Here is a 230,686-nt window from a genome sequence, read left to right as displayed (position 1 = left end):
ATTGGATAAAAGGAAGACTGATTTTAATGGAAAAATGAGTTGGAAACAAGGCTTTAACAGTGGTATTGTCATCAGTATAATTGTAGCAGTATTTAGCCCCCTTACCCAATATATCACCAGCACTATTATTACACCGGAGTATTTTAATAATGTAATTGCCTATGTCGTAGAAACGGGAAAAATGAGCCAAGAAGCCGCAGAGGGCTACTTTAGCTTAGGCAGTTATATTATACAAGGGTTTTTCGGAGCCTTGACCATGGGAATAGTTACCTCCGCCATTGTTGCATTCTTTGTGAAAAAACAATAAGGAACACTTTTATGCGTTTTACTTTTCAAAAATTATAATATGGATATTTTATCATTCCTAAATGGAAACTTTGTTTTTCCAGTCCTAGCCCTTGTTTTGGTTGGCGTTTATTTTATAAACAAGGTCAACAACAAACGTAAATATAAGAGATAGCCTTATGAAAGGAGGTTATTCGGCAAACTCAACTTATTAGGATTGGCACGCAATCTCCCTATTATTTTCTATTTACTCCACCCTCTAAGAAATGAAGTCTTCTTTTCCTAGATTTCTGTCAAACCTATTATTGCGACTCTGCCTTAAAGCTTTTTGCACGTCACAATGAAGTTTTTAGAATCTTATAATTCACCCCGCATTAAAATTAGATGCTGTTGAATAAGTTAGCAGCTCATGACCCTTCTGCTTTTTAACAGTTGTCCGTGCTATACTAGGAAAATTAACACTAAAAGTTGCGAAAAAAACAGGAAATAATACGGGTGACAATTTTAATAATGTAGTTTTGTATCGCTTCAAAAAAAAAAGATTACAAAATATGGTAGGAGAAAAGAGGTATCCAATTGACAAAGTAACCAATCCCATTCAAAAATTCATGCAACAACAAAAATCAGGAGGAATCGTACTGATTATCAGTGTGGTTATTGCTTTGATTTTAGCAAATTCATCTTGGTCTGAGTTTTATTTTAGTTTTTTTGAACAAAAGTTAGGATTTCAATTCGAGGGTGAACCTTTTCTCAATTATAGTCTTCTTCATTGGATAAACGATGGATTAATGGCGGTTTTCTTTTTTGTACTCGGTCTTGAACTAAAAAGAGAGATTGTTGGAGGAGAGCTCTCCAATCCTAGAAAAGCATTATTGCCTATTGGAGCCGCTATTGGCGGAGTAATCGTTCCTGCAGTTATTTATATACTTTTAAACTCCACCGGTGAAGCAAGTAACGGCTGGGGAATTCCAATGGCTACGGATATTGCTTTTGCCCTAGGCATATTATATCTTCTTGGCGATAAAATCCCGTTATCGTTAAAAGTCTTTTTAACCGCTTTAGCTATTATAGACGATCTAATAGCAGTTATGGTTATCGCATTTTTCTACACTTCAGACATATCAATGATAAGTCTTTCCATCGGTCTAGGTTTTGTCCTGATTATGTTTATTGGAAATAAAATGGGAATACGAAATATATTATTTTATGCTATTTTAGGTATTGCGGGGGTTTGGACAGCCTTTCTGCTCTCTGGGGTGCACGCAACTATTGCCTCTGTTCTTGCCGCATTCACCATTCCTGCGGATATGAGAATAAAGGAAAGCACTTATGTGAAAAAGATGCAAACCTATTTAGAAAAATTTAAATCAGCCGACCCTAACCATAATATTCCAACCTTAACACATGAGCAAATACATATCTTGGACGGAATAAAGGAAGATACCAAAAAGATAATTCCACCCTTACAACGCTTGGAACACGGAATGCATCCTTTTGTTACTTTTTTTATCATCCCTGTTTTCGCATTAGCTAATGCAGGAGTTTCCATAGCTATTGACATTGAGCAATTATTTAGTACAAATGTAGCTATAGGGGTAGCACTTGGACTTATAATAGGGAAGATTGTAGGAGTAGTAGGATTCACCTTGTTGATGGTAAAACTTAAAGTAGCACCTCTTCCGCACGGAATGAGTGTTAGAAATTTATTTGGAATTGGTTTCTTAGCTTCTATCGGATTTACCATGTCTTTATTCATCACTTCCTTAGCTTTTACCAGCGAAGTATACATGGTCCAAGCCAAAATAGGAATATTTGTGGCCTCCATAATTGGCGCTGTAATTGGATATATGATTTTAAAAAAACAGCCAGCACAATAATACGAGCACCCCAATAACTTTATGTTTTGTGGGTAATACCTACCAGGAATAAAGCGGTCACTGATGATAGCTCAACTGGGAGATTAAGGTATAGAAATTTTATTACTAGACCCAATAGACAACTCCTCACCACGGGCTTAAGCCCGTGGTTTTACAGCTGTCTACCCCATCTAACCCTGGGACCGAAATACCTAGTTTAAACCATTCTTATGACTAATTAAATTTAATCCATTTACGGTGCTAATATTTATTATTTACCCTCCATAATATTACTCCTAGACCTTCAAAGTTTAAGGAATTACCTCTTCCCCCAACGTTGGCACTGCAGTCACAAAACAATCATTTTCAACGGTTCTATAAAAATAGATGCATTTTCAGTACCTTTTAGTTTCTAAAATAACTACCAATGAAAAACATCTTATCATCTTTAATAATAGCCATGCTGCTTTTTTCGATGGGCTGTAAAGAAACAAAGACAGAAAAAATTAAGGAGAAAGAATGGTATAAAGGAAATCTCCATACCCATTCCTTTTGGAGCGATGGGGACGAGTTTCCAGAAATCATCCTGGATTGGTACAAATCCAACAATTATCACTTTATAGCCTTATCGGATCACAATACCATTTCCATGGAGGAAAAATGGATCCAAGTCCGCAGCGACACCCTTTATCAAAATAGTTTTAAAAACTACTTGGACACCTATGGAGAGGAATGGGTAGAACACAAACAGGATTCAAAGAAAATCATGGTTAAACTAAAAACCTATACGGAATATAGCAACCATTTTGAGAAAGCGGGTGAATTTCTGGTAATCCATTCCGAAGAAATCACCGATCGTTATGAGGATAAGCACATTCATATGAACGCCACCAACATCCAAGAACAAATTGAACCTCAAGGTGGTAATAGCGTTGCTGAAACCATGCAGAACAATCTAGATCAAGTTTTAAAACAGCGGAAGGAAACGGGAATCCCCATCATGCCACATATAAATCACCCGAACTTTTTTTACAGCATTACTCTGGAAGACATGATATCCTTAAAAGGAGAACAGTTCTTTGAAGTCTATAACGGACACCCCATGGTACATAATATGGGCGACTCTACCCATATCTCCATGGAAAAAATGTGGGATCTTATCAATATCGCATATATAAAAAGTGGAAAACCCTTGATGTACGGATTGGCCACGGACGATTCTCACAACTACCATAAAATGGGGCACAAATGGAGCAATGCTGGACGGGGTTGGGTCATGGTCCAGGCTGATACCTTGTCTGCCCCCTCCTTAATTCGGGCTATGGAAAAAGGTGATTTTTATGCCACTACCGGGGTTACCCTAGCTACTCTGGATTATCAGCCAGAGCACATTTCGATAGCGGTAGACACGGAGGTCGGGGTAAGCTATACCATTTCCTTTATAGGCTGTTTTAAGGGAGAAACAGAAACAAGAGAACTCATGTCTGTTAGCGCCTCCGAGGCGCGCTATGACCTCTCCAAAGATCTTCTTTTTGTACGCGCTAAAATTACATCAGACAAACCACAGAAAAATCCAATAGAAAATATGAAATTCCAAGTTGCTTGGACACAGCCCTTGCTTATGGGCCATTAATTTGTGGGAATGGTTTACCTTTACAGCGCAAACAATAGTTATGAGCAAAATACGTATTACCAAACAGTTTAATTTTGAAACGGGACACGCCTTGTTCGGATATGATGGCAAATGTAGAAACGTACACGGACATAGCTATAAACTTTCCGTAACGGTTATTGGCAGTCCTATTACGGATACCGAGCATGTAAAGTTGGGTATGGTCATCGACTTTGGAGATCTGAAAAAAATAGTGAAGGAAGAAATAGTGGACAAATTTGACCACGCTACTGTCTTCAACAAAAATACACCACATGTAGAATTAGCCAAGGAACTGACCGATAGGGGACACAATGTTATTTTAGCCGATTACCAGCCTACTAGTGAGAATATGGTTATTGATTTTGCCGATAAGATAAAAACAAGATTGCCAAAAAATATCGGTCTGTATTCCCTTAAGCTTCAAGAGACCGATTCTTCCTTTGCGGAATGGTACGCTGCCGACAATTAAAGATACCCAGATGAAGTCGTTTAAAGTCCCCCAGGGTAAAAAAATATATTTTTCCAGTGATCATCACTTGGGAGCCCCTACTCCAGAGTTAAGTTTTCCTAGGGAAAAGAAATTCGTAGCCTGGCTAGATGAGGTTAAGGGAGATGCTGCAGCTATTTTTCTCTTGGGCGATCTGTTCGATTTTTGGTTCGAATATAAAACCGTAGTCCCCAAAGGCTTTACCCGCACCTTGGGCAAGCTAGCAGAAATTACCGATTCCGGAATCCCCATTTATTATTTCGTAGGAAACCACGATCTTTGGATGAACGGTTATTTTGAGGAAGAGCTTAACATTCCGGTATACCACCAACCGCAAGTCTTTACCATAAACGACAAAGTTTGCCTAATTGGGCACGGAGACGGATTAGGACCAGGGGACCTAGGTTATAAACGCATGAAAAAAGTGTTTACCAATCCGGTTTCAAAATGGTTGTACAATTGGCTACATCCCGATTTCGGCGTAAAATTGGCACAATATCTTTCTGTAAAGAACAAGATGATTTCCGGGGATGAGGATGTGAAATTTTTAGGTGAGGAAAATGAATGGCTGGTACAGTATTGCCGACGTAAATTAGAACAGCAACATTACGATTATTTTATATTTGGACACCGTCACCTCCCACTGGAAATTTCGCTAAATGAAAACTCTACTTACGTAAACTTAGGGGATTGGATCACCTATTTTACCTATGGAGTATTTCAAGACCATAAACTCTCCTTGGAAAAATATGACGCCCAATCTACAAAACCCTAGACTCCCTTTATAAAATCACTCCAATCCATTTAAGGGGGCATCCAGTTGCTCTGATTATCCTTTTTAAACTACTCCATTCCCCTTGCTTATTGACGTTTGGAGAAGACACTTAATCCCTAACCAAATACGGGTTATTTAATATCCTTTAATTTCAATTGAAGGGTAATATTTCCTTGCCATTCATTTTCGTCCAAAGAGAAGACAGCACTAAAGCCCTTTTGAACTACATTAGGCAATTTATCTCCCAAATTAAAGCCGATTGCCTCCAAACTAAAACCATTTCTACCTCTAGCTGCATCTGATAATCGGCATTTTAAATGTTTGCCATCTTGTCCTACTACCTTTGCATAACCAGCATCATTTAGATTATCGGCCATAAATACCGGAGCAAAGTTTCCGGGGCCAAAAGGGGCAAATTGCTTTATAATACGCATCAACTTAGGGTTTATATCGTCTAGGGCTATTACGGTATCAACCATGATTTCTGGAGACAACAGCTTTCTATCGATATTTTTTGAAACTACTTCTTCAAACTTGGCTTTAAAGGCCTCATAATTCTCTTCTAACAAGGTGAGTCCCGCTGCATACTTATGCCCCCCAAATTGTTCAATAGTATCTGCACACCCCTCTAAAGCTTCATACACATCAAAACCTTTGATAGAACGAGCCGAAGCAGCCAATTTATCTCCACTTTTAGTAAAGACTAGGGTAGGTCTATAATAGGTCTCTATAAGCCTGGAGGCAACTATCCCAATGACACCCTTATGCCAAGTTTCTTTATAAACAACAGAGGTAAAACCCTCCTCTTCCTTGTTTTCAAGTATCTGCAGCAATGCCTCCTTGGCAATTTCCTGATCCAGATTTCTTCTATCTGTATTGTATACCTCAATTTCTTTGGCAAAAACCTGTGCCTTCTCCAAATTCTCTTCCCGCAATAAGTTTACAGCATGTTGACCATGTTCCATACGTCCTGCGGCATTGATACGTGGTGCAATTACAAATACCACATCGGTAATAGTAAGTTCACTTTTATTTATCTGATCGATGATCGCTTTAAATCCGGTTCTGGGGTTTGTATTTATTACCCGTAGCCCCCAATAGGCAAGTATCCGATTTTCTCCAGTAATAGGGACAATGTCTGCCCCAATGGCAGTAGCTACAAGATCTAGATAGGGTACAAGATCTTCTATGGTTTGCCCTCTCTTAGACCCTAGGGCCTGAATGAGCTTAAAGCCCACCCCACAACCACAAAGTTCATCGTATGGATAAGAGCAATCATCCCTTTTAGGATCTAGGACTGCTATGGCATCAGGGAGCTCCTTTCCCGGGCGGTGGTGGTCACAAATAATAAAATCGATGCCTTTTTGCTTGGCATATGCAACCTTATCTATAGCTTTTACCCCACAATCCAAGGCTATAATTAAGGTGAAACCATTGTCTTCCGCAAAATCCACCCCTTGAAAAGAAACTCCATATCCTTCGGTATAACGATCAGGGATATAGGTAGCCACGTTAGGGTAATACGTTTCCAAATAGGAAGATACCAAGGCTACGGATGTGGTACCGTCCACATCGTAATCCCCATAGACCAAAATATTCTCCCCCTTAGCAACAGCCACTTCAATACGCGCCACGGCCACTTCCATATCCTTCATTAGAAAAGGATCATGCAAGTGTGAGAGTTGTGGTCTAAAGAAATCTTTGGCTTCCTCAAAAGTAGTGATACCCCGTTGCAATAACAGTTGTGCCACCAGACCATCAACCCCTAACTGCGTAGCCAATGCCTTAATTTTCTCCTCTTCGGGTTTTGGTTTAATCGTCCAGCGCATACCCTCTACTCTTTTAGCCTAATCCTATTTTTAAATATTTCCTTGCCGTCTACCATCACTTTTAGGTAGTACCTCATTTTTGGTAGGTAAGAAAGGTCATAGGTAAAAGTACCTCTGTCCAAATTACTGTAAGTATGTGTTTCCAAAATCTTGGATTCATCCTCTTGCTGGGTAATGATCACTTCTACCTGTTTTGGTTCGTTCGAAAAATAATCCAAAGTAACAGGCCCATCTGTTCTGGCGGGGAACATAGTTACTGATGGTGAATTGTCCAAATGGTAAGGGGCGCTAGGTATTACCCTAAAGTTATAAATAATATGGCTTCCAAAATCAGAGTTAAAGTGCTTAATAGCTTGCCCAATGCTGTCTAACAACCTAACATCTCCACGACCAGCTTTAGCCTTGTACCAAAATTCCAGTCCATCTCCGCCGGTATCTTCCACACTAAAAGTGTAGTTCCCCTTTGGCAACTCTAAGGTATCCCTATATATAGTATTGGGCTGAAGATCTAGGCTATCCCTTTTAAACATAATTTTTCCAAAACTATCCGTTACCTGGTATTGATTCTGCCCAGGTTTATTGTTGGTCTTAAAGTAGATAACGCTAGTTTGGGGCAAAACATGTGGTCTAGTGTAGACAGATTGTTTTGCATTGTCCTCGTTAAAACCATCTCTTTTACCATTGGGCCTTTTTAATTCCACATAAAATATAGCAGACTTCTTCTCGGTATAGATTTCTTCGGGCAGGGTTAATAAAGCCGTTTCTCCAAAGGGAAGGTCGCCCTCCCACTTAAACTTTTTGGTTTTATTCCCTTCAAGATTATAATCTATCATCACGGATTTTAAGTTGTCGCGTCCGTTATTTTTTATTCTAATAACGGCTAGGGCTCCACTCTGATTTTTGCGACTGTAAATTTCTTCATTGGAAGGTGTAATTATGTCTTCCAAGGTTACGTCGTTGGCGGAGTTTATTATTCCATATTCCAACACATAGGCTACCAAAAGCTCTTTGGCGCTTGGTTTTTCCGTTTCATAGGGTTCCATATTCAGGTCTATGGTATAGGCTTGATTGGAATTAAGTTTAAAGGTCACCTCATCGGGCTGTAGCAAGTATCCCGGACACCAATTTGCCCGATCAAAGATCCAGGTACCCGCTTGGGGATATAAGGGATTATCCCCACATTTCATCCATAATTGCTGGGAATGGATTAGCTGTCCGTTAAGTAGAATCTCTCGGTACTTATCACAAAATTCACCACAACCATTGGCATCCATGCCATGGCCGGTCTGCAAAACCTTCACCTTTCCAAATTTGGATTGGGCATTTGCTATAAGGTTTACTGGCACCAAATGATTCTCAATGGGATCGGATGTATCACCATAACTATAATTGCCATCATAAATCTTATGAAGTGCCAAAGCTTCCACAACGGGCCTGCCATAGGTAATCTCAAAATCTACTGTTACTTTCCAACCTCTTGTCTTATTATCCTCATAACCCGTATGGATATAATCTACTATCACGCTATCCCTTAAAATTGGACTAAAGTCGGTCACATCAACTTTCCAGTTAAAACCCCAACCTTCCTGAAACCGACCTCCATAAGGAGTCAGCATCCTAGCAATTTCATAACTGATAGAATCGTTCTTTGGGATTACCTTTATATGATCTACATAATCCCAGTCTGCACATCGCATTCCATCGGGGCACTGAAATCGCAAATTGAGCATAATCCGCCTGATTTCTTTCTCTTTCTTAGGAAATACCACCTCTCTTTTATAGCTATTTTCACCTTTGGAGGGGTCAGTAACAATAGTTTCTTTATCGTGTGATATTAAATTTTGTGTCTGTTGTGCAACCAAGCCGTGAAAAACACCGAAAAGCAGGCTCAAAGAATAGATATATCTTTTAATCATCAGGGAAAATAAGTGATTATTGGTGCTATTTCTTAAATATTGTCTTTATCTCCAATGTTGCAAATTGTCTGAACATCTCCATCACCCCACAATATTTATCAATGGAAAGATCCACAGCGCGTTGCAATTTCTTTTCGGCCAAGTTAGCGCCCTTAAAATGATATTCTATGGTCACCTTATTATAAGATTTTGGATGTTCTTCGGTAAGATCAGCAATAGTCTCTATGGTAAACTCCTCCACTTCCAATTTCATTTTTTTTATCAGGGAGGCCACATCAAGACCAGAACACCCAGCCAAACTACTCAACATCAAAGCTTTGGGACGATAACCTTGTCCTTCTCCACCATCTTCGGGAGCGATATCAATAATTAAGGTGTTGCCAGAAGGGTTATTGCTTTCAAAGGCCATGTTACCCAGCCATTTAGTAGTAATATGATTTGTCATAAATTTAAATTTTTCGTTACTTGTAGGTCCCAAAAATACACATAAATCTACAACCATGCCGCTCGTTAATCCATTAGATCCCGACCACGACCCCGAAACTAAAGTTTTGTCCGAATTTTTCAACGAAACATTGGGATTCTGTCCCAATTCTGTATTGACGATGCAACATCGGCCAGAAATTTCTAAAGCGTTCATTAATCTGAACAAAGCAGTTATGGCTAATTCAGGAAAGGTAGATTCCGCCTTAAAAAGAATGATCGCCTGGGTCAGTAGCAATGCCACAGGTTGCCGGTATTGCCAAGCACATGCCATACTTGCCGCGGAACGGTATGGGGCCGATCCTGAAAAATTAAATAATATATGGGAATACAGGACACATGCTGCTTTCTCGGATGCGGAGAGGGCAGCACTGGATTTTAGCTTGGCAGCCTCCCAAGTTCCAAATACCATGAGTCTAAAAATTAAAAAAAACCTTTACAAATACTGGGACGAAGGCGAAATTGTAGAAATATTGGGCGTTATTTCCTTATTCGGATTTTTAAATAGGTGGAACGATTCCATGAGTACCTCTATGGAGAAGGATGCTATTGAAAGCGGTAAACGGTATTTAGAAAAATACGGTTGGCATAAAGGAAAGCATGTTTAAGCGCTAATAAAAGCCCCATTGCTACTTATTTGGATCTTTTATGGAAGGTTTTTTAAATAACGTAATTTTGAAACTCCAGTTTATTTTTTGCCAGCCAAAACAATTACAATTTCTCCTTTAGGTGGGTTTGTAGTGAAGTGCTCTAAAACTTCGTTTATTGTACCTCTTATGGTTTCCTCGTACATCTTGGAAATCTCCCTAGATACTGAAATTTGCCTATCCGCTCCAAAATAAGTTGCCAAGTGGTCTAAGGTTTTTACGAGTTTATGTGGCGATTCATAAAAAATAATTGTTCTGGGCTCCTCGGCCAAAAGAGTAAGTCTTGTTTGTCTCCCTTTTTTTACGGGCAAAAAACCTTCAAATACAAATTTATCATTGGGAAGCCCACTATTTACCAATGCTGGCACAAATGCCGTAGCCCCTGGCAAGCAGTCCACTTCTATCTTGTTCTGGACGCAGGCTCGGGTCAATAAAAATCCAGGGTCGGAGATGGCCGGAGTGCCTGCATCGGAAATCAGGGCTATATTCTCACCTGCCTGTAACCGTCTTACAATTCCTTCCACCATTTTATGCTCGTTGTGCATATGGTGGCTTTGCATATTGGTCCCAATGTTATAATGATGTAATAATTTACCGCTGGTCCTGGTATCTTCCGCCAAAATAAGATCTACTTCCTTTAGCACCCGTATGGCCCTAAATGTAATATCTTCCAGATTACCTATTGGTGTAGGTACTATGTATAGTTTCCCCATTAACAGTATTGATAACTGGCAAAAATAATCAAAAATGAACCTTATGGCGCATCAATTACGGAATAGAATACCTGCTTACACAAACTTCCTTAAGATTAAGGTCATAAAGCGTGCTTCATATTCTTCCTTACCAACCCAATTATCATAATCCGGTTTTACCATATTTACAATAAAGGAAACCGATCGCTCTGCACTATCTATAGTACTGAGTTGTGACAAAACCCTGCTGTAATCTTCCATACTATTATTAAAAAGATGCTTAACAAATGCCAATTTATCGTTTAAATCCACCTTGATATCCCTATGGGCATGGTTGGCAGCTTGTTTGATAACAGGCTTGGATATTGTCGCCTCCTTAGGCATAAATAGGTCCTTATCGTTTTTAAATAATTCCGGTTTGGAAGTAAATTGGGAAAGCACCTCATCTATGGTGGCACCACTTGGCATTTCAGATACCATATCCTTTATAGTGTCTATCCCTGGAATGATTATATCCTCTTCATGTGGATTATTTTCCGGTACTGATGAGTTTGCATTTAAAACCGAGTTCGCCATGGTTTCAAATTTAGAACCAATGGAGCTTTTGGAAACATCTATTTCTACCTCGTTCAATTTTTCCTCAATGTATTTTAATACTGTCAACTTTTCATATAATTCCTTTGCGGATTCGTATAGGTAGTTAATATCACCCATATTCCTAGAAGTAATGATTTCGGTCGACAATTTTCTCAATTCCTCTTTAAGTCTCTTTTTCATCTTTAATAATTTTTACTATCCGTTGGCCCCTTAAGACCTCAGATATCACAATTTTACAGTGGACAATGGGGTTGAATACAAAATGTTGGTACCCCCTCTAACTTTTCCCAACAATAACGCCACATAGATTATTTTTTTAATAATTTTATGCCTCCTAGTAAACTAACGGAAAACAAATTACTTTCGTCTAAAATTACAAAATGTTTCTCGAAAATACTGTTAACCCTAAAGAACAATTCGGATGGATCGAGGTTATCTGTGGTTCTATGTTCTCTGGAAAGACCGAGGAACTCATCCGACGTCTAAAACGAGCACAATTTGCAAAGCAAAAAGTGGAGATTTTTAAACCCATGGTAGATACCAGATATCATGAAGAAATGGTAGTCTCCCACGATTCAAACGAGATACGATCAACACCAGTACCATCCGCTACTAACATCCGTCTTTTGGCAGATGGGTGCGATGTTGTTGGTATTGATGAAGCGCAGTTTTTTGATGATGAAATAGTGACCGTCTGCAACGATTTAGCAAATAGAGGAGTACGTGTTGTAGTAGCAGGATTGGATATGGACTTCAAAGGCAATCCCTTTGGGCCAATGCCCGCACTTATGGCTACTGCCGAATATGTAACTAAGGTACATGCGGTTTGTACTCGTACTGGAAATTTGGCGAATTACAGCTTTAGAAAGACCAATAACGAGAAATTGGTCCTCTTGGGCGAAATTGAAGAGTACGAACCCCTAAGTAGGGCTGCCTACTATAAAGCCATGCTAAAGGAAAAAGTAAGTGAGATAAAAGTTACTTCCAAAGTAGTAATAGCCCCAAAAGAAAATACAAATGAATAAGGTTGGAGAAACCGTCCTAGAAATAGATTTACGTGCACTAGAACACAATTACAACTATTTAAGATCCAAGATTAAAGATGGCACCCGTTTTTTGGGAGTAGTAAAAGCATTTGCTTATGGCAGTGATTCCATTGCCATTGCAAAAAAATTGGAAACTCTAGGTACTAATTACTTGGCCGTAGCCTATACCAATGAAGGAGTAGTATTAAGAGATGCAGGAATAAAACTTCCCATTCTGGTGCTCCACCCCCAAGAGGTGAATTTCACCACTATGATCCAACGATGTTTGGAACCCAGTCTGTATTCCCCAGCGGTCCTCACCGCTTTTTTACGGACTGCCAAAGAACTACAACAAAAAGAATATCCAGTACATTTAAAATTCAATACTGGCCTAAATAGGTTGGGATTTTCTGAAAACGAAGTGGATTTTCTTTTGGAACAACTTCTCGGGGCCGAACAAATTAAAGTAACCTCCCTATTTTCTCACCTAGCTGCTTCCGAAGACCTAAATGAAAGGGATTTTACCCAATCTCAAATTGAGGCCTTTGAAAAAATTAGCTCAATATTATTAGGTGGGTTAAAGGATAGGCCATTCCGACATTTACTGAATACCTCCGGAATAATTAATTATCCCCATGCCCAATACGATATGGTTAGAAGTGGGATAGGCCTATACGGCTACGGCAATGAGGCATCCGAAGATGAACAATTAATACCTGTGGCCACACTAAAGACCTTTATTTCCCAAATTCATAAAATTGGGGCCAATCAGAGCATAGGCTATAATAGGGGGTTTATCTCCAATTCCCCTATGGTTACGGCAACCTTACCTGTGGGACATGCCGATGGTATTGGCAGGATCTACGGGAACCACAAAGGTCATGTATGGATTAACGGTAAACTTGCTCCTATTATTGGTAATGTCTGTATGGATATGATTATGATAGATGTCACCGGATTGAATTGCAAGGAGAGAGATGAGGTAGTGATTTTCGGAAAAAACCACAGCGCTGATAAAATGGCTGGCTACGCCGATACAATCTCATACGAGATTCTCACTGGTATTTCACAACGGATAAAACGAATCTACAAGGATGAGATGTAAATTTTTTAACATTTTGTTGGGAGTGGATTTTTTTTACTACATTGCAGTATCACAGGGACATTAATTCTAAACCTAGAACTATGTTAAAAGAGTTTAAAAGTTTTATCATGACCGGAAATGTCATTGATTTGGCAGTTGCAGTATTATTGGCAGGCGCCGTTGGCTTGGTCGTAAGCGGCTTTGTGAACGACATCATGATGCCTATTGTAGGATTTTTTACTGGAGGCGTAGACTTTTCAGATATGCAGATTGTTCTCTCAGAAGCCATCATTGCTGCTGATGGAACCGTAACAAAACCTGAAAGTGCCATACGTTACGGTGCTTGGGTAAATTCTATTATCAACTTAATAATTGTTGGCTTTGTACTTTTCACCATTGTAAAAGCTTACAATAAAACTAAAACTCCTCCAGCACCCAAGAAGGAAGCTCCAAAAGGGCCTACCCAAGAGGAACTGTTGATTCAGATCAGAGATCTATTAAAAAAGTAATACCAATATTTATTAAAGTACCGGTCTATAAAGACCCACCGCTACACTAGCAACTAACCAACCTAAACCGTCAACCCTGTTTTTATATCAAGGTTGACGGTTCTTTTTTGCTTATGTGTGATATTTATAACATTTTGTTATATTATTATAATAATTAGATTAATTCCTTGTACCAAAGGCTTTAATCAGTACCTTTGCCTTCTCAATTTTAATATATTAATAATGAAAGTAGCTGTAGTTGGAGCAACAGGAATGGTTGGTGAAGTTGTGCTTAAAGTATTGGCAGAACGCAATTTCCCAATAACGGAAATGTTATTGGTGGCCTCAGAACGATCTGTGGGTAAAAAATTAATGTTCCAAGGTAAGGAACATACACTTATTGGCCTAGAAACCGCCCTAGCTGCCAAACCGGATTTGGCAATATTTTCGGCAGGAGGGGAAACCTCCTTGGAATGGGCACCAAAATTTGCCTCTGCAGGGATCACGGTTGTAGACAATTCTTCGGCATGGCGAATGGATCCCTCAAAGAAATTGATCGTTCCCGAAATTAATGCCCATGAGCTTACCAAGGAAGATAAGATCATTGCAAATCCCAACTGTTCTACTATACAGATGGTTTTGGCATTATCGCCCTTGCATAGGAAATATAAAATGAAACGCGTAGTTGTTTCCACTTACCAATCTGTGTCAGGCACGGGAGTTAAGGCTGTTAAGCAGCTCGAAAATGAAATTGCTGGAATACAGGGAGAAATGGCCTACCCTTATCCTATCGGGAAAAATGCCCTTCCACATTGTGATGTATTTCTAGAGAACGGATACACCAAGGAAGAGATGAAATTATCCCTAGAACCCTTGAAAATATTTAACGACAATAGTTTTTCTGTTACGGCCACTGCAGTGCGCATACCAACTTCAGGAGGACATTCGGAATCTGTGAACGTAGAGTTTATGGACGACTTTGACCTTACCGAGGTTAGAAAGTTATTAAGCGAGACCCAGGGAATCGTTGTTCAGGACAATACCGACACCAATACCTATCCCATGCCAATTTATGCCCATGGAAAGGACGACGTTTTTGTGGGGAGAATTAGAAGGGACGAAACCCAACCTAATACACTAAATATGTGGATCGTTGCGGATAATCTAAGAAAAGGGGCCGCAACCAACGCAGTACAAATTGCAGAGTATTTGGTTGAAAACAGTCTGGTATAAAGTCTACCCCAATTTAGGGCAGATGTTTGTATACCTAGTGATAAGAACCACCTCAAAATAGAATACAATTAAATACCTTTGTGGCACCTTCGCTGCAAAGGTATTTTTATGATAATCTTAAACGCAATTTAGATAACTTACAAATGAATAAATTAATTTTAACCACCGTCGCGGCCAGTATTGTCCTCGCTTGTGAAACACATCAAAAAAAAGAACCCATTATTGTGAATTACCCCAATACAAAAAAAGTGGACACCGTAGATCACTATTTCGGAACCGAGGTATCCGACCCATATCGTTGGCTGGAAGATGATAGGAGTCAAGAAACAGAGACTTGGGTAAACGACCAAAACAAAACCACCTTTAACTATCTAAATAATATTTCATTTAGAAGCGACTTAAAAAATCGTTTAGAAAAGTTATGGAATTATGAAAAGTTGGGAGCCCCATTCAAGGAAGGTAATTACACCTACTTTTATAAAAACGATGGACTTCAAAATCAATATGTAGTATACCGAAATAAAGAAAATGGAGAGAAAGAGGTTTTCTTGGACCCCAATTCCTTTTCCGAGGACGGAACTACCTCCTTGGCTGGACTGAGTTTTTCCGACGATGGATCCATAGCGGCCTATTCCATATCGGAAGGAGGCAGTGACTGGCGCAAGGTTATAATTTTAGAAACTGAAACCCGAAAAATTGTTGAAGATACTTTAGTAGACATAAAATTCAGCGGCATCTCCTGGAAGGGAAATGAAGGCTTCTTTTATTCAAGTTACGACAAACCTAAAGGCAGTGAACTATCCGCAAAAACTGATCAGCACAAGCTTTATTACCATAAATTGGGTACTTCCCAAAAAGACGACGAACTAATATTCGGAGGCATTCCTTCAGAAAAACATCGATATGTAGGCGGATATGTTACGGAGGACAATCGATATTTATTAGTCTCCGCTTCCGTTTCTACTTCGGGTAATAAATTATTTATTCAAGATTTAACAAAGGCCAATAGTACATTAATCCCTATAGTGGATCATACAGGTTCCGATACTTCCCTCTTGGGTAATTTGGGAACCAAACTTTATCTTGTCACTAATTTGGATGCACCCAACAAAAAAATTGTTACCGTAGATGCCTCCAATCCCAGTATTGAAAATTGGATAGATTTTATTCCCGAAACAGACCATGTACTCACTGCTAGTTCTGGTGGGGGCTTTTTCTTTACGGAATATATGGTAGATGCCATTTCCAAAGTTTACCAATACGATTATGACGGCAAGAAAATCAGAGAGGTTCAGCTTCCAGGAGTAGGTAGCGCAAGTGGCTTTGGAGGTAAAAAAGAAGATAAGGAATTCTATTTCTCCTTTACCAACTACAATACCCCTGCCTCTTCTTATAAATATAATGTGGCTTCTGGAGAATATGAATTATATTGGAAACCGGAAATAGATTTCAACCCAGCAGACTACGAATCTAACCAAGTATTTTACTCCTCCAAAGACGGAACCAAAATACCGATGATCATCACCCATAAAAAGGGATTGGACCTTAATGGAAAAAATCCGACTATCCTTTACGGGTATGGTGGATTCAATATAAGTCTAACCCCTTCCTTTAGCATTATAAATGCTGTTTGGATGGAACAAGGGGGAGTTTATGCCGTACCCAATTTAAGGGGTGGTGGTGAATATGGTAAAAAATGGCATGATGCGGGTACCAAGCTGCAAAAGCAAAATGTTTTTGACGATTTTATTGCCGCAGCCGAGTATTTAATTGCCAACAACTATACCTCTAGCGACTATTTGGCCATAAAAGGAGGATCAAATGGCGGATTACTGGTAGGGGCCGCTATGACGCAAAGACCAGAATTAATGAAAGTAGCCTTGCCTGCCGTAGGGGTTTTGGACATGTTGCGCTATCATACTTTTACCGCAGGCGCCGGTTGGGCCTACGATTACGGAACGGCAGAAGACAACGAGGAAATGTTCCAATATCTAAAAAACTACTCCCCTGTACACAATGTTAAAAACGGTATTAATTACCCGGCAACCTTAATTACCACAGGAGACCATGACGATCGGGTAGTACCTGCACATAGCTTTAAATTTGCAGCGGTGCTACAAGAGAATCAGGCGGGGCACAATCCTACGCTTATTAGAATTGAGACCAATGCGGGCCATGGCGCGGGAACTCCAGTGAGCAAAACCATTGAACAGGCCGCCGATATCTTTGGCTTCACCTTATATAATATGGGTATACAAGAACTTCCCAACCAATCCGTTATAAAGGAAATTAAAGGCTAGTGTTAAGTTAAAGTTGAAATAAATTTATATTTTTGTTAAGTCCATTTCTTTATGAAATGGACTTTTTTTTTAGTCTCGTCATTCTCATTATTGCAAAAAGCCATGTTACAAGTAAACTCACTTTCATTTTCATATCATAAAAATCCAATCCTTATGGATCTTGAATTTTCGGTAGAAAAAGGGGAGCATGTATCCATTGTTGGAGAAAGTGGTTGCGGCAAAAGCACCTTGCTAAAACTTATTTATGGACTGCTACAACCCAATGAAGGCGAAATATATTGGGGAGAAAAGAAGGTTTTAGGACCCAATTTTCAATTGGTGCCTGGGGAATCTTATATGAAATACCTATCGCAGGATCTAGAACTAATGGCATTTACCACTGTAGAAGAAAATGTGAGTCAATTTCTATCCGTTTTCCATCCGGAAGAATTAAAGGAACGGACCGATCAGTTATTGGAAATGATAGATATGAAGGAATTTGCCAAGGTTAAGATAGAAAAACTTAGCGGTGGACAACAACAAAGGGTAGCCCTCGCTAGGGTATTGGCACAAGAACCAGAAATACTATTACTGGACGAACCGTTTGCACATATAGACAATTTTAAAAAAAATGAGCTGAGAAGAAATCTCTTCAACTATCTAAAAGAGAAGGGAATAAGTTGCCTTACAGCAACCCATGATCATCATGACATTCTTGGGTATGCAGACCGAATCCTAGTCTTAAAAGACCGAGAAATTATAGCGGATGAAGAAACGGAAGCGTTATATTTTAATCCAAAAAACATTTATACCGCCACCTTGTTCGGCGAGGCTAATCATATCCCCATTGAAATTGTAAAGTCTTATGCAGATACAAAGCGTAAAATAATTGTTTATGCACATGAATTTAAGGCCTCCAAAAAATCAGGAATCCCCGTTATTGTAGAAAAAAACTACTTTATGGGAAGTTATTATCTTATTGAAGCCAGGTCCGGGGAACAAATTATTAGATTTCATCATACGGAAGCGATAAAGCCCAAAAAGAAAGTCTTTTTAAATATTTCCCTAGAAACTATTAACCAACGATTAAAGTAATAATAAATCCATATTTGAACAAGGAAAGCATTATTCAGGAATTAAAATTTAAAGCAGTCCGAAGCAGTGGTGCCGGAGGACAACATGTAAACAAAGTTGCTTCTAAAGTTGAGCTGAGCTTTGATTTACAAAATTCTAGTGCGTTAACCACTATTGAAAAAGACAGACTCCTTAAGAAACTATCCCATAGACTCAGCAAGGAAAAGGTGTTGATACTTTGGAGCGAAGAGACCCGTAGTCAACACAGGAACAAGGAGCTGGTTATACAGAAATTTCTAGAAACCATTGAAGCTAATCTAAGGGTCCCAAAAGTAAGACGAAAGACCAAACCTACCCGGTCCTCCATTGAAAAGCGCTTAAAACAGAAAAAGCGTTCGGCACTTAAAAAAACAAATCGGACGAGGCCAAAGTTAGACTGACCTTATTTATATAATTTTCGGGCTCGTTATCACACCCATGTATTCATCGTCTAAATCCTACCCAATTTCAGTAATCCGAAACTCCGAGCCATTAAAAACCACTTCTTCACCCACCGTCTTCCCCATCAATAATTTTCCAACGGGAGTATCAGGTGCTATAGCATAAAAAGATTCCCCATTTACCTTTATTTCCCCAGCGCTAATTCCTATATAATAATGATGCTTGGACGTATACACTAAACTTCCCAGGCCAACAAAATTGGAATTACGGTGCATGGGAACCTTATTAAATCGCTCTTGCAACAATTGCACTTCGGCCAATTGATTTCCTAGTTTTTCACGCTCCAACTGGATCATGGCCCTGCCAGTTTCATGCTTATCACCAGCACTACTTTTAGATTCTGAGGCAAGTGCCTCCTGAAGGGATGCAATATTCTTTTGTATTCTGGACAGCCGTTCTTCTATAAAATTACCACAACTTCTATGTAGTTGTTCTTTTGGGGCACTAACCATATTTTTATCTTGCTTAGGTGTTATTGTTTAGAAGGCAGATTATACAGCTTGTTGTCGCCTTTTATACTTTACCGACTAAACAAGATTCGCCAATTCGTTCCCTATACTACTCCCAATGGCAATTCCCATTCCGCCCATACGTACTCCACAGTACACACGGTTAGACAATTGCTTAACAATGGGTTTTTTTTGACTCCCTATCCCCATTATACCACTCCACCTTCGATCGATCTGGTAAGGCGTATGCGGAAGGATAATAGTCCGCAATATTTCTTCCAAACGTTCTTGCACCATCTGGGTTTCCCCAAAATTGGTCGTTTCTTCCCCTTTAAAATCGAGATTTCTCCCCCCGCCCAATAAGATTCTATTATCTATGTTCCTAAAATAGTAATATCCCTCCTCCAAATGGAAGGTTCCCTTAATTTGAAGGTGATCAATAGGCTTGGTAATCAAAACCTGTGCTCTTGCCGGCCTTACATCTTCCTTGATCAGTTGGGCCGCAAAGCCGTTGGTCGCTACCAATAATTGTTGTGTTTTAAACTCAAATTTATCGGTCTGGACTACAAGATGACTATGGGTCTCTACATAAGATTTAACCGCAATAGCATTAAGCACGTTAATTCCGGAATTTTGCACTTTTCTGAGCAGGGTTTCCATCATCATCCCAGTATTTATCTGTCCCTCAAAAGGACTACTAATATAATTTTCTTGAACCTTTTTAAAATTATAGGTATTTGAATATAATGTAAAGCAATTGGCATTAAAAACCGAGTTTAACAGATGGTTAACCCTCTCCATACCTTCTAGACAGTGATGATATAACTCTTGATGTTCATTTAAAAAAACTTCATGTCCACCGTGATTTTGATAATCCATCTGAGCATCCCCCAAATTCTTCCGCAACAACTGTACTCCGTCCCAGCGTTTTTGCACCAGTTGCAGCACCTCTTCCTCGGTATGCGACCCAAGGTCGGATAAAATCTCAGAAATGCTTCCAAAACAGGTGAATCCAGCATTTTTTGTACTAGCTCCTTGGGGCAGTATCCCTTTTTCAAGCACCAAAATTTTGGCCTTGGGGAAGCGACTCCTTAATTGCAAGGCACAATTGAGTCCCACTATACCACTACCTACTATAGTGAAATCCATATCAGCAAGCCAAGTCTTGTATTCCCAATAACTTAAATTCATAGAAGATCAATGCTTTAAGGAGGAAGTTAAAAATAAATATTTATAACAAAGCAATTATTTTAATGGATGAGATTCAACTACCAATCACGGATACGAAAAAGACGAAGTACTCTGTTATAAAAAACAGAATACTTCGTCTAAAAAAACATCGATACTATTGGTCTTTACTATTCTACCGGTATTGGATTCATAACAAAGCTTTCCATAAACTTAGTGGTATAATTTCCTGCCAAATAATCCGGATGGTCCATCAACTGTCTATGAAATGGAATTGTGGTCTTTACTCCCTCAATTACAAATTCATCCAATGCCCGTTTCATTTTATTAATGGCCTCTTCCCTAGTCTGCGCCGTAGTAATCAACTTTGCAATCATAGAATCATAGTGGGGAGGAATCGTATAACCACTATAAACGTGCGTATCCAACCTAATTCCATGTCCTCCTGGGGTATGCAGGGTGGTTATTTTCCCTGGCGATGGCCTAAAATTGTTATAGGGATCCTCTGCATTAATCCTACATTCTATGGAATGTAATTTAGGAAAATAATTTTTACCTGAAATAGGTACTCCGCAAGCAACTAAGATTTGCTCCCTTATAAGGTCATAATCTATAACCTGTTCGGTAATTGGATGTTCTACCTGTATTCTGGTATTCATCTCCATAAAATAAAAATTACGGTGCTTATCCACTAAGAATTCGATAGTTCCCGCTCCTTCGTATTTTATATATTCGGCTGCCTTTACGGCGGCTTTTCCCATGGCATCCCTTAATTTATCCGTCATAAACGGAGATGGGGTTTCTTCGGTAAGTTTCTGGTGACGACGTTGAATGGAACAGTCCCTTTCAGAAAGGTGACACGCTTTTCCATACTGATCCCCCACAATTTGGATTTCGATATGCCTAGGCTCCTCGATCAACTTTTCCATATACATTCCACCATTGCCAAATGCGGCAGTGGCCTCTTGTACTGCATTTTCAAAGTTTTTCTGAATATCTTCTTCCTTCCAAACTGCACGCATCCCTTTTCCACCGCCTCCAGCAGTAGCCTTTATCATTACGGGATATCCCATTTTTTTGGCTACCTTCTTGGCATCGTCTAGATCCTTTAAGAGTCCCTTAGATCCGGGAATAGTGGGAACTCCAGCTTTTTTCATGGTCTCTTTAGCGGTAGCCTTATCACCCATTTTATCGATATGCTCTCCAGAGGGTCCAATAAATTTAATATCGTGCTCTGCACAGATCCTAGAAAATTTAGAATTTTCCGAAAGAAATCCATATCCGGGATGAATAGCATCGGCATTGGTAATTTCCGCGGCCGCTATAATATTCGGGATCTTCAAATAGGACTCGCTACTTGCAGCAGGCCCTATACACACAGCCTCATCCGCAAAACGAACGTGAAGACTTTCCTCATCTGCCTTAGAGTAAACTGCAACTGTTTTTATTCCCATTTCCTTACAGGTCCTGATGATTCGCAGCGCTATTTCTCCCCTATTTGCAATAAGTATTTTTTTAAACATGTCTTGAAAGTTTAATTAGTATTCCAAATTTTAAATACAGCCAATCCCGACCTTGCCAGGTTTAATCACATTTAGCATTTAAAAATTCCTTACGAGGGGTCTACCAAAAATAATGGCTGATCAAATTCTACAGGGGAACTATCATCCACAAGTACCTTCACGATCTTACCAGATATTTCCGATTCTATATCATTAAACAACTTCATGGCTTCAATAACACAAAGCACATCACCTTTGTTTATAGTATCTCCAACCTCTATAAATACAGGCTTATCTGGAGAAGGTTTTCTATAAAAGGTTCCAATAATGGGCGATTTTATAGTAACTAACTTATCATCTACCTCAGCCGCTGCTTTTTGGGAAATTTCAACAGATGTCTGTTCCCCTTGAGCTGGTTGATTCGACTGTTGTGACATGGGAGAGTTCATTGGCATGTGCTGCACATAGGTTGGCTCCTGAAAATTCCCTACCGTACCGGTGCGGATGGTTATTTTTAAATCCTCCATCTCCAATTTCACTTCAGTAGCCCCAGATTTGGCCACAAATTTGATTAAGCTTTGAATTTCTTTAATATCCATAGTTCGTTTTAGTTTTTTAGATTACGTCTAATTTATGAATTATAGGCCCATTTTAAATAGATAGAGCCCCAAGTAAAACCTCCCCCAAATGCCGCAAATACCAAATTGTCTCCCTTTTTCAGTTGATTTTCATAATCACTGAGCAAAAGTGGCAATGTTGCTGATGTGGTATTTCCGTACTTTTGTATGTTCATCATTACCTTGGAATCGTCCACGCCCATCCTATTTGAGGTGGCATCTATAATCCTTTTGTTGGCCTGATGGGGCACCAACCAATTTACATCTTCGTGTGTTAACTTATTGCGTTCCATAATTTTGGCCGCAGAATCGGCCATATTAGTAACGGCAAACTTAAATACCGACCTCCCGTCCTGGTAAATAAAGTGTTGACGATTTTTAACGGTTTCTTCTGATGCGGGTAGCAAAGAACCTCCGGCATCCATTTTTAGAAAATTTCTACCTTCCCCATCACAACGCAAATACTCATCCTGCAATCCAAGTCCTTCCGTATTTGGTTCAAATAATACCGCTCCGGCACCATCGCCAAAAATAATGCAAGTAGTCCTATCCGTGTAATCTATGATAGAGGACATTTTATCTGCCCCAATAAGCAGTACTTTTTTATACCTTCCAGATTCTATATAACTTGATGCGGTTGACATTCCATATAGGAAACTGGAGCATGCCGCTTGTAAATCGTACGCAAATGCATTCACAGCCCCAATTTCAGAAGCTACATAAGCGGCCGTAGCAGCAACCATCATATCTGGGGTGGCCGTTGCCACAATTACTAAATCTATTTCTTTTGGATCTAGATTTCGCTTGGCCAAAAGTTGTTCTGCAGCTTTTATAGCAAGATAAGAAGTTCCTAGGCCTTTATCTTTTAAAATTCTTCTTTCTTTAATACCTGTTCTGGTCGTTATCCATTCGTCATTAGTGTCCACTAAAGTTTCCAGAATCTTATTCGTCATTATAAAGTCTGGCACATAAGACCCTACAGCCGTGATTGCTGCCGTTTTTTTACTCATCCAAATTTGTTTTTTAACGAAAAATCTTCAAAAACAACTGAAAATTTGTGAAAATTAATGATTTTCTGCGACTTTCAGTCTTATTGCATCCTGTTTTTAGATTTTTAATCTCTGATATAAAAAAACTCCCACTTTAAGTAAGTGGGAGTCCATGTAGTAATATGCCGCTACAATTTATGCTACAGCTTCCTCAGTTTGGTCTATTAAAACCTCGCCACGGTAGTATAATTTACCTTCATGCCAGTGGGCTCTATGAAATAAATGCATCTCCCCAGTTGTTGGGTCTTTTGCTATGGTAGGAGCCACTGCCTTGTAATGCGTTCTTCTCTTATCCCTTCTGGTTTTGGAAATTTTTCTCTTAGGATGTGCCATTATGAAACTTATTTATCCGTTAATAATTTTTTTAGTGCGTCCCAACGGGGATCTTTATCTTCTGTATCTAACTTTGATTCTTTTGGTTGAAGCTCTTCCAGCTTTTCCAATGCCTCCGATTTTAAAGTACCATCCAAAACTCCTGGATGCACTTTTTTAAGCGGCACGGACAAGACCAACATTTCATATATGTACTGAGCAATGTTAATTTGGAATTCCCCATGAGGAATAATCAAAATATCGTCGTTATCATTGTTGTACTCATCTCCAAAATTGACTACCAATTTCAGATCTGCTTTTATTTTTTGGTCATAAGCTTCGTTGGTGAGGTCACAATTAACGTTTACCGTTCCCCGTGCTCGCATCTCCAACTCCATCATCGTACTCATTTTGTTCAAGGTAACGGCTATCTTAATACCCGCATCATTAAACTCATTGTACTCAAAAGATTCAAAGAACGTATTGTCTATGGTATACCCAAACTCGTGTTTTCCCTGTTTCAGTCCTGAAAAAGGAATACTAAACTCCTTATGCTGCATCATGTCCACACTGTTTTTTAATATATCCGCCATAATAAAGGCGGGTGCAAAGATACTAATATTTTATAAAATCCCAACAAATCAAAAGAAATAAATAAAATGACGCTTTAGCCTTATAAAACATTGAGCCTACAGCCTATAGACTTCAACGCAAGAAAGCGCTACCCTTATCTTTTAAGTTTTTGTTTTTTTAATATATCGCTGGTCAACTCTTTGTATTCCAACCTATTCTTAAATATATTTAAACCCGCAAAAACAGCTTCCTTAAAGGAGCTGTGATCCGCAATTCCTTTTCCTGCAATCTCATAGGCCGTTCCGTGATCTGGTGAAGTCCTCACTTTATTGAGCCCGGCGGTAAAATTAACTCCTTTCCCAAAGGACAATGTCTTAAAGGGTATAAGACCCTGATCGTGGTAGGCCGCTAGAATAGCATCAAATTGTTTGTAATTGTCCGATCCAAAGAAACTATCCGCGGAATATGGTCCAAAAACCAAATGTCCCTTTTCAATCATTTCCTTGATAACCGGTTTCAAAATCTCATCATCTTCCTTTCCTATAACTCCGTTGTCGCCGCTATGGGGGTTTATTCCAAGTAAGGCAATTTTAGGCTTCCTAATTCCAAAATCCATTTTTAAGGACTTTTCCATAGTAGTTATCTTACTCCTGATCAATTTTGGGGTTATAGCCGCAGCTACGTCCTTTACTGCTACATGATCGGTAAGCAGTCCAATCCTCAAGCCATCGGATACCATAAACATTAAACTCTCCCCTTCCAGTTCCTGGGCCAAATAATCTGTATGCCCTGGGAATTTAAAATCTTCCGCCTGTATGTTATTTTTGTTAATAGGCGCTGTAATTAACAGATCTATTTCATCGTTTTTTAAGGCGGTTACTGCAGCCTTAAGAGATTGAATAGCAAAACTTCCACTCTCTGGTGTGGGCGTGCCAAATTCTGGCACAAGAGCTTCCCTCCACACGTTAATCACATTAACCTTTCCGTCCAATGCCTTTGCAGGTTCTTGAATTCCGTTATAATTGATCTCTATCCCTAATGCTGATTTTTGATTAGAAATAGTTTTGTTGGATGCAAAAATAATAGGCGTGCAAAAATCGAGCATTCGGACATCCTCAAATGTTCTAAGTACTACCTCGCACCCAATGCCATTTAGATCCCCAATTGAAATACCCAATCTTATTTTTCCCTTTTCCTGCATATGGTAGTATCGTTTAATATGAAATAAACCGTTAAATTTACACCACAAAACTAACTAATTAAAACGACACATGTTTACTGGGATTATTGAAACTTTGGGAGAACTAACAAAATTAAAAAGAGAAGGCGGCAACCTTCACCTCACTATTAAATCTAACATTACTCCAGAACTTAAGATAGACCAGAGCGTTGCTCATAATGGAGTATGCCTAACAGTAGTGAATATAGAGGACGATCTTTACACTGTAACCGCAATAGACGAAACCTTGCAGAAAACCAATCTAGGGGAGCTAAAGACTGGAGATTACATTAATCTTGAACGCGCCATGGTATTGGGAGCAAGGCTAGACGGACATATTGTTCAGGGCCATGTGGACCAAACTGGGGAGTGTATCAATATCCAAGAACAGGATGGAAGCTGGGTGTTTACCTTTAAGTACGATGCCGATCTAAACAACCTTACCATTGAAAAAGGGTCTATAACCATTGATGGCACTAGTTTAACCGTTGTTGGATCTGAAAAAAACAGTTTTAGCGTAGCCATCATTCCCTACACCTACGAACATACGCGCTTTAATACTTACAAAATAGGCACAGTAGTAAATTTAGAATTCGATGTAATTGGCAAATATGTTTCCAGATTGCTAGAGCTTAGAAAATAACCTAGCTACATACCTTAACTCTAGATACTTATTTTTATTTAGCTGCAAATGTAAAGGGTGAATATTTTAAACTCACTACTACAAAATATACCTATTGCCATAATATATAACGCTTCCCTTGAGTTTCCCCCAAGGGAAGCGCTAGCACCATTCCGAGCCACAGAAAACCCTTCACCTGCTATAGCTCCTTAAAGCTTAAGATCTATAGGATATGATCTTTCATTTTATTCCACGCTCTTGCCAATAATAGGCCTGAAACAATTGCTACAACCGTTAAAATCATGGCGCTGGTAGTCTTTCCATAAATCCAATATCCTGTAGCGAACATACACGAGTAGATTAACACACAACCCAATAACATAGCGGTAATACCAGAGGGAACACTCCATTTTTCCTTGGTGTTCACAATCTCTACATTATCATCTTTTGCATCGCTCACTACTTTGGACCACCCCGGACCACCTGGTTGAATTTTTATGTAAAAATCCTGCAGTACTTGTTTAGACTCAGGTTGTGTAATAAACGTAGCTCCCAACCAAATAATCGTGGTAACCAGAACTACAAACGGATATTCCATCCAATCTGCAAAAAGACCCGTTTCCGTAGCAAATAAGAAGGGACCAACAGCTGTAAGTTTTAATATTATAGAAATGATCCCAGAAGCAAACATGGCGGTAATTTCACTCCATGCATTAATTCTCCACCAAAACCATCTTAGAATAAAAATTAGACCTGTTCCTGCCCCAAATACCAAAAGAACCTCAAATAATTGTAAGGCATTTTGCAACAATAAGGCCAATCCAGCACTAAAGATCATTAATACCACTGTAGATATTCTTCCTACGGCAACCAATCTTTTCTCGGAGGCATTAGGATTTATCTGTTGTTTGTAAAAGTCATATACTATATAGGAAGACCCCCAGTTCAACTGTGTAGATATGGTACTCATGTAAGCCGCTATTAAGGAGGCCAACACCAATCCCAATAACCCACTTGGCAACTTAGTCAACATAGCGGAATAGGCTAAATCGTGCCCTAATTTATCCGCAGCAACATTCGGGAATGCCTCGTGAATACTAGCTACATCCGGATACACCACCAAAGAGGCCAAAGCCACTAAAATCCACGGCCAAGGTCTTAGTGCGTAATGCATAATATTGAAAAAGAAAGTAGCTCCTATGGCGTGATTTTCATTTTTTGCCGCCAACATTCGCTGTGCGATATAACCACCACCACCTGGTTCCGCGCCAGGATACCAAGAACTCCACCATTGAACGGCAAGAGGTATTATAAATAAGGTAATCAACGCTTTTTTATTGCTGAAATCGGGCAAGATAGAAAGTTTATCTATTACGTGCTCATTGGCCATAAGCGCCTCTATACCGCCAACCTCTGGAATATTGACCAAGTAGTAGGCTGCTCCAATAGCACCTCCCATGGCCACAAAGAACAAAAGGAAATCGGTATAAACCACTCCTTTAAATCCTCCCAAGGCACTAAATGTTACTGTAATCAACCCCGCGCTTACAACGGTCACCCAAGGCTCTAACCCTAACATGATACCACCTATTTTAATGGCCGCCAAGGTAACTGCCGACATGGTAATCACATTAAATATGACCCCTAAATAAATGGCTCTAAATTTCCTTAAAAACCTGGCTGGCTTACCACCATATCTAAGCTCATAAAATTCCAAATCCGTATTGACATTGGATTTCCTCCAAAGTTTTGCATAGACAAACACGGTCAGCAAACCCGTTAACAAGAAGGCCCACCATACCCAGTTTCCGGAAACTCCATTGGTACGTACAATATCTGTAACCAAATTAGGGGTGTCAGTAGAAAATGTTGTAGCCACCATAGAGAGTCCCAACAACCACCAAGGCATTGTTCTACCGGAAAGAAAATATTCCGAGGAACTTGCCCCTGATTTTTTGGAGACATAAATCCCGATAAATAAAACGATTGAGAAGAAAACAATTATAAAACTATAATCCAGTGTACTTAGTTGCATTAATTTGGTTTTGATCGTTGAAAAGCGATAAAGATAATTTTTTTTAGGATATTTTTGCTCAATGATCGCCAAATGTTACAAATGATTCACTCATCAGTACTGGATATCACAAGTACAACATGGATAATTGCCTTTACAGCCGCCTTTGTTTTAGGGATTTCTAAGTCTGGAATAAAAGGAATCGCCATCATAATTGTCACCCTAATGGCCCTCGCTTTTGGAGCAAAGGAATCTACTGGATTGCTTGTTCCCTTGTTGGTTGTAGGAGATACCTTTGCCGTAATCTACTACAACCGCCATGCGCAATGGAAATATATCCTTGCCTTTCTACCTTGGATGATATTGGGCATATTCATCGGGACGGCGGTAGGAAAAGATCTACCGGGGAACACTTTTAAAATAAGTATGTCCTTCATAATCTTAGCCACTGTTATAATGATGTACTGGTGGGATAGAAAAAAATCTAAAAACGTTCCCACCCATTGGTTATTTGCTGGCTTTATAGGCACTATGGCTGGGATAACCACTATGATCGGCAATTTAGCAGGGGCATTTTCAAATATTTACTTTTTGGCCATGAGACTTCCAAAAAATGAATTTATAGGAACAGCGGCCTGGCTTTTTTTCATTATCAACATCATTAAACTACCCTTCCATATCTTTATATGGAAAACCATTACACCAGACACCCTTCTGATAAATCTGAAATTAATTCCAGGAATCCTACTGGGATTTTTTATAGGAGTGCGATTGGTGAAAATCATAAAAGATCAATTTTATAGAAAAATGATTTTAATCTTGACAGCAATTGGGGGCCTTCTTATCCTATTGAGATAAACCACATAGCATGATATAAGCTAGAATGAGATAAAAAAAGCTGATGCCATGCACCAGCTTCTCTAATTTAGCTAACTCAATCTACTAACTATAACTTCTCTGTACAAAAATCGCACTATTGATCCGGGTATAGGTGATCATAACTTCATGCTAACATTAACAAACCTTAAAATTAATTATCAGTCCTTAAAGCACTACTTCTTCCATTAATTGCAATCATTTTTAATTTTTATCCATTATATGACAAAAATCATATTATAGAACTGATTTTATCATAAATTTTGCGGATTAAAACATGGATAATTCAAAATAGAACGCCTCCTCGAATGGACATTCCTAGCCTAATAATTTTATTAGCAACCTCGACTGGCCCTTCAATCCATTAAAAATAAATTTATGACACATCACAATTTTCATATCCCCGTAATGGGAATAGGTTTTACCATAGACACACCATTAAAGGTGTCGCACTTAGGCATAGACTCCGTTATTTCTCTCGTGGATGATATCCTACTGGAAAAACTTCGCAAAATGTACGCTGAAAAATTTGAACTTCCATATCAGGAGATTACAGACAAATTGGAGGATTTTAGGGCAAAAAGGATTACCAGCTATTTAAACCTTATCCATGATGTTGCCCATCAAAAATTTGAGGCCCTTAAAAATTGTTCTATAGAAGCCCGGAAAGAAATAAGCGAATACTTGGGTCTACTTCCGGACTCCTCCTCCCTAAAACGGGAATTTGAAAAACTTACTTCTCACGATTTCAATATAAACGAAGTGAGAAAATGGTTGAAAGAACACTTGACCATGGGGAGTATAGATGTTAATATCATGACCAAGGTAGATAAGGAAAATTTTATAAAAAAAGTTAAACTGCCCACTGAATTCAATGATGCACATGCTGCATTGCGCGGATATGCGAATAGTAAATTGTGCTCATCGGTTATCCTTTCCGCCGGTATGAACCCAAGACTCTATAGTTATATGGAAAACTTTGAGGATTTTTATCCGGACAGTACAGGCTTTATAAAAAAGAAGATTGTTCTTAAGGTAAGTGATTATCGTTCCGCATTGATCCAAGGAAAATTTTTGGCTAAAAAAGGACTTTGGGTATCCGAATATAGAATTGAGTCGGGATTAAATTGTGGAGGGCATGCATTTGCTACAGATGGTTATTTAATGGGGCCCATATTATCTGAATTTAAGAACAACCGCCAAGCTTATCTAGATGAAATCTATTCCCTATTGACTCCCGCCCTAAGCGCTAAGGGAAAAGTGTTGCCAGCACAAAATTTATCCTTAAAAATTACCGCTCAGGGCGGGGTGGGTACGGCTGAGGAACACCAATTCCTCCTAGATTACTACCAGGTGGATTCCGTAGGGTGGGGAACCCCATTCTTATTGGTTCCCGAAGCAACCACCGTAGACAAAGCTACTTTGGAAAAATTAGCAGCCGCCAAGGAAAAGGATCTTTATTTAAGCGATATCTCTCCGCTTGGAGTTCCGTTTCACAATCTAAGAGGCAACACTAAAGATCAGGAAAAGCAAAAATTAATAGACAAAAAAAGACCTGGAAGTTCCTGTCCCAAGAAATTTGTTGCCCTTAACAAAGACTATTCGGAAAAAGGGCTGTGTACGGCTTCTAGACAATATCAGCATATAAAAATCAAGGAACTTGAAAAAGAGGATATTTCCACAGAAGAATACGATCATAAGCTCAATAAAATTACCGAAAAATCATGTACCTGCGTTGGACTGGGAACATCTGCCTTACTGAGCTATGGCCTAGACACTAAAACTGAAGGCCCTGGCGTGTCTATCTGTCCCGGACCTAATATGGCCTATTATTCAAAAATTGTATCCTTAAAGGAAATGACAGGACATATCTATGGGCGTACCAATATTATAACTAGGACCGATAGGCCCAACATATTTATTAAAGAACTCGGGATCTACACGGAGTACCTGAAAAATAAAATAGAGGAATCTAGATTTTCCATGAACAAGAAACAGGAAAAATATCTACTGACCTTCGTAACCAATCTAAATGCAGGGATTGCTTATTATCAAGATCTTTTCACCAATTTGAAAGGAGGTTTTGAAGATTCCAAGTCTACCATCCTTACAGAATTGGATAAAGGAACAGAAACCTTGGCACTTCTAAAAACAAAAGTGGAGTCGCTTTCCTTATCAGCGGTTTAAAAAACTTCTAATTGAGAAAGGTATAAAGTAATTAAAAAAGCGTCATCTCGAAGTATCGGGATGACGCTTTTTAAAACTAAGAAATATACAATGACCCTTAAATATTTATTTCTGCTTTAAAGACAGCGCTTTTCCTTTAAAGCTAGGCCCTTCCAAGGTAACTCCTAAATTTTTAATCACGGTAGGCGCTATTTGATCCGTGTATAATTGTTCTTCCTTAGCAACTTCTCCCTTTGCGCTCACTCCTTTCCCAAAAGCAACCATCCATACCTGGTCCGAACCTTTAACCTCATCACCATGTCCTTTCCAAGTGTTTAAGGGCATAGTACCCCGACCGTGATCGGTGGTGATAATAAAGGTAGTGTTGTCTTTATAAAAAGGATCCTGCTGCGTAAATTCCCATAGCTTTTCAATTAATCCATCGGTGTTTTGGGCCGATTCTAAATAAGCATCATATTCTCCGTCATGTGCAAAATCATCAGTTTCCCCATAAGCGATAAACACCAATTTTGGATGCTTCCTTTTCATATATTCCATTGCATAATGATTCGTAAAAGCATCTAGGCGTACAGATCCCCAAGGACTGGGAATTTCTGATTGCAGTTGGTTTAAAAACACTTCCCGCTCCGTAAGGTCATTCCCCACGGCGATACCGAAACCAGCATTAACTGGAACCCCCGATCGGGTTTTGTTCACTATAAATGGAAAAACGTCCCAACTACCAAAGGCAGCTACTTTCCCCTTATAAGCAGGCAATTTATTGACCCGCTCTAAGATAGTCTCATTGGGATTGTCGGTTTTACGATTGCTAGTAATCCTAATATCATCTGCTTCCCCAGTTAAAATTTCGTTGTATCCAGGATAGGAAAACCACATTTTATTGGTAAGGTTTACTTTACTGCCCACATTCCTATTTCCATGCAATTGCCCCATGGATTGCACCTGATTCCAAAAGAATGGCATTAAAACTGCTCTTCTTTCCTCTGGTGTATCTCTCCAAAATTGAGATTTAAGGCCTGTTGTATCCCCAACAAAATCTTTGTTGGCCACCAATTGGGGGTCTGCTCCCGAAAACAACTCTTGCCAACGGAGTCCGTCCAAGGTAATTAATATGACATTGGGCTGGTTATCTGTTTGCGCCATAGTCTTGGAGGATATTCCTACTAAAAGAACCATCAATAAGGTTACTACACTTCTTTTCATCTGATTATTTATTTATAGTATTAAAAGTTAAGCTATTGGACCAATCGCTCCAATTTAAGTTTTGATCTCGATATCGGACCCGCCAGTAATAGGTTGTATTAGGCGCAAGGCGATTAGCCCTTTCATCAGAAAGATCATCATCTTTTTGTCTGTTTTCTTTGTAATACCAATTTTCATGCTGCTTCCAGCTATCGAAAACAGGTTTTTCAAAGTTCTTGCTTGTTGCTATTTGCCAATGGGAAGCAGCGTGAAATGCATTATTAAAGTCACTGCTGAACTCACCTGCCTTTAAAATGGTCTCGGTAAAATCAATGGTTTGGTTGTTTGGGGACAAGGCCACTGGCGGTTTTGGTTTTCTTTCCTTTTTCCATATGGTAATACTATCCCGAAGTTCGTTATCCCTAAACTCTTCTTCATTTCCCCTGCTAATTCTTTTAATAGTAAATTTAGGATCTTCCCTATTGCCATCAACTTCTACCATTACAAAACCGTATTCATCTTGGGTGACGCTAAATTCCTCATAATCCCTGCCCTCAAATTCTCCCCAATTATCTATAGCCCCACCTGCCGAAGCTACGTTGATCCAAAGGTGTTTATGTTCCTTGGATTGGCCACGGGAATATCCATGGGTATGTCCAAAAAAGTGAATACTGGGTTTTCCGGTTTCGGTTGAGAAGTTTTCCAATAACGCAACAACTTTTCCAGAGAAATCTTCTTCTCCCGGAATCCACAATTCCGATTTGTGTGGATGATGCAATTGAGCAAATACAAAATCTACCTCATCATTTTTCGCGGTATCTTCCAGCAATGTGCTTAACCATTGGTACTGATCTCGGCTATTGCTGTAGCCGTCATTGGAATTTAAACCTATAATTCTCGTATTGCCATAATCCTTAAACCACCAATGTTCGGCATAAGCGGGAGTACCGTTTTCTGGTAGGCTAAAATATTTAAAATAAAATACTGAATTCTTTTCATGATTTCCTAGTACCGGATAAACGGGAACCTCGGAGAACAATTTTTCAGCCGGATTAAAAAAATCGTTTTTCCATTGGTCGTACTTGGTTCCGTTTTCAACCAAATCGCCCGGAATCATAACCATAGCGAGGTTATTGGGTAGCTTGCCCCCAAATTCTTTTTCCAAATAGGTCAAGACTCCTTGGTTTACTACTTCAGAAAATTTATCAGGATTATTATGGTCCTTCTGCATATCGCTCATCGCTACAATCTTAAAAGATTCCTGGTCGCTTGCAAAAGGCGGTGTTTTAAACTGATAAATATCTGAAATAGCCTTCCCAGTTTTTACCCGATAGTAATATTCTGTAAAACGCTTTAGCCCTTCTAATTTCACCTCGTGTAACCTTGCCTCGGTAAAGTTAACATCGAAGGCAACTCCCTTGGTTTGTTTCCCTAGTTTAGGTCCAAGTCCCCATTCTACGATACTTTCCTCCCCAAGATTAGTTTCCCACATAATTTTAATGGAATTGGGGGTAGCGTCCTGAAGATAAGGTTGTATTTGGATGCTCACCTCCTTATTTTGCGCATGACCTACAAGCATAAAAATGCATAAGGTGCAGCTAAGTGCAATGTTTTTCATTATGGTTTGTTTTTTGGTTGATAAGGTCTAGCAACTACTGCGTAAGTTGACTAAGGCACTAAAATAATCATTCTCCCATTGTTATCTATACCATAATATTAATTATAACTACAATTTTTATCAACTATGGGGGTATTACAATAAAAATACGGTCAGTTCGGGACCAGTCGCACCCTATCCATAAAAAAAATCATCATTAAAGATTATTATAATAAATAAAAAAACGGATTTTGATTTCTTCCTATCAAAATCCGTTTTTTAAGAGAATGCCATTCACCTAATAGTTACCGCTCACCAAATAATTATTAAGTCACAAGAGTTATGGGATCATACTATTATTCTATAGAATCGATCACACTATTGCAACGCAACATACTATCTCCGTAATAAGGTTTTTTAATTGCTTTTCTCAAACTCAACCATGTCGCTCCCTTATCGGTAAGGGCATAGGACAATGCTGTACGCATATTGGATGGTTTAGATTTTTGTTGTGCGCAATCGTAAAGCATTCGCGATCACCGACACCGAGCTGAAGCTCATGGCCAATGCCGCGATCATTGGGGACAATAACAATCCGAAAATCGGATAGAGTACTCCCGCTGCAATAGGTACGCCAAGCGTATTATAAATGAGTGCAAAAAACAGATTTTGCTTAATGTTCCCCATCACCTTTTCACTGAGAAGCCTAGCTTTAACGATGCCATGTAGATCTCCTTTTACCAAAGTAATCCCAGCACTTTCTATTGCTACATCCGTACCAGTACCCATTGCTATACCTACATCTGACTTTGCCAAAGCTGGGGCATCATTAATACCGTCTCCGGCCATGGCTACCTTTTTTCCTTCTTTTTGCAATTGCTCTACCACATCTAACTTATCCTGAGGGAGCATTTCGGCCTTAAAATTGGTAAGACCCAATGTATCTGCAACTGCCTTTGCTGTATCATGATTATCGCCCGTCAGCATAATAACCTCTATGCCATGCGATTGTAATTCTGCTATAGCAGCCTTGCTCGTTTTCTTTATCTTATCGCTGATCACAACATACCCCACACCAATATTATCTATAGCTAAGAAGGGTACCGTTTTACCCATTTTCTGCTCTTCCAATACCTCATTTTTTAATTGATCGGACATTGTCACCTGGGCTTCTTCCATCATTTTTTTATTTCCCAAAGCCACCTTTTTTCCTGCAATAGTTCCTGTTACTCCCTTACCTGTTACCGACATAAAGTCTGTAGCGTTTAAAAGAACTACATCTTTTTCTTTCGCATATTTCACAGTCGCCTCTGCCAAGGGGTGCTCACTAAGGTTGTTAAGGGAATAGATAACTTGTAGTATTTGATCCTTGCTATAGTCGGGAGACGTACTCCCAACGCTTTCCACAGATGGTTTTCCCTCCGTAATAGTACCCGTCTTATCTATAATCAGCGTATCTATCTTATCCATTCTCTCCAACGCCTCAGCGTTCTTGATCAGGACACCGGATTGCGCACCTTTCCCAACACCCACCATAACAGACATAGGTGTGGCTAGACCAAGAGCACAGGGGCAGGCAATAATTAGTACCGCTATAGCATTCACTAGTGCAAATACATACGCTGGTTCTGGTCCTACAATAGCCCATACAATAAAGGTAATGACCGAAATTAGCACCACAACAGGCACAAAATAGGCAGAAATCTTATCAGCCAACTTTTGTATGGGGGCCTGACTCCTACTGGCTTTGTTTACCATATCTATTATCTGTGCCAGTAAGGTATCTGATCCCACTTTTTGGGCTTCCATCACAAAGGATTGGTTCCCATTAATGGTGCCCGAATTAACGGAATCGCCCTCCCCTTTATCTACTGGAATGGGCTCTCCGGTAATCATGGACTCGTCTATGGAGGTATTTCCTTCACGTATAGCTCCGTCTACAGGTATTTTCTCCCCTGGTTTCACTCTAAGGAGGTCTCCTATTTTAATTTTATCGATGGCAATGGTTTCCTCCTCGCCATTTACTATCCTTACCGCTTTATTGGGAGCCAACTTCAACAATTCCTTTACGGCGTTGTTTGTTTTACTATGGGCCCGGGCTTCCAACAATTGCCCCATCAGCACCAAGGTGAGGATAACGGTGGCTGCTTCAAAATATACATGTACGGTTCCGTGATGTGTCTTAAACTGGACCGGGAAAAAATCGGGAAATAACAAGCCAAAAACGCTGAACAACCATGCCACTCCAGCCCCGATACCGATTAGGGTAAACATATTGAGGTTCCAGGTTTTTATAGAACGATAGGCTCGCTCAAAAAACATCCATGTAGCATAAAATACCACGGGGATGGAAAGTACAAATTGTATCCAATTCCAATATTTCATTGGGAGCATGTCATACATTGGATTGTTCGGTATCATTTCGGACATGGCAATTACAAAAATGGGTAGGGTAAATATTCCCGCTATCCAAAACTTGCGGAGCAGCTTTTTATAATTCTTTTCTTCGGCAGAGATATCGGCTTTTACGGGAACCAGATCCATTCCGCAGATTGGACAATCCCCAGGTTCGTCCTTAATTACTTCGGGATGCATGGGACAGGTGTATTGGGTAGCGCCAAAGGCATCCATTTTTACTTCTTCCACCAAGTCCATTCCACAGACCGGACAATCCCCCGCCTTGTCATAGGTCTTATCGCCCTCGCAATGCATAGGGCAGTAAAATGTCCCAGTACCTGTTCCTTTGGCTACCTCCTTCGGAGCCTTAAGCTGATCTGGTTCTTCCTCCCCAGGCATGGCAATACTATAACGACCACCGTCTTTCTCCAAGGCACTTTTAAATTTCTCTATCGCAATATGCTCCTTCATTTCTATGGTCGCCTCCGCTTTTGCCAAGTCTACCGAAGCTTCTGTTACACCGTCTACCTGTTTTAAAGTTTCTTCTACATGGCTCCTACAGCCATTACAGGTCATTCCCAATATTTTATAAGTGTGTGTCATTGTTTACGTCTTTAGTTGAATACTCAAAATTAGCCCTTCTGTAAGATTTGTGTTTTCAAAATTGTGGAAGATGTTTATACTATTTGGTCCAAGGATTTCCGTCCCCATTGCTGTAAATTCTTGTATTCGCTCATAGACATTCCAGTTATCGTTTTAAACTGAGATGCCAAATGGCTACTGCTTTTATAGTTAAGGCTATAGGCTATTTCAGAAAAATTAAGATGCTGTAGTTGAATCAATTCCTTAACTTTTTCTATTTTGAGGATGATATAGTACCGCTCAATAGTAACTCCCTCTTGTTTACTAAACATTTTGCTTAGTACCGAATACTCTTTATTTAGTTTTTTGGACAGGTAGGACGATAGGTTTTCTTCCGAGGAAGCTTCGAGATGGTCAATAACTTCAATCAGTGCTATTTTTAAATGTTCAATAATCATTTCCACAGCATCTTTTACTAGTTCGAAACCATTATTTCTGAGCATGTTTTCTATAAAATACTGATCAACTCCTTCTTTTTCCACATATACAATCTCTCCCAAAACAATAGATTCCACTGTAAGACCAACCTTTATGAACTCTTGTTTCAAAAGGGTTATACACCTATTACAAACCATATTTTTAACGAGGATCTTTTTTGTCATGCTTCTATTTCATAATAAGAATAGCGCTCTTTACTATTGGAATATGCTACCCACCCTTTATCCTTGTCCAAATTTACTTCTTGGTTAGTTTACTTCCTTTTGTACAAAAGCACAATTCAGCATTTGGCTACCATCGTATGGGTTCTTAACAGCCTTAACTATACGTACCCACATACCGCCCTTATTGTTCTTGTACAACGGACAGAATTGCTGATATAGTGGGGCAGGTGTTCCAGCAATCGCCACCAAATTCACCAAGTTAGCACTAAGTTCTTCAAAATATTCCCTTTGTTGAATACTATCGACATTGGTAATCTGATTGGCACTTTCCTTAGATGATGTTATAATTTCTTTTCTCAATAGTTTTCCATCTTTTACCTGTTTCAACATCAAATATTTGTTGCTTGAACTTAGAAATTTCCTATAGTTTTCAATATACCAATTTAAAACTTTAATAGTAATTATTTCTTTCTCAATTGGTTACACCAGCCTTTAGATTCAGAGATTCCGATTGGATGCCGATTCAAAAAAAACTTATCCTACTGTAAAAGTTTGGGGCGTTGTTGGGAATTAATTTTCACAAATGGATCGTTATTCCAATTTTAGTATGGACCCCCTAAGCTCTTTATAAAGAGCAAGATAGTGCGCTATAAATACCCACTCCCCTTTAACAAACTATTAGGCAGGCTTCTATAAAACTCAATGCTCCAATTCCCTGAAAATTTCGCTAAGAATTTCATAAGAACGGAGTCGGTCTTCGTGATCAAAAATATGGGAAACCACCATAATCTCATCTACTCTGGTCGCTTCTACAAACGACTCCAATTCATTTTGAACGGTTTCCTTTGATCCCACAAAGCTATAGTACATCATTTTTTGGATCTGTGCTTTTTCTAGGTCGTGCCATAAACCATCCATACTTTTCACGGGTGGAGCAAGGGGTTTTCTAGTGTTTCTAATGATCCCTAAGGCCAATTGCTGAAGGCTGGTCTCCAAATGCTTGGCTTTTTCGTCTGTATCTGCTGCAATTACATTTACACAGGCAATGGTATACGGGGCTTCACATTGTTTGGAAGGTTGAAAGTTTTGGTGGTATAACTGTAGGGCTTCATGGAGATGAGTGGGTGCAAAATGACTGGCAAAGGCGTAGGGCAGCCCTTTTATACCTGCTAATTGAGCACTAAAGGTACTGGAGCCCAACAGGTATAACGGGATATCTAACCCTTCTCCCGGGATGGCCCTTACTGCTGCATTCTTGTTTTCTGCCGAAAAATAGGTCTGAAGTTCTCCGATATCACGGGGGAAATCGTGAACCGTTTCCGCCCGATCCCTTCTCAATGCCTTGGCGGTTAATTGGTCCGTACCAGGTGCCCTTCCCAAACCTAGGTCTATCCTTCCGGAGTATAAGGTTTCCAAAGTTCCAAACTGTTCCGCTACAATTAAAGGGGCATGGTTGGGCAACATAACACCTCCAGATCCCACCCTAATATTCTGTGTTCCCTGAGCAATATGTCCAATTAAAATAGGGGTGGCAGAACTCACTAAGGTATCCATATTATGGTGCTCGGAAATCCAAAACCGTCCATAGCCCAAGCGTTCCACATGCTGTGCTAACTCTAAGCTTTTTGCAATAGATTGTAAGTGCGATGAACCTTCTGCAACTGGCACCAAATCTAAAACTGAAAATTTTTTTACTCCTAAATTATTTTTATTGATCCGCTTCATATATACCAAAATTAAAAGACAGTAAAGATATTGAATATTATCCCGGGGGACTATAATAGGGCTCCATTTGTCCTTCCACGACTAGTATATATCGTCTAAGCTTCACCGAAAAAGGGGTCTAAACCTTTACAGCTAATTTCTAAATTGATTGCAGAAACCCAATCGAAAACAATGCCTTATGTTTACAGCTTCCTATGAGAAAGCTATCAGAAATAAAAAAGAGTAAAAGGAGATTTTATAACCTAATGATCCTACTTATGCTGGCCTTAATAGTTATTTCGGCCATAGTTTTAAATTCTTAAATTTTAAAAAGTTAACTACACCTGTGAACGCTAATTCACCAATTCTCCTGACCAATCAACAATTGGCATTTAGCTTAAATTTAGGACTACTTTGGTCAATAAACTGCCATTTTGCACTTAGATTTGCTTAAAAATGCATCGTTATATAGAACATGGGTTCCCAGATCGAGAAAAAAGACCGTAAAAAGAAAAGAAATCCGCTAAAAATAATTGGCAGAATAGTCCTTTCCTTTTTATTGCTCATTGTTTTGCTGCTCCTCTTTATCCGAAGTCCATGGGGCCAAGGCATCATCATCCAAAAGGCGATCACCTATGTTTCAGAAAAAACTGATACAAAAATAGAGATCGACCGACTCTTTATCACCTTTTCTGGCAATGCGTATGTAGAGGGATTTTATTTGGAGGATAAGCAGGGAGATACCTTGATCTATTCCCATTCTTTGGAAGTATCCGTGGCCCTAATTCCTTTAATAAAGGGCGATAAAATAAAGCTTTCTTCCATAGACTGGAACGGTGTGGTGGCTAAAATTGATCGCTCAGAGAAAACTGAAGCCTATAATTTCGAATTTTTAATTGATGCTTTTGCTTCAGATACTACTGCAACCGATACCACTACCAATTCCCCTCAATTGGAAATTGGAACTATTGAACTCAGTGATTTTAAAATTGAATATTTGGATGGGGCAGATGGGTTGGAAGCCTCCCTACAAATGGGCCGGCTTATATTAAAAATGGAGGAGTTAGATCTAGACCTTATGAAATTCCATATAGGCCATGCATCGATCTCCGATACGCAAATTTCCTATACTCAGAAAAAAATTGTTGTGAAGGAACCGGATCCTTTCCCAGAATCCCTAATGCCCACTATAATTGTAGACCAATTTGAAATTGGAAATACCTGGGCCAACTACAGTTCTATCCCCGATAAAGTAGATGCCAAATTTAAGATCGGATCCTTTTTACTAGCCTTGCCCATGGCCAATCTTGCTGAAAGAACTATTCGTCTAGAGCAATTTAAACTCAATGATTCTGAGGTTTACTACAGGGACCTAAATGTGGGGGACGTAAAGCCAATTGATACTACATCCGTTAAGGAACCTATCGATTTTGAGTGGCCAGATTGGGATATTGAAACGGGACCTATCCGTTTAGAAAATAATCACATCACCTATATTTCCAAGGAAAACGTTCCTACAAATGGCAGGTATAACACCTCCACTTTGGAACTTAATAAGCTTGGTATGGAAATATCTAAGGGACAACTAGGAAACAAGACTGCCGAAATTTCTCTAAAGCGGTTATCATTTTATGAAAAGAATGGTTTCACCCTAAGGAATTTGGCCTTTACCCTAAGCGCGGACAACAATACCATTTCCTTGGCCAGTTTAAATGCCACCACCCAAAAAAGTAATGTCAACGGGAATGCGAAAATCGGATATGGGTCCATCAATGCTTTTTTAAATCACCCAGAAACATCCAAGGTCTCTTTGGCCCTACCGTCTTTTGATCTTTCGTTGGATGAGCTTTATACTTTTCAACCATCACTGGAAGAGAACGTGCACTTCCAAAACTTGGCACAAAAAGTGGTTTCGGGGAAATTATTTATGGACGGCACGCTTAATAACCTCCAATTAAAAAACACTGCCCTGCAATGGGGAACGGCTACCAAACTTCAGCTAGAAGGCTCCATTACCAACTTGATGCAAACCGATTCGCTGCATTTGGATATCCCTAAATTAAGTTTCACCACCATTAAAAAAGATGTTGCCCAGTTTATAGATGAACAACAATTGGGAATTTCCTTACCAGATTCCATTCAACTTAACGCAAAACTCTTGGGGAAATTAACGGATATGGATACCGAAGCTAAGTTGGTTAGTCCAGACGGAAATATTTTGCTGACTGGGAACTTCACCAATAGGGATAAGATCCAATTCATTGCCGATATGGAAGTAGCGCAACTACAGCTTCAAAAAATCCTTAATAATAAGCAGTTGGGAAATGTGTCTTTTACGCTAAAAGCATCGGGTGATGGCAATTCCATAAATACAATGAATGCTCTTTTGGATGCCGATTTTTCTGTGTTGGAATGGCAAGGTTATGATTTCTCCAAACTCGATTTAAAGGGAGAAGTGAAAAATGGCAAAGGGGAAATCAATTTAAAATTCAAGGATAAAAATTTAAATGCCCAATTACATGCCGGTCTAGTTTTAGATAGCATTTCGCCACAGGTTGATATGGTTCTCAATATCTTAGGTGCAGACCTCTCCGCCTTGGGAATTACACAGAACGATATTAAGACGCAATTTCAGCTAAAGGCTAATTTTAAGGGCAATGCAGAGACTTTTACTTTAAATTCCGAACTGAGTGATGCTTTGGTAGTTTACGACAACAACCCCTATCCGGTAGACCACTTAACCTTTAACGCTTCCATAGATGGGCAAGGGACCAAGGTAGGTATTCACAGCAAACTAATACAGGGGGAATTGATTTCCAATACCGATATTAATTCGCTGAACCAAGCATTGATACGTCAGTTTAAAGGTTATTTTTCCGATACTACCGCGTTGGTACAAGGGCAGATTCCCGTCACTATGAAAATGAACCTGGCCGTAAATCAAGACCCCTTATTGGAGGACGTTTTTGTAGGTGGCCTAAAAAAAATGGATTCCATTTACTTTCAAATGGATTTTAACGAGGCAGATCAAAAGTTAACCGCAAATCTGAACGCTCCTTACATTAATTATAATGACAGTACACTAGACAGCCTACGTTTAGATCTGAACGCCACTGCCAACAATCTGGATTTTAAATTTGGATGGAAGGGGATAAACACTGGCCCAATCGCCATCCCAAGGACCTCTTTGGAAGGGAAATTGGAAAACAAGGAGCTGCAGCTCAATTTTGATGCCTATGACGGGGATGCTACTTTGGCACATATAGGTTCTAAATTAACAACACACAATGACACCCTGTACATTCATATACAGCCTTCTGGCCTCCTCTTCAATAAGAAAAACTGGGAAATATCAGAAAACAATAAAATCGCGATTGCCGAAAAATATGTGGACTTTACGGATTTTGTCCTGCAACGGAACCAGCAAAAAATGTCGCTGGGCAGTAGTCTTCCCACAGACAAAAAACAAGACCTTTCCTTAAAGTTCGAGAATTTTAAACTGGGTACTTTTACCAGCTTCTTAAATCCCGACGAATCCTTGGTAACCGGAGTTTTAAAGGGGGACCTTGTTTTTGAAGATCCCTTTGGAGATACCGGTATGGTCGCAAAAATGGAAATCGACAATCTTACGGCTATGCAATCCTCTTTGGGAAATTTAAGCGTAAATGCTAATTCTAGCAACGGCAACACCTATGATTTTGATCTATCACTGTCTGGGGGGGATGCTGATCTGACCATTAATGGGGACTATCTTGCTGCTGAAAGTGGGGCACAGTTAAATCTTAACCTCCTGATCAACGAAATAAAGTTAAAGGCAATACAGGCCCTAGTGCCAGAAATAATTTCGCAACCCTCTGGTGGCATAGCTGGGGAATTTAAAGTAAATGGCACTTTAAAAGCACCCAAATATCAAGGAAGCCTTCGATTTAAGGAGACTGGATTTTTGGTGAATTCCTTAAACTCCAAATTCAATCTTGCCAATGAGGAAATAAAATTGGACAATAAGGGAGTTTATTTTAATGATTTTTCCATTGCAGATGCCAATAACAACCTCTTTCACCTAGACGGGAGCATTTTCACAGAGCAGCTATCTAATCCCACGTTCGACTTAAAAGTAAGGGCCAAGGAATTCCAGGCCTTAAATGCGACAAAAGAGGATAACAACCTGTTTTTCGGAATGTTGAAACTGGATACCGATTTGGAAGTCAAAGGAGATCTATCCGTCCCTAAAATAACCGGAAACTTAAAAATAATAGAGGGATCCAATTTAACTTTTGTGGTTCCAGAGTCTCAATTGGAGGTTATGGAACGTGAAGGTGTTGTACTATTTGTAAACAAGGAAAATCCCGATGCCATTATCACTAGAAACAACAATAGTAGTGCTACTTCGGCCATCCTAAAGGGTTTTGATATTGGAGCAACCCTTAACGTAGATGACAATTCTACTTTTACCATAGTTATAGACGAACGATCTGGGGACAATTTTCAAATATCCGGAAAAGGGGAGTTTAAGCTGGGCATAAATCCCAATGGAAGAACCAGTCTGGCTGGGAGGTATGAAATAAGCAACGGACATTATGAAGCCAGTCTCTACAATCTGGTAAAACGAAGATTTGAAATTTCTCCAGGAAGCACCCTTATATGGAGCGGTGACCCTTTTAACGCGGAACTAAAAGTACGAGCAATCTATAAGTTGGAGACCTCAGCAGCCCCTATTATGGCCACCCAAACCTCAGCAGCCAGTGCGGGTATTGCCAACAAATACCGCCAGAAAATACCGTTCTTGGTATATCTTAACGTGGATGGGGTTCTATTACAGCCAGAAATATCCTTTAATCTAGATATCCCTGAGGATAAACAAGGATCTTTAGGTGGTGAGGTTTATGGCCGTGTACAACAACTGAACGAACGGGAAGAGGAATTAAACAAGCAGGTTTTCTCCCTTTTGGTCCTCAATAGGTTTTTTCCCGGATCTACCAGTGATGGGAGTTCTGGAGGTGCAGCATCCATTGCACGGGACAATGTAAACAAAGTCCTTTCCGGTCAATTGAACCAGTTTTCGGACAAACTGATTGGTAGTACGGGTGTGGAACTGGATTTTGGATTGGATAGTTTTACCGATTACCAGGGGGATACTCCCCAAGATAGGACCCAATTGGATGTAAGTGCCAGTAAGCAACTTTTCAACAACCGACTGATCGTACAGGTGGGGAGCGAGGTAGATATTGAAGGAAGTGATCAGGGAGCGGAAGGCACCCCAGTCATAGGAAATGTTAGTGTGGAATATTTGTTGACCGAAAATGGCCGATTTAGGCTAAAAGGCTTTCGAAAAAATGAATTTGAAAGCGTTATAGACGGACAATTGATCGTTACCGGTATAGCCCTGATATTTAACAGGGAGTTTAATCAATTTAAAGAACTTTTTGCCAAAGCCGTTAAGGAAGAAGCGGAAACTGAAAAAAAATAAAAAGCGAATCTCTTTGAAAACCAAAACAAAAATAAGCTGCCTTTTCTCGCTCATACTCCTATGGGCCCTACAATCTTGTAGTGTAAAGAAATATATCCCCCAAGAGGAGTTGCTTTATACAGAAGGTAGACTTCAACTGGAATCGGACACTACGATCAAAAACCTGAATAAAATAAACCAAGAACTACAAGACTTGCTAAGACCGGAGCCCAATACCAAAGTGTTGGGTATTTACTTAGGGTTATGGGCCCACTTTAAGGCACAAAAGGAAAAACCGGGGTTTATAAATAGGTACCTGGGTAGAAAAATTGGAGAAGCACCGGTATACCTTTCCCATATAGATTTGGAAAAAACCGAGGAACTTTTAAATAACCGTTTGGAGAACAGGGGGTTTTTTAGGAATACTATAGCCTCTTCTGTTAAAAAGAAAACTAGGTCAGCCTCCATAGATTATAAGGTGGAGGTAAAAAAACCCTATGTTTTGGCTTCGTATCAATTGGAAAACGATTCCCTTCCTATTTTAAAAGATATTGAGAATACCCTGGTCAAAACCGTAATAGAACCAGGAATGCGGTACGACCTTCAGCAGTTTAAACTGGAAAGGGAACGTATAGACCAGGCCTTGAAATCTATAGGATATTATAACTTTAATGCCGATTTTCTAATTTTTGAGGCCGATACAAATCAGTATAAAACAAAGCGGTTCGATCTGTTTTTAAGATTGAAAAAAGACGTGCCCAAAAAATCCATGGTCCCCTACCGCCTTAACTCCATTAAAGTATACCCCAATTATTCCGTAGCCACCGATAGCCTGATAAAGGATACGGTCCAATTTCTGGGGATAGAATACATTCAGTCTAACGAATTTTTTAGGCCCAAAAGATTGGCCCCCTATATTTTGCTAGACGAAGGGGAGACTTATGACCCTTTAAAATCCAAGCTCACCAGTAATAGATTGGCCTCTATTGGGACTTATAAATTTATAAATATTAGGTATGAGGAGGACAATACGGATATGGAAACCGATGGGTTTTCCAAATTGGATGCCTATATCAATTTATCGCCATTAAACAAACGTTCCCTACGTGCAGAACTTCAGGCGGTGTCCAAATCCAATAATTTTGCGGGACCTACACTTTCCCTCACCTATAGCAATAGAAATCTGTTTAGGGGTGGGGAAACTTTAAATATAACTGGGAATGTAGGCTATGAGACCCAACTGGCGGGAAATAACAGTACAGGATTGAGCAGTACTCAACTAGGTTTAAAATCGGATCTGATCTTCCCAAGGCTGCTGTCCTTTTTCAATTTCTCCGAACGCTTTAGGTATGCCGTCCCCAAAACTAAAATAAGCCTGGGGATGGAACATTTAAATAGGAGTAAACTATACAGCCTAACTTCTTTCAGCGCTATTTTTGGATATGGCTGGAACGAAAACAGATATGTTTACCACGAACTGAACCCCTTAAGCATTAATTATGTAAATCTTTCCACGACCACAGCGGAATTTGAGACGATATTAGATAACAACCCCTTTCTGAGAAGTAGTTTTGAACAACAATTTATTGCCGGATTAACCTATTCCTTTACCTATAACGAACTGGTGGATGCCAAGAAGAAGAATGCCCTCTTCTTTAATTCCAATATAGATCTTGCAGGAAATACCATAAGCCTCTTTGGTAAAAGCACTAACCAAGAAGGAGATAAAACCATTCTTGGGCTAGCTTACGCGCAATATGCCAAAATGGATTTAGACATCAGGTATCATTTGCGTATGGGCAGCTCGCAAAAACTTATTGGTCGCATTTTTGGTGGTATAGGGGTTCCCTATGGTAATTCTGCCACCTTACCCTTTTCCAAGCAGTATTTTTCTGGTGGGCCGTACAGTGTACGGGCATTTAGGATACGCTCTTTGGGACCGGGCACCTATAACCCCGAAGCAGACGATTCAGGATCCTTTTTTGATCAATCGGGGGATATTAGATTGGAGGCAAATTTGGAATATCGGTTTCCCATCTATTCCTTTCTAAAAGGAGCTCTTTTTGCCGATGCGGGCAATGTCTGGTTGATCAATGAAAATACGGCCCTCCCGGGAGGGAAATTCACCTCCAATTTTATGGATGAACTGGGAATTGGTGTGGGCGCGGGACTCCGGATCGACATACAGAATTTTGTGATTCGGTTTGATCTTGCTGCTCCCTTGCAGAAACCTTACCTCCCCAAAGGAGATCGCTTTGATTTTGATATCTCGCAACCTATTTTAAATTTTGCAATTGGGTATCCATTTTAAGTTGGTTGGGGGAATGCCCAAAGGTATAGTTGCCTTTTTCCCACGGGGTATACCCCGTGGCAATGCCTTAGAAAAGCAATACCTCCCAGAGGAAAGTTAGAGTCGGTTTAATCAATTCCGAAGGCTCGGAAAGCTCTTGTTGGGCGTTCTCTAATACCTACTGAAAAGGCAGTATCGGCCAACCGAATGCTTCTTAGCTATTAGCAGCAGTTTTATATCTTTTCTTCTCGTAAAATTTTCTCCATTTTACGACCTCTTGCTAATTCATCAATGAGCTTTTCCATACGTCTGCATTGTTTATACAATTCATATTCATCCTCTATTTCTTCAATTCGATAACCACAAACGACCCCCTTAATCAAGTGTGCGTTAGGATGTATTTTAGCTTTTTTAAAAAATGTTCTAAAAGTTACTTTCTCTTCAATAAGTGCCTGTAAATCATCTTTATCAAAACCAGTAAACCATTCTATTACTTGGTTGAGTTCTTCTTTTGTTTTACCATTCTTCTCCAACCTATTCAAGTAAAGTGGATAAATGGATGCAAATATCATATTGGCGACTTTTTCATTTTTTTCAGCAGTAACTTTCATTTTGATACCATTTTATTGTTTATCTCTTTCTCATAAATTCAAATGCACCTTTTCTGAGTTGGATACCGTATTCCAAATAGGCTTTCATACAGGCGAGGAAATTTGCCCATCCCCCCGAATTTTCTAAAGCCCAACTCAGATTATCTTCATTAAGTTCTTTTCCATTTTCATTTACTCTTACTATGGTACTATCATCTGGCAATTTTTCTAATGTGATTATCACAACAGTTTCTAGGTCCCAAACAAAGGAAATTGAGCTATTATTTTCAATTTTAATTTCTTTAACAGGGAACTTATCTTCAAATTCAGGAAATTTCCAAATCACTTCTTTTCCTGATTCAAGTCGCCCGCTACTTTCAGAAATAAAATACTTGGTCATTTTCTCTGGATTTACAATCCCTTCAAAAACGTCTTCTATTGGTTTTTGAATTTGTATAGCTGCATTTGATTCAAGTCTCATATTGAGTTCCAATTGTCATTTAATTGATCTATCCGAATTGGTGCTACCTGTTAGTATATGAAAAGTAGACGATTTTAAAGCACGAAACTTTCGGTTAAGCACCAAGTTTGATACGAGCTAAAACCCTTGATTTCATTACTTTTTTACCTATTTTTTATATATAGTGTTCGCCACTGGCATTACTTTTACGTTGTATTGAATGTCTGTTATTTTTAATTTTAACCAAGTCCACTTACCATTCTCCAATTCCCAACTTGCTTCGCACTCAATAGGTATTTTTATTCCATTTCGTTCTTCTGTTCTTGTTGCAATCACAGTCCATTCAGTAGGTTTTATTGCATTTGAATCTTTATAACGCATTGCTACGAATTTTTCAAAATTCCCGTCTTTATCAAAATGAAAATCGCCTGAACCTTTAGTTCCTTTATATTCCATTATTGCTCTGGCAGAATAGTCGTCTATAGTCTCCCATTCTATGTATTGACTCAAAGATGCAGAAGGAAACCACACGATTTCAGCCAAATATCGTTGCAAAGTTGCCTGATTTACCTTTTCGTCATTTTTTGCATTCGCAACTGGAATAAGTGAAAGAAGTTTAATTATCATTTCACCTTTGCCATCTTCAAATTTGTCTCTACCTACTACACTCAATATTGAATTCATTTCAGTATTAATATTCCAATTGAACGCTGGCGGTTGAATAGTAAAATATTGTTCTGCCGTACCATTGTTCCAACTTGCTTGTTCGGGTTTCAATTTAAGCTGTAGTTCTTGAACTAAATGCACATTAGAAATCAAATTCTCACCAATTATTCCGCTATTAGCCAACCATTTTTTAACAACTGGTGGTAAATCAAGCAATGCTTTTTCGGTAACAATCTCTTGGTTTTTGAGATGCGAATTTTCAAACAGACTTATTCTTTCTCCTTTGATTTTATGCTTAAAGTTGAAACTTGAATATCCAATAATGGACGCCAATAGAATAATTATGTTTGCTACTGTACCAAATTTTGAGTCAGACCAATAATTAAAAATCAACACCTGTGAAATAATCACAGCCAAAAAACCACTGAACCACCAATAGTCCGAATGAATAAGTATTAAAATGATTGTAATAGCAAAAAGTAGAAATGCCAAGAACCAAAATATTCCGTAAGTTTTGGAAATCGGTTGGGAAATCGCGTTAAATTCAGATATGCCGAATGCTTTGAAAAATCCGAATAAATGGATAATTCCGTGTATTCCAATCAATATAGTTAAAGCTATTCGCATTATTTTATCTGCTTGTGGCCAAAGTACGTGTATGGTAACTTGTTACTATATTTCTATTATGCCAGACACGAATATAAGCTTTTAGTTACATTAAATATTGTCCAAAAAGCTGAAAATGAGCATCCCCAAAAAAGGGAGCACATTTCCGAGAAAGATAATAACCATGAAAATCCATATCCAATTAGCCAATCACCAAAAGAAAGGATAAGGGGATGAAAGCCATTTACGATAAGGCCCCGTGCATAACCGGCTTAAAAGTCGTGGCAATGCCTTAGAAAAGCAATACCTCCCAGAGGAAAGCTAGAGTTGGTTTAGTCAATTCCGAAGACTCGGAAAGCTCTTGTTGGGCTTTCTCTAATACCTACTGAAAAGGCAGTATCGGCCAACCGAATGCTTCTTAGTTATTGGCATTAGTTTTTAAAATTTAACATTTTGAATGTAAGCTTGTTTCGTTTATTTCGTTTAATATTGTAAAGTAGAAAACTAATAAACCAAATGGAAACTTACAATAACGTTAATAAAGCCTCAAAAGAGGAGCAAAAGGTTGCAATTCAATCTTATGATGCTCTTTCTTCCATAATTAAGGAATTAAAGTCCAATAATCCAGAAATTGAGATAGATGAGACCCAGGAGAGAATTAAAATTCCAATAAGCGCATTGAAACTTTTAGGGGAGATTCTAGAAGCGATGAGTAAAGGGAAACCATTTTCTTTGGTTCCCATAGCTACAGAAGTTACAACTCAAAAGGCAGCTGAAATTTTAGGTTGTTCCAGACCTCATTTTGTTAAGCTACTAGAGGAAGGAGAAATAGATTTTACAAAGGTTGGAAAACACCGTAGAGTGAAGTTTGAGGATGTAATGAATTATAAAAGGAAAATGAAAGAAGCTCAGAAAAAGCATATTATAGAAATTATGCAATCTGACGAAGAAATCGGATTATATGATACATAGTGTTCGCTTTATTTGTGTTTTAGATACAAATGTTATTTATCCGATTGAAATAAGGGATTTACTTTTTTGGTTTGCTCACTATGATTTATATACGCCTAAATGGAGTGAACATATATTTGATGAATGGGCCGATGTAATGAAAAGAAAAGGAGTTTCAGAAGAAGAAATTTCAAAACGTATGACAAGAGCAAATTTGGCATTTCCAGATGCTTTTGTACCTAATTATTCAGGGTTGATTTCTGGTTTGGAATTACCTGACCCAAATGATTGTCATGTGCTGGCAGCAGCAATTAAGACAAATGCTAACGTAATTGTCACAAATAATATTAAAGATTTTCCGAAAGAGTATTTATCATCTTTTGGACTTTCAGCTAAGACCGCAGATGACTTCTTAACTGACATAATTGACTTAAATCCTGAAGAAGCTATAAAAGCGTTTAAAGAAATGGTGTTATATCGACGGAATCCTGATTTAGATGAGTTTGAAGTCTTAGATATACTCAGAAATAGAGGATTAAAAGAAACAGCAGACTTCTTGCATTCCCAACTTTAAGTAAATTAATGACAACGGTTAGGCCATGGCAAGTAGGCAGACAAGGAAACTTTTCGTTTCCGTCTGGCCTGTTAGCCAGAGCATTTTGTTTTTATTTTTTTCATTTTAAAAGCCAAATCCAAAAGATTTGGCGACTTTATAAATATACTCAGACCTTTTTATTTAGTCCTAAAGTCCGTATTACGTTTTGTTGTGCATAGTCTTTAAGTGGTATGAAGCGGGGGACTCGTACCCCCAAAACCCTCTGTCCTAAAAAAGTCTAGGTTTCATCAGCTACTAATATTCCAAAGCAAAGGCTCCATTCTTCACACGAGGGTCGCTTCACGAATAATCATTTTCAATTTTCCATAATTACAGATTTCATCAATTCAATAAACATTATTGCTAACGCGAAGAACAGAAGTTGACTGAGGTCAAATAGATAACTGGTTACTAATTCTACTCTATTACATAGGCTCTTTGATCTGTTTAAAATGGCAAATCTTCCCAATCTGCCGATTCCGTTTCTTCTTTTGTGTTTTCTATTTCAATTGTTTTCTCAATTGATTCGATAAATTTTATCGAGTTTGTTACATTGTTGAAAATTAGAACACTTTCGGGGTAATTTAAAATGGCATTATCGTGTGCAAAACTTCTATTGTTTCTTATATCGTTGAAAGCCTCAATAACGTGAATGGAATATTTTAAAATTCGCTCAGTCATTACAGATTCAATTTTGTCGTTAGCCACAATAAATTTAACGTATTTACCAAATATTGAATTTAATGATTCATCTTTATTAACCTCAATCTGGTGATTTTCACAAAGCTGTCTAATAAACTTCATCACATAAGTATGTAATCTATCTAAGGCAACTTCTGGTTCATTTTTATTAATGCTTTCACGAATAGATTTAGCAAGCAAGCTAAAATCTCTATCATCTTCAACTTCCTTAATCACTTCGATTTCACTAACAATCGTGTCAGATTTTAGCCTTTCAGATATCTTTTCACACTCTTTATGAAATCTTTCTAAATGGTCATCTATTTTGCGCTCACCCATATTAACCTGTATGAGCCAATATTCCAATAATTTCTCAATAAGTAGTCCAACATTATAGTTTGATTCTGTATCCCAGAATACTCTCAATCTTCTCGCTTTTGATTCTCCGTTGGCATAGTACTTTTCTTCTTCGATATTAAACTTAATAGAATCATAAATGAAATTATGAAAAGTACGATTGCTAAAGTCCAAGACATATCCACCTTCCATTTCAAACATCCTTTCTAAATATCTTTTGTCTTGAAAACTTAGTTCTGCCATTCTTTTTTTAAATTATGCACAACATAAACATAAGTACCAATACCTATATTTCTATTTTGACAGACACGAATATAAGCTTTTACTTACATTAAATATTGTCCAAAAATCTGAAAATGAGCACTCTTCAAAAAAGGGAGCACATTTCCGAGAAAGATAATAATCATGAAAATCCCTTTCCAATTAGCCAATAACCAAAAAAAAGATAAGGAATGAAAGCCATTTAAGTTTATGGCTTTCAGAATGCGGATGACACCCTTTACGATAAGGCCCCTTGCATAACCGGCTTAAAAGCCGAGGAAATGCATTTAATATGCCAATACATGCCCCCTAGCATTGTAATTAATCACATTATAGAAGGTGCTTTCCGAAAGAGGTTGCTAGTGTTCCTTAAGGGAAAAAGTCAATATTTTATAGGCTTCCTTGGCTATTTCCAATTCTTCATTGGTGGGCACTACTAGAATCTTGACTGGGGAAGTAGGGGTATTTATCTCTCTGATTTCTGGGTTGCGGAGGTCATTTAGCTCAGCATCTAGTTCCAGCCCAAGAAATTCCATATTCGTGCAAACCAGGTCTCTCAATTTGTTAGAATTTTCACCTATCCCGGCAGTAAACAATACAGCATCCAGCCCGTTCATTGCAGCAGCATACGCTCCTATATATTTTTTGATGCGATAGGCATTCATTTCCAGGGCCAACAAACAATTTTTATCTCCTTTTTCCGCTTCTTCCTGTATATCTCTAAGATCTCCATACCCGGTTAGTCCCATCATCCCACTTTCTCTGGTAAGCAGGGTTTTCACCTCATCCAGTTTATACCCTAGAGTGTCTACCAGATAAAAAATAATAGCATGGTCCACATCGCCACTTCGGGTCCCCATAATTAGCCCATTAGAAGGTGTAAAACCCAAACTGTGATCTACACTTTTCCCGTTATGGACAGCGGTCATACTGCATCCATTGCCCAAATGAATACTGATAATTTTCGATTCTTTCTTATGGAGGTAGGCAATGGCCTTTTCCGAAACATATTTATGACTGATACCATGAAATCCGTACACCTGAATTCCATGTTCATCAAAAAATTTGTTGGGTATGGCATACTTACTAGCCTTGGTGGGGATGGTATGGTGAAAGGAGGTGTCAAATACTACAATTTGCTTGGCATTCTTAAAAAATTTCTCTGCCAAGACAATCCCTTCTAGATTGTGTGGATTGTGCAATGGGGCTAGGGCAGCGAGTTCCTTGATCTTATCTTTAACCGTTTGATTGATAATTGTGGGTTTAGAAAAGCTATTTCCGCCATGGACTACCCTATGGCCTACCGCATCTATTTCCCCTGCATTTTTTATTACCCCAATTTTAGGATCTACAAGTAGCTTAGCAATTTTTTCCAGTCCCTCCTTGTGATTCATCACTGGCATTATTTTAGTTATCTCGTCATTGTCCGTTTTATAAACAAAAACGGCTTCCTGCGACCCGATCCGCTCTACAATGCCCTGACAGATAACCTGTGCAGTGGGCATAAGCATTAATTGGTATTTTATAGAGGAGCTTCCAGAGTTAATGATCAGTACTTTCATTTATATGTGTATTACTTTAATTCTATTTGTAATTTCTAGGTTGGCAAGCCTCATTTAACCCCTATTATAATCCTTGGGCCTGTATGGCAGTAATAATGACCGTATTAAAAATATCGTTTACGGTACAGCCCCTACTAAGGTCGTTCACTGGTTTATTAAGTCCCTGTAACATAGGTCCAATGGCCAACGCACCCGTTTCCCGCTGTACGGCCTTATAGGTATTGTTCCCGGTATTAAGGTCGGGGAAAATAAAGACACTTGCCTTTCCGGCTACTTGGGAGTCTGGCAATTTACTTTTAGCCACTTCAATATCCACCGCGGCATCGTATTGTATTGGCCCCTCCACCATTAGGTCGGGCCTAAGTCGTTTTACAATTTCCGTAGCTTCCCTTACCCTGACTACATCCTCGCCCTGACCAGAGCTTCCCGAAGAATAGGAAAGCATGGCAATCCTGGGTTCTATCCCAAAAGAGAGACTACTGCTAGCGGAAGAAATGGCGATTTCTGCCAATTGTTCTGCAGTAGGGTTGGGGTTAATAGCACAATCGCCGAAAATAGTCACCCTATCCTCCAAGCACATAAAGAATATGGAAGAAACCACAGAAACACCAGGAGCGGTCTTAATAAACTGTAGTGCCGGTAAAATGGTGTGCTGGGTGGTATGAACTGCTCCGGAAACCATCCCGTCCGCATCGCCCTTATGGACCATCATGGTGCCAAAATAGGACACATCCTCCATAAAATCCCTTGCCATGGCAAGATTTACATTTTTATGTTTTCGCAATTCGTACAAGGTCTCTGCATAATCCTCGAACATGGGGGAAAATTTAGGATCTATAACCGCCAATTTTTCCAAATCTAGGTCGATATCTAATTTTAAAATTTTATCTTGAATTTGTTCTAGATTCCCCAAAATAGTAATCTGTACCGCATTGGTAGCCAACAATTTGCTCGCAGCCCGCAGGATACGTTCATCGGTACCTTCAGGTAATACTATATGTTTCTTTTCCAACTGCGCTTTTTTCAACAACTGGTGCTGAAACATTCTTGGAGTAATCCCGTTGGCTTGGAAAGTGATCAATCGCTCGGCCAAGGTTTCTACATTCACATATTTTTCGAAATCCTGGATAGAAGTCGTTATTTTTTGCTTGTTTTCAGCGTAAATCTGGGATTTTATAGCCCCGATCTGATTGGTAATCGTAAAAGTACCTCCCTTAACGGAGATAATGGGAACCACATCTGTAAGGCCTTCTATCAGTTTAATAATAGAATCTTCAGGAATTACACCCCCGGTAAGTACAATCCCGGAAATGGAAGGGTAGTTGGCCGATACATTGGCCTGTAAAGCCCCCAAAATGATATCTGCTCTATCTCCCGGGGTAATCACCAAACTATCTTCTTTTAAAAAAGTTAGGTAGTTCCGTAATTGCATGGCCCCTACGCTAAAAGCGCCTGCTTGATTATTGATGAAGTTTTCGCCAAACAATATCTTGCCATCCAAGGTTTCCACTATTTCTTTTATAGAGGGATTTGCCAAAATAGGGTTTAAGGGAATAGCATGGATTAGCACATGGGACGGAAGGTCTCTTTTTAATCCGTTAATGGCCAAGTCAACATTCTCTGGCTGCACTTTGTTTGCGATAATGGAAAGCACCTCTACCCCCTTATCCTTAAAAGAATGATAGGCCATATGCATAGTACCTACAAACTCTTCCAAAGTTTTTCCGACCCCACTACTGATAATAATGGCCGGAATTCCAAGATTTTTAGCGATAAGAACATTAATGTCCCATTCTATTATCGCTCCTTCCCTAGTATAGCTAGTGCCCTCTACCAAAACAAAATCGAATCGCTCCTCCATCGCCTTAAATTTAGAAATGATGGTGCTTATAATTTCCTCGTCCTTATCTTGATTTTTTTTAAGGATTACCTCGCTTCGGGTATAGCCGTAGCACTCGTTAAAACTTAAATTTAAATCGAAATGACTTATCATAGTGTTAATATGATTGTCCATATCGCCCGATTTAAAATCGTCTATTATCGGTCTAAAATAACCCACCTTGGCGGTTTTCCCCAGTAACATCTGCATTAGGCCCAAGGAAATTATAGATTTGCCACTATCTGGACCGGTAGTAGCAATGTAAACGGCTTTGCTCATGTATTCAACATTTATTGATCAATAAAGTTACAAGATTGAAGGGTATACTAAAGTAGTATCTATTTCATTACTCCTGAGGTATCCACAATCGTTCGCAAAAATAAGCCCCACCATAAATATGTACTATGAGATATGTCATCTAATACCTTGCAGAATCACAAAAATCTATTATAGGTACCCTTTACTTACAGGGATTTTAGAAAAAATTTTGCTACATTTCTCTTTTAAAAGCTACCAAATGAAATTAAAAGACCATTTACTTTCCATAGTAGATTTTCCTGAGGAAGACTTAGACCAAATCCTATCAAGCTTTACTAAGAAAGTCCTAAACAAAAACACGCTACTGGCCAAGGCCGGAGTGGTGTGTAATACGCTTTACTATATGGAAAAAGGAGTGGCTCGCAGTTACTATACCAATGCCGAGGGCAAGGATATTACCGCATGGTTCTTTAACGAAGGAAATTTTATGACCAGTTTAGAGAGTTTTTTTCAACAAAAAAATAGCGCATACCATCTGGAACTTCTGGAGGACAGCCTTTTATATTCCATTTCAAAGGATGATTTGGATCAATTATTCCAAAAGTTTCCCTCGATGGAACGCTTCGGAAGGAAATTGGTGATAAAATTGTTAGGGGATATGATGGGCAAGTTAAATGCTATCCAGTTTCAAACTGCCAAGGAACGATACCATTTCATGATTAATGAGTACCCAGACCTCTACTTCCGCGTGCCATTGGGACACATTGCGTCCTATCTTGGTATAACCCAAGAAACCTTAAGTAGGATACGGGCAAAAAACTAATCACGGTTCCCAAGGTCTTCTAAGCCCAAAATTGGCAATGTTAGCAGGCTTATTTGACCTATATCAAAGGAAGCCCTTTTAAAACTTCTTATTTTTGTTCAGTTATTTATAAACCACACACTTTTATGAACAAGGCAATACGTTTACTGATCCTACTATTTGTTTTTACCTCTAGCTTGGGAAGCGGTCTATACGCTCAACACCTTAGTGAAGAATTACAGCTATTGATTACAGAGGCTAAAGCCAAGAACAGTTCCATTAAAATTAACCATTTAAATATGGAACAGGCTAGTATAGAAACTAAGACTGCTAGGAACACCTTGCTCCCTAAAATCTATTTAAGTGGGAGCTATACCCGGCTTAACGATGATATTGTATTTGATGACGATACTCAAAATCTTTTGGTAGGCACTCAAAAGTTACTTATTAAAGAAGCCATTGGAGTTCCCTTTAACGCTCCCTTCCCAGCGGGAATCCCTCTGACGGATATACCACCACTACAGAAGAAGAATATCTTAAAATCTGCTGTAGACGTAGACTGGACACTCTTTAGCGGTTTTCAGGTGAGCAACGCAATTAAGGCAAGCAAGCACAAGCATAAATCCTTGGAAATCGCCAATAAGTTAGAAGAAGACCAAGTTGTCCTCAAAACTATAGATCTATATGACAAATTGGGCTTGGCCATAAAATCGGAAGAGGTGATAAAAAGCATGACCCAGTACTTGGAAAAGCAGGATAAATTTGTTTCCTCAGCCATAAATAATGGCTTGGCAACTCCTATTGACCGACAAAAATTAAGCCTGGCAAAACAAAAATTAGCGACAAAAAAATTGGAAGCTCAGAATCAACAAAAACTAGTGATTGCCGTATTACAACAATACACAGGTGCGGCACCAGAGTTTCTGGACAATCTTCGTCCAGATTTATTGCCATTTGCTATAGACGAAACAATGGAAAGCAAAAAACGCAATGAGATTAATGCCTTGGAGGAGGCGGAACTGGCTACTTCCTTTAAATCTAAAATGGAACGGAATAATTTTATTCCCAAGATAGCCCTAAAAGGACATTATGAATTTATAGAGGACGACCTTTCCCTTTTAGAGCCAAAATGGTATGTAGGGGTTGGGACTAAGTGGAATATTTTTGATGGGTTTGTCTCTAAATTAAAAAGTGACCAAACCAAGATTGAAGGGCTGAAATATAGAGAACAGATCAATGAGACGGAGGAATTGATACAGTTAGGCATAACAATGGCCCAACTATCATTACAATCTGCCAAGGAAACCAGTCTAATGACCCAACTGGAGGTAGATTTGGCCGAATCTAACTATGAACTGACCAACAAACAATACAAAAACGGACTGACTACGGTCAGTGAAGTCTTGGATGCCCTTACAGAAGTAGAAAAAGCAAAATTTGATCTACAGAAATCGTATTATAACCAACGGAAGGCCGGCATTGAATTATTGTACGCCAAAGGACTGCTAACCTTTTAATATCACCGAAAATTTTATCAAAATAAAAATAATGTTCATGTATAAATCAATATTAATAGGATGTTTTGCCACCGTATTTTTATTCGGCTGCAACCGTAACAACGAAATTACCGACCTGAGGGGAAAAGTTAAGTTTGAGACCATCTCTGTCAGCAGTAAGCTTGCAGGACGTATAGCTGAAGTATATGTTACCGAGGGACAGAATGTAAAGCAGGGAGACACCTTGGCACTGATAGATGTACCCGAAATAGGTGCAAAGCTTTTTCAAGCAGATGGTGCATTGCTGGCCGCCCAAGGACAATTAAACATGGCCCATAACGGAGCTACTACAGAACAATTAGAACAGATAAAGAGTCAGGTACAGGCCAGTAAGGCGCAATTAAAATTTGCGGTGGAATCCCTAAAACGGATAACTGCCATGTACAAGGATTCATTGGTCACCGCCCAAATGTTTGAGGAAACACAAATGAAGGTAGATATGGCAAGGGCACAGCTCAGTGCCATGGAAGCCAAGCAACAAGAAGTTAAGATAGGGACACGCCAAGAACTTTTGGCACAGGCCAAGGGACAATTGGATAGGGCCCAAGGCGCCAAAAACGAAGTGCTGATAGCTGCCGATGAAAAATACATCATCGCACCTACCGATATGTCTATAGAAACCATTACCCTGAACCAAGGAGAACTGGCCAGCCCGGGATATACCTTGTTTAATGGGTACCAGACCAATACCGTATACTATAGGTTTACGGTTAGCGAATCTAAAATTTATGACTATAAGATTGGGCAAACCCTTACCGTATTAAATCCGTATACCAAGGAAGAGAGTCCGTCTAAAATTACAGCTATAAAACAATTGCCTAGGTACGCAGACATTACCAGTACCTCTCCTTTATACAAACTAGACGAGGCTATTTACGAGCTAAAATTGATTCCTGAAGATACATCGCAAAAGCAGCAGTTCTTTATCAACGCAACCGTACTTCTTAAATAAGCCCTATCTATGAAGCAATTTATCCATTTGGTAAAAGAGGAGTTCCGCCGCATATTTTCCAACGATGTGGTGGTGGCTATATTTTTTGGGGCGCCCATTTTGTATGGACTTATGTTTGGCTTTGTTTATCAGCAAGCAAAAGTATTGGACCTCCCCATTGTGATCATCGATCAGGACAGCAGTCCTGCTTCAGACATGGTGATAGATGCCTTTGACGATAATGAAGTCTTATTGATAAGTGACATTAGGCCCATTGCTGGAAATATTGCCCAAGAGATGCCTTATATGGGCTATGCGGCAGTCATTACCATCCCGTCTAATTTTGAAGCGGACCTGCTTCAAAAACGGTATCCCGAAATTAGGGTCGACCTAAATATGGGGAATATCCTGAACGCTAATACCGCCAGTGTAAACATCCAATCCGTACTTATGACCTTAAATGCGGGAATCGAAATATCGGGCCTACAGCGGCAGGGACTTGCCCCTGATGTTGCTGCCAAATCCTATGAGCCGTTTAAAATCAATTTTAATAAGCTTTACAATTCCACAGGCAACTACGTAAGTTTTATGCTCCCTGGGCTATTGGGCGGTATAATGCAACAGGTTATTTTCTTGGCTATGGCCCTAGTCTTTGCCAGGGATTTTGAAGACGGATATTTTTCCAAACTAATAGACGTAAACCGCTGGTCCATTTACCATGTAGCGCTAAAATCGGTTCCATTCCTATTATTTATACCGGTGATGTGGCTTATTGTTAGTCGGTTTATCCCTTTCTTTAATATAGATGCCGATATTTATAATCCTGCTATGTTCATATTGGTAGCCTTACTAAGTATAGCTTCTATGATGATCGGGATGTTATTTTCCGTGATGATCCCCAACCAACTAAAAGCAACCGAGCTGTTAATGGTAATTTCCACTCCGGCTTTTGTGTTAAGTGGATTTACTTGGCCTACCATGGCGATGCCAGATGCAATAGCCCATATAGCACAATACATTCCATTGACCCAATTCTTAAGCGGATTTAGGAAAGTAGCGGTTTATGGTGGCGGGATAGATGCTATTATGCCAGAAATAAAATGGCTAGTTATGATCGCCCTTGTCTGTTTTGTAGCCATCTTGATTGCCCTACAGACTAAAATTGGGTGGAAATTAAAAAAACAAGATTAAGGAAAGGGTCTATTCCTGTTTAAACTATAGGTTATAGTAGAATAGGCCCTTAATTAGTTGTATTGATATAGACCAAAGTTAGGGTTACCCCTGCCTACTCCTCTGCTTTCTTTACCTCTTTTTGCTGTTCCTTTTCCAACTTTCTAAAATACCTTCTGGTCAAGAAATTGTGCTTTAAGGCTTCGGTTACCTCATTAAAATTTTGGACCCCTTTGGTGACATTCTCCATGGTGGTTTCCAATTGGTGTACCAAAGTCGTATCCGATGCCAAATAATTAATGGCCCCTTTCCCTTGTTTAAACTCCCCGATCACCGAATTTAAGTTCAAGGACATATTTTGAATCTCTAGACTCGAATTTTCCAGATTGGCAATTATACTTCGCATCCTATTCCCAGAAATAGAATCTTTTAAGAGTATCCCGGCAGTACTGTTCTCTAGGTCGATCTGATGTACAAGCGAATTCATTTCGGTAATCATTATATTGGCCTGTCTGCTGGTATGTTTTAAATTGGTAATGGTCTGATACAAATCTTCTGCCATTAAGGTATCATTTAGTAACCTTCCAAAAGTGCCTTTTCCTTGGGTCAATGATCGGGATACCTTTAAAAGGTCTTCGGTTAACAAAGCGGCATTTTCATTGGTCAGACTAAGTGTGTTGAGCATGTCTTGGGTGGCAACCTTACTTAAAGACTGCAACTCGTCCCCTGGGGCTATTGGGGTCGCCGTTCCATCCCCCGGAACAATGTTGATGAGCATACTACCTACAAGGCCGTCGGAACCAATAGTTGCTACAGCATCTTTCTTAATATGATTCTGTATTTTTTCTTCAACGATCATGTGTATCCGGATGGTGGTATCATTTATCATTTCTATTTTTTTTACAGTGCCCACATTGATACCAGAAAAACGGACATTGTTCCCCGTTTGAATTCCGTTTGCATTTTTAAAAATAGCGCTTATCGGAATTGTTTTTCCAAACATATTCTGCTTATTTCCAATTAAATAGGCCGCTACAACCAACAAAGCTGCACCAAAGACCACGAATATTCCGAGTTTTAAATTCTCCAATTTTGTTTTTGCCATCTTTCTATTTTTTAAAAAAAGCTTCTACCTTAGGGTCAGTGGATTGTGATAGTTCGGCATAGGTGCCCTCGGCGTAATTAATACCATCTACCAAAAGGATCATCCGCTCGGATATAACCCGGGCACAATCCACATCATGAGTAATAATCAGGGAAGAAGTGCCGTATTTCTTCTGTATGGAATGCATTAGTTCTATAATCTCTTTAGAAGTTATAGGGTCTAGGCCACTGGTAGGTTCGTCATAGAGGATTACTTTTGGTTTTAAGATCAGGGTACGTGCCAAGGCGACCCTTCTTTTCATACCGCCAGATAGTTCGGAGGGCATCAGGTCCATAGTATGGGCCAGACCCACATTTTCCAAAGCTTCCAAAACCAACGGTTCCGTATCCTTGATTACCCCCAACTTTTTTTTGTGCCTACGCATGGGGAATTCTAGATTTTCACGGACTGTCATGGAATCGTAGAGTGCACTTCCCTGAAAGAGAAATCCAATATCCGATCGTAATTCATCCATTGCCCCACGGTCCAAATTATTTATTTCCTTACCCAATATTTTTACCATGCCGCTATCGGGCTTCACCAAGCCTACAACACATTTGATCATCACGGATTTTCCGGAACCAGATTTCCCCATGATTACCAAATTACCGCCTTCCCGCAAGGTCATATTAAATCCGTTCAACACATGGTTATCCCCAAAACTTTTGCGAAGATCCCGGATTTCTATGACCGCTTTTCTAGAGTCATTTTTTAATGCTGAAGGTTTTATTTGATCTTGATTTTCCATATGAATTATAGTTCATAAAAAATATCGGCAATAATTACCGCAATAAAATCGACAAAGAACAACAGCAAGGATGCCATGACTACTGCTGTGTTGGCTGCCACCCCAACGCCTGCCGTTCCTTTTTTACAGTAATAGCCCTTATAGCAGCCCACCAATCCAATGATAAATCCAAAAAAAACGGATTTTATGGTTGCCGGTACCAGATCGGAAAAGCTTAAAGCGTTAAAAACAGTATTAAAATAAAGTTGAAAAGAAACTCCTCCTTTTATATTTTCCAACAAGGCGGACCCGTACAGTGCCAATACATCCCCAAAAACCACAAGAAGGGGCAACATTAGGGTAGTGGCTAATATCCGTGTAACCACCAAATATTTAAAGGGATTGGTGCCAGAGACTTCCATGGCGTCTATTTGTTCCGTAACCCGCATAGATCCTAATTCTGCCCCTATCCCCGATGCAATTCTACCTGCACAGATTAAAGCGGTAATAACAGGGCCTACTTCCCGTACTATAGAAATCCCTACCATGTTTGGCATCCAAGAAACTGCACCAAACTGGATCAAAGTAGGTCTGGTCTGCAAGGTGAGCACTAGGCCAATTATAAAACCAGTAATGCCTACCAAGAACAAGGAACGGTTCCCCATCTGATAACATTGACGCAACAACTCTTTAAATTCAAAAGGGGGCTTTAGGGCCTCCCTAAAAAACCGGGCTGCAAAATAAGAGAGATCACCGATCTCTATAAAAAATTCTTTAACGCCTTTAAACATGAATTACACCGTATTCATTTCTAAATCAGTACTACTATATTCTCTCAAAGATAAAGGAAAGAAAATGCGCCTCTAATGACCAAAATCATATGACTTTGCCATTGGTATCCTGTAGGATCCAAAATATCAAGTTAGAAATAAAAAGAGTAAAAAAAAAGTAGGGAATATATCTTCCCCGAAAGTTCCGGGAAAGAATTTCCACCTAGAATCCATTACAAACTGGAAAATGAGCTTAAGAACATTCCTATTTCGGTTGTATATTAGTAATGAGAAGCAACAAACAGGAGGCATGTGGGATTGGTCGGAAGACCAAATATGGTCTGATTGCTAATTACAACATTAAGAAATACCTGTTTTTTGCAAAGAAAATGTTGTAATTTAGTATGCACTACTCCCATACAAGGTCCGTGCTGATAACGTAGGTTTACAGCGTTGTTGGCATACATAGTACCCTGTTTTTGTATCACACTAAAATTATTCAGATAAATGGCAGATTTCGAGTTATTTGAACCTAAGAATTGGTTAGAACTACAAGCATTTCTATTCAAGGAAAAAGACGATAAAATCGACAGGTTTCGATCTCCGTATGCGTATAGGGGCGTCTATAATGCCCAATTTGGATTAGAGACAAGTCTGCAAAGATTGGGAAGAACGCCTTCTAAGGTAGAAGGTACAATGATCAGAAACTTTAAGAAGTACTCGCCTATAAATACCTTGATCGATGATTATAACAACCTTTGGAACTGGATTTCCTTGGGGCAACACCACGGACTTCCTACAAGACTTATAGACTGGACCCATTCCCCAAATGTTGCACTACATTTTTTAACAGAGGACATGGGAACTTATAATGTGGACGGTGCCATATGGATGGTAAACTATGTCGCACTTAGAGAGCATCTGCCAGAGGAGCTAAAAACACCCATTTTGAGTAAAGATATCTTCTATTTTAGCTCAATGGAACTGAAACAGACCATAGGAAATTCCCTAGAGGAACTTTATGAATTTTCGAGTAGGAATACAAATACCATGGTGTTTTTTGAGCCACCCTCGCTAGACGATCGCATAATAAACCAATTTGCACTTTTTTCGTTTATGCTAGATCCTGATTCCAGTCCATTGGAGTGGCTTAAAAATCATCCCAAATATTTAAAAAAGGTAATTATTCCATCAGAATTAAAGTGGGAAATAAGAGATAAACTCGATCAAGCAAATATTACGGAAAGGATCATTTACCCCGGTTTGGAAGGTATTTCTAAATGGTTGAAAAGGTGGTATAGCGATAAGAACAACATCAACCCATAAGCACTGTAACTGTAACAAGAATTTGCAACTTTAATAGGTATCCTTATCGTTTTTGAGATTAAAATCTGAAGTAATTAAAAACACCATTATACAATCCTGATAACTATTTTGCTAACCTCCTTTTTCCACGCTCAGAAAGAGGTGGGGAAAGAGGGAATATTCGACGGTACTTTTACCCATGGTGATTTGTCCGAAACCTTCCGATTAAAAAAAACTACAGATTATCAAGTGTTCTTTACCAGTCTAGAACAGAATACATGTAAAACTCCCGTAAGGGATATAGATGTCAAGAAGGATTACATTTGAAACAATAGCTAAAGACCCATTTCTTTTTCCATCAGTAGATCATATCCACAAAGGTTATAGGCGCAGTGTTTCCGGGGTTGACAGTTTCTATTATTAAGTAATTGATGATATGGTCGTTATAATGGCCATAGTAGGTCGCCAAGACCTTGACAGTAAATTTTAAAGGTTAAGATGTTATTCGTTTATATTTTAAAAGTCTTACATTACCAACAAGAGTTGAATTAAACCATTTAATGTCCAAACCATTTTTTCTTTTATGTATGGTCTTCTTACAAGCCCATTTTCCCCTCCCTTTAGGTGCCCAGGGTTTTTTTGATGATTTTAAAGCCACAGAGCTAGATACCGAGAAATGGAATATCCTTAACACAAAGTGGGGCGAAAATGTCTCAAAGGAATCACATGGTGGGGTTGTTCCCGAAAATGTGTATCTCCAAGATGGGAATCTAGTGATCCGGGGATTGGGAGACCACTATACAGGGAATATTAAAGGGCATGGACAAAACACTAAAGTAGGCGGTGCAATTAGTACGAAGAAAAAATTTGCTTCCGGAAGTTATGAAGTCAGGGCAAAAATTTGTCCCCAACCGGGAGCCTTATCTGCATTTTGGACCTATTATTATGAAAACGAGGAGTACAATCACGAGATCGATTTTGAGTTTCCCGGACGTAACCAATATCCCTATAAACCGGAAGATTCCGATTTAAATTGGGGGCTTTTGTCTAACTGGCGCGGAGTTGCCGATGAACATCAAAACACCGCCGACATTTATATTGGCGATCAAACCGACGGCGAGTTCCACCTCTACCGATTTGACTGGTATGCCGGATCTGAAGGGGAACAACCTAGGATAGAATGGTATTATGACAATAAACTGATCCATCAATCCTATGAACATATTCCAGACCATGCCGCTGAGTTTTCAGTAGGTATCTGGTTTCCGTGGTGGATATCCAAGAGCGATTTTGATATCGATTATATGTATATAGATTGGGTGAAAATTATTCCATTCGATTAACGTATTATCTTAACATCTAGTCCTGATTCGATACGCCAATTTACATAAAACCCGCTACAAATAAATCGCCCTAAATACGTTATATAACTTTATTTCGCTAAAAAGTCTATTAGTTCATCTACTGTTCGGTCAGATAAAGTGCTGTTAATCAATTTTAAAGAATCTTTTGGATGTAGTTCCACAAGGTTGAGCAGATTGTAATACGGCAAGCTTCCCGGAACACTAATAAAAGCCTCCTCCGGATTGTAATATTCCTTTGTTATATATTCTGAATCCGATACGTATGGGTTATATACTACCGATCTGTCAAAAGGATTATTAAGTGCTATATAATGCAGGAAGCTAGAACTTGTTGCGTTTTCTATCAAGGCGTGGAACTTCCTCATTTTATTTGGGGGATCACCATGAATGAACTGGACTAGTAAATCTATGGATTCAGCCTGAATACCTGCTATGCTTTTACCTACTAAGTTAGCACCGAACAGATAATTAAATGGGACTTGTTGGATAATTCCATCTCCAGAAAAGTCAGGGTTATGCAGTTCTCCCATCCCTGGAAGGTCGGCAGAAACAACCGTATACCCCTGGTCCAAAATTTCATTTATATATTTACTCTCCAATATAATTTCCTTTCCCTTGGGATGCAGCCACAATAGCACTTTATCAGCTTTGGAATTCCCATTTGTAGCCATATACACAGGTAAAGCATAGTCCCCTTTTGTGTTTTCCAGAAAATACTTCTCAACTTCAATTCCATTTCTTTCAATCTTTCCCGTAAATACAGCAGCTGATAAATTGCGGTCGAGTTTAATTCCCGACAGTTCAATACGATGTTCAGATAACAAAGGTTTTAGAGTGCTTTTCCCTCCAAAATATTCCATGTTTAAGTTAAAAACTGTTTTCCCACTTAAAGAAGAAGAAGTTTGACCGGTTTGCGTTGACCAAAGGGCTTCAACCGGGAAAGGCTCAATTTCAATATCATCAGTATCACCGGGCAGGGATAAATGATTTTGAAAAAAACCATACATGGCCATCCTGTTTAATTTGGTGGATTCATGCTTCCCCATGTCTTCGACCATCTGAATATTATCCTCTTTTCCAAGTGCTGTATATGATTTTTTTACTTCGGAAAATGTTTCACGTGCTCCTTGAATACTGAAAAAATCATTAATTGTAGTGATGATCAGGCTGGGCTTGGGCATCCGGACATGTAAAAAATCAGGGTGATCAATTCCTTTAGAGATACCATGATACAAATTCTGCTCTGCATCCTGAATTCCTGAAGACTGTAATAGCCTCTTATAATTTGTAATAAAGGCTTCAGGAGCCGCTGCATAAATGCGCTCGTCGCAAGCAGCGATCATAGCTGTTTGTGTGCCTCCCCCAGATCTTCCCGTGATTCCAATACGTGTTACATCAACTTCAGGCCGTGTATAAAGGTAATCCACTGCCCTTATCCCATCCCATATAAAATAATCCGATAATGAGGCTCCCCATAACAGGGTTTGGGCACCCGCATAAGAATGCTCCTTTGTAGGACCTCCTATCGTGGAATTACCTGATTTTGCATCATGGTATTGCAGTCTTTCTCCTTGCCCAATAGGATCATACGCCAATACAATAAAGCCTTTAGATACCAGGTTTAAAATAACATGTTGATAGCCTTCACTTCTGAAGCCAAGGCTAGTATGTCCAGAAGTATAAATAATAGCGGGAGCAGGGTCCTGTCTCTGGTTTGGAAGAAATAAACTGGCTGTAACATAAAATCCTGGATGGGATTCAAAAATAATTTTTTCAACCCTAAAATCTTCGCGATCTACAACTCCAGTAAGCTGCGGATTAAGTGGCGTTTTTGCAAATTTGGAAAGGGGAGAATTTAATATAATTTTTATGCTATCCCTATACGATAGCCAATCTAATTTTGTTCTTAAACCATCAATGACTTCTTTCCTCTTTTCCAGGTGATAAAATGCCTCATTACTGATTATCCGTTGTAGGGCATCATCATGTGATTTATAAGAAATCCAATCGAGGGTCTTACCCCGGTTTATATGAAAAACAGACTCCTCAGGATTTTGGGCGTTTACAACACTTTCAACTAAAAAAAGGTTCAAAAACACTATTATAAACCCTAAAATTCTAATTGAAAAATGCCCCATACTGATGTTGTTTTTTGGATAAATGGATATGATTTTATTACTGCAAATTATTATTATTGGTTATTTAAGAGCTTTTCCTTATTCCAAAAAAAACAGGAATCAAATTTCTTTCTTATGAAAATGATATTCCCTACTTCTACTTCTCAAAAGGATCAAACTTTTTAATCCTATCCTTCCCCTCTTCAAATTCACTACAATTCGGACACACGTGAACTACTCCATCCTTAATTTGATAACCATCCACATGTTCCTTTACAAAATTTTGGATAAGCATATATGAGTCCCGATGGTTGTTAACCTCCACTTGTCTGTCCTTATATATTCGCCGTATTTTTCCGTCGTATTCTTGGTAACCCCAGCATAGGGAACAGACTCTTGCAGGAGATTCGTTAACCCGTTCCTGTACGGGTTTCTTGAAGAACTCCACTATTGTTTTAACGATATCCATAACACACTTTATCTGTTTCTAATTCCTCTAATTTATGGATTTATCTAAAGCGTAACAAGGTAACCTGCACATTTCTAGGTGTAATCATTGTGGAAGAATTTACGGCCAAGTAAATTCATATCTAATTGGGATACACTCATTTGAACAAACTTCAAAAAAACTCCACTGCCCAACCAGATAAAGCATTGCATTATTTAATTTAAATGGGACAATTCGTATTGAGTGGAAAAAGAAGCCAGGGAAGGAACCTCATTATTCAATGAAATTAATATAGCTTTGAATAAAATGACTGCCATTTTTTAATGGGATAAATAATTCTTCAAAGCGGGAATAACAGCAACGATAAGACGATGACATATTTATTTTTTATTGCTTCTTTTAATGCATTATTCTTTATTGCATTGCTTCTACAAAAAAGACCAAAACAACTACACGATAGAATCTTGATTATTTGGCTCCTATATCTAGGGTTTGCTACTGCTGCTTACTCCTTAACGATAGATATTATTCCAGTGGATCCTTTTTTATCAATAGGAATTATCGCTTCATTTTTATTGCATGGCCCTTTTTTATATCTATATGTCGGCGCGCTCACTTTAAACAAGAAATATTTTAAGTCTAAGGATTTATGGCATTTCTTGCCTTATTTAGCCTTTATGTTTTACTTACTAATAGCGTTTCAATTTCCTGGGTATTCAGAGGGGATCAGTGTAGATCATGTATCTGAGAAAATAGCCGAACCCCCGCTAATATTTATCTTATTCCTCATGATCACCGCAGTATCGGGACCTGTATACTTTCTTTTAGCCTTTAAAAGATTTCGAGAAAGCAAAGAATCTACTTTAGATTTCTCTTCCAAGGAAGTTAATATGGAGTGGTTGGAAAAAACTAATCCCAATTTTTGGAGTAGTCTGGACGGTATTGATTGCTATAGCGGTGATTCATCATGTTTTTCAACTATTTACCATAGATTTTTGTACAAATGGACTATTTCTGTCTCTTTCGGTCTTTATTATCTTAATTGGGTATTTCGGATTGAGACAAAAACAAGTATTTATTAGTTATCCCATAGAAATTGAGAAAGCGATTACTAGTGAAACAGAAATTAAATATGCTGCTTCAAAACTGGAAGATGATGAATTACAAAAATGTTGTAATAAAGTGGGACAATATATGAAATCTAATAAACCGTATTTAGATGCGGATCTTACATTGCCCAAGTTGGCAGAAGGTTTAAATGTATCTACCCACCATCTTTCGCAGGTTATTAATGAAATACACGAAAAAAACTTTTTCAATTTCATCAATAAGTACCGGGTAGCCGAAGTAAAAAGAAAAATTCAAGATCCAAAATTTCATAATTATTCTTTACTCGGAATTGCCTATGAAAGTGGATTCAATTCAAAATCGGCCTTTAACAGGGTGTTCAAGAATTTAACTGGCACTACTCCCAGTAACTTCCGAGACTCCCTTCCCTCTTCCTAATACGTTACTTTTTCTACATCCTATGTCCCATTTTATAAACTGGGACGTGTTACGCTTTACAAACAGGTGCCACCTTACAAACAAGGTCGCACAGTCCTGAGTTGGTCCATACTTTTGTTTACAGAAAAATGGATTATTAACTTAAAATGACTGTGTTATGAAAACTCAAGAAAGTAAAGCAACCGTTACGAATCCTTTGAAAATAGGAGAAAACTTTAAACCCAACATGCGTTCCCTCTTTTTGGTATTCGCATTTGTGTTGGCCAGTATTTCTGGATACGCACATTGCGACTCCTATGATGGTCCCGTTATTAAAGACGCCTTAAAAGCATTGGATCAAAATAATGTTCAGCTGGTTTTAAAGTGGATAGAACCACAGCAAGAAAAGGATATCATCCCCTTGTTCAATAAAACCTACCGTTTAAAAAACGAAGACAAACAAGTATATGCTATTGTTGAAAAGCATTTCTTGGAAACGCTCGTAAGATTACACCGAGAGACCGAAGGTGCAGCATTTACAGGCTTAAAGCCAGCAGGATCAACAACTCCATTGGTAACGATGGCAGATAATTCAATTGCAAATAATGATGTAGAGGATGTAGTTAAAACCGTATCCAACCATTTGGAACAAGTACTAAGGGAGCGATATGCTACTGTATCAGAACTCAGTAAAACGAAAGATAAATCAGTTGAGAAAGGACGTGAGTATGTACATTCTTATGTACAATACACCCATACTTTGGAAGCCTTAGAGCACATATTGCACGGCGATATTTCCCACTAAGGAGGTCATCATTATCAAATAGTATTGAAATACACATCACTTTAAAAAATAAATAGTATAAAACATATAAATATGAAGACTTTAAAAAATATTAAAACCACAAGATATCAGTTGGAAACCCTTACCTGTCCAAGTTGCATTACGAGGATAGAAGGTGTTCTCAACAAAGAACCAGGGGTAGAGAAGGCCAAGGTGCTTTTTAACTCCAGCAGGGTAAAAGTAGAATATGATGAGGAAAAGGTTTCGTCTAATCGATTGGCTGAATTGATAGAAAAAGTAGGCTACCCAATTTTACCCTCTTAATAAAAAAATCTCATAAAATTATGAACGCTAAACAAGTAAATAGGATAATGTATGCAGCAGGAATTTTGCTTCTTGCTGCATTTGCAACCTATTTGTTCAACTGGAGTAGACTGTTATTGGATACACTTTTAATTATAGCCACTATAGTTGCGGGAGTTCCAACTTTTATAAAAGCTTGGAAAGCATCACGATTAAAAATGTTCAGTATTGAACTTTTGGTGACCATAGCTGTTATTGGAGCATTGATTATAGGAGAATATGTGGAATCCGCAGCGGTAACTTTCCTGTTTCTTTTTGGGGCATTTTTGGAGGGAAGGTCTTTGGAGAAAGCCCGCGCCGCTCTTAAATCCTTAATGGAAATGGCGCCGTTGGAAGCAACAGTAGTCAGAAATGGCCTACGCGCTATAATTATGGCGGAGGAGGTTGTTGAAAACGATTTGGTCATCATTCAAACGGGAGAAAAGATTCCAATTGATGGTAGGGTAATCTCAGGAAATGCCTCTGTGAATGAAGCAGCGATTACTGGCGAATCCGTTCCTGCGAGCAAAGGTATAGATGATCAAGTATTCAGCGGAAGTATTTTAGACAGCGGATATCTGGAGGTAATAGCAGAGAATGTTGGAGAGGATACCACCTTTTCCAAAATCATTGAATTGGTGGAAGAAGCCCAAGAAGGGAAAGCAAAGACCCAACGATTTTTAGAGAAGTTTGCTGCTATTTATACACCAGGAATTATGATTCTTTCCGTTCTCGTTTGGGTGGTTACGCGGGATGTACACTTAGCGCTTACCTTTTTGGTTATCGCCTGTCCTGGAGCTTTGGTGATTTCTGCACCTGTCTCCATTGTCGCGGGAATCGGAAATGGTGCCCGAAATGGGATTTTGATCAAAGGTGGAGAAGTAATGGAGAACCTGGCTAAAATTAATGCCATAGTATTCGATAAAACGGGAACATTAACAAAGGGCAAGCCAGGAGTTACCGCGATCAAAGGATTTGGTATAGACGAAAAAGAAGTCCTGCTGATGGCGGCAGAAGCTGAGGTGATCTCTGAGCATCATTTGGGCAGAGCCATTGTTAAAGAAGCGGAAATAACTGGATTAAAGCTTCTGAATAAACCCACAGAGGTAAATGTGCTTAAAGGTCGCGGAATTGAAGTAAACTTAGGAGGAAAATCACTCTATATCGGAAATCGTAAAGGCCTTTTCCAGAATGAAATCCCTATAGAAACTGAAATGGAATCCTATGCCACGAAACAAGAGAAAGCCGGAAACACAGCCGTCTTTATCGCCGATGATAAAAAAATTATGGGGATTATTTCTATCGCTGATGCCATAAGGGACAAGGCCAAAGATACCATTGACAATCTAAAATCGGAGGGTATTGAACATCTGGTAATGCTTACCGGCGACAATAAACACACTGCCAAAATAGTTGGTGAACAATTGGGAATGGATGATATATATGCTGAACTGCTTCCCGAAGATAAGGCGGTAAAAGTTAAAGAATGTATGGGGAAAGGCATAAAACTCGCGATGCTAGGGGATGGAGTAAATGATGCCCCCGCAATTGCAACTGCCGATGTTGGAATTGCAATGGGAGTTGCAGGCACCGATGTTGCCATGGAAACGGCAGATGTGGTTTTGATGGCGGATAATCTCGATAAATTGATCCATGCTTTACAACTTTCCAAAGCTACGGTACGTAATATGAAGCAAAACATGTTTATTGCTGTGGGAACGGTTGTCCTATTATTGGCAGGTGTCCTGACTAAAAACGTGAATTTAGCCTCTGGAATGTTGATCCACGAATTGAGCGTACTCTTGGTAATTCTGAACGCTCTACGTTTAATCCGTTTTAAACCTGTCAATCGGTTTAAGCCGTCCGCGCCGCGAAAAGATGAAAACGTTTTATGCCAAAAAGATATGCCCTTGAATGTTAAGAATATCTAGAGATTTATGTACAGGAATTAAATAGGCGGGGTTTAAACCCCGCCTATTTAATTCAAAGATAAAACACTGGGCCGATACGATAGACAACTACCTCCCCAGATTAAATTAAAATAAGCTGAAAAACCAATACAGAACAGATACATAGAACGGTTCAACCGCTTTTTTAAAGTAGACCTATGAAATGCTTAATTATTCTAATGACATCTATTAGCGCCACAGAAAACCTTACAAATGGAGAGAGGACTATTACTTTAACCACGCCCACAAATCTCTTGGGAATATCTGTCTAGGTTTGATGAAAATATTAAATTCTTCATCAAACCTAGACAGAATATAATGGTATTAATATCCGTTCATTTGTTTCGTCTTAGTAAACAATCGTATCAGTTTCAATTTTAGGCAATATATAACCTCCATAGTCAAGAAATAACTCCCCGTTTTTACGCTTTTGAAGGGTATCAGGTTTTACAACCCTAGTGTGGTATAAATAGACTGTTTGTAAATTTTTAAACTCTTTTATAGCTGCTAAATGAGCCTCTTCAAAATTTGTCCTTACAAGGTTGAGGCTTTTTAAATTTTCCAATCGTTCCAATTGCTTAATGTTTTTCCCGGTAATTTCCGTATTGTCCAATTTTAAAACTGTTAGGTTTGGAAATAGGGATAAGGAGTCAAAAACTTCATCAGTAACCTTGGTGCCACCAAGATCTAAATATGCTGTCTGATTTAAGATCGGTGCAAGCGATTCCATGTCCTTATTACCAAACATAGGTTTATTAATAGTAGATACTTTAAGAAAATTATTGTCAGCACTGATAGGTTCTATATGGAGTCCCTTCTTCTTTAGGACAGCAATGCTGTCCATGGATGCTGCGGCCACTTCTATTTTTGGATACAGACTCTCATTGGTTTTAGGAAAGAAAGAAGTGAACAATTCCTTATTAAGCTCTAGTTCCCCAATTTTTTTGTCAAAATCGTTGCCGTTGGCGATCCACGTTTTTATTATTTCAATCTCATCTTTTGTAATTTGGGTCTTGTCTTTTGGAGGCATATGATCCTCATGATCCAGTGGTAAGATGAGCCTAGCGTACAATGGACTGTTACTTGGGTCGTTTGGTTCTATAACGTCGCCGTTCTCACCTCCTTTAAGGATTCCTTGCCCTTCCTGTAACTGAAGTTCTCCCTTATTCTTTTTTGCATTGTGGCAGCTCACACATTTGCTGTTGAGTATGGGTTGAACTAGGTCAGTATATAGAACCGCCTCCTCCCAATTTTCTTCATCAAGAGTTGGGTTTTCATAACTTTTCTGCCCCATCCCCAAGAAGGTTTTCACATTGTTCGGAAGTGGTTCCAATAGATAGTCTGCCCCGTGGGTGATATTTCCTCCAAGATGTCCGGTAAACGAAATCAGAAAAAGTAAGGAGAATGACAAGAGAACCACAGGCAGTTGTTTTAAAAAAGCAACTTTTGGGACCGTCACCAAACGCAAGTGCATGAGTAAGGAGAAAATACTCGTTGTAATTCCCAACCACAAATGGAATTTTACCGTTTCAAAGGAGTACCCTTCACTCACATACAACAGATATCCGCTGATGCAGGCTACGGCTGCAGAAATAAATCCCCATAGAAAGACCATGGCGATAATTCTAGACCATTCCCTTTTTTTTCGGTCAAACCATTGGAGCAGTAGCCCGGTGATGATAAAGCCGATGGGCAAATGAACCACTACGGGATGTAAACGCCCTATTAATTGCTGAATTACTTCCATTGATCAGTTATTCAATTTTAGACGTTCTTTAATAGCTTCCATCATAAAAACATTGGCTTCCCACTGGTCCGATAGCGGAATTCTAGTATAGGGAAGAGTCGGCATATAATCTGCAGGGCCAAATTCCGTGGTAACCGTGAATACACCCTTATGTTCTTTCCAGCCATTTCTGATTATTTCTTCCCAGATTCCCAAGTGCCGTTCCAATGCCCTATTCCATTCCGGGGCTTTGGGGTCGTTGACCTGCGGACCTTCGGCATGACCGATACGGGCATGGATATGATGGGACCTATTTTTTACGATATCGAGCAATTCATCCTGGCCCTCTAACAAGGATTCGTGGACCACCATCCAATGGCTGATATCCAAGGTTAGTTTTAGGTCGGGTATAGTGTTCAGATATTGTTTTGTTTCCGGTAAGCTATAGCTAAAACGCCCCCTATGAGTTTCGTGGTAAACGGGTACGTCGTTTTTGGCACTAATGGCATTGGCCGCTTCAATAAATGCCGCGTTCTGTGATGCGGTATAAAAATCGCTGCCGGTATGGCAATTGACCAACACGGGTTTCCATTGCGTAATGGTTTCCAACCCTTTTCTAAATTGTTCCAAACTCGCCTCAAAGGGCAGGCCCTTATTGGTCCCGTGAAGAAAATTTACCAATAACCCATGTTTTTTTAGGGCAGCTTTTAATTCTTCCTGTTTTTTGGTGTCCCATGGGAACCAGGTCTCAATCCCGTCATAACCGGATGCCTTGGTGCGTTCGCAAAATTGGTCTAATGATAGTTGGTTGCCCCAGTCAGTTTGAAAAAATAGTACTTTTTCTTGGCCATGGGTAAGATTGATTGCCCCGAATATAAAGATCAGTATGGTTGTCAGTAATCGCATTGAATAGGTCTATTATAGTTTGATTGGTGTTTTAAGCCAGAATTTCGTTGATAACATGGCCTTCTACATCCGTGAGGCGGAAAGGTCTTCCTTGAAAATCGAAGGTAAATTGCTCATGGTTAAAGCCAAGTAAATGTAATATGGTCGCATGAACGTCATGTACCGACACCTGTCCTTCCAGGGCAGAATAACCAATTTCATCGGTCAGGCCCCAACAGGCCCCTTTTTTGATACCGCCCCCGGCCATCCACATGGTAAAGGCGTCCCCGTGGTGATCCCTTCCCTTAAAGGCCATTTCCTGGCCCTCCCTGTTTTCCTGCATGGGCGTTCTGCCAAATTCCCCTCCCCATACCACAAGGGTTTCGTCCAACAACCCTCTTTGTTTGAGGTCTAAGAGCAGGGCAGACATAGGTCTGTCAATTTCGGTACATTTATTTCTTAGGCCCAGGTCTACGGCAGTTCCATGGTCTGTTCCATGGCTATCCCAGCCCCAATCATACAATTGTACAAAACGGACCCCGTCCTCTACCAGTTTTCTGGCCAACAAACAATTATTGGCAAAAGATTCCTTTCCAGGTTTTACCCCGTACATTTCTTTGATATGCTCCGGTTCGTCATTAATATTCATTACTTCTGGAACGGCGGTCTGCATTCTATAGGCCATCTCATATTGATTGATCCTGGCCAAGATCTCGGGATCGGAGTATTTATTAAATTCTTCCTTATTGATATTATTAATGGCCTCTATGGTACTTTTTTTGATGTTCCGGGAAATTCCCTTAGGATCCTCAATAAATAAAACCGGATCCCCCTTGGAACGACATTGCACCCCTTGGTATACCGAGGGCAGGAAACCGCTTCCCCAGATACTTTTTCCGGCATCTGGAGTTTTTCCTCCCGAGGTCAATACCACAAAACCGGGTAAATTCTGATTTTCAGAACCGAGGCCATAGGTCACCCAAGAACCTATACTCGGTCTCCCCAGCCTTGGGCTCCCCGTTTGCATAAACAACTGGGCGGGACCATGGTTAAATTGGTCGGTGTTCACCGCTTTTAAAAAAGCGACCTCGTCCACCACCTTTGAAAAATGTGGTAAAAAATTGGATACCCAATTCCCGGATTCCCCTTCTTGTTTAAATTCTGCCTGTGGCCCCAATAATTTTGGTGTCCCCCTGATGAAAGCGAATTTTTTTCCCTCTAGGATTGATTGGGGGGTAAGCTGCCCGTCCAGTTTTTGAAGGGCAGGCTTATAATCGAACATCTCAAGTTGGGATGGTGCTCCGGCCATATGAAGGTAGATTACTGATTTTACCTTAGCCGGAAATGGTGGGGCCAAGGAAGCCATTGGATTAATATCCCTTTCGGTAAGAGCAATCTTCCCAGTTCCTTTTTTACTGCCAAAAGAATTACATGACATAAAAAAAGACCCCAACGCCAATCCGCCCATTCCTGTGACGCAATTTTTTATAAAATGCCTTCTGGTATTGGCCTGTAACTCCCTTTCTATCTTCTCTTTTATAAGTCTGTCTAAACTGTTCATGGCTACGATTTTGTTAAAAATTCATCTAGGTTCATTATGGCATTGGCCACTACGGTCAGCGCCGCTAGATTGGGATCGGCATCTGGATCGAAAGGGATGAACTCCCTTATTGTTTCCGGGCGTTGTTCAAATTCCTTATAGGTGCTTTGGTAAAGTGCTTTTAGGGCGCTTAACTTTTCTTCCCCAATATCGCCCGACAATGCCCTATAATAACCTGTGGCAATGCTCTTTTCGATACCATCGGCCTTGGCCATATATTTTGCCAAATAAAATGCGGTTTCCAAGTAAACGGGGTCGTTGAGAGTGACTAGGGCCTGCAAAGGAGTGTTGGTCACTGTTCTTCGAACCGTGGAGACCTCGCGACTGCTGGCATCAAATGTAACCAAGGAAGGGTAAGGGCTGGTGCGCTTTAAGTAGGTATATACGGCCCTTCGGTATTTGTCATCTCCCTTGCTTTCTGTCCATTGCCCCCCATTATAAACGGTTTGCCAAATACCCTCTGGTTGGGGCGGCATAACACTTGGGCCGTACATCTTTGTACTTAACAGTCCTGAAACGGACAAGGCTTGGTCCCTTATTTGTTCTGCGGTAAGCCGTATCCTTGGTCCTCTGGCGTATAATTTATTTTCTGGATCCACGTTATAGAGTTTTGCATTGTTCACGGAGCTTTGCCTGTAGGTTCCGGACATTACAATTTCCTTGACCAAAGCTTTTATACTCCATTGGTGCTCGTTCATAAACCTTAGGGCAAGCCAATCCAGTAGTTCCGGGTGGGAAGGTGCATCGGACTGCGATCCCATATCTTCCAAGGAAGCCACAATGCCCTGCCCAAAGAGCTGATGCCACACCCTATTGACCAGGGTTCGAGCAGTAAGCGGATTTTCCTTGCTGACCAACCATCGGGAAAACCCTAACCTGTTTTTTGGCCATTCGGCCTTCCAATCGTTCAGTACATGTGGGGTGGCTGGTAGTACGGTATCAGTCTGCATCAGCCAGCTTCCCCTTTCAAAGAATTGCGTAGTCCTTTTTTGAAAATCTTGATTCTCGACCATGATGGGCAAGGTGGGGGTAGAGGTGTTCAACAATTCCATGAACCTTTGATCGATCTCTGAATATCCCTCAGATGCCACTCCTTGGAGTTCAGGGAGAAAAGCAAACCATGAAATATAACTCGTGGGCGATTTTGGGGAAACCTTATCATTCTCTGCCTCAATGTACAAGTTTATCTTTTCCTTAGTTTTCTTGAAGGGGAATTTTTGGATGACCCTTCCATTCGTCTTATTGGTATTGAACTGCGCCAGTATTTCCCCTTCCGAATTATCCCTTCTAATAGTTATTTTGGTGGCGTCTATTCCAGAGGCATATTTTAGGTACATAAAATTGGCGCCTTGGGTATATACATCATTGATATAACAAGATCCCTTGTCGCGCAGGGCGAGCCATTTGGTATCGGCCAAATTTCCGTTGGTATAATTTTCGGCTAAATGGGCATGGTAAACAGGTTCGGAATATTTTAGAAAATTACTGTACGCTACGGCAACCTCCTTGTTTTCATTTTTTAAAATCCATTGGTTGATATTGGCCACTGTGGCCTTCTGGTCTTTGTTGTAAAATTTTAGGTTGGGTTCATCCTCCGTAGTATCTTCATCCCTGGTATTATTAAAGAAGGCCATCAAATTGTAATATTCCTCATTTTTAAAGGGATCGTAAGTGTGGCTATGGCATTGTACGCAACCGATGGTAGTGCTCTGCCATACTTCAAAAGTGGTATTTACCCTATCTATAATAGCTGCCACTCTAAATTCTTCGTCGTCGGTCCCTCCTTCGTCATTGTTCATGGTCTGCCTATGGAAGGCCGTCGCGATGAGTTGATCCACGGAAGGATCCGGCAAAAGGTCCCCCGCAAGTTGCTCAATGGTAAACTGGTCATAAGGCATATCGGTATTGAACGCCTTTATTACCCAATCCCTGTATTCCCACATCGATCTCCCCATATCTTTCTCATATCCCTTGGTATCGGCATAACGGGCCTGGTCTAACCACCAACTGGCCCATTTTTCTCCATATGAATTCCTGGACAACAATTGGTCCACCATATTTTCATAGGATATTTTTTCAGATTTAAAATCATCGAATAATTCATGGTCAGCAGGTAGCCCGGTTATATCCAAGGAGAGCCTTCTTGCAAGTACATGAGGCTCTGCGGATGGACTGTGTTCCAAATCATTATTTTCAAGTGTCCTTAAGATAAAATGGTCAATATCGTTTTGTATAAACCCTTCGGAGCCCATGGAAGAAATGCCTGCAGTCTGTGTTGACTCTGGCACCTCTACTTCACCAGGAAGACTATAGGCCCAATGTTTGCCCCATTTAGCACCTTGATCCACCCATTTGGTCAATAGTTCTATTTCCTCATCCGTTAACCGTGGTTTTTGATAGGGCATTCGCAATTCTGGGTCATCCTCCTTTAAAAGCTGGATGAACGGGCTTTTGGAGGCATTGCCGGGAATAATGGCTGGATGTCCTGCTTTGGTGTCCGCAAAAGCTTCGTTTTCAAACAATAGGCTAAAGCCTCCGCTTTTTTTCACCCCACCATGACAAACAATGCAATGCTTGTTAAGGATAGGTTTTATATTTGCACTATAGTCTACTGTCGATTCCGGTTTTAGATTACTCCATAATACCCCTACAATCACCAACAATACGGCAAAGGATAGTACTGTTAAGATGGCTTTTTTCACTATGTTAATTTTTATTGGTTAGGGTTATTAGCTTTACTCACTTTTGGCACAATGATTGATTTTTGAAATAATTGTAACCAAATGAGATGTAGTTAAAAATAATATTTTAAACTCATGTTTTGGTTGTATTTCCCTGACTCTTATTAAGCGTTTAAACTAATTATCAAAAATATAATGTTAGTTGGCATTCATACTTAGCTGATGATTAAGGTCACACAATCAAGTTCGAGTCGTTTTTATCCACAAATCAGACTTGTTTACTTAGGTTTTTCAACCCTTGATATGAATTGATTATAGAATTTTGGTCGTCACAAGAAAACACAAGCCTAGCTACCTTTGGACAAATCTAAATAATCGCGCCACTTTACGCAACCGATTGCATCATAAAGTTTCAACCTATTTAGCTGAAATTAGCTCGAATCAATTACTATCTAGGTGTTTAATTGAATTACAATTTAAGGAATATTTATTATCAATAATTTTACCGCATAGTTCGCGCAACAAAAAATTTAATGTAGCAGGCTTTACGATCATCCAACCATTAGCGACAACAGTCTAAATAAGCTTGGTTTTTAATACTGGAACATGCTGCTCCCTGAAAAAAGTATATCGCTAAATTTTTATATTAACTCGCTGTGCTAAGTCTCCCGACTTAGTGCCGGATTCACTTCCTACACTGGAAAATGCAATCCTGTATAAGAATGGAAACCAAAACAAGCTATGGCTTGCTATTTTTTGTTTTTCTACCAGCTAGTGTGGTTCGTTGAAAACTAAGGCTTCTTTAAAGGTTAACAATAACTTTCGCAGAAACACAACAATGGGTTATGATCCGTACAAACGCTTCAGCAGAATCTTTTAACGCAAAAATAAAAGCGTTCAGGGCGCAGTTCAGAGAGGTCAGGAATAGAGAATGCTTCCTATTTAGACTCTCAACTATATTTGTCTAAATCTATAATCCCACAACTTTTTGACTTGATCCCCTACGGACAGGGAGAAAAAAAAGGATTAATAACAAATGTTGGACTATACGCAACAACTTTTTACTTTGATTTCAAAAACTACGCTAGGGATAAGGGAACCGTTTTATAGTTATTAAACTTATTACCAGCAGAACTACTTTCTTATTTTAATTTTTTGGGCTTTGAAAAAAAAGCAACCTAAGTATATTTTATATGATAATCAACCAGTGATATTTTTTGCGGAAAAAAGTAAATACCCGACACTTATAAGATTCACACCTACAAGACATAAGGAAAATGGACAGGGACCGCTAATCGCCTCGGTAGCCCAGAAAGGATTGATGCGAAAAATGAAGTAATAAAGAGCCCTGTATTCTAATAATTTAGGAATACAAACCACTTTGGGCTATTGTCCTACAATGCTATATTTATCTTTATTTTTCCATAATTAGCAATCGTTTAAACATAGAAAAATCGCTATTTTTCAGTATCTTGTATGTAAAAATTACGGAAATGGACAGAAAAACATTTATTCAAAAGACAGCGGGTGCAGTATTAATTACGATACCTGCCTATTCGCTACTCGGATGTTCCAGTTCGGATAATGGAACTGACAACCCAGACCCTGATCCAGACCCAAAGGGGGATTGCTTGGCCAATGGGACTAAAACTGCAATTGGAACTAATCATGGGCATACTTTAACGGTATCCACAGCAGATATTAATGCTGGTGTCCAAAAAGTGTATTCCATTATGGGGAGTTCGGGCCATGATCACGTGGTAACATTGACCGCAGCTAACTTTACCGCTTTAAAAAGCAATAGTGGAATATCAGTAACCTCAACGGCGGGAGACGGGCACACGCATACTGTATCAGTTTCATGTGCCTAGTACCAAAACCATTAAAAAGGCCTTCTATTTTTATTGGAAGTCCTTTTATCTTTCATATGTAGATGCTTATTGATTTTTAACGGTCATACTTCGGCTGCGCTCAGCACGGGTATGCGAACTTGCCTGACGGCAGTCAGGTTCGCATATCTTCATTCGTATTTGCGATCAGATTTCGGCCATGCTCATTTCATAACATTATTTCTCCCTTTGCCCTGGAGATGGGCGTATCAACAATTAATCATCATTGTATTTTAAACCATTACTGTTTTTAGCCTTTTTTATTTGGAAGGCTCTGGAGATATTAAATCCAAAATGAATATCCCCATTAAAAAAATCACCAGAAGTTTCTGCAAGAAACCCCTTTTCGATCATGGAAACGGAATTGGTCAATATCAATTGAAAAATATGCCCTCCTGTTTCAATATCTACCCCAAAAGCTATAGAATTTTTTACGTCCTGTGATTTAAATGGATTTATATTATAATAATATTCCCCATTCACAGATACCCGCTTGCTTATTTTAACCCTGGCACCAAAGCCAAGAGAAACAATATCATTGGGGTCTATAGATTCTGGAACTGTATTAAAATGCACAATGGTAGGTGCAAATTGCACGGAGAGGTTCGGATTAAATTTTCGGGCGATCAACAGCTGACCTGTATAGGTTAATCGGTCACTAAACGATGGCTTTTCATCAGGTTCATAATCCTTGATCGTTTTCTCCGTTGCACTACCAAGAACGGTAAGACTAAAAGGGAAAGGGTTTTCCCCCGTTTTTTGTTGTAATAATCTATACTTTGCATAGGCATCATAAGTTTTTTCAAAAGAACTTCTTCCTATTGCCAAGGTAAGACGGTCATTGAGGGCATACTCCAATCCAAACCGGATATTGGAATCGTCCAACCCAAAAAGTTGATCAAAACCTGAATTCACCCTACCAAAACGATGGGAGATTAAAAACTCCAATACTCCTTCTTTTCTGGTCTCCACAGAATGACCATTGAGCAATCGGGTACCGTTAAACGTACTCGCCACAAGAAAGGTGGTATCGGCCGATTCCTGCTCCAAAATATCCTTCAGGTCCTGGGAAAAGACGTTACACGTGGCAATAAAAATAAAGATGTAAAATAAAATGTTTTTCATAATTTTACTTATATGGTTTATGATGCAGTTCAAAACTTACCTTGATAGTTTTAGCGATGTTATTCTCTACAATTGCTGGAATTTTAATATCAAAATCGGCCACCTCCACGGTGAATTCCCCACTCAATATAAGTTCATCCTTAACCATTCGAATATTTACCTTAGTGCTAATTTCCTTATCCCTCCCGTGCAAACTGAGCTTACCAACTATTTCGGCTTCCATATTTAGGTCGTTCACATCGGCTATATTATTAATTTTACCTGAGAATGTGGCCTTAGGATATTTGTAGGATTCTACATAATTTTCATTAAAATGTTCCTGCATCAGTGCCTTTTTAAACATAAAGGAACGCATGAGGAGCTGAATCGCGATTTCACCGGTATCGGTATCCACTATACTTAACACCTGATTGTTATCCGCTTTTATATCCTCCACAATGGAATGGGAAAAAAACGATACGTAGCCTTCCTTCGTAAGATATTTGCCTTGTGCTGTGAGACAATTTAGCAACAATAAATTAATAATTATAAAATAAAATCCTTTCATATTGTTATTGAACTAAAATACATCTTACCATTATAACATCTAATAAATATCCGGTACACTTTCCTTTTATTTTTATTATTTGTCCCTTTTTTAGCATTAATACTTTTTCACTTTCTTCCGGCAACATATGACATATAACACTAGATGGAGAATTGGCAGGTTTTAAGGCAATAACCATATTTCCCCTTAAAGTAGACACCTCATGTATTTGCCCTTCAACTTCAATTAAGCGTTCCGAGTATTTTTTGTTGGACTCTATTTCAAAATCCTCATAATCCCTAATAAGCTGTTGGGCGCTTAAATGGTAATCCGCATCCGTTTTCTGAATGTTGACATGGGGTTTATTATAGAGATAGAACGAAAGAGCAATAGCTATAATGCCAATAAATATAAAACTCAAAATTAAATACACTTTTCTACCCAGCATTTATTCCAAATTTTAATTGTTTAAAGCGCCTTGATCTACCCAACATTTAATGGCGTTAATCTCCTCATTGGAAAGGCTCCCCTCTTTTGGCATCCGTCTGCTTTGGGTAACTTCCTTGATCAATCCCGCAATACCCATAACCGAATTATAGGTTCTTAAATCTGGCGCAAAGGGTTCCTTACCGTCCCCGTTGTGACAGGGCATACAGTTATTATCGATCAAGGGCCTTATAGTACTTGCATATGAAACTGCTAACTCACATTCAGTGTTTCCCATTTCCAATGTTTCTTCTTCATAATTGTATTCACAAGAACCCAAAACGGACATAGCCATTATAATAACGCCTATTAAAGTTACATGTTTCATCTGTTATTTTGTTTTTTTAGTTGTCAGATGTATACTTGTCTGACGGCAGTCAGGTTCACCAATAATCATATCGGTCGGCACCAACTTATTGTTATGGCTCATTTCAAAGGAATACCGCTACTAAACCACGTTAATAAATAGTATTATTAGGCAGTAATATTAACCCTATTGAGCTACCGGTGTATCCACGTTGGCAATAGGCCAAACTCCTGGCGCAGGAAAACTCACCCCTTTATTGTCACCACGTGCACTATCTTGACCAAAATAGTAAAGTGGCCAACCTTTATAAGTAATTTGGGTTTTCCCAAATACATCTATGGATCCAAAATCCTCAGCAGCCAAAATACTCGGTATCAATTCCATGTTAATTTGTGCTATAGGCCACACCCCATCATTGGAAAAGTCAGGATTTGTGTAGCTATTGGTATCCTTGGTGTCATTAATAAATATGTACAGGGTATTTCCTGCACTATCGGTAATATAAGAGGTGGCACCATCACCTTCCGTGTAATCCCCAAGATAATTTTTTCCGTCATGGCCAACCAATTGTGACCGTCCATACATTAGGGAATAATCAGGTTTTGCTATATACCATACATTATTAAAGGCATCCCCATTGGTATCCCCGGAAGCAGTATCATTTGCGTAATAATATAAAGGCCAGCCTTTATATGCCGTTTGTTTGGAGCCATCCGATCGGTCAATAGTAGTAAAGTCGGCCGCATCCAATCCATCATTCAACATTACATCCTCTATATAAAATACCGGCCACACATTTAGACATCCTCCAGTGCATTCCGAAGTCCCTTTGGTATCCAAGGAAAAGAAGTAAAGGGAATTACCGTCAGAATCGGTTAAAATATTTCCAAAGGTGGTATTATTGGCAACTTTAATATTGCTTTCTACGGATTGTGCCTCTGGGGCCATCGGAGTATCCACATTAGCTATGGGCCAAATACCTGGAGCTGGAAAGCTAATTCCTTTATTATCCCCACGTTTGCTATCTTGACCAAAATAATAAAGCGGCCAACCTCTATAAGTTATTTGGGTTTTTCCAAACACATCGATCGATCCAAAGTCCGAGGCCTCTAAAACACTGGGCAGATTATCCAAGTCTATTTCGGCTACCGGCCAAACCGCATCATTGGAAAAATCAGGATTTGTAAAATTATTGGTATCCTTGGTGTCGTTAATAAAAGTATAAAGGGTTCTGCCGGAAATATCCGTAATATAAAATGAATTCCCATCTCCCTCCGTATAATCGTCCAAATAATTTTTACCATCGTGACCAAGCAATTGCGACTGGACATACATTAAAGAATAATCTGGTTTTGCAATATACCAAACATTATTAAAAGCATCTCCATTGGTATTCCCTGCGGCATTATCACCGGAATAATAGTATAGGGGCCAGCCTTTATATGTAGTCTGTTTTGAGCCATCTGTTCTGTCTATGGTCTTAAAATCTGTCAGTTCCAGACCGGCATCGACCGTTATTTTTTCCGAATAGAATACAGGCCACACATTTAAACATCCATCTAAACATTGGGAGTTGTCCTTGGTGTCCAGTGAAAAGAAATAAAGGGAAACACCTTTAGAATCGGTCAAAATACTCCCGAAGGTTCCATTAGTGGCCAATTTTACACTATTTACCTGAGGATTTGGTTCTATTGGTATTGGGTCTGCGTCGTTGTTATTGCTGCAACTAACACAAAAAAAGCTGGCTATAATAAAATAGAGAAATAGATTTTTCATAATTTGTCGTGTGTTTCAGTTTATTTAGGGTTAAATTAACCTGACTGCTTTTCAATTTCAAATAAAACATTGTGAAAGGGAAAATAGATAGTTTGAAACGGAAAAATCAACCTTAAAAGTCAGCCCTACTTTTGAAAAAAGACAATCTTTATCTCTTTACGTTTCTCGCTATATCCTTTGTAGTATTCATTATAGGATACTTTAGTATGGTCTATATGGAAAAGGAAAGCAACTTCCAGCTTTTGCAATTTCAGATCGATTCTGGAAAACGGGAAGCCCGGGAAGTAGCAGAATTAGTGTCGTCCCAATTAGATAACGGTCTTTCCAGGGAAGTGGTTATCCGAAATTTTCAAAAGAGTATTGAAGGCACCAATCTAGAAAACGGTTTTGTTTCTATGCTTGATTGGTCCGGAGTTGGGATCTGCCATCCCGACCCCCAAAAAATAGGCAAAAACAACAAGCCGGAAGCTTCCTATATAAGACCATTAGATAGCGCTATACATGCGGCAGAATTTTATGATCTGATCATTAATTTAAAACATCGTCCTAGAGAAGATGGTTCCGCAAAAAAGACTTTGAATTCTGAGATCATTTATCTCTACCCCGTAAAAAATTCTGATTGGATCATTGCAGCACATGCCAATATAGACAAGATCCAAAAGCAAATTAAAGAACTGAAATTAAATTTCTTACTGATCTACCTGCTCGCTAGTGCTACCATCTCCCTGTTGGCCCTTATTTTGGTTCGTTTTTTAGGAAGTCATTATGAAAAGGCCCTAGAAATTAAAAATGAGAAATTAGCGGAAGAGGTACTGAGCCTCACTAAGCTAAATTCTGACTTGTACAATTTAAAGAATCAATTAAATAATGAAGAAAAGGAAAACAAGATCGATACTGAAGAGGATAACAATAAAATAAAGAATCGGTTGCTCACCTACTCCAAGGACAAGCTTATATCGGTCAGAGTAGATGAAATTGCCTTTATCAATACCGAATTTTCATTAACCACCATAACTTGTTTGGATGGTCGAAAACATTCTAGCAATTCTAGTTTGGACGAATTGATCAGTGGTTTGGACCCCTTGTATTTCTTTAGGGCCAATAGACAATATATAATTTCGGTCAAGGGAATTTATGAAATTTTTAAATATGGAAATAATCAGTTGAAGATTAAATTGAATCCTGCTTCCAGTAAAACTATAGTTATTAGCAAGAACAAGGTTTCTGAGTTTAAAAAATGGCTTAACTATTAATCAATCATAAGTATGCGGTTTACCTCGCTGCGCTAAGTCTCCCGACTTAGTGCCGGATTCACTTCCTACACTGGAAAATGCAATCCTGTATAAGAATGGAAACCAAAACAAGCTATGGCTTGCTATTTTTTATTTTTCTTCCAACTAGTGTGATTCGTTGAAAACTCAGGCTTCTTTAAAGGTTTACAATAACTTTCGCATAAACACAACAATTGGTTATGATCCCGAAATATTTCCGATTGACGGTGAAACTAAGACTTAACCAAACTCTAGGTAGAGATAAGTTTTTATAATTCCTGTTTTCCCTAATGTTGTCCCATTATAAAATGAAAAAAGCCCCGCAAACATAGTGTTTACAGGGCTTCATCGTTGTTCTAAGTGGTCCCACCTGGACTCGAACCAGGGACCACCTGATTATGAGTCAGTCCATAAACGGTCTTATATGGTTTTACTTGCACCCAAACGCCCATTATATGGGGTTTTTTCGTATCTTCATTATCAAATTAAACCATCTGAAATCAAAAAAAGCACGCTGAAAGCACGCTGAAAATAATCCTTCATTTTTATGGCAACAATTACCATTACCTTCGATAAAAGGGCATCTAACACAACTAAAGGTAATAAATTCATGTTGGTTTTACGTATTAGTCATAACCGAAAAACACGCTATATTCCATTCAATTTACACTTAAAAGAAAACCAATACGATGTTAGAACTGGAAAAATCATCGGGATTTTAAACTCTGTTAGGCACACCAAACGAACTCAAAAGATCTTTTCCGATGTAGATTTATGGATTGATGACAACGAAGGTAAAATCAAGAATTGGGAAATGGATCGCTTAAAATCTGAGATCGAACAACGTTTTTTTAATATTGCCCCATCTAGAACTATTCTAAACCATGGAGGAAAATATCTTTCTCGCTTGCGTTTGGAACAACGATTTTCCACAGCTAGTTCTTACGAGGATGCTTTAAAGTCCTTGATTAAATATAGAAGACATTTAAAAGGAATTGCAGACACTAAGATAAAAACTCTTTATGAAATCAGAGGGGACAAAATGCTACCCCTTGATGAATTCAAGGATTTGGATATGGAAATCAGTTCCATTGACTATGGTTTTTCAAGAGATTTTAAAGCCTATTTAAGTAATCGCTATGCTTCAAAAAATACACCAGCAATTTTCCTGAGAAGCCTACAAGCTATTATGAACGATGCGGGAAAAACCTTTGAGGATTTAAGAAATCATAAGCCTTTATCAAATATCAAAAAGAAAAGCCATGCGAATGCCCCAGCTCCACTTGATATGGAAGATATTCATAAAATCCGAATGTTGGAATTAGAGCCAAATACACCGATTTGGGACAATCGGAATTACCTACTGTTCATGTTCAATAATATGGGTATGAATTTTTTTGATATGGCAATATTGAAACGTTTTCAGTTTGAGGACAATCGAATAAAGTATTTCCGCAAAAAAACCCATTATGAAGGTGATTATTTTAGCGTACTGCAAAGCGATGAATCATTAAAAATCATAAAACATTATTTAAACGGTCAAACAGATAACGAGTACCTATTTCCCATCATTCCTGAAAATACTTCACTAGAACGCTTGCATAAAGTAAACAAGGGGAAAGTGAAAATTTTTAATGAATATGGAGCAAGGATCGCGGCTTTAGCGGGGATTGAGAGAAGAATTACTACTTACACCCTTCGGGACACGTGGACTAATATTGGTCTTGACATGGGAATAGACATCCGTAAAATATCGTCTGGACTTGGTCATTCGAGTGTTCAAGTGACCGAAAAACACTATGGCAAAAGCGTTACCACAAAAATACTCGATGAAATTAATGCCAAGATTACAAAAGTGCAAGGTTCGTAAATAATAATTGGATAGTTCTGTAAATGGTGGTAAAGCTCCAATTGTTGCATACAAAATGGTTGGGTTAAAAACTTCTATAATTTTCTATATTGATAGATTTCTGTTTTAATTACTTTCATTCAGTTTACTTAATCTAAATCATTCTTAATTAAGAAATTACCACTTATCTTAAATACTCGTATTCTTATTTAAGGTTTCTGTAGAAAAGGTTAAATAGCAGTCTTCTTATTTAAGTATTTTGGAGTAAATCCCAAAACATAACTGGGTATATCTCCTTCTGTCGAATTTCCTTAGTATTTAGGTAGATAGAACCTAATAGGACATCTAAAGTATTTTACCCTCTTTCTCCCCTATCCACAATTAAGGCCCCATAGGTGTTAGGTTTTATTACAGAACGATTTATCAAAACTCTAAATCGAAAGTCCCCTACCCTTGTACTTAGAGTAATCCGTAAGTTCGTCCTTGAAGCCGTTGAAAACTTCTTCCTCTTTGGCATTTTTGCCTCCCAAGAGGTTGCCCAGGGCAAAGACACCTCGTTTAATGAGACGTGCCCGTCTGGCATCTATCTGTTTTTTGGAAACGGCAACTAGCGTTTCCTTGAATCCGTTCTCCATATGGTGTTCCACTATCTTCATAGGTAGATTGGGCCTTACCCCGTCCAATACAAACAAATAAGCGGCCTTTTTATATTGTCCTCTCTCCAATAAATATCCTGACCAGAGATTTTTCAAATTGTCCCGCCCATCGGTTCTAATATCATCTAAGATTTTAACTTGATTATCCAAGGTCTTGTTCAGGTTGCTCAATGATTCTAGATAAGTCTGCGTTTTTTGCGCAAGCGGAACACTGACCGGATACTTGGAATATATCGAACCGATGCACAGTTTCCCTTCCTGTTTCTCAAAATAAAAGCCTTTGGCATTGAAAAACTCCATATAGTCGTTCGGAGATTTTTCAAAGGATACCTGTATTCGTTCGGCATATTTATGGTAGGCCTTTAGAGCCAACCGTTCAAACCGTTCCCTGTATAACGGCGCCATGGCCCCATAAAGGTTCGGGAACATCAATGGCAGGAATATAGAGGTTGGCATAAGGCCGATTTCCTTGGCCGTTTTGTCGTTCAGCAGTCCGTCCACTACTTTTTGGTTCTCCCTGATAAAGCCCGGTGAGGCATAAAATTCCTTTTGGTTAGGTAAAGACTCGTGGCCTATATCTAGCTCGACCTTGTGTCGATAGGAATCCGCAAAGGTCAGGATGCCATTGTAATAATTGGCACCAAGGCTATGCATAAGCTCAAAAAGGACTTCCCTTTGCTCTGGTATATCAAAAAGCTGTTGGTCAATGGCCTGTATTATAAGTCCCGCCTTTACCTGCAATTCCCCTTCTTCCCTTATGGATTCCGTACCATAAAGCTTGTCCTTTATAATATCGAATTGCGCCTGAATCAGATTGCCCAGGTTTCGATTGTCCGTATGAAGGTACTTCTTAATAAACTTGAAACGTTCCGATCTGGCCATTTCCGTTACAATGATTTTTATGGACATTTTTTCGATATGTTCCGAGAAAAGGGTCCTGTTCCACGAATCCTGATAGCTGCTCCGATAGGCTTCCTTGATACACCGCTGAAGTTCCAGTTCCAACTGTTCACTCTCCGCATACATCTGGGTGTACTCGCTTTCGAACAATCGGGGGTTTTGAAGGATTCCAATGTCTATCGCTATGTCACCGCTCTTCAGGACATAGCCCGTTTTATCATAAATGCTAAAATCCACCACCTGTCCCTGTGCATCGTATGCTAGCCTGCAGTCCAGATTTTGGTGGGATCTTAGAATATCGGGAAGGTGTTCGGGATTGATGGTCCTAAAAAGTCCATAGGTAGTACGCAATTGCTTTTCCAACCGTTTTTTGACCATGGGCAACAATTTTGAACTTTGGTTGTGCTCAAAGACCTTTTGCAATTTTGGTCCGGACAATTGTGGATGAACGGTATACCCGTTGATAAACCTCGATCTGTAGCCATCTTGTACTTCGATTCCATACGATACCCCTACCCTGCCAGAATGGTTTACGGTTTTTACTTGGATGTGGTGTTTCTCCAATAAATGGGAAAGTTCATTAAAGTCCTTCACCTTATATTTCTGTAAAGTGTTATTTAAGATATCCTGAATATAATAGCGGACCCCGTTGATGTCCTCATGCCTAAACTCTGGTTTTGCGTTTAAGGGAAGTTTCCTCTCTGCTCTTTTTTCTGGAGAGGGAGAAAGACCAAACTGTTTTTCCAGATATTTCTGGGTGGCCACGTTCCTTCTAAAATCATTGGAAAGGTTTATTTGAAGACAATCCTCTTTAATGGTAGTCGAGACGATATGGACATGTTCGTGCTTGGTATCGTGATGGCGGACCACCATATAAGGCTGCTCACCATACCCCATGTGGTTCATGTATGCTTTGGACAGTTCGAAAAAATCAGCGTTGTCCAATTGTTCGCCTCGGGGAAGATTGAGGCTGGCATGTACGTAACGTTTTTCGGATTCGTGGCGATTGCCGAGATAGTAGAGGACCCTTCCAAAAAACTTAGTATTGGTATCCGTATCGGAATAGGTGTTCTGGAAGCCGAGTATGGTATTATCTACCTTACCCAAAACATAGTTTAGCACAATTTCTACATTGTTGCGATAAAGAATCCTTGCTATCATTTTTAATCTTTGGTGTTGATGGTTTCTACCTAGATTTATATCACTTACCTGCCAAAGACAGGGTTTTCACTTCGTAAGAAGTAGGCGTTTTGCGTTGCGCAAAACATAACTTGCTATCCGTCAAAAACGGATAATTATAGTTAAATATAGCAATTCATAATTAAACATAATAGGCTTAATATCAATAAATTACACCTTTAAACCATATCAAACCACATGCTATCAAATGGGTACAGACAAACAACCCATCTGGTCTAATATTATCAAATAAATCATAGAAATAATCCTTTTATTGTAGGTAGGGAGAAAAAAGCTCAAGCGGCCTTTTTGCCGTTTGTGTTTTTGCGCGGCTCCGAGGTTGTCGGGGAAAACTGGAACGGAAAAACTTCCCGAGTGGACCGGCGAAGCGAGTCCGCATGGGGAGGATTGCAGTGGAAGGTTTGCTCGACTTCCGCAAGGGCTTGGGATTTCATTGAGGGAATGGTATTTCCGGATGAACAAGTTAATCCCCCTATTTTCAATATATGAGAATCGAACGTCATACAATCTATGGAATTGTAGCAGTACGGGGACTGCAACCGCTTTGTACTTTTATTTACCCGTGGCAGTGCTTTCTAAGATAAATTAAAACAGATTTCTTAATTCTCCATGTAATCCTGCCAAGTTACAAGTACGTATTTTTCCTTACCATTTTCCTTTTTGCTTAAAAATCCGTACTCGTAAACAAAAAGATATATTTCTCCCTTATTGTTCTTCCAGTAATGGGTAAAGAAATTAGGGTTAAAACCGAGATCCAGCAATGTAGTGCTCCTTATCACCGCCTTTCCGGCCCTATTATGTACTTTTAATAATTTCCTGTTCAATTTTAACTGATTGTCTACCTTGTTATAAAAACGTAAGGGACTTTCCTTAGATTGTTTATACTGTTGGGCACTTTTGCAATACTGATCGCAATATTTCTTATCTGTCCTTCCGGTCAGTTCTTGCTCACAGTGCAAACATTTCTTTTGAATTCTCATTAGCTCAAATTAAGCGCAGTATTATACGTATACTATTCGATTAAGATACGGTTATATTGTTTTGTTTTATGAACTTGAAAATAAAATAATTTTATGTACAAGGGAAGGAGCATCACATTGAAGCATCTTTTAATCGATGGAAGCAAATGTATCGGCCTCCAGTTCTCGACGGATCGGGTAATCGAGGCATTGGCAGATAACTTACCTAATTTGAGATGGAGCGACACATTTGGCATGTACTTTATACCCCATAACAAGAACAACCTATCCTTGATTTTTAATACGTTCAGGGGAGAAGCTTGGATCAACGGCAATTTCTTCTTTGCGGAGCGTACCCTAACCAGCGATAATGCCGATATTGATGTTGAATGGTTCCGAAAAAGAAAACTGAAGGATGGGCATAGGCCATGTCCTGAGGAATATCTCCTCAAATTGGAACTTAAACGATATTCCAATAACACGGTAAAGGCATATGTCCAATGCTTTGAGGCATTCATTAATTATTATGCCAACTTTGATCCGATCGACATCAATGAAAATGAGATCCGGATGTATCTTCAAAAATTGATACAGGAAGGAAAATCGTCCTCCTACGTAAACCAGGCAATCAACAGCATCAAGTTCTTTTATGAAATGGTCCACGGTATGCCCAACCGCTTCTACACCATAGAGCGGCCAAGAAAAGAAACAAAACTGCCCAAGGTACTTTCCAAGCAAGAGGTCATGGAAATCATCGGAAACACCAACAATCTTAAGCACAAATGTATTGTGGCGCTGCTCTATTCTTCGGGACTTCGAAGGAACGAATTATTAAACCTTAAGGTAACGGATGTAGACAGCAAACGAATGATGGTATGTGTAAGACATGCCAAAGGAAACAAGGACAGGTTTACTGTGCTGAGCAAAGGATTGTTAAAGGACCTTAAGATCTATTATCGTGAATACCGACCAAAGGAATTCCTCTTCGAAGGCGCTAAGGGAGGCAGGTACAGTGCTACCAGTGTATTGAACATTATTGATTCGGCAGCCAAAAGAGCCAGAATCCACAGGAAGGTCTCCCCACATATGCTGCGGCACAGTTTCGCTACCCATTTATTAGAGAACGGCACGGATATCCGGCACATACAACTATTATTGGGCCACAATTCTACAAAGACAACAGAAATTTACACCCATGTAGCGAATAGATCTTTTATGAATATTAAAGATTTGTTAACTTAGCCCTACATATATATATATAAAGGATATATGATCAATGATCATATTCCTATGTTAGCAGCAACCAAAACCAACTGAACCATTGAAAGAAATAAAAATTAAATCTTTAGACGAAATTCACACATTATTATCGAAATATAGAAAAAGCAGTATTTTCAAATTTCGAGGTCAAAGTGACTCATCGTGGGAATTAATTCCGAAAGCTGGTAGAAAAGGATTTGATAAGGTATCTGACCAAGAAGTGTTTCTTCATTGGAAAAGAAGAGCAATGTCTTATTTAAAGAGAGAAAATTATACAGAATGGGAACTTATGGCCATTGCTCAACACACAGGTCTTCCAACTCGATTTTTGGATTGGACACATTTGCCCACAGTTGCTTTGTTCTTTGCTGCTTATGAAAATCAAGACAGAGATGCAGCCCTTTTTGTTTACAAACCAAATACTAATATTAGACATCAAGACCACAATCCATTCGAAATTGATAGGTCGATATCAATGTACCTGCCAAGTGCAGCTTCTGAACGAGTTGCTAACCAGTATGGTCATTTTTCAGTTCATAAGAATCCAAAAACCGCGTTAAATGATAAAACAAAAGATGGACTTTTAATTAAAGTAATAATACCGTCAGAGTTAAAAGTTGAGATTGTTCATATGCTAAATCAATACGGAATTAATTATCTGAATCTCTTTCCTGATTTAGAAGGATTATCTAAACATTTAACTTGGTTTGTACAGAATTACGACTATTGGGATAAAAATTTTAAAGACGAAGAAATAGATTAAAAGGCAGCTGCTAACACCGTATAAAAATAATTGCGGTTTATTGCTAAATCAAAGGTCGTTGCGTGTTTGTAACGTCTGATTTTCCTTCGGAAAATCCTCGCATACAAACCCACAACTATTCTTATACATAAACGTTAGCGGTTATTTGCAAAAAATAAAAAGCAGCTTCGGGACTTCCCTTTTTTGCTGCCTACCCTATAGTTTGACAAATCAGTGCGTAAGTGGTACGTTTATCTGGGCAGCAAAAAAACTACGGTTTGCAATTCTCGGGATCGGGATTTCTTAAGGGTTTGGGATTTTAAAATAGAGTAACGTACGGGGCTTATCCATTTGCCGCCTGTACGGAATCGTTGCGCAAGCAGTACGCAGGTCGACTTTTGGCTTGTCATTTTCCGCCGAAGTTTTATATAAGATTAAATTTTATTTGTGTCCTCCAGGGCTTTGGCTGGATTGAAAATGCGGCAAATCTCCGCGGATTGTAACATTGGGTTGTCCGTTAGAGCAAGGTCTGTAATGCAAACCCCGCTAACAATGGCTATAATTCAGTCTTGCATTACTCAAAAGATTAAATTCATTACTTTTAAGTCGGCACGATTCCGAACTGAAAAATCCTAAGGGATTTCCCAGACCGAAATCATAGCCTAAACGTTGTGTGTAATATTGCCAATCTAAAGCAAAACTGATAAATGACTGGATTACAATCTGACATTATGAATCTGAGATTAGATTTAAAAAAAATAAAGATTTTATTGGTCATTCTGACTTTAATACAAATTGGATATCTAATTATCAGTTTTATGGACCCAAAGTTGTGGATAAAACTCGACATTGAGTTCAAGGCAAATTGGTTGATTTTGGGTCTGCATCTAATTGTTACGGGTATTTTCATATGGTTCAATTGGAAAAGGATGCCATTTGCAAGAAAAAGCAAAATAAATAATACTTTTCTAATCTTGTTTCTAGGAATTATTGGAATGTGGTTATGGATTCCAAACAAACATGAAATAAACAAGCTCTCGGAAAGATAAAATACTACACACAACAGTACCTATAAGTAATGCGAGTCTTTGTCTTCAATCCCAAGTTTTGTCTATATTTATGAGGGCGCAAAATCTTTCCGATTTTGCTCTGAGAATAAAAGATAAACCAAAACTAAAAGCTTTTGCTAGGTGAATAACGGAAGTTAAGCGCAAGTTTGCTCCCGCACTACTCATAGCTTAGGCGTTGTGTGTAATATTGCCAATCTAAAGCAAAACTGATAAATGACTGGATTACAATCTGACATTATGAATCTGAGATTAGATTTAAAAAAAATAAAGATTTTATTGGTCATTCTGACTTTAATACAAATTGGATATCTAATTATCAGTTTTATGGACCCAAAGTTGTGGATAAAACTCGACATTGAGTTCAAGGCAAATTGGTTGATTTTGGGTCTGCATCTAATTGTTACGGGTATTTTCATATGGTTCAATTGGAAAAGGATGCCATTTGCAAGAAAAAGCAAAATAAATAATACTTTTCTAATCTTGTTTCTAGGAATTATTGGAATGTGGTTATGGATTCCAAACAAACATGAAATAAACAAGCTCTCGGAAAGATAAAATACTACACACAACAGTACCTATAAGTAATGCGAGTCTTTGTCTTCAATCCCAAGTTTTGTCTATATTTATGAGGGCGCAAAATCTTTCCGATTTTGCTCTGAGAATAAAAGATAAACCAAAACTAAAAGCTTTTGCTAGGTGAATAACGGAAGTTAAGCGCAAGTTTGCTCCCGCACTACTCATAGCTTAGGCGTTAGCGTCCAAAGTACCTTAAAATAGCTTACTCGGGCGGAGAGTTACGCGGAAATAACTTAAAAAGCCAAGGCTAGGTGCCATCCCATCTTTTTAAAATTGTTTACCAATCTGTACGCAAGGAGAACGCACAGTTCGACCGAAGGCATGCTTATGCTGTCTATAGAAATGGCTGTGCTAAGTAATAGTTTTCAGTTGCCTGGGCTCGACTCGAAAAAACAATTTTAAAAAGGGTCAGGGGCATTTTAGGAAGGACAAGCACTGATCGCATGGTATGGACGGCACTACGGACGCTAACATGGGCTATAATTCAGTCTTGCATTCTTCAAAAGATAAAATTCATTACTTTTAATCCGGCACGATTTCATTACCGGAAAATCCTAGCGGATTTCCCAGACCGAAATCATAGCCTAAACGTTGTAAAACATACTACCAAATTTAAGGGACCAACCTAAATTCAACAAAATATTTTGAAAATAGTAACTTTTAAGTTACCTTTGGGTGATGGAAAAAGTAAGGGAAGTTATCCAGTATAAAGGGTATTTCGAAGAATTCTTGCTCAAACAACCGAAAAAGGTTCAGGACAAGATATTTAAAGTAATCGAAATAATCGAGACTTATGAAAGAGTTCCCTCCACTTATCTGAAAGCACTTGTCGGAACTAAAGGACTCTACGAAGCCCGAATAAAATTAGGCTCGGACATTTGGAGAGTCTTCTGTTTTTTCGACAAAGGAAAATTGGTAATACTCTTGAACGGATTTACCAAAAAATCGCAGAAAACACCAAAAAAAGAAATCGACAAAGCGGTCGGACTAATGAATTCATACTATGAAGACAAAAACAAATAAGATGGACACCAAGAGTTGGAAAGAAATCAAGGACACCGTTTATGGAAAAAAAGGAACGGAACGTAGAGACGGATTGGAAAGAGATTTTGAGTCTTTTAAAATCGGTTTGCTTTTGAGAAATGCACGGGAAGAAAAAAACCTTACGCAGGAACAACTGGGCGAATTAGTAGACAAAAAACGGACTTATATTTCACGAGTAGAAAACAATGGCAGCAATCTGACCTTGAAAACGCTTTACGAAATTGTGGAAAAAGGTCTTGGCGGAAAAGTTACGATTTCAATCGAAGTGTAAAAAAAGTACGTTTTACAACAATACCTATAGCAAATAGGGCGGTAAGTTCTGAATCTAAAGGCTTGGGCGTGTTTGCGAAGTCCGCCAAATCTTTTGATTTGGCTTTTAGAATAGATAAAATAAAAACAAAATAAAAAAGCTTTGGCTAAGGGCTTGGCGGAAAGATAAGTGCTTATCACCTGCCCTACTTGCCATAGCCGAGACGTTAGCTGCAAGCTTATAAAACCTAATAAAATGTATCTTAAACCAATCGCGTTGTTCCTTTTATTATTCACAGTAATAACGGAGGCTTATTCTCAAACCGATTTAGCTTTAAACGACACTATTATTTACGATTCAGTTGACCAGAATCCCATATTAATTTCTGACTCAAAATATATTGAATTAGAAAATATACAGGAATTTATAAATGCCAATTTGATCTACCCTGATACCGAGTTGGATTGCCAAGGAAAAGTATTTATTTCAATAATTATTGAAAAGGACGGCACTGTCGGATTCAAAAAGTTTGATAGGCATCTGTGCACTCCTTTTGACGAAAAATCTATGGAAGTGGTTGACCTAATGAAAAGATGGATCCCAGGTAAAATGAATGGTATTTCCGTTAGAACTAGAATAAAATTACCTATTACATGGCGGTTGGAATAGAAAAGCCGGCAGCTAATAACTAAGTATTCGGCCCGCCGATAGGCCAGGGCTGAATATCTTGTTGACGGATCCGGTCTCCCTCTATGGGGAAAGCCTTCTTTTTAGCGTTTTTTATGGAGTCGTATTTCGGCAGACTTGCCGTGCTTTTGTATTGACAATTGAACTTCGGCATTTTTCTAGTGACCTAAATCCAACTTTTGCGCCAGTTTGGCGAACCGTCCTGTTTCTTTTTGGTTTAACATTTACCTTAAGGCATAGCGCTTCTGCCTCGCGGTTTGCAAGTAGTTCCTATGGTTGATTCGTAAACGTCAGCAATTCCTTCCAGCATTGGGGAGGTCCACGCCCGTCGAAGGTCATAACGGTGACCAATTTTCCCTTTTTGCAGATAGGACACTTCCCTTTGAGCAATGGTGGCTTTTCCACTTTGAGTTTTAGCGGCTCTGTGGCCAGCATATCTTGAAGGGCGGGTAGCTTTTCTTTTTTCCAGCTACTGCTCAAGATACCGTAATGCCGTATCCGTGTAAAACCCTTGGGCAGAACATGCAGTGCAAATCGGCGTACAAATTCGTATGTGGAGAGTTTGAGCAGTTCCTTTTGGCCTCCTTTTTTGTAGTTCTTCATCTGGAAAGTTACCGTTCTGTTCGCCTTGTCCAATTGTTTGATCCGATAATTACTAATGGCTATCTTATGCGTATACCTGCCTAGGTATTCCACTACATATTTTGGTGTATGGAACTGCTGTTTCGCATACACTACCCAATTTTTATCAAAGAGTTTATTGTAAGTTTCTTTTGGAACGGGCAGTTTTTTCTTACGTAGCAATGCGACATATTTTGCACGGAACACGACGCTCATCGATTTCACATTGAATAGGTACTTCCCCTTGTTTTTAGCTGGTTTCCATTTGCCGGATCTGTTCACTCCGCCACCGGGGACAATACAGTGCAAGTGGGGGTGCAGGCTCAGGTTTTGGCCCCATGTATGAAGGATGGCGATCATACCCATCTGTGCGCCAAGGTATTTTGGGTTCGCACCGAATTGTACAAGGGTTGCCCAAGCCGCTTTGAACAGGCTCCCATAGATTATTTTCGGATGGGATAGGGCATAAATATTCAGCTCTGCGGGCAGGGTAAACACCACATGGAAATAAGGCACACTCAGAAGTTCGCTTTCCCGCGCCCGTATCCACCCCTCCCTTTTATGTCCCTGACAGGTAGGACAATGACGATTCCTGCAACTGTTGTAACTGATGTGGAGTTTATGGCAGCAATCGCACTTATCTATATGTCCTCCCATAGCAGGTGTCCGGCATCTACGAATAGCATGTAGGGTACGCCTATGCCAGCCTGTACATACGTGCGACGAAATCTGGTCCTGCTCCATCTCCAGCACATCGGCTACCTTGAAGTGGCTGCGCATTATTCAAATAGCGTATCGAGCGGGCTGAACTTGTGCGAACTCCCAGTGTTTGCAACGTGTAGGTATACCAATGTTGTCTCGATAAAAGCATGTCCCAAAAGCTCTTTCAGGCTTATAATATTGAGACCTGCTTCCAGCAAATGCGTAGCGTAGGTGTGACGCAGGCAATGGGCGGTAATGGTCTTGTGGGTGTTTACCTTACTCCTGTTTTCTTTGATCACCCATTGTATCCCAGTGGTGGTAATGGGCCGTGGTGCCCCATTGTCGGTTACCTGACTGTTGAAAAGGAAGGTTTTGGGAGATTCTGTTTCAATATATTTTTTTAGCCCTCGTGCCAAGTGTTTGCTAAGGGGCAGGTACCGATCTACTTTGCCCTTTTGCTTTTTCACAAAAACGGTCTGTCGGTCAAAATCGACATCGCAAAGGCGCAGTGCGCAGAGTTCGTAGCTCCTTAGACCACAACCGTAGAGCATCCCGAGTATCAAACGGTGTTTTAGGTATTTTGGCGTTTTTAGTAGGATCCGTACTTCGGCCTTGCTTAGCACTACGGGCAATTTATTCTGGCGCTTTATTTGCGGAAGCTTGACATGCCTTTCTTTTATTCCCAAGACCTTATAAATGGCACGAAGACCGAAAACGGTATGCTTAAAAAAGCTCTCAGACGGAGTCTTGTGCAAGTTCTTGCAATGAAAAAGATAATCATCGATCAACTCGGTAGAAAGCGCCTCCGGGCTTTGCTTGTAATGGAGGGCCAAATGTGCCAGGCACCGCGTGTAGTTGTTCAAGGTACTCTCGGCCTTGCCATTGATTGTGAAACTCTTTTGTAATTCCCTGCAAAGGTTTTCAAAGCCAGGAACTACATCGATAGCGGTCTCTACTATCGTTTTACTTTTTTTTATACATAACAGTAAATTTTAAGTGTACTATAAATATAAGAAATGTTGTATTTTGCTCTGGAAAGGCTTCCGACCGGTAGGGAGGATTCGTTCAACAAGGGCTATAATTCAGTCTTACATTCTTCAAACAATAAAATTCATTACTTTTAATCCGGCACGATTCCGAACTGAAAAATCCTAAAGGATTTCCCAGACCGAAATCATAGCCTAAACGTTGTAGGTAATCTGACAAAACGAAAATGAAAACTTTTGAATATAAAGACCCAACAGTTGAAAATGGAAAATACATTGTATTTGAAATCGGAGACTGTGAATTTGTTAATCCGATAGAATATTATCGAGATGCTTATATTCAAAAACAAATCAGAATGTATTGGGCGATTTCACCAGGTTTGAAAAAAGAATTTGAGAAAAAGAAACTTGAGATGAGTGATCCCGAGATTCAAAGACTCTTTGAAAAGAGAGCTCTTTCCGATTGGGAAGAGTTTTTTTCTGAAAAATCCACAACCGAGATAAAACCAAATTATCTGGGACTTTTAGAATCGGAAAAAAAATCTGACCAAGAAAAGTTACTTAAAGGACAAACTATATCAACTTATGAGCTATTTGCTTTTATCATTTACTCTTATAAAGAATTTGGACTTACATTCAGCCAATATACTTTTCGTCATACACAAAAAGGAGTTGACCCAACCGATTTAACCGATTTCACTCACATTAAAGAAGATGGAACTGTGGCTACAAGTCGAGAAACAGAATTGTCGGACGGACAGTTAAAACAAGCTATAGAACACAGAGTGGTTATGGTTGCAAAATTTATTGGAGATAATGAAAATTGGCATTGTTTCTTTACTAACTATAAAAGTCTAAAAGGGAAAGAGAAAGCATATAAAGGTGGACAACCGCATTTTCATTATATCTCAAGTAAATGGGGACTGACTAAGGAACAGGCAATAGAACAGTTAAGTAAAAGAAAATATAAACTGCCTACAATGCCACATTTGGACTATGAAAAATAGAAAAAGACTACCTACAACAATGTATCCTATGAAAAGCACTAGTCCAGTTCTCTAAAGTTAATATTTTATCCTTTAACTATCTCATAATATTAGTTTTAAACGTATTGAATTATGAATGAGGCTGTGCATCATTTAAAATTCAATACCATATAACTTGCTCGGCATCCTATATGTGATCCACGTCTTAGCAGAAGTGGTCACCAGCATCTGTATGATTATAAGTTATAATAAGCCTGGTCACTTGCTAACCGATGTGATACATGGGTAATGTCCACCTACATTGTTTTGTGATCCAAGCAAATCTACTATTCTTGGTGAGCTTAGTTATTGTATTACCGTTCATCCTCTTAATTTTATTCCAATACCCCTATCACATAAGGGGTCTCCGTCTTTATTACAGCTAATGTTCTACTTAATAGTTTCCTAGCTACCTTTACAATGACACTCTTCACATTTTTTCCATGATGCTTGCGGTAATAGCCCTGCATCACGGGATCTGTTCGAATAGCCTGCCAAGAAGCTTCTATGAAATAACTTCGTATTAAGCGGTGAGCACGCATACTCACACCGGTATGGCGGACGGTATCACCACTTTGGTAAATGCCCGGCGCCAGACCTACATATCCGGCCAAATGTTTAATATTCTTAAAACGGCGTAAGTCTCCCAATTCACTCAAAATACCACTGGCAACTATTGGACCTATCCCAGGAATACTTCGTAAAAGCATATAATCTTTCTTGAAATGTATTTTAGTATATCGACGCAATAATGTAGAAACATCACGAAACTCCTGATCAATAAACCGAAAGCTGCGCATACGGCTTCGCAAAACTTCATTGCCAGTATCATACTCAAAATCCAGACTATCAACCCAAACCCTAAACTTATGGCTCCAATGGTCGTTATCAAGATCCTGTGGTATGCTAATACCATAATACAACAACTGCATTTTGATATAGCTCTTGATCTGACGCATATCCTTTACCAAATCATTCCTACGACGAAACAAACTACGTAATTGCTCTCTACATTTATCTGGAACACATATACTACTCAGTCTGTCATCTTTTAATTCACGCGCTATAAGCTGCGCGTCTATTCGGTCTGTCTTAGTGTGACGCTCCTTGCCCTTTCTGAAAATATCGGCTGGATTGACTACCAATGAGCGCCAACCGTAACTTACAAAGCAACGATGTGCGTGGTACCCGCAGCAGCCTGCCTCATAGGCGGTAGACACTTCATAAGCTGGATAATGTTTGGTTACATATTCCAAAAGCAATTCCGCATGAGGCTGCATGCTAAAAGTCTTGCCGGATGAAAGATCAGTCGCACAATGTACTTTCCAACTACGCTTGTGTATGTCGATACCAATGAATAACTTAGGTGTAGCAGTAATTTGAGTGTTCATATCTTTAATTTTTAGTTCATCTTAAAGATACTCGACTTACTGCTTTTACATAGATGCTAAGCGTAATGCGGTCTGAATCGCTAAAATTCAGTATTTTGGCATCTATCAAGGTTTAGTGTGGGCGGACAGTGAATCGCTTTGAAATCCCGCACTACTCATAGCTCGGGCGTTGGCGAACATTCCCAAAATTCGCAAGATTGACTCCTTAAACTAACTTTTAATTTGTAAAAAAAAAAAATACTTAAGACCAAAATAAAACAATTAAGACTGATTATACAGATCATTGTTTAAACGTTGGTATGAATAGGAAAAATTACGCAATATCATTAATTGTACGTATATTTGTACTTAATTAAATACAATATTATGCAAATTACAACTGTTTCTGATTTCAGAAAGGATATTAAAACTTATTTGGACAGAGTTGCAAAAAACTTTGAAACTTTGATTATAAATCGTGGCAAAGATTCTGGAATTGTAGTTATGTCCCTTCAGGAATATAATTCTCTAATGGCAACTAATCATGAATTATCTTCTCGTAAGAATGAAATGAGATTAGATTCCGCAATCGAAAAATTGAAAAGTGGAGTGTCTTTCAATAAGGATTTAGCCGTAGATTAAGATGAAATATATGTTTGTTGACGAGTCTTGGGAGGATTATCTTTATTGGCAGAAAACTGACAAAAAGAAATTAAAAAAAATAAATGAACTTCTCAAAGATATAGCTAGAAACCCTTTCGACGGAATTGGGAAACCTGAACCACTGAAGCATAAATATGCTGGATTTTGGTCAAGGAGAATCGATAGCGAGCACAGATTGATCTATCAATATAATGAAGGCGAAATTTTAATCGCAAAGTGCAGATTTCACTACGATTAAAAAAAAAGCTGCTAATAACTAAGTATTCGGCCCGCCGATAGGCCAGGGCTGAATATCTTGTTGACGGATCCGGTCTCCCTCTATGGGGAAAGCCTTCTTTTTAGCGTTTTTTATGGAGTCGTATTTCGGCAGACTTGCCGTGCTTTTGTATTGACAATTGAACTTCGGCATTTTTCTAGTGACCTAAATCCAACTTTTGCGCCAGTTTGGCGAACCGTCCTGTTTCTTTTTGGTTTAACATTTACCTTAAGGCATAGCGCTTCTGCCTCGCGGTTTGCAAGTAGTTCCTATGGTTGATTCGTAAACGTCAGCAATTCCTTCCAGCATTGGGGAGGTCCACGCCCGTCGAAGGTCATAACGGTGACCAATTTTCCCTTTTTGCAGATAGGACACTTCCCTTTGAGCAATGGTGGCTTTTCCACTTTGAGTTTTAGCGGCTCTGTGGCCAGCATATCTTGAAGGGCGGGTAGCTTTTCTTTTTTCCAGCTACTGCTCAAGATACCGTAATGCCGTATCCGTGTAAAACCCTTGGGCAGAACATGCAGTGCAAATCGGCGTACAAATTCGTATGTGGAGAGTTTGAGCAGTTCCTTTTGGCCTCCTTTTTTGTAGTTCTTCATCTGGAAAGTTACCGTTCTGTTCGCCTTGTCCAATTGTTTGATCCGATAATTACTAATGGCTATCTTATGCGTATACCTGCCTAGGTATTCCACTACATATTTTGGTGTATGGAACTGCTGTTTCGCATACACTACCCAATTTTTATCAAAGAGTTTATTGTAAGTTTCTTTTGGAACGGGCAGTTTTTTCTTACGTAGCAATGCGACATATTTTGCACGGAACACGACGCTCATCGATTTCACATTGAATAGGTACTTCCCCTTGTTTTTAGCTGGTTTCCATTTGCCGGATCTGTTCACTCCGCCACCGGGGACAATACAGTGCAAGTGGGGGTGCAGGCTCAGGTTTTGGCCCCATGTATGAAGGATGGCGATCATACCCATCTGTGCGCCAAGGTATTTTGGGTTCGCACCGAATTGTACAAGGGTTGCCCAAGCCGCTTTGAACAGGCTCCCATAGATTATTTTCGGATGGGATAGGGCATAAATATTCAGCTCTGCGGGCAGGGTAAACACCACATGGAAATAAGGCACACTCAGAAGTTCGCTTTCCCGCGCCCGTATCCACCCCTCCCTTTTATGTCCCTGACAGGTAGGACAATGACGATTCCTGCAACTGTTGTAACTGATGTGGAGTTTATGGCAGCAATCGCACTTATCTATATGTCCTCCCATAGCAGGTGTCCGGCATCTACGAATAGCATGTAGGGTACGCCTATGCCAGCCTGTACATACGTGCGACGAAATCTGGTCCTGCTCCATCTCCAGCACATCGGCTACCTTGAAGTGGCTGCGCATTATTCAAATAGCGTATCGAGCGGGCTGAACTTGTGCGAACTCCCAGTGTTTGCAACGTGTAGGTATACCAATGTTGTCTCGATAAAAGCATGTCCCAAAAGCTCTTTCAGGCTTATAATATTGAGACCTGCTTCCAGCAAATGCGTAGCGTAGGTGTGACGCAGGCAATGGGCGGTAATGGTCTTGTGGGTGTTTACCTTACTCCTGTTTTCTTTGATCACCCATTGTATCCCAGTGGTGGTAATGGGCCGTGGTGCCCCATTGTCGGTTACCTGACTGTTGAAAAGGAAGGTTTTGGGAGATTCTGTTTCAATATATTTTTTTAGCCCTCGTGCCAAGTGTTTGCTAAGGGGCAGGTACCGATCTACTTTGCCCTTTTGCTTTTTCACAAAAACGGTCTGTCGGTCAAAATCGACATCGCAAAGGCGCAGTGCGCAGAGTTCGTAGCTCCTTAGACCACAACCGTAGAGCATCCCGAGTATCAAACGGTGTTTTAGGTATTTTGGCGTTTTTAGTAGGATCCGTACTTCGGCCTTGCTTAGCACTACGGGCAATTTATTCTGGCGCTTTATTTGCGGAAGCTTGACATGCCTTTCTTTTATTCCCAAGACCTTATAAATGGCACGAAGACCGAAAACGGTATGCTTAAAAAAGCTCTCAGACGGAGTCTTGTGCAAGTTCTTGCAATGAAAAAGATAATCATCGATCAACTCGGTAGAAAGCGCCTCCGGGCTTTGCTTGTAATGGAGGGCCAAATGTGCCAGGCACCGCGTGTAGTTGTTCAAGGTACTCTCGGCCTTGCCATTGATTGTGAAACTCTTTTGTAATTCCCTGCAAAGGTTTTCAAAGCCAGGAACTACATCGATAGCGGTCTCTACTATCGTTTTACTTTTTTTTATACATAACAGTAAATTTTAAGTGTACTATAAATATAAGAAATGTTGTATTTTGCTCTGGAAAGGCTTCCGACCGGTAGGGAGGATTCGTTCAACAATATGTATAAGCCATGGCTTGTTCTCGCCTACTTACGAAAATCCTCGCGGATTTTCTATTTGGTTTGTATTTGCTAAATTAGTTGCTAAAACACGCAACGAAATCATACACAAACACGTTGTAACACATTATGAGAAAAATTCTGATATTATTAGTTATGACTTCAAATTTAGTTGAAGCACAGTTTATAAAGGAAAAATCAATAAATGCCCAAATTGGATATGGACTTAGTGTGCCATATAATAGCGTTGATGAAATAGCTGATGATGGCTTTTTTGCTCAAGGAGAATTAGTAATGAAAGTCGCTTCATGGATTGAATTTAGACCTTATGCAGGCTTTATTTTGACAAGCTCGAATGGAAAAGACCTAAATGATAATCCGACTGATGACAAAGCAGAATCAAAAGCTTTTTTGCTTGGGGGAAAAGCAAGAGTGCGTGCGCCAATTCCTTGGGTAGCACCATACATTGAAATTGGAATAGGAACATCGATTGGAAAATTTGAAACATTAACAACATTTGACAATATTGACAAAAGCGGAATTATTTATCATATCCCTTTTTCGTTTGGACTAGAATTAGGGAAAAATAATAACGTTGATTTAGGATTTACTTATTACTTTCAACCATCCGTAGAACAGTTTGTTGGAGCATTTGCAGTTGGAATTACATTTCCGTTGAATAATAAAAAATAACGTGTTACAGTCGAGTAGGTAAAGGGGAGTCTCACCCCTAAACCTCTCACAGAACCGTACATGAACCTCTCCATTCATACGGCTCTTGTCATACAGTCGGTAAGGCCCAAATAGTTAGACCAGTTTGTATCCCAATTCCCAATGATAGAACAAATTTGGATATGACTTTGTAATAAATCGAAGCCATTTTACGGCTTTGATCTTGCTTCCCTTGAAGCTTTTATACTTGTTCAATATCCATCTGATCATACGATTGTGCAGGTAATAGAACACTGGTTGCAAGCTCCTACGGCTTATCTTTCCGTAATACTGGACCCAACCGCGAATCTTGGGGTTCAGCAGATTTGCTAAATCCTGTATCCCACGTTGGGTTTTTTTATGGAAAGCAAGTTTACGGAGTTCTCCCGTGATTCGAGCCTTGGATTTTCGGCTCATTTTACAATCAAACTGAAGGAAGCTTCCGCCCTTTTTCAATCTGATGGATATACTGGAGCATGCTGACCCCTCTAAAGCCTAATCAATAGGTAACTGCCGTTCTGGCGGATGCTGACCCTCCTTAGAAAAAGAAGATAGCCAAATTTTCAAATTATTCCGGAGCATGTTGACCCCTCTATTTATTAGGGAGCATACTGAGGACCCGCTTGTAAGGTAGCTCAAAAATGTTCTACTTTTTAAATAGAGCAAATCCTACATTTGTTTGTTGACATTGTTTTACCAAAACAAAAAAAGCGGACTCCTAAAAGTCGGCTTCCCCTTTGTGCACGCGGAGAGACTCGAACTCTCACACCTCACGCACTAGATCCTAAGTATACTGAAAGTACAGTTGTCAAAATATTAGAAATTATTTACAAGGAGCAAGTATTTTTTCATTTACAAAATCATATACAATTATACTGTCCAATCGTACATGATAGGACCACAAGATTTCTAAGCCTAGAATTATACTTTAGCAAAAAAAAAGTAAAATGGATTTCAAAAAAGCACGCTGAAAGCACGCTGTAAAACAAAAAAGACAGCTACAAATTTATGTAACTGTCTGATTTTTAAGTGGTCCCACCTGGACTCGAACCAGGGACCACCTGATTATGAGTCAGGTGCTCTAACCAGCTGAGCTATAGGACCATTTCCTTTCTTGATTTCTCCATTAGAACGCTGAACTCCTAATGGTACAATGAGGAACCGCAATTTGCGGATGCAATATTACTATTTATTTTTCTAGGCTGCAACAAAAACTTTAGAGACTAATGGTCTTTTTTTATTTCAAGGACCTTAACAATCATTCCATCCCCCATTCTACGGGTGGTGAGGGAGCTTCTTGACAAAGTTCAATAAGCACTCCATTAGTGCTTATTGGGTGCAAAAAAGCCACCAACTTATTGTCTGCTCCCTTCTTGGGGGTCTGGTTCAACACCGTAAACCCCTCTTTGGTAAGTCGCGCTATTTCTGCTTCAAGATCATCTACTGCAAAGGCCACATGATGTATACCTTCGCCCTTTTTCTCCAAAAATTTGGCAATGGGACTCTCCGGACTAGTCGCTTCAAGCAATTCAATTTTGTTGGGGCCCGATTTAAAGAATGAGGTTCTAACTCCTTCTGACGATACTTCTTCGATTTTATAATGAGATACTCCCAACAGTTTTTTAAACAACGTATTAGAAGCCTCCAAATCATGGACTGCTATTCCCACATGTTCAATTTTTTTCATCCTTCGGCAAATTTAGCTAACTAATTCAGTTTACTCTCCATAGGTGATTTTCAGTTTTTGGCTGTCGTTCCTTTCTACCCTATCAAAAATACAACTTTCCATACTCTTATTCTTAAGAAGATAAGGTGAGTTGTGCTGCGACCAGTATTGAGTCTCTTGGTCGGGCCAGACAACACGAACTTCATTTCACTTAAATTTCGGAGCCGGTGAGTCAGTGGATTCGAAATAACTTACTGTAAACAATTATCAATGCTACCATAGACTTTAGAAATTGAACATTAGAACTGATTTTTATTTTTAACTTTTCAACCATTTTAGGCCCTTCCGTCTACTATTCCCAAAAACACCAACAAATGTACCTTCCATTAACTTAGAAGGTACAGCTCAGGCCAGAGGGAGGAATTGAAATACTTGCCTTTAAAGAACATTCTAAATTTTTCTTCTCAACACCATATCAACATAACCTCATTCCTAAATTAACCCATTATCTAATTAAGCACACCACCCCTTTACCTTTGAACATTCGCCTTTAAGACCGGTTTATTTTAACCCTTCATCTCCTTAACATCATTACCACCAAACCTCCCAACATCTTCTAATCCAAATATAGTCATAGAATCTATTCAATTATATCGTATTTTTGCAGTATGGAAACACAAAGACAAAAGAAAATAGGTGGGGTTATACAGAAAGATATCGCCGATATTCTACAGCGTGCCGCAACCGATGGAGGTTTAAGGGGTACCCTTATTTCAGTATCCAAAGTAACGGTCACCACAGACCTTTCCATTGCCAAAATATATGTCAGTATCTTTCCGGCCAATAAGGGCGCGGAGCTGTTGGAAGGAATGAAATCCAATCAACCCATAATAAAGCACGAACTATCACAGCGTACCAGAAATCAATTGCGACGTGTACCAGAATTATTGTTCTTTTTGGACGATTCGCTGGAATATATAGATGGCATTGAAAAATCCCTTAAGGGTGAAGAAAATCCAGTTAAAAATCCTGATTTATTGGAAAAAAGGAAAAAAGCTTAAGATTGAACTTCCCTTTATACATCGCAAAGCGGTACCTGCGTTCCAAGAGTAGCCAAAATGCGGTGAATATTATTAATTTTATTACCTTTTTGGTCATTGTTATTGGATCGGCGGCCCTGTTTATAGTACTCTCGGGTTTTGCTGGACTAAAAACCTTTAGTCTTTCCTACACCAGTATGGTAGATCCTGATTTAAAGGCGTTACCGAGTACCGGAAAATTCTTCAACATCACAGCAGAACAAAATCAAGCATTACAAGAACTCCCAGGTGTAATTGCCTATTCCAAGGAATTGGAAGAAAAGGTATACCTAACCCACGAACATAAATCACATATCGCCTACATAAAAGGAATAGATTCTACCTATTTAAAAACTACTCCCATAGACAGTAGTGCGTATTTTTATGGGGACTGGGAAATTAATGCCTTACAAGGGGTAGCCGGACAGGGAGTGGCAAATCTTTTAGGGTTGAGTATCAACAATTTTAGAAGTCCGTTGCTTATACGGGTGCCAAAACCTGGAAAAGGATTATTGGGGCAGCGACAACTAAAAGATTCCTATAACGAGGCCTCCTTGGTCATCAGTGGGATCTATCAAATAGAGGAGGAACTAGATCGAAAATATATATTTGCGGATCTTCCCTTGGTACAAGCATTATTGGAGAAAGACAGTACACAACTTTCGGGAATCAATTTTAAACTACAAGAAAAGGCCAATATTCCCGAATTACGCAAGAAAATCAACGCTATTTTCTCTGATAAGGTGGTCCTTAAAGACCGTACAGAATTGAACAGTACCTTGCACCGGATGTTGAATACCGAAAATTTGGCTACCTATCTAATTTTCACCTTAGTACTTATTATTGCCCTTTTTAATGTAGTTGGGGCTATTATAATGATGATTTTGGACAAGCAACAAAATTCTAAAACCTTGTACAATTTGGGAACTACTATTAAGTCGCTTAGGCGCATTTACTTTTTACAGGGCTTGTTGGTCACCGGAATGGGCGGTTTTATAGGGGTGCTTTTGGGATCCTTATTAATTGGGTCTCAATTGGAATGGGGCTGGTTAAAAATAACGCCCACACTAGCCTATCCCGTGGAATACAACTTTTTAAATGTATTGGTAGTTCTTGGTACCATTTTGGTGTTGGGCATCTTTGCCTCCCTGATCGCAAGTAGCCGAATCAACAAGAAACTGATTACCCAATAGCGCCCTTCGAGTTTGTGTTATGGGGTAGCGAATTCGTAATCCCCAAAAGCTTCCAAGACCTCATCAAAGGCAGCAAAAACATCCTGTGAGTGATCACTGGTCACCATTTTCATTCGGTACTCCTTAAAATTGGGGATCCCCTTAAAATAGTTGGTATAATGCCTTCGGGTTTCAAATACCCCCAACTGCTCGCCTTTCCAATCTATGGCCATTTGTAAATGACGCCTAGCAGCGTCCACCCGCTCTTCCAAAGTTGGAGGTGCTGCATGCATTCCAGTTTTAAAATAGTGTTTTACTTCTTTAAAAAACCACGGATATCCAATACTTGCGCGACCAATCATAGCGCCATCCAAACCATAGTCATCCCGCATTCTCATCGCCATTTCGGGGGTATCTACATCACCATTCCCAAAAACAGGAATATGCATTCGTTGGTTGTTCTTTACATCAGCTATAGGTTTCCAATCTGCTTCTCCCTTGTACATTTGCACCCTAGTCCTTCCGTGAATAGATATGGCCTTGCACCCTACGTCCTGTAACCTTTCTGCTACCTCAACAATTTTAATAGAATCGTGGTCCCATCCCAAACGTGTTTTTACAGTAATAGGAAGCTTGGTGTGTTCTACCATGGCCTTGGTCAAGGAAACCATAAGGTCTATGTCTTTTAAAATACCTGCACCAGCTCCTTTAGACACCACTTTTTTTACGGGACAGCCAAAATTGATATCGATGATATCCGGACCTGATTTTTCAACTATTTCTACGGATTGCAACATGGAATCCAGGTTAGCTCCAAAAATCTGAATCCCCACCGGTCGTTCCTTTTCATAGATATCTAACTTCATAACACTCTTGGCGGCATCGCGTATAAGTCCTTCCGAAGATATAAACTCAGTATACACCACATCGGCTCCCTGCTCCTTACACAAGGCGCGGAAAGGTGGGTCGCTTACGTCCTCCATTGGGGCAAGCAATAAAGGGAAATCCGGTAATTGTATGTCTCCTATTTTAGGCAAAATGGTTCTCTATTTAATTTTGGACTGCAAAATTACTGAAAAAATTGTTAATCCAATACTAGGGGACTGGAAATCAGTATTTAGGATATAGGGCAAAGGATGAAGTACAAAGTATTAAGTACCAAGTATTAAGTACAAAGTAGGGAGTCAGGAAGTCTCTCCCTCGGGCAGGCCCCAGAACACGAACTTTAGCAAACATAAGAATGGGGGTCTTTATGGAAATCAGGCCTTTACATGATTAGTTAGATGGTTGTATTGAGATTTCTTTATTAAGAAAAAATAGTGACCAGTTAACCACCTTTAAGGAACCCTTAACTAATCAGCCTGTATTATAGAGTATCTTTGCCGGTCCAAAATTTGATAAATTATCCTATAATGAAAGGGGAAACCAATACTAAATTATCGAATAAAGGGGTCAAAAAAATAAACTTTGACCTTGTTTTAATAGTATTGGGAATCCTATTTATCGCAGCCAATTTGCGGGCTCCCATCACTTCGGTAGGTCCTGTAATCACGGAAATATCCGAAACCCTAAATCTGTCCCCTGCTTTTATAGGCCTACTTACGACTATTCCTTTAATTTCCTTTGCTTTACTATCGGCCTTTGCCCCTAAGGTAGCCAGAAAAACAGGTTTAGAACGACTACTTCTATACTCCTTATTGCTTTTAGCCATTGGATTGTTTATCCGCTCCATAGGAAATGTTCCATTTCTATTTGCAGGAGCGGCCCTTATCGGTGCCGCCATTACGGTGGGTAATGTACTAATGCCAGCCTATATAAAAAAGATGTTTCCCAATAAAGTAGGCATTGTTACCGGCATGTATTTGGTTTCCATGAACTTTACCTCTGCCCTAGCTGCCGGCTTTAGTATTCGTATCGGGCAAGTCAGTGGTATGGGGTGGCAAGGTTCTATAGGTATTTGGGGAGTATTGGCCCTGATCACTTTCTTTATCTGGTATCCTCAGGTCAAAAAATCACCTATTGTTGCTGCACAAGGCAAAAGGACTTCCTCTAGAGCCCTGTGGAAATCGCGTTTGGCATGGAATATCGCAATTTTTATGGGCCTTCAGTCGCTTTTGTTCTATTGTTTGGCTGCCTGGCTACCAGCCATTTTACAAAGTTGGGGGATGTCTGCCGATCGTTCTGGATGGATGCTCTCGTTTATACAGATGGCCCAATTGCCCATTATGCTTATAGGCCCTATTCTTGCAGCACGAATGAAAAATCAGCTTTCATTGGTATGGATAACCTTCATTTTACTGATTCTAGGATTGGCAGGTATTATTTTTGGAAAGACCCTCTTTATAATTCCTTCCGTAATCAGTATCGGCATTTCCCTTGGTCTGGCGTTTACCCTAGCCATGATGTTTATGGTGCTTCGTACTAAGACCACCTCAGAATCGGCAGAGCTATCTGGGATGTCACAAACAGTAGGGTATATTATTGCAGCTTGTGGCCCTCCATTGTTTGGAGCTCTTTTTAGCTTAACCGATAACTGGTACGTTCCCTTGACACTATTGGTGATCGCGGCAATTGTATTGTTCGTGGTGGGATTAACCTCAGCAAAGGACCAATACGTATAGGACCAACAGCAGCATCTCACCAAAATAAATTTTCCGTTAGGAGGTGTTACAACCTATCCCTTTCTTCAGTGTCTTTGTCCTTGTAATTGGAATTAATTTTCATGTTTCCAAAATTGTACCTAAAGCCTAGGGTAAGGGTACGGCTGTCGGGTCTGTAAAGTGATATATTGTACTGATCCCCATAATTTCGGGTATTATACAACTTAAACTGATTAAAAAGATCGCTTACGGTTAGGCTCACATTCGCTTTTTTGCCCCAAATATTCTTTTTTATGGCAACTTCCCATTCCTTGTATTCCTCCTGTTTAGAATTACCAACAACAATTGGGGAAACATAGGTGAAGTTTAAGTTTGCGGTAAGAGACCTATCCTCTAAGAATGTAAAATTGTTTTGGAATTGTAGTAATAACGTCCACATACCATTATCTATTTTGGACCTAGTATCCCTGTCATTAAAACGATCGGCAGCATAGAAATAGGAAGACAAAAAATAGGTATCCCATGATTTTACAATCTCCTTTCTATAAATAAAATCCAAACCATAGGCCAATTCGCGATCTAAATTATCTGTGGTGAAGCGCAATAGCTTACTTTCATTATCCTGAAAAGTAAAAATGGTGATACTATTTTTATGGTATCGATAAAATAGCTCAAAGGTATAATCCTTATTATAGGTATACCCTAAAATGACCGAATTCTTATACGAAGGCCGCAAGTCTACATTCCCTTCAATGACCGAGTTATTACTCTGAAAAACCTGAAAAGGGTTAATCTTATTGTATTCGGGCCTAATAATACTTCTTTTGAAATTTAACCCAAATCGATGCTTTTGACCAGGGGTAAATTGAAAGTAAACCGTGGGAAACAATTCCAAATAATCGTTCCCAATTTTAGTGTTGTTCAGATTAAAATCGCCTTTGGTTTTAGTGTATTCTGCCCTTACACCCGACTTAAAGGACCAATTCTTCCATTTGGTATCCATACTGGCATAGGCGGCATAAATATTCTCATCATATATAAAATTTCCATCTTCCGTTGGGTCTATTCCGGGCTGATTGCGATTAAAGCCCTGTTGTGAAATATGGCTTTCAGAACTTGTAAGCGCGTACTTGATACCAGTTTCAAAATTTAATTTTTGCCCTAATGGCGTGCTGAAATCGGCTTGAAGACTATATAAGTTGGTACGTTGCCTATTTATTGTACTAAAATCGTTATCATCAACTATGGTTCCAGATTCATCATAAAAATCGGTTTCCAACTGTTGATCTTTATCATAATCATAATAGGTAAAATGGGCATTGAGGGTAAGTAGGGCACCTTTATCATTCAGTTTGTTGTCATAATCCAAATAAAACGCAGTATTAATAGTGGAGAATTCCGAATCGTTTTTAGTAAAAAAGCCAGTGGTGTTGGGGCTATTGGGTTCTCTAATTACGGTTTCCGAATAATCCTTTGAATTATAATCGGGAGTTATCGTCGCAATAGAGGAAAAGCTGATCGTATTACGGTCATCTAAGGCATAGTCCAAGAAGACACTGGCATTATGCTTTTTGCTCCAATCTACAACCTCCAAATTGGAAATCCAAGTATCCGTTACAGCCCCATTTTCCATAAAATTGGTGATATCCGTATAATTGGTAAGTTGCTTTTTATCGCTATAGCTGTAATTAAACGAAGTTTGAAACTTTTCTCCCTTAAAATAATGATTGGTCCCCAAAGTATGTTGTGGAAAAGTACCTTGAGTATACCTATTAAAAACAGCGCCGTTATAACCTGCAATCAAATTCTTTTTCATTATGATGTTAATCATAGTACCCCCTTCGGCGTCATATTTTGCAGGGGGAGAAGTAATGACCTCAATGGACTGCACTCCATTAGCCGAGGTTCCGTTTAAAAGATTCAGAATATCTTCGGGAGGAAGGTTTACTTTTTTATCGTTAATAAGAACCTGTACTCCTTTTTCTCCCTTTACCGTTATTTCATTATTCATGATAAAAACACTGGGGGTACTTTTTAGAACCTCCCAGAGGTTAGATTCTGAAAGTGCCGTATTCTCAATATTAAAAACAAGTCGGTCTACCTTTTGTTGCAGCGTAGGTTTTTGGAAAACTACCACTACCTCATTTAACGATTGGGCCTTGCTATCCACATGAATTTGCCCTATATCCAGATCAGAAGTTAACTGTACTCTTTTAAAGTCAGAGTTATTCCCCATATAACTGGCTTTTATAAGGTAGGTGGCAGGGGAAATATTATCAAAGAAAAATCCCCCCCCTTCATCAGAAACCGACCCCTTAACAAAACTGGTATCTACAATTTTGTACAACAGTAAATTTGCAAATGAAACCTCAGATTGGTCAGTGTGAATTACTTTTCCGGAAATTTTAAATTCTTGTGCAAAAATGGGAAGGCAAAATAGAAGGAAGATGAAAAAAGCAGATTTATAATTATTCACAAAAACAGCTTAATAGGTTAAAAACCTAAAGTTAACACATTATTAACAACCCACAAGATTAATCTCTATTCCCTGTAGTAAAAACCAACAATGTCTCTGTCGATATTTTAATGTGGATAAAAATATCTAAAAAATTTATATTATTCATACAACCTCCTAAGAGACTGTGCGATTTTTAATTTAAAAATCATTGATAAAGCCTATCTTTGCGCATGTTTACCAGTCTAAGGTGCTACTTTAATAGCAGACCAAGGGAAAATGGGATACTGACACGCTGAGACAAATTCAGTGTATGTAAATTTGGCATAGATGAAAAACATAAGGAACTTTTGCATTATTGCACATATTGATCACGGGAAAAGCACACTGGCAGATAGATTGCTAGACTTTACCGGATCGGTGACGGAGCGCGAAAAACAAAACCAACTTTTGGATAGTATGGATCTTGAACGGGAACGTGGGATCACCATTAAAAGCCATGCCATTCAAATGGATTACGAATACCAGGGAGAAAAATATATTTTAAACCTGATTGACACTCCTGGGCACGTAGATTTTTCCTATGAGGTATCTCGTTCCATCGCCGCCTGTGAAGGGGCATTATTAGTTGTAGATGCAGCACAGAGTATACAAGCTCAGACAATTTCTAATTTATATTTGGCCTTGGGCAACGATTTAGAAATCATCCCTGTCCTAAACAAAATAGATCTTCCAAGTGCCAATCCAGAAGTGGTAAAGGATGATATAGTAGATCTTTTGGGCTGTGCCCGTGAGGATATTATCCCCGCATCTGCCAAATCTGGCTTGGGAATAGAAGAAATCCTAACAGCTATTATAGAGCGCATTCCCGCACCAAAAGGAAATCCGGAAGAATCGCTACAAGCATTAGTGTTCGATTCCGTTTACAATCCGTTTAGGGGAGTAGAAACTTATTTCAGGGTCATCAATGGTGAAATTAAAAAAGGCCAAAAAATAAAATTTGTAGCCACCAATAAAGACTACTTTGCTGATGAAGTGGGGACCTTAAAGTTGGTTCAACATCCCAAGCAATCTATAAAAACTGGGGATGTAGGCTATCTAATTACCGGAATAAAGGACGCAAGGGAAGTAAAGGTAGGGGATACCATAACCGATGCTGCCAGTCCAACAAAGAACGCAATTGGAGGGTTTGAAGATGTAAAACCCATGGTTTTTGCCGGTATCTATCCAGTAGATACTGAGGATTATGAAGAGCTTCGTTCCTCCATGGAGAAATTACAGCTTAATGATGCCTCTCTGGTTTTTATCCCAGAAAGTAGTGCAGCACTAGGTTTCGGTTTCCGTTGTGGGTTCTTGGGAATGCTCCATATGGAAATTATTCAAGAAAGATTAGAGCGGGAGTTTGATATGACCGTAATTACAACGGTTCCCAACGTAAGTTATCACGCCTTTACACGGAAAAACCCCGAAGTACCGATTATCGTAAATAATCCCTCAGATTTGCCAGATCCTTCTACTTTGGACCATGTAGAGGAACCCTATATTAAGGCTACCATAATTACCAAGGCAGATTTCGTGGGCAACGTAATGTCCCTTTGTATAGATAAAAGGGGACTAATTACCAATCAGACCTATTTAACTACCGAAAGGGTTGAGCTGAATTTTGATATGCCATTAGCAGAAATTGTGTTCGATTTTTACGATAGGCTAAAAACGGTTTCCAAAGGATACGCTTCTTTTGACTATACCCCAATTGGAATGAGGACTTCCAAATTGGTGAGGGTAGACATCTTGCTGAACGCACAACCAGTAGATGCCCTATCGGCATTGATCCACGCCAATAATGCCGCTGATATTGGTAAAAAAATGTGTGAAAAACTTAGGGAGCTAATTCCCAGACAACAGTTTGACATTCCTATCCAAGCGGCTATCGGGGCTAAAATTATTTCCAGAGAAACCATTAAGGCCTTAAGAAAAGATGTTACTGCCAAATGTTATGGTGGGGATATTTCCAGAAAAAGAAAACTGCTGGAAAAACAGAAAAAAGGTAAGAAACGAATGAGACAGGTTGGTAATGTAGAGATTCCACAAGAAGCATTTATGGCCGTACTAAAACTGAACGACTAATGCCTACAACTACCACAGCTTGGAAACTTAATGCCATATTATTATGTGGTCTATTTTTACTAATCGGTTGTGGTGGTTCCAAAAATGTCTCTTTGGAGGCGAGTGGTTGGAATCTAATCTGGGAAGAAAATTTTGATAAAGATAATTTCTTGGATCCAGCCAAATGGAACGTCATAGAAAGAAATACAGCCGACTGGGGCAACTATATGTCCCCAAATGAAGATTGTATCCATATAAAGGACGGAAAACTGTATCTACGTGGTATTATAAACCCGGATCAATCTAAGGACACCGTGCCCTATTTAACCGGTGGTGTATCTACTAAAGGGAAATTCGCTTATCAATACGGAAAAATAGAAATAAAAGCCAAATTAGAAAGTGCCCAAGGGGCATGGCCTGCTCTATGGATGTTGGCAGACCAACCAAAATATGGAGCCTACCCAAGGAATGGGGAAATAGACCTTATGGAACGCTTAAGTTTTGAAAAACAGATATATCAGACTATTCACTCCTATTATACTCTAGAATTAAAGCAAGATTCCATTCCCCCCCGTTTTACCACGGTAGCTGTTGATCCAGAAAAATATAATGTATACGGTATGGAATGGTTCCCCGATAAATTGGTATTCACCCTAAACGGAAAAGAGACCTTTACCTATCCTAAATTAGAGGATGTAGATCCTAGTCAATGGCCTTTTGACCAACCCTTCTACTTTATGTTAGACATGCAATTAGGTGGTTCCTGGGTAGGAGAAGTAGCCCCTAAAGACCTACCAGTACAAATGATCATAGATTGGGTGAAAGTATATCAATAGCCACTAGCGCCCTTAATAGCATTTGCCTTTACTGCGCAGATGAACCTTTAAAACCCTTTTACCGATCAAGGAATAGGCGCGTTTTATCTATAATGTAAGTTTAAATTTCTTCCTTCTCCGAAGCTATCATTTCCTTTTCTCCCTCCTGTTCTACCTCCATTTTTTTGCCAAGATACACCAGTTTACTTCCTTCTTCTACATCTTCCAAATTGCTGCTAAAAGATGTAAGAATCTTTAAATCCCCATTCAAACTTTTAAAGAACAAGGGAACAATATCTCTATCTGCTTTGGTGATTTCTATTAATCCTTTGTAGTTTTTTTTGTCTTTCACTTCTATTTCATGGATGGTTGGATATCTCCTTGCCGTTTCCGTTAACCTAATAAAATCATCCGTATGAGAAAACAACCCTTCTTTGGGATTATTATTGGGATCATTCATTTCCGCGGAATCAATCAACCTAAAGGCTCCATTTTCCCCAAATTCCTTTTTATAGGTATTAATGGCGAAATTATTTATTTCCGAGTTTCCGGTAAGTGCCATTAAATATCCCACACCATTAAGTTCAAGATTATCTGTCAGCGAATCCGAATAAATATTGGCCGAAAACGCTTCTAGACCCATTGATATGGCTTTGTTTACATTGTTTTGGTTATTGTCTATCAACACTACTTGCCGCTTATTATCTTTCAAATAACTGGCGATCAATCTGGATACTTGAGAAGCACCAATAATCAGTATGCCTTCGGATTTCTTTAAAAATACACCTACCAATTTCGCAAACAGCCTTGCTGTCGTTGCATTGAGCAATACGGTCCCCAAAACAATCATAAATACCAAGGGCGTAATATATTCTGCCCCCGCTTCCCCTCTGGAAATTAGTTTGGATCCGAAAAGCGAGGCAATACCTGCCGCAACTATTCCCCTTGGTCCTACCCAGCTAATAAATAATTTATCATTCAGTTTAAGATTAGATCCAATGGTACTTAAAAACACCCCTAAAGGCCTTAAAACAAAAACCACAATGGCAAAAATAGCAAGCGTCTCCCATCTAAGAAGCAGCTGAAAATCCGATATATTGATATTAGCCGCAAGCAGGATAAACAGAATGGAAACTAAAAGAACACTTAATGATTCTTTAAAATACAACAGCTCCTTTAGGTTGGGCAAATTGGAATTGCCCATAACCATTCCCATGATAACCACTGCCAAAAGTCCAGATTCGTGGGCAAAGGAATCGGATACTACAAAAACAAGAAGTACCACGGAGAGAGATACCACGTTTAAAAGATAATGTGGTACAAAATTCTTTTTTATGATGTAGATCAGGCCATGGGCAAAGGTAAATCCGAAGGTAAGTCCAAAAAGCAAAATCTTTCCAAATTCTATAAGAGCGGTTACCGTATAACCCTGTCCCTCGCCCACACTAATGAACTCGTAGACCAAAACGGCAGCCAATGCTCCCAAAGGATCTATTAAAATTCCCTCCCATTTCAATACCGCAGAAAGATCGTTCTTAAGGGGTATATTCCTCAAAATCGGGGTAATAACCGTAGGGCCCGTTACAATAATCAAAGCAGAGAACAAAAAGGATATTTGCCATGTAAGATCAAAAATAAAATGCGTCGCAAATCCGGCTCCCAAAAAAGTAACCAAAGACCCAATCGTTATTAATTTTGTAATAACTGGTCCTACATTGGCTACGTCTGCACGTTTAAGGGTCAATCCTCCTTCAAAAAGAATAATACTTATGGCTAAGGAAACGAAATAGTAAAGACTTTCGCCAGGAAATAGACCATTTTCCCCATTCCAGACCGGCTCTATTAATTTTGTACCAGTTCCGGTAAACAAGGTGGCAACGGGACCTACTAAAAGGCCTATAAGGATTAGGGGCAAAATGGCCGGTAATTTAAAACGCCATGCTACCCATTGTGCTATAATCCCAAGAACGACTATTCCTGCTAGTTCTACCATAAATATATTTGCGGCAATATAAGTTTTATAAAACAAAAAAATTGCCCAATATCTAAAAAAACTTAGCTCATTTATATGAAATAAACGCTTAAGGAGCTTAAAAATAACTGTATTGCTAGCCTAAATTTTAAAATAAATTCCATTTAACCAGCCTAACATTTTCTATGGGTTGCTTTGTCAATTAGCATTATTTAGGTATTTTTCAGTTTTCCAGATTTAAACCAATATCCTATGGCAGAATTGCAAATTTTAAATCTTTTACTTGTTTTAGTTGCCGCCTGGGTGGGGGGTATGTTGGCAAAGCGTGTAGGTTTTCCTCCCATACTTGGCGAATTGTTGATAGGGATCTTACTGGGGCCTGCACTATTGGGCGTTTTGGAGACTTCTGAAGCTCTCAATACGTTGGCAGAAGTGGGTATCCTCTTCCTTATGGCCTATATAGGAATGGAGATCAATTTTAAAGATCTAGGAAAAGCCTCTTGGGCAGGATTGCTTGCCGCCATTGGAGGATTTGTGGTTCCTTTTATATTGGGTTACTATACCATCATATGGTTTGATGGCACCAACATTTCCGCACTTTTTGTAGCTATTGCAGTAGGGGTAACCTCCCTTGCCACAAAGAGTCGGATTTTGGTAGACCTGAAGCTTTTGGATACCAGAATTGCCTATGTGCTCATGGCCGGAGCACTGATATCTGACACCTTGGCCCTGATTATTTTTGCAGGAATCATTGGTTTTGTGGACAGTGGTAGTGTAAACGCGGTTGGATTGAGTTGGGTGGCTGGAAAAGCAATTTTATTCTTTGCCTTTGCCGCCTTAATCGGAATTTATTTTTTCCCCGTTTTAGGGAAATTGTTATCCAAGGCAAAATCAATAAACCGTACCTTCCATTTTACCATAATGGTAATCATTGTTCTCGGCTTTTCGGAACTTGCAGAACTCGCTGGTCTCCACGGTATATTAGGTGCATTTATGGCTGGACTCTTTATTAGAGACGGAGTGTTTTCCCGACAAGTATTCAAAGAAGTTACTGGCGTTTTTCATGACATGTCCATTGGATTCCTAGCACCTATATTCTTTGTTACCGCCGGCTTTCATGTTAGCTTGGAGGTCTTTCAGACAGATTTATTGCTATTGATCTTAATTATTCTGGGAGCCGTGGTAGGAAAAATTGTGGGAACCGCATTGTTTTATTTGCCCAGTGGCCACGGATGGAGAGAAGGACTTACTATAGGAACCGGAATGAACGGTAGGGGAGCCGTAGAAATTATAATTGCAGGAATAGGCCTTCAAATGGGAATCATCTCCACAGAAATATTTTCAATTCTAGTATTTATGGCCATTTCCACCACCTTGACCGTTCCACTACTTCTTACCTGGACCACCAATTGGCTGAGAAAAAGAGGGGAATTGGTAATGCAGGATGCTAGAAATGGGTACCTAATACTAGGGGCAAACCCCTTGGGAATATATATTGCCAAACAGCTTCAGGAACACAATGAAGTAGTCTTAATTGATGCTAACAAAGACCTAGTTAATGAAGCCAATGAGCAAGGAGTAACTGCAATTCACGGAAATGGATTAAAAGAGGAAACTTTTCATTTGGCCAATGCAATTAACAAAAAGACCTTTATAGCCTTAACGGGAAATAGTGAAATCAATTTGCTCGCTACTCAATTGGCAAACAATTCATTCTATATCCCCAATAAAATCGTTCTAATGTCACCTGGCGAAAACGGAGCGGGTTTAAACCTTTTAGATCCCATGAATGCCTCTTCCATGTTTGCAAGTAAAACCGATATGACACCTTGGGCCTATAAAATCTCTGCCAACGAATTTAAAGAGAAAATAGCACAAGTAGACGGCAATTGTACCACAAGGGAATGGGTAAAACAAAACGGTAAAAATCAGGATATCCTTCCTGTTTTAATTATGGATGAATCTGGACACAAACGCCCCTTCCATTACCAGGATAGCATAAGCGCCAAGGAAAAGGTTATTTATCTGGAATAGCAGGTTTTACAACAATCTAAATCGATAGAAATGTTAAAAAACCACTAATAAAATAGGGTTTTCAAGAATAAGCCTACTCCTTTTACTAATTTGCACGGATTAACTATTTTCCATGAAATTATACCCCATAGAAGCAGGAAATTTTAAATTGGACGGTGGGGCCATGTTCGGTGTTGTACCCAAATCGATATGGAACAGGACCAATCCAGCCGATGCCAATAATATGATCGATCTAACGGCCCGATGCCTCTTGATCGAAAATGGAGATCGATTGATCCTGATCGATACTGGAATGGGCACTAAACAATCGGAAAAATTCTTTAGTTACTATTACCAATGGGGCGATCATTCCCTAGACCGTTCCCTAAAGAAGTACGGTTTTCATAGAGATGATATTACCGATGTATTTATGACCCACCTACATTTTGATCATTGTGGGGGGAGTGTGCAATGGAACAAGGATAGAACAGGCTATGAACCTGCCTTTAAAAATGCGATTTTCTGGACCAATGAAGCACATTGGGAATGGGCCACCAAACCCAATGAACGAGAAAAGGCCTCCTTTCTGACCGAAAATTTACTGCCCATGAAAGAAAGTGGACAGTTAAGATTTATAACTAGGAACGAGAATAATTTTATCGAAAAATCAGAGCTCGATTTTGGGATTTTGTTTGTGGATGGGCATACGGATAAACAAATGTTACCGCATATTACCTATCAGAACAAGACCTTGGTATTTGTGGCAGATCTGCTCCCTACTGCTGGCCATATTCCACTACCCTATGTAATGGGCTACGATACCCGCCCCTTGTTAACACTTTCCGAGAAAGCACAATTTTTGGAAACTGCCGTGAAAAATGATTATTATCTGTTTATGGAACACGATGCCCATAACCAAATCTGCACCTTGCAAACCACGGAAAAAGGAGTGCGTTTAAAAGAAATACATACCTTTGACCATCTTTTTGACTAATATGATCTACCCAGTCCGTTTTTTTATAGGAATTACTTGCCTTTTAGTGCTTACTAACTGTAGCGACACACAAAAATATAGCAGTGATTTTACCGCGGAACATGTTTTCACCAAAGGAGTAGAAGGTCCGGCAGTAAACGCTAATGGCGATCTTTTTGCCGTTAATTTTAAGGAAGAAGGTACCATAGGAATCGTAGACCAAAATGGCAAAGGAAAAATATACCTAAAATTGCCCGATGGAAGTATAGGAAACGGGATACGTTTTGACACAGAGGGGAATATGTTTATCGCCGATTATAAGGGCCATAAAGTGTACAGGATTAAAAAGGGAACCAAAATACCTGAGGTCTGGGCCCAAGATTCCACCCTTACTCAACCCAACGACCTAGCCATTGCACCAAATAATACGATCTACCTTAGCGATCCCAATTGGGAAGAAGGCAGTGGAAGGATTTGGATGGTAGATCACTCCAAAAAAATAAGGCTTTTGGAAGACAATATGGGAACTACCAACGGAATAGAGGTCAGTCCCGATGGCCTTAAATTATATGTGAACGAGTCCCTACAACGCAAGGTATGGGAATACGACATTAAAGCCGACGGAACCTTGCACCAAAAGAAAGAATTCATTGTTTTTGACGATTTTGGTCTGGACGGCATGCGATGCGATAGTATGGGAAATCTATACATTACCCGATACGATAAAGGAACCGTTGTAGTAGTAAATAAAGTCGGAAAAATAATACAGGAGATTCAGCTAAAAGGAAAAAAACCCTCCAATATCGCATTTGGGGGCAAAGACGGTAAAACCTGTTTTGTAACGATGGCCGACCGAGGTTGTATAGAGTCCTTCCAAGCAGAATACCCTGGCAGATCATTCAATAAAATCTAATAATTTAACTAAACAATAAATGACAATGACATTAAACAAAACAATGTTGGCTCTTTCGGCCTCCTTTCTTCTTTTTGGTTGCGGTGGAACCGCCCTTGTTTCAACCCCAATTGAAAATATAGATACACTCCCTCTAAAAACTTCAGAACTAGCTGAGGTTGAGAAAAAAAACTGGGGTCATTTAGACCTGCTTACGGATACCATCCCTGGAATGAGTGTAGACAAGGCCTATTCTGATATACTTCAAAACAAAAAAGGGGAAAGAGTCATTGTAGCCGTATTAGATGCAGGAATGGACCTTACCCATGAGGATCTGGTAAATGTATTGTGGGTGAACGAGGGAGAGATTCCTGGAAACAACAAGGACGATGACAACAATGGTTATGTAGATGATGTCCATGGGTATAATTTTTTGGGAGATTCCTATAACGAGCAATTGGAAATGACCAGAATCGTTTCCCTTAAACTAGGAGATGCGGCACTTCAGGCAGAAGCCAAGTCTAAACTGGATAAAGATTACCAAAAAGCGCTTCAAAACAAGCAGCGGTATGAGCAAATATATCAAGCTGTGAAAAATGCGGATTCGGAAGTAAAAACACTTTTAGGTAAAGACAACTACTCCAAAGAGGACCTTGCAGCTATAAAAACTGAAAACGAGGCCATGCTCGGGAATGTTGGGATTTTAACTCAAATGTTGAGTATTAAAGATTCTATTTCAGAAGTATTGGAGGAATTGAATAGTGGTATTACGTATTTCTCTGACCAACTCAATTATAATTTAAATCTAGATTTTAACGGCCGAACCATTGTAGGGGATGACCCCTATGACATTACCGACACCAAATACGGTGATGGAAATCCACAAAGCAGACAGGAAGATGAAAGTCATGGTACCCATGTTGCCGGTATTATTGCTGCGGAAAGAAATAACGGAAAAGGTGCCAACGGAGTGGCAAACAACGTGGCAATTATGAGCATCCGTGCCGTACCCAATGGCGATGAATACGATAAGGATATTGCCTTAGGTATTAGATATGCAGTAGACAATGGTGCAAAAATCATCAACGGTAGTTTTGGTAAGTCATTTTCTCCAAATGCGGAATGGGTGTATGACGCCATTAAATACGCTGCGGAAAATGATGTTCTTTTTGTGCATGCCGCAGGGAATTCCAGCGAAGATCTAGATAATCCAAAAAATCCTAATTTTCCTAACGATCAAATTAATAACGGTCCTGAAATGGCCGATAATGTTATTACCGTTGGTGCTTTGAACAGCAAGTACGGATCGGAAATGATAGCATCCTTTTCCAATTACGGAGCCATAAACGTAGACGTTTTTGCACCAGGAAATGCAATTTATTCTACAATGCCTGGGAACAAGTACGATTTTCAAGGTGGAACTTCCATGGCAGCTCCTGCTGTTGCTGGAGTTGCGGCGCTAATTATGTCGTACTATCCTGATTTAACCGCATCACAGGTAAAGAAAATAATTATGCAGTCTGGACTTACCACTAAAGCTAAAGTGATAGTAGGAGGTGATTCTGATACGCCAAAGAGTTTTAAAGAAATCTCTAAATCCGGAAAAATGGTAAATGCATATAACGCCCTAATTATGGCCGAGGCCGTATCTAAAGGCAAGCTTAAATTACAATAAAAATGAAACACTATAAAGGACTTTTAGTAGGGTTAATCGTTGCCCTTATCGGGTTGACCTCTACCTTAGAGGCCCAAAGCAATACTACCTATTGGCAACAACATGTAGATTACACCATGGACGTTACCATGGATGTAAAGAATTACCAATTTTCCGGGACACAAAAATTGGTGTATACCAACAACTCACCAGACGAATTGTCACGAGTATTTTACCATCTCTATTTTAACGCCTTTCAACCGGGAAGTGAAATGGATATGCGCCTACAAAGTATCCCTGATCCAGATGGAAGGATGATGCATGAAGGGAAAAGTAGAATTTCTACCTTGACTCCAGAGGAAATTGGGTATTTACGTATATCCTCCCTCAGTCAGGATGGGCAACCGCTTACCTATAAGGAAGAGGGGACCATTTTAGTGGTTCAGCTCAACAAACCTATTCCTGCAGGTGGCAAGGTTACTTTTGATATGTCTTTTAAAGGGCAGGTACCCTTACAAATTAGACGTAGTGGCAGAAATAGTGAAGAAGGGGTGGCCTTATCCATGAGCCAATGGTATCCAAAAATGGCGGAATTCGATTTTGAGGGCTGGCATGCCGATCCCTATATTGCCCGTGAATTTCATGGGGTATGGGGCGACTATGATGTAAAGATAACCTTGGATAAAAAGTACACCCTTGGAGGCACTGGCTACCTGCAAAATTCGCAAGAAGTTGGTCATGGTTATGAAACACCGGGATCTAAAGTGAAAAAGGTAAAAGGTAAAACGCTTACCTGGCATTTTAAGGCCCCACAGGTACACGATTTTATGTGGGCAGCCGATCCAGATTATATACATGATACGGTACAGATGGAGAACGGTCCAACCTTACATTTTCTATATAAAAACGATAAGGAGATACTAGAGAACTGGAAAAAATTGCAACCAAAAACAATGGAAGCAATGGAGTTCTTTAATAATAACCTAGGGGAATATCCTTATGACCAATACTCCGTAATTCAAGGCGGGGACGGAGGTATGGAATATGCTATGGGAACACTCATTACCGGAGGCAGAAAGTTGGGAAGCCTAGTAGGGGTAATGGTCCATGAGTTGGCCCATTCCTGGTTTCAACAGGTACTGGCTACCAACGAAACCAAACACGAATGGATGGACGAAGGCTTTACCTCTTTTATTTCCAGTTTGTGCATGAACCAAATAATGGATCAGGAAAAGGTGAATCCTTTTGAGGGATCCTACAATGGGTATTACAAACTGGTTGAATCTGGTAAGGAATTACCACAGACCACCCATGCAGATCGTTACGATCTTAATTTTTCCTATGGCATCGCAGCCTATAGCAAAGGGGCCATCTTCCTCTCCCAATTGGGGTATGTAATTGGGCAGGATAAGCTTATGGAAACCCTTCGCAAGTATTATGCGGATTTTAAATTTACCCATCCTACCCCAAACGATTTTATTAGAACGGCAGAAAAAGTAGCTAATATGGAGCTCAATTGGTACCTTACCGATTGGACTCAGACTACCAATACTATAGACTACGGCATAAAAGAAGTGGTAGCAGTGGGAGAAAAAACAAAGGTAAGTATGGAGCGCATTGCTTCCATGCCTATGCCCCTAGATATATTGGTTATCTACAATGACGGTACCCAAGAAACCTATTACGCCCCTTTACGGATGATGTACGGTGAAAAGGATAATCCATATCCAAGCCTTAAGAGAACCGTATTGCCAGATTGGCCGTGGGCGTACGCCAACTATGATTTTGAGATTAACAAACCTTTAAATAGCATCAAAGCTATTGTATTGGACCCATCACAATTGATGGCGGACGTGAATTTGGAAAATAATTTCTGGCAGGCGAATCAAACCTCAGAATAAGGATTACCAAAATAATTGATATAGGGATACAGGGATTTTACCATATAACTTGGCGAAAAATTCCTTATCCCTATTTTATTTTTAATATCAACAATGACACTTCACCCAATATACGGTAAATTGCAATCCATTAATAGTGCCTTTTTCTAATGACAAACCATTCCGGATCAGCATGGAAATGATTATATGACCCAACCTATACACCCCGTTCCCATCAGAGACAAAATAATTATGGAGCCGCAAAAATTTACTTTCCCAAAAAAAGAAAAACTGAAGAGCAAAAAATTAATTGAGAAGTTATTTGCTGAGGGAATGACCGTTACCCAATATCCAATAAGGCTCATTTACCTAAAGACCACACTAGAGGACGATGCCAAAATTAAGGCAGGGGTAACCGCATCTAAAAGAAATTTTAAAAGTGCCGTAAAAAGAAATCGTATAAAAAGATTGATGCGGGAAGGGTATAGGCTTAACAAACACCTAATTTGTAACAACATGGAAAGCAACTTTGCGTTTATGTTTTTATATCTTGGTAAGGAGATGCCCGTACAGACCAAAATAACGGATACAATGATCCGATTATTAAATAAATTTAAGGCTGAAAACGCAAAAGGGATAAAATAAAAAAAATGAAGATGAAAAGGATATTATTAAAGCGAGTACTTATTCCAGTTATTGCCGTTGCTTTTTTAATTGCTGGAAGTAGCTTCAAGGGCGATTTTTTTGAAATTGCCAAACAAATAGAGATTTTCACCACCCTCTTCAAGGAGCTGAACATGAATTATGTGGATGAAACCAATCCGGCAGAACTCATGGATATCGCCATAAAGAACATGCTGGAAGAATTGGATCCCTATACTAAATTCCTTAATGAACAAGATGTAGAGACCTTTAAAATTAACAATAAAGGAGCGTATTCTGGAATAGGGGCCTTGGTACGCAACTATAAGGATAAAATACTAATTGTGGAACCTTATCAGAATTATCCAGCGGATAAGGCAGGCCTAAAGGCAGGAGATGAAATAATTAAGATAGGAGATATTACCATTGCCAATATCAAGGAAGATGCGGACGAACTTCTCAAAGGAGCTAATAATACCAGTGTAGAGGTCACCTTCATAAGGCAGGGGGAAACCAAGTCTGCAATCATAAATAGGGAGGCCATAGAAGTCGATGCCGTACCATTTTATAAGCTGATCAATGACAATACTGGTTATATTGTTTTATCAAAATTCAATCAAAAAGCAACGGAACAAACCAAGGCCGCGTTATTGGATCTAAAAAATAATGGAGCCAGCAAGATTATATTAGATTTAAGGGATAATCCTGGTGGATTATTGACCGAAGCCATCAATGTTACCAATCTATTTATTCCCAAAGGAGAACTTGTGGTAACCACCAAATCCAAGGTAAAAAAGTTTAATAGGGAATACAAGACCACCAAACAGCCAGTAGATATAGAAATACCGTTGGTTGTCTTGGTAAATGGGAGGAGTGCCTCTGCCAGTGAAATAGTTTCGGGAAGTTTACAGGATTTGGATAGGGCGGTCATTGTAGGTGCCAGAAGTTTTGGAAAAGGATTGGTACAACGCCCATTAAAGCTTACTTATGGTACCCAATTAAAAGTCACTATCTCCAGATATTATACTGCCTCGGGAAGGTGTATCCAATCCTTGGACTATTGGAACAGAGATGAAGCCGGAAATGCGATAAAAAATACACAATTTAGGGATTTTACCACCAAAAACGGACGTAAGGTTCAGGATGGAGGAGGTGTTTTACCCGATATAGAAATTACCACTTCCAAAACCAATGCACTTACCCAAGCCCTTATGGAAAACAACTTAATCTTTGATTTTGCTACTGATTATTATTTTAAAAACAGTTTGAATACTGTAGCTGATCTCAGTTTTGGGGAAAGTGACTATCAAAATTTTAAGACCTATGTTGCCAACAGTAGTTTTGATTTTGAAACCAAAGCAGAAAAGGCTTTAAAAGAAGCCATGGCAACTGAGGAGAGCACCCTTTTTGGTTCGGAAGTGACCGATAATTACAAATCACTTTTAGCAGCCATGCATAAGGGTAAGACCGCTGCTTTGGATAAGTATAACGCGGAAATTAAAAAGAATTTAGAGGATGAGATCCTAAAAAGATACTTTTACAGAAACGGATTATACGAATTTCATGTCAATAACGATGAAGCCATCCTAGCCGCAACAGCATTGCTAAATGACAATTCAAAATACAGGGAAATCTTAAGATAGATAGAGCTACTTACCATTAAATATAGTCTTCCTTATACCTTAAAATACACCTTCTTTTTATCTAGAAAATAGGTAATATACCAAAAGATAAATAGTACCAAAAGGGAATTGATAACTAGGATTATACCGTCATTAATCCCCATAGGAGCTAATATCCCTTTGGAAAAAATTAGTCCAAAACCCCTAAACCACTGTGTTCCCACGGTTTCCGCAAACAAATAGATGAAAATGGAATTGGTTCCAACCACAGAAAAAATACGGAGCCATTTGTTCTTATGTCCCAAAATATCTATCCACCAATAAAATAAGGCCAAGGTAAGTAGGGCCCAACCTCCCGAGACCAACGCAAATGAGGTAGTAGCGATCCGTTTTATAATAGGGGTTATTCCCGTGAGATCTAGACCATAACCCACAACCAATAAAATACCGCCCCAAAGTAAAAGTGGATTTAATTTCTCCTTGATAGACCTAGCAGAAAGCAATAATTGTCCACAAAGAACGCCCATAATAGTATGTACCGACGTAGGTAGAAAATTAATGGTTACCCAACCTCCACCATTTAATTTACCCATCACTAACATATCTGTCCAAGACCCAAAATTGGTTCCTTTTTCAAAAGGATCTTGAGGGTTGTACGCCCGGTACAAGATTTCGGTAAGCAATAAAATTCCAAAACATATAAAAATTTGAGTCCTGTGTGGTAAGGACATAATCATGTAGGCTATCGCAATGGTGAACGCCAATTGTACCAGTACGTTCCATAATTCCCAGACTAGAGCCTGACTGTAGACACAGTGCAACAACACCCCAAAGGCAAACAACAACAGACATCGTTTTACAATATGCGTAGTTACTTCTTTCTTGGTTTGAGTAGCCAACCGCTTTCTTAACGAAAAAGGCATTGCAACTCCAACTATAAACATAAAATAAGGCTGGATAAGGTCCCAAAAACGCAACCCGTTCCAAGGGTGGTGATGCAACTGCTGTGCCAGAGGGTCCCAAAATTTGTTTCCTGAGGTCAGATCCCCAAAACTCCCATGAAATCCCGCAGCTTCGGCAATCAACAAAAACATGGTCAGTCCACGAAATACATCTAAAGAAAACAATCGTTGGGTACTAGGGAGGTTGATTCTGTTCATTTAAAAACGATAAAATTAATTTTTAATACTATCCTCATCTTGAAAATCGTAAAACTTAGGTTTGGTTGGAATCACTTCCTCTGTCCGCCCATTCAGACAGAAAGTAGTAACAATGTAGTGATTATATGTTAGGTAGAAAATGGGTTCTGCCCAAACTTTATCCTCAACTTGGCGAATCTTGCTCAATTAAGCTTACTTTTCTTAATTTGCAGGAGAATGGAGTCCATTTTAAAAGGATTGAATTTAAAAATGGATTAATGTAGTAATGTGAAAATAGAAACATAATTTTAATACAACAATTAATTATAATACAGAAAAGCTAAAAAAATGAAAACCTTAAAAACATTGGTGGTAGGTTGTGGTAATATGGGGATTTCCCATGCCAGGGCCTATCATAAACTATCTGAATTTGAAATAGTGGGATTGGTGAGTAGAAATCCTGAAAGTAGGGAGCGACTATCCAAGGAATTGGGGGGATTGCCTACATTTTCAGATTTTGAAACTGCCTTGAAGGAAACTAAACCAGATGTGGTCTCTATAAATACCTATCCCGATACCCATGCCCAATACGCAAAAAAAAGCCTAGAGGCTGGGGCCCATGTCTTTGTGGAAAAACCATTGGCGTTAACCGTAGAGGAAGCACGGGAACTGGTTGCCCTGGCCAAGGAAAAAAATAGAAAAATGGTTGTAGGATATATACTTAGGGTACATCCTTCATGGACCAAGTTTGTAGAAATGGCCCGAGGTTTAGGAAAACCACTGGTCATGAGAATGAACTTAAACCAACAAAGTTCTGGCGACCATTGGTATACCCATAAGCAACTGATGAACTCCATGTCTCCCATTGTAGACTGCGGGGTACATTACGTAGATATTATGTGTCTAATGACCCAGTCCAAACCCATTAGCGTAAGTGCCATTGGAGCCCGTTTAACCCAAGAAATAGATGCCAAAATGTATAATTATGGTCAGTTACAGGTGAGGTTCGAAGATGGTTCCGTTGGTTGGTACGAAGCAGGATGGGGACCTATGATGAGCGAAACAGCAGTCTTTATAAAAGATGTTATAGGACCCAAAGGGGCAGTATCTATTGTAGACGAAAATAAAGGGGAATCTCAGGACGTAGAGGGGCATTCAAAAACCGGTAGCCTTATAATCCATCATAGCGAATTAAACGCGGAAGGGAAATTTGTAAAAAAAGACCAGCAAATCCCAACCGAAGACGAACCCGATCATGATGGCTTATGTCTCCTAGAACAGGAGTATCTCTTAAAAGCCATTGAGGAAGACCTAGACCTAACGGATCATTTAAACGATGCAGTGAACAGTTTAAAAATTGTATTGGCTGCGGACGAATCTGTGCGAACGGGGAAAACCATAATTTTATAAAAATAGGGAGCATACTTTTATTTTGATCGTTTCCATAGTCCACAACTACTAAAACAGTGGTTTTTAAACATAATTCAGCCCCCTTGCATTTCTATTAAATAATAGAAATGCAAGGGGGCTGAAACCTTATCAACTAATCTTTAAAAACAGGAGTTTTTGCCAATTCTATTAAACCATCCATTGGTTCCTTTAGGTACCTATTGGAGCGTAAGTACCTATTGAGGTTATATTCATCAAAATTATCAGCGGATGAATCTACACTGCTTATAAGAACCCTTCCCGAAGAATGAATAAATTCATTATTTCCAATCCACATTCCAACATGTATTACCCGTTCTTTAGTAGAATCCGTCGGTGGTTTTCCAAAAAACAGGAGATCCCCTGGCAACAGCTTATCAAAGTCCCTGTCTTTATCAACAGCCTTTCCCGTATGTATTTGCTGGGAGGCATCTCTGGGAAGCACCATCCCATTCAGAAAATAAACGGTTTTGGTAAATCCACTACAATCTACCCCTTTGGTAGAAGTTCCTCCCCATAAATAGGGCACGCCCATTAATTTTTTTGAGGTACTCACCAAGGATTCTTGAGAGGGATCTAGGCCAGCCAACCAGACATCGTAATCCTGAGCATCATTTTTATTGATAAAGGCCATTCTACCATCGGGATATCGGATCTTAAAAAAATTATTTTCTTCACTTAAAAATTCTATCACCCCACCGGCTACCATATCGGAAACCACTTGAGAATTTTCATCAGGTTGGGAAAAGGACTGCCCCATTGTTTTGGTGAAAATAACTTTCCTTGTAGCTTTCCATTTCAAGAATTCCTCCTTGGACATTCGGGTAATTCCACCTCCGTCTACCCAAGAAAGATAGCGATCGGGAGTCTGTATTAAATACCAACTATCCACAGCCTTAAGGATTTCTACAGGTGTACCTAAAGTTGCTTGGGTTACCAATTCTGAAGAATGGGCTGGTTTCCCTCGTAAGTTTGCAACGGATATCTGTATAAGTCCATAAGTACGTCCCGCTAATTGGGTAGATGGTAAAAGCTCTATGCTATCGGTATAGATAATATGTTTTTGATTTAGCTTTTCCTTAAGGGCCTTAATGGCATCGGGAAGGTTGCTCTCTCCCTTTATTACCATTTCAGATCCTTGAGAGTTCAATTCCAAGTTGAATAAGGCTACCCGTTTATCCGGAGCAAATTCTTGTTTTGTTTCATCAACAAGTGAATTTATAACCTCCATATCCTTCTTGTGACCACTATGACAAGAAGTTGCCAAAACTATAAAAGATAACAATAAAAATACTTTACAACACTGCTGCATAAACTCTATTTTAAAGAAGGCTTTCTTCACATTATATAATAACATATTAAACACCGAATTGCCCGTAAGCCGATCCACATTATTTTACCTACTATTATTTTAATTTCGAAAATTATAAAATTTTATCCAGTAAAAGAAAATACAAATCTGAAATGCCTATTTATAAGCCATCCCAAACGGGTATTTAGTATAGAAAACGCGCTAATTGTGCGGGTAGTGGAAAAGTGTCTAACATTATGATAAAAAATACACCACTATTATATTTTAAGAATTGGGATCAAAATTTAGTATAGAAAAACATTTTATGTTAAAAATCTACTAAAACACTTAATATCAAGGTATTTCTATTGTATTGTACCTAATTTTTCATTACTTTACGATTATGATAAAAATAGAAAATTCCGAAAATGAGGCCTTCATTAAAAAGTCCATTTCCCATTTGGAGGCACATGGTTTTGAAAAAATAAAAGCGGATATTGAAGGTTATGATTGTCCTAAATCCTACCTAAAAAAAGGTAGTGATATAAAAATTACCCCCAATATAGTGGCCTTAAAAAACGGGAAAAAATATTATTTTGAAATTAGTTTAAAATCGGATCGACCCTTATTACTTAAATCCAAATGGCTTTTTTTGGATACTTTGAGCCGAATGAACTCTAACCGATTTAAAATAATTACCACGAAAGGACATTATAAATTTACGGACAGCATGTTGGAAGATATTAATCTTAGCGATAAAACTCCAATCAAGATTTGAGTTTATCCACAACAACACTTAATTAAAAAACACCGTTTGAACGGTGTTTTTTATTTTACAGCCATACTTGTCCACAACCCTCATTTTATGACCATAGCAATATGGGGAATACCATCTTCCAAATATTCCTTACCCGTCTGTACAAATCCTAGGGAATTATAAAATTTTAATAAATATTTTTGGGCTGAAATCCGTACGGGAATAGTGCCAAAATGCTCCTGAACAATTTGTAGGGAAGCCTCCATTATATCGCGTCCGTAGCCATACATTCGTTCCTCTTTCTTTGCTAATACCCTACCAATACTGGCTTCCTTAAAATAATCTCCTGGTCCAAAAATACGGGTATAGGCCACTAACTGGCCGTTCTTAGATCCCAACACATGGATCGCTATTCTATCCTTTCCATCCAAATCCTGATAAACACAATTTTGTTCTACCACAAAAACTTCGGAACGTAATTGTAACATTGTATATAGTTCCTCTGTGCTTAGCTCCTTAAAAGTCTTTATTTCTATAATCATTAGGGGCATGTTATAAAACAAGTGATTCAATGCTCAAAATTAATAACCAAAAATGGAGATTAGCATTATTTTTAGTGACCAAGTATAGGTACTGATTATAAGGAATCAAAAATTATTTGTTATAAACAGGGTATTTTTTCTATTCGTCTTTCATGGCGCCCACCTTCAAAGGAAGTATTTATAAACGTTTTCACCATATCCAAAGCTTGAGGCAATGAAATAAAACGGGCTGGTAAACTTAAAATATTGGCATCATTGTGTTCCCTCGCTAATTTCACAATTTCCGTATTCCAACAAAGAGCGGCCCTAATTTTCTGATGCTTGTTGGCAGTCATAGATACCCCATTACCACTACCGCAGATTAAAATACCAAGATCAGCATCACCACTTTCTACGTCTTTGGCCACTGGATGTACAAAATCTGCGTAATCTACACTATCTGAACCATTGGTACCGTAATTACTGACTTCTAAATCCATAGATTTTAACAATCCAATAATGGCAAGTTTATATTCAGTTCCAGCATGATCATTACCTATTGCTATTTTCATCCTTATAAAGCCAGTTTAAAATTAATAGAATATTTAAAACCTCTAATATTACATATAGTAAGGAATACAAATGTACAAATACCAATGGTTTCACCACAGAAACTAGGTTGTTAACAACAATTAATTAGAAATAACGTAACTGTATTGTTATTTAGTGGTTTAATAAAATTCACCTTTTGTTGATAAACAGCCGATAAAAAGTAACTACTAAATTTTTTATATTCATTAAAAAAGTGCCTTACAAAAGAATAAGGGAAATAAATAATTTACTTCTTAAATCTCTTAAAAAGATATCAAAGATAAAAATGAAGTAGTTAACACTATTTTAAACTTTACTTATCAATAATTTTATGTTTACATAGGTTATCAACAAGTATTGATAACTACATCAATACCTTGATTGCTATAGCTATCAATAGTCAATAAGATGTCGACAAACTTCTAAATCTACTCAGAGCAAGGATATCTTGATAATTTTATCCCCCTTATCAACACACTATCATAAACACCATTTATTTTTAAATTTAAGAAAAAAGAAATATATATATTATATAAATGTTGATAAGAACAATTATCAACTGAAAAAAAACTTAAAAAATGGAATGGAAGGACAATGAATATTAATTCGTAATTTTCCAAAAATTAAAAGTATTGATGTCAAAAGGTAAAAAGAGTACTAAAAATCACAGAAATAACGAAATTACCAAAGGTATTTTCACTGTTCTTGAAAAGGAGCCGCAAAAATCCTTTAACTATAAACAAATAGCTGAAAAGATAGGTATAGTAGATGCCCACGATAGAAATAATCTAATTAAGAGGCTGGTACAACTAAAGGAAAAGAAAAGAATACTGGAAGAGGGAATAGGGAATTATAAGGCCATTCCCAGTACCAAAACCTACCATACTGGTACCGTGGATATTACGGGACGGGGCAATGCTTATATTGTTGTAGAAGGTATGGATGATGATATTTTTGTTCCTTTTAATAAATTAAAGAGGGCATTTCATAAAGATGAGGTAGAGGTATATATCTTTCCAAAAAGAAAAGGAAAAAAATTAGAGGGAGAGATTACTAAGGTAGTATCCCGACATAAAACTTCCTTTGTTGGTATTTTGGATATGCAAAAGGATTTCGGGTTTGTACGTCCAACCGATTATAGAATGTACACGGATATCTTCGTCCCAAAGAACAAATTATCTACTGCAGAAGATGGGGATAAGGTAATAGTAGAAATAAAAGAGTGGCCAGATAATGCCGACTCCCCCTTTGGTACGATAGTACAGGTATTGGGAAAACCAGGGGAGCACAATACGGAAATTCATTCAATTTTAGCAGAATACGGACTTCCTTACGAGTTTCCTGTGGAAGTGGAAATGTTCGCCAATACCTTGGATACTTCCATTAAAGAAGAGGAAATAGCGAAACGAAGGGATATGCGAGATAGCCTTACTTTTACTATTGATCCTAAGGATGCCAAGGATTTTGATGACGCGCTTTCCTTTACTGTATTAGAAAATGGGAATTATGAGATTGGAGTCCATATTGCCGATGTATCCCATTATTTAACACCAGATACCCTCTTAGATGAAGAGGCCTATAATAGGGCAACTTCTGTTTACTTGGTAGATAGGGTAGTCCCAATGCTTCCCGAAGTATTGTCTAACAACGCTTGTTCCCTAAGACCAAACGAAGAAAAATATACCTTTTCCGCTGTTTTTGAAATAGATGATAAAGCGGTTATTAAGAGCGAATGGTTTGGACGTACGGTAACCGAATCTAACGAACGATTTGCTTATGAGGAAGCGCAGCACATTATAGAAACTCAAGAAGGAAATATAAGTGAGGAAATTTCCATTAGGGATGCTGCTTATCAAGTTGATGGAGAAGTGGTACAGGCTACCTTGACTATGGACAGATTGGCTAAAATTATGCGGTCCCAGCGAATGGAAGAAGGAGCTTTATCCTTTGATAAAGTAGAGGTGCGTTTTAATCTAAATGAAGAAAGCGAACCAGTAGGCGTTTATTTTAAGGAATCCATGGATGCCAACAAATTGATTGAGGAATTCATGTTATTGGCCAATAGGAGGGTAGCTCGGTTTATTGGAAAACAAAAGCCCGAAAAAACCTTTGTATACCGTGTACATGCAGATCCTGATGAAGATAAATTAATGGCCTTGAATGTGATAATTTCACGTTTTGGGCATAATCTTGACTTTAAGGATAAAAAATCTATTAGCGCTTCTCTAAATAAGCTTTTAGAGGATGTTAAGGGGAAGAAGGAACAAAATCTTGTAGATACCTTAGCCATTCGCAGTATGAGCAAGGCTATTTATACCGTAGACAATATAGGTCATTATGGTCTGGCCTTTGATTATTACACCCATTTTACTTCCCCGATAAGGAGGTATCCAGATATTATGGTTCATAGGTTATTACAACACTATTTGGATGGCGGAGCTACACCAAAGGCAGAGCCATACGAGGAAAAATGTAAGCACTCTTCTAATATGGAAGGGTTGGCCGCCAATGCGGAAAGGGATTCCATAAAATATATGCAGATCAAATTTATGGAGGATCATAAAGACAGCGAATTTGTGGGGGTTATCTCTGGGGTTACAGAATGGGGACTTTATGTAGAGATCATAGAGAATAAATGTGAAGGAATGGTCCGAATTAGAGATATAAAGGATGATTATTATACATTTGATGACAAGGAGTACGCCATTGTTGGTGAAAAAACAAAAAAGACCTATCAATTAGGGGATGAAGTGGTAGTAATGGTAAAGAGCACTGATCTTGTGAAACGCCATTTAGATTTTTCTCTATTGGGAAAAAAGGACTAATGGTTAATTTTGGAATGGAATTTGTTTTAACTAGATGGATTGTTGCTTAATAAGGTAACAATCCTATCTTGAATATAAATTCGGATAAATGTTTTTAGGTGTAAAATACACCGTCCATAAAAACGATAGCTTTTAGTAAATGAAACAAAAATTAGTAGTGATACTGATCTTTCTAATCGCGGTACTGCCTGTTGCGGCACAAAATGAAAAGTTGGTTCAGGAATTGGGCACTTTTACGGAGGTAAAGGCTTTTGACGGTTTATCTATAAACCTGATAAGATCTAACGTAAACAAGGCGATAATAACTGGAGCAAATACCACGAATGTTGCTATTGTCAACAATGGGGGAGTTCTTAAAATACGCATGGAATTAAATAAGCTTTTTAGTGGCTATAGAACTTTTGTAGATTTGTATTATACAGATAATCTGTTGGTAATAGATACTAATGAGGATGCGAGGATTACTTCTAAAGAAGCAGTTAAACAAGACGTATTGGAGCTTAAAGCCCAAGAAGGCGGAGAACTGGTTATTAATGCCCAAGTGGCACAATTGCTTGTAAAGAGTGTTATGGGGGGTATTATAACGGCTTCGGGAAATTCCCATAATCAAGATGTTCAGATTAACACCGGCGGCATTTATAAAGGGAAGAATTTTAAAACAAAATTTAGTACCGTAAACGTAAATGCAGGATCTAGAGCAGAAATTTTTGCAACAGATTACGTAAGGGCCAGTGTTAAAGCCGGTGGGGAAGTATTGGTTTATGGAAACCCTGCCAAGATGGAAGAGAAAACGGTTTTTGGGGGTACAATTACCCGAATGTAATGGGGAAAGAATAATGTTGAAATTACAATCCAAATACTACTGGAAGAATAGTTAATTAACCCTATAATCAGGGTTAAAAATTCCAGGTTGTTAAATAATATATATGATTGAAGATGTACAGGCAGCAATACCATTGGGTTTTTTATTAAGCTTTATGATTGGTCCTGTTTTTTTTGTATTACTGGAAACTAGTGCTATTAAAGGATTTAGGGCCGCACTCTGTTTTGATTTTGGAGTGATTGTAGCCGATGTTATTTTTATAACATTGGCCTATTTCAGTAGTTTTCAATTGTTGGAGAATTTAAGTAACCAACCAGGATTGTATGTATTTGGCGGAGTTATATTGTTGGTGTACGGACTTACCAATGTTTTAAAGAAAGAATCTAAATATTCGCAAGAAAAAATTAGAGTAACAAAAGGGGATTACCTCAGTTTATTTGGAAAGGGATTTTTATTGAATTTTATCAATATAGGGGTGTTGGTTTTTTGGTTGGGAATTATCATTGTTGTAGGACCTAGCCTAGATAATGACCCCACTAGAATATGGACTTTCTTCGCGGCCATGATAGCTGCCTATTTTGTCACAGATATTTTTAAAATTCTATTAGCGAAACAATTACGTCGGAAATTAACAAAAGGAAGAATTCTTTTAGTGAAGAAAGTACTTGGTTTTATTTTGATTCTCTGTGGTTTGGTGCTTATTGTAAAAGGATTTCTTCCCAAGGATAGATTAAATATAGAACAGGGTATAGAACTTATTAGGGATTAAAAAAGGGGTTGCAGATGCAACCCCTTTTTTAAATAAAGTGTAAAAATATCCCGTTGGAAGGAAAATAATTTGATTATTTTTTCCTTTACCTTGAGAATGTGGTTACTAAATATTCTTTTTAGAGGTAGGAATGTGCACTTACCTCCTTGTTCTCTTCTCCATTATCGTTGAATTTCTTAAGTTGCAACATCCAATATATGAACGCTACAAAACCTATAAAAATAAAAATCCAATTCAATGAATTGGCTCCCCACCAACTCTCCATTGCTCGTAAGGCGTCAAACGGTGCTAACAGCACATTTACAAATAAATCCTCGATACCGTAAAAAATTGTATTCATCTTAATTATATTTACCGTACAAAAATATAAAAACCTAGAATGATTTCAACCATTTTTGGAAAAACAAAACCAATTAATTATATAATACTACTTGTATTTCTTTTTGGGTTTTACTGGTTCGTACATTTAGTGATGTTCCAAAGAACTTATGTGCTTGAGCAGCTATTGGGTCATTTGGTTATTTTAGGGTGCTTAATGTTCAGTATATTCCTAGTAAACTTTATTACTAGGAGGAATAAAATTACAGGATCAAATTCCCTATCCATTCTATTTTACACCCTCTTGATCGTCGTTTTTCCCGAGGTATTGTTAGATTCAAATGCTATTTTCTGTAGTTTTTTTATATTGTTGGCCGTACGGCGTTTGTTGAGTTTAAGGTCCTTGAAAAATATTAAACTCAAAATTTTTGATGCTACGCTATGGATTATGGTTTCGAGCCTATTTTACGACTGGGCCATCATGTATCTGCTCCTTGTTTTTGTGGCCATTTATTTTTATCAACCCAAAAATATTCGCAACTGGATAGTACCTTTTGTAGCCATATTTACAATGTTTATAATTATGATGGCTACTCTTGCATTGATTAATAATCCTTATTATCTGTTGGATCATTATAATTTTAAACTAGATATAAGTTCCGATTATTTTACTGATATTGGTGTTGGATCATACTTGTTTTTTTATATACTTATAGTATTTCTCAGTGGTTTCATAGGCTATATTAAATTAGGGAATGTGGGATTAGGAAAGTTGGTAAGTATGCGTTTGGTGCTTTACCTTTTTCTTATTGGTTTAGCTGTTTATTTTCTTAAATCCTCTTCGGATAACCATCCTATTTTGATTACTTTTTTCCCTGCAGTTGTTTTTACGGCTTCCTATGTAGAAAGCATAAAAAGAGATAGGATTAAGGAATTGGTACTCTTAGCTATAATTATGCTCCCATTTATTGTTCTGTTGACCCGTATTTTTTAACTAAAATTAAAAGTATCTTTGTAGTTAAACGATAATATTATGTTTAGTGATTTTGCCTTTAAAATATTCAATGAAAGTATCGAAAAGTATCATATAGAGGACTGTGTGGACCAAGGTTTTGCCAATCCCTATCCAAAAGATGATATTGCCCATTTGTTGTATCGAAAGAACTGGATAGACACAGTGCAATGGCACTATGAGGATATCATAAGAGATCCCAATATTGATCCTGTCGCCGCCCTCAAACTCAAACGAAAAATTGATGCTAGTAATCAGGATAGGACAGATTTGGTAGAATTTATAGATAGTTTCTTTTTAAATAAATATCAATCCATTACCAAAGAAGAAGGGGCTACAATTAATACGGAAAGTCCCGCTTGGGCCATAGACCGATTGTCTATTTTGGCGCTCAAAATATACCATATGCAAGAAGAGGTAGACAGGGAAGACGCCTCTACAGAGCATAAGGAAAAGTGTCAGGTTAAACTGAATATTCTTTTGGAACAAAAAAGGGATCTTTTTACTGCGATAGACCAATTGTTGACAGATATTGAAGCTGGTAAAAAATACATGAAAGTCTATAAGCAAATGAAAATGTATAATGACGATGAGTTAAATCCGGTGCTTCGTAAAAGGGGTTAGGACTATAAATTGTGGTATTGGAATCTTATCGTTAATTGTCTTTTAAATGATAAAACCTAGGGGAGAGGAAGTATCTGGGATTACTAATAATTCTCAGCATGTTCATATTTTGGTGATCCGGTTATCCGCCATGGGCGATGTTGCTATGACCGTTCCAGTTATCGCTGCCCTTCTGGAGCAATATCCAAATATTAGGGTAACGGTACTTACCAAAGGATTTCTAAAGCCTATTTTTCAAGGGCTACCAAGGGTACATGTTTTTGAAGCCCAAGTGAAGGGAAGGCATAAAGGCGTATGGGGGCTTTGGAAGCTCTATAACGAATTAAAACTATTAGATATAACTGATGTAGCAGATGTACACAATGTAATGCGTAGCACTGTTCTAAAGGCTTATTTTGGACTTGGTTCCATTCCTTTTGTTCAGATAGAAAAGGGCAGGGCTGAGAAAAGGGCGTTGACCTCTTTGACCAATAAGGTTTTTGAACCTCTAAAAACTACACACCAGCGCTATGCCGATGTTTTTGCAAAACTTGGCTTTCCAATATCCTTGGAGTCCGTTGCATTACCACTTAAAAGAAAAGTTGCATCCGATACTCACAATTTGCTTAAAGATCCAACAAAGAAATGGATAGGAATTGCCCCGTTTGCGGCCTTTAAGGGAAAAATGTATCCCTTGGATTTAATGGAGAAAGTTGTGGCTGGTCTAAATAATAGGGAAAATTATCATATTTTGCTTTTTGGTGGCGGGGAAAAGGAGCGTTTGGCATTGGATAAATGGGGAAAGAGGTATGAACATTGTGTTAATCTTGTAGGGAAGATACCTTTAAGTGAAGAACTAGCCGTTATTTCCCAATTAGAGCTGATGATTGCTATGGATAGTGGGAATGCACATTTGGCGGCTATGTTTGGGGTACCCTGCCTAACATTGTGGGGTGTTACCCATCCCTATGCGGGATTTTATCCATTTCATCAGGGCGGGAATGTATTGCTTTCAGATAGGAATTCTTACCCCCTAATTCCCACCTCGGTTTACGGAAATAAATTTCCCTCGGGTTATGAGGATGTTATGAGAACCATCCTTCCTGAGTCGGTTTTAACCAAAGCAAAGGAGATACTTGAAAGCCAATCTGCTAAGCCGTAGTTCTACTGTCCATAGTTTTAAAATATTGGCGCAACTGTTGGATATATTTATACCTCAGTTGCTTGCTATTTCCTTCTACCATTAAAGTTCTTATCCCGATATAGGAGTAAATAATATAACTGGCAAGGGCTTCGCTATCTGTATGTCTGCTTATATAGCCATCCGTTTTTCCCTTTTGTAAAATAGTGACTAAGTTTACCTCCCAGACCGTTAGTATATCCTGAAGAAAGGCCATTATTTCTGGATTTTTGCCATTAAACTCGGTGATAAAATTACTTAACACAAATCCATAATCTAAAAAATTTTGTTCTGCGGTTTGCAAATCTTTGTCCATACACTCTATTATGGCGTTTAAAGGGTCTTCCTTGCCTTCAATAGGTGTTATAAGTTGATTGTATACCGTTCTAAATAAAAGCGTCTGTGTTATGCTGATAAAGAATTCTTCCTTGGATTGAAAATGATAGTAAAATGCGCCTTTGGATAAGGATAGTTTTTTTAATATATCGTCTATGCTGGTGTTGTAATATCCTTTCTGATAGAAAAGTTCCAATCCAGTGCTCTGGATTCGGTTCATTGTGGTAAGACGTTTAATTTGATGCTTCATGGTTAGCCTTTTTAGTCTGTTACCTTAACTACCGATGTTATAAAAAATTTAAATTATTGGATAAATGGCATGCTTAATCTGACGAAAAACCTTTAGGTGATCATTTAAGCTTAGAAAGAAGAGCACTTCAAACTGCAAGGTTTGTAAGTGCTCTTGTGATAGAATTTAAAAAATTGAAGTGGTCAACTTTAAATAACGTTTCCTTGACAACTACTACCAGCTCCGGCAGTACAGCCATAACAATGTTGTGAAACAATGATATCACGATCATTTAGGATGTCCTCATTATAATCTTTAATATGTTTTACGCTGCTATTAACTTTTAAACCTAACATCTGGTTAAAGTCACAATCGTACAACCAACCGTCCCAACTTATTGAAATAGTATTGGTACACATTACGTTTTTTACCGCAGCTGGATTGTAGGCTTCTACAAGCGAATACATATAATCTTCATAATTTCCCGATGCTATCAGGTAATCCAAGAACCTAGCAATTGGTAAGTTTGTAATAGCGAAGAGTTGATGAAAATGGATATCAAAATCATCTTTTAAGGCCTTTTTAAAATCGCGTTCCATAGCTCCCTGATCTCCAGGTAAAAAAGCTCCGGACGGATTATAGACCAAATCTAATTGAAGGGTGCTATTAGGCATACCATAACCGATGGCATTTAAATCCTGAAGTGCTCGTATAGATGTATCAAAAACTCCGTCTCCCCGTTGTTTATCGGTTTTCCCTCGGGTGTAATGTGGCATGGACGAGATGACGTGAATTTTGTGTTTCTTGAAAAATTCAGGAAGATCGTAGTATTTTTTGTTAGCACGTATAATCGTTAAATTGGAACGTACAATAAAATCTTTTATTCCTGCTTTTGAGGCTTCTTCAACAAACCATCTAAAATTTGGGTTCATTTCAGGAGCACCTCCTGTTAGGTCCAAGGTGTGGGCACCGGTATTTTTTATGACTTCCAAACAAAGTTTCATGGTTTCCTTGGTCATGATCTCTTTCCTATCTGGGCCTGCATCCACATGGCAATGCTCACAAACCTGGTTGCACATGTATCCTACATTGATCTGAAGAATCTCTAGTTTTTTGGGTCGTAATGGAAATTGGCCTATTTCATCCAATTTATCTTTAAAATAGGGTAATTCCCCCTCCTTAAATGGTCCTCCATTTAGAATTTCGAGTTGTTTGTTATTTAACGCAAGCTCATCATGTCTTGCTTTTAATGATTTTGTTGCCATTTTTTCTATGTTCATGTGCTACTGTATTGAGTTATGAAGACTTAGTCATGGTTTACCCACTTTTGATAAAAGCTACATATTACATACTCAATTTATTGTATTTGTTCATCATTTGAACTCCATGCACCAAGGTAGCTCCACCTTCTATTGCCGCTCCTACATGTACGGCTTCCATCATTTCTTCTTTAGTGATGCCTTTTTCCAAACCGTCTTTCGTATAGGAATCTATGCAATAGGGACATTTCACTACATGGGATACTGCCAAGGCAATTAATGATTTTTCCCTAGCACTAAGCGCGCCCTCTTCAAATACTTTTCCGTAGTAATCAAAGAATTTAGTTCCTAATTCCTCACTCCATTCGCTAATCTTTCCAAATTTCCGTAAATCTGCTGGATCGTAATAAGAATCTGCCATTGTAATACTATTTTAAGTTGTTGTGATGTGAATTGAGTTAGTCTATGTTTGTTACTCACTATAGATGGACTCCCTTGTATTATTTATTTGAACTATTAGGTAGTGGATATCTATATAATACGTGGTATTGGCTAGCAATGCCCATAATGCTTTATAGTTACCCCCGAATTGGACTATTAGTTTGTCGCTAAAATGGAATCTGAAGAGGCGATCCTTTGTTGAAGTAATTAGTATGAAACGAATGTTCTCGATATTTTGGGGTATACAATATAATTTTAGGTCGTGTTGTAATGATACTTATAAGGATCTGATATATCTTTTGTGGAATAGGTTGCCCCTGGTGGATAATTTTTTTTAGGTCGGCTATAGAATCTAGGTCCACTAGGGATTGAAGGCTTACTGCAATCCTATTTATTGACTTAAGTAGTTGATTAAAAGAGTTTTGTAACCCTGAGGTCTTCCATGGTAATTGTATAAATTTATTTGCTTCTATTTTAGAGAACATAGACTTGTCAAACCCCATTAGGTAGTAGCCACCATCGGTTGAGGGTCCCAAGACTATTTTTTTGTCCAATAAATGTTTATAGGCAGAGCGTATATGTAATGCGCTTAAGTGTGGAGTATCGTTCCCTATAGTGATGACATGTTGATAGCCCTGGTCAAATATGTGCTTAACGGCATTGTAGAATCGTGTTCCAAAGCAGTTGCCATTTTGCTGATCTTCGGTACAGTGGAAATAGGGTAATTCCGTTTTTTTAACCGTAATTAAAGTGTGGTCTGTTAATTGGTTGAATAATGCTTCACCTCCTGGAATACTTTTGTGATTAGTTTCCTCAGCAGCAGAATTTGCAAAAACCAAGATAGCAGTTTTATTTTCCATTTATTTGGACCTCACTCATTGATAATTGGTAAACATACAATAAATACCATTAATGGTTTTGTCGGTTTCCTCCATGGTTCATTACAGGATAAATAATTTTAAATTTGATGTTCAAATATGGAACTATCTAAAAACGTCTAGCATAGAAAAAGCCTTGAAAATTGAATTTCCAGGCTTTTTGTTTGGGAGTTAGGGTACCCTATTTTTTGTTGTAATTTTCGTTAAGGATTTTAACGACTTCATCGGTTACGTCATGGGCTTCTGTTCCGTAAAGAACGCTTCCTCCATCGCCTCCACTAAGGATAAAGGAATATCCGTTAGCTTTACCGTAGGTTTTTATTTTCTCTTTTACCTTGGATACCAAGCTATCCATTTCTGTTTGGCCTTTTACTTGTAATTCCTGTTCTTCTTGTTGTAATTGTTGGCCTATGAATTGACTTCGTTGTTGTAGTTGTCCGTATTCTTCCTGAGCTTTGTCCTGTGATATTTTTTGTGCCTTAGCTTGAAAAGCCTGCGCTTCTATTTGGAAGGCTTGGGATATACTGTCCCTTTTTTTTGTGAACTTATCTGATCGAGTTTTGAATCGAGCTTCTAAATCCGATTTCTCTTTGTAGGCTTCCATTAATTTTACGTTGTCAACGAAACCTATTTTTTCTTGTTGGCAAGATAGTACTGCAAAAAACACTAAGGCCAAAACTAATTTTTTCATTTCTGTTTTTTTAAATTTTGAGTAAAAGTATAAAAGGTTTTTTATTATTTGAGAAAAATTGTTGGTATTCCTGTTTTCTTGTTAAGATTTTAGTTTTGGGTCCCTTTCTTCTTTTTTTATAGTAAAACGTATTATTGGTTTTTTGTATTGTAAAATAGATATAAATAGATTTTAACTATGAAAAAGAGCTATGTTATATCGGTTTTAAGAGCGAGTATAGGATTAAGTGGTGTAATGGTTAATTAACGCGGTGTTGTATTCTAAGATGGCTTTAAAATTCGTTTTACTCTTTTTTTAGTATATAAATATGTGAGGAATACTCCTTAGAGCGCCATCCTAGGAAATTTGACTTTAATCCAATCCAAAGTGCTTTTATAAAACGCTGTTTCTTTGATTTATATTTTTCAGATAAAATAGATACGTAAAATGCATCATAAAGCATGGGTTTGGTTTTTATGATCTTAAAGCCATGTTCTCCAAAAAGTACTTCGATACTTTGTTTTGAAAAGTGCCAAAGGTGTCGAGGTACATCAAATGCCGCCCAATATTGTTTGTAGTGAATAGCGTCATATGATTTGTAATTGGGTACTGCTATTATAAGGGTACCATTTTCCGAGAGGAGGCCTGTTAATACTTTTATTTGTTCCTCTAGGTCAGGAAGGTGTTCTAAAACATGCCATAAGGTAATTGTATTAAATTTCTTTTTTGCCACTGTTTCGAGATGCGCTACTACTTCCACTCCTTTTTCTTTTGCCTTTTCCCTTGCTTTATGGTTGGGCTCTACTCCTATTGTTTTCCATCCTTTTTTTTGTGCTGCGATTAAAAAATCTCCTGTTCCCGCACCAACATCCAAGAGACATTTTTCGTCATTGGAATATTTGTTTATTAGTTGAGTCTTGCTTTTAAGGTTAACTATTTTTACTGCCTGATATAATTTTTCAATTACTGTTTTGTTAGAATCAGTATGAGAAATATATGCCTCACTTTTGTAATATTCTTCCAGGTTTTCTGGTCGTGTTTCGGTAACCAACATATCCTTGTTGTGGTCGTATGTCAGCCTAAAGGTTTCTCCACTTACGGAATGGTCTTTACACTCTAGATAGAATTCCTTGGATTTCATTTTTAGAAATAAAATATTTATGGGGCTAAGATACTTTAAATTGAAAGGCAAAAAAAGTTCTTTTTAAATGGTAATATCTTTTTGTTTATACCTAATTAAAGTTGGTGTTATTAGGGGCAATCAATATACTTTTTCTTAGTGGATGTTATTAGTGTTATTGTGCCTTTTCTATTTTTATTTTGACATGTTCAGGTACATGAATTTGAGATTTGGGGAAGAAGTGTAAAATATCAGGATAAGACCCCCTTTAATAGGCTACTTATGAGGTACTCCTGCCTTTACTAAGGTATATATTATTGATTTATAATGTTTTATCATTGAAAAAGTCGATTGTTCCACGTGGAACAATCGACTTTTAAATGAGATGTTTACTATAATGTAATCTTTGTTGAGTTGTTCTTCCCTCTTCAATGTTACCTACCCATATACACAAGAAGCACGCTGATGTCACTAGGAGATACTCCGCTTATTCTTGATGCCTGTGAGATGCTTACGGGTTTAATGGATTTTAGTTTTTCTCTTGCTTCAAAGGATAAAGATTTTAGTTTACTGTAGTCAAAATTATCCGGAATTTTTATATTTTCTAAACGTTGAAGTTTGTCTGCGTTGTTTTTTTCTTTAGCAATATAACCGGCATATTTAACCTGAATTTCGGTTTGTTCTAACACTTCCCTACCCAATTTGTTTTCATTGATATAGTTGGATACAGGTTCTAATTCCTTCATGTGATCCATAGTTACTTTAGGCCTTGAGAATACCTTAAACATTTTGTCTGGTTGTTTTACCAGGGAGGAATCCAATTGGTCTAGGATAGGATTTATGTCATCGGGAACAAAACTGGTTTCCCTAAAAAACTGTACAAATGAATCAGACTCCCGTTCTTTTTGCTCCATTCGCACCAATCTTTCTTTTGAGGCTAGGCCAATTTTATAGCTCATTGGAGTGAGTCTTAAATCTGCATTATCTTGTCGTAAAAGCGTTCTATATTCTGCTCTAGAGGTAAACATCCTATAAGGTTCTTCTGTTCCTTTTGTGATTAAATCATCTACTAAAACTCCAATATAAGCCTCATCTCTTTGTAGTATAAATGGATCTTTTTCATTTATTTTTAAGTGTGCATTTATTCCAGCCATTAATCCTTGGGACGCTGCTTCTTCGTAACCGGTGGTCCCATTTATTTGTCCTGCGAAATATAGGTTGTCTATTAGTTTTGTTTCAAGCGTGTGTTTTAATTGTGTGGGTGGAAAATAATCGTATTCAATAGCGTATCCAGGTCTAAAAAACTTTACCTTTTCAAATCCTTTTACAGAACGTAGAGCTTTAAATTGTATGTCTTCTGGTAAGGAGGTTGAGAAACCGTTTACGTAAACTTCTACAGTATTCCATCCTTCAGGCTCTACGAATAGTTGGTGGCTGTCCTTATCCGCAAATCTATTTATTTTGTCTTCTATGGAGGGGCAGTATCGTGGCCCTAAACTTTTAATTCTGCCATTGAACATTGGCGACCGGTCAAACCCTTCGCGTAATAAATCATGCACCAGAGCACTGGTGTGCGACATATGACAGTCTCGTTGTGTGGTGAGTGCTTTGGTGTCTAAATAGGAGAATTTATCGGGATTTATATCTCCAGGCTGTGGGATCATCGCGGAGTAATCTAAGGACCTACCATCTACCCTTGGAGGGGTTCCGGTTTTCATTCGTCCACTATCAAATCCAAAGGAAAGCAGTTGTTCGGTAATTCCGGTTGATGCCTTTTCCCCTGCTCTTCCCCCTCCAAATTGTTTGTTTCCAATATGGATTAAACCGTTAAGGAATGTTCCGTTGGTTAGTACTACGGATTTGGATTTTATTTCCAAACCCAAAGAAGTTTTTACACCCACTATTTTAGTGCCTTCGACTAATAATCCTGAAACCATTTCCTGATAAAAATCTACATTGGGAGTATTCTCTAGCGCTATGCGCCACTCCTCTGCAAACCGCATCCTATCACTTTGCGCTCTAGGACTCCACATGGCAGGTCCCTTACTTTTGTTGAGCATCTTAAATTGAATAGCACTTTTATCGGTGATTATTCCGCTGTATCCACCAAGGGCATCAATTTCCCTAACAATCTGTCCTTTTGCTATTCCGCCCATTGCGGGGTTGCAAGACATCTGTCCTATGGTTTGGAGGTTCATGGTAATCAGAAGAGTCTTTGATCCCAGATTGGCAGCCGCCGCGGCAGCTTCTGCCCCTGCGTGTCCAGCTCCTACTACTATAACATCGTATTCTTTGTCAAACATAATTTTCTAGTGTTCCACGTGGAACATTTTTAGTTTTTCATTTTCTTTCTCCCTCATTTTCTTCGCCTCTTGGTCGCTTTTGTCACCAAAACCTAACAGGTGTAGCAAGCCATGCGCAATTACGCGACGCATTTCAGAGTCAAAATTCACCTCAAAGGTTTGTGCGTTTTCCTTTACCCTGTCTACTGAAATAAAAATGTCGCCAGCAATAATGCCTTGGTCATCACCATAGGGAAATGTAATGATGTCCGTAAACGTATCATGCTGCAAATAATCTTGATTGATTTTCAGAAGATATTCGTCGCTGCAAAAAATAAAATCCAGTTGCCTTTGTAGGCCATTTTCGGAAGTTATTATCCTATGTATCCAATCGGTATACTCGGCCTCTTCTTTTATCTCAAAGTCCGTTAAATAATGGTAATCAATCATCGCTTCTAAAATAATCCTTAACCTTGTTTTTATAACTTTGGCGCAAAGGTAGTGCTTGTCGATTTAAAATCTCAACATCGTTTTCGGTTTTCTTAAATACTTCTGGTGTGCTCAATAATGGATTTTGGAATTTATCACTTGCAGTCTTACTCTCCCTCTCTTCTTTTTCCCCCTGCTCCATGTTTGCGTTTTCCAACTTCATTAATTGATAATTTAAGTTGTTCATTTGACTTAAGGTCTCTTGGGTAATGCCATTTTCCAATAATTGGTTCTGGAATTCTTCCATTTGTTTTGCCAGCTTCTCCCCTAATTTTCGATCATCGTTATTGATGAGTGATTTTAGTTGCTTTTCCAGTTGCTCGCGAAGGTTTTGTTGCTCCTTGTAAATCTCATATATTTCCTGTAATTCAGCTTCATTTGGACCGCTTCCCGTGCTATTTTCTTTACCGTCCTTGCCATTGTTGTTGTTGTTGTTGCTCTTCCCTTCTCCTTGCGATTGACCATTATCACCATCTTTAGGTGCTCCATTTTCTCCAGGTTTGTTTTTCCCATCCTTACCAGCTTTTCCATCTCTACCATCTTTACCCTCCTTTGGAGGCCCCTGTCCCATCTCCTCCATTTTTTCTTGTAGCTGTTTTTGTCCTAGGATAATATCTGGTAATTGAAAATCGGAACCTTTTCCCTTTCTAGAGCTGGACTGCATCTGTTGTTGCATGTTTTCCAAAATATTAGCTAGGAGATCAGTTAATACGTTGGTTGCGTTTAATACATATTTTTGATAGGAAGCTCCTTGGTAAAATTGACTTTCTGCCAAATTTTCTAAAGCCTTATCTACATTGTAGTACACTTCAATGATCTGCTCGTTTACCATTTCTGATATGTCGGCCTGCCTTAGTGATAGTGCAAATAAACTGTCGTCTACGTGGGTAAATAACTCCCTTAGTTCCTGTTGTTTTTTTACTGTTCCGCTAAAAAGATTGGAGGTTAGGTCCACCTTTTTTAAACCGTTGTACAGTTGCTCCTGCGCGAAAGAAAATGTAATAAGATTGTCCAATACCTGACGTAGTACTTCCGCATCTTCGGTCATGGAGGATTCCCCAGAACTGGCCGCGGATTTTTGTAATTGCTCTCCCATTTCTTTCATCTTTTGGGCGGCTGATTTTTGTTTTGATCTTGCTTTGCTAGAAGGCTTCGTTTCACTATCGTTTTCAGTGTCCTTCTCTTCTTGGCGATCCTTCAGTTCCTCTAAGGCATCTTCTTGGTCTTTCTTAATCGATGCTTGTTTTGTTTTGTCGATTTTTAAGGATATGGGTTTTTTAAGACTCTCGTTGTCTTTTTGGATCTCTTCCAATTCTTCTGAGATACCTTCAAATTTCTTATTGAGTTCTTGTTGTTGCTCAGGAGAATTATCGGTTTTTGTGTCCTTTCCGGCCAATGTATCCTGTGCTATAGCCAGCTCTCTTAAGTTATTGCCCAATTGGTTTATCTTCTCCTCTACATAATACCGTTTGGTCAATTCTAATAACTGTTCCAGATTTCGCTGGCTGTTTTTTTGTTTATTCCCAAATTCTTCTAAGCGTTTGCTTAGATCTTCTTTGCTGATTTTATCGGTTAATTGCTTTAGTTCCTCCAGAAGCTTTTCGTTCTTTCTGGCTTCAATATCCTGCCGTTCTATTCGCTCCTGGAGCATTTTATTCAGTTTGTCATCCTTCTCGGTCTGTTTTAAATTATCCTTAAGTTCATTTCGGAATCGCTTCATCAGGTTTTCCTGTTGTTCCTGTTTTTTTAAATAATCCTTAATTTTATTTTGATCATTGAAACTCAATCGCTCTTTCTCCTTTTGCTCCCTGTTGAGTTGTTCTAAAGATTTTTGCTGTTGTTTAATCTTGTCTAGGTTTTTATCCATATTGGATAGGATTGCCTTTTTAGCCTGTATATTTAGATCCAAGAGCTCACTGTCGTCTAAGAATTTGGTGGTAAAAACTTGACTTTTGGTCGATTTTGGTCCATTTATGGCATCATTATCCACAGCTTCGAAATAAAAACTATACTCCTTTCCCTGTTGTAGGTTGAGACCTGAAGGGAAAGTGTAATAAAAGGAATTAAAATTTTGCCTGGGTTGAGAGAGTTCCATTTTTTGAAGTGAGGTTTCATTCTCCGAAGGATAATATACCAATCTAATTTTGCTTAATTCATAATCGTCGGTGGCCTCTCCCTTGTAGTAAGAAACATTCGGGTCTAAGGAATCTAACTGCTGTTGTACACGTATGGTTGGATATCCGTCCTTGATCACGGAAAGCGAATACACCAAATTTTCATAGTCATGAACCACAGCGTTGGAAGTAGAAATTTTATATTCGGTATTAGAATATACTTTTTGGTTTAAATTGAAGTTGTTCTGGTCTTTTTTAAATTTCAATAGGGTATCCGTAGTGGTTAAGATGACCTCCTCGGTGTGGATAGCCCTAATTTTCCATTCAATTTTAGTCCCCTCTGGTAGAGTGACATTACCCGTACTCAGTAGAGTTTCCTGGGCTTTTTTGGTGTAGGCGGGAAAATTCAGGACCATATCAAAACCTTGTATTCTTGGGGTATTTAGTACATTTAGAATAAGACTCTTGGATTTAATGCCGTTGGCGGAGAAATGGAATGCTATATTTTTTATTGGAGGCGTAAATACATAGCTATAAATTCCATCGGTGTGCTGCAACATAAATTCCTTGTCTTCTTTCACCATAAATATACCCTCCGGTCTTATTTTGCCTTCTGTGGTGACCTGGATGGTAAAGGGTTCACTGTCCAGGACATTTAGGTCTTTGGTAAGGATGTTGAACTTAAAGGGTGCCGGGGGCTCATAGGCCAAATCGTAATTTACCACCCTTTTGTAGGATCCCATAAAAGATACCATATCCCCAAACAACCATATTAACCCTAATAGGAATATGGGGATCAATAGAAACTTTAGGTATTTATAGTTCTCCCGTAGGTCAATGGCCTTAACAAAGGGAATTACTGTAAGATTATTTGAACGTTGTTCTATACTAGCTATTAGTAAGTCGGACTTATTGTTGCTTTCTGTCAGATCTAGTAAATTGTAGAGCTTATCGTCTACTTCCTTAAAGTGTTTTCCTATTAGTAGTGATGCTTGTTTGTAGGTTAGTCCGCGTTTTAATCGGAATAGAAATAGTAGCGGAATTATTATAAATTTAATCAGCAAAAAGATTTCTGTGGAGATAATGATTAGAAATAATAGTAGTCTTCCGGTAGAATTTAACCAGAGAAAATATTCTATTCCCAATATCAAAAGGAAGAAAAGGAGGCCTATGGCCAAAAACAGCAATACCCCTTTTAGCAACATTTTCGTATAGAACTTTGCAGTAAAGGTATTCAGCTTGTTCAATATGTTCTGGTAATTGTCCAATATGCGCGATTTTTAATACCAAGATACGAAAAAAAGGCCCCTAGCCCCTTGTGTAGGTGCTAAAACGGAGGCTTAGAATATCCTACATTGTGTATCTTTGCAATTAAATTATTATACAATGACTAAGAAAGTACGCGTTCGTTTTGCGCCAAGTCCAACTGGCCCGCTACATATTGGTGGGGTACGTACCGCATTATTTAATTACCTATTTGCTAAAAAGCATAATGGTGATTTTATATTGAGAATAGAAGATACCGATCAGAAACGCTATGTGGAAGGCGCTGAAAAATATATTATAGATGCTTTAAACTGGTGTAATATACCCTTTGATGAGGGGCCCGGCAAAGAAGGTGCTTATGGTCCCTATAGACAAAGCGATCGAAAGGAACTTTACCGGAAATATGCGGATATCCTTTTGGGAAATGGTTCTGCCTATTACGCGTTTGACACCAGTGAGGAGTTGGATGCACATAGGAAGGATCATGAAGAAAAAGGGAAAACCTTTATATACAATCATCATAACAGGTTAAAATTGTCTAATTCCCTATCCTTAAGCAAGGAGGCAACAGATCAAAGAATTGCGGCTGGAGAGGAATACGTCATACGTTTTAAAACACCTACCGATACTGCCGTCCATTTAAGCGATTTGGTGCGGGGCAAAATTGAGATCGATTCTAATATCTTAGATGATAAGGTGTTGTTTAAAAGCGACGGGATGCCTACCTATCATTTGGCTAATATTGTCGATGATCACTTAATGGAAATAACCCATGTTATCCGTGGGGAGGAATGGCTGCCTTCAATGGCCCTTCATCAACAATTATATAACGCTTTTGGTTGGGATGTGCCGCAATTTGCACATTTGCCTTTGATCATGAAACCGGTTGGTAAGGGAAAATTGAGCAAACGTGATGGTGAAAAGTTGGGGTTTCCAGTTTTCCCCTTAACTTGGAAGGAATCTATTGGATATAGGGAGTCTGGCTATTTCCCTGAATCTGTGGTCAATTTCTTGGCGCTATTGGGCTGGAATCCAGGTACTGAGCAGGAATTATTTTCTATGGAGGAATTGATTGCCTCGTTCGATTTGGATAGGGTAAACAGTTCTGGAGCGCGATTTGACCCAGATAAGACCAAATGGTATAATCAACAGTATATGCAAGATAGGGACGCTTTGGAATTGGCCGAAGGTTTTAGTGAAATACTGCGAAGTTCCGAGTTCCAAATAGCTGAAGAACGGTTGAATATTTCTTATGTGAAACAGGTGGTAGTCCTTATAAAAGAACGCGCTACCTTTATTCAGGATTTTTGGGAATTGGGAGATTATTTCTTTGTGGCTCCCGAATCCTATAATGAAAAAGCGGTCAAGAAACAATGGAAGGAAGATTCCGCTGCAATTATGGAACAATTGGTTGCCATGCTGGGATCTATATCAGATTTTTCTTCCGAAAATTTGGAGGCCAAAGTAAAAGAATGGATCGGAGAACAAGGTTTGTCCTTTGGCAAGGTTATGCCCCCACTGCGACTTATTACCGTTGGGGATATGAAAGGGCCCCATATGTTTGATATTTTGGCATTAATAGGACAACAGGAGAGTATCGATCGAATAAATAAGGCCATTTCAAGCTTAAAATAAATGGAATGGTAGTAAATGTGGATATAATCGTGGTATTGTAGGTATAAGGTGTAACACATTATATAAAAAATCGACCTATGAAATAAATATAGGTTACTTTCACTAACTAAAATTAAATATTATGGGTTCATTTTTATTAATTCCGATTCTATTTATCGGCATCGTGATTCTTTTTTCATCTTTTTTTACGGTAAAACAACAAACCGCAGCAATAGTAGAGCGATTTGGAAAGTTTAACAGTGTTAGGACTTCAGGGCTTCAGATTAAAATTCCTTTAGTGGATAAAATTGTCGCACGGGTTGGACTTAAAATTCAACAGCTTGATGTCATTGTAGAGACAAAGACCTTGGACGATGTTTTTGTAAAACTTAAAATTTCAGTTCAGTATGTGGTACTGAAAAACAAGGTATACGAAGCATTTTATCAATTGGAATATCCCCATGATCAAATTACTTCTTACGTATTCGACGTGGTACGTGCCGAAGTTCCAAAAATGAAATTGGATGATGTTTTTGTTAAGAAAGATGATATCGCAATAGCAGTTAAGACAGAACTGCAAGATGCGATGTTGGATTATGGGTACGATATTATTAAGACCCTAGTAACAGACATTGATCCGGATGGCCAGGTAAAGGAGGCTATGAACCGAATTAACGCTTCCGAAAGAGAAAAAATTGCGGCACAGTTTGAAGGGGATGCAGCGCGGATCTTAATTGTAGAAAAAGCAAAGGCCGAGGCAGAAAGCAAACGATTACAAGGTCAGGGTATAGCAGATCAACGAAGGGAAATAGCACGCGGATTAGAAGAGTCTGTAGAAGTATTGAACAAGGTGGGTATTAACTCCCAAGAAGCATCTGCCCTTATTGTGGTTACCCAACATTATGATACCTTACAATCTATTGGGGAGGCAACCAATAGCAATTTAATACTGCTACCTAACTCCCCGCAGGCGGGAAGTGATATGTTGAACAATATGGTGGCTTCCTTTACTGCTAGTAATATGATTGGGGAATCTATGAAAAAAACACAAATCACCAAAAAGGAATAAAGTAAATAAAAACTTTACTTAAATACGTATAAACCCTTTTACTTCTTGGTTTTAACCATTAGTAAAAGGGTTTTTTTTTTATTAGAGTTAATGTGTGCTAACTAGCTAAACTTTCTTAAAATTTTTCTGGAAATGAAGGTAATTAGTAATCTTTTGGACCACCTCCCTACTCCTCCGACTAGCGCTGTTGGTAGTAGGTTGTTCTTTGCACCATTTAGATGTAACTTTATCTGCTCCATTTCAATTTCTCGCTGAAGTCGTAATATCTTTAACTTATGATCTATCTCCTCAAAAGAGGTAAATACGGGTTTATTCATAATTTAATCAAAATAATAATCTGAAAACTTCTTAATTAAAGGTTTGTCCAACTTATTTCTAAAGAGGTAACATGCTATTCCTAATAGAATATAAGTGCCTCCGACAGCTAAAAAACCTAGAAAAATATTGTTCAACCATTGTCCAATACCATAGGCGAAGGCAAAGGATAGCATAAAAAGTGCCAACAGGGCAATGCTTCCTAATAACAATAGTTTTACCAATGAGCTAATGCTTCGCATTGCCATCTTAAACCCTTTGAGTTTGTAATACTCTTCGGAATTTTCTAAATATGCGCGTACATTCCGGTCAACTTCCGATAGGTTATCCTTTAAATCCTCCAAGGCCATCTAGTGTATTTTTATTTTTGGAGTTGGGCATTTTTATTTTTTAAATCAGACAACTTTTTTTCCAAAGCTGAGATGATATCATCTGCCTTATAACTCATATTGGATAATGTTTCTTCTAATTTATGCTCAAAATCTACCTTTTTAGCTTCTGCTGTTTTGGTTAGCTCCTCTGTGGCATGCGATATTCTGCTAGTAAGGTCATCGCTTGTCTGAATTGCTTTCTTTTTAATTCTCTTTCTGGTCTTTACTCCTTTGTCCGGGGCATAGAGTATTCCTATTCCCGCACCTATGGCTGCTCCAGTTAGCAATGCCAATAATGTATTTCCATTGTCGTTTGTCATAATTGATTTATTTAAATTGTTACTAATTTATTTTCAAAATAGTTAAGGTTAAAAAAGAACAAAGTCCAAAATAAGTTTGGCCAAGGTTCCAAGTTTAATTGCCTAATTTTTAAGCGTGTTGATGGTATACTATCAATAGGTTAAAGTTAAGAAAAAGGTAGCGTATGAAAGGATGCAATCGCACAAATTTTTGTCGTAAAACAAGTTAGAACGACTAATTGTGTGCTAAATGGTCTTTTTAGCCATTTTTAGACCTTAAAAACAAAGCGTAAAGCTATTTAGTTGGCCCCATAAAAAAACCACAGCAAATGTAAGCTGTGGTCTTTGTTTTCAATAGTAAATACCTATCGTTATGTTGTTTTCGATAAAGGGTTCTTATTTTAATTTTTAACCTGAACTTTTGCCCAAGTATCCCGTAAACCTACTGTTCTATTAAAAATTAATTTTTCCGGGGTACTGTCTTTATCCACATTAAAATAGCCCATGCGTTGAAACTGGAATTGTTCGCCTATCTGTGCATTTTCTAAACTGGGTTCTACAAAGGCTGTTATTACAGTAAGGGAATCTGAGTTTATAAATTCCATAAAGTCCTTCTCTTTATGTGAATCCGGTGTTTCCTCAGTAAAGAGTCGGTCATACAATCTAACTTCAACCTCAACGGCGTGTTTGGCAGAGACCCAATGCAGGGTTCCTTTTACCTTCCTTAGACTTTCCTCAGTCCCGCTCCCACTTTTACTCTTAGGGTCGTAGGTGCATTGTACCTCAATTATATTTCCATCGCTATCTTTGGTACAGGATTCCGCTTTTATGATATATCCATTTTTTAAACGTACCTCCCCGCCCAATTTAAGTCGAAAAAATTTCCTGTTAGCTTCTTCCTTAAAATCTTCCTGCTCAATAAACAATTCCTTAGAAAAAGGAACCTTTCTATAACCAGCAGACTCATCTTCCTGGTTATTTTCGGCATCTAACCATTCTTCTTCCCCATCGGGATAATTGGTAATCACCAATTTAAGTGGGTTTAACACGCCCATTACTCTTGGTGCAATTTTGTTCAGGTGCTCCCTTACATGAAATTCCAATAAAGAAACATCTACCACATTATCCCTTTTAGCAATGCCAATGGTGTCTGCAAAAGCTTTTATGGATTCTGGAGTGTATCCTCTTCTTCTAAGTCCGGAAATAGTAGGCATACGTGGATCGTCCCATCCAGTTACTACACCCTTTTCAACCAATTGTAATAATTTACGTTTGCTCACAACAGTGTGACTGAAATTTCGTCTTGCGAATTCCCGTTGTTTAGGACGTACTAACTTCTCCTCTACCACTTGGTCCAAAAACCAATCGTAGAGTTCCCGGTGCATAGCAAATTCCAACGTACAGAACGAATGGGAAACTTGTTCAATATAGTCGCTTTCCCCATGTGTCCAGTCATACATGGGATAAATACACCAATCGGTATTTGTTCGATGGTGCGCTTTATGCAGAATTCGGTACATAATGGGATCTCGCATCAACATATTGGGGGAAGTCATATCGATTTTCGCTCTAAGAACGTGTTCACCCTCCTTAAATTTGCCATCTTTCATGCTTTGGAAAAGCAGTAAATTTTCTTCAATGGACCTATTTCTAAAGGGACTCTCCTTACCTGCTTCCGTTGGTGTGCCTTTTTGGATGGCAACATCCTCTGAAGACTGACTATCTACATAGGCCGCCCCTTGTTTGATCATAACGATGGCCCAATCGTATAATTGTTGAAAATAATCCGAAGCATAACATTCGGTATCCCATTGGTATCCCAACCATTCCACGTCACGCTTTATCGCATCCACATACTCCTGTTCTTCCTTGGCGGGATTGGTGTCATCAAACCTTAAATTAACAGGGGCTTCATAGCGAAGGCCTAAACCGAAGTTTAGACATATGGAACTTGCATGTCCTATGTGTAAATATCCATTTGGCTCAGGTGGAAACCTAAATTTAAGCTTATCCTTTGGGAAGCCTTTGGTTAAATCTTCCTCTATAATATGCTCTATAAAATTCAACGAACGGGATGTGTTACTCATTTTCTAAATATTGAGGTGCAAATGTAGCGAAATTGCGCTAAAAGCTGCATATAAAAAGCAGCAAGCATACAAGAAAGTGGGTTTCACAACACTTTTATTAAACCTTACAACTTTAAATTCCCCAGACCTTAATAAAACAACATATTTGTTACCCCCCTTTATATGATAATGAAGATTTTAGGGTTATGCCATGGTGAGTTATCTATTGTGTATCAGCAATTTAGAGCTCCAATTAGAAGCCAAATAGACGACAATTGATAATGCCAGTAGTATCCCAAACTGCTAAAAGATATGAAACCGAACCTAATAAATGCATTTTTACTGATGATCCTAAGCCTTATGGCCTTGGGAACGACCGGTATTTCTGCGCAGACTTTGAATAGACCTACTGCTGCCGATAATCCCAATTTATCGGGAAATTCGGTATGGACAGCGGCCTGCGGATCTGCGGGGTTTAATGAGTATTACGTTAATTTTACTTGGTTGCCAACAGTTGCTGTGGATAATGAATTTATTTTGGAATTGTCCGATGCCAATGGCATGTTTACCACTGCCACCGAACTTTCAAGAGTTTCAGACAAGAATACGGATTTCGATTTTGAATTTAACTTTGCCTTACCGGAAAATACTAGGGGAGATGCCTACAGGTTCCGAGTTAGGAGTACCAAGCCCGCGAAGACCAGTCCGCCATCACTTCCTTTTGAAATGTATTATATCGATTTTAATACCACAATCAATATTAGGGAACTTGGGGATACAGCCCCTACGCCCGCCAAACAGGTAAAACTCTGTGGTGGAGGTTCTACCACATTGGAGGTATACAATGTCCCCAACGCAGAAACCTATCGGTATAATTGGTATAGGAATACCTCTCCTTACACGGTGTCGGGTTATGGACCTTCCATTGAGGTTACCGAAGGGGGTTTTTATGTAGTTGAATTGGATTATGGGACTACCTGTTCCGGATCTTCCAATACCCAATCCCTTTCTATGGAAGTGCAGATCGGCACTAGCGTGGGGCTGGCCTTAAACCCGCCTGTAAAAACGGTATTGTGTACCGGTGAGACTGTTGCACCTTTGGAGGCCAATATGAACTATCCGGACCTATTCTACACTTGGTTTAAAGACGGAAATATGGTTCAGGGAAGTACCCAAGGTGCTTATACGTATGCCATAGATACCAATGATGCTCAATTTTCAGGTGATTATACCGTAAGAATACAGGGCGATGGTATTTGTACAGAAACTTCTAATCCGGTTACCATTACCCAAGCAGGAATGTTTTCGGTGAGTAGGGACAATCCGGCCAATATGGTACTACTCCCTGGGCAGACCACTACTTTAAGCGTAACATCGGACTCAACTCCAGTAAGCTATCAATGGTACAAAGACAACCTTGCCCTAAATGGGGAAACGGCACGTACCCTTGTCGCCAATTCTGTAGGAGTGTATTATGCAGAAGTCTCCTTAAGTGGCGGAAGTTGCCCAATGGCTACCATAAGTTCTGAAACTACTACTCTGGTTTATCCCAATGCCTTTGAATTTACTATTGATTACGCTACTGATTATACCGATTGCATTAATACTAGTATCGCTATGGAAATATCGCGGATCAATGCGGTATTGTCCGATGGTTCTAAATTGGATGTAACCACTGACCTAAAAGCGTCTTTTGCATACCAATGGACCAAGGATGGTGTCAATGTAGGGGGAGCTACTTCTAACAACATCAGCTTAATAAATACGGGTGAAAATGGCATTTATACCCTAGTCGGGAGCTTGGATGGATTTAATCCTGTTTCCAATGCCTTGCCAGTAAGGTTATTGACCAATGAAATGCTAGCTATTACGAGCAATGCTACCATAATTTGTGGTACTGGTGATACTGCTACTATCAGTACCAGTACGGATTTAAGCGGAGCGACTTTCCGTTGGTCCAAGGATGGGTTGGAAATATTGGATACTTCTGAGGTTTTAACGGTTTCCGAACCCGGAACCTATCAACTGACGGTGGAAAAGAATGGTTGCGATTTAAAGTCGAATCAATTGGTTATTACCCCTTTTGATGACTCCTTAATCATATTGAATCCGCAAACCGAGGACATCCTTTTTCCGGAAGGGAGCAGTAGGGAGGTTTCTGTTACTGGGGCCAATAGCTACCAATGGTTCGATGAAAACAAGGTGTTATTGGGAGATACAGATTCCGTTACCCTGAGCCTAGAAGGTACGTATACGATTATTGCAACGATAAACGATTGCCAAGTAAGCAAAACCTTTACCGTTTCTTATCAGGATACCTTTGGAGTACCCAATGTGATCACTGCCAATGGTGACGGATTTAACGACCAGTGGGTTCTTCCCAATACGTATACAAAGGACCCGGCGATCCATGTAATTATCTATAACCAAAAAGGGGAAGAGGTCCTTAACCAGTTTCAATACAAGAATAATTGGCCAGAGGCTACCATGAAGTTTCCCAAACAGAATATGGTGTTCTATTATACCATTAAAAATGCAAAACAGACATTAAAAAAAGGGACAATAACAGTTATACGCTAACGCGATATGTACAAGAAAAACTTTATAAAGCTATTACTTTTCCTATTGGTATTTAGCAACCTAAACGCTCAAGAGGAGAACCCGTTTGTATCTTATGATGTTCCTTCGCAGAACCTTCTAAAATTTAATCGGTTCCTAATAAACCCAACGTTTTCCACGGTAAGGGAGAATAAATCCTATATTAACTTGCTTCATAGAAACCAATCGGTATCCTTTAACGATAATAATCAGGATTATTTTTTAAGTTACAGCGGTAGGGTTAACGATCGCAATGGTCTGGGATTAAGTCTTTATACCCAAACGGAGGGATTGATTACCAACTATGGGGTGATGGCAAATTTTGCTTATGGGATAAAACTAAGCGAGAAGAGCAACTTTACCTTCGGGGCAAACTTGGCATATTACAATAGCGGTTTTGATAGGAACCGGGCGATGGCCTTAGACCCCAATGACCCCTCGTTAAACGGGCTACAGGATTCCAATCTATTGTCTTTTCAACCGGGATTCAATATTTCCTTTGACAAATTCGATATCGGTGTTTTTGCCGAAAATCTGTTCGACTACAATCTTAAGACCAGTAGTACAGTAAGCCAATTTCAGGACAAGACCTTTTCTGGACACTTACAATATACCCATCAGTTTGAAAATGGCAGTGGTGTTTTAGAGCAAGGTAGGTTAATGCCTTTGGCCCGGGTTAGAAAGGTGGGGCAGGAAGAAGTGGTGCTAGGGGGAAGCCTTATATTGGACTTGCCCAAGTTGGGATGGCTTCAGGCAGGTTACGATAGTTTTTTTGGGGCCTCCGCCGGAATTGGATTTAATATTAACCAAAGACTCTCCTTAGGATATACCATGGAAAAGGGGCTGTCTAACAATTTCGACAATTTCGGACTTACCCACGAGATCTCTTTTGCCTATTCCATAACCCCAACTTTAACAGAAGACCGGGTAATGTTGGAAGATGATTATGATGAACTGGTAGAAAATGAAATTGATCCAGATGAGGTACTTACTGCCCAAGAAGTGGAATTGGAGAAACTTAAAAAGGCGCTTGCAGAAAATGATGCGATATTGGCAGAGTTGATGTTTAGACAAGATTCCTTAGAATCTAACCGTCAAAGGGATTTGGAACGCAGGTTCGATATGGTCATGAAAATGGTAAGGAGCGAGACCCAAGGGAAGCGTCCAGATCTGGAAGCTAAAGCAAAGGACATGTATTTACCAAATAATAATAAGGAAGCTTTGGCGCTACAACCCAAAGCCCCCATAAACAACGATAAACCAATCGGGATAAAAGAAGCTTTACAGGCTAATGACGCTATAAACAAAATTGCTTCAAATACAAAGTCAGGACTTACCTCCACAAGTAAAGCTGCTGAAAAGGACGACTTTACAGAGATGGCGAAACAGAATAATATAAAAAGTAAAAAGTTTCTAGATTTAGAAGGGGTTGTCGATGGTTATTATGTGGTGGCCAATGTGTACAAAGGAAATAAATACATGGACCGGTTTATAGATAACCTTACCCAAGATGGAGTTAGGGCGGACTACTTTGAAAACCCCAAGAATGGATTAAAATACGTTTACTTGGAGCGGTTCGATACGTGGCAGGAAGCCCTTGCCTCCCATAAATCTAAACTTAATGGCACCTATGTAGACGATATGTGGATTATGAATGTGGACAACCGAAGTTATACAGATAAGGCTTATGCAAACAATATTAACAAGCTAAAGGAAACCTCTACCCAATATGCCGCAGATAAACTTCAGAAAAACGTAGTCGTCAAGGATAATGTATCCGCCAACAATACCAGTGCTCGAGTGTACAATATTAAAGGGGTAGACACAGGCTATTATATCATTGTAAGTGTTTTTGCCAATGCTAACAATGCCATTAGATTTATCAAATTATTAAACTCCCAAGGACTTAGTGCTAGTTATTTTGTAAACCCAGAAAATAACTATCGGTATGTGTATCTAAAAAAACACGACTCATGGAACAATGCGCTGGTATCTTATTACTCTAAAATAAACGATACCTACAATGATAAGATGTGGATCATGAGAGTGTCTCCTAGCCAGCTTACTTAGCATACTCATTAAAAGATGTTACATTTATTTCTAGCTTCAATACTGAAAGGTATATTTTGTGAGTGGCTTTTATAATTATGTAATAATATCTCAGTCAAATTAATTAACCAGACCATTTTCAAACTTTTACGAGTGGTGTTCATTATCGGTCAATTATGGATTTTGTCGGACACTCATTTTATAAGGCCTATTTGGAAAAAAGTACACCATGCGTTATTTGCTTTTCACAACAGTTTTAAACGCCTCTACAACAATAACTTTATCAGCTCCCTTTTAAGATTAATATTTGTTATTGAGTATTAGTGATGTACAAGAATGATCTGTTTTTCCATCCTTGCAAACAATAAACACTAGTATTTCCCGAACTAATAAGCCAACCAAAGTGGATCTACCATATACAACCAAACTAGATTTTAAAATGAAGCCAATATCCTTCAAGTCTCTGTTCTTAACTTGTTTTTTATTATTGGGCGCCTTTAGTGCGTTTTCACAGGTAAAAAACGACTTTGAGGTTCGGTATGCAGATGAGATTAGAGGAGATATCACCTTTATCGCCAATAATATTGTCAATAGAAAAACAGATGGATATTGGGAAAGACAATGTGTTAAATGGAAAAAAGAGAAATGTGATAAATGGGAGAATGTTTGGGTTTCTTCTCCTGTTTCTCCCAATGAGCCCTATAACGAGACAGGGAGCTCCTCAGAGAATAATGACAATCTGGATATGCATTACATCGATATTGATGGGGATGCATCTACCTTTAGCAGTAGTAGCGCAATTCTTACGGTACCCGAAATTAGTTGTGCCAAAGTACGGTATGCAGGTCTTTACTGGTCTGCGGTTTTTAAGGAAAACGACAGAAGTGGTTTTGACCAAGTTAAATTTAAGATTCCAGGTGGGACCTATCAAGATTTAACGGCAGATGAAATATTGTTTGATGGGGAAGGGGATGCCGATTTTGGATATTATAGTCCTTATGCCTGCTATAAGGACGTTACCTCCATTGTAGCCGGGATGGCTGATCCCAATGGAGAGTATTTTGCGGCCAATATTAGGGCAAGCTCTGGAGACGATATCTCTGGAGGTGTTTCTGGAGGTTGGAAAATGGTAGTGGTTTTTGAAAATCCAAATTTACCTGGAAAATTCATTACCACTTTTGATGGGTATGCCGGAATAAAATCTGGACAGACCGTAGATATTCCTTTTAACGGCTTTACTACCCTACCAATTGGCTTTCCCGTTATTGCCCAACTTGGTGTAGCAGCTCTTGAGGGTGATAATAGAATTTCGGGAGACGGACTTTCCATTAAAGCAAACAGCAACGCGGTCTTTACGCCTTTGGGAAATACAGTAAACCCAGCTAATAATTTTTTTAATAGTAACATAACCATAGCAGACGCAATTGTTACTGACAGAAATCCAAACTCTATTAATACACTGGGTTGGGATGTAGATTTAATCAATATCAATAACCCCCTTAACGGAGTCATTCCCAACAATGAAACTGGAGCTGTATTACGGGCAAGTTCTTCCCAAGACAAGTATGATATTTTCTTTACCTCATTTGATGTAGAAATTATTGAACCTATTATTAATTTAAAGAAAACAGTTGAAGATATTGCCGGAAATGATATAACCGGGCAAGGGGTATATCTTGGTCAAACCTTGGATTATGTATTGGAGTTTCAAAATGTTGGGAACGATAATGCAGCGAATTATACAATTAAGGACGTACTGCCTATAAATGTGACCCTGGACGAAACCAACTTAATTTTACCAGTTGGGGTTACCTATACGTATGACGAACCTACTAGGACCGTAGTGTTTAGCATTCCAAATTCAATGGTAATAAAAGGACGCTCACCAAACACTATTCGTATGCGGGTTAAGGTAGCGGAAAACTGTTTCGATTTTATAAACGCCTGTTCAGATATTATTCAAAACTTGGCCTACTCTACTTATCAAGGAGTACTTAACAGTAATGTAATAACCGATGACCCCTCTGTTTTTGAATTTGACGGATGTGGATTTTCTACTCCTGGTGCTACCAATTTTTTATTGGATAATTTAGATGAATGTAATTTTAGACGGACAGTTCAGCTTTGTGGTGAACAAGTAGTACTTAATGCCGGAAATGGTTTTGATGAATATAAATGGTATAAAGATGAAAATGGCAATGGGGAGTTGGATGCCGCAGATACGCTTATAACTGATGGAGATTCGGATAATGACCCCAGTACCTTTGTTGTTCGGAATCCAGGCACCTATATCGTAGATAAAATTGTTGCCGATCCCTGTAAGGGCTTTAAGGAAATTTTGATTGTAGAACGTTTTGGGACCACCCAAACCAACCCTATTGTGGACTTCTTTAACAATAGTAATAACGATGCCGATCCTACCAACGATGTGCAGGGCGAAATTGTTAGTTGTTCTGTAGACGGAAGTCCCTTGCCTAAGATTTTTCTTTGTGGGGTAAATGATACACAATTAATTGAAGTTAACATAGCCGATGCCCAGAGTATGGTTTGGGAAAAATTGGTAGAAGGCAGTTGTACGTCTTCAGGAGATGATTGTGGTAATAAGAATGCTACCTGTACCTGGAACCAAGTTTCTGTAGGTCCGAGTTTTACAGCAAATCAAGAAGGTAAATACCGTCTAGTGGTCAATTATCAAGGAGGATGTTTTAGTCGCTTCTACTTTAATGTATTTCAAAATAACCTAGATATACAATACAGCTCCAATGATATTATATGTACTACCCCAGGAAATATTACTATTACCAACTTAGGTTTAGGATATGGATATCAATTATATGATATAGCTAATAACACCATAGTGGTGCCTTATAGTGCTAATAACGGTCCAAGTTTCGACATAAACACTAATGGTGCCTACCGAGTGGGTATGATGCAATTGGATGCCAATACAGGAGAACCTATTGATGGTTCCTGTGAATTCACGACTCCAGATATCGGAATTAGAAATCGGGATTTTCAGGTCACTACCAACGTAACACCAACCACATGTAGCACACTGGGGAGCATAAGTATACAGGCATTAAATGTTGAGGGAAATTATGAATATGAAATTCGATTGGATGATGGTAGTAACGGAGGCAACGGTACCCTCTTGGATAATGAGACTGCCCAACCGGACAATAATTTTACTTTTCAAAATTTAAATGCAGGCAATTACATAATCCGCGTTCGCACCGATGATGGTTGTTACAAGGAAGAAAAAGTTACAATACTTAGTGAGGCCGGCTTAACCCTAACTGCGCGGGTATCCCAACATATTACGTGTAAGGAAGGCAATATATTAATGGATTCCAATGGTGGCAGAACACCTCATACCTATGCAATTTGGTCCTATGTGGATGAAGGCGGAAATACGGTTACCTCCTATCCAAATATAACCTCAATACCACCGAGTAAATTTCAAACCAGTGTGATTTTTGACATTCTTGATCCAGGTGATTATACTTTTGTGGTGGTAGACCGGAACAACTGTTACGTATTTTCCAATATTGTTAACATTAAATTGGTCCCAGCAGTGGAATACACTACTTCGGTATCCGATGAAACCTGCTTTGGAGCGGAAGATGGGTCAATTACTTACAACATGATGCCAACAGGCGGATATAAGGTTACCTATACCATAACCTACCCTGATGGTAGTACTATCATAAACAACTCTGGTACCTTTACCAGTTTGCCCCAGGGCAATTATACAGTAACTCTTGAGCAATCTAAAGGAGGTGCTAGTTGCGATTTTATAGAAAACTTCACCATTGGAGGACCTGCAGACGGAATTTCTGGTGATGCTGTTTTAGTGCAAGATTATACCTGTCTCCAAAATGGTATTATTGAAGTCCAAAATGTTAACGGCGGAACTGCACCGTATTCCTATAGCATAGATGGGGTGAATTTTGTGTCGGGACCTGGATCGGAAACATTTTCCGACCTTACGAACGGGAATTACACAATTACCATTAGGGATGCTACCCTATGTACCTTTAATACCAATACTATAGTTTTGGCACCATTAGACGAGCCTACAGATTTAACTTTTTCGTCTACGGCACCAAACTGCCCCATACAAACCTCCAATGTTACCGTAACTGCTGTAAACGGGTTTAATCCCTTGACCATAGTGATCATTGCTCCAACGGCTATAGCCGCAACAACCAGCACTGGTAAAACCGCCACCTTTACTAATTTGGCCCCAGATACGTATACTTTTAGGGTGACAGATAGTAAAGGTTGTTCTTATGATGAAACCTATGCTATAACGCCTGTAATTTCTATGCAGGCTAATGGTACTTTGATAAGCAACGTGACTTGTTTAGGAGGTGCAGACGGTGCCATAGACTTTGATATAAGCGATTTCAGTAGTACTTATAGCTATTCCGTTAACGGCGCTTCTACAATTACGGGACAGTCTGCAAACACAATTAACCTTACTGGTCTGGTTGCCGGGGATTATACCCTTACTGTTACGGATGATACTACCCACTGTACTGATACGGCCACGGTTACTGTGAGTGAGCCCGATTCGGCGATGGACTTTACTTTTGCGGTGAGTCCATTGACTTGTACAACGGATGGATCCGTGACCATCACTGCTACCGACGGATGGGGAGGATATTCTTATGAAATTGAACAGCCAAACACTACGATTTTAGGACCAAAGTCAGACCATGTTTTTTCTGGTCTTACCCAAACTGGTACCTATACCATCAGCGTAACCGATGCTGGTGGCTGTGTAGAGACCAAGACCTTTGATATTGTTGCCTCTGATATTCCTACGGCTACTTTGGCTGCTACAACGGACCTTTGTTATGTTCCAGGAACAGGTGTTAGCCTCACTGCTAGTGCAGCTGGAGGAATTGCACCCTATACCTATAGCCTAAATGGTGCTCCGGCACAAAAGGGCAATGTATTTAAGAACCTTTCGCCCAATTCCTATTCCGTTGAGGTATGGGATGCCCATGGCTGTAATGTAACTACCAATACGGTAGTGATAGAGAATCAATTGACCGTTTCCAGTGTTTTGACCAAGGAATTGGATTGTAGCACTTCTGTGGATGCCGTGATTGATATTACCATAAATGGCGGATATACCAGCTATAGCTATCAGGTTAATGGTGGGTTAAGTACTGCTGTAGTAGGGAATACCATTACCTATACCACGGACGTAGACGGCAGTTATACCTTTTTAATTACGGATAGTGAAGGCTGTACAGCGGAGACCACTGTTGTAATAGATCCCATTACCAATCCCGTTGCCACTAATGATATTATAAATCCAACTTGTGATAGTGCTGCCAATGGCAGTGTCGAGATTCTAATAGATCCCAACTTTGGAACCGCCCCTTATCAAGTCAACTTTAGTGGTGCAGGCTTTAGCAATGAGACGACCTACTCCGGACTTGCATCAGGAACCTATAATTATACAGTACAGGACAGTAAAGGTTGTACTTATAATGGCAGTGCTACTTTAGTTGCGCCAGACCCTATTGCAGCTGAGGCTGTATTAATGCAACCGTATACTTGCTTACAGACGGGCAGCATCCAAGTACAAAATATTACTGGGGGAACACCAGGATACACCTATAGTATTGACGGAGTGACATTTGTTGCAGGAGATACTTTTACCGGACTTACCAATGGGAATTATACCCTTACTGTAAAAGATGCCAGTGGATGTACATTTGCGACCATACCCGTAAATATCCCGGCCTTAGACCCACCAACGGATATTACATTTAGTAGTACAGCGGCAAACTGTCCGTCCGAAACTTCAAACCTTAGTTTAGCGGTAACAGGAGGAAGTGGTGCCCTTACCTATGAAATTCTTGCTCCTGCTGTTTCCATTGCCACCAATTCCACAGGTGTATTTAACGATCTTGCTCCCAACACCTATACTTTTAGGGTTACCGATACCAATGGATGTTCGTATAACGAAAACTATACGGTAAATACTGTATCGAAAATAAATGTAGTTGGGACAACAACTCAAAACGTATCCTGCCTAGGAAGTGACGATGGTGCCATACGATATACTGTTAGCGGTATCTCTGGAACCTACAGTTATACCGTAACTGGGCCCACAGCCATAGCTCCACAAAATGGGATTACTACTAGCCCATTGAACTTTATTGGCTTATTGGCCGGTGATTATACCCTTACTGTTACGGATGATACTACCTACTGTACCGATACGGCTACGGTTACTGTGAGTGAGCCCGATTCGATGATGGACTTTACTTTTGCGGTGAGTCCATTGACTTGTACAACGGATGGATCGGTGACGATCACCGCTACCGACGGATGGGGAGGATATTCTTATGAAATTGAACAGCCAAACACTACGATTTTAGGACCAAAGTCAGACCATGTTTTTTCTGGTCTTACCCAAACTGGCACCTATACCATCAGCGTAACCGATGCTGGTGGCTGTGTAGAGACCAAGACCTTTGATATTGTTGCCTCTGATATTCCTACGGCTACTTTGGCTGCTACAACGGACCTTTGTTATGTTCCAGGAACAGGTGTTAGCCTCACTGCTAGTGCAGCTGGAGGAATTGCACCCTATACCTATAGCCTAAATGGTGCTCCGGCACAAAAGGGCAATGTATTTAAGAACCTTTCGCCCAATTCCTATTCCGTTGAGGTATGGGATGCCCATGGCTGTAATGTAACTACCAATACGGTAGTGATAGAGAATCAATTGACCGTTTCCAGTGTTTTGACCAAGGAATTGGATTGTAGCACTTCTGTGGATGCCGTGATTGATATTACCATAAATGGCGGATATACCAGCTATAGCTATCAGGTTAATGGTGGGTTAAGTACTGCTGTAGTAGGGAATACCATTACCTATACCACGGACGTAGACGGCAGTTATACCTTTTTAATTACGGATAGTGAAGGCTGTACAGCGGAGACCACTGTTGTAATAGATCCCATTACCAATCCCGTTGCCACTAATGATATTATAAATCCAACTTGTGATAGTGCTGCCAATGGCAGTGTCGAGATTCTAATAGATCCCAACTTTGGAACCGCCCCTTATCAAGTCAACTTTAGTGGTGCAGGCTTTAGCAATGAGACGACCTACTCCGGACTTGCATCAGGAACCTATAATTATACAGTACAGGACAGTAAAGGTTGTACTTATAATGGCAGTGCTACTTTAGTTGCGCCAGACCCTATTGCAGCTGAGGCTGTATTAATGCAACCGTATACTTGCTTACAGACGGGCAGCATCCAAGTACAAAATATTACTGGGGGAACACCAGGATACACCTATAGTATTGACGGAGTGACATTTGTTGCAGGAGATACTTTTACCGGACTTACCAATGGGAATTATACCCTTACTGTAAAAGATGCCAGTGGATGTACATTTGCGACCATACCCGTAAATATCCCGGCCTTAGACCCACCAACGGATATTACATTTAATGCCACGGCACCTTATTGTACGGCAGAGACGTCAGTGGTGAATCTTTCGGTTACCGGTGGAAGTGGCACAATCACTTACGAGATCATTGATCCTGCGGGAGCAACAGCTTCCAATACCACTGGAGTGTTTAATAATCTTGCTCCAGATACCTATACCTTTAAAGTAACTGATTCTAAAGGTTGTAGCTATGAGGAGAACTTTACCATTACCCCAGTCCAAAAGATAAATGTATCAGGATCTTTAGTGGAGAATGTTTCTTGCCAAGGAGGATCGGATGGTGTCATACAATATAATGTTAGCGGTTTCTCCGGAACCTACAGTTATACCGTAACTGGGCCCACGCCAATAACTTCGAATAACGGAATTACTACGAGTCCATTGAATTTTAATGGCCTTGTGGCTGGTGATTATACCATTACTGTTACGGACGACACTACAAATTGTACCGATACGGTCACGGTTACCGTGAACGAGCCTGCAGATTCATTGATGATTGATGCAGTGGTAGTTACGGATCCAAGCTGTTCCGTAAGCGGTACGGTTCCTGGAACGGTGAATATCTCTACTTCCGGAGGATGGGGTGGATATACTTATCAAATTACAGACCCAAGTGGAGCTGTATTTTCCAATACTACTGGAGTTTTTAAGGACCTATTGGATACTTCTGCACCTTATAGTGTTGATGTTACCGATGTAAATGGATGTCGTGTTTCCACGACCTTTACATTAAATCCGGCCATAGCTCCAGCGCTTGCATTAAACGCTAATAACTTATGTTATGATGCTACTGTAGGTTTAACCATAACTGCTTCTGTTAGCTCAGGTGGACAAGCACCATTTCAATTTAGAATCAATGGTGGCGCCTACCAGTCCAACAATATTTTTAGCGGATTGACTCCTGGGACCTATACCGTAGGCGTTATAGACAATAAAAACTGTACAGATACGGAAACCATTACTATTAATCCTAAACTTATCGTAAACGCATCTCTTGATAAAGATTTGGATTGTAGTATTAGTCCAGATGCTGAAATTATCATTTCTATAGCAAACGGCAATCCGGCATACACCTACGAAGTGTTTTTGGATGGTACAATTTTTCAGGCCAGCACAGCGGTGCCTGTATCACCATTTATTTATAGCACAAGTACAGCGGGAGCCTATGAATTTATAATTTCCGATACTTCTGGTTGTACCCTAACATCGAATACAATAATAGTAAGTAGTAACGTCCCTCCAACAGCTGTGCCCGTGGTTACCAATCCACTTTGTGCTACTGCGGCTACCGGTTCTGTAAACTTGAATATAACCGGAGGAACAGCACCATACCAAATAGTATTTAATGGGAATGCCCCTTCCACACAAATGGTTTATACTGGGTTAACAGACGGATCGTATAACTATTCGGTTGTCGATGCCAAAGGATGTGAGACAACAGGTACAGTGAATTTAACTGACCCGGCAGTATTAGCATTATCCACTGCTGTTTCCCAAGATTATACCTGTACTACTGGAGCTGCAACTATTGATGTGACGAGTACCTCAGGGGGTACAGGATCATATACCTACAGTATTGATGGGGTTACTTTTGGTCCAGGAACTACTTTTTCTGACTTAACCGCTGGGACCTATTCTATTACAGCTAGGGATAGCAATAATTGTACGGTGACAAGTACACAAACCATTGATCCACTAAATAGACCTACAGATCTTTCATTTACCCCATCGGCAATGACCTGTCCGGCTATATTAAGTGATGTCACTGTCACTGTAACGGATGGAAATGGACCGTTTAACTATAAGATTATAGCGCCTGTTTTGCATGCAACAGACAATGGCAATAATGCTACTTTTACGGGATTGGCAGCAGGTACCTATACTTTTGAAGTTACAGATGCCAAGGGTTGTACAATACAAGAAAGCTATACTGTAAATACGATTCCCAAAGTTAAGGTATTGTACCAATTGGTAAATAACGTAACCTGTAAAGGAGATCTCGATGGAGAATTTACTTTTGAGACGAGCGATTTTGTATCTACATTTAGTTATGTTGTAGAGGATAGTGCTGGTAATGTTAAACAATTAGGTAACAATATAAATATCATTACTCCGATTTCTGTTCCAAATTTAGGGGCAGATACGTATATGGTTATTGTAACCGATGATGTAACCAATTGTACCGCATCTGCTCCGGCTTTGATCGCTGAACCAATTACCGCCTTAGATTTCACATTTACTAATACAGATGTAACTTGTTCTAGCGATGCAACTATTTTGGTAAACGCTACCGGCGGGTGGGGATCCTATCAACATCAGTTGATGGATGCAGCCGCTACAGGGGTTATAGTACCCTTCCAGAGTAATAAAACTTTTACAAATATTACAGCAGGAAATTATACCATTAGAGTAATGGATGCCAACGGATGTATACTGGATAAACCAATTACTATTAATGCTATAGGTACTCCTACTCTAGCCTTAGATCCTAGTTCAGATGTTTGTTCTGATCCTAATGGAGCAGAGATTGTCTTAAACAGTACGGGAGGACAAGGACCTTATAGGTATAGAGTAAATGGTGGTACTTATCAGGCTAGTAATACTTTTTCAAACTTAGCTCCTAGAACCTATAATTTTGAAGCAACAGATGTTTTTGGTTGTTCTACTGGAACTTTAACAATAATTGTTCCGGAAAGATTAATAATCACAAATGCTGTGGTTACTAAAGATCTCACTTGTTCTATTCCTACAGATGCTGTTATTCAGGTGACGGTAAACGGAGGTTATCTTCCATATAACCGCTATGAGGTAAGTACTGACGGAGGAGCTACATTTAATCCAGGTGCCGCTATAGCAGGTGCAAGTTTTAGCTTTAGTTCCAATACCGCTGGAAATTATATGTTTAAGGTGTATGACGATAAAGGATGTGATGTGCTTTCAAATCCTATTACGATTAATCCAACTACCACCCCTGTGGCAAACCACAATACAATAGATCCTAGTTGTAATGGAGGTTCTGATGGCGTTGTTGAAATAGTTCCGGTTGGGGGAACAGGACTTTCACCCTATGTGTATAGCTTCTATGGGGGTCCATTTACCGCTCAAAGAACCTATTCGGGACTATCAGCTGGTATAACATACTCTTATATAATTAGGGATAGTAAAGGTTGTGAGGAATCGTATAACGTAATATTGAATGACCCTCCTGTATTTGATGCAGATGTTACTGTAAAGAACGTTTCCTGTGGAGTAACTGGAGATGTACCAGGAAGCATTACCATTGATATAACAAGTGGAGGGATACCCGATTATACGTATACCTTATATGATCAATCCAATAATATAGTTACCGTTTCAGGTCCAACACCTAATCCTGTAACCACTTCCGATACTTCTATAACGTTTGACGGATTGGACTTTGGAGATTATTATGTTAGGATAATAAACGCGAATGGTTGCGAATATTATGAGAACCCAGTAAGAGTGTTAGCCAGCCCTTATCTAACCCTAACTTCAGCGCCAGTTATTGTAGACTGTGTAGATGGAGGTACCGTTGAATTGTCTGCAAATAATGGATCAGGAAATTATACATTTACTATTTTAGGTACTGCTATAGCTCCAAATTCTATTACGACATCAGGTAGTACTGTTTTAGCAACATATACGGGTCTAAACGCAGGTCAAAAATATGTATTCCAAGCTGTTGACGATGCTACTGGTTGCTCCAGTTATTTGGAGGTAGAAGTTCCAAATCTATCAAGTATTGATGTGGTTGCTACTCCAACCGTTACCAATGCTAGTTGTTTTGGAGGTGCGGATGGTTCCTTGGAATTTCAAATAGAGGGCTTTGATTCAAGTGTAACAGTAATTAATTATGAAATACGTAATGCCCTAACTAATGTGTCCTTGGGTGCTGCTTATTCTGGTAATGTACCCCAGCCGGCTGGAGGTCCTACTCCAACACCTTCGGTGAAGGTAGACAATATTCCTCCCGGGGACTATGTATTATATTTTGAAGAAAATTCAGTCCCATCATGTACCAATGTCTACGAATTTAGAATATTGGAGCCCACTCCGGTACAGTTAAGTTTCGTGAGCAAGACTAAAGCCAATTGTAATGATGGTTCTTTTGTAACAGTTAAAGCAACGGGAGGTTCTGGATCATACTCCTTTGCCTATGTGCTAGCAGGAGACCCTGCCCCAACAGCCTTTCCAGAATCTAGTACATTGCAAATTATAGCCGCTGCATATCCTGTAGACTATGACATTTACGTACAAGACGTAAACGGTTGTATAGCTCCACCTCTGACGGTAACGCTAGAAAAGGACCCTGAAACTGCTATAGATATTAGTGTTGTGGATTCTTGTGTGTCCGCAGATGGGACTTTTGAAATTGAAGTAGAACTAATTACTGCCGGTATCGCACCTCATTATATGAGTGTGAACGGAGGGACTTTTGTGCCAGTGACCCTAAATAATTCAGGGGAAACAGTAATCATATCAAATCTTTCATCAGGAAATCATTCTGTAAGAGTAGTGGATTCCTATGGATGTGGGGAAGCAGCCAAAACCATTACTATTTCTCCTCCATTTTCTGCTATAGCAACACTAACTGCTGAAGAGCAATGTAATCCTGTCAATAGTGGGGAGGTAACCATAATTACGGATGGTGGATCTGGGGATTTCAATTATACACAAACTTCCCCTGCTGGTCCTACACAGACCAATAACCCAATATTTACAGGGCTGACCAGTGGCAACTATGATTTTGATATCATAGATAATATTACTGGTTGTGCGCATAGTGTGACTATTACTATAGATGCACCAGTTAATCCTACATTTAGTTTGTCGACTACGGACGTGAACTGTTTTGGAGGAAGCGATGGAACTATTACCGTAACATTGAATGCAGGAAACGTAGACACGCCTTACCAATACAGTCTGGATGGAAATGCCCCCCAAAACTCAAATGTATTTACTGGGTTGGCCCAAGGTAGCTATACGGTTACTGTTATCTCTGATAAAGGTTGTCCTCATTACGAAACTATTACCGTTAATGAACCAACACAATTGGCGATCAGTGCATCTGCATCCCCATATAGTTGTGATGATAATTTTAGTACGGTAACTGTAGACAATCCAAATCCAACAGGAACAGGACCATATTTGTATAGCTTTAATGGAGGATCTTTCCAATCCAATAACACCTATAATGTAGCCTTTGGTGCCCCAGATGTAAATGTGATTGTTAAGGATGATAATGGTTGTACTGCGGCAATAGCTGTTGCTATTCCTTTAGAACAAGAGGTAACTGCTAGTATTACTGTACATCAAAATATAGACTGTAATAACGGTGAGGAAATTATCCAAATAGTCCCAGCGGATGGTTCAGGAGATTATACCATTACAGAATTGCCAAGTGGTACTGTGGTTGCGGATCCAACATATATTGTTTTAACCGCACCCGGGAATTATGCCTATGAAGTACTGGATAATAATACGAACTGTTCCGTAATTGTAGAGCATAATATAGCGCCATATAAACTTATTTCAGTAACTGCATCTATTATTGCAGATGCCAGTTGTAGCGATAGTTCTGATGGAGAATTGCAAATAAATATTTCAGGCTATATAGGTACTTTTGAGTATCAGGTAATGGATGATCTTGGGAATCCTGTACCAGGTGCAACTGGAAACTCTAATGCGACTTCAAATCCATTTAATTATGTAATTCCACAGACATTACCAGCCGGAATGTATAAAGTTAGAGTAACTGAAACACAAATTCCTTTGTGTAACGAAGTGTCAAACTCCGTAACGATTGATGCCCCAGAAGAAGTAATTGTAGTTGAGGTTAGTAATACTCCAGATAACTGTAATGAAGATGCAATTGTAATAGTACAGGCCAGTGGAGGAACCGGACCTTATACCTATGCTGTAGTATTAGATGGCTCAGCTATCCCTGGAGCATTTCTAGAGGACGAAATACTTCATTTGGATTATAGTACAGGTACCAACTGGGATGTTTATGCCCAAGATGCGAATGGATGTATATCTAAAGTGTTAGATATTACAATCACTGAAGATACTAGACCAGATATCTCATTGTCCATTGTAAATGAGTGTGTAGAGGAAGGCAATTTCTCCATAAATGTTACTCTAGATGCTACTAATACAGGTGTAGCTCCATACCGAGTTAGAATTGTTGGGAATGCTTTCCAAAATATAGCGTCCTTCCCATATACTTTTAACAACCTTACTTCAGGTGCTTATGATATAGAGGTGTTGGATGCTAATGGATGTGGAGAAATTGAATCGATTACCATTAGTCCTGAATTGGAATTTAACGCTACAGTAACTACCCAGCCCTCATGTAACACTAACGACGGGGTAATCGACTTTGCTGTTGCTGGTGGATCAGGAAGTAATACGGTTGAACTGTTTGAAGCGGATGGGATTACCCCAACGGGAATAGTATCAGTTGGGAACCAGTTTACTGGAGTGGCTTTCGGGACATACATCGTCCGTGTAAGGGATAACACCCTAGGAAACCCTTCCAATTGTACTAAGGAAATACAGATAACTTTAGAAGAGCCGACATCAGTAACTTTACAAACTACCCAAAAAATTGATATTAGTTGTTTTGGAGCAGCCGATGGCAGCATAATGGTTAGTTTGGTTACTCCAAGTGCTGGAGTAAATGACAATCCGCCTTATGCCTTTACCATAGATAATGGGGTAGATGCGGCCATTACCCAAAATAATGGATTCTTCTCAGGTTTAAATCCAGGGAATTACGTAATAAGCGTGACTTCCAATAGGAACTGCGTGGCTACGGATAACATAACTATAGTTGAGCCAGCTCAATTGATTGCTTCTATTAGCAATGTGGTAGAATTTGCTTGTGATGTTAATAATACTACACAAACAGCCGCTTTTGATATTATAGCAGATGCTTCTACGGGTACAGGGCCATACTATTTTAGTGTAAATGGAGGGGATTATTTTGAAGGTACAGGTGCCGCCAAAAATCAATATACCTATGTAACTGCTATTGCGGGTACATTTATCGTAGACGTTAAGGATAGGAATGGATGTTCTATTGTGGTGCCATTATCGCATACAATTGATCCACTTCCAGAAATCACGGATGTTTCCTTTAACCAACAGACGGAAATAAGCTGTAATGGTGATGAAGAGATAGAAATAACGGTTTCTGGAGGATCGGGAGACTTTACTTTTGAACTGTTGCCGGTGGGTAGTCCTTATGGTACACCAATATCTGTTACAGGAAATACTGCTATTTATCAATTGAGTCGAGTAGGGGATTATACCTTTAGAGTGACCGATAATGTGACGGGATGCTATTTCACTTCCGCTCCATATACTGTTGCTCCAAATGACCTGATAGAAGTGGTGGCTACGGCAATGACACCAGTGACTTGTTTTGGGGACTCTGATGGGGTGATGGATATAAATGTCACCGATTATACTGGCAACTACTCTTATGAGGTGTTCAATAGTGATGGTACAAGTACCTCTATAACAAATACGGGTGTAGCGTCTGGTGTGCTGCGCATACTGGGACTGTCCGCAGGGAATTTCTATGTGGTACTTACCGCAACGGACGCTCCATTCTGTCCGGCTACGTCCAACATAGTGACTATTGGCTCGCCAGATGCAGCCCTAGATTTACTTGTCACCAAAAATATCAACGCCAATTGTAACATTGGTGCACAGGTAACGGTTAAGGCCAGTGGTGGGAACGGTGGTTATACCTATGCTTTTGTACAAGACGGGTCAATTCCTAATCCAAGTGATTATACTGCAAGTGCCAGTGCTATTCTTGATCCTGCTACCAATCTAAATTGGGACGTATGGGTGAAAGATGCCAAGGACTGTCTTTATAGGATTGATGTGGTTATTGCTGCAGATCCTTTGCCAACGGTAACTGTGCCAGCTTATGCGGATGACCAGTGTACCTCCACAGGGAACTCTTATACCTTTACCGCGACCGGATTAGGTGTGGGTCCTTTAAAATTCAGGATAGACAACAAGAGCTACCAGAGTAGTGGAACCTTTACCGTTACCGCTCCCGGGACCTATCAGGTGACCGTCATGGATGCCAACGGCTGTACCGTGACTGACACCTTACTGATCTATGGTCCTTTAGCGCCAAATTCTCAGGTGATCGCTCAGCCTTCTTGTGCCGATAATGACGGGATAATATCCGTTACCGCCAATGGGGGATCGGGCAATTACGAATATGAATTACAGGATGCCTTTGGAGCTACGTTGGTACCCCAAGGCGCTTCCAATACCTTCCCTAGCCTAGGTGCAGGTGATTACTTAATGGTAGTACACGATACCACTACCGGTTGTAACAGCAGCGCCCCAATTTCCTTGGAGGCAGCTAGCCCGGTAATCTTTACCTGGACCAAGGAAGATGTTTCCTGTAACGGCGGTGCCGATGGTTCTATACAGGTCATTCTGGATGCTGCTAATGACAACCCACCATACACCTTTACAATTTTTGATGGTACAACCACTACCACCCAGAACAGCAAACTGTTCACAGGCTTGGCCGCAGGTACCTACGACATTACTGTGACTTCAGATAGGGGTTGTTTTATCACCCATAGTGTGATAATTAACGAGCCAGCGCAACTAGTTGCTTCAATTAGCAATGTGGTAGAATTTGCTTGTGATGTTGATAATACTACACAAACAGCCTCTTTTGATATTGTTGCCGATGCAGCTACGGGTACAGGGCCATACTTTTTCAGTATAGATGGAGGAGATTATTTTGCAGGTACAGGAGCCGCCAAAAATCAATATACCTATGTAACCGCTACTGCAGGTACATTTACCGTGGATGTTAAGGATAGTAATGGATGTTCTATTGTGGTGCCATTAACGCATACAATTGATCCACTTCCAGAAATCACGGATGTTTCCTTTAACCAACAAACCGCCATTACGTGTAACAATGACGAGGAGGTTCTATTAACGGTGACGGGTGGATCAGGTGACTTTACCTTTGAGCTATTACCGCTAGGCAATCCCAATGGTGCACAAACTTTGGTGGCAGGAACTACTGCCATTTATGAGCTGTCCACTCCAGGAGACTATGTCTTTAGGGTAACTGATAATGTGACGGGCTGTTATTTCACTTCCGCACCATATACTATTGCTCCTTACGACCTGATCGAAGTAGTGGCCACGGCCATTAAGCCTGTGACCTGTTTTGGGGATTCCGATGGAGAGCTTCAGATCCAGGTGAACAATTATTTAGGTAATTATGACTACCAGGTATTCGATAGCAGTGGAACCAATATTACAGGAGTCCTAAGTACCGATACCTCTGTAAATCCAAGAACAATTACTGGACTGCCCGCAGGGAATTTCTATGTGGTACTTACCGCAACGGACGCTCCATTCTGTCCGGCTACGTCCAACATAGTGACTATTGGCTCGCCAGATGCAGCCCTAGATTTACTTGTCACCAAAAATATCAACGCCAATTGTAACATTGGTGCACAGGTAACGGTTAAGGCCAGTGGTGGGAACGGTGGTTATACCTATGCTTTTGTACAAGACGGGTCAATTCCTAATCCAAGTGATTATACTGCAAGTGCCAGTGCTATTCTTGATCCTGCTACCAATCTAAATTGGGACGTATGGGTGAAAGATGCCAAGGACTGTCTTTATAGGATTGATGTGGTTATTGCTGCAGATCCTTTGCCAACGGTAACTGTGCCAGCTTATGCGGATGACCAGTGTACCTCCACAGGGAACTCTTATACCTTTACCGCGACCGGATTAGGTGTGGGTCCTTTAAAATTCAGGATAGACAACAAGAGCTACCAGAGTAGTGGAACCTTTACCGTTACCGCTCCCGGGACCTATCAGGTGACCGTCATGGATGCCAACGGCTGTACCGTGACTGACACCTTACTGATCTATGGTCCTTTAGCGCCAAATTCTCAGGTGATCGCTCAGCCTTCTTGTGCCGATAATGACGGGATAATATCCGTTACCGCCAATGGGGGATCGGGCAATTACGAATATGAATTACAGGATGCCTTTGGAGCTACGTTGGTACCCCAAGGCGCTTCCAATACCTTCCCTAGCCTAGGTGCAGGTGATTACTTAATGGTAGTACACGATACCACTACCGGTTGTAACAGCAGCGCCCCAATTTCCTTGGAGGCAGCTAGCCCGGTAATCTTTACCTGGACCAAGGAAGATGTTTCCTGTAACGGCGGTGCCGATGGTTCTATACAGGTCATTCTGGATGCTGCTAATGACAACCCACCATACACCTTTACAATTTTTGATGGTACAACCACTAACACCCAGAACAGCAAACTGTTCACAGGCTTGGCCGCAGGTACCTACGACATTACTGTGACTTCAGATAGGGGTTGTTTTATCACCTATAGTGTGATAATTAACGAGCCAGCGCCAGTAGCTGTAAGTGCCACTGCGACCGATTTTACTTGTAATACCAACAACGAGGCATCACAAGCAGTGATAACCGCAGTAGGGACCGATGGGACAGCTCCTTATACCTATAGTATTAACGGAGTTAACTTCTTTACTTCCAATACGTTTACTATTACGGATAACGGTTCTGATAGAACTGTTCAAGTCACTATAAAGGATGATAATGGCTGTATGGAAAGTACCATTGTCAACATTAGTACACTTAACAAATTCACAGCAACGGTATCCGAAAATATCGATATCTCTTGCGCAGGACCCGAAGAAGTAACCATTACTGTGAGTGACAATGGCAATACGCTCAATGATTATAGCTATCAGTTATTACCTGTTGGCAATACCAATGCCACTTTTACCGGTACTCCAACTTATAACAGTGCTACATTTAATTTATCTGCTGTGGGTAGTTATACCTTTAGGGTAACCGATACCACAACAGGTTGTTATGTGGATACAGCTACCTATATTATTGCACCTTATGACCTGATCAAGGTAAGTGCTACGGCAACCACACCTGTGACCTGTTTTGGGGATAATACTGGTTCCTTGGAAATTAATGTTACTGGTTATACAGGTCCTTATAGCTATACAATATTTACCAGCACAGGTGTAGCAACAGCAATTACGGGATTGAGCGATACGTCTACTAATCCATTGACCATAACCGGACTTACTGGAGGCAATTATTATGTTAAGGTTACAGAGACCAATGCACCAGAATGTTCTGAGGATTCCAATACGGTTAAGATAATTTCTCCGGATAGGGCTTTAATAGCTGTTGTGGATGCAATTGCCAGTGTTACCTGCACCAATGATGAAGGCGAACTATTGGTAGACCCAAGTGGGGGATACGCACCTTACGATATTGTACTCACCAATACCACAACTTCTGAGGTGTATAGCGCTACCGAGGTAGACAGTATGCTATTTGACGGACTCTCTGCTGGAGATTACACGGTACAGATTACCGATGCCAACGGTTGTGTTTTAAATGATACAGAAACCTTGGCAGAACCAGTACCAATAAGTGCAGATATAACTCCGCTAATCACATTTCTGGAATGCTATGGAGATAGTAATGGAGTAGTAAGTGCCATCAATATGGCTGGGGGTGAAGGGGTATATCTATATCAATTAAATGTTTATGATCCCACGGGAACGGTGATCACCTTTACCTCAGGAGGACAAGTTAGTCCTGTTTTCAACAACCTAAATGCAGGTATTTATTCTATAACCGTATCGGATGGCTGGGAATGTGATTTTGAAACCGTAACGGCTACTATAATAGACCCTACTGATGTTGGTGCCTCTTTGGCAAGAACTAGTTCGCTAAGTTGTTTAAGCGACGCAAAATTACTTTTGACAGCATCGGGTGGTATGGGACCTTACCAGTACAGTGTAGACGGGATTACCTATTTCCCAATGAGCGGAGGTAATACACATACATTTGATGTTAGTGCTGGTTCCTATCGCTATTATGTGATGGACGACTATGGATGTGGAGCTGTTTTATCCAACGAAATTACGGAAACCGCCATTGTGCCACTTTCGGTTACCTTGGATACTGCTTCTGCTATAATCAATTGTAACGGGGACAATACCGCTATTTTGATTGCCAAAGCAGCTGGAGGTCTAGGGAATTATCGCTATGAGCTCTTTACCGATGCCGGCTTTATAAATAGTATTGCTGGACCGCAAACCTCTGGTAGGTTTAATAACCTTACCATGGGTAGCTATTATGTTAGGGTTACTAGTGAGGACTGTGTTGCACAGTCGGCTGTGACCAATATTACCGAACCAACTCCACTAGTAGTGGTAGATAGTTTTACCAATGCATCCTGTTTTGGGGACACTGATGGTAGTATAACGGTTCAATTATCTGGAGGATCCGGAGGATATCAGTATGCTATTTCGCCCGACCTAGATAAGTTTGATACGGTAAATACCTTTACCAATCTGGTTCCCGGTGATTATACTGTAATTGCCCAAGATGTTAATGGTTGTTTTGAACAATTGAACTACACCATTGTAGCACCTACCCTTTTATTGGCAACACATACTACCACCCCGGAAATTTGTATCGGAAGTGAGGATGGTACTGTTTCCCTAACTATAGAGGGAGGAACAGCACCATATAGTACCAGTATCAATTCTACCGAAGATGCTGATTTTGTACAAGACAGAACTGAAATTAGTGGATTGGCGGCAGGAACCTATGCTATTTTTGTTAGGGATGCACAAGGGTGCCAAATAAGCTTGGCAGCGGTAATAGATCCCGGAGTTAACCTAAAGGCAACGGTAACGCCTCTATATGAATGTACAGGGGATACACCTAGCAATTCTATTGAAGTAGTGCTGGAAGATGGTACTGTGGCTTCGGAGGTGCTTTATGCATTGGATTCCACCGATCCAAATGATATGGTTCTGGAACCCAATTTCAGCAATATATCTTCCGGAAATCATTATTTGGCCATTGCCCATTCCAACGGATGTGTATACACCGTCAATTTCTCTATAGACTATTTTGAACCCTTGGTATTGACCTTGGTGCAAAATGAAATCAATGAAATTACGGCGGTAGCCACCGGAGGTCAGGCAGAGTACACCTTCTATTTGGGAGAGGTAAACAAGGGGACTAAAAACACCTTTCATATCAAGGAAACAGGAACCTATTCCGTAAGAGTCGTTGATGAAAATGGATGTGAGCGTATTGCCAATATTTTTATGGAGTATGTCGACATAGAAATTCCAAATTTCTTTACGCCAGATGGAGACGGATATAACGATACCTGGACTCCTAAGAATATGGAGGGATTCCCAGAAATACTAACCCTCATCTTTGACCGTTATGGTAGGGAAGTTTACAGAATGGGTCTTAATGATGCAGGATGGAACGGATTATATATGAACAGAGAACTTCCAACTGGGGATTATTGGTACATTATAAAACTGAAAGGTGAAAACGATGACCGGGAATTCGTAGGACATTTTACCCTATATAGATAAGAACTTAACCAAATTTACAATGCGCAATAAAATATTGATCCTAATGTTGCTCTTTGGCACTGTGGTAGCTAGAGGACAGGAATTAAATTCCCCCCAGCATTCGCAGTACCTAGCAGACAACCCTTTTGTATTGTCCCCAACCTATGCTGGAATAGGGGACCACATAAAAATTAGACTTAACGGACTTGCGCAATGGGTTGGTATTAAAGATGCCCCTAGGACCCAATCCCTAGCCGCAGATATGCGGATAGGGGAAAAATCTGGGGTAGGAATATTCTTGTACAACGATTCTAACGGATACACCAAGCAACAGGGAGCACGTATCTCTTTTGCCCACCATTTAACTTTGAATCGGTATGAGGACGAATTCCTTTCCTTTGGACTCTCCTATAACTTTAACCAGTTTAGGTTGGATGTGGGTGAGTTTATAGATGCTGGATTTGATCCTGGGGTTACCAATGATCGATCTACTTCTAATCACAACTTTGATGTGGGCATGCTCTATAGAAAAAATGCATTTTATTTAAGCCTCAATGCCTCTAACTTGGTCAACAAGGACGTTTATATTTTCGATCCTATCTATGAGCCTAGCAAACTGCGAAATTTTTATTTGTATTCTGGATATCGATATAAAAAATCAAGGACCAGTAATATGGAAATTGAACCTTCTATATTGTATAAAATTTTTGAAAGTGATGGCAGATCGGAGGCAGATCTAAACCTAAAGTTCAGGTTCTATGATTTTGAGGACTATTACTATGTTGGGGCTACCTATAGATTCTTAAATGACCAATTGGGGAAACCATTGTATATAGCACCTTTAGTTGGACTTAAAAAGAACAATTTATACTTCGGATACTCCTATCAGGTGATATTGAATGAAATTTTGGGCTATAGCACGGGAACCCATGTGGTAACCATTGGGGTAGATCTATTTCAGGGTATCAGCAACTGTAGGTGTACGTATTAAATGGTATTAAGTACAAAGTAGTTAGTAGTAAGTCCCTCCATCTGGCAGGGCCGAGAACACGAACCTTATCTAACATTAATATCAGAATCGGTGACTGAGCGTAGTCGAAGTCACGATGGATAGTACCTTGCGGAAATAAAAAAACCCTCTAATTTTAGAGGGTTTTTTTTGGAGGCATCGAGCGGATTCGAACCGCTGTACAAGCTTTTGCAGAGCTCTGCCTAGCCACTCGGCCACAATGCCCTATTGCAAGAGTGCAAAGATAACACTTTTTTTAAATCATAAAAACTAAATGTAGCTATCTTTTAGATTTGAGTACTACGGTCACCCCTTCTACATCTCCCCCAATAGGCGGATTAACTTTCGTTACGCCAACCTTTACCTTTTTCACAATTTTAATTTCATCAAGGATTCTATTTATAATGCGTTTTCCTACGTGCTCCAAGAGTTTTGAAGGAATTGCCATCTCTTCCTTAACAAGACGATTTATATGTACGTAATCTACCGTTTCGGAGAGTTGATCGGATACGGAGGCTGATTTTAAATTCGCACTTACCACCACGTCTACCCGATACTCACTACCAATTATTGTTTCTTCCCCTAAACAGCCATGATGGGCATAGACCCTAATATTGCTAACTTTTACCCTTCCCACAATTCAATTATTTTAGGTTAGCTTAATAAATTGTTTTATTTCTTTAGCCTGATTTATCTCAATACTCCATACTAACATCTCAATACTTTGTACTACATATTTCTTTAGCATGACTTATCTCAATACTCAATACTAACATCTCAATACTTTGTACTTAATACTTTGTACTACATACTACAAATCAAACCCAAGGTCTTTTCGGTAGTACATTTTATCATATTGTAGCTTTTCTATGTTTTTATAGGATGTTTTCAATGCTTCCTTAAAATCGGACCCATAAGCAGTAACGGCTAGGACCCGCCCCCCGTTGGTGAATACCTTACCGTTTTTTAGTTCCGTCCCAGCGTGGAATACTACGGCATCGTCAATAGCATCAAAACCGGTGATTTCCTTGCCTTTGGTATAGGCTTCCGGATAGCCACCCGATACAGCCATTACGGTAGTAGCTGCGCGCTCGTCAATTTCCAGATCTATACTGTCCAAGGTCTGATTTGCAACGGCCTGAAAAACTTCGACAAGATCGTTCTTAATCCTTGGAATTACCACTTCGGTTTCTGGGTCTCCCAAACGAACATTGTATTCAATTACCTTTGGATCGTCTCCTACTTTTATTAAACCGATAAAAACAAAACCTTTATATGGTAGATTATCCTTTTTAAAGCCCTCTACGGTAGGTTTTACTATCCGCTCTAGGACTTTAGCCATAAAATTATTATCTGCGAAGGGGACTGGGGAAATGGCTCCCATGCCTCCTGTGTTCAATCCTGCATCTCCTTCACCAATCCTTTTGTAGTCTTTTGCGGTAGGTAGGACCTTATATCCTTTTCCGTCGGTAAGGACAAAACAACTAAGTTCTATTCCGTCCAAAAATTCTTCGATGACCACGGTGGTACTGGCGTCACCAAATTTCGCGTCTACCAGCATGGTTTTTAGTTCCTCCTTGGCCTCTTGCAGGTCGTTTAGGATTAACACCCCTTTCCCTGCGGCCAAGCCATCGGCTTTTAAGACATAAGGAGGGGAAAGCGTTTCTAAAAATGCGTATCCTTTTTCCAAGGTATCGGCTGTAAAACTTTCATAAGCTGCGGTAGGAATATTGTGACGCATCATAAACTCCTTGGCAAACTGTTTACTGCCCTCTAAAGTAGCTGCTGCTTTTTGTGGCCCAATAACAGGAATGTTTTGTAGGGCGACATCAGCTAGGAAAAAATCGTGCACCCCATTGACCAACGGATCTTCTGGGCCTACAATTACCATATCAACTTTTTCAGTTAGGACCAATTGCTTGATAGCCTCAAAATCATTGACACCGATCGGTATATTGGTGGCTATGGCAGCGGTCCCTGCATTTCCGGGAGCTACAAAAAGATTTTTGAGTTTTGGACTTTGCTTTAATTTCCAGGCCAATGTATGTTCACGGCCCCCAGCACCGAGGATAAGGATGTTCATTTTTGAAAAATTTCTTCAAAAATACGGTTTGCAATGGAAAAGTACCTACTAAGTTTAAAATATATCCAAGTTGAACATTGTAGGTCCTTTTCTTATGCTACTAGTTTTGCGTTTTATTCCTTACCTCCGAGACCAATTCTTGGCTTTGAAGACAATCCTTTATTTACCCGAAAAATCTCTGTGTTCTTTTTTCTGAAGCTCTTCGGGAGATAGGGATTTAAAATATTCGAACACATTTTTAAGTCCTTCTGCCCTATTTACTTTAGGCTCCCAGCCCAAAATTTCTTTTGCCCTACTAATATCAGGTTCACGCTGTGTAGGATCGTCCTGGGGTAAAGGTTTATATATGATTTTTTGGTCTGTACCCGTAAGTTTAATGATTTCTTCTGCAAACTCCTTTATGGTTGTTTCGTGAGGGTTTCCAATATTTATGGGATCGGTATAATCGCTCATCAATAAGCGGTATATGCCTTCCACTTGGTCATCAATATAACAAAAAGACCTTGTTTGGGAACCATCGCCAAAAACGGTTAAATCTTCTCCCCTTAAGGCTTGTCCCATAAAAGCTGGAACTACCCTACCGTCATTCAAACGCATTCTAGAACCGTAGGTGTTGAATATGCGGACTATACGGGTATCTAGCCCGTGGAAGCGATGGTACGCCATAGTAATGGACTCCATAAATCTTTTGGCCTCATCATATACTCCACGTGGTCCTATAGGGCTCACATTGCCGTTGTAGCTTTCGTTCTGTGGGTGTACCAAGGGGTCACCATAGACCTCAGAGGTAGAAGCTACCAAGATTCTTGCCTTTTTTTCTTTGGCCAGACCCAATAAATTCAAGGTTCCTAAAGAACCTACTTTTAAGGTTTCTATTGGAATCTTTAAATAGTCTATAGGACTTGCGGGTGATGCAAAGTGAAGAATATAGTCTAGCTTACCTGGAATATGAACAAATTTGGAAACATCGTGATGCTGAAACTCAAAGTTTTCTAAGGGAAACAAGTGTTCAATGTTTTTCAGGTCTCCGGTAATTAGGTTGTCCATGGCAATAACATAATAGCCTTCCTTTATAAAGCGATCACATAAATGTGATCCCAAAAATCCGGCTGCACCGGTGATAAGTACTTTTTTCATAGAATATATATTTGAACTAGAAAGTAATTTTCAAAATTAAATGGAATTTCTAGTTTGAGAAACATTTTTAATTTAATAACCAAAATTGTGAAGTATGGCTAGGAGGTCCTTATAAATAGTGGAGATAGTGAATTATTAAAATGTGTGAAAATATTGCGCCTCATATGCTATAAAATGACCTAATAGGCTTTCTCTTCTCCCGTTACTGCATTGACTACGGTTTGAGTAATTATTTTTATATCCATTAAAAGGGACCAGTTCTCTATATAGAAAATATCAAATTTGGTCCTGTTTAGAATATCGATATCCGTTTCAATTTCCCCTCTATAGCCACGCACTTGTGCCAATCCGGTAATTCCCGGTTTTACAAAATGGCGCAACATATACTTGTCCACACGGTTGGCAAATTCGTTGGTGTGCTTCACCATATGGGGTCTTGGGCCCACAACGGACATATTACCGAATAATACGTTATAGAATTGTGGAAGTTCATCTATACTGGTTTTTCTTATAAATTTCCCCACTTTGGTAGTTCGCATATCATTTTTAATGGCCATTAAATTATCCGCATTTTCGTTGGGTGCCATAGAACGAAACTTATAGCAATAGAAATCTTTATTGTCTATTCCGGTACGTTTTTGCCTAAAATAAATGGGTCCTTTGGTCTCCAACCTTATGATTAAAGCGATGATAGGAGCCAACCAAGAGAGAATACCCAGGATTACGATAAGCGAAAATACAATATCAAAGCCTCTTTTAAGGACAGAATTTAAGGGATGGTGCAAAGGGATGTCCCTAAGGGAGAGGATGGGAATATAATCGTAATATTCAAAAGTGAGTTTTTTGGAAAATATATTCTTATTGTCCGGAATAAACTTTAGGGTCTTTAAGTTGTTGTCCGCAAAATTGATAAACTCTGTCAACTGGCTGTTTTTCAATTCAGAAACGGAACAATAGATTTCGTCTATATTATTTTCCACGATATACACAAAACTCTCATAAATATCGAAGGCAGGATCTGAGGGACTAAATTGTTTCATGAAATGGTATCCAAACTTGGTGCGTTCTTTAAAGACATCGATGAGTTGATCTGTCTTTTTATTCTTCCCTATCACTACTACATTTCTCATATTCCCTTTCACCTTTTCTCGGTATTTCATTAAGAGAATATAGTTCAGAAATTTAATGGTAAATATGGCAAGCCCAGTAAAAATAAAATACTCTCCCAATGCCAACCTGCTCATATTGGGCTGCTTAAAAAAGCCAATAAAGGCGTATAGGATGAGAAAAAAGAATACAAACTGGTTAAAGAGCAGTTTTAGAATATTGGTTACTTTGGTGTACCGGTACACTTCATAAAAATGGTTCTTAACCGATAAAATAATCCACGCTAATGTAAGGTAAGAATGGAAAAGTATAGGATACTCAAAGTTAATGGGCAAAATATAGGCAAAAAGGTGGATTACCAATAAATCTACCGCATAGGATATTGGGGTTATTAGTCCAGAATAGCGGTGTTTTTTTGAAAACATGGGTATTTTGCCGTGAGCTAGGATTGAATACTTGGGATAAAGATAGATTTTAAAATCTAAAAAAAACAACAAGACATTATAACAATTTAACGAAAGTTCTTTTGGAGCCAATCAATTTACGCAGCTCATCTTTGTCTACTCCATTCTAAAGTTGGCATCCGTAGCAATAGGGAGTATAAAAATAGACCAGTATTCAGTTACTAAGTATTTATACCTAGTAGGCCAACTAGAAAACTTTCATATTTTTTATTGATGATGTTCCAATTAAACTCCTGATCAATTTTACTTTTATTTATACGGGTATTTATTTCCTTTAGTAAAAAGTATTCATCATCATTGAGAATTTTAGTGACCTGTTCATTAGAATTAAAATATATAGCTGCCTCATCTAATATACTTTCATTAAAAATGTTGTTATTGGCTATGATAAGCGCATTGGAGGCCATTGCCTCCAAAAGAGATGGGTTGGTTCCACCTACTGAATGACCATGAAAGTAATAACGGGAATAATGGCGTAAATTATTTAATTCCTCTTGATTGTAATTTGCGCCAACAAATTTAATCCTAACATCATCTTTATACTTGTCCTGAAGCTTAAGACCATAGTCATTAATACCACCAAAAATAATAAGGGGGTTTAGGGTGTTAGATTTCTTATAGCCTTCCAATATAGTTTCTATATTATTTTCTGGTTCCAGTCTGGCTAGGACCATGCTGTATTTATAGGCTTTCAAATTATATGCTGCAAGCACCCCTGGATCTGGGTTATTATGATTTGTTGCACCGTAAGCAATATATTCAGAGCTTTTATTATAAGTTGTTTTTAAATGTTCTTTTATGCCTACGGAATCTGCAATTAGGTAATCTGAGTAATTCGCACCTAGTTTTTCCGCATATTTTAAAAATTTTCTTACTACAGGTTTATATTTGGTGCGCTTCCACTCTAGTCCATCCATGTTGGTGACTATGAGGCTTTTTCTCGGTAATAACCAATGCCAAACAGAGCTAGAAGTATACCCCAATTGAAGAATTATATCAAAATTTCTTTTCCTAGCATCTAGAATACAATTTAAATCATAAATAAACTGTCCTGCAGTTCCTATTTTATATTCGGGATCATAACAGTGAATAATATTCACCTCTTTGAACGTGGTTTTTTGGTACGGATGGTCGTGTGAGTTATACACATAAACCTCATGTCCATTTTTAGCCAAATAAACAGAGAAATACTCCGCGAATTGTTCAAAACCTCCATGGTTATTAGGCACTCCGCGTGTTCCTAGTAGGGCTATTTTCATTTTTATGTGAATTAATTAGAAATAAAGTATTGAAAAAAATAAAAAAGACGATTCCTTTATTTCTAGACAATAAGGATTCAAATATAAAAACAGATGTTGTTATTAGTAGAAAAAATATAAATAGGTAATCTTTATTTCTAAAGGCTTTATAAAAACTATAAATTATATATGCAAGAAAAAACATAAGTACAAACACTCCATAAGATGCAAAAATTTGGAGATATTGGTTATGTAGATTAAAGCCTTCATACCAATTAGGAGCAAGACCATAGGTTAAATAATAATAATCCAAATAATCTTGGACATCACCTATACCATAACCAAAAAGTATGTTTTCATCTTGAATGGTATGATAGACTCCTATTTTGTTAAAGAGATACCTAAGCTCTAAATCGCTTAAATTTTCTTTGTCTATTCTAGTAAAAACTTTGGCTTTTGAAATATCGTTTGTAGGTTCAAATTTTTCTAGATCAAATTTCATACCCTCAGTGAACCTATTTTTTATGACGGGGACGTTAATGGTTATTAAAACCGTAAAAAGAACAGATAACAACGCAATAATTTTAACGCGTATATTTTTTATAAGTACAATTAGTTGAAAGAAATAAATAGTAAAGAAAACAAAAATAACAACCTTGGAGGCGGTCAAGATTATTCCACACATTAAGATTAAAAGGGAGATTGACGGGAAAATCACCTTCTTTTTATAGAGAATATTATGTTGACTAAAATAGTTTTGTGTGATAAAAAAAGCACTTAAGGACAAATAAAGTGCAAAATAAACTGGATGTTGATCATACAAGGCTGAGAAATCATGAAAAAACAGTGTGCTTGTTGAAGTTCCAAAGAGAACATTTGAAAGACCAAAAATTATAAGTATAGTGGTGGCTATTACCGTTGAGAATGAAAATACTTTTAAAGTTTTTGACAGAATGTTATTTTTAAAATTGGCTAAAACAACTATTGAAAATACAATCAATACCATGAGTAATGATTTGTCAACTTGCTTTAGTCCCATTTTAATATTATTACTCGTAAGGGCACTGATAAGGATTATTAAGAAAAATAGGATGGGGAAAAGAAAGTTAAAATTACCAAAAGAGAATTTTCTATCCCTATTCTTATATAGAATATACAGCGCGTATATAAAACCGAGTATAATTGATAAATTACCTATGCTAGTACCAAATGGTATGGCCGCACCCATAAATAATATGGGGAAGCTGTGATCATAACTTTTCAATAATTTTTTGATATTGGTCCTAAACATTATTGTGCCAGATAAGTAAGAAGTTTAATACTTTTAGACTGCCAAGAATGATCTTCTATATCAATGCTAATTTTTTCATTTTTTATATGCTTAAGTGCATCGGAAAATTCTTTCGGGTTTTCAGCCAAATAGAGATGTTTTTCTAAATCTTGAAGGCCGTTGCCATTGGTTCCTACAATCTTTTTACCTGTAAGTAGATATTCATATGCTTTTATAGAATCACCTCCATGTTGGCCCCCATTGATATTATAAGGAACAATGCAAATGTCAAAATTCGCTACGTAACTTGGATATATTGCATAATTCTTGTCCCCAAGGAAAAACACATTCTTTCTTTTTATAATCTTCTTGTACACCTCCTTATCTAAAATTTGTCCAACAAAAACAAAAGAAGATTTAGGATTCTCTTTAGTGATATAGTTAATTAGATTATAGTTAAGTAAATAGGTGATTTTACCGCCGAAACCAATAATAGGTTTAGGAATATTTAATAAATCTTTCGGTGGTTCGGAACTATTTGATAAAAAATCTACGTTTACTCCATTTTTCATCAAATGTATAGTCTTAACACCAAATTCACTTTTGTAAAATGAAATGTTTTCCTGGGAATTTGTAACCCATAAAGGGATGTGATTGGAAAGTACTTTATACCCTTCCCTTAAATCAGATTTGATATTTTTATAGGCAGGGAATTTTAAAAAATTATCCCACGCATCAAAAAGTTTACGTTTAGCAACTAAATTAATACCTAATTTATACGAAAATATATTTTGAACAATAAGGGAATTATCCTCCATGTTTAACTCCTTACAGCACCTATTTATAAATTCAATATAATTTGGATCGTTATACTTTTCAATAAACCATAAGTGCTTTTTTTTGATTTGATTTAATATATCCCAGGAATGATAGTCAGTAATATAAATATTGTGATCGACTTTTGTTAGCGAAAAATTACGGTTATTTAATAAAAGTTCTCCTTTAACATTTTTTTTTGACCCTTTATATAAATGTTCTAACCAGGTGGAAGGTCTATTGATTACAAGAATTTTATCTACATTTTTATTATCTGACAAACTTTTGATGAAATGAACATCTCTTGTTCTAAAGCCTTCATTTTGACTTTTTCGCCAGTCGTGAAATGGAATAATTATCAGGTTCATAGGATTCGTTTAATTTCTAAAATAAAAAGTGCGAAATTGGAGCAATTATTTAAATGTTTATGGAATGTAGGCGCTTTAAAGCTAAAACTTGACTAAAAGAAAATTTAGGGATTGATTTTATCCTGACTTGATTTGTTGAAAAGCAAAAACACGCTAAATATAATAGCTATATCCGAAAACATGGTTGTATAGAATGAATAAACAATAAAAATTCCTAAAAAAAACAAAAATGGAAGCCCCTTATCAACATCCAGATAACCTATTAAACTAAGGATGAATGCGAAGACTATGAAAAGGCCAAATAATCCTAAATCGTAATAGGTCCATATTAATTGGGTAAAGTGTCTTGTCTGTTTAAATTTACCGGTACGGATGTCAAAATATGAATATGGGCCGTCACCAATCCATTTAGTCTTAATTTTACTATATGCCACCATTACAATATGAAATCGTTTTGCAGTTCGTAATTCGTAAAATCTTTCAGCATTCTTTAAGGAAAACTGTTGTTCCCATGTTCCTCCCAGCCTTTTTATGATAAAATCTTTATCTCTTAAAGTATAGCCTGCAGACAGTATTGCTAGGGCTAATACGCCTACTCCAATTTTAAATCTTAGGGTTCTAGCATATTTCTTGTAAAAAGGTATTATGATAATGGTAGATAATAGAACGACTAGGAAAAGTTTTGAAATATTAGATTCGGTCATAAATAGCGTAATAGCTAAATATAACACCGATACACTACGCCATTTAACTATATTCTTTACTTTTTCTTTCCTAAATAAGATTATGGCTATAATTATCAATATAAATACCCCAAGGGAATGGTCGGATTTAATAAAAAAGGTTCCGAACATAAAATCGAACCACTCTATTTTTTGATTACTGTTATTAAAACCAATTAGTACATCGTAGAATCTTTTTTGAATTAAGAGTACTGGAAGCTGAATTAATGCAATATAATAGAATACCTTAAAGATATTTTGAAAAGAAATGTATCCCTCCTTATAATTTATAAACCCAAACAAATAGACTGCTAACGGCAATAAAGGAAAAATAAGATAAGTAATAGTAGCTATAAAATCGCTCTGCCTAATGACTGCAGTAAGGAGTATTAATGACACATAGGCCATGGAAAAAAAAATAACCCAATTGAATACTACCCGATGCTTTAAAAGTGCGTATATCAAATAGATCAAAAACACATAAGCAGTTATTAAAAAAGTCAATACCGTGTTGGAAACGCCAAATAGAAACTGTACTGCGCCCCCAAACACAAAAGTAATTAGTGTTACTAGGTAAAAGCTTAATTGATATATAGTATTAAAGGATTTCATTTAGCTGTCATAATTTTTTTAATTCCATTGAAACTAATAATCGCCTTTAAGTATTCAATCAATGTTGCACCAGTCATCTTGTTCACCAATAACTTCCAACTGGGTACAAACAACAATAACATGGCTAGGGTTAAAGAAATTGTAACCTCAACAATGCCGTAGGTTGCTCCAAAATAAATAAACATAGGCATTACCAATAAATTAAGAAGATTCCAATAGAATTCTAATTCAGTTCTCCCAGTTGCAATAACTAAGCTCCCGATTGGATTGCCAATTGCCCTAAAAATCATATATACACTCAGTATTCTAACCAAAATAATTATGTTTTCAAAGCCTGCACCGTACAGCAATTCGACCACCGTAGGGGCAAATATTATTATTCCCAAATAAATTGGGATATTAATGGTTGAAACAATACTAATAAGTTTTAAATAGTTGGTTTTTAATAGGGTAATATTAAATTGAAATTTTGCCAAAGCAGGTGATGCTACTTTAACCAAAATGGGGTTGACAACTTGGGATGGTCTTAAGACCAGTTGCTTTGCTAAACTGTACCCACCTAAAACCTCCACTGAGAATAGCTTTCCAATCAAAATTATATCCAAATCCCTATTAAAATAATTAATGATTTGACCACCTACCTGATAAATTCCGATTTTTAAAAATGGCAATACTTCGGATATTTTAAAATGAAAAAGTAATCCGTATTTATTTACACCAGTAATGAAAAAGAGAATGTTGGATACAATATATTGAGCCATGGAAGAATAGACCAGAGATAAAACGCCATAACCATTTACGGCTAAATAAATAGCGAGAGCCAGTGAAAGTACTGCAGCTATAATTTCAATAATTCCAATATTCTTAAATAAAAGATTCTTTGTTTCTATTGTTTTAAACTGTGTTCCAATACCAGAAAGAACTACATTTATACTTAACAGCGGGATTAAGGAATTGAGTTGAGGTTCGCCATAAAAGTTCCCGATTATTGGCGCAAGGGACACTATTATTAAATACAGAAGAATACAAAAAAGAAGGTTAAACCAAAATAAACTAGAGTACGTTTTTTTTTTAATATTTTGTTTGTGTAAAATGGCCGTTGAAAGGCCCATGTCACTAAACAAGTTAATAAAGCCTAGAACAAAGGTAATCAATGCCATAAGACCGAAATCAGATGTTTCTAAATACCGGGCAAGGATACTTATCTTTAAAATAGCGGCTACTGCAAGAATCAGTGTTGAGAATGATGTCCACTTCAGCCCTAATATTACCTTTCCTTTTATAGACATTCGATTTAAGCTAGAATTTGCATCAATTTGTTGATATCTTCTATCACTTTTGTTTCGCCAAAAATAGATTCCAACTTTAATCTATTCAGTCTAATTTGTTCGATTTCCATTTTAGTATTGGTATATTTTTCAAAATCCTCATCGAAATCATAGACTTTTATGTTATTAGAAATAAAAAAAGAAAAAGCCGGATTAATTTTTGACATGTATACTCTAGAGCCTATATATAGCATGGCAATTATATTACCCATTGCTTGCTGCCTATAATGATAAAAAACACCACAGGAACAGGATGTAAGGATGGATATATATTCGCTTCTCTCCATAAAGTCTATAAGGGGAACAAATTTTGTATCTAACAAATACTTTCCTTGTTGTAACACCTTTTCTTTGTAGTGTTCATCATCCCCGTAACTTAATGGAGTGAATATTTTTGTATTTTCTGGTAGGTTGGCGCCTTTTAGTCTACGAAAGACATCTAAGTGGTTAGATTCTGGGCTGTTAGAATTTCCAACGAGAATATTTATTGGCGATTCTTGTAAATTTGCTTTAATTCCTGCGACATATTGATCTATTGTACTAAATGGACAATAAATGAACTTTAAATGATTAGGGTAATATTTGGAAAAAATTAAAAAATCCTCCTTTAAGTAAGTAGCCATGTAATCGACCCTTTTTAAAGATCTAAATATAATACTGTACCGATCTATCTCTTTTTTATTTAGACTGAAATATACCTTTCTCAAAAAGTCATTTTTTAAAATGAATCTCCTCAATCTGAGGTGTGGGGTTCTCTCCAATAAATACTTATTAGTAATTGGGGCATAAGTATTCGGTTTAATATTAGGGAGGCCATAAATATCAAACCCCCAGGTGTACCAGACAATGGTTAGCTTTTTTTGGATCTTTAAGATTATTGTAGCAAATTCTAAATGAAAGGCATGTATAATAAGAGATGTTGGATTAATTTTTTCAACAAGATCATTTATATCATCTGTATCTTTATTAAAACAAATTAAGTTTTCGGGTGGATTTTTAATAAACGTTAAGGAATGTTTCTCCAATTTAGAGAATACTATGAAAAAATTATCACTAGTACCTTTGCCAAAATTTTCAATAATCTGGCTGCTTACCTTTTCGTCTAAAACAAAGTGTACAATCATTATTAAATTGACTTAGTTATTGTCTTAATAATTAGCTGTATTTCATTGTCTGAAAGATTATAAAACATTGGTAATCGCAATAAACAATTTGTATAATGATCGCTCATAGGAAGCTCTCTACCATCGTGTTTCAGTTCATAAAAGGGGCTTTTATGAAGGCTAAGATAGTGGAACACGGATAGTATACCTTCTTTTTTCAAGGCATTTATCACCGTTGTCCGCTCCTCAATGTTATTGAAAACAAGATAAAACATATGGGCATTATTTGTTGCAAACTCTGGTACAATAGGGAGTGCTATTCTGTTTTTGGAAGCCCATTCCCTAAGGTTAATAGAATATGATTTCCAAATCTCAATTCGCCTGTTCTGAATTTTTTCGATGCTTTCTAATTGCGCGTACAAAAATGCTGCGATAATATCTGACGGTAGAAATGAAGAGCCAATATCTACCCATCCATATTTATCTACTTCACCCCTAAAAAAGGAGGATCTATTGGTGCCTTTTTCCCAGATAATTTCAGCCCGTTCTTTAAATTGTGAATCGTTTATAACCAACATTCCTCCTTCTCCAGAAATAATATTCTTAGTTTCGTGAAATGAGAAGGTAGCCATATGACCAATAGAACCTAAGGCCTTTTTATTTCCGTACTTATCGGTATAATAACTGTCAATGGCTTGGGCTGCATCTTCAATAACAAACACGTTATGTGCATCTGCAACCTCCATAATCTTATCCATGTCACAAGATACTCCCGCATAATGAACAGGTACAATAGCTTTTGTTTTTTTGGTAATTAACTGTTGAATTAGGTCTTCATCCATTCCAGGGCGATCCTTACGGCTGTCAACAAAAACAATTTTAGCTCCTCTGAGAACAAATGCATTTGCAGTTGAAACAAATGTGTAGGAAGGCATTATAATTTCATCACCTGGCTTTACATCTATTAAAATTGCAGCCATTTCTAGGGCATCCGTGCAGGATGTGGTAAGTAAACATTTACCAAATCCATATTTTTTTTGCATTAATTCCTGACACATTACTGTGTATTTTCCATTACCAGAAATTTTACCCGAGGTGACCGCATCAGAAATGTAATCTAATTCACTTCCAGTGAGATGTGGCTTGTTAAATGGAGTTTTATAGTTCATTTAAATCTTATTCTAAATTTATTCTTAAAATCGACCTCTTTTCCGTCCTGTTCAACTGCTTTTTCAATTACTAATAATCCTTTGCCACATACTACCACTGGATTGTTATCTCTTTTGAAGATTATTTTACCAACAGTACGATTTTCAATGATTACATCATTTGTGACGGAAGCTTCTAGTACAATTATTTTTTTGTTGCCTATTCTTGTCATTGCCCCTTTATAGGGGTAGCCCACTGCATCAATAAATCTTGATATTTTTTCTGAGCAGTCGTTCCAATTAATTAAATAATCTTCTTCATCACGCCAAAGACTGTATGTCGCATTATTTTCATTTTGCGCGGTGGTGTTGAACGGCTTATTTAATATTATTTTTTCAACAATCTTATTGGCCAATCGGCTATAACATTCTGCAACAATTTTTATTGCTTTATTTATTTTAATCGGGTAAGTAATATCCGATTTTTCAGCGTCAATTATATCCCCTTTGTCATATTCTTCGGAGGCATATAGTGCAGTTACGCCAATAGTTTTATCGCCATTGATTAATCCGGTAACTAAAGGATTAAAACCACGCAAAGATGGCAATATGGAGTCGTGGAATACAATTAATTTCTGATTGTGCTGATGTTGAATTAGGTATTGCCAACCTATAGCCAGTCCATATTCAGTAGTAAAGGAGTTAGATTTTTTTGAAACGTTATACCGTAATGAATTCTCAATACAGAAGGCAACTATTTCATCGGAATAATCATTTATAACATGGCTATCGGTCCCAATAATTATTTGTGAAATAAATTTAAAATACGCTTCTTTATATCCTTTAAGTACAGTTAATCCTTTTTTACCTTGAAGAAAAAATGTCAACATTTTACCCTATTTTAATTCTAATTCAATTTTCTTTTCTAACAGTGCGGTAGAGGTAATAAATGGATCATATCTGCCCTCAACATCGCTTCTATAGTATCCATTATCAACCTTTTCAGTATAAATATTACCTTTAAAAAAACGATGCAATACCTTACTATTTAATTCAATTTTTGCATTCCCATTATCTAAAATAACTTTTTCAATCTCAACGAATGATTTATGTCCGTTTTCGCCCAGATCTATTCTAAATTTTAAAGGTATGGTGTTTAATAGAAATGGTATTTCCTGAAAATCTTGAGATTTGTTAACAGAGGTTGAGATTCGTTTGTTTTCCGTATAGCCTTTATTTTTTTCATCTGTATAAAAAACTTGAAATTTGTCGTCCTCTAACACTTTTGCTATTAAAGTAATTTTAAAATAATCCTTACCAACGTTCTTGTTCCTACTATTGCATGAAAAAAGGATGAGAACCATCATTATAGTAAAAAAAACATTTTTAAGGTTTATACTAATTTTAGACATTTTTTAAACCTTTTTTCCAACAATGGATTTCCATAAATCGATTTATTTTAGAGACATCTAATACACTGAAAACAGGTCTTTTAGCAGCTGTTGGATACGCTTTTGATGAAATAGGATTTACTTTTACATTGATTCCTTTGATTTCAAAAATGGCCTTGGCAAAATCGCACCAACTAATTGCTCCTTCATTACTATAATGATAGATTCCATAATTGGTTGCTTTTAAACTGATAATTTTCAGTATTGCATCAGCTAGATCACCCGCATAAGTGGGTGATCCTATCTGGTCATCTACTACATTGATCTCTTCTCTTTCTGCGCCCAACCGCAACATTGTTTTCACAAAATTATGTCCGTATTCAGAATATACCCAAGAGGTACGTATGATAAAATAATTTTCTAATATCTCCTGAACGTTTTGTTCCCCTTTTAATTTGGATGCCCCATATACATTTATGGGGTTAGGAATACTTTCTTCGGTATAAGGGGTTGTTTTAGAACCGTCGAATACAAAATCGGTAGAGATTTGTATTAAGATAGTATTTTGAACCTTGCAGGCTTCCGCCAAAAACTTTACCGCTTCGGCATTCACCAAAAAAGCATTTTCTTGATCTGTTTCTGCTTGGTCCACAGCAGTATAAGCTGCGCAATTAATACAATAATCAAATTTTTCGCGTGCAAATAGGCTATCTATCTGGTCTTTTCTAGTGATATTAAGGTCCTTAGAAGTTTTAAAATGGAAGTCATAGTCCTGGTAGTGTTCTGCAATATCTTGGAAACACCTTCCCAACTGTCCATTTGCTCCAGTTATAATTATCTTTAACCTTTTGGTTTTTAAATCTCCCATAGCAATCTTGCATTTTCTAAACTAGGGAGTTCTAAATCCTTATCGGATATTTTAATTTCATCAAGTGGTATTTGCCAATCTATATCCAAGCCTGGATCATTGTAGATAACACCTCCTTCGGAAGCCTTGTTATAAAAATTATCACATTTATAAAAGAATTCAGCGGTCTCACTTAAAACAGAAAATCCATGTCCAAATCCTCTTGGTATAAAGACCTGTTTATTATTTTCAGCAGACAATTCTATAGCAATATGCTGTCCGAAGGTTAGTGAATCCTGTCTTAGGTCAACGGCAACATCCAATACCGTTCCTTTAAGGACACGTACCAATTTGGCTTGGGCATACTTCCCAGTCTGATAGTGTATTGCTCTTACGACTCCCCTGTTGGAGTAAGATTGATTATCCTGAACAAAATTCACTTCTTTTCCTAGAGCGTCATTGAGATTTTTGGCGTTAAAACTTTCAAAAAAATATCCCCTATCATCCCTAAATACAGCTGGTTCTATAACAAAACAGCCTTTAAGTTTAGTCTCTGTAACTTTCATTAATTGTTGTTCAATATTCCCAATAAATTTTTCCCGTATCCACTTTTCATAAGGGGTTCTGCTAGCGCTTTAAACTGTAGCTTGTTGATGTACCCCATTTCATATGCTGCGGCCTCTATGGCTCCTATTTTAAGTCCCTGACGCTCTTCTATGACCTCTACAAACTGGGAGGCCTGCATTAGAGATGCAAAGGTGCCTGTATCTAACCAAGCCGTTCCTCGGTCTAAAATGCTTACGCTTAATTTATTGCGTTCTAAATATACCTTGTTGACATCGGTAATTTCCAATTCTCCCCTATGGCTTGGGGCTATATTTTTAGCGATCTCCACTACTTCATTATCGTAAAAGTAGATACCTGGGACGGCGTAATTGGACTTAGGAGTTTCGGGTTTTTCTTCAATACTTATTGCCTTTCCTTCCGTATTAAATTCCACTACTCCATAACGCTCTGGGTCATGCACACGGTAGGCATAAATAATTCCACCTTCCGGATCGTTATTGGCCTGTAATAATTTTGCCAATCCGGAGCCATAAAAAATATTATCCCCCAATATCAGCGCTACTTTATCTTTTCCAATAAATTCTTCTCCAATAATAAATGCTTCTGCCAGTCCATTTGGTTCTGCTTGAACCGCATATTGAAAGGAACATCCGTATTTTTTGCCATCTCCTAAGAGTTCCTTAAACAACGGTAGGTCTTTAGGTGTGGAAATTATCAATATCTCTCTAATACCCGCATACATCAAAGTAGATAACGGATAATAGATCATTGGTTTATCATATATAGGCATCAATTGTTTGCTTACACTTAAGGTAAGTGGATGTAATCGGGTTCCTGAGCCTCCTGCGAGAATGATTCCTTTCATGTTGTATTTTTACTGGTATTGTTTCTTATAATAGGTTTGATATGCTCCAGAGGTAACACGTGCTAACCACGCCTCATTGGCCAAATACCAGTCGATTGTTTTTGCCAAACCTTCTTCAAAGGTAACGGAGGGTTCCCAACCCAGTTCCTGGTTTATTTTGGAGGCATCAATGGCATAACGCAGGTCGTGCCCCGGTCTGTCCTTTACGTAGGTGATCAGTTTTTCGCTATCCCCGGATGGCCTTCCCAGTTTATCATCCATTTGTTGGCACAGCAATTTTACCAAATCGATGTTTTTCCATTCATTAAAACCGCCAATGTTATAGGTTTCGGTGTTTTGTCCCTTATGATATACTAGGTCTATTGCCCTGGCATGATCTTCTACATAAAGCCAATCTCTAGTGTAATTCCCGTCTCCATACACCGGTAGGGGCTGATTTTGGATAATATTATTTATAAATAAGGGAATTAACTTCTCCGGAAAATGATGGGGGCCGTAATTGTTAGAACAATTACTGATTACATAAGGCAAACCATAGGTTTCGCCATAAGCCCTAACAAAATGATCGGAACTGGCCTTGGAGGCAGAATAAGGAGAGTTTGGGTCGTAGGAAGTAGTTTCTGTAAACAACCCAGTCTTCCCCAAAGAACCATATACTTCATCAGTACTTACGTGATAAAACCGCTTTCCAGCAAAATTATCACTCCAAATAGATTTGAAGGAGTTCAACAAATTTACGGTTCCCATTACATTGGTTTTTACAAAAGCCAAAGGATCGGTAATAGATCGATCTACATGAGATTCCGCCGCCAAATGGATAACACCGTCAAACTTATACTTCAAAAAAAGGGATTCTATTACATCGGCATCCGTAATATCTCCTTTGATAAAGGTATAATTTGAAGCCGATTCCACATCTGTTAAATTCTCTAGATTTCCGGCATATGTCAAGGCGTCCAAATTGTAAATATGATAATTTGGATACGAATTCACTAACCTTCTAACCAAATGGGAACCTATAAATCCAGCCCCACCGGTAACTAATATGTTCATAATTATTTTTTTTTATATTTCTTTAAATAGCTGTTTAATTCCAATAGGCTTAAAACAACTAAAGTAATCCCAACAAACCCAAGTGGAATCCAAAATTTGTTGCTGTTTAAAACTCCTTTTACTTCTACCCCGCTCCGTGGAAAGGCAGAGATAACGTTTAGGATACTAGATTTGTTGGCGCGCTCCTCGTTCAATAAAACCAAATTCTCTTTTAGTCGCTCTACTTGGGTGATCAAGGCCAGTTCCTTATTTTCTTTTCCTTCGCCCTGACCAAGGTTAATGTTTGTCCCCTGCATAGGTTTCTCGGCCTCTTTTACCATTACCCTTTTGTAGAGCTGTTGTAGGGAGTCTACTTCCATTAATTGCTTCTTGTAAAGGCTGTCCTGTAAATTTATATTTTGGTCGCTAATATTCTGCTGCAACTGAAAATATTCATTTCTGGATATAGAGCCGATAATGGAAGGCTGTAATTTTTTTGCTATAGAACTGTTGGAGGCTATAACGGATATGGTGTGGAACCGAGCATCCAAAGAATTAAAATTCTTCAGAAAGTTCTGCATATCTATGGCCTTTTTTGTTGTAGAATCCAAGCTACGTACAAATTTGTCGAATAACTGCACCTTTTGGTTTTCGTCTGAATAGGATTCAACTTGAAATTCCTTTATAAAGGAAGCCTCCTTAACGGATATATCCAATGCTTCTGACAATGCAAGTGAATCTTGGGCTTCTGCCAATTCATGGTAGAAATTAATATTATTGTACAATTGCTGAACACTATTAAAATTGGGCTCCACAACCATTGTAGAAAGATACCTAGGTTCCTTGGTCATGTCTAAATAGATACCTAAGGCCAAACCAATAATCCCCGTAATCACAAACTTTAGAAAATGCCTTTGTAAAAAAAGCAGGAATAAGATAATGACATGAAATATACCTTTAAAAATATCTCCTATAAAACGAAAGAATTTTTTAAATCCGTTCCCTAGTATTTGGAACAGCTGCCCTAAATCAATCTCCTCCGAGGGCGAATTGTTGGGGGTTTGTGACTTATTGGCCATATCAACTTAGGAATTAAATATTTGTGTTAAAATCTTGTCGGTAATCAGGTAAGTGGGTTTTACCCCTGTGGTCCCCAAACCACCGGATGCCAAAGTGCTTCCTGTTTCCAGTGGGTTGTCCGAAGCGTAATAGGCATACCTCACTTTTACATCTTCCCGAATACTGTTTCTTATCTTGGAGGCCGATTGTATAGCCTTTTGGTAATGGACTCCTTCCATTTCTAACCCAATTACATTCCAGGTAGATTGATGGAAGAACTTTAAGATGTCCTTGTTTTGCAAGGAAGTTCCCAACACGGTAATCATAGCGCCCTGAAGTACGTTTAACCCGTTTCCTTCAAAGTCGGACTTGCTTAATTCGTTTTTAAATGGATAGTTGTCCGCACTCCCTTCAAAAATATGAGCATCCGGAATCATAATATCCCCTTTTCCGCCCTCCAGAATACCTGCTTTACCCATAATAGATATGGAAGCGACATTTAAAAATACCTCTTGGTTTTTCTTTACCCTATAGGGTTTTAGAAATTCGTCTATGGTTTCATAGGCCTGCTCTCCAAAGGCGTAATCCATTACAAAGATAATAGGTTTTTCGCTTTCTGGGGTACTTGGTGACAATTCATAACCGCAGGCGTCGTTGTCCAATTTTGCAAGATCAAAGATTTGAACATCAATATTGGTTCCAGAGACATCGTCTATAGCGATCATTCCGTTCTTTTTTGCCAAAGTGACCACTTGGTCTCTTAATTTTGAATTTTCTGGCTTGCTTAAAGCCTCGAATATGGATAATTTTTCGGTGTTTTTGAATTCCTTGGAAAGTGCTTTTTTAGCAAATAAAGAATTCATGACACTATGCATATTAGCACTTATAATATGGATTGGTCGCTCTAACAAATTGTTTTTTCGTAATTTATCCTTGATAGTGTTTGCCCAGCGCTCCCCATGGATATGATGTCCCAAACGCTCCCGCAACATAGGGCTAAAGGTAATGGCACGTTTATTCCCGGTTGTTTCCTCTTCTATGGCCAGTTTGCCCAGCCAATAAATTATCTTTAAGAAGCGTTCTGGTTCGGTATCGGTAGACAACATTTTATGTACAGCCAGAATTTCTATAAATGGCCTTCCCAAAATATTAGCCACATGAATTAAGGCTACTTCGCGTTCCTTTTGACTAAGTTCAGCCTGTTGTGCTGCTTGCTCCAATTTTATCCAATCCCTTATGGTTGTGTCGGTATCTTCAACTAGGACCCGTTTACTTATTTTTTCCGATTCGATAAAAAGAAAGGTAAGGTGAGTAAGGATATCATAGATGTCCGATCTCCCTCTTGTAATCTCAATATTCATCTGTTCATCGTCTATCCTGTAGCAATTTCTACGTCTTTTAGGAGGAATAATAGGCTGAAATTGAGAGCTGGAATAGCCTTCGTCCGAAGTGAGATTTATATACCTGCATTGCTCTATGCCCTCGGGCAACCGTTCCAATACATAAATAAGTCCATTTAATTCTGCTTTTTCTTCGGCTAAGGAGCCGTATATCTCCGGTCTTAACTGTAAAAGGGATTGTCTAAGGGCGGCACCCGAAACTCCCAATGGTTTATAAAAACCTCGGTTGAACAAATGGCGCATGGTAATGTACAAACGCTCAATAGCATTTGTAGATTCTTGAGCTCTAGTTGTATTGGTGGAATTGCTCATAATTAGATTTCGTATAAAACTACAATTTTAATTGATACTTAGTTCTTTAGGCTATTTTTCACCACTCTAAAAATCAGAATGGACTTGCCATAATTTGTATAAAGTACAGTCTATTTGGATGGGGGTAATTGAGCGTACTAGATTTTTGTTTTTTCACATAACTCCTTGAGCTTTTAGCGTGTTGCTATACCGTATTCTATACACAACATTATAAAATTACACCATAAATGCTCTCAATGCCTCCGCAACCTTACGGTCGTTGGATAAACGCTGTACCTTATTCTGTCCGCCTAATTTTCCGATGGACTTCATATACTCCTGAAATCCGTCTTTTTTTATATGGGTGATCTTAAGAGGCTGCAAGATTTTGCCTTTCAACAGATCTAAATAATAGGCGTTCTGTTGTTGTAGTGCGGTATCTAAAATATGGATGAATTTATGTAGATCGGTAGGTGCCTTCTCAAATTCAATCAGCCATTCGTGATAGGGAAGTTCTTCGCCTTCAGGATTGATTTGAGGGGCAACGCTAAATTCGTTTATTCTAGCATCGGTCGCTTCAATAGCCTGTTTCATGGCTTCTTCTACTTCCTTGCCAATAACGTGTTCCCCAAAGGCAGAAATAAAATGCGATATTCTACCAGATACTATTATTTTGTAGGGTTTTAAAGAAATAAATTGAACGGTATCTCCAAGATTATACGCCCAGAGTCCGGCATTGGTGGAAATGATCATCACGTAGTTGATTCCAATCTCCACGTCCTTAATGGTGATTCGCTTTGGGTTGTCTACAAAAAACGCATCGGATTTAACAAACTCATAAAAGATTCCTGAATTCAATAACAGCAACATTCCCTTTTCTGTTTGTGAATCCTGATAGGCAAAAAATCCCTCGCTGGCAGGAAATAACTCTATACTAGCCACCCTACGACCGATTAAGTTCTCAAACTTAGCGCGATAAGGTTCGTAATTGACTCCACCATAAATAAATAATTCAAAGTTTTTGAATAGCTCACCAATTTTCTTCCCTGTAGTAACATTCAATTTTTCAAAATACATTTGTACCCAAGAAGGGATTCCGGCGATGACGGTCATGTTTTCGTTTACGGTCTCTTTTACAATTTCATTGACCTTGGTATCCCAATCCTCCAAACAATTGGTTTCCCAGCTAGGGAGTCGGTTTTTTTGCAGGTAATTGGGCACGTAATGGGCAGATATTCCGGAGAGCCTTCCGATTTGGATCCCATTTTTTTCTTTCATTATTGGACTTCCCTGTAGAAAGATCATTCTTCCATCCACGAAATCGGCTTTTCCTGTTTCGTGAATATAAGTGAGGATAGCATTTCTGGAGGCTTCTACTTGGTATTTAATAGACTCTTTGGTAATGGGAATAAATTTAGCTCCAGAGGTTGTACCCGATGTTTTGGCAAAATAAGCCGGTTTTCCAGGCCATAATATATCGCGTTCCCCAGCAACTACTCTTTCTATATAGCCTTTTCCTTCTTCGTAATCCCTAATGGGAACATTTTTCACAAAATCGGCATGGGATTGTATTTGGGGAAAATTATGGTCCTTCCCAAAGACCGTGTTTTTCGCCTCTGATATTAAAGAATTAAATACGTTTTCCTGAGTTGTTACGGGCTGCTGTACCCATTTTTTAGTTTTTTTTACAACATTCCTGGCGAAAATTCTGGCAGCTAACGATTTTAGGCTCATTTTTTATTATTTAAAATCTATAAAATCCAATGGATTAATAGCACTTCCGTTACTCCAAAGTTCAAAATGAAGATGCGGCCCTGTAGATAGTTCCCCCGTATTTCCTACCGAGGCAACCACTTCCCCAGCACGGACTATATCGCCCTGTCCCTTGTTCAGGGAGCCGTTATGCTTGTATACGCTTAGGAGTCCGTCTGTGTGCTCCAATATAATTACATATCCGGTTTCGGCGGTCCATTCTGCAAATATTACGGTACCGTTGGCGACAGCCTTTATAGGGCTATCCTTTGGTGCTACTACATCTACTGCGTAGTGCTTGGACTCCGTATCAAAACCTTGGGATATAATGCCGCTTAGAGGCGTAAATAATACCCTGCCCGTACTATTGATGTTTCTTTCAAACAAATTGTATTTATCTTCCAAAGCCACTTGAGCCCTTAAAATAGAATCTTCTTTTATAGGATTTAGATCAATGGTAGAAGGGTCAATTGTATATTGTTCAAATAGGGAATCTCTATTAATTTCATTATTTTCAATATCCCCTTTTAATACTTTTCGGATATTATCTAAATATCGATTGGTATAATTTAGGGCAACAACTAGGGAGTCAGTTTTATAAGTGAGTTCCGTAGCCTGTCGTTTTAGCTTAGTGGAAGAGTATCCAGGGATATATTCCCGGAGTGGGGTAAAGGCGATTAGTAGAATGGTAAAACCGATTAGACCAATGATAAATAGGGAACCAGTAACAAAGACGTTCATTCTGCTGAGTTTGAACGAAATCTTCTCTTCAAAAGTACTTTCGTTAAGGATGACCAAACGGTACTTGTGTAAAAGCTTTTGCTTTATTTCCTTTCTCTTTTTTTGTTTTTTGGCCATAATAAACAAAGATAAGGTTACAATTTAACTTTAATTATTTTTAGCGTTAATTTTGATTTAGAATCTTTACTTTTTTATAAAAGTATCCTTTAACAAATTATATTCTTGTTTAGAGGAATTAAATTTTACTTTAGCCATTAAAATTAACAAGGTACTAACATCTTTTTTAGTACCTTTGTTTCTCATAAATCATCGTACTATGATAACTTTAAACATATTTTTAGCAATCGGCGCACCTCAAATCATCTTGGTTGTGGTGGTTATTTTACTACTATTTGGAGGAAAGAAGATACCAGAATTAATGCGTGGATTGGGTAGTGGCATTAAGGAATTTAAGGATGCTTCCAAGGAGGACGAAAAGTTGGAAGATAAGTTGGGAGAGAAAAAAGAAAACTAAAAATATATTTCATATTAGTAAAAAACACCTGCAGCTGTAGGTGTTTTTTACTTTATATCCTAAAGGACCTTCCTCTAACCCCTCCCAATAGAGAGGCACTACATATTTTCAAATCAATTCCCTCCGATTTAGGATAATACTCAATTGATTTACAGCTGACTACAGAGTAATATACCAATTAATATATTTTAATTGAAGCGGACTCTGGAGTAAGAAAATTTTAAATTTCCTTTGAGTGATTTTGACGCTAATTCAATTGATTGCCGCTGTTAGATGGGGAATTAATATTGAGTTTTTATACAGGGCGCGTCCACTTTTCCAGAATTACTTTCTATGGGTTTACTTATAATGCCCTCTAAATACACCCTACACCATTCAAAATAGGGGATTCACAACAAATAATTTTTAGATAGCACTAAGCGATCTAGTTTAGCGTTAGAAATACATTGCTGTATTTGTGCACCTATTGAGGCACCCATAATTCAAATTTTGCGAGGACTAATTATTTTGATACATGCAACCTATTGGGTTGCAACCTACATTTAAAAGCATGAAAAAAGTATTTGCCCTTATCATTTTCCTTGTGATGACTGGATTCTACGGTCAGAATAAAAACGATGACTTTTCTAAGGGGTCAGGGCTGGCCGCAAATACATTTCCCATTTCTCCGAAGCAGATTACAGAATCCATTTCAGCCCACGAAGATGGGGAGTACGGCATGGAAACTGCCTTTAGGGAAAATGCTATAAATATTAAACAATTTGAAAACCAGTTTAACAATACACCGGGATTTTATATTATTTCCAATGTGTTCAAGAGCGAAGCTTATTTGATTGAAAACCTTGAAAATCTTCAGAAGAAAGGATTTGATGCAGGATTTTTATTTAATCCTGAAGATCAGTTGAACTATTTATATCTACAAAGATTTGAAACTTGGCAAGAAGCCTTGCAGGCTTGTAAAACCAAGTTAAATGGCTCCTATACTAAGGAGGTTTGGGTTATGATAGCTCCAAATGGGGTAGACCAAGAGGAACCCACATCACTTGTTTTAAATGAAAATATTGAGAAAAGATCGGAATCTAAAGAGGATATTTCCTTGGAAATGGTTAGTTATGAGATGTTGACTACCCTCGCCGAGAAAGAAGATCCTCTTAGGGCAGGTAGGCCTACCAATGGAAATTCATGGATAAAAAAGGCGAATGAATACTTTGATAAAATGTGGTATGCAGAAGCGGCTTCGTTCTATGAAAAAGCATTGGAAAAAAACCCTGGGAATTACAGTTTAGAAATACTCCAAAAAGCAGGGGATTCGCATTACTTCAACACTAATATGGAGCGTGCTTATTTTTGGTATGATAAAATGTACGATAAGTATAAGGAGGATATAAACCCCAATTATCTTTTTAGATACGCACATACTTTAAAAGGGTCAGGTAAATACGGTCGGGCTAAACGAATGATGCGGCTTTATAATAGGAAGGCAAAAGGGGCTGATATTGAGCAAAACCAAGATGAAGATTATTTTGAGGCTGATGCAAATGAAGTGGTATTGGACAATATTCTTAGTACAACACATGAGTCGAGCTTGAAAAACTTGTCTGTAAATTCTAAATATTCAGAATTTGCACCAATGTTCTACAGTGACAATGAAATGGTCTTTTCGTCTTCTAGAGACTCATCTTTTTTTAATACTAGACGGTATAAGTGGAACGATCAACCCTTTTTGGATTTATATGTTGCCAAGATCAATGAGGAGTCACTGGAAGTGAAAGATGCCATTAAATTTTCTAAAAGAATAAATACAAAATATCATGAGGCGGCGGTTACTTTTTCTGCAGATAATGCTACCATGTATTTTACACGTAATAACTATGTAAAGAAATTGGGTAAGGATAAAAATGGTATGAGCCATTTAAAGATTTATGTTTCTAAAAAGGTAGACGGCGAATGGACGGAGGCAAAGGAATTACCATTTAATAGCGATTCGTATTCCACAGGCCATCCGGCCCTGAGTCCCGATGGGAAAAAGCTATATTTTGTTTCAGATATGCCTGGGAGTATTGGGGAGACCGATATTTTTGTGGTTGATGTTCTGGGAGAAGATCAATTTTCCGAGCCCAAAAACCTGGGACCAAAGGTCAATTCTGAACGTAAGGAAATGTTCCCCTTTGTCACCAATAAAAAGTTATACTTTTCCTCTAACGGGAGAATTGGACTTGGCGGATTGGATATCTATGAAGCGGTATTAGGCGAGGACGGCGGATTTTTGGAGGCCATAAATCTTGGGTTGCCCATAAACAGTAAAAATGACGATTTCTCTTATATTGTAAACGAGGATAACAATAAGGGATTTTTTGCCTCTAACAGAACTGGTGGTAAAGGGGACGACGATCTTTACAGTTTTGAACGGATGATACCGGAGGAGGTAGTAAAGAACGCTATAGCCGGAACCGTGGTAGAACTTATTACGGGGGCGGTAATGCCTAACGCGCTAGTGACCTTATTGGATGATAACAACATTAAATTGAAGGAAATAGTAACGGACGATGATGGGTCCTTCGTTTTTGAGGATTTGGATTCGAACACGAAATATTCGGTTCAAATTTCTAACACCGAATTTTTTGATAATGTGATACTTGCTGAGACTAAGAAAAATGAAGTGGTAGCTATGGAGTTTCAGATGAAAAAATTGAAGGAAATGATCATTTTAGAAGACGGAATTAGAAAGCTTAAAACTGATATGATTTTCTTCGATTTTGACAAATCCTATATAAGAAAGGATGCGGCTGTGGAGTTGGATAAATTGGTAGAAGTTATGAGCCAAAACAAGGACATGGTTATTAAGATCGAATCCCATACAGATTCAAGGGGTCCTGCGGTATATAATAAGTACCTATCGGATAAAAGAGCAAAGTCTAGCCGAAACTATTTAATCTCCAAGGGAATTTCTAAAGACCGAATAGAGAGTGCCATTGGGTATGGGGAAGAGCAATTGCTAAACGAATGTAAAGATGGAATTCGCTGTAATAGACAAAAGCATGAACTCAATAGAAGGTCCGAATTCATTATTGTGAAAATGTAAGCTCATAAAATTTTATCTGCAGACAACAAAGCCCGCTTTCTTTATTGGAGTTGGGCTTCTGCATTTATTATAAATCCACCTAGTTCCTACGGACATCTAGAGTTTTCTTAGTTACTGCTTTATTCATAAACTTATCTATTGCTTTTTAAAGGTATTCATGAATGCTATGCATTTCATCCATGGAGATAATGCCAAATCAGACAAAATTTGGTAGGCAATCTTTTTGCTTTGCCAATGTTGTGGTGGACAAGTAAGTTGAGATTGGTTAAGAGCGACTAAGGCATTGGTGTTACTTAACGAATATATTTACCGATTGACGAGCAATTATAATTTGAAAATTTATTTAACCGTTTTATGCCGCGCTTTATCCAAAAAGTTTTAGATAGTGCCCTACTTTTTTCAAATTTGTGTACTTGTTAATATTTAAGTCTGCTATATGAAAAAAGTGATACTCTTGAAAGAAATCTATTTAGAAGCATTTAGAAACCTAGGGCACATCATATTAAAGAGATACTTTAAGGCCTTCTCGGTTTTTTGCTTTTTTCTATTGGTGGTGGTTATTTATGCATTTATATTCAGGGTGTCTACTGGATTCACCTTTTAATACTTTTTTTTAACAACGGAAAATATTTAAATAATTTTGTCGCTGTGTCTTCCCAATTTCTTGTGGAAGGTATTTTTAAGAATTAAAAGTACATGAAGAGCAAAAAAATACCTAGGTACACTCTTATAACTTGTGTTTTGAGTGAATTACATTCTCTTTATAGTCTGTGGTAAGTGTCCAAGGAGCCTTAAAATGAAAAATGACGCACTTTAGGGCGTCATTTTTATCTTTTCATAGGGAGCTTACTTTTGTTTATCGCTGAACTGTACGGTCTTTAAAATAGCTTCCAATTCAAACATATAGTCCCTTTTTTCGGTGGCTGGGGCAAAAACAAATCCTTCGATCACCACCTTTCTGTCGTTCTTATCGTCATTGATAATATAGGTGAGGAAGGGGCCGGCCATAGGGTAGTTGTTTATTTCCCAAATTCCTCTTACCTCAGCGGCTTTTCTGCCTGAAATTTCCGCAGGAAAAACATAAGGGGAAAATGCCTTTTCTGTTATCATATAGGTGATCTTTCCGGGAACATCCGGTCCGGGAATGTATAGTTTTCCAATAGAATCTCGCATTTTTACAATGTCGGTAACCAGGGTAGAATCGCTTTTAAAATAATTCCCAGGAACTTCATAGGCAATTATATTCATAGTTCCTTTTTGAATCTGTCTATCGATCCAAATAAAGTTGTTCTCCTCTTTCCCAACTTTGTAAATGGAGGGTAGAGAAAGGGTTATCCCTAACTTTTCCTCCAGAACTTTATCCTTGTTCAAGGATTTTAGGAAACGCTTTTGGGCCTCCTCGATTTCTAAATCCTTAAACGCTTTAATCATTTCATCGGCCTTAGCATCTAGATTTTTTATTATTTCCTCTTCTGTGGTGCCTTTAATTACCCCTATTTTCTGTGGAGTAGCGTACATGTCTGTTTTTATATGCCCCAAGCTTAAGGTGTCTATTGCAATAAATAGTACTGATCTTGTATTTAGAAGGGAGCCTGAAAATACTTTTGCGGGCATTTGGTTAATGGTGAAAAGTGGCTCTTCCCAAGAAAGTCCCAGTACAGGGGCCGCAAAATGCTGCCTTACCCGGTCTCCTACCGCTCCTTCCCATAGCTGATTGTCTATCACTATGGCTACAGAATTAATAGCGCCAATAGACTCTGGTAAATAGGTTTTTTTTGGCGTGGAATTGCAGGAAATCAACAAGAGAAATGTCGACAAAAAAAGAAGCCCAATTTTTTTCATAGAAATATAATTTTACGATGAACAGTCGCACAATTTTAGTTTTGTGCCCGGTTTTATATCGTTACCACTAATACCGTTCCACTTTCGTAAATTATCGATACTAATTCCTGGATATTTTTTGGAGATGGTCCAAAGGGAGTCTCCACTCTTAACAGTATGCACTTTAGAACCACTGTTAGTACTCCTGTTTGTGGTACTACTGCTTACTGCAGCTGGAAGTTTTCTTGGGTAAATAGTTAACCGTTGGCCAATTCTTAGATTATTGCTCCTTAAACCGTTCCAACTTTTTATCTGACTAACCCCAACTCCATATCTTTCAGCTATCTTGCCTAGAAAATCGCCGCTTTTCACCTTATATCTAATTTGGTCTTGCGATTGCACAACTTGTGGCAGTGGCTTTTCCTCGGATTTCAGCTCGTTCTTCACATGTGCGTAAATAGCGTCTTCATTGTTGACAAATTTGCCCAAGGCATCAATGGGGAGACGAAGGGTATAATTTTTATTCTTTACAAACGGAATAATGTTTAATTTATAGGTGGGATTTAAGACCTGAAGTTCTTCCACGCTAATATCTACCAATTCTGAAATTTGGTCGAAAGTGATCATACTTTTTACATGTACCGTATCTGTCTCAAAATAGGGTCGGTCTACTAGCTGTTGTTCAAATCCATGCTCTTTGGCATACTCAAAAATATACATGGTTGCCAAAAAAGCAGGAACGTATCCAGCGGTTTCACGTGGAAGATTCCTCCTGATATTCCAATAATTCTTATATCCTCCAGAGCGTCTAATGGCTTTGTTTACATTTCCTGGCCCCGAATTGTAAGCGGCGAGGGCTAAATCCCAATCATCAAAAATAGTGTGTAACTTTTTTAAATACTTACTTGCTGCCTTGGTAGAGTTTATGGGGTCGCTTCTTTCGTCCACATAACTATTTACATCCAGATCGTACATTTTCCCCGTACCGTACATAAATTGCCATAAACCAGTTGCACCCACCCTAGATCGTGCCCGAGGGTTTAAGGCCGATTCCACAATGGCTAGATATTTTAGTTCTAAAGGAACGTTCTGATTGTCCAATTCCTGTTCAAACAAAGGGAAGTAAAACTGACTAACGGTCAACATTCTGCTCATTAGGCCCCTTCTTCTGGTAAGGAAAGAATTGATCACATTTTCCAAGGAAGGGTTATAAGTGATATTAAAAGGCGTTTTCTGATTTAGTATTTCCAACCTTGCCTTTAAAGTATCGGTGCTTACACTTAAATGGTACACCGTATCTATTTCCATAGTGGCAATATCATCATAGATAGAATCGAATAGTGTAGAACTATCATAGAGTTCTTTTAACCAAAGGCTATCGTACCTAGCGGCTTCCTTCCGATCTTGTAAAGCATATTTTTTCTGACCTTTTAACAAGACCAATGGATTATCCTTAAATTGTTCCATAGACTCCATATTTTCCATCTGCTCCACACCCTCCATATCCATAGCGGTGGTATCTATAACAGTTTTTGCTGCCTTTTTGGGGTTCAACTTGCTGATAGGGATGGAATCGGTTTCTTGAGCCGTAAGAGTGGTCATAGAGACTACCCCTAATACGCTTAATAGGAAATTTTTAGTCACATTCATTGGGTTTCTTTTTTTTATGGGGACTTATTAAAAATATGCTTTTTTGACTAACCCTAAACTGTAATTTAAAGTTAGACAAAAAAGCAGTCCTCTAAAGATTTAGAACGATGTAATTATTCCAATATTGCAGCGATCCCTGGAAGGTCTTTTCCTTCCAAGCTTTCTAACATTGCCCCACCACCGGTAGATACATAACTCACCTTGTCCTCAAAGCCAAATTGTTTTACCGCAGCAACTGAGTCGCCACCCCCAACAAGGGAAAAAGCTCCATTTTTGGTAGCTTCGGCTATATAATTGCCCACGGCAATAGTGCCATTGGCAAAGGGTTCCATTTCAAAAACCCCTACAGGGCCGTTCCATAATATAGTTTTAGAATTCAGAATTACTTTCTTAAAATTCTCTAAGGTTTTTGGTCCGGCATCCAATCCTTGCCATCCTTCTGGGATCTCATCGGAATTTACTACCTTGGTATTGGCATCTTTACTAAAATCATCTGCTGCCAGTACGTCTACGGGAATATGTACTTCTACCCCTTTTTTCTTGGCCTCTGCAAGAATTTCTAATGCTAGTTCCATTTTATCATCCTCACAAATAGAATCTCCCACTTTTCCGCCTTTTGCCTTCACAAAGGTATAAGTCATTCCGCCGCCAATGATCAGGTGGTCTACTTTATCTAGGATATTCTCTATGATCGTAATTTTTGAGGAGACCTTTGCTCCACCAAGAATGGCAGTTATAGGCTTTTCCCCAGTACGCATCACTTTTTCTATGGCTTCTATTTCCTTTGCCAACAAAAATCCGAAACATTTTTGTTCCGGGAAAAATTTGGCTACTATGGTGGTGGAAGCATGCGCCCTATGGGCTGTACCAAATGCATCGTTTACATAAATATCCCCTAATTGCGATAATTGTTTGGCGAAATTTTCATCTCCTTTTTCTTCTTCGGAATGAAATCTAAGATTTTCGAGTAATAAAACCTCACCACTCTTTAGATCAGCCACTGCTTTTTCTGCCTTAGGACCAACACAATCTTCGGAAAATTTTACCGTTACCCCGATTACTTCTGAAACTTTTTTAAGGATATGTTTCAACGAAAGCGCTGAGGTTACCTGTCCATTAGGTCTTCCTAAATGGCTCATGAGTATCGCACTACCACCGTCTTCCAAGATTTTTATAATAGTGGGTTTGGCAGCAACAATCCTATTGTCGTCCGCTACCTTTAAATCAGCATCCAAGGGGACATTGAAATCTACTCTTACTAATGCTTTTTTATGTTTAAAATTGAAATCGTTGATGGTTTTCATATGACTAATGGTTTTATAGAATGGCAAATGTAAAGATTTATAGGATGTTTAAAAGATACTTTCTCAAATAATTAGCTGTAATGCCCAGTAATTATGAGGTCGAAGCTCTTTTAATACATGCTTTTAATTGCTTGGATCCTCTTCTATACCCCTGTGATGTTTGGGCGTTTTTTGGAATTATTCCATTATATTTGGGGTATGTTATTTAAGGATATTTTAGGGCTTTCTCATATAAAGAACCATCTGACTTCCAGTGCTGATGCTGGACGGGTTCCACACGCACAACTTTTTATTGGTCCCGAAGGCTGTGGCACGCTGCCCATGGCGTTAAGCTATGTGCAGTATTTATTATGTGGAAATACCAATGGGGAAAATAATACTGGCAACAGTAGCTGCAATGTAAAATGCAACTCCTTGTCCCATCCCGATGTGCATTTTGCTTTTCCAGTGTCCAACTCGGATAAGGTTAAGAGTCATGCTGTAAGTGATCATTATTTGGTGGAATGGCGGCAATTTGTAAAGGATCAACCCTATGGCAATCTGTTTGATTGGTATAAATTTATCGGGATAGACAATAAACAAGGGCAAATTGGGGTTGATGAAGCACAGGATATGGTTAAAAAACTCTCCCTGAAATCATACGAAGGAGGATATAAGGCCATGATCATTTGGATGGCAGAAAAAATGAACACCGCCACTGCCAATAAATTATTAAAACTTATAGAGGAACCACCCGATAAAACCGTCTTAATCTTGATTGCTGAGGATGAGGAGCAGATTATTCAGACTATTTTGTCGCGATGTCAACTATTGCGTTTTCCCTCAGTGGCTGAAGAAGCTATAGTGCGCGCCTTGGAAGATAGGGGAGTAGGTAGGGAAGATGCGCTTAGAATTTCTCATGAGGCCAACGGTAATTTTAATAAGGCATTGGATTTCATGAACAATGATTCCGAAGATCTAGTTTTTGAAAAGTGGTTTGTACAGTGGGTGCGATCCGCTTTTAGGGCCAAAGGCAACAAAGGCGCTATTCATGATCTAATTGCTTGGAGCGAACTGGTGGCAAAAACAGGAAGAGAAACACAAAAGAAATTCTTAAGCTATTGTATGTCTGTTATGAGACAGGCACTTTTGATTAATTATAACGCCAAAGATCTGGCTTTTATGAGTATCCATGTAGAGGGATTTCAATTGGAGAAATTTGCACCTTTTATACATGAAGGCAACATTCAGTTAATTGTAAAGGAATTGGAAGATGCCAGTTATCACATTGAAAGAAATGGAAATTCCAAATTGATATTAATGGACCTTTCTATAAAACTAACGCGACTATTGCACACTAAGTCGATTTAACATTCACCTAATCCTTAACCTTTTTTATATGGAAAGTATCTTGAATATTGCTACGGAACTATTGTTGCTTCTTTTTCTCATAATAACCTTTGTACAAAGTGCCATGGATAAGATGTTAGATTGGAAGGGAAATGTTTCTTGGTTAGAAGGTCATTTTAAAGAAACCCCATTTCGGAATCGGGTTCCCTTATTGTTGGCCACGGTCCTAATTACTGAAATAGTAGCAGGCATCCTTTGTCTTGTAGGATTTTATATGCTTTGTACTGGAGGTGAAAATACATTGGCTTTGGCCGGTGCGGTTGTTGCTTGTCTCGCTTTGTTAATGTTGTTGCTGGGACAACGTATCGCTAAAGACTACGATGGAGCCAGAACTATTGCCATTTATTTTATTCCTACCGTGTTTTTGGTTTTTTTATTGCAATAGAAGGATTTTTTTACTTTGGGATAATAAATACGATGACCTGTCCATTCTTCATAAGATGAAGGGATAAAACATGCTGCTTGGTCTGATTAATGGAATTCATTTTTGCCTTTGTAAGGCAAAAGAGAAATACATCTAGAACTATACCGAAAAATGGCTGAATACTAGTCACAATGGGATACTATAAAGCGTCTTATAGATCTTTTAGTTTGAAATGTAAAAATCCTCACTATCCATTAATCCAGGAAAATTGCCTAGTTTGCTAGAAAGTTGATGTAATTTTAAATACAGATTAATATGTTACTATTTCTAAACTACCATCATGAATTTATTGGAAGTTAAATCGAAGTCCATTGGATTGGTGCTGTCTGGAGGAGGTGTTAAGGGAATGGCCCATATTGGAATGATACAGGCTTTGAACGAATTTGGCATAGTAGCACAGACCGTTAGTGGCACCAGTGTAGGAGCTTTAATTGGGGCTATGTACGCCAATGGAAATACTGTTTCCGAAATGCTTCAGTTCTTTAAGGAGACCCCCTTGTTCCGATATCATTTTATGACCATTTTGAAACCGGGGCTGTTGGATACGGAACTTTATTTTGATGCCTTGTTCAAGTATTTTCCCCAAAATACCTTCGAAGCCTTGGAGCGAAAACTATATGTTGTTGCCACCGATCTGCAACGGGGAGAGGAAATTATATTTTCCGAGGGCGAACTTATAAGAACCTTATTGGCCTCTGCGGCATTACCACCAGTGTTCAGTCCTGTAGAGATTAATGGGACCTTATATGCTGATGGGGGTATAATGAATAATTTCCCCTATGACCAAGTAGCAGATTCCACAGATTTTGTAATTGGTAGCAATGTCTCTGGAATCAAGGAAATTAGCAAGGAAGGAATTAAGAGCTCTTTCCAGCTAGCCCAAAGAACCACTTCCTTAATGATTTATGCTATAAATCGGGGAAAAGTGAATAAATGTGATTTGGTTTTTGAACCTAAAGTTTTGGACTTGGTCGGTATTCTTGACAAGAAGGGAATAGAAAAGGCCTACACTATAGGATACGAGCATGCCTTGGCAAAACTGCAGGAGGTTTTTATTTAGATATAAGAGGTGGTTAAATCAAAAAGTCAACTACTATTGTAGGTAGCAATAAATGTATAAAGCCCTTAAAGGGCTTTATAATGCAAAGAAATTGTATTCCCACTTGAGTGACAATTGGTGCCGTTAAATGCACTCATTGCTCCGTAATGGCCATGCAATTCAGGGTTGAGTAATCACATACTTTATACTAGGATCTCACTACTAACATCTCAATACTTTGTACTAAATACTACCCTTTAAAGCATTCCAAGCTCTAATTTAGCTTCCTCACTCATCAGTTCCTGGGTCCATGGGGGATCAAAAGTAATTTCTACTTCCACATCCTTTAACTCATCAATGGATTTCACCTTCTCTTCTACCTCCATGGGTAGGGATTCTGCAACTGGACAGTTAGGTGATGTTAGGGTCATTAGGATTTTAACCTCATAGTCCTCGTTTACAAAAACGTCATAGATTAAGCCCAATTCGTATATGTCCACAGGAATTTCCGGGTCGTATATGGTTTTTATAACCCTTACTATTTTTTCTCCCAGTTCTTGGGTGTCTATTGTTGATATTTCGTCGCTCATTATGTTGAAAATTTATGGTGAACGGCCCTGAAGCCCTCATTTAAGATGCACTCCTAACTTTCTTAATTTAATTGTGTCTGGTAGGCAATAGCATACAGTTTTAGCTGCTTTATCATACTTACCAGGCCATTTGCCCGTGTTGGGGATAAGTGCTCCTTTAATCCAATTTGGTCTATATAATCGGTATCCGCTGCAATAATGTCACTTGGTTTTTGATCGCTAAAAGTTCTGATTAAAATAGCAATTATTCCCTTGGTGATAATGGCATCGCTATCTGCTGTGAAGATCAACTTATCACCTTCCAATTCGGCATGCACCCATACCTTGCTCTGGCAGCCTTTTATGATATTATCGTCAGTTTTGTACTGTTCTTCAATTAAGGGTAGTGATTTACCCAGTTCGATCATATATTCATAACGCTGTGTCCAATCCTCAAACATGGAGAACTCATCTATAATCTCTTCCTGTATTTCTTTTATACTCATATACTATTATTGTCCATTATAATGGGTATTCAGTGCAAAGGTACAATTAGTGTTAAATTACTCCAACATCGCTTTAGCGCGCTTAACCCCGGCAACTAAAATGTCTATTTCTTCCTTAGTATTGTAAAAACTAAAACTTGCCCTTACCGTACCGGGTATTTTATAAAAATCCATAATAGGTTGTGCGCAATGGTGTCCCGTCCTGACTGCCACGCCCAGTTTATCTAGGATACTGCCAATATCATAAGGATGCATTCCTTCTATATTAAACGAAACTACCGCTGTTTTATCAGTAGAAGTACCGTAAATTTTTAGTCCTTCAATTGTTAAAAGTTGCGCTGTGGCATACTCTAAAAGTTCGTGTTCATATTGTGCGATGGCATTAAAACCAATGCCGTTCATATAATCTAATGCAGCGCCAAAGGCTATACCTCCACAAATATTTGGAGTGCCAGCCTCAAATTTATGGGGAAGGTCTGCATAGGTGGTCTTTTCAAAAGTTACTTCTTCAATCATTTCTCCCCCTCCTTGGTAGGGAGGTAATTTTTTAAGCCACGCTTCTTTACCATAAAGGATTCCTACTCCGGTGGGGCCGCACATTTTATGACCGGAAACCACATAAAAGTCTACATCCAATAGCTGGACATCTGCTTTAATGTGTGGAGCCGCCTGTGCGCCGTCTATCAATACGGCAGCACCCACTTTATGGGCCGCAGTTATAATTTCTTCGATCGGATTTACAGTGCCTAAGGCATTGGATACATGGTTACAAAATACCAGTTTGGTGTTTTGATTTAGGAGGTTGTGATATTCCTTCATTACCAATTTCCCTTCCAAATCCATGGGAATCACTCTTAATACTGCTCCAGTGCGTTCGCACAACATCTGCCAAGGAACAATATTGGAATGGTGCTCTAGGGCAGATACCACAATTTCATCTCCTTTATTGAGGAGGGATGTAAAACCACTAGCCACCAAATTAATAGCATGGGTTGTGCCAGAGGTGAATATAATTTCGTGGCTTTCGCTAGCATTAAAGTGCTTTTGAATTTTATTCCGCGCTTCCTCATAGGCATCGGTAGCCTCTTGGGAGAGCGTGTGAACGCCCCGGTGTATATTGGCATTGTACCGACTATAATAATCCACAATGGTATCGATAACTCTTTTAGGGGTCTGTGAAGTAGCCGCATTGTCCAAATACACCAAGGGCTCCCCATTAACCTTTCGGTTTAAAATTGGAAAATCCTTGCGAATGGTAAGTATATCGAAAACAGTTTGTATCATAATTGTAAATAGCTGTCTTTGGAAATTTTTAGTTTCTTCCTATAGGTCGAAGCCAATATTAACTCCCAATTTATTGGCAATTAATTTATTGATCCTTGTCTTAAGTTCTGGAATGCGAACGGTGGACAATATATTATTGGCAAAGGCATACATAAGCAATGCTCTGGCCTCCTTTTTAGGGATACCTCTAGATCGCAGATAAAATAATGCCTCATCATCCAACTGACCAATGGTACATCCGTGGGAGCATTTAACATCATCTGCAAAAATCTCTAGCTGGGGCTTGGTATTTATGGTAGCCTTGTCGCTCATTAAGATATTGTTGTTTTGTTGAAATGCATTGGTTTTCTGGGCAATCTTGTCCACAATGATCTTTCCATTAAAGACACCGCTAGAGTTTTCACCATAAATGCCTTTATAATCCTGATAGCTTTCGCAATTAGGCTGGATGTGGTTTACTAAGGTATGGTGATCTACATGCTGTTTTTCTCCTATAATGGTTATGCCTCTTAGCGTAGAATTGATACGTTCCCCATTCTGATAGAAATTCAGGTTATTCCGAGTTAATTTACCACCAAATGAAAAGGTATGTATATCTACCACACTTCCATCCTTCTGATCAATATAAGTGTTGTCTATCAAGGAAGCCGTGAGGCCATCGTTCTGAACCTTGTAGTAGTCTACAATGGCATTTTTTCCAGCAAATATTTCCGTTACTGCATTGGTAAATACCTCGTTGGTAGTAAGGCTTTGGTGACGCTCTATAATTTGCATTTCCGAATTTTCTTCGGCAATGATCAAATTACGGGGCTGCAGCATTAAGGCTGCCTCAGTACCTGTTGAAAAATGAAGTATTTCGATAGGTTTTTTTGGAATCTTGTTTTTTGGGATATAGATATATGCCCCTTCCCTACTAAACGCGGTGTTTAGGGTGGTCAATGATTCATCCTTGGAGGCAATCTTATTAAAATACACGTCTATGACCGCCTTGTACATGGGCTTGTTAAGCGCTGCGCTCATCAAACAAACGTCTACCCCATCATGGGTGGTCTCAGATAAATAAGAGCTATAGACACCATCTACAAATACAATTTTGTAGGTGTCTATTTCGTGCATAAAATATTTCTTTACATCCCGGTAATCTAGCGTGCTCTCTGTTTTGGGGAATATGCTAAAATCTACCTTTTGTAAGGTGTTTAATGAGGTGTATTTCCACTCTTCCTCTTTTTTGGTAGGAAACCCTTTTGCTTCAAAATTCTTAATGGCCTCGGTGCGTATATCGTGTACAGAATGCTCCACATCCACATTATTTTCAAACGCTAAAAAAGAGGAGACTAATTTTTCTTTTAAATCCATTTTTCTTTCAGTATTCAGTAGTTAGTATTCGGTAGGCAGTATTGCAAACTGCTTACCTATATCTGCCAACTTAATTTAAATCACCGTTTGTGGCTTCAACCAATCGTATCCTTTTTCTTCCAACTCCAGCGCCAATTCCTTGGTGCCCGATTTTACAATTTTACCATTGTGGATTACGTGTACAAAATCTGGTACAATATATTCCAACAAGCGTTGGTAGTGGGTAATTAGAATCACCGCATTGTCCTTGCTCTTTAATTTGTTTACTCCGTCGGCAACAACTCTTAAGGCATCAATATCCAGACCGGAATCCGTTTCGTCCAAGATGGCCAATTTAGGTTCTAACATAGCAAGTTGAAAAATTTCGTTTCTTTTTTTCTCGCCCCCAGAAAAGCCTTCGTTTAGGGAACGCGATAAGAACTTCCTGTCAATTTTCAACATTTCGGATTTCTCGCGAATTAATTTCAACATTTCCTTGGCGGGCATTTCTTCGAGCCCTTTAGCCTTTCTAGATTCGTTGATAGCGGTCTTAACAAAATTGGTTACCGATACCCCGGGAATTTCCACTGGGTACTGAAAGGATAAAAATATTCCTTTATGGGCCCTATCCTCAGGGGAACAATCTTCCAAGTTCTCATTTTCCATGAATATCTCTCCTTGGGTGACTTCAAATTCTTCCCTCCCTGCAATTACTGAGGCTAAGGTGCTTTTTCCGGAACCATTGGGTCCCATTATAGCATGTACTTCTCCTGCGTTTACAGTTAGATTGATACCGTTTAGTATTTCTTTGCCCTCTATGTTGGCGTGTAAGTTTGTGATTTTAAGCATTTTAAAACTATTTTTCTCGTTATAGAGTTAATTTATAATCCAGACTAATATTTCCTTGTTCGCAACTACGGATGTTTATCCTACAGATCCTTCCAAGCTTATTTCTAATAATTTTTGGGCTTCCACCGCAAATTCCATCGGTAATTTATTCAATACTTCTTTGCTAAATCCGTTAACGATTAAAGCGATTGCCTTCTCGGTATCTATTCCTCTTTGGTTGCAATAGAAAATCTGATCTTCCCCAATTTTACTGGTGGTTGCCTCGTGTTCTACCATTGCGGATTTATTCTTTACTTCAATATAGGGAAAGGCATGAGCACCACATTCATTCCCCATTAGCAACGAATCGCACTGGGAAAAGTTTCTGGCATTTTCCGCCCTACTGCTTATCTGTACCAGACCTCGGTAACTATTTTGAGAATTTCCGGCAGAGATCCCTTTGGAAATAATGGTACTTTTAGTGTTTTTTCCTAAATGTATCATTTTGGTCCCGGTATCTGCCTGTTGGTGATTATTGGTCACAGCAACGGAGTAAAATTCTCCAATGGAATTATCTCCCTTTAAGATACAGGATGGATATTTCCAAGTTACTGCCGATCCGGTCTCTACCTGCGTCCAAGAAATTTTTGCATTCTTCTCGCAGATTCCTCTCTTGGTCACAAAATTAAATACGCCACCCTTTCCTTCTTTATTTCCTGGGTACCAGTTTTGAACTGTGGAGTATTTTATTTCAGACCCATCCAATGCTATAAGCTCTACTACCGCTGCGTGCAATTGGTTTTCATCACGAGAAGGAGCCGTACAGCCCTCCAAGTAACTCACATAGCTATCCTCGTCTGCAATTACCAAAGTTCTTTCGAACTGACCGGTCCCTGCTTGGTTGATCCTAAAGTAAGTGGATAGTTCCATAGGACAACGGACTCCTTTTGGAATATAACAGAAGGATCCGTCTGAAAATACGGCAGAATTCAAGGCTGCATAAAAATTGTCTTTCTGCGGTACTACGGTACCCAAGTATTTTTTCACCAATTCTGGATGCTCCCTAATTGCTTCGGAAATGGAACAAAATATAATCCCTTTTTCTCCCAGGGTCTTTTTAAAGGTAGTGGCAACGGAAACGGAATCCATTACGATATCCACGGCAACACCTGCCAATTTCTTTTGCTCGTCTAATGAAATCCCTAACCTTTTAAAGGTGTCCAATAACTCGGGATCTACCTCGTCCAAACTGTCGTATTTTGGTTTTGAGTTGGGTGCCGAATAATAGGAGATTGCCTGAAAATCTGGCTTTGGATATTTTACGTTCGGCCATTCCGGCTCTACCATTTCCTTCCAGATCTTATAGGATTCTAACCTCCATAAAGTCATCCATTCCGGTTCTTCCTTCTTTTTAGAGATTGCGATGACTACCTCCTCGCTCAATCCAATTGGAAAGGTATCCGATTCAATATCCGTATAGAAACCATACTCGTACTCCTTGGTCTCTAGTTCTTTCTTTAATTCTTCTTCAGTGTATGCCATACTTCGTAATTTAACAACTGTTCAATGTGACAATTGGCTAATTATTTATATCCAATACAAACATTGGTACATTATTATATTTTTTTTTGCTGTATTAAAGCGAAAAACTCTCCCCGCAACCACAGGTCCTTTGCGCATTTGGATTATTAAAAACAAACCCTTTGCCATTCAATCCGCCAGAATATTCCAATACTGTGCCTACAAGGTACAAAAAGCTCTTTTTGTCCACTACAATCCGCACAGAGTTATCTTCAAATAGTTTATCGGTTTCACCAATTGATTTGTCAAAATCAAGCTCATAGGACAAACCGCTACAACCCCCGCTTTTAACACCAACCCGTACATAATCTTTGCTAGCGTCAAAGCCTCCTTCGGCCATTAGGGACATTACCCTTTGCTTAGCTGTTTCAGATACTTTAATCATTCTTAATTGGATTTAATCTAAATAGGTTACAAATATACTACATAAGAAGGGTTTTACCATACTTCCAAACGTTAATATAACGAATTGTCGAATTGGTTATTTCTATAGTGAAAATCTACCTCAACAAAAAAATTGATCATAAATTTGCACATTGCAATTTTATGATCAATTTTAAAATTCTATTGAAGTTAATTAGAACTGAAATCTATTTTTTATTATCAATTTCATCAATAGCATCGTCTATTTTATCATTCACCTTCTTATCTACTTTCTCTCCTGCTTTTTCAAGGATACCTTTAGTCTTTTCGACTTCTTTTTCGACTTCCTTTTCAATAATTACAGTTTTCTCTTTAGTTTCCCTACAAGAAGTAATCGTAAAAAAAGATAATCCCAAAACCAAAAACGCAACAATAATTTTTTTCATGTTATTTCCTAATTAATTTGGGCAAATATACCAAAAATATAGGGAATGTTTATAGTTTACTTTGGCCTCAATTACTTATATTTTTGACTCTAAAAGACTCGGAATTAATAGCTCTAAATTTAGTCTTAACCCGGTAATAAAATGTATAAATCCTTTGAAAATTGGTAGCCTATCAGCTACATCGTAAAAGGAATGTACCTGAATGTGTGATCAAAAAAAATGAATTCTTTACAAGATACCTAATAGTGATTAAAGATGGTGTGGAAATTCTATCCTGGAAATAAGGATCTAATAAGGTTTTAAATTCGACTTTAATGGTTTAATAAAATTTATTCTTACATTTTCATGCCGATTACAAAAAATTGATTTAAATTCAGGACGTTTTTAAAAATTAGATAACTTTCGAAAAATTATGTCCAAAAAAAAGACCGTATTTAGTAACAATTCCCGAAGAGATTTTATAAAGGGAACCGGCCTGGCGACCGCCGGATTTATGATTGTGCCAAGACACGTATTGGGAGGCCCTGGTTTTATTGCCCCTAGTGATAAGCTGAATATTGCCGGCATTGGTGTTGGTGGTAAAGGTAAAAGTGATCTTTCCTCTTTTGCCCAAAGTCCTAATGTTAATATCGTAGGCTTATGTGATGTAGATGATAGGCAGGCTATTGAGTCCAGAAAATCGTTCCCAAAAGCAAAATACTATGCCGATTTCAGGGAAATGTTGGAAAAAGAAAAAAATAATATAGATGCTGTTTCTGTATCGACCCCCGACCACAACCATGCAGTAGCAGCCTATCAGGCCATGCAAATGGGGAAGCACGTATATGTTCAAAAACCCCTTACCCATGATATTTGGGAGGCGAGAATGCTTACCGAAGCAGCCAAAAAATATAAGGTCGTAACTCAAATGGGAAACCAAGGTGGTTCCGGCGATGGAGTGCGTAAAATGAAAGAAATTTACGACACAGGTATCATAGGAGAAGTGCATACTGTTGAATGCTGGACAAATAGGGCTATTTGGCCACAAGCATTACAAACACCGACAAAAAAAGATAAAATACCAAAAGGGCTCAATTGGGATCTTTGGTTGGGTACTGCGGACATGCGCGATTATAACGATGCATATCTTCCATTTGATTGGAGAGGCTGGTCCGATTTTGGTACTGGAGCCCTAGGTGATATGGCCTGCCATATTATGGATCCAGTATACAGAATATTGCCTATTCTTTACCCCAACCAGGTAGAGTGTAGCGTATCAGATTCCTTTAAAGGTAAGTTTGAAACTGCAGATTATCCAAAAAGTTTCCCGAACTCTAGTAAAATACACCTGAGCTATCCAAGGACCGATGGCAAAGGAAAAATAAAAGTGACTTGGATGGACGGTGGACTACTTCCAGAACGCCCAGAAGAAATGGGTGATGATGAGGCTTTAGGAAACTGGGATGGTGGTGTACTTTTTATCGGTACAAAAGGAAAATTATTAGCAGATTGTTACGGAGCCAATCCAAGGTTGCTTCCTTTAACATTGAACGAACAATTTGAAGTGGAAGAAACCATAACGAGGGTTCCTGAGGGGCACTATTTACAATGGGTAAATGCCTGTATGGCCGGATACGGAAACGCGGAAAC

The 230,686-nt window shown here is 38.8% G+C and carries 178 protein-coding genes, 2 tRNA genes and 3 pseudogenes (2 of these 183 running past the window's edge); 78 read left to right on the top strand and 105 right to left on the bottom strand.

Annotation, left to right across the window (positions count from 1 at the left end):
* The 5 genes from KCTC52924_RS07115 to KCTC52924_RS07095 form a co-directional block, all read left to right on the top strand.
* Positions 1 to 307: the 3' portion of a DUF4199 domain-containing protein gene (locus KCTC52924_RS07115; protein WP_251807202.1), read on the top strand. The gene continues 170 nt to the left of window position 1, outside the view; only the last 307 of its 477 coding nucleotides appear in the window; its start codon lies beyond the left edge, outside the window; its stop codon occupies positions 305 to 307.
* 529 nt (positions 308 to 836) lie between these two features.
* Positions 837 to 2,162 carry a Na+/H+ antiporter NhaA gene (nhaA, locus tag KCTC52924_RS07110; RefSeq protein WP_251807204.1) on the top strand — a complete coding sequence of 442 codons (1,326 nt, stop codon included), beginning with the start codon at positions 837 to 839 and terminating at the stop codon, positions 2,160 to 2,162.
* A 406-nt stretch (positions 2,163 to 2,568) separates the two neighbouring features.
* Positions 2,569 to 3,774: a PHP domain-containing protein gene (locus KCTC52924_RS07105; RefSeq protein ID WP_251807206.1), complete on the top strand. Its 1,206-nt coding sequence runs from the start codon at positions 2,569 to 2,571 to the stop codon at positions 3,772 to 3,774.
* A gap of 40 nt (positions 3,775 to 3,814) precedes the next feature.
* Positions 3,815 to 4,264: a 6-carboxytetrahydropterin synthase gene (locus tag KCTC52924_RS07100; protein WP_251807207.1), complete on the top strand. Its 450-nt coding sequence runs from the start codon at positions 3,815 to 3,817 to the stop codon at positions 4,262 to 4,264.
* A gap of 10 nt (positions 4,265 to 4,274) precedes the next feature.
* Positions 4,275 to 5,057, top strand: a complete 783-nt coding sequence (locus tag KCTC52924_RS07095) for a UDP-2,3-diacylglucosamine diphosphatase (RefSeq protein WP_251807209.1) — start codon at positions 4,275 to 4,277, stop codon at positions 5,055 to 5,057.
* Between the two features lie 131 nt (positions 5,058 to 5,188).
* Here the strand turns inward: KCTC52924_RS07095 and recJ are convergent, their stop codons facing one another.
* From recJ to KCTC52924_RS07080, 3 genes are read right to left on the bottom strand one after another with little or no spacing between them, the layout of a single operon-like run.
* Complete coding sequence (recJ, locus tag KCTC52924_RS07090) at positions 5,189 to 6,886, bottom strand: single-stranded-DNA-specific exonuclease RecJ (protein WP_251807210.1); 1,698 nt, start codon at positions 6,884 to 6,886, stop codon at positions 5,189 to 5,191.
* Positions 6,887 to 6,891: 5 nt separating this feature from the next.
* Positions 6,892 to 8,802 carry a peptide-N-glycosidase F-related protein gene (locus KCTC52924_RS07085; protein ID WP_251807213.1) on the bottom strand — a complete coding sequence of 637 codons (1,911 nt, stop codon included), beginning with the start codon at positions 8,800 to 8,802 and terminating at the stop codon, positions 6,892 to 6,894.
* 25 nt (positions 8,803 to 8,827) lie between these two features.
* Positions 8,828 to 9,247, bottom strand: a complete 420-nt coding sequence (locus tag KCTC52924_RS07080; RefSeq protein WP_251807215.1) for an OsmC family protein — start codon at positions 9,245 to 9,247, stop codon at positions 8,828 to 8,830.
* 55 nt (positions 9,248 to 9,302) lie between these two features.
* Between KCTC52924_RS07080 and KCTC52924_RS07075 the strand changes: the two genes are divergently transcribed.
* A complete protein-coding gene (locus KCTC52924_RS07075; RefSeq protein WP_251807217.1) occupies positions 9,303 to 9,893 on the top strand; it encodes a carboxymuconolactone decarboxylase family protein in 591 nt (196 codons plus the stop codon).
* Positions 9,894 to 9,973: 80 nt separating this feature from the next.
* On the opposite strand, the gene rsmI is transcribed toward KCTC52924_RS07075, so the two are convergent.
* Together rsmI and KCTC52924_RS07065 are read right to left on the bottom strand one after the other, a co-directional pair.
* A complete protein-coding gene (gene rsmI / locus KCTC52924_RS07070) occupies positions 9,974 to 10,645 on the bottom strand; it encodes a 16S rRNA (cytidine(1402)-2'-O)-methyltransferase (protein WP_251807219.1) in 672 nt (223 codons plus the stop codon).
* Positions 10,646 to 10,720: 75 nt separating this feature from the next.
* Complete coding sequence (locus KCTC52924_RS07065; protein WP_251807222.1) at positions 10,721 to 11,401, bottom strand: hypothetical protein; 681 nt, start codon at positions 11,399 to 11,401, stop codon at positions 10,721 to 10,723.
* Positions 11,402 to 11,601: 200 nt separating this feature from the next.
* Between KCTC52924_RS07065 and KCTC52924_RS07060 the strand changes: the two genes are divergently transcribed.
* The 7 genes from KCTC52924_RS07060 to arfB all read left to right on the top strand — a co-directional run bounded on the left by KCTC52924_RS07060 (position 11,602) and on the right by arfB (position 18,844).
* Positions 11,602 to 12,246: a thymidine kinase gene (locus tag KCTC52924_RS07060; RefSeq protein WP_251807224.1), complete on the top strand. Its 645-nt coding sequence runs from the start codon at positions 11,602 to 11,604 to the stop codon at positions 12,244 to 12,246.
* A complete protein-coding gene (alr, locus tag KCTC52924_RS07055; protein ID WP_251807226.1) occupies positions 12,239 to 13,351 on the top strand; it encodes an alanine racemase in 1,113 nt (370 codons plus the stop codon). Before KCTC52924_RS07060 ends, alr begins: the two co-directional genes overlap by 8 nt.
* Positions 13,352 to 13,431: 80 nt before the next feature.
* Positions 13,432 to 13,839 carry a large conductance mechanosensitive channel protein MscL gene (mscL, locus tag KCTC52924_RS07050; RefSeq protein ID WP_251807228.1) on the top strand — a complete coding sequence of 136 codons (408 nt, stop codon included), beginning with the start codon at positions 13,432 to 13,434 and terminating at the stop codon, positions 13,837 to 13,839.
* A 222-nt stretch (positions 13,840 to 14,061) separates the two neighbouring features.
* The gene (locus tag KCTC52924_RS07045) at positions 14,062 to 15,051 is read left to right on the top strand and encodes an aspartate-semialdehyde dehydrogenase (RefSeq protein WP_251807230.1); all 990 of its coding nucleotides are present in this window, start codon (positions 14,062 to 14,064) and stop codon (positions 15,049 to 15,051) included.
* 143 nt (positions 15,052 to 15,194) lie between these two features.
* A complete protein-coding gene (locus KCTC52924_RS07040; protein WP_251807232.1) occupies positions 15,195 to 17,351 on the top strand; it encodes a prolyl oligopeptidase family protein in 2,157 nt (718 codons plus the stop codon).
* 153 nt (positions 17,352 to 17,504) lie between these two features.
* Positions 17,505 to 18,425, top strand: coding sequence for an ABC transporter ATP-binding protein (locus KCTC52924_RS07035; protein WP_353057486.1), 921 nt, complete (start codon positions 17,505 to 17,507; stop codon positions 18,423 to 18,425).
* A gap of 14 nt (positions 18,426 to 18,439) precedes the next feature.
* A complete protein-coding gene (gene arfB / locus KCTC52924_RS07030) occupies positions 18,440 to 18,844 on the top strand; it encodes an alternative ribosome rescue aminoacyl-tRNA hydrolase ArfB (RefSeq protein WP_251807234.1) in 405 nt (134 codons plus the stop codon).
* A 57-nt stretch (positions 18,845 to 18,901) separates the two neighbouring features.
* Here the strand turns inward: arfB and KCTC52924_RS07025 are convergent, their stop codons facing one another.
* From KCTC52924_RS07025 to pdxA, 8 genes are all read right to left on the bottom strand, one after another.
* Entirely contained in the window at positions 18,902 to 19,357 is a 456-nt protein-coding gene (locus KCTC52924_RS07025; RefSeq protein WP_251807236.1) for a GreA/GreB family elongation factor, read from the bottom strand.
* 75 nt (positions 19,358 to 19,432) lie between these two features.
* The gene (locus KCTC52924_RS07020; RefSeq protein ID WP_251807238.1) at positions 19,433 to 20,545 is read right to left on the bottom strand and encodes an FAD-binding oxidoreductase; all 1,113 of its coding nucleotides are present in this window, start codon (positions 20,543 to 20,545) and stop codon (positions 19,433 to 19,435) included.
* Between the two features lie 167 nt (positions 20,546 to 20,712).
* Positions 20,713 to 22,065 carry an acetyl-CoA carboxylase biotin carboxylase subunit gene (gene accC, locus KCTC52924_RS07015; RefSeq protein WP_251807240.1) on the bottom strand — a complete coding sequence of 451 codons (1,353 nt, stop codon included), beginning with the start codon at positions 22,063 to 22,065 and terminating at the stop codon, positions 20,713 to 20,715.
* An 89-nt stretch (positions 22,066 to 22,154) separates the two neighbouring features.
* Positions 22,155 to 22,643 (bottom strand): acetyl-CoA carboxylase biotin carboxyl carrier protein, encoded by a 489-nt coding sequence (gene accB / locus KCTC52924_RS07010; RefSeq protein WP_251807242.1) that lies wholly within the window; start codon positions 22,641 to 22,643, stop codon positions 22,155 to 22,157.
* Between the two features lie 32 nt (positions 22,644 to 22,675).
* Entirely contained in the window at positions 22,676 to 23,671 is a 996-nt protein-coding gene (locus KCTC52924_RS07005; RefSeq protein ID WP_251807244.1) for a beta-ketoacyl-ACP synthase III, read from the bottom strand.
* 174 nt (positions 23,672 to 23,845) lie between these two features.
* Entirely contained in the window at positions 23,846 to 24,043 is a 198-nt protein-coding gene (gene rpmF, locus KCTC52924_RS07000; protein WP_251807246.1) for a 50S ribosomal protein L32, read from the bottom strand.
* An 8-nt stretch (positions 24,044 to 24,051) separates the two neighbouring features.
* On the bottom strand, positions 24,052 to 24,585 hold the full coding sequence (locus KCTC52924_RS06995; RefSeq protein WP_251807657.1) for a DUF177 domain-containing protein: 534 nt from the start codon (positions 24,583 to 24,585) through the stop codon (positions 24,052 to 24,054).
* Positions 24,586 to 24,749: 164 nt separating this feature from the next.
* Entirely contained in the window at positions 24,750 to 25,796 is a 1,047-nt protein-coding gene (pdxA, locus tag KCTC52924_RS06990; protein ID WP_251807248.1) for a 4-hydroxythreonine-4-phosphate dehydrogenase PdxA, read from the bottom strand.
* Positions 25,797 to 25,866: 70 nt separating this feature from the next.
* Between pdxA and KCTC52924_RS06985 the strand changes: the two genes are divergently transcribed.
* Entirely contained in the window at positions 25,867 to 26,457 is a 591-nt protein-coding gene (locus tag KCTC52924_RS06985; RefSeq protein ID WP_251807249.1) for a riboflavin synthase, read from the top strand.
* 202 nt (positions 26,458 to 26,659) lie between these two features.
* Here the strand turns inward: KCTC52924_RS06985 and KCTC52924_RS06980 are convergent, their stop codons facing one another.
* A complete protein-coding gene (locus KCTC52924_RS06980) occupies positions 26,660 to 28,471 on the bottom strand; it encodes a sodium:solute symporter family protein (RefSeq protein ID WP_251807251.1) in 1,812 nt (603 codons plus the stop codon).
* Between the two features lie 81 nt (positions 28,472 to 28,552).
* On the opposite strand from KCTC52924_RS06980, the gene KCTC52924_RS06975 reads away from it, so the two are divergent.
* A complete protein-coding gene (locus tag KCTC52924_RS06975; RefSeq protein ID WP_251807253.1) occupies positions 28,553 to 29,308 on the top strand; it encodes a sulfite exporter TauE/SafE family protein in 756 nt (251 codons plus the stop codon).
* A gap of 396 nt (positions 29,309 to 29,704) precedes the next feature.
* On the top strand, positions 29,705 to 31,513 hold the full coding sequence (locus tag KCTC52924_RS06970) for a hypothetical protein (protein ID WP_251807255.1): 1,809 nt from the start codon (positions 29,705 to 29,707) through the stop codon (positions 31,511 to 31,513).
* 105 nt (positions 31,514 to 31,618) lie between these two features.
* Here KCTC52924_RS06970 and KCTC52924_RS06965 read toward each other — a convergent pair whose 3' ends face one another.
* From KCTC52924_RS06965 to KCTC52924_RS06935, 7 genes are all read right to left on the bottom strand, one after another.
* Positions 31,619 to 32,716 carry an alkaline phosphatase family protein gene (locus tag KCTC52924_RS06965; RefSeq protein WP_251807257.1) on the bottom strand — a complete coding sequence of 366 codons (1,098 nt, stop codon included), beginning with the start codon at positions 32,714 to 32,716 and terminating at the stop codon, positions 31,619 to 31,621.
* A gap of 4 nt (positions 32,717 to 32,720) precedes the next feature.
* Positions 32,721 to 34,313 carry a fibronectin type III domain-containing protein gene (locus KCTC52924_RS06960; protein WP_251807259.1) on the bottom strand — a complete coding sequence of 531 codons (1,593 nt, stop codon included), beginning with the start codon at positions 34,311 to 34,313 and terminating at the stop codon, positions 32,721 to 32,723.
* 335 nt (positions 34,314 to 34,648) lie between these two features.
* On the bottom strand, positions 34,649 to 34,780 hold the full coding sequence (locus tag KCTC52924_RS06955) for a hypothetical protein (protein ID WP_285903377.1): 132 nt from the start codon (positions 34,778 to 34,780) through the stop codon (positions 34,649 to 34,651).
* A gap of 10 nt (positions 34,781 to 34,790) precedes the next feature.
* Positions 34,791 to 37,292, bottom strand: a complete 2,502-nt coding sequence (locus tag KCTC52924_RS06950) for a heavy metal translocating P-type ATPase (protein WP_251807261.1) — start codon at positions 37,290 to 37,292, stop codon at positions 34,791 to 34,793.
* Between the two features lie 74 nt (positions 37,293 to 37,366).
* Positions 37,367 to 37,879, bottom strand: a complete 513-nt coding sequence (locus KCTC52924_RS06945) for an AraC family transcriptional regulator (RefSeq protein WP_251807263.1) — start codon at positions 37,877 to 37,879, stop codon at positions 37,367 to 37,369.
* 138 nt (positions 37,880 to 38,017) lie between these two features.
* A complete protein-coding gene (locus KCTC52924_RS06940; protein WP_251807265.1) occupies positions 38,018 to 38,323 on the bottom strand; it encodes a DUF3347 domain-containing protein in 306 nt (101 codons plus the stop codon).
* A gap of 309 nt (positions 38,324 to 38,632) precedes the next feature.
* Positions 38,633 to 39,658 (bottom strand): LLM class flavin-dependent oxidoreductase, encoded by a 1,026-nt coding sequence (locus KCTC52924_RS06935; RefSeq protein WP_251807267.1) that lies wholly within the window; start codon positions 39,656 to 39,658, stop codon positions 38,633 to 38,635.
* 454 nt (positions 39,659 to 40,112) lie between these two features.
* Here KCTC52924_RS06935 and KCTC52924_RS06930 point away from each other — a divergent pair, with 454 nt between their 5' ends.
* Both KCTC52924_RS06930 and KCTC52924_RS06925 read left to right on the top strand, forming a co-directional pair.
* Positions 40,113 to 45,104: a translocation/assembly module TamB domain-containing protein gene (locus tag KCTC52924_RS06930; RefSeq protein WP_251807269.1), complete on the top strand. Its 4,992-nt coding sequence runs from the start codon at positions 40,113 to 40,115 to the stop codon at positions 45,102 to 45,104.
* 13 nt (positions 45,105 to 45,117) lie between these two features.
* A complete protein-coding gene (locus tag KCTC52924_RS06925; protein ID WP_251807272.1) occupies positions 45,118 to 47,394 on the top strand; it encodes a BamA/TamA family outer membrane protein in 2,277 nt (758 codons plus the stop codon).
* Positions 47,395 to 47,606: 212 nt separating this feature from the next.
* Here KCTC52924_RS06925 and KCTC52924_RS06920 read toward each other — a convergent pair whose 3' ends face one another.
* From KCTC52924_RS06920 to KCTC52924_RS06910, 3 genes are all read right to left on the bottom strand, one after another.
* Positions 47,607 to 47,984 (bottom strand): DUF2200 domain-containing protein, encoded by a 378-nt coding sequence (locus KCTC52924_RS06920; RefSeq protein ID WP_251807273.1) that lies wholly within the window; start codon positions 47,982 to 47,984, stop codon positions 47,607 to 47,609.
* Positions 47,985 to 48,003: 19 nt separating this feature from the next.
* Complete coding sequence (locus KCTC52924_RS06915) at positions 48,004 to 48,456, bottom strand: SRPBCC domain-containing protein (protein ID WP_370671523.1); 453 nt, start codon at positions 48,454 to 48,456, stop codon at positions 48,004 to 48,006.
* Positions 48,457 to 48,591: 135 nt separating this feature from the next.
* Positions 48,592 to 49,716, bottom strand: coding sequence for a DUF6920 family protein (locus KCTC52924_RS06910; RefSeq protein ID WP_251807278.1), 1,125 nt, complete (start codon positions 49,714 to 49,716; stop codon positions 48,592 to 48,594).
* A gap of 495 nt (positions 49,717 to 50,211) precedes the next feature.
* Here KCTC52924_RS06910 and KCTC52924_RS06905 point away from each other — a divergent pair, with 495 nt between their 5' ends.
* Both KCTC52924_RS06905 and KCTC52924_RS06900 read left to right on the top strand, forming a co-directional pair.
* Positions 50,212 to 50,667 (top strand): helix-turn-helix domain-containing protein, encoded by a 456-nt coding sequence (locus KCTC52924_RS06905; protein ID WP_251807280.1) that lies wholly within the window; start codon positions 50,212 to 50,214, stop codon positions 50,665 to 50,667.
* Entirely contained in the window at positions 50,657 to 51,220 is a 564-nt protein-coding gene (locus tag KCTC52924_RS06900; protein WP_251807282.1) for a PIN domain-containing protein, read from the top strand. Before KCTC52924_RS06905 ends, KCTC52924_RS06900 begins: the two co-directional genes overlap by 11 nt.
* Positions 51,221 to 51,688: 468 nt before the next feature.
* On the opposite strand, the gene KCTC52924_RS06895 is transcribed toward KCTC52924_RS06900, so the two are convergent.
* The 3 genes from KCTC52924_RS06895 to pta all read right to left on the bottom strand — a co-directional run bounded on the left by KCTC52924_RS06895 (position 51,689) and on the right by pta (position 56,260).
* A complete protein-coding gene (locus KCTC52924_RS06895) occupies positions 51,689 to 52,522 on the bottom strand; it encodes an abortive infection family protein (RefSeq protein WP_251807284.1) in 834 nt (277 codons plus the stop codon).
* 377 nt (positions 52,523 to 52,899) lie between these two features.
* Complete coding sequence (locus KCTC52924_RS06890) at positions 52,900 to 54,102, bottom strand: acetate/propionate family kinase (protein WP_251807286.1); 1,203 nt, start codon at positions 54,100 to 54,102, stop codon at positions 52,900 to 52,902.
* Between the two features lie 64 nt (positions 54,103 to 54,166).
* Complete coding sequence (pta, locus tag KCTC52924_RS06885) at positions 54,167 to 56,260, bottom strand: phosphate acetyltransferase (RefSeq protein WP_251807288.1); 2,094 nt, start codon at positions 56,258 to 56,260, stop codon at positions 54,167 to 54,169.
* Between the two features lie 238 nt (positions 56,261 to 56,498).
* On the opposite strand from pta, the gene KCTC52924_RS06880 reads away from it, so the two are divergent.
* From KCTC52924_RS06880 to KCTC52924_RS06865, 4 genes are all read left to right on the top strand, one after another.
* Positions 56,499 to 57,062, top strand: a complete 564-nt coding sequence (locus KCTC52924_RS06880; protein ID WP_251807290.1) for a Crp/Fnr family transcriptional regulator — start codon at positions 56,499 to 56,501, stop codon at positions 57,060 to 57,062.
* 125 nt (positions 57,063 to 57,187) lie between these two features.
* Positions 57,188 to 58,558 (top strand): TolC family protein, encoded by a 1,371-nt coding sequence (locus KCTC52924_RS06875; protein WP_251807292.1) that lies wholly within the window; start codon positions 57,188 to 57,190, stop codon positions 58,556 to 58,558.
* A 37-nt stretch (positions 58,559 to 58,595) separates the two neighbouring features.
* Complete coding sequence (locus tag KCTC52924_RS06870) at positions 58,596 to 59,549, top strand: HlyD family secretion protein (protein ID WP_251807294.1); 954 nt, start codon at positions 58,596 to 58,598, stop codon at positions 59,547 to 59,549.
* A 9-nt stretch (positions 59,550 to 59,558) separates the two neighbouring features.
* Entirely contained in the window at positions 59,559 to 60,719 is a 1,161-nt protein-coding gene (locus KCTC52924_RS06865; RefSeq protein WP_251807295.1) for an ABC transporter permease, read from the top strand.
* Positions 60,720 to 60,813: 94 nt separating this feature from the next.
* Here KCTC52924_RS06865 and KCTC52924_RS06860 read toward each other — a convergent pair whose 3' ends face one another.
* Genes KCTC52924_RS06860 through KCTC52924_RS06850 form a run of 3 tightly spaced genes read right to left on the bottom strand, consistent with a single transcriptional unit; the run spans position 60,814 to position 63,360 of the window.
* On the bottom strand, positions 60,814 to 61,803 hold the full coding sequence (locus KCTC52924_RS06860; protein ID WP_251807297.1) for an MlaD family protein: 990 nt from the start codon (positions 61,801 to 61,803) through the stop codon (positions 60,814 to 60,816).
* Between the two features lie 4 nt (positions 61,804 to 61,807).
* Positions 61,808 to 62,590 (bottom strand): ABC transporter ATP-binding protein, encoded by a 783-nt coding sequence (locus tag KCTC52924_RS06855; RefSeq protein WP_251807299.1) that lies wholly within the window; start codon positions 62,588 to 62,590, stop codon positions 61,808 to 61,810.
* 5 nt (positions 62,591 to 62,595) lie between these two features.
* Positions 62,596 to 63,360, bottom strand: coding sequence for an ABC transporter permease (locus KCTC52924_RS06850; RefSeq protein WP_251807301.1), 765 nt, complete (start codon positions 63,358 to 63,360; stop codon positions 62,596 to 62,598).
* 486 nt (positions 63,361 to 63,846) lie between these two features.
* Here KCTC52924_RS06850 and KCTC52924_RS06845 point away from each other — a divergent pair, with 486 nt between their 5' ends.
* From KCTC52924_RS06845 to KCTC52924_RS06835, 3 genes are all read left to right on the top strand, one after another.
* The gene (locus KCTC52924_RS06845) at positions 63,847 to 64,665 is read left to right on the top strand and encodes an FRG domain-containing protein (protein WP_251807303.1); all 819 of its coding nucleotides are present in this window, start codon (positions 63,847 to 63,849) and stop codon (positions 64,663 to 64,665) included.
* A gap of 108 nt (positions 64,666 to 64,773) precedes the next feature.
* Positions 64,774 to 64,971, top strand: coding sequence for a hypothetical protein (locus KCTC52924_RS06840; RefSeq protein WP_251807305.1), 198 nt, complete (start codon positions 64,774 to 64,776; stop codon positions 64,969 to 64,971).
* A 233-nt stretch (positions 64,972 to 65,204) separates the two neighbouring features.
* On the top strand, positions 65,205 to 65,987 hold the full coding sequence (locus KCTC52924_RS06835) for a glycoside hydrolase family 16 protein (protein WP_251807307.1): 783 nt from the start codon (positions 65,205 to 65,207) through the stop codon (positions 65,985 to 65,987).
* 89 nt (positions 65,988 to 66,076) lie between these two features.
* Here KCTC52924_RS06835 and KCTC52924_RS06830 read toward each other — a convergent pair whose 3' ends face one another.
* Together KCTC52924_RS06830 and KCTC52924_RS06825 are read right to left on the bottom strand one after the other, a co-directional pair.
* Positions 66,077 to 68,101: a S9 family peptidase gene (locus tag KCTC52924_RS06830; protein WP_251807309.1), complete on the bottom strand. Its 2,025-nt coding sequence runs from the start codon at positions 68,099 to 68,101 to the stop codon at positions 66,077 to 66,079.
* Positions 68,102 to 68,282: 181 nt separating this feature from the next.
* Complete coding sequence (locus tag KCTC52924_RS06825; protein ID WP_251807310.1) at positions 68,283 to 68,594, bottom strand: hypothetical protein; 312 nt, start codon at positions 68,592 to 68,594, stop codon at positions 68,283 to 68,285.
* 350 nt (positions 68,595 to 68,944) lie between these two features.
* On the opposite strand from KCTC52924_RS06825, the gene KCTC52924_RS06820 reads away from it, so the two are divergent.
* The 5 genes from KCTC52924_RS06820 (at position 68,945) to KCTC52924_RS06800 (ending at position 73,115) form a co-directional block, all read left to right on the top strand.
* Positions 68,945 to 69,655 carry a hypothetical protein gene (locus KCTC52924_RS06820; protein WP_370671522.1) on the top strand — a complete coding sequence of 237 codons (711 nt, stop codon included), beginning with the start codon at positions 68,945 to 68,947 and terminating at the stop codon, positions 69,653 to 69,655.
* Entirely contained in the window at positions 69,630 to 70,079 is a 450-nt protein-coding gene (locus tag KCTC52924_RS06815) for a helix-turn-helix domain-containing protein (protein ID WP_370671521.1), read from the top strand. The genes KCTC52924_RS06820 and KCTC52924_RS06815 overlap by 26 nt, the downstream gene beginning before the upstream one ends.
* A 157-nt stretch (positions 70,080 to 70,236) precedes the next feature.
* Complete coding sequence (locus KCTC52924_RS06810; protein WP_251807314.1) at positions 70,237 to 70,863, top strand: DUF6448 family protein; 627 nt, start codon at positions 70,237 to 70,239, stop codon at positions 70,861 to 70,863.
* 72 nt (positions 70,864 to 70,935) lie between these two features.
* The gene (locus KCTC52924_RS06805; protein ID WP_251807315.1) at positions 70,936 to 71,166 is read left to right on the top strand and encodes a heavy-metal-associated domain-containing protein; all 231 of its coding nucleotides are present in this window, start codon (positions 70,936 to 70,938) and stop codon (positions 71,164 to 71,166) included.
* Positions 71,167 to 71,186: 20 nt separating this feature from the next.
* A complete protein-coding gene (locus KCTC52924_RS06800) occupies positions 71,187 to 73,115 on the top strand; it encodes a cation-translocating P-type ATPase (protein ID WP_251807317.1) in 1,929 nt (642 codons plus the stop codon).
* 367 nt (positions 73,116 to 73,482) lie between these two features.
* Here KCTC52924_RS06800 and KCTC52924_RS06795 read toward each other — a convergent pair whose 3' ends face one another.
* From KCTC52924_RS06795 to KCTC52924_RS06780, 4 genes are read right to left on the bottom strand one after another with little or no spacing between them, the layout of a single operon-like run.
* Positions 73,483 to 74,880, bottom strand: coding sequence for a c-type cytochrome domain-containing protein (locus KCTC52924_RS06795; protein ID WP_251807319.1), 1,398 nt, complete (start codon positions 74,878 to 74,880; stop codon positions 73,483 to 73,485).
* A 3-nt stretch (positions 74,881 to 74,883) separates the two neighbouring features.
* The gene (locus KCTC52924_RS06790) at positions 74,884 to 75,765 is read right to left on the bottom strand and encodes a sugar phosphate isomerase/epimerase (protein ID WP_251807322.1); all 882 of its coding nucleotides are present in this window, start codon (positions 75,763 to 75,765) and stop codon (positions 74,884 to 74,886) included.
* 31 nt (positions 75,766 to 75,796) lie between these two features.
* The gene (locus KCTC52924_RS06785) at positions 75,797 to 77,305 is read right to left on the bottom strand and encodes a DUF1501 domain-containing protein (protein ID WP_251807324.1); all 1,509 of its coding nucleotides are present in this window, start codon (positions 77,303 to 77,305) and stop codon (positions 75,797 to 75,799) included.
* 2 nt (positions 77,306 to 77,307) lie between these two features.
* The gene (locus KCTC52924_RS06780) at positions 77,308 to 80,046 is read right to left on the bottom strand and encodes a PSD1 and planctomycete cytochrome C domain-containing protein (RefSeq protein ID WP_251807326.1); all 2,739 of its coding nucleotides are present in this window, start codon (positions 80,044 to 80,046) and stop codon (positions 77,308 to 77,310) included.
* Positions 80,047 to 80,879: 833 nt separating this feature from the next.
* On the opposite strand from KCTC52924_RS06780, the pseudogene KCTC52924_RS06775 reads away from it, so the two are divergent.
* Positions 80,880 to 80,993: pseudogene (locus KCTC52924_RS06775) on the top strand (DDE transposase); the annotation flags it as partial.
* A gap of 525 nt (positions 80,994 to 81,518) precedes the next feature.
* Positions 81,519 to 81,896, top strand: a complete 378-nt coding sequence (locus tag KCTC52924_RS06770) for a hypothetical protein (protein ID WP_251807329.1) — start codon at positions 81,519 to 81,521, stop codon at positions 81,894 to 81,896.
* Between the two features lie 234 nt (positions 81,897 to 82,130).
* On the opposite strand, the gene KCTC52924_RS06765 is transcribed toward KCTC52924_RS06770, so the two are convergent.
* The 5 genes from KCTC52924_RS06765 to KCTC52924_RS06745 form a co-directional block, all read right to left on the bottom strand.
* A complete protein-coding gene (locus KCTC52924_RS06765) occupies positions 82,131 to 83,039 on the bottom strand; it encodes a DUF5777 family beta-barrel protein (protein WP_251807331.1) in 909 nt (302 codons plus the stop codon).
* Positions 83,040 to 83,043: 4 nt separating this feature from the next.
* Positions 83,044 to 83,586: a YceI family protein gene (locus KCTC52924_RS06760; protein ID WP_251807333.1), complete on the bottom strand. Its 543-nt coding sequence runs from the start codon at positions 83,584 to 83,586 to the stop codon at positions 83,044 to 83,046.
* Positions 83,587 to 83,590: 4 nt separating this feature from the next.
* Entirely contained in the window at positions 83,591 to 84,013 is a 423-nt protein-coding gene (locus tag KCTC52924_RS06755) for an OB-fold putative lipoprotein (protein WP_251807334.1), read from the bottom strand.
* A gap of 12 nt (positions 84,014 to 84,025) precedes the next feature.
* Positions 84,026 to 84,379: a cytochrome c gene (locus KCTC52924_RS06750; RefSeq protein ID WP_251807336.1), complete on the bottom strand. Its 354-nt coding sequence runs from the start codon at positions 84,377 to 84,379 to the stop codon at positions 84,026 to 84,028.
* Between the two features lie 165 nt (positions 84,380 to 84,544).
* A complete protein-coding gene (locus tag KCTC52924_RS06745; protein WP_251807338.1) occupies positions 84,545 to 86,134 on the bottom strand; it encodes a hypothetical protein in 1,590 nt (529 codons plus the stop codon).
* Positions 86,135 to 86,265: 131 nt separating this feature from the next.
* Between KCTC52924_RS06745 and KCTC52924_RS06740 the strand changes: the two genes are divergently transcribed.
* Both KCTC52924_RS06740 and KCTC52924_RS06735 read left to right on the top strand, forming a co-directional pair.
* Positions 86,266 to 87,387 carry a LytTR family transcriptional regulator gene (locus KCTC52924_RS06740; RefSeq protein WP_251807340.1) on the top strand — a complete coding sequence of 374 codons (1,122 nt, stop codon included), beginning with the start codon at positions 86,266 to 86,268 and terminating at the stop codon, positions 87,385 to 87,387.
* A 565-nt stretch (positions 87,388 to 87,952) separates the two neighbouring features.
* Positions 87,953 to 89,275, top strand: a complete 1,323-nt coding sequence (locus KCTC52924_RS06735; RefSeq protein ID WP_251807343.1) for a phage integrase SAM-like domain-containing protein — start codon at positions 87,953 to 87,955, stop codon at positions 89,273 to 89,275.
* Between the two features lie 410 nt (positions 89,276 to 89,685).
* Here the strand turns inward: KCTC52924_RS06735 and KCTC52924_RS06730 are convergent, their stop codons facing one another.
* Both KCTC52924_RS06730 and KCTC52924_RS06725 read right to left on the bottom strand, forming a co-directional pair.
* Positions 89,686 to 91,971, bottom strand: coding sequence for a relaxase/mobilization nuclease domain-containing protein (locus tag KCTC52924_RS06730; protein WP_251807345.1), 2,286 nt, complete (start codon positions 91,969 to 91,971; stop codon positions 89,686 to 89,688).
* Positions 91,972 to 92,609: 638 nt separating this feature from the next.
* Positions 92,610 to 92,990: a hypothetical protein gene (locus tag KCTC52924_RS06725; RefSeq protein ID WP_251807347.1), complete on the bottom strand. Its 381-nt coding sequence runs from the start codon at positions 92,988 to 92,990 to the stop codon at positions 92,610 to 92,612.
* Positions 92,991 to 93,083: 93 nt separating this feature from the next.
* Between KCTC52924_RS06725 and xerA the strand changes: the two genes are divergently transcribed.
* The 5 genes from xerA to KCTC52924_RS06700 all read left to right on the top strand — a co-directional run bounded on the left by xerA (position 93,084) and on the right by KCTC52924_RS06700 (position 98,580).
* Positions 93,084 to 94,211 (top strand): site-specific tyrosine recombinase/integron integrase, encoded by a 1,128-nt coding sequence (gene xerA, locus KCTC52924_RS06720; protein ID WP_251807349.1) that lies wholly within the window; start codon positions 93,084 to 93,086, stop codon positions 94,209 to 94,211.
* Positions 94,212 to 94,290: 79 nt separating this feature from the next.
* Positions 94,291 to 94,992, top strand: coding sequence for an FRG domain-containing protein (locus KCTC52924_RS06715; RefSeq protein WP_251807351.1), 702 nt, complete (start codon positions 94,291 to 94,293; stop codon positions 94,990 to 94,992).
* 2,303 nt (positions 94,993 to 97,295) lie between these two features.
* Entirely contained in the window at positions 97,296 to 97,640 is a 345-nt protein-coding gene (locus KCTC52924_RS06710; protein ID WP_089895945.1) for a type II toxin-antitoxin system RelE/ParE family toxin, read from the top strand.
* A gap of 1 nt (position 97,641) precedes the next feature.
* The gene (locus KCTC52924_RS06705) at positions 97,642 to 97,932 is read left to right on the top strand and encodes a helix-turn-helix domain-containing protein (protein WP_089895954.1); all 291 of its coding nucleotides are present in this window, start codon (positions 97,642 to 97,644) and stop codon (positions 97,930 to 97,932) included.
* A gap of 234 nt (positions 97,933 to 98,166) precedes the next feature.
* On the top strand, positions 98,167 to 98,580 hold the full coding sequence (locus KCTC52924_RS06700; protein ID WP_251807353.1) for an energy transducer TonB: 414 nt from the start codon (positions 98,167 to 98,169) through the stop codon (positions 98,578 to 98,580).
* A 288-nt stretch (positions 98,581 to 98,868) separates the two neighbouring features.
* On the opposite strand, the pseudogene KCTC52924_RS06695 reads toward KCTC52924_RS06700, so the two are convergent.
* Positions 98,869 to 100,090 (bottom strand): annotated as a pseudogene (locus KCTC52924_RS06695) (IS91 family transposase).
* On the bottom strand, positions 99,999 to 100,784 hold the full coding sequence (locus KCTC52924_RS06690) for a tyrosine-type recombinase/integrase (RefSeq protein WP_251807357.1): 786 nt from the start codon (positions 100,782 to 100,784) through the stop codon (positions 99,999 to 100,001). The pseudogene KCTC52924_RS06695 and the gene KCTC52924_RS06690 overlap by 92 nt, the downstream one beginning before the upstream one ends.
* A gap of 350 nt (positions 100,785 to 101,134) precedes the next feature.
* Here KCTC52924_RS06690 and KCTC52924_RS06685 point away from each other — a divergent pair, with 350 nt between their 5' ends.
* Positions 101,135 to 101,914, top strand: coding sequence for a hypothetical protein (locus KCTC52924_RS06685; RefSeq protein WP_251809430.1), 780 nt, complete (start codon positions 101,135 to 101,137; stop codon positions 101,912 to 101,914).
* Positions 101,915 to 102,267: 353 nt separating this feature from the next.
* Here KCTC52924_RS06685 and KCTC52924_RS06680 read toward each other — a convergent pair whose 3' ends face one another.
* Positions 102,268 to 103,323 (bottom strand): IS110 family transposase, encoded by a 1,056-nt coding sequence (locus KCTC52924_RS06680; RefSeq protein WP_251808814.1) that lies wholly within the window; start codon positions 103,321 to 103,323, stop codon positions 102,268 to 102,270.
* A gap of 366 nt (positions 103,324 to 103,689) precedes the next feature.
* Here KCTC52924_RS06680 and KCTC52924_RS06675 point away from each other — a divergent pair, with 366 nt between their 5' ends.
* A complete protein-coding gene (locus KCTC52924_RS06675) occupies positions 103,690 to 103,944 on the top strand; it encodes a type II toxin-antitoxin system Phd/YefM family antitoxin (protein ID WP_251809432.1) in 255 nt (84 codons plus the stop codon).
* 1 nt (position 103,945) lies between these two features.
* Positions 103,946 to 104,203 (top strand): Txe/YoeB family addiction module toxin, encoded by a 258-nt coding sequence (locus tag KCTC52924_RS06670; RefSeq protein ID WP_251809433.1) that lies wholly within the window; start codon positions 103,946 to 103,948, stop codon positions 104,201 to 104,203.
* A gap of 287 nt (positions 104,204 to 104,490) precedes the next feature.
* Here the strand turns inward: KCTC52924_RS06670 and KCTC52924_RS06665 are convergent.
* Together KCTC52924_RS06665 and KCTC52924_RS06660 are read right to left on the bottom strand one after the other, a co-directional pair.
* A pseudogene (locus KCTC52924_RS06665) lies at positions 104,491 to 105,712 on the bottom strand (IS91 family transposase).
* Positions 105,621 to 106,406, bottom strand: coding sequence for a tyrosine-type recombinase/integrase (locus KCTC52924_RS06660; protein WP_251807357.1), 786 nt, complete (start codon positions 106,404 to 106,406; stop codon positions 105,621 to 105,623). The pseudogene KCTC52924_RS06665 and the gene KCTC52924_RS06660 overlap by 92 nt, the downstream one beginning before the upstream one ends.
* Before the next feature lie 338 nt (positions 106,407 to 106,744).
* Here KCTC52924_RS06660 and KCTC52924_RS06655 point away from each other — a divergent pair, with 338 nt between their 5' ends.
* Positions 106,745 to 107,308, top strand: a complete 564-nt coding sequence (locus KCTC52924_RS06655; protein WP_251807359.1) for a hypothetical protein — start codon at positions 106,745 to 106,747, stop codon at positions 107,306 to 107,308.
* A gap of 114 nt (positions 107,309 to 107,422) precedes the next feature.
* Here the strand turns inward: KCTC52924_RS06655 and KCTC52924_RS06650 are convergent, their stop codons facing one another.
* The 3 genes from KCTC52924_RS06650 to mce form a co-directional block, all read right to left on the bottom strand.
* Positions 107,423 to 107,743 (bottom strand): group II intron maturase-specific domain-containing protein, encoded by a 321-nt coding sequence (locus KCTC52924_RS06650; protein ID WP_251807658.1) that lies wholly within the window; start codon positions 107,741 to 107,743, stop codon positions 107,423 to 107,425.
* Between the two features lie 613 nt (positions 107,744 to 108,356).
* A tRNA-Ile gene (locus KCTC52924_RS06645) sits at positions 108,357 to 108,430 on the bottom strand.
* Positions 108,431 to 108,584: 154 nt separating this feature from the next.
* Positions 108,585 to 109,013, bottom strand: a complete 429-nt coding sequence (mce, locus tag KCTC52924_RS06640; RefSeq protein WP_251807361.1) for a methylmalonyl-CoA epimerase — start codon at positions 109,011 to 109,013, stop codon at positions 108,585 to 108,587.
* Positions 109,014 to 109,660: 647 nt separating this feature from the next.
* Between mce and rbfA the strand changes: the two genes are divergently transcribed.
* Both rbfA and KCTC52924_RS06630 read left to right on the top strand, forming a co-directional pair.
* The gene (gene rbfA, locus KCTC52924_RS06635; RefSeq protein WP_251807363.1) at positions 109,661 to 110,053 is read left to right on the top strand and encodes a 30S ribosome-binding factor RbfA; all 393 of its coding nucleotides are present in this window, start codon (positions 109,661 to 109,663) and stop codon (positions 110,051 to 110,053) included.
* Positions 110,054 to 110,055: 2 nt separating this feature from the next.
* Positions 110,056 to 111,264 (top strand): ABC transporter permease, encoded by a 1,209-nt coding sequence (locus tag KCTC52924_RS06630; protein WP_251807365.1) that lies wholly within the window; start codon positions 110,056 to 110,058, stop codon positions 111,262 to 111,264.
* Between the two features lie 17 nt (positions 111,265 to 111,281).
* Here the strand turns inward: KCTC52924_RS06630 and dusB are convergent, their stop codons facing one another.
* Positions 111,282 to 112,280 carry a tRNA dihydrouridine synthase DusB gene (dusB, locus tag KCTC52924_RS06625; protein ID WP_251807367.1) on the bottom strand — a complete coding sequence of 333 codons (999 nt, stop codon included), beginning with the start codon at positions 112,278 to 112,280 and terminating at the stop codon, positions 111,282 to 111,284.
* Between the two features lie 375 nt (positions 112,281 to 112,655).
* Here dusB and KCTC52924_RS06620 point away from each other — a divergent pair, with 375 nt between their 5' ends.
* Positions 112,656 to 113,864, top strand: coding sequence for an MFS transporter (locus KCTC52924_RS06620; RefSeq protein WP_251807369.1), 1,209 nt, complete (start codon positions 112,656 to 112,658; stop codon positions 113,862 to 113,864).
* Between the two features lie 46 nt (positions 113,865 to 113,910).
* Here KCTC52924_RS06620 and KCTC52924_RS06615 read toward each other — a convergent pair whose 3' ends face one another.
* Positions 113,911 to 116,319 (bottom strand): outer membrane beta-barrel family protein, encoded by a 2,409-nt coding sequence (locus KCTC52924_RS06615; RefSeq protein ID WP_251807371.1) that lies wholly within the window; start codon positions 116,317 to 116,319, stop codon positions 113,911 to 113,913.
* Positions 116,320 to 116,628: 309 nt separating this feature from the next.
* Here KCTC52924_RS06615 and lepA point away from each other — a divergent pair, with 309 nt between their 5' ends.
* Entirely contained in the window at positions 116,629 to 118,425 is a 1,797-nt protein-coding gene (gene lepA / locus KCTC52924_RS06610; protein WP_251807373.1) for a translation elongation factor 4, read from the top strand.
* Positions 118,425 to 119,240, top strand: coding sequence for a glycoside hydrolase family 16 protein (locus KCTC52924_RS06605; RefSeq protein WP_251807375.1), 816 nt, complete (start codon positions 118,425 to 118,427; stop codon positions 119,238 to 119,240). Before lepA ends, KCTC52924_RS06605 begins: the two co-directional genes overlap by 1 nt.
* A gap of 100 nt (positions 119,241 to 119,340) precedes the next feature.
* Here the strand turns inward: KCTC52924_RS06605 and KCTC52924_RS06600 are convergent, their stop codons facing one another.
* Entirely contained in the window at positions 119,341 to 121,212 is a 1,872-nt protein-coding gene (locus KCTC52924_RS06600) for a sodium:proton antiporter (protein WP_251807377.1), read from the bottom strand.
* 231 nt (positions 121,213 to 121,443) lie between these two features.
* Between KCTC52924_RS06600 and KCTC52924_RS06595 the strand changes: the two genes are divergently transcribed.
* From KCTC52924_RS06595 to KCTC52924_RS06565, 7 genes are all read left to right on the top strand, one after another.
* A complete protein-coding gene (locus KCTC52924_RS06595; protein WP_251807379.1) occupies positions 121,444 to 123,225 on the top strand; it encodes a cation:proton antiporter in 1,782 nt (593 codons plus the stop codon).
* Between the two features lie 112 nt (positions 123,226 to 123,337).
* Positions 123,338 to 124,198, top strand: a complete 861-nt coding sequence (locus KCTC52924_RS06590) for an MBL fold metallo-hydrolase (protein ID WP_251807380.1) — start codon at positions 123,338 to 123,340, stop codon at positions 124,196 to 124,198.
* A gap of 1 nt (position 124,199) precedes the next feature.
* Positions 124,200 to 125,090, top strand: coding sequence for an SMP-30/gluconolactonase/LRE family protein (locus KCTC52924_RS06585; RefSeq protein ID WP_285903385.1), 891 nt, complete (start codon positions 124,200 to 124,202; stop codon positions 125,088 to 125,090).
* A gap of 19 nt (positions 125,091 to 125,109) precedes the next feature.
* Complete coding sequence (locus tag KCTC52924_RS06580; RefSeq protein WP_251807384.1) at positions 125,110 to 126,744, top strand: S8 family peptidase; 1,635 nt, start codon at positions 125,110 to 125,112, stop codon at positions 126,742 to 126,744.
* 2 nt (positions 126,745 to 126,746) lie between these two features.
* Complete coding sequence (locus tag KCTC52924_RS06575) at positions 126,747 to 128,624, top strand: M1 family metallopeptidase (RefSeq protein ID WP_251807386.1); 1,878 nt, start codon at positions 126,747 to 126,749, stop codon at positions 128,622 to 128,624.
* Positions 128,625 to 128,810: 186 nt separating this feature from the next.
* The gene (gene rnpA / locus KCTC52924_RS06570; RefSeq protein WP_251807388.1) at positions 128,811 to 129,248 is read left to right on the top strand and encodes a ribonuclease P protein component; all 438 of its coding nucleotides are present in this window, start codon (positions 128,811 to 128,813) and stop codon (positions 129,246 to 129,248) included.
* Between the two features lie 11 nt (positions 129,249 to 129,259).
* Positions 129,260 to 130,888 (top strand): S41 family peptidase, encoded by a 1,629-nt coding sequence (locus tag KCTC52924_RS06565; RefSeq protein ID WP_251807389.1) that lies wholly within the window; start codon positions 129,260 to 129,262, stop codon positions 130,886 to 130,888.
* Between the two features lie 32 nt (positions 130,889 to 130,920).
* On the opposite strand, the gene KCTC52924_RS06560 is transcribed toward KCTC52924_RS06565, so the two are convergent.
* On the bottom strand, positions 130,921 to 132,027 hold the full coding sequence (locus KCTC52924_RS06560) for an acyltransferase family protein (protein WP_251807391.1): 1,107 nt from the start codon (positions 132,025 to 132,027) through the stop codon (positions 130,921 to 130,923).
* Positions 132,028 to 132,354: 327 nt separating this feature from the next.
* Here KCTC52924_RS06560 and KCTC52924_RS06555 point away from each other — a divergent pair, with 327 nt between their 5' ends.
* Positions 132,355 to 133,416, top strand: coding sequence for a Gfo/Idh/MocA family protein (locus KCTC52924_RS06555; protein WP_251807393.1), 1,062 nt, complete (start codon positions 132,355 to 132,357; stop codon positions 133,414 to 133,416).
* A 133-nt stretch (positions 133,417 to 133,549) separates the two neighbouring features.
* On the opposite strand, the gene KCTC52924_RS06550 is transcribed toward KCTC52924_RS06555, so the two are convergent.
* Positions 133,550 to 134,746, bottom strand: a complete 1,197-nt coding sequence (locus KCTC52924_RS06550; RefSeq protein ID WP_251807395.1) for an SH3 domain-containing C40 family peptidase — start codon at positions 134,744 to 134,746, stop codon at positions 133,550 to 133,552.
* Between the two features lie 382 nt (positions 134,747 to 135,128).
* On the opposite strand from KCTC52924_RS06550, the gene KCTC52924_RS06545 reads away from it, so the two are divergent.
* Positions 135,129 to 135,503 carry an SLAP domain-containing protein gene (locus tag KCTC52924_RS06545; RefSeq protein WP_251807397.1) on the top strand — a complete coding sequence of 125 codons (375 nt, stop codon included), beginning with the start codon at positions 135,129 to 135,131 and terminating at the stop codon, positions 135,501 to 135,503.
* Positions 135,504 to 135,583: 80 nt separating this feature from the next.
* Here KCTC52924_RS06545 and KCTC52924_RS06540 read toward each other — a convergent pair whose 3' ends face one another.
* Positions 135,584 to 136,024, bottom strand: a complete 441-nt coding sequence (locus KCTC52924_RS06540) for a GNAT family N-acetyltransferase (protein ID WP_251807399.1) — start codon at positions 136,022 to 136,024, stop codon at positions 135,584 to 135,586.
* 119 nt (positions 136,025 to 136,143) lie between these two features.
* On the bottom strand, positions 136,144 to 136,575 hold the full coding sequence (rpiB, locus tag KCTC52924_RS06535; RefSeq protein ID WP_251807401.1) for a ribose 5-phosphate isomerase B: 432 nt from the start codon (positions 136,573 to 136,575) through the stop codon (positions 136,144 to 136,146).
* A gap of 654 nt (positions 136,576 to 137,229) precedes the next feature.
* On the opposite strand from rpiB, the gene rnr reads away from it, so the two are divergent.
* The 3 genes from rnr to KCTC52924_RS06520 all read left to right on the top strand — a co-directional run bounded on the left by rnr (position 137,230) and on the right by KCTC52924_RS06520 (position 141,011).
* Complete coding sequence (gene rnr, locus KCTC52924_RS06530; RefSeq protein WP_251807402.1) at positions 137,230 to 139,419, top strand: ribonuclease R; 2,190 nt, start codon at positions 137,230 to 137,232, stop codon at positions 139,417 to 139,419.
* A 139-nt stretch (positions 139,420 to 139,558) separates the two neighbouring features.
* The gene (locus KCTC52924_RS06525) at positions 139,559 to 140,242 is read left to right on the top strand and encodes a head GIN domain-containing protein (protein ID WP_251807404.1); all 684 of its coding nucleotides are present in this window, start codon (positions 139,559 to 139,561) and stop codon (positions 140,240 to 140,242) included.
* A 103-nt stretch (positions 140,243 to 140,345) separates the two neighbouring features.
* Positions 140,346 to 141,011, top strand: a complete 666-nt coding sequence (locus tag KCTC52924_RS06520) for a LysE family translocator (protein WP_251807406.1) — start codon at positions 140,346 to 140,348, stop codon at positions 141,009 to 141,011.
* A 118-nt stretch (positions 141,012 to 141,129) separates the two neighbouring features.
* On the opposite strand, the gene KCTC52924_RS06515 is transcribed toward KCTC52924_RS06520, so the two are convergent.
* Complete coding sequence (locus tag KCTC52924_RS06515) at positions 141,130 to 141,351, bottom strand: DUF6341 family protein (protein WP_251807408.1); 222 nt, start codon at positions 141,349 to 141,351, stop codon at positions 141,130 to 141,132.
* A 39-nt stretch (positions 141,352 to 141,390) separates the two neighbouring features.
* On the opposite strand from KCTC52924_RS06515, the gene KCTC52924_RS06510 reads away from it, so the two are divergent.
* From KCTC52924_RS06510 to KCTC52924_RS06500, 3 genes are read left to right on the top strand one after another with little or no spacing between them, the layout of a single operon-like run.
* The gene (locus tag KCTC52924_RS06510) at positions 141,391 to 142,323 is read left to right on the top strand and encodes a hypothetical protein (protein WP_251807410.1); all 933 of its coding nucleotides are present in this window, start codon (positions 141,391 to 141,393) and stop codon (positions 142,321 to 142,323) included.
* Positions 142,324 to 142,362: 39 nt separating this feature from the next.
* Entirely contained in the window at positions 142,363 to 142,965 is a 603-nt protein-coding gene (locus KCTC52924_RS06505) for a DUF4254 domain-containing protein (protein ID WP_251807412.1), read from the top strand.
* A 46-nt stretch (positions 142,966 to 143,011) separates the two neighbouring features.
* Positions 143,012 to 144,106 carry a glycosyltransferase family 9 protein gene (locus KCTC52924_RS06500; RefSeq protein ID WP_251807414.1) on the top strand — a complete coding sequence of 365 codons (1,095 nt, stop codon included), beginning with the start codon at positions 143,012 to 143,014 and terminating at the stop codon, positions 144,104 to 144,106.
* Here the strand turns inward: KCTC52924_RS06500 and KCTC52924_RS06495 are convergent.
* From KCTC52924_RS06495 to KCTC52924_RS06455, 9 genes are all read right to left on the bottom strand, one after another.
* Complete coding sequence (locus KCTC52924_RS06495) at positions 144,096 to 144,710, bottom strand: TetR/AcrR family transcriptional regulator (protein ID WP_251807416.1); 615 nt, start codon at positions 144,708 to 144,710, stop codon at positions 144,096 to 144,098. The genes KCTC52924_RS06500 and KCTC52924_RS06495 overlap by 11 nt on opposite strands.
* A gap of 188 nt (positions 144,711 to 144,898) precedes the next feature.
* Entirely contained in the window at positions 144,899 to 145,954 is a 1,056-nt protein-coding gene (gene arsS / locus KCTC52924_RS06490) for an arsenosugar biosynthesis radical SAM (seleno)protein ArsS (protein WP_251807659.1), read from the bottom strand.
* Between the two features lie 79 nt (positions 145,955 to 146,033).
* A complete protein-coding gene (locus KCTC52924_RS06485) occupies positions 146,034 to 146,369 on the bottom strand; it encodes an arsenosugar biosynthesis-associated peroxidase-like protein (RefSeq protein WP_251807418.1) in 336 nt (111 codons plus the stop codon).
* Positions 146,370 to 146,556: 187 nt separating this feature from the next.
* Positions 146,557 to 147,249 (bottom strand): DUF2064 domain-containing protein, encoded by a 693-nt coding sequence (locus tag KCTC52924_RS06480; protein WP_251807420.1) that lies wholly within the window; start codon positions 147,247 to 147,249, stop codon positions 146,557 to 146,559.
* Positions 147,250 to 147,448: 199 nt separating this feature from the next.
* Positions 147,449 to 147,958 (bottom strand): OmpH family outer membrane protein, encoded by a 510-nt coding sequence (locus tag KCTC52924_RS06475; RefSeq protein ID WP_251807422.1) that lies wholly within the window; start codon positions 147,956 to 147,958, stop codon positions 147,449 to 147,451.
* Positions 147,959 to 148,241: 283 nt separating this feature from the next.
* The gene (locus tag KCTC52924_RS06470) at positions 148,242 to 149,078 is read right to left on the bottom strand and encodes a class I SAM-dependent methyltransferase (protein WP_251807424.1); all 837 of its coding nucleotides are present in this window, start codon (positions 149,076 to 149,078) and stop codon (positions 148,242 to 148,244) included.
* Positions 149,079 to 149,491: 413 nt separating this feature from the next.
* Positions 149,492 to 151,360, bottom strand: coding sequence for a tRNA uridine-5-carboxymethylaminomethyl(34) synthesis enzyme MnmG (gene mnmG / locus KCTC52924_RS06465; protein ID WP_251807426.1), 1,869 nt, complete (start codon positions 151,358 to 151,360; stop codon positions 149,492 to 149,494).
* A gap of 6 nt (positions 151,361 to 151,366) precedes the next feature.
* Positions 151,367 to 151,789, bottom strand: coding sequence for an rRNA maturation RNase YbeY (gene ybeY / locus KCTC52924_RS06460; protein WP_251807428.1), 423 nt, complete (start codon positions 151,787 to 151,789; stop codon positions 151,367 to 151,369).
* Positions 151,782 to 155,210 carry a DUF4175 family protein gene (locus KCTC52924_RS06455; protein WP_251807430.1) on the bottom strand — a complete coding sequence of 1,143 codons (3,429 nt, stop codon included), beginning with the start codon at positions 155,208 to 155,210 and terminating at the stop codon, positions 151,782 to 151,784. The genes ybeY and KCTC52924_RS06455 overlap by 8 nt, the downstream gene beginning before the upstream one ends.
* Positions 155,211 to 155,328: 118 nt before the next feature.
* Between KCTC52924_RS06455 and gltX the strand changes: the two genes are divergently transcribed.
* Positions 155,329 to 156,843 (top strand): glutamate--tRNA ligase, encoded by a 1,515-nt coding sequence (gene gltX, locus KCTC52924_RS06450; RefSeq protein ID WP_251807432.1) that lies wholly within the window; start codon positions 155,329 to 155,331, stop codon positions 156,841 to 156,843.
* 121 nt (positions 156,844 to 156,964) lie between these two features.
* Positions 156,965 to 157,891 (top strand): SPFH domain-containing protein, encoded by a 927-nt coding sequence (locus tag KCTC52924_RS06445; RefSeq protein ID WP_251807434.1) that lies wholly within the window; start codon positions 156,965 to 156,967, stop codon positions 157,889 to 157,891.
* Positions 157,892 to 157,992: 101 nt separating this feature from the next.
* On the opposite strand, the gene KCTC52924_RS06440 is transcribed toward KCTC52924_RS06445, so the two are convergent.
* From KCTC52924_RS06440 to KCTC52924_RS06425, 4 genes are all read right to left on the bottom strand, one after another.
* On the bottom strand, positions 157,993 to 158,208 hold the full coding sequence (locus tag KCTC52924_RS06440; protein WP_251807436.1) for a DUF6327 family protein: 216 nt from the start codon (positions 158,206 to 158,208) through the stop codon (positions 157,993 to 157,995).
* 3 nt (positions 158,209 to 158,211) lie between these two features.
* Positions 158,212 to 158,556, bottom strand: a complete 345-nt coding sequence (locus tag KCTC52924_RS06435) for a hypothetical protein (RefSeq protein WP_251807438.1) — start codon at positions 158,554 to 158,556, stop codon at positions 158,212 to 158,214.
* An 11-nt stretch (positions 158,557 to 158,567) separates the two neighbouring features.
* On the bottom strand, positions 158,568 to 158,897 hold the full coding sequence (locus KCTC52924_RS06430; RefSeq protein WP_251807440.1) for a YtxH domain-containing protein: 330 nt from the start codon (positions 158,895 to 158,897) through the stop codon (positions 158,568 to 158,570).
* 380 nt (positions 158,898 to 159,277) lie between these two features.
* Positions 159,278 to 160,963 (bottom strand): glutamine--tRNA ligase/YqeY domain fusion protein, encoded by a 1,686-nt coding sequence (locus KCTC52924_RS06425; RefSeq protein ID WP_251807441.1) that lies wholly within the window; start codon positions 160,961 to 160,963, stop codon positions 159,278 to 159,280.
* A gap of 291 nt (positions 160,964 to 161,254) precedes the next feature.
* Here KCTC52924_RS06425 and KCTC52924_RS06420 point away from each other — a divergent pair, with 291 nt between their 5' ends.
* The 4 genes from KCTC52924_RS06420 to KCTC52924_RS06405 all read left to right on the top strand — a co-directional run bounded on the left by KCTC52924_RS06420 (position 161,255) and on the right by KCTC52924_RS06405 (position 187,563).
* Positions 161,255 to 163,522, top strand: coding sequence for a gliding motility-associated C-terminal domain-containing protein (locus KCTC52924_RS06420; protein ID WP_251807443.1), 2,268 nt, complete (start codon positions 161,255 to 161,257; stop codon positions 163,520 to 163,522).
* A 6-nt stretch (positions 163,523 to 163,528) separates the two neighbouring features.
* On the top strand, positions 163,529 to 165,610 hold the full coding sequence (locus KCTC52924_RS06415; protein ID WP_251807445.1) for a type IX secretion system membrane protein PorP/SprF: 2,082 nt from the start codon (positions 163,529 to 163,531) through the stop codon (positions 165,608 to 165,610).
* Between the two features lie 418 nt (positions 165,611 to 166,028).
* A complete protein-coding gene (locus tag KCTC52924_RS06410) occupies positions 166,029 to 186,593 on the top strand; it encodes a T9SS type B sorting domain-containing protein (protein ID WP_251807447.1) in 20,565 nt (6,854 codons plus the stop codon).
* A 19-nt stretch (positions 186,594 to 186,612) separates the two neighbouring features.
* A complete protein-coding gene (locus KCTC52924_RS06405; RefSeq protein ID WP_251807449.1) occupies positions 186,613 to 187,563 on the top strand; it encodes a type IX secretion system membrane protein PorP/SprF in 951 nt (316 codons plus the stop codon).
* 169 nt (positions 187,564 to 187,732) lie between these two features.
* On the opposite strand, the gene KCTC52924_RS06400 is transcribed toward KCTC52924_RS06405, so the two are convergent.
* The 22 genes from KCTC52924_RS06400 to KCTC52924_RS06295 form a co-directional block, all read right to left on the bottom strand.
* Positions 187,733 to 187,806 (bottom strand) — tRNA-Cys (locus tag KCTC52924_RS06400).
* A gap of 55 nt (positions 187,807 to 187,861) precedes the next feature.
* Positions 187,862 to 188,218: a dihydroneopterin aldolase gene (gene folB, locus KCTC52924_RS06395; RefSeq protein ID WP_251807450.1), complete on the bottom strand. Its 357-nt coding sequence runs from the start codon at positions 188,216 to 188,218 to the stop codon at positions 187,862 to 187,864.
* Positions 188,219 to 188,392: 174 nt separating this feature from the next.
* Positions 188,393 to 189,664, bottom strand: coding sequence for a phosphoribosylamine--glycine ligase (gene purD, locus KCTC52924_RS06390; protein ID WP_251807452.1), 1,272 nt, complete (start codon positions 189,662 to 189,664; stop codon positions 188,393 to 188,395).
* A 159-nt stretch (positions 189,665 to 189,823) separates the two neighbouring features.
* Positions 189,824 to 190,801 carry a UDP-glucuronic acid decarboxylase family protein gene (locus KCTC52924_RS06385; protein ID WP_251807454.1) on the bottom strand — a complete coding sequence of 326 codons (978 nt, stop codon included), beginning with the start codon at positions 190,799 to 190,801 and terminating at the stop codon, positions 189,824 to 189,826.
* 179 nt (positions 190,802 to 190,980) lie between these two features.
* A complete protein-coding gene (locus tag KCTC52924_RS06380; RefSeq protein WP_251807456.1) occupies positions 190,981 to 192,333 on the bottom strand; it encodes an exopolysaccharide biosynthesis polyprenyl glycosylphosphotransferase in 1,353 nt (450 codons plus the stop codon).
* A gap of 200 nt (positions 192,334 to 192,533) precedes the next feature.
* Positions 192,534 to 193,631: a DUF1972 domain-containing protein gene (locus tag KCTC52924_RS06375; protein ID WP_251807458.1), complete on the bottom strand. Its 1,098-nt coding sequence runs from the start codon at positions 193,629 to 193,631 to the stop codon at positions 192,534 to 192,536.
* Complete coding sequence (locus tag KCTC52924_RS06370; protein WP_251807459.1) at positions 193,594 to 194,649, bottom strand: O-antigen ligase; 1,056 nt, start codon at positions 194,647 to 194,649, stop codon at positions 193,594 to 193,596. The genes KCTC52924_RS06375 and KCTC52924_RS06370 overlap by 38 nt, the downstream gene beginning before the upstream one ends.
* A 251-nt stretch (positions 194,650 to 194,900) precedes the next feature.
* Positions 194,901 to 196,064: a glycosyltransferase gene (locus tag KCTC52924_RS06365; protein WP_251807462.1), complete on the bottom strand. Its 1,164-nt coding sequence runs from the start codon at positions 196,062 to 196,064 to the stop codon at positions 194,901 to 194,903.
* A 104-nt stretch (positions 196,065 to 196,168) separates the two neighbouring features.
* Positions 196,169 to 197,398, bottom strand: a complete 1,230-nt coding sequence (locus KCTC52924_RS06360; RefSeq protein ID WP_251807464.1) for a hypothetical protein — start codon at positions 197,396 to 197,398, stop codon at positions 196,169 to 196,171.
* On the bottom strand, positions 197,395 to 198,687 hold the full coding sequence (locus KCTC52924_RS06355; protein ID WP_251807466.1) for an MOP flippase family protein: 1,293 nt from the start codon (positions 198,685 to 198,687) through the stop codon (positions 197,395 to 197,397). Before KCTC52924_RS06355 ends, KCTC52924_RS06360 begins: the two co-directional genes overlap by 4 nt.
* Positions 198,688 to 198,692: 5 nt before the next feature.
* On the bottom strand, positions 198,693 to 199,850 hold the full coding sequence (locus KCTC52924_RS06350) for a TDP-N-acetylfucosamine:lipid II N-acetylfucosaminyltransferase (protein ID WP_251807468.1): 1,158 nt from the start codon (positions 199,848 to 199,850) through the stop codon (positions 198,693 to 198,695).
* A 2-nt stretch (positions 199,851 to 199,852) separates the two neighbouring features.
* Positions 199,853 to 200,998 (bottom strand): dTDP-4-amino-4,6-dideoxygalactose transaminase, encoded by a 1,146-nt coding sequence (gene rffA / locus KCTC52924_RS06345; protein WP_251807470.1) that lies wholly within the window; start codon positions 200,996 to 200,998, stop codon positions 199,853 to 199,855.
* Complete coding sequence (locus tag KCTC52924_RS06340; protein ID WP_251807472.1) at positions 200,995 to 201,867, bottom strand: formyltransferase family protein; 873 nt, start codon at positions 201,865 to 201,867, stop codon at positions 200,995 to 200,997. Before KCTC52924_RS06340 ends, rffA begins: the two co-directional genes overlap by 4 nt.
* A 6-nt stretch (positions 201,868 to 201,873) precedes the next feature.
* Entirely contained in the window at positions 201,874 to 202,389 is a 516-nt protein-coding gene (locus KCTC52924_RS06335; protein ID WP_251807474.1) for a hypothetical protein, read from the bottom strand.
* Positions 202,382 to 203,236 (bottom strand): dTDP-4-dehydrorhamnose reductase, encoded by an 855-nt coding sequence (rfbD, locus tag KCTC52924_RS06330; protein WP_251807476.1) that lies wholly within the window; start codon positions 203,234 to 203,236, stop codon positions 202,382 to 202,384. The genes KCTC52924_RS06335 and rfbD overlap by 8 nt, the downstream gene beginning before the upstream one ends.
* Complete coding sequence (rfbC, locus tag KCTC52924_RS06325; protein WP_251807478.1) at positions 203,224 to 203,781, bottom strand: dTDP-4-dehydrorhamnose 3,5-epimerase; 558 nt, start codon at positions 203,779 to 203,781, stop codon at positions 203,224 to 203,226. Before rfbC ends, rfbD begins: the two co-directional genes overlap by 13 nt.
* Positions 203,781 to 204,647: a glucose-1-phosphate thymidylyltransferase RfbA gene (gene rfbA, locus KCTC52924_RS06320; RefSeq protein WP_251807479.1), complete on the bottom strand. Its 867-nt coding sequence runs from the start codon at positions 204,645 to 204,647 to the stop codon at positions 203,781 to 203,783. The genes rfbC and rfbA overlap by 1 nt, the downstream gene beginning before the upstream one ends.
* Positions 204,648 to 204,656: 9 nt before the next feature.
* Entirely contained in the window at positions 204,657 to 205,700 is a 1,044-nt protein-coding gene (rfbB, locus tag KCTC52924_RS06315) for a dTDP-glucose 4,6-dehydratase (RefSeq protein ID WP_251807482.1), read from the bottom strand.
* 2 nt (positions 205,701 to 205,702) lie between these two features.
* A complete protein-coding gene (locus KCTC52924_RS06310) occupies positions 205,703 to 206,758 on the bottom strand; it encodes a hypothetical protein (protein ID WP_251807484.1) in 1,056 nt (351 codons plus the stop codon).
* A 6-nt stretch (positions 206,759 to 206,764) separates the two neighbouring features.
* Positions 206,765 to 208,450: a DUF6909 family protein gene (locus KCTC52924_RS06305; protein WP_251807486.1), complete on the bottom strand. Its 1,686-nt coding sequence runs from the start codon at positions 208,448 to 208,450 to the stop codon at positions 206,765 to 206,767.
* Positions 208,451 to 208,666: 216 nt separating this feature from the next.
* Positions 208,667 to 210,163 (bottom strand): GH3 auxin-responsive promoter family protein, encoded by a 1,497-nt coding sequence (locus tag KCTC52924_RS06300; protein WP_251807488.1) that lies wholly within the window; start codon positions 210,161 to 210,163, stop codon positions 208,667 to 208,669.
* 6 nt (positions 210,164 to 210,169) lie between these two features.
* Positions 210,170 to 211,039, bottom strand: coding sequence for a M23 family metallopeptidase (locus KCTC52924_RS06295; RefSeq protein ID WP_251807490.1), 870 nt, complete (start codon positions 211,037 to 211,039; stop codon positions 210,170 to 210,172).
* A 199-nt stretch (positions 211,040 to 211,238) separates the two neighbouring features.
* On the opposite strand from KCTC52924_RS06295, the gene tatA reads away from it, so the two are divergent.
* From tatA to KCTC52924_RS06280, 3 genes are all read left to right on the top strand, one after another.
* A complete protein-coding gene (gene tatA / locus KCTC52924_RS06290; RefSeq protein ID WP_251807491.1) occupies positions 211,239 to 211,436 on the top strand; it encodes a twin-arginine translocase TatA/TatE family subunit in 198 nt (65 codons plus the stop codon).
* Between the two features lie 550 nt (positions 211,437 to 211,986).
* Positions 211,987 to 214,518 (top strand): OmpA family protein, encoded by a 2,532-nt coding sequence (locus KCTC52924_RS06285; protein WP_251807494.1) that lies wholly within the window; start codon positions 211,987 to 211,989, stop codon positions 214,516 to 214,518.
* Positions 214,519 to 214,954: 436 nt separating this feature from the next.
* Entirely contained in the window at positions 214,955 to 215,122 is a 168-nt protein-coding gene (locus KCTC52924_RS06280; protein ID WP_353057487.1) for a DUF6747 family protein, read from the top strand.
* Between the two features lie 242 nt (positions 215,123 to 215,364).
* Here the strand turns inward: KCTC52924_RS06280 and KCTC52924_RS06275 are convergent, their stop codons facing one another.
* The 3 genes from KCTC52924_RS06275 to KCTC52924_RS06265 all read right to left on the bottom strand — a co-directional run bounded on the left by KCTC52924_RS06275 (position 215,365) and on the right by KCTC52924_RS06265 (position 219,293).
* Complete coding sequence (locus KCTC52924_RS06275) at positions 215,365 to 216,360, bottom strand: DUF4837 family protein (RefSeq protein ID WP_251807495.1); 996 nt, start codon at positions 216,358 to 216,360, stop codon at positions 215,365 to 215,367.
* A 12-nt stretch (positions 216,361 to 216,372) separates the two neighbouring features.
* Positions 216,373 to 217,989 (bottom strand): LysM peptidoglycan-binding domain-containing protein, encoded by a 1,617-nt coding sequence (locus KCTC52924_RS06270; protein WP_251807497.1) that lies wholly within the window; start codon positions 217,987 to 217,989, stop codon positions 216,373 to 216,375.
* 113 nt (positions 217,990 to 218,102) lie between these two features.
* On the bottom strand, positions 218,103 to 219,293 hold the full coding sequence (locus KCTC52924_RS06265; RefSeq protein WP_251807498.1) for a phosphoglycerate kinase: 1,191 nt from the start codon (positions 219,291 to 219,293) through the stop codon (positions 218,103 to 218,105).
* Positions 219,294 to 219,491: 198 nt separating this feature from the next.
* Between KCTC52924_RS06265 and KCTC52924_RS06260 the strand changes: the two genes are divergently transcribed.
* From KCTC52924_RS06260 to KCTC52924_RS06250, 3 genes are all read left to right on the top strand, one after another.
* Positions 219,492 to 220,643 carry a DNA polymerase III subunit delta' gene (locus KCTC52924_RS06260; RefSeq protein ID WP_251807660.1) on the top strand — a complete coding sequence of 384 codons (1,152 nt, stop codon included), beginning with the start codon at positions 219,492 to 219,494 and terminating at the stop codon, positions 220,641 to 220,643.
* Between the two features lie 28 nt (positions 220,644 to 220,671).
* Positions 220,672 to 221,067 (top strand): DoxX family protein, encoded by a 396-nt coding sequence (locus KCTC52924_RS06255; protein WP_251807499.1) that lies wholly within the window; start codon positions 220,672 to 220,674, stop codon positions 221,065 to 221,067.
* 319 nt (positions 221,068 to 221,386) lie between these two features.
* Entirely contained in the window at positions 221,387 to 222,166 is a 780-nt protein-coding gene (locus KCTC52924_RS06250) for a patatin-like phospholipase family protein (protein ID WP_251807500.1), read from the top strand.
* A 236-nt stretch (positions 222,167 to 222,402) separates the two neighbouring features.
* Here KCTC52924_RS06250 and KCTC52924_RS06245 read toward each other — a convergent pair whose 3' ends face one another.
* The 8 genes from KCTC52924_RS06245 to KCTC52924_RS06210 all read right to left on the bottom strand — a co-directional run bounded on the left by KCTC52924_RS06245 (position 222,403) and on the right by KCTC52924_RS06210 (position 229,057).
* Positions 222,403 to 222,735 carry a DUF59 domain-containing protein gene (locus tag KCTC52924_RS06245; protein ID WP_251807501.1) on the bottom strand — a complete coding sequence of 111 codons (333 nt, stop codon included), beginning with the start codon at positions 222,733 to 222,735 and terminating at the stop codon, positions 222,403 to 222,405.
* A gap of 62 nt (positions 222,736 to 222,797) precedes the next feature.
* On the bottom strand, positions 222,798 to 223,220 hold the full coding sequence (locus KCTC52924_RS06240; RefSeq protein WP_251807502.1) for a SufE family protein: 423 nt from the start codon (positions 223,218 to 223,220) through the stop codon (positions 222,798 to 222,800).
* A 57-nt stretch (positions 223,221 to 223,277) separates the two neighbouring features.
* Positions 223,278 to 224,504: an aminotransferase class V-fold PLP-dependent enzyme gene (locus tag KCTC52924_RS06235; protein ID WP_251807503.1), complete on the bottom strand. Its 1,227-nt coding sequence runs from the start codon at positions 224,502 to 224,504 to the stop codon at positions 223,278 to 223,280.
* A 39-nt stretch (positions 224,505 to 224,543) separates the two neighbouring features.
* Positions 224,544 to 225,860, bottom strand: a complete 1,317-nt coding sequence (gene sufD / locus KCTC52924_RS06230) for a Fe-S cluster assembly protein SufD (RefSeq protein ID WP_251807504.1) — start codon at positions 225,858 to 225,860, stop codon at positions 224,544 to 224,546.
* Positions 225,861 to 225,935: 75 nt separating this feature from the next.
* On the bottom strand, positions 225,936 to 226,688 hold the full coding sequence (gene sufC / locus KCTC52924_RS06225; RefSeq protein WP_251807505.1) for a Fe-S cluster assembly ATPase SufC: 753 nt from the start codon (positions 226,686 to 226,688) through the stop codon (positions 225,936 to 225,938).
* A gap of 75 nt (positions 226,689 to 226,763) precedes the next feature.
* Positions 226,764 to 228,209 (bottom strand): Fe-S cluster assembly protein SufB, encoded by a 1,446-nt coding sequence (sufB, locus tag KCTC52924_RS06220; protein ID WP_251807506.1) that lies wholly within the window; start codon positions 228,207 to 228,209, stop codon positions 226,764 to 226,766.
* A 94-nt stretch (positions 228,210 to 228,303) separates the two neighbouring features.
* Positions 228,304 to 228,633: an iron-sulfur cluster assembly accessory protein gene (locus KCTC52924_RS06215; protein ID WP_251807507.1), complete on the bottom strand. Its 330-nt coding sequence runs from the start codon at positions 228,631 to 228,633 to the stop codon at positions 228,304 to 228,306.
* Positions 228,634 to 228,838: 205 nt separating this feature from the next.
* Positions 228,839 to 229,057 (bottom strand): hypothetical protein, encoded by a 219-nt coding sequence (locus KCTC52924_RS06210; RefSeq protein ID WP_251807508.1) that lies wholly within the window; start codon positions 229,055 to 229,057, stop codon positions 228,839 to 228,841.
* Between the two features lie 412 nt (positions 229,058 to 229,469).
* Here KCTC52924_RS06210 and KCTC52924_RS06205 point away from each other — a divergent pair, with 412 nt between their 5' ends.
* Positions 229,470 to 230,686, top strand: the 5' portion of a protein-coding gene (locus KCTC52924_RS06205) for a Gfo/Idh/MocA family protein (RefSeq protein WP_251807509.1). It continues 241 nt past the right edge of the window; 1,217 of the gene's 1,458 nt are visible here — the first part of the coding sequence; it begins with the start codon at positions 229,470 to 229,472; the stop codon falls past the right edge of the window.

Source organism: Arenibacter antarcticus (genome assembly GCF_041320605.1).
In the GTDB taxonomy this organism is placed as follows: domain Bacteria; phylum Bacteroidota; class Bacteroidia; order Flavobacteriales; family Flavobacteriaceae; genus Arenibacter; species Arenibacter antarcticus.
The sequence above is the reverse complement of the archived record's forward strand: the minus strand, read 5'-3'. Positions and strand labels throughout refer to the sequence as shown.

Coding starts and splice junctions, on each gene's coding strand:
- nhaA (WP_251807204.1), top strand. CDS start 837: ATGGTAGGAGAAAAGAGGTATCCAATTGACAAAGTAACCAATCCCATT.
- KCTC52924_RS07105 (WP_251807206.1), top strand. CDS start 2,569: ATGAAAAACATCTTATCATCTTTAATAATAGCCATGCTGCTTTTTTCG.
- KCTC52924_RS07100 (WP_251807207.1), top strand. CDS start 3,815: ATGAGCAAAATACGTATTACCAAACAGTTTAATTTTGAAACGGGACAC.
- KCTC52924_RS07095 (WP_251807209.1), top strand. CDS start 4,275: ATGAAGTCGTTTAAAGTCCCCCAGGGTAAAAAAATATATTTTTCCAGT.
- recJ (WP_251807210.1), bottom strand. CDS start 6,886: ATGCGCTGGACGATTAAACCAAAACCCGAAGAGGAGAAAATTAAGGCA.
- KCTC52924_RS07085 (WP_251807213.1), bottom strand. CDS start 8,802: ATGATTAAAAGATATATCTATTCTTTGAGCCTGCTTTTCGGTGTTTTT.
- KCTC52924_RS07080 (WP_251807215.1), bottom strand. CDS start 9,247: ATGACAAATCATATTACTACTAAATGGCTGGGTAACATGGCCTTTGAA.
- KCTC52924_RS07075 (WP_251807217.1), top strand. CDS start 9,303: ATGCCGCTCGTTAATCCATTAGATCCCGACCACGACCCCGAAACTAAA.
- rsmI (WP_251807219.1), bottom strand. CDS start 10,645: ATGGGGAAACTATACATAGTACCTACACCAATAGGTAATCTGGAAGAT.
- KCTC52924_RS07065 (WP_251807222.1), bottom strand. CDS start 11,401: ATGAAAAAGAGACTTAAAGAGGAATTGAGAAAATTGTCGACCGAAATC.
- KCTC52924_RS07060 (WP_251807224.1), top strand. CDS start 11,602: ATGTTTCTCGAAAATACTGTTAACCCTAAAGAACAATTCGGATGGATC.
- alr (WP_251807226.1), top strand. CDS start 12,239: ATGAATAAGGTTGGAGAAACCGTCCTAGAAATAGATTTACGTGCACTA.
- mscL (WP_251807228.1), top strand. CDS start 13,432: ATGTTAAAAGAGTTTAAAAGTTTTATCATGACCGGAAATGTCATTGAT.
- KCTC52924_RS07045 (WP_251807230.1), top strand. CDS start 14,062: ATGAAAGTAGCTGTAGTTGGAGCAACAGGAATGGTTGGTGAAGTTGTG.
- KCTC52924_RS07040 (WP_251807232.1), top strand. CDS start 15,195: ATGAATAAATTAATTTTAACCACCGTCGCGGCCAGTATTGTCCTCGCT.
- KCTC52924_RS07035 (WP_353057486.1), top strand. CDS start 17,505: ATGGATCTTGAATTTTCGGTAGAAAAAGGGGAGCATGTATCCATTGTT.
- KCTC52924_RS07025 (WP_251807236.1), bottom strand. CDS start 19,357: ATGGTTAGTGCCCCAAAAGAACAACTACATAGAAGTTGTGGTAATTTT.
- KCTC52924_RS07020 (WP_251807238.1), bottom strand. CDS start 20,545: ATGAATTTAAGTTATTGGGAATACAAGACTTGGCTTGCTGATATGGAT.
- accC (WP_251807240.1), bottom strand. CDS start 22,065: ATGTTTAAAAAAATACTTATTGCAAATAGGGGAGAAATAGCGCTGCGA.
- accB (WP_251807242.1), bottom strand. CDS start 22,643: ATGGATATTAAAGAAATTCAAAGCTTAATCAAATTTGTGGCCAAATCT.
- KCTC52924_RS07005 (WP_251807244.1), bottom strand. CDS start 23,671: ATGAGTAAAAAAACGGCAGCAATCACGGCTGTAGGGTCTTATGTGCCA.
- rpmF (WP_251807246.1), bottom strand. CDS start 24,043: ATGGCACATCCTAAGAGAAAAATTTCCAAAACCAGAAGGGATAAGAGA.
- KCTC52924_RS06995 (WP_251807657.1), bottom strand. CDS start 24,585: ATGATGCAGCATAAGGAGTTTAGTATTCCTTTTTCAGGACTGAAACAG.
- pdxA (WP_251807248.1), bottom strand. CDS start 25,796: ATGCAGGAAAAGGGAAAAATAAGATTGGGTATTTCAATTGGGGATCTA.
- KCTC52924_RS06985 (WP_251807249.1), top strand. CDS start 25,867: ATGTTTACTGGGATTATTGAAACTTTGGGAGAACTAACAAAATTAAAA.
- KCTC52924_RS06980 (WP_251807251.1), bottom strand. CDS start 28,471: ATGCAACTAAGTACACTGGATTATAGTTTTATAATTGTTTTCTTCTCA.
- KCTC52924_RS06975 (WP_251807253.1), top strand. CDS start 28,553: ATGATTCACTCATCAGTACTGGATATCACAAGTACAACATGGATAATT.
- KCTC52924_RS06970 (WP_251807255.1), top strand. CDS start 29,705: ATGACACATCACAATTTTCATATCCCCGTAATGGGAATAGGTTTTACC.
- KCTC52924_RS06965 (WP_251807257.1), bottom strand. CDS start 32,716: ATGAAAAGAAGTGTAGTAACCTTATTGATGGTTCTTTTAGTAGGAATA.
- KCTC52924_RS06960 (WP_251807259.1), bottom strand. CDS start 34,313: ATGAAAAACATTGCACTTAGCTGCACCTTATGCATTTTTATGCTTGTA.
- KCTC52924_RS06955 (WP_285903377.1), bottom strand. CDS start 34,780: ATGCGTACAGCATTGTCCTATGCCCTTACCGATAAGGGAGCGACATGG.
- KCTC52924_RS06950 (WP_251807261.1), bottom strand. CDS start 37,292: ATGACACACACTTATAAAATATTGGGAATGACCTGTAATGGCTGTAGG.
- KCTC52924_RS06940 (WP_251807265.1), bottom strand. CDS start 38,323: ATGTTGAAACAGGTAAAAGATGGAAAACTATTGAGAAAAGAAATTATA.
- KCTC52924_RS06935 (WP_251807267.1), bottom strand. CDS start 39,658: ATGAAGCGGATCAATAAAAATAATTTAGGAGTAAAAAAATTTTCAGTT.
- KCTC52924_RS06930 (WP_251807269.1), top strand. CDS start 40,113: ATGGGTTCCCAGATCGAGAAAAAAGACCGTAAAAAGAAAAGAAATCCG.
- KCTC52924_RS06920 (WP_251807273.1), bottom strand. CDS start 47,984: ATGAAAGTTACTGCTGAAAAAAATGAAAAAGTCGCCAATATGATATTT.
- KCTC52924_RS06910 (WP_251807278.1), bottom strand. CDS start 49,716: ATGCGAATAGCTTTAACTATATTGATTGGAATACACGGAATTATCCAT.
- KCTC52924_RS06905 (WP_251807280.1), top strand. CDS start 50,212: ATGGAAACTTACAATAACGTTAATAAAGCCTCAAAAGAGGAGCAAAAG.
- KCTC52924_RS06900 (WP_251807282.1), top strand. CDS start 50,657: ATGATACATAGTGTTCGCTTTATTTGTGTTTTAGATACAAATGTTATT.
- KCTC52924_RS06895 (WP_251807284.1), bottom strand. CDS start 52,522: ATGGCAGAACTAAGTTTTCAAGACAAAAGATATTTAGAAAGGATGTTT.
- KCTC52924_RS06890 (WP_251807286.1), bottom strand. CDS start 54,102: ATGAAAGTACTGATCATTAACTCTGGAAGCTCCTCTATAAAATACCAA.
- pta (WP_251807288.1), bottom strand. CDS start 56,260: ATGAGCAAAGCCGTTTACATTGCTACTACCGGTCCAGATAGTGGCAAA.
- KCTC52924_RS06880 (WP_251807290.1), top strand. CDS start 56,499: ATGAAATTAAAAGACCATTTACTTTCCATAGTAGATTTTCCTGAGGAA.
- KCTC52924_RS06875 (WP_251807292.1), top strand. CDS start 57,188: ATGAACAAGGCAATACGTTTACTGATCCTACTATTTGTTTTTACCTCT.
- KCTC52924_RS06870 (WP_251807294.1), top strand. CDS start 58,596: ATGTATAAATCAATATTAATAGGATGTTTTGCCACCGTATTTTTATTC.
- KCTC52924_RS06865 (WP_251807295.1), top strand. CDS start 59,559: ATGAAGCAATTTATCCATTTGGTAAAAGAGGAGTTCCGCCGCATATTT.
- KCTC52924_RS06860 (WP_251807297.1), bottom strand. CDS start 61,803: ATGGCAAAAACAAAATTGGAGAATTTAAAACTCGGAATATTCGTGGTC.
- KCTC52924_RS06855 (WP_251807299.1), bottom strand. CDS start 62,590: ATGGAAAATCAAGATCAAATAAAACCTTCAGCATTAAAAAATGACTCT.
- KCTC52924_RS06850 (WP_251807301.1), bottom strand. CDS start 63,360: ATGTTTAAAGGCGTTAAAGAATTTTTTATAGAGATCGGTGATCTCTCT.
- KCTC52924_RS06845 (WP_251807303.1), top strand. CDS start 63,847: ATGGCAGATTTCGAGTTATTTGAACCTAAGAATTGGTTAGAACTACAA.
- KCTC52924_RS06835 (WP_251807307.1), top strand. CDS start 65,205: ATGTCCAAACCATTTTTTCTTTTATGTATGGTCTTCTTACAAGCCCAT.
- KCTC52924_RS06825 (WP_251807310.1), bottom strand. CDS start 68,594: ATGGATATCGTTAAAACAATAGTGGAGTTCTTCAAGAAACCCGTACAG.
- KCTC52924_RS06820 (WP_370671522.1), top strand. CDS start 68,945: ATGACATATTTATTTTTTATTGCTTCTTTTAATGCATTATTCTTTATT.
- KCTC52924_RS06810 (WP_251807314.1), top strand. CDS start 70,237: ATGAAAACTCAAGAAAGTAAAGCAACCGTTACGAATCCTTTGAAAATA.
- KCTC52924_RS06805 (WP_251807315.1), top strand. CDS start 70,936: ATGAAGACTTTAAAAAATATTAAAACCACAAGATATCAGTTGGAAACC.
- KCTC52924_RS06800 (WP_251807317.1), top strand. CDS start 71,187: ATGAACGCTAAACAAGTAAATAGGATAATGTATGCAGCAGGAATTTTG.
- KCTC52924_RS06795 (WP_251807319.1), bottom strand. CDS start 74,880: ATGGAAGTAATTCAGCAATTAATAGGGCGTTTACATCCCGTAGTGGTT.
- KCTC52924_RS06790 (WP_251807322.1), bottom strand. CDS start 75,765: ATGCGATTACTGACAACCATACTGATCTTTATATTCGGGGCAATCAAT.
- KCTC52924_RS06785 (WP_251807324.1), bottom strand. CDS start 77,305: ATGAACAGTTTAGACAGACTTATAAAAGAGAAGATAGAAAGGGAGTTA.
- KCTC52924_RS06770 (WP_251807329.1), top strand. CDS start 81,519: ATGGACAGAAAAACATTTATTCAAAAGACAGCGGGTGCAGTATTAATT.
- KCTC52924_RS06765 (WP_251807331.1), bottom strand. CDS start 83,039: ATGAAAAACATTTTATTTTACATCTTTATTTTTATTGCCACGTGTAAC.
- KCTC52924_RS06760 (WP_251807333.1), bottom strand. CDS start 83,586: ATGAAAGGATTTTATTTTATAATTATTAATTTATTGTTGCTAAATTGT.
- KCTC52924_RS06755 (WP_251807334.1), bottom strand. CDS start 84,013: ATGCTGGGTAGAAAAGTGTATTTAATTTTGAGTTTTATATTTATTGGC.
- KCTC52924_RS06750 (WP_251807336.1), bottom strand. CDS start 84,379: ATGAAACATGTAACTTTAATAGGCGTTATTATAATGGCTATGTCCGTT.
- KCTC52924_RS06745 (WP_251807338.1), bottom strand. CDS start 86,134: ATGAAAAATCTATTTCTCTATTTTATTATAGCCAGCTTTTTTTGTGTT.
- KCTC52924_RS06735 (WP_251807343.1), top strand. CDS start 87,953: ATGGCAACAATTACCATTACCTTCGATAAAAGGGCATCTAACACAACT.
- KCTC52924_RS06730 (WP_251807345.1), bottom strand. CDS start 91,971: ATGATAGCAAGGATTCTTTATCGCAACAATGTAGAAATTGTGCTAAAC.
- KCTC52924_RS06725 (WP_251807347.1), bottom strand. CDS start 92,990: ATGAGAATTCAAAAGAAATGTTTGCACTGTGAGCAAGAACTGACCGGA.
- xerA (WP_251807349.1), top strand. CDS start 93,084: ATGTACAAGGGAAGGAGCATCACATTGAAGCATCTTTTAATCGATGGA.
- KCTC52924_RS06710 (WP_089895945.1), top strand. CDS start 97,296: ATGGAAAAAGTAAGGGAAGTTATCCAGTATAAAGGGTATTTCGAAGAA.
- KCTC52924_RS06705 (WP_089895954.1), top strand. CDS start 97,642: ATGGACACCAAGAGTTGGAAAGAAATCAAGGACACCGTTTATGGAAAA.
- KCTC52924_RS06700 (WP_251807353.1), top strand. CDS start 98,167: ATGTATCTTAAACCAATCGCGTTGTTCCTTTTATTATTCACAGTAATA.
- KCTC52924_RS06685 (WP_251809430.1), top strand. CDS start 101,135: ATGAAAACTTTTGAATATAAAGACCCAACAGTTGAAAATGGAAAATAC.
- KCTC52924_RS06680 (WP_251808814.1), bottom strand. CDS start 103,323: ATGAACACTCAAATTACTGCTACACCTAAGTTATTCATTGGTATCGAC.
- KCTC52924_RS06675 (WP_251809432.1), top strand. CDS start 103,690: ATGCAAATTACAACTGTTTCTGATTTCAGAAAGGATATTAAAACTTAT.
- KCTC52924_RS06670 (WP_251809433.1), top strand. CDS start 103,946: ATGAAATATATGTTTGTTGACGAGTCTTGGGAGGATTATCTTTATTGG.
- KCTC52924_RS06655 (WP_251807359.1), top strand. CDS start 106,745: ATGAGAAAAATTCTGATATTATTAGTTATGACTTCAAATTTAGTTGAA.
- KCTC52924_RS06650 (WP_251807658.1), bottom strand. CDS start 107,743: ATGAGCCGAAAATCCAAGGCTCGAATCACGGGAGAACTCCGTAAACTT.
- mce (WP_251807361.1), bottom strand. CDS start 109,013: ATGAAAAAAATTGAACATGTGGGAATAGCAGTCCATGATTTGGAGGCT.
- rbfA (WP_251807363.1), top strand. CDS start 109,661: ATGGAAACACAAAGACAAAAGAAAATAGGTGGGGTTATACAGAAAGAT.
- KCTC52924_RS06620 (WP_251807369.1), top strand. CDS start 112,656: ATGAAAGGGGAAACCAATACTAAATTATCGAATAAAGGGGTCAAAAAA.
- lepA (WP_251807373.1), top strand. CDS start 116,629: ATGAAAAACATAAGGAACTTTTGCATTATTGCACATATTGATCACGGG.
- KCTC52924_RS06605 (WP_251807375.1), top strand. CDS start 118,425: ATGCCTACAACTACCACAGCTTGGAAACTTAATGCCATATTATTATGT.
- KCTC52924_RS06600 (WP_251807377.1), bottom strand. CDS start 121,212: ATGGTAGAACTAGCAGGAATAGTCGTTCTTGGGATTATAGCACAATGG.
- KCTC52924_RS06595 (WP_251807379.1), top strand. CDS start 121,444: ATGGCAGAATTGCAAATTTTAAATCTTTTACTTGTTTTAGTTGCCGCC.
- KCTC52924_RS06590 (WP_251807380.1), top strand. CDS start 123,338: ATGAAATTATACCCCATAGAAGCAGGAAATTTTAAATTGGACGGTGGG.
- KCTC52924_RS06585 (WP_285903385.1), top strand. CDS start 124,200: ATGATCTACCCAGTCCGTTTTTTTATAGGAATTACTTGCCTTTTAGTG.
- KCTC52924_RS06580 (WP_251807384.1), top strand. CDS start 125,110: ATGACAATGACATTAAACAAAACAATGTTGGCTCTTTCGGCCTCCTTT.
- KCTC52924_RS06575 (WP_251807386.1), top strand. CDS start 126,747: ATGAAACACTATAAAGGACTTTTAGTAGGGTTAATCGTTGCCCTTATC.
- rnpA (WP_251807388.1), top strand. CDS start 128,811: ATGACCCAACCTATACACCCCGTTCCCATCAGAGACAAAATAATTATG.
- KCTC52924_RS06565 (WP_251807389.1), top strand. CDS start 129,260: ATGAAAAGGATATTATTAAAGCGAGTACTTATTCCAGTTATTGCCGTT.
- KCTC52924_RS06560 (WP_251807391.1), bottom strand. CDS start 132,027: ATGAACAGAATCAACCTCCCTAGTACCCAACGATTGTTTTCTTTAGAT.
- KCTC52924_RS06555 (WP_251807393.1), top strand. CDS start 132,355: ATGAAAACCTTAAAAACATTGGTGGTAGGTTGTGGTAATATGGGGATT.
- KCTC52924_RS06550 (WP_251807395.1), bottom strand. CDS start 134,746: ATGCAGCAGTGTTGTAAAGTATTTTTATTGTTATCTTTTATAGTTTTG.
- KCTC52924_RS06545 (WP_251807397.1), top strand. CDS start 135,129: ATGATAAAAATAGAAAATTCCGAAAATGAGGCCTTCATTAAAAAGTCC.
- KCTC52924_RS06540 (WP_251807399.1), bottom strand. CDS start 136,024: ATGATTATAGAAATAAAGACTTTTAAGGAGCTAAGCACAGAGGAACTA.
- rpiB (WP_251807401.1), bottom strand. CDS start 136,575: ATGAAAATAGCAATAGGTAATGATCATGCTGGAACTGAATATAAACTT.
- rnr (WP_251807402.1), top strand. CDS start 137,230: ATGTCAAAAGGTAAAAAGAGTACTAAAAATCACAGAAATAACGAAATT.
- KCTC52924_RS06525 (WP_251807404.1), top strand. CDS start 139,559: ATGAAACAAAAATTAGTAGTGATACTGATCTTTCTAATCGCGGTACTG.
- KCTC52924_RS06520 (WP_251807406.1), top strand. CDS start 140,346: ATGATTGAAGATGTACAGGCAGCAATACCATTGGGTTTTTTATTAAGC.
- KCTC52924_RS06515 (WP_251807408.1), bottom strand. CDS start 141,351: ATGAATACAATTTTTTACGGTATCGAGGATTTATTTGTAAATGTGCTG.
- KCTC52924_RS06510 (WP_251807410.1), top strand. CDS start 141,391: ATGATTTCAACCATTTTTGGAAAAACAAAACCAATTAATTATATAATA.
- KCTC52924_RS06505 (WP_251807412.1), top strand. CDS start 142,363: ATGTTTAGTGATTTTGCCTTTAAAATATTCAATGAAAGTATCGAAAAG.
- KCTC52924_RS06500 (WP_251807414.1), top strand. CDS start 143,012: ATGATAAAACCTAGGGGAGAGGAAGTATCTGGGATTACTAATAATTCT.
- KCTC52924_RS06495 (WP_251807416.1), bottom strand. CDS start 144,710: ATGAAGCATCAAATTAAACGTCTTACCACAATGAACCGAATCCAGAGC.
- arsS (WP_251807659.1), bottom strand. CDS start 145,954: ATGGCAACAAAATCATTAAAAGCAAGACATGATGAGCTTGCGTTAAAT.
- KCTC52924_RS06485 (WP_251807418.1), bottom strand. CDS start 146,369: ATGGCAGATTCTTATTACGATCCAGCAGATTTACGGAAATTTGGAAAG.
- KCTC52924_RS06480 (WP_251807420.1), bottom strand. CDS start 147,249: ATGGAAAATAAAACTGCTATCTTGGTTTTTGCAAATTCTGCTGCTGAG.
- KCTC52924_RS06475 (WP_251807422.1), bottom strand. CDS start 147,958: ATGAAAAAATTAGTTTTGGCCTTAGTGTTTTTTGCAGTACTATCTTGC.
- KCTC52924_RS06470 (WP_251807424.1), bottom strand. CDS start 149,078: ATGAAATCCAAGGAATTCTATCTAGAGTGTAAAGACCATTCCGTAAGT.
- mnmG (WP_251807426.1), bottom strand. CDS start 151,360: ATGTTTGACAAAGAATACGATGTTATAGTAGTAGGAGCTGGACACGCA.
- ybeY (WP_251807428.1), bottom strand. CDS start 151,789: ATGATTGATTACCATTATTTAACGGACTTTGAGATAAAAGAAGAGGCC.
- gltX (WP_251807432.1), top strand. CDS start 155,329: ATGACTAAGAAAGTACGCGTTCGTTTTGCGCCAAGTCCAACTGGCCCG.
- KCTC52924_RS06445 (WP_251807434.1), top strand. CDS start 156,965: ATGGGTTCATTTTTATTAATTCCGATTCTATTTATCGGCATCGTGATT.
- KCTC52924_RS06440 (WP_251807436.1), bottom strand. CDS start 158,208: ATGAATAAACCCGTATTTACCTCTTTTGAGGAGATAGATCATAAGTTA.
- KCTC52924_RS06435 (WP_251807438.1), bottom strand. CDS start 158,556: ATGGCCTTGGAGGATTTAAAGGATAACCTATCGGAAGTTGACCGGAAT.
- KCTC52924_RS06430 (WP_251807440.1), bottom strand. CDS start 158,897: ATGACAAACGACAATGGAAATACATTATTGGCATTGCTAACTGGAGCA.
- KCTC52924_RS06425 (WP_251807441.1), bottom strand. CDS start 160,963: ATGAGTAACACATCCCGTTCGTTGAATTTTATAGAGCATATTATAGAG.
- KCTC52924_RS06420 (WP_251807443.1), top strand. CDS start 161,255: ATGAAACCGAACCTAATAAATGCATTTTTACTGATGATCCTAAGCCTT.
- KCTC52924_RS06415 (WP_251807445.1), top strand. CDS start 163,529: ATGTACAAGAAAAACTTTATAAAGCTATTACTTTTCCTATTGGTATTT.
- KCTC52924_RS06410 (WP_251807447.1), top strand. CDS start 166,029: ATGAAGCCAATATCCTTCAAGTCTCTGTTCTTAACTTGTTTTTTATTA.
- KCTC52924_RS06405 (WP_251807449.1), top strand. CDS start 186,613: ATGCGCAATAAAATATTGATCCTAATGTTGCTCTTTGGCACTGTGGTA.
- purD (WP_251807452.1), bottom strand. CDS start 189,664: ATGAACATCCTTATCCTCGGTGCTGGGGGCCGTGAACATACATTGGCC.
- KCTC52924_RS06385 (WP_251807454.1), bottom strand. CDS start 190,801: ATGAAAAAAGTACTTATCACCGGTGCAGCCGGATTTTTGGGATCACAT.
- KCTC52924_RS06380 (WP_251807456.1), bottom strand. CDS start 192,333: ATGTTTTCAAAAAAACACCGCTATTCTGGACTAATAACCCCAATATCC.
- KCTC52924_RS06375 (WP_251807458.1), bottom strand. CDS start 193,631: ATGAAAATAGCCCTACTAGGAACACGCGGAGTGCCTAATAACCATGGA.
- KCTC52924_RS06370 (WP_251807459.1), bottom strand. CDS start 194,649: ATGGGACTAAAGCAAGTTGACAAATCATTACTCATGGTATTGATTGTA.
- KCTC52924_RS06365 (WP_251807462.1), bottom strand. CDS start 196,064: ATGAACCTGATAATTATTCCATTTCACGACTGGCGAAAAAGTCAAAAT.
- KCTC52924_RS06360 (WP_251807464.1), bottom strand. CDS start 197,398: ATGAAATCCTTTAATACTATATATCAATTAAGCTTTTACCTAGTAACA.
- KCTC52924_RS06355 (WP_251807466.1), bottom strand. CDS start 198,687: ATGTCTATAAAAGGAAAGGTAATATTAGGGCTGAAGTGGACATCATTC.
- KCTC52924_RS06350 (WP_251807468.1), bottom strand. CDS start 199,850: ATGATTGTACACTTTGTTTTAGACGAAAAGGTAAGCAGCCAGATTATT.
- rffA (WP_251807470.1), bottom strand. CDS start 200,998: ATGAACTATAAAACTCCATTTAACAAGCCACATCTCACTGGAAGTGAA.
- KCTC52924_RS06340 (WP_251807472.1), bottom strand. CDS start 201,867: ATGTTGACATTTTTTCTTCAAGGTAAAAAAGGATTAACTGTACTTAAA.
- KCTC52924_RS06335 (WP_251807474.1), bottom strand. CDS start 202,389: ATGTCTAAAATTAGTATAAACCTTAAAAATGTTTTTTTTACTATAATG.
- rfbD (WP_251807476.1), bottom strand. CDS start 203,236: ATGGGAGATTTAAAAACCAAAAGGTTAAAGATAATTATAACTGGAGCA.
- rfbC (WP_251807478.1), bottom strand. CDS start 203,781: ATGAAAGTTACAGAGACTAAACTTAAAGGCTGTTTTGTTATAGAACCA.
- rfbA (WP_251807479.1), bottom strand. CDS start 204,647: ATGAAAGGAATCATTCTCGCAGGAGGCTCAGGAACCCGATTACATCCA.
- rfbB (WP_251807482.1), bottom strand. CDS start 205,700: ATGAACATATTAGTTACCGGTGGGGCTGGATTTATAGGTTCCCATTTG.
- KCTC52924_RS06310 (WP_251807484.1), bottom strand. CDS start 206,758: ATGGCCAATAAGTCACAAACCCCCAACAATTCGCCCTCGGAGGAGATT.
- KCTC52924_RS06305 (WP_251807486.1), bottom strand. CDS start 208,450: ATGAGCAATTCCACCAATACAACTAGAGCTCAAGAATCTACAAATGCT.
- KCTC52924_RS06300 (WP_251807488.1), bottom strand. CDS start 210,163: ATGAGCCTAAAATCGTTAGCTGCCAGAATTTTCGCCAGGAATGTTGTA.
- KCTC52924_RS06295 (WP_251807490.1), bottom strand. CDS start 211,039: ATGGCCAAAAAACAAAAAAAGAGAAAGGAAATAAAGCAAAAGCTTTTA.
- tatA (WP_251807491.1), top strand. CDS start 211,239: ATGATAACTTTAAACATATTTTTAGCAATCGGCGCACCTCAAATCATC.
- KCTC52924_RS06285 (WP_251807494.1), top strand. CDS start 211,987: ATGAAAAAAGTATTTGCCCTTATCATTTTCCTTGTGATGACTGGATTC.
- KCTC52924_RS06280 (WP_353057487.1), top strand. CDS start 214,955: ATGAAAAAAGTGATACTCTTGAAAGAAATCTATTTAGAAGCATTTAGA.
- KCTC52924_RS06275 (WP_251807495.1), bottom strand. CDS start 216,360: ATGAAAAAAATTGGGCTTCTTTTTTTGTCGACATTTCTCTTGTTGATT.
- KCTC52924_RS06270 (WP_251807497.1), bottom strand. CDS start 217,989: ATGAATGTGACTAAAAATTTCCTATTAAGCGTATTAGGGGTAGTCTCT.
- KCTC52924_RS06265 (WP_251807498.1), bottom strand. CDS start 219,293: ATGAAAACCATCAACGATTTCAATTTTAAACATAAAAAAGCATTAGTA.
- KCTC52924_RS06260 (WP_251807660.1), top strand. CDS start 219,492: ATGTTATTTAAGGATATTTTAGGGCTTTCTCATATAAAGAACCATCTG.
- KCTC52924_RS06255 (WP_251807499.1), top strand. CDS start 220,672: ATGGAAAGTATCTTGAATATTGCTACGGAACTATTGTTGCTTCTTTTT.
- KCTC52924_RS06250 (WP_251807500.1), top strand. CDS start 221,387: ATGAATTTATTGGAAGTTAAATCGAAGTCCATTGGATTGGTGCTGTCT.
- KCTC52924_RS06245 (WP_251807501.1), bottom strand. CDS start 222,735: ATGAGCGACGAAATATCAACAATAGACACCCAAGAACTGGGAGAAAAA.
- KCTC52924_RS06240 (WP_251807502.1), bottom strand. CDS start 223,220: ATGAGTATAAAAGAAATACAGGAAGAGATTATAGATGAGTTCTCCATG.
- KCTC52924_RS06235 (WP_251807503.1), bottom strand. CDS start 224,504: ATGATACAAACTGTTTTCGATATACTTACCATTCGCAAGGATTTTCCA.
- sufD (WP_251807504.1), bottom strand. CDS start 225,860: ATGGATTTAAAAGAAAAATTAGTCTCCTCTTTTTTAGCGTTTGAAAAT.
- sufC (WP_251807505.1), bottom strand. CDS start 226,688: ATGCTTAAAATCACAAACTTACACGCCAACATAGAGGGCAAAGAAATA.
- sufB (WP_251807506.1), bottom strand. CDS start 228,209: ATGGCATACACTGAAGAAGAATTAAAGAAAGAACTAGAGACCAAGGAG.
- KCTC52924_RS06215 (WP_251807507.1), bottom strand. CDS start 228,633: ATGATTAAAGTATCTGAAACAGCTAAGCAAAGGGTAATGTCCCTAATG.
- KCTC52924_RS06210 (WP_251807508.1), bottom strand. CDS start 229,057: ATGAAAAAAATTATTGTTGCGTTTTTGGTTTTGGGATTATCTTTTTTT.